General features: G+C 66.8%; 207 protein-coding genes, 1 tRNA gene, 2 pseudogenes and 1 riboswitch (2 of these 211 only partly in view). Of the genes and pseudogenes, 74 read left to right on the top strand and 136 right to left on the bottom strand.

The features are described from left to right. Nucleotides 1–1,467, bottom strand: the 5' portion of a protein-coding gene (locus WK25_RS22440) for a hypothetical protein (protein ID WP_069242770.1). 723 nt of this gene lie to the left of the window's left edge; 1,467 of the gene's 2,190 nt are visible here — the first part of the coding sequence; it begins with the start codon at nt 1,465–1,467; its stop codon lies beyond the left edge, outside the window. Nucleotides 1,468–1,961: 494 nt separating this feature from the next. Here WK25_RS22440 and WK25_RS22435 point away from each other — a divergent pair, with 494 nt between their 5' ends. The 3 genes from WK25_RS22435 to WK25_RS22425 are packed head-to-tail and all read left to right on the top strand — an operon-like array spanning nt 1,962 to nt 5,056. Then, on the top strand, nt 1,962–3,035 hold the full coding sequence (locus WK25_RS22435; protein ID WP_040139435.1) for an acyltransferase family protein: 1,074 nt from the start codon (nt 1,962–1,964) through the stop codon (nt 3,033–3,035). Between the two features lie 34 nt (nt 3,036–3,069). Next, nucleotides 3,070–4,116, top strand: coding sequence for a GDP-mannose 4,6-dehydratase (gene gmd, locus WK25_RS22430; protein WP_040139434.1), 1,047 nt, complete (start codon nt 3,070–3,072; stop codon nt 4,114–4,116). Next, nucleotides 4,103–5,056: an NAD-dependent epimerase/dehydratase family protein gene (locus WK25_RS22425; protein WP_069242769.1), complete on the top strand. Its 954-nt coding sequence runs from the start codon at nt 4,103–4,105 to the stop codon at nt 5,054–5,056. The genes gmd and WK25_RS22425 overlap by 14 nt, the downstream gene beginning before the upstream one ends. A 100-nt stretch (nt 5,057–5,156) precedes the next feature. Here WK25_RS22425 and WK25_RS22420 read toward each other — a convergent pair whose 3' ends face one another. From WK25_RS22420 to leuC, 18 genes are all read right to left on the bottom strand, one after another. Next, entirely contained in the window at nt 5,157–6,347 is a 1,191-nt protein-coding gene (locus WK25_RS22420) for an O-succinylhomoserine sulfhydrylase (RefSeq protein WP_069243497.1), read from the bottom strand. Nucleotides 6,348–6,605: 258 nt separating this feature from the next. Next, a complete protein-coding gene (purF, locus tag WK25_RS22415) occupies nt 6,606–8,138 on the bottom strand; it encodes an amidophosphoribosyltransferase (RefSeq protein ID WP_040139432.1) in 1,533 nt (510 codons plus the stop codon). A 51-nt stretch (nt 8,139–8,189) separates the two neighbouring features. Further along, nucleotides 8,190–8,684 carry a CvpA family protein gene (locus WK25_RS22410; protein ID WP_040139431.1) on the bottom strand — a complete coding sequence of 165 codons (495 nt, stop codon included), beginning with the start codon at nt 8,682–8,684 and terminating at the stop codon, nt 8,190–8,192. A 6-nt stretch (nt 8,685–8,690) separates the two neighbouring features. Next, complete coding sequence (locus tag WK25_RS22405) at nt 8,691–9,536, bottom strand: SPOR domain-containing protein (protein WP_040139430.1); 846 nt, start codon at nt 9,534–9,536, stop codon at nt 8,691–8,693. Between the two features lie 29 nt (nt 9,537–9,565). Further along, nucleotides 9,566–10,876, bottom strand: a complete 1,311-nt coding sequence (gene folC, locus WK25_RS22400) for a bifunctional tetrahydrofolate synthase/dihydrofolate synthase (protein ID WP_069242768.1) — start codon at nt 10,874–10,876, stop codon at nt 9,566–9,568. 100 nt (nt 10,877–10,976) lie between these two features. After that, nucleotides 10,977–11,849, bottom strand: a complete 873-nt coding sequence (gene accD, locus WK25_RS22395; RefSeq protein ID WP_040139428.1) for an acetyl-CoA carboxylase, carboxyltransferase subunit beta — start codon at nt 11,847–11,849, stop codon at nt 10,977–10,979. A 65-nt stretch (nt 11,850–11,914) separates the two neighbouring features. Further along, complete coding sequence (gene trpA, locus WK25_RS22390) at nt 11,915–12,733, bottom strand: tryptophan synthase subunit alpha (protein WP_059546456.1); 819 nt, start codon at nt 12,731–12,733, stop codon at nt 11,915–11,917. Nucleotides 12,734–12,774: 41 nt separating this feature from the next. After that, nucleotides 12,775–13,626, bottom strand: coding sequence for a DNA-methyltransferase (locus tag WK25_RS22385; protein WP_069242767.1), 852 nt, complete (start codon nt 13,624–13,626; stop codon nt 12,775–12,777). Nucleotides 13,627–13,635: 9 nt separating this feature from the next. Then, nucleotides 13,636–14,829, bottom strand: coding sequence for a tryptophan synthase subunit beta (gene trpB, locus WK25_RS22380; protein WP_040139425.1), 1,194 nt, complete (start codon nt 14,827–14,829; stop codon nt 13,636–13,638). Nucleotides 14,830–14,884: 55 nt separating this feature from the next. Beyond that, nucleotides 14,885–15,571 carry a phosphoribosylanthranilate isomerase gene (locus tag WK25_RS22375; protein WP_409995347.1) on the bottom strand — a complete coding sequence of 229 codons (687 nt, stop codon included), beginning with the start codon at nt 15,569–15,571 and terminating at the stop codon, nt 14,885–14,887. Between the two features lie 11 nt (nt 15,572–15,582). Then, a complete protein-coding gene (gene truA, locus WK25_RS22370; RefSeq protein ID WP_040139423.1) occupies nt 15,583–16,395 on the bottom strand; it encodes a tRNA pseudouridine(38-40) synthase TruA in 813 nt (270 codons plus the stop codon). Then, a complete protein-coding gene (locus WK25_RS22365; protein ID WP_069242765.1) occupies nt 16,395–18,590 on the bottom strand; it encodes a FimV/HubP family polar landmark protein in 2,196 nt (731 codons plus the stop codon). The genes truA and WK25_RS22365 overlap by 1 nt, the downstream gene beginning before the upstream one ends. A 287-nt stretch (nt 18,591–18,877) precedes the next feature. Next, on the bottom strand, nt 18,878–19,999 hold the full coding sequence (asd, locus tag WK25_RS22360) for an aspartate-semialdehyde dehydrogenase (RefSeq protein ID WP_040139421.1): 1,122 nt from the start codon (nt 19,997–19,999) through the stop codon (nt 18,878–18,880). 82 nt (nt 20,000–20,081) lie between these two features. After that, entirely contained in the window at nt 20,082–20,201 is a 120-nt protein-coding gene (locus WK25_RS32165; RefSeq protein ID WP_006756675.1) for a hypothetical protein, read from the bottom strand. 119 nt (nt 20,202–20,320) lie between these two features. Then, nucleotides 20,321–21,388 carry a 3-isopropylmalate dehydrogenase gene (gene leuB / locus WK25_RS22350; protein WP_040139420.1) on the bottom strand — a complete coding sequence of 356 codons (1,068 nt, stop codon included), beginning with the start codon at nt 21,386–21,388 and terminating at the stop codon, nt 20,321–20,323. A gap of 75 nt (nt 21,389–21,463) precedes the next feature. After that, nucleotides 21,464–22,114 (bottom strand): 3-isopropylmalate dehydratase small subunit, encoded by a 651-nt coding sequence (gene leuD, locus WK25_RS22345; protein ID WP_040139419.1) that lies wholly within the window; start codon nt 22,112–22,114, stop codon nt 21,464–21,466. A 65-nt stretch (nt 22,115–22,179) separates the two neighbouring features. Further along, nucleotides 22,180–22,326, bottom strand: a complete 147-nt coding sequence (locus WK25_RS22340; RefSeq protein ID WP_040139418.1) for an entericidin A/B family lipoprotein — start codon at nt 22,324–22,326, stop codon at nt 22,180–22,182. 3 nt (nt 22,327–22,329) lie between these two features. Beyond that, nucleotides 22,330–23,739, bottom strand: a complete 1,410-nt coding sequence (gene leuC, locus WK25_RS22335) for a 3-isopropylmalate dehydratase large subunit (RefSeq protein ID WP_069242764.1) — start codon at nt 23,737–23,739, stop codon at nt 22,330–22,332. A 294-nt stretch (nt 23,740–24,033) separates the two neighbouring features. On the opposite strand from leuC, the gene WK25_RS22330 reads away from it, so the two are divergent. Beyond that, nucleotides 24,034–24,759 (top strand): glutathione S-transferase, encoded by a 726-nt coding sequence (locus WK25_RS22330; protein WP_040139416.1) that lies wholly within the window; start codon nt 24,034–24,036, stop codon nt 24,757–24,759. Nucleotides 24,760–24,967: 208 nt separating this feature from the next. Here the strand turns inward: WK25_RS22330 and WK25_RS22325 are convergent, their stop codons facing one another. The 4 genes and pseudogenes from WK25_RS22325 to WK25_RS22310 all read right to left on the bottom strand — a co-directional run bounded on the left by WK25_RS22325 (nt 24,968) and on the right by WK25_RS22310 (nt 28,271). Next, entirely contained in the window at nt 24,968–25,432 is a 465-nt protein-coding gene (locus tag WK25_RS22325; RefSeq protein WP_040139415.1) for an Lrp/AsnC family transcriptional regulator, read from the bottom strand. 101 nt (nt 25,433–25,533) lie between these two features. Further along, nucleotides 25,534–26,293, bottom strand: a pseudogene (locus tag WK25_RS22320) (dimethylarginine dimethylaminohydrolase family protein). Between the two features lie 224 nt (nt 26,294–26,517). Continuing rightward, complete coding sequence (locus WK25_RS22315; protein WP_069242763.1) at nt 26,518–27,771, bottom strand: DUF1479 domain-containing protein; 1,254 nt, start codon at nt 27,769–27,771, stop codon at nt 26,518–26,520. Nucleotides 27,772–27,881: 110 nt separating this feature from the next. Beyond that, nucleotides 27,882–28,271 (bottom strand): VOC family protein, encoded by a 390-nt coding sequence (locus tag WK25_RS22310; RefSeq protein WP_069242762.1) that lies wholly within the window; start codon nt 28,269–28,271, stop codon nt 27,882–27,884. 71 nt (nt 28,272–28,342) lie between these two features. Between WK25_RS22310 and WK25_RS22305 the strand changes: the two genes are divergently transcribed. After that, entirely contained in the window at nt 28,343–29,332 is a 990-nt protein-coding gene (locus WK25_RS22305; protein ID WP_069243496.1) for a helix-turn-helix domain-containing protein, read from the top strand. Nucleotides 29,333–29,422: 90 nt separating this feature from the next. Here the strand turns inward: WK25_RS22305 and gltA are convergent, their stop codons facing one another. The 7 genes from gltA to WK25_RS22270 all read right to left on the bottom strand — a co-directional run bounded on the left by gltA (nt 29,423) and on the right by WK25_RS22270 (nt 35,347). Next, nucleotides 29,423–30,724 carry a citrate synthase gene (gltA, locus tag WK25_RS22300; protein WP_011881720.1) on the bottom strand — a complete coding sequence of 434 codons (1,302 nt, stop codon included), beginning with the start codon at nt 30,722–30,724 and terminating at the stop codon, nt 29,423–29,425. Nucleotides 30,725–30,790: 66 nt separating this feature from the next. Continuing rightward, nucleotides 30,791–31,063 (bottom strand): succinate dehydrogenase assembly factor 2, encoded by a 273-nt coding sequence (locus WK25_RS22295; RefSeq protein WP_069242761.1) that lies wholly within the window; start codon nt 31,061–31,063, stop codon nt 30,791–30,793. 6 nt (nt 31,064–31,069) lie between these two features. Then, nucleotides 31,070–31,771 (bottom strand): succinate dehydrogenase iron-sulfur subunit, encoded by a 702-nt coding sequence (locus WK25_RS22290; RefSeq protein WP_038570896.1) that lies wholly within the window; start codon nt 31,769–31,771, stop codon nt 31,070–31,072. 21 nt (nt 31,772–31,792) lie between these two features. Further along, nucleotides 31,793–33,568, bottom strand: coding sequence for a succinate dehydrogenase flavoprotein subunit (gene sdhA, locus WK25_RS22285; protein ID WP_038570900.1), 1,776 nt, complete (start codon nt 33,566–33,568; stop codon nt 31,793–31,795). A 3-nt stretch (nt 33,569–33,571) separates the two neighbouring features. Next, a complete protein-coding gene (gene sdhD / locus WK25_RS22280; protein WP_069242760.1) occupies nt 33,572–33,940 on the bottom strand; it encodes a succinate dehydrogenase, hydrophobic membrane anchor protein in 369 nt (122 codons plus the stop codon). A gap of 4 nt (nt 33,941–33,944) precedes the next feature. Next, nucleotides 33,945–34,361 (bottom strand): succinate dehydrogenase, cytochrome b556 subunit, encoded by a 417-nt coding sequence (sdhC, locus tag WK25_RS22275; protein WP_040139410.1) that lies wholly within the window; start codon nt 34,359–34,361, stop codon nt 33,945–33,947. Nucleotides 34,362–34,531: 170 nt separating this feature from the next. Continuing rightward, entirely contained in the window at nt 34,532–35,347 is an 816-nt protein-coding gene (locus WK25_RS22270; protein WP_040141020.1) for a GntR family transcriptional regulator, read from the bottom strand. 297 nt (nt 35,348–35,644) lie between these two features. On the opposite strand from WK25_RS22270, the gene WK25_RS22265 reads away from it, so the two are divergent. From WK25_RS22265 to acnA, 5 genes are all read left to right on the top strand, one after another. Next, nucleotides 35,645–36,631, top strand: a complete 987-nt coding sequence (locus WK25_RS22265; RefSeq protein ID WP_040139409.1) for a malate dehydrogenase — start codon at nt 35,645–35,647, stop codon at nt 36,629–36,631. A gap of 182 nt (nt 36,632–36,813) precedes the next feature. Next, on the top strand, nt 36,814–37,818 hold the full coding sequence (locus WK25_RS22260) for an HpcH/HpaI aldolase/citrate lyase family protein (protein ID WP_069242759.1): 1,005 nt from the start codon (nt 36,814–36,816) through the stop codon (nt 37,816–37,818). 223 nt (nt 37,819–38,041) lie between these two features. After that, the gene (locus WK25_RS22255) at nt 38,042–38,551 is read left to right on the top strand and encodes a hypothetical protein (RefSeq protein WP_040139407.1); all 510 of its coding nucleotides are present in this window, start codon (nt 38,042–38,044) and stop codon (nt 38,549–38,551) included. Nucleotides 38,552–38,573: 22 nt separating this feature from the next. Continuing rightward, entirely contained in the window at nt 38,574–40,025 is a 1,452-nt protein-coding gene (locus WK25_RS22250) for a bifunctional 2-methylcitrate dehydratase/aconitate hydratase (protein WP_040139406.1), read from the top strand. A gap of 52 nt (nt 40,026–40,077) precedes the next feature. After that, complete coding sequence (acnA, locus tag WK25_RS22245; protein WP_040139405.1) at nt 40,078–42,795, top strand: aconitate hydratase AcnA; 2,718 nt, start codon at nt 40,078–40,080, stop codon at nt 42,793–42,795. Nucleotides 42,796–42,959: 164 nt separating this feature from the next. On the opposite strand, the gene WK25_RS22240 is transcribed toward acnA, so the two are convergent. The 3 genes from WK25_RS22240 to WK25_RS22230 are packed head-to-tail and all read right to left on the bottom strand — an operon-like array spanning nt 42,960 to nt 44,151. After that, complete coding sequence (locus WK25_RS22240; protein WP_069242758.1) at nt 42,960–43,400, bottom strand: DUF1801 domain-containing protein; 441 nt, start codon at nt 43,398–43,400, stop codon at nt 42,960–42,962. Further along, nucleotides 43,397–43,828: an SRPBCC family protein gene (locus WK25_RS22235; RefSeq protein ID WP_059544801.1), complete on the bottom strand. Its 432-nt coding sequence runs from the start codon at nt 43,826–43,828 to the stop codon at nt 43,397–43,399. Before WK25_RS22235 ends, WK25_RS22240 begins: the two co-directional genes overlap by 4 nt. After that, nucleotides 43,828–44,151, bottom strand: a complete 324-nt coding sequence (locus WK25_RS22230; protein WP_059544753.1) for an ArsR/SmtB family transcription factor — start codon at nt 44,149–44,151, stop codon at nt 43,828–43,830. Before WK25_RS22230 ends, WK25_RS22235 begins: the two co-directional genes overlap by 1 nt. Before the next feature lie 667 nt (nt 44,152–44,818). Here WK25_RS22230 and WK25_RS22225 point away from each other — a divergent pair. Beyond that, a complete protein-coding gene (locus WK25_RS22225; RefSeq protein WP_069242757.1) occupies nt 44,819–46,558 on the top strand; it encodes a S53 family peptidase in 1,740 nt (579 codons plus the stop codon). A gap of 79 nt (nt 46,559–46,637) precedes the next feature. Here the strand turns inward: WK25_RS22225 and WK25_RS22220 are convergent, their stop codons facing one another. From WK25_RS22220 to WK25_RS22205, 4 genes are all read right to left on the bottom strand, one after another. Further along, entirely contained in the window at nt 46,638–47,474 is an 837-nt protein-coding gene (locus WK25_RS22220; protein WP_040141016.1) for an ABC transporter permease, read from the bottom strand. A gap of 37 nt (nt 47,475–47,511) precedes the next feature. Then, the gene (locus WK25_RS22215) at nt 47,512–48,768 is read right to left on the bottom strand and encodes an ABC transporter permease (protein WP_040141014.1); all 1,257 of its coding nucleotides are present in this window, start codon (nt 48,766–48,768) and stop codon (nt 47,512–47,514) included. Nucleotides 48,769–48,870: 102 nt separating this feature from the next. Next, on the bottom strand, nt 48,871–49,917 hold the full coding sequence (locus WK25_RS22210; protein WP_040139401.1) for an ABC transporter substrate-binding protein: 1,047 nt from the start codon (nt 49,915–49,917) through the stop codon (nt 48,871–48,873). A gap of 76 nt (nt 49,918–49,993) precedes the next feature. Continuing rightward, nucleotides 49,994–51,088 (bottom strand): ABC transporter ATP-binding protein, encoded by a 1,095-nt coding sequence (locus tag WK25_RS22205; RefSeq protein WP_059544759.1) that lies wholly within the window; start codon nt 51,086–51,088, stop codon nt 49,994–49,996. Between the two features lie 179 nt (nt 51,089–51,267). Here WK25_RS22205 and WK25_RS22200 point away from each other — a divergent pair, with 179 nt between their 5' ends. Further along, a complete protein-coding gene (locus WK25_RS22200) occupies nt 51,268–52,791 on the top strand; it encodes a PLP-dependent aminotransferase family protein (protein WP_040139399.1) in 1,524 nt (507 codons plus the stop codon). 21 nt (nt 52,792–52,812) lie between these two features. On the opposite strand, the gene WK25_RS22195 is transcribed toward WK25_RS22200, so the two are convergent. The 5 genes from WK25_RS22195 to WK25_RS22175 form a co-directional block, all read right to left on the bottom strand. Next, complete coding sequence (locus tag WK25_RS22195) at nt 52,813–53,853, bottom strand: lipase secretion chaperone (RefSeq protein WP_069242756.1); 1,041 nt, start codon at nt 53,851–53,853, stop codon at nt 52,813–52,815. 3 nt (nt 53,854–53,856) lie between these two features. Further along, nucleotides 53,857–54,951, bottom strand: a complete 1,095-nt coding sequence (locus WK25_RS22190; protein WP_069242755.1) for an esterase/lipase family protein — start codon at nt 54,949–54,951, stop codon at nt 53,857–53,859. Nucleotides 54,952–55,178: 227 nt separating this feature from the next. Continuing rightward, a complete protein-coding gene (locus tag WK25_RS22185) occupies nt 55,179–57,311 on the bottom strand; it encodes a TonB-dependent copper receptor (RefSeq protein WP_069242754.1) in 2,133 nt (710 codons plus the stop codon). An 82-nt stretch (nt 57,312–57,393) separates the two neighbouring features. Next, entirely contained in the window at nt 57,394–57,753 is a 360-nt protein-coding gene (locus tag WK25_RS22180; protein WP_059544769.1) for a DUF2946 domain-containing protein, read from the bottom strand. A 157-nt stretch (nt 57,754–57,910) separates the two neighbouring features. After that, nucleotides 57,911–58,447, bottom strand: a complete 537-nt coding sequence (locus WK25_RS22175; protein ID WP_040139394.1) for a cytochrome b — start codon at nt 58,445–58,447, stop codon at nt 57,911–57,913. A 232-nt stretch (nt 58,448–58,679) separates the two neighbouring features. On the opposite strand from WK25_RS22175, the gene WK25_RS22170 reads away from it, so the two are divergent. Further along, the gene (locus tag WK25_RS22170; protein WP_059544771.1) at nt 58,680–59,318 is read left to right on the top strand and encodes a Pr6Pr family membrane protein; all 639 of its coding nucleotides are present in this window, start codon (nt 58,680–58,682) and stop codon (nt 59,316–59,318) included. A gap of 46 nt (nt 59,319–59,364) precedes the next feature. Here the strand turns inward: WK25_RS22170 and WK25_RS22165 are convergent, their stop codons facing one another. Beyond that, entirely contained in the window at nt 59,365–60,099 is a 735-nt protein-coding gene (locus WK25_RS22165) for a peptidoglycan DD-metalloendopeptidase family protein (protein WP_069242753.1), read from the bottom strand. A 442-nt stretch (nt 60,100–60,541) separates the two neighbouring features. Between WK25_RS22165 and WK25_RS22160 the strand changes: the two genes are divergently transcribed. Beyond that, entirely contained in the window at nt 60,542–60,862 is a 321-nt protein-coding gene (locus tag WK25_RS22160; protein WP_059544775.1) for a hypothetical protein, read from the top strand. Between the two features lie 127 nt (nt 60,863–60,989). On the opposite strand, the gene WK25_RS22155 is transcribed toward WK25_RS22160, so the two are convergent. The 4 genes from WK25_RS22155 to WK25_RS22140 all read right to left on the bottom strand — a co-directional run bounded on the left by WK25_RS22155 (nt 60,990) and on the right by WK25_RS22140 (nt 64,579). Continuing rightward, on the bottom strand, nt 60,990–61,334 hold the full coding sequence (locus WK25_RS22155; RefSeq protein ID WP_059544777.1) for a DUF4148 domain-containing protein: 345 nt from the start codon (nt 61,332–61,334) through the stop codon (nt 60,990–60,992). Between the two features lie 200 nt (nt 61,335–61,534). Next, nucleotides 61,535–62,947, bottom strand: a complete 1,413-nt coding sequence (gndA, locus tag WK25_RS22150; protein ID WP_040139389.1) for an NADP-dependent phosphogluconate dehydrogenase — start codon at nt 62,945–62,947, stop codon at nt 61,535–61,537. A gap of 97 nt (nt 62,948–63,044) precedes the next feature. Next, nucleotides 63,045–63,686, bottom strand: coding sequence for a DUF938 domain-containing protein (locus WK25_RS22145; RefSeq protein ID WP_069242752.1), 642 nt, complete (start codon nt 63,684–63,686; stop codon nt 63,045–63,047). Further along, nucleotides 63,683–64,579, bottom strand: a complete 897-nt coding sequence (locus tag WK25_RS22140) for an NAD-dependent protein deacetylase (RefSeq protein WP_069242751.1) — start codon at nt 64,577–64,579, stop codon at nt 63,683–63,685. The genes WK25_RS22145 and WK25_RS22140 overlap by 4 nt, the downstream gene beginning before the upstream one ends. A 203-nt stretch (nt 64,580–64,782) precedes the next feature. On the opposite strand from WK25_RS22140, the gene WK25_RS32160 reads away from it, so the two are divergent. The 3 genes from WK25_RS32160 (at nt 64,783) to WK25_RS22115 (ending at nt 69,423) form a co-directional block, all read left to right on the top strand. Then, on the top strand, nt 64,783–65,121 hold the full coding sequence (locus tag WK25_RS32160; RefSeq protein ID WP_226209333.1) for a hypothetical protein: 339 nt from the start codon (nt 64,783–64,785) through the stop codon (nt 65,119–65,121). 496 nt (nt 65,122–65,617) lie between these two features. Then, nucleotides 65,618–66,577 carry an LLM class oxidoreductase gene (locus WK25_RS22125; protein WP_069242748.1) on the top strand — a complete coding sequence of 320 codons (960 nt, stop codon included), beginning with the start codon at nt 65,618–65,620 and terminating at the stop codon, nt 66,575–66,577. 356 nt (nt 66,578–66,933) lie between these two features. Beyond that, a complete protein-coding gene (locus tag WK25_RS22115) occupies nt 66,934–69,423 on the top strand; it encodes a mechanosensitive ion channel domain-containing protein (protein WP_069242746.1) in 2,490 nt (829 codons plus the stop codon). Between the two features lie 63 nt (nt 69,424–69,486). Here WK25_RS22115 and WK25_RS22110 read toward each other — a convergent pair whose 3' ends face one another. Then, complete coding sequence (locus tag WK25_RS22110) at nt 69,487–70,281, bottom strand: CerR family C-terminal domain-containing protein (RefSeq protein WP_069242745.1); 795 nt, start codon at nt 70,279–70,281, stop codon at nt 69,487–69,489. Nucleotides 70,282–70,373: 92 nt separating this feature from the next. On the opposite strand from WK25_RS22110, the gene WK25_RS22105 reads away from it, so the two are divergent. The 4 genes from WK25_RS22105 to WK25_RS22090 all read left to right on the top strand — a co-directional run bounded on the left by WK25_RS22105 (nt 70,374) and on the right by WK25_RS22090 (nt 77,168). Next, on the top strand, nt 70,374–71,492 hold the full coding sequence (locus tag WK25_RS22105) for an HlyD family secretion protein (RefSeq protein ID WP_069242744.1): 1,119 nt from the start codon (nt 70,374–70,376) through the stop codon (nt 71,490–71,492). After that, nucleotides 71,485–73,065, top strand: coding sequence for an MDR family MFS transporter (locus WK25_RS22100; RefSeq protein WP_069242743.1), 1,581 nt, complete (start codon nt 71,485–71,487; stop codon nt 73,063–73,065). The genes WK25_RS22105 and WK25_RS22100 overlap by 8 nt, the downstream gene beginning before the upstream one ends. 13 nt (nt 73,066–73,078) lie before the next feature. Continuing rightward, nucleotides 73,079–74,566, top strand: a complete 1,488-nt coding sequence (locus tag WK25_RS22095) for an efflux transporter outer membrane subunit (RefSeq protein WP_069242742.1) — start codon at nt 73,079–73,081, stop codon at nt 74,564–74,566. 766 nt (nt 74,567–75,332) lie between these two features. After that, on the top strand, nt 75,333–77,168 hold the full coding sequence (locus tag WK25_RS22090; protein WP_069242741.1) for a S53 family peptidase: 1,836 nt from the start codon (nt 75,333–75,335) through the stop codon (nt 77,166–77,168). 79 nt (nt 77,169–77,247) lie between these two features. On the opposite strand, the gene WK25_RS22085 is transcribed toward WK25_RS22090, so the two are convergent. From WK25_RS22085 to WK25_RS22055, 7 genes are all read right to left on the bottom strand, one after another. Further along, complete coding sequence (locus tag WK25_RS22085; protein ID WP_040139378.1) at nt 77,248–78,798, bottom strand: phospholipase D family protein; 1,551 nt, start codon at nt 78,796–78,798, stop codon at nt 77,248–77,250. A 282-nt stretch (nt 78,799–79,080) separates the two neighbouring features. Continuing rightward, nucleotides 79,081–79,159, bottom strand: a tRNA-Ile gene (locus WK25_RS22080). Between the two features lie 138 nt (nt 79,160–79,297). After that, the gene (gene rpoD, locus WK25_RS22075; RefSeq protein ID WP_083253064.1) at nt 79,298–81,715 is read right to left on the bottom strand and encodes an RNA polymerase sigma factor RpoD; all 2,418 of its coding nucleotides are present in this window, start codon (nt 81,713–81,715) and stop codon (nt 79,298–79,300) included. Nucleotides 81,716–81,804: 89 nt separating this feature from the next. Further along, on the bottom strand, nt 81,805–83,679 hold the full coding sequence (gene dnaG / locus WK25_RS22070; RefSeq protein ID WP_069243495.1) for a DNA primase: 1,875 nt from the start codon (nt 83,677–83,679) through the stop codon (nt 81,805–81,807). A 70-nt stretch (nt 83,680–83,749) separates the two neighbouring features. Next, a complete protein-coding gene (locus WK25_RS22065; protein WP_040139376.1) occupies nt 83,750–84,196 on the bottom strand; it encodes a GatB/YqeY domain-containing protein in 447 nt (148 codons plus the stop codon). 192 nt (nt 84,197–84,388) lie between these two features. Beyond that, on the bottom strand, nt 84,389–84,601 hold the full coding sequence (gene rpsU, locus WK25_RS22060) for a 30S ribosomal protein S21 (protein ID WP_006479415.1): 213 nt from the start codon (nt 84,599–84,601) through the stop codon (nt 84,389–84,391). Nucleotides 84,602–84,688: 87 nt separating this feature from the next. Continuing rightward, complete coding sequence (locus WK25_RS22055) at nt 84,689–85,918, bottom strand: NAD(P)/FAD-dependent oxidoreductase (protein ID WP_226209339.1); 1,230 nt, start codon at nt 85,916–85,918, stop codon at nt 84,689–84,691. Nucleotides 85,919–86,039: 121 nt separating this feature from the next. Here WK25_RS22055 and tsaD point away from each other — a divergent pair, with 121 nt between their 5' ends. Then, nucleotides 86,040–87,080, top strand: a complete 1,041-nt coding sequence (gene tsaD / locus WK25_RS22050; RefSeq protein ID WP_040139366.1) for a tRNA (adenosine(37)-N6)-threonylcarbamoyltransferase complex transferase subunit TsaD — start codon at nt 86,040–86,042, stop codon at nt 87,078–87,080. Between the two features lie 166 nt (nt 87,081–87,246). On the opposite strand, the gene folE2 is transcribed toward tsaD, so the two are convergent. The 4 genes from folE2 to WK25_RS22030 form a co-directional block, all read right to left on the bottom strand. Further along, complete coding sequence (folE2, locus tag WK25_RS22045; protein WP_040141007.1) at nt 87,247–88,056, bottom strand: GTP cyclohydrolase FolE2; 810 nt, start codon at nt 88,054–88,056, stop codon at nt 87,247–87,249. A gap of 156 nt (nt 88,057–88,212) precedes the next feature. Beyond that, nucleotides 88,213–90,117: a 1-deoxy-D-xylulose-5-phosphate synthase gene (gene dxs / locus WK25_RS22040; RefSeq protein ID WP_069242739.1), complete on the bottom strand. Its 1,905-nt coding sequence runs from the start codon at nt 90,115–90,117 to the stop codon at nt 88,213–88,215. 81 nt (nt 90,118–90,198) lie between these two features. Next, a complete protein-coding gene (locus WK25_RS22035) occupies nt 90,199–91,083 on the bottom strand; it encodes a polyprenyl synthetase family protein (RefSeq protein ID WP_040139364.1) in 885 nt (294 codons plus the stop codon). Next, nucleotides 91,080–91,373, bottom strand: coding sequence for an exodeoxyribonuclease VII small subunit (locus tag WK25_RS22030; protein WP_069242738.1), 294 nt, complete (start codon nt 91,371–91,373; stop codon nt 91,080–91,082). Before WK25_RS22030 ends, WK25_RS22035 begins: the two co-directional genes overlap by 4 nt. Nucleotides 91,374–91,644: 271 nt before the next feature. Between WK25_RS22030 and WK25_RS22025 the strand changes: the two genes are divergently transcribed. Both WK25_RS22025 and WK25_RS22020 read left to right on the top strand, forming a co-directional pair. Next, the gene (locus WK25_RS22025; protein WP_040139362.1) at nt 91,645–92,751 is read left to right on the top strand and encodes an aromatic ring-hydroxylating oxygenase subunit alpha; all 1,107 of its coding nucleotides are present in this window, start codon (nt 91,645–91,647) and stop codon (nt 92,749–92,751) included. 117 nt (nt 92,752–92,868) lie between these two features. Next, a complete protein-coding gene (locus WK25_RS22020) occupies nt 92,869–93,738 on the top strand; it encodes a sulfurtransferase (RefSeq protein WP_069242737.1) in 870 nt (289 codons plus the stop codon). A 67-nt stretch (nt 93,739–93,805) separates the two neighbouring features. Here the strand turns inward: WK25_RS22020 and WK25_RS22015 are convergent, their stop codons facing one another. The 3 genes from WK25_RS22015 to polA form a co-directional block, all read right to left on the bottom strand. Then, a complete protein-coding gene (locus WK25_RS22015) occupies nt 93,806–94,681 on the bottom strand; it encodes a dienelactone hydrolase family protein (RefSeq protein ID WP_059545302.1) in 876 nt (291 codons plus the stop codon). Between the two features lie 406 nt (nt 94,682–95,087). Then, on the bottom strand, nt 95,088–96,422 hold the full coding sequence (locus WK25_RS22010) for an NAD(P)/FAD-dependent oxidoreductase (protein WP_069242736.1): 1,335 nt from the start codon (nt 96,420–96,422) through the stop codon (nt 95,088–95,090). A 288-nt stretch (nt 96,423–96,710) separates the two neighbouring features. Beyond that, nucleotides 96,711–99,464, bottom strand: a complete 2,754-nt coding sequence (polA, locus tag WK25_RS22005) for a DNA polymerase I (protein ID WP_069242735.1) — start codon at nt 99,462–99,464, stop codon at nt 96,711–96,713. Nucleotide 99,465: 1 nt separating this feature from the next. On the opposite strand from polA, the gene WK25_RS22000 reads away from it, so the two are divergent. Both WK25_RS22000 and WK25_RS21995 read left to right on the top strand, forming a co-directional pair. After that, nucleotides 99,466–100,227 (top strand): TIGR00730 family Rossman fold protein, encoded by a 762-nt coding sequence (locus WK25_RS22000; RefSeq protein WP_040139357.1) that lies wholly within the window; start codon nt 99,466–99,468, stop codon nt 100,225–100,227. 391 nt (nt 100,228–100,618) lie between these two features. Further along, on the top strand, nt 100,619–100,888 hold the full coding sequence (locus tag WK25_RS21995) for a hypothetical protein (protein WP_059545348.1): 270 nt from the start codon (nt 100,619–100,621) through the stop codon (nt 100,886–100,888). 122 nt (nt 100,889–101,010) lie between these two features. Here the strand turns inward: WK25_RS21995 and WK25_RS21990 are convergent, their stop codons facing one another. Further along, entirely contained in the window at nt 101,011–102,537 is a 1,527-nt protein-coding gene (locus WK25_RS21990; RefSeq protein WP_040141004.1) for an AMP nucleosidase, read from the bottom strand. A 140-nt stretch (nt 102,538–102,677) separates the two neighbouring features. Between WK25_RS21990 and WK25_RS21985 the strand changes: the two genes are divergently transcribed. From WK25_RS21985 to WK25_RS21965, 5 genes are all read left to right on the top strand, one after another. Next, on the top strand, nt 102,678–103,085 hold the full coding sequence (locus WK25_RS21985) for a hypothetical protein (protein WP_040139356.1): 408 nt from the start codon (nt 102,678–102,680) through the stop codon (nt 103,083–103,085). A 107-nt stretch (nt 103,086–103,192) separates the two neighbouring features. Continuing rightward, nucleotides 103,193–104,191, top strand: coding sequence for a homoserine kinase (locus WK25_RS21980; protein WP_040139355.1), 999 nt, complete (start codon nt 103,193–103,195; stop codon nt 104,189–104,191). Further along, on the top strand, nt 104,182–104,991 hold the full coding sequence (locus WK25_RS21975; RefSeq protein ID WP_040139354.1) for a BPSS1780 family membrane protein: 810 nt from the start codon (nt 104,182–104,184) through the stop codon (nt 104,989–104,991). The genes WK25_RS21980 and WK25_RS21975 overlap by 10 nt, the downstream gene beginning before the upstream one ends. Nucleotides 104,992–105,173: 182 nt before the next feature. Then, nucleotides 105,174–105,626, top strand: coding sequence for a MarR family winged helix-turn-helix transcriptional regulator (locus WK25_RS21970; RefSeq protein ID WP_069242734.1), 453 nt, complete (start codon nt 105,174–105,176; stop codon nt 105,624–105,626). A gap of 158 nt (nt 105,627–105,784) precedes the next feature. After that, nucleotides 105,785–106,204, top strand: coding sequence for an organic hydroperoxide resistance protein (locus tag WK25_RS21965; protein ID WP_069242733.1), 420 nt, complete (start codon nt 105,785–105,787; stop codon nt 106,202–106,204). A 108-nt stretch (nt 106,205–106,312) separates the two neighbouring features. Here the strand turns inward: WK25_RS21965 and WK25_RS21960 are convergent, their stop codons facing one another. Together WK25_RS21960 and WK25_RS21955 are read right to left on the bottom strand one after the other, a co-directional pair. After that, a complete protein-coding gene (locus WK25_RS21960) occupies nt 106,313–106,489 on the bottom strand; it encodes a DUF3563 family protein (protein WP_069242732.1) in 177 nt (58 codons plus the stop codon). Nucleotides 106,490–106,569: 80 nt separating this feature from the next. Then, nucleotides 106,570–107,679, bottom strand: a complete 1,110-nt coding sequence (locus WK25_RS21955) for a PHB depolymerase family esterase (RefSeq protein ID WP_040139351.1) — start codon at nt 107,677–107,679, stop codon at nt 106,570–106,572. Between the two features lie 246 nt (nt 107,680–107,925). Here WK25_RS21955 and WK25_RS21950 point away from each other — a divergent pair, with 246 nt between their 5' ends. From WK25_RS21950 to WK25_RS21935, 4 genes are all read left to right on the top strand, one after another. Further along, the gene (locus WK25_RS21950; protein WP_059545296.1) at nt 107,926–108,624 is read left to right on the top strand and encodes a phosphatase PAP2 family protein; all 699 of its coding nucleotides are present in this window, start codon (nt 107,926–107,928) and stop codon (nt 108,622–108,624) included. A gap of 134 nt (nt 108,625–108,758) precedes the next feature. Continuing rightward, nucleotides 108,759–109,556, top strand: a complete 798-nt coding sequence (modA, locus tag WK25_RS21945; RefSeq protein WP_069242731.1) for a molybdate ABC transporter substrate-binding protein — start codon at nt 108,759–108,761, stop codon at nt 109,554–109,556. A 10-nt stretch (nt 109,557–109,566) separates the two neighbouring features. Further along, complete coding sequence (gene modB, locus WK25_RS21940; RefSeq protein ID WP_040141002.1) at nt 109,567–110,244, top strand: molybdate ABC transporter permease subunit; 678 nt, start codon at nt 109,567–109,569, stop codon at nt 110,242–110,244. A 112-nt stretch (nt 110,245–110,356) separates the two neighbouring features. Further along, complete coding sequence (locus WK25_RS21935; RefSeq protein WP_040139348.1) at nt 110,357–111,058, top strand: sulfate/molybdate ABC transporter ATP-binding protein; 702 nt, start codon at nt 110,357–110,359, stop codon at nt 111,056–111,058. Nucleotides 111,059–111,292: 234 nt separating this feature from the next. Here the strand turns inward: WK25_RS21935 and WK25_RS21930 are convergent, their stop codons facing one another. The 3 genes from WK25_RS21930 to WK25_RS21920 form a co-directional block, all read right to left on the bottom strand. Beyond that, a complete protein-coding gene (locus tag WK25_RS21930; protein WP_069242730.1) occupies nt 111,293–112,132 on the bottom strand; it encodes a TOBE domain-containing protein in 840 nt (279 codons plus the stop codon). Nucleotides 112,133–112,178: 46 nt separating this feature from the next. Then, nucleotides 112,179–113,795 (bottom strand): CHAD domain-containing protein, encoded by a 1,617-nt coding sequence (locus tag WK25_RS21925; protein WP_069242729.1) that lies wholly within the window; start codon nt 113,793–113,795, stop codon nt 112,179–112,181. A gap of 138 nt (nt 113,796–113,933) precedes the next feature. Then, nucleotides 113,934–114,317 carry a tautomerase family protein gene (locus WK25_RS21920; protein ID WP_069242728.1) on the bottom strand — a complete coding sequence of 128 codons (384 nt, stop codon included), beginning with the start codon at nt 114,315–114,317 and terminating at the stop codon, nt 113,934–113,936. A 110-nt stretch (nt 114,318–114,427) separates the two neighbouring features. Here WK25_RS21920 and WK25_RS21915 point away from each other — a divergent pair, with 110 nt between their 5' ends. The 5 genes from WK25_RS21915 to WK25_RS21895 all read left to right on the top strand — a co-directional run bounded on the left by WK25_RS21915 (nt 114,428) and on the right by WK25_RS21895 (nt 119,125). Beyond that, nucleotides 114,428–115,285 carry a LysR family transcriptional regulator gene (locus WK25_RS21915; RefSeq protein ID WP_040139344.1) on the top strand — a complete coding sequence of 286 codons (858 nt, stop codon included), beginning with the start codon at nt 114,428–114,430 and terminating at the stop codon, nt 115,283–115,285. A 42-nt stretch (nt 115,286–115,327) separates the two neighbouring features. Continuing rightward, nucleotides 115,328–116,251, top strand: a complete 924-nt coding sequence (locus WK25_RS21910) for a DMT family transporter (RefSeq protein ID WP_069242727.1) — start codon at nt 115,328–115,330, stop codon at nt 116,249–116,251. Nucleotides 116,252–116,318: 67 nt separating this feature from the next. After that, nucleotides 116,319–117,098 carry a sensor histidine kinase gene (locus WK25_RS21905; protein WP_059545288.1) on the top strand — a complete coding sequence of 260 codons (780 nt, stop codon included), beginning with the start codon at nt 116,319–116,321 and terminating at the stop codon, nt 117,096–117,098. Between the two features lie 76 nt (nt 117,099–117,174). Next, nucleotides 117,175–118,518, top strand: coding sequence for a hemolysin family protein (locus WK25_RS21900; RefSeq protein WP_040139341.1), 1,344 nt, complete (start codon nt 117,175–117,177; stop codon nt 118,516–118,518). A 22-nt stretch (nt 118,519–118,540) separates the two neighbouring features. After that, entirely contained in the window at nt 118,541–119,125 is a 585-nt protein-coding gene (locus WK25_RS21895; RefSeq protein WP_069242726.1) for a thiamine phosphate synthase, read from the top strand. A gap of 52 nt (nt 119,126–119,177) precedes the next feature. Here the strand turns inward: WK25_RS21895 and WK25_RS21890 are convergent, their stop codons facing one another. After that, nucleotides 119,178–120,824, bottom strand: coding sequence for a DUF3459 domain-containing protein (locus tag WK25_RS21890; protein ID WP_069243494.1), 1,647 nt, complete (start codon nt 120,822–120,824; stop codon nt 119,178–119,180). A 304-nt stretch (nt 120,825–121,128) separates the two neighbouring features. On the opposite strand from WK25_RS21890, the gene WK25_RS21885 reads away from it, so the two are divergent. Both WK25_RS21885 and WK25_RS32155 read left to right on the top strand, forming a co-directional pair. Further along, on the top strand, nt 121,129–121,839 hold the full coding sequence (locus tag WK25_RS21885; protein WP_069242725.1) for a class I SAM-dependent methyltransferase: 711 nt from the start codon (nt 121,129–121,131) through the stop codon (nt 121,837–121,839). Nucleotides 121,840–121,884: 45 nt separating this feature from the next. After that, a pseudogene (locus WK25_RS32155) lies at nt 121,885–122,031 on the top strand (glutathione S-transferase); the annotation flags it as partial. A 4-nt stretch (nt 122,032–122,035) separates the two neighbouring features. Here the strand turns inward: WK25_RS32155 and WK25_RS21875 are convergent. Then, the gene (locus WK25_RS21875) at nt 122,036–122,689 is read right to left on the bottom strand and encodes a DUF1345 domain-containing protein (RefSeq protein WP_040139337.1); all 654 of its coding nucleotides are present in this window, start codon (nt 122,687–122,689) and stop codon (nt 122,036–122,038) included. A gap of 132 nt (nt 122,690–122,821) precedes the next feature. Between WK25_RS21875 and WK25_RS21870 the strand changes: the two genes are divergently transcribed. Next, the gene (locus WK25_RS21870; protein ID WP_059545282.1) at nt 122,822–123,547 is read left to right on the top strand and encodes a metallophosphoesterase; all 726 of its coding nucleotides are present in this window, start codon (nt 122,822–122,824) and stop codon (nt 123,545–123,547) included. Between the two features lie 66 nt (nt 123,548–123,613). Here the strand turns inward: WK25_RS21870 and WK25_RS21865 are convergent, their stop codons facing one another. Further along, nucleotides 123,614–124,315, bottom strand: coding sequence for an RES family NAD+ phosphorylase (locus WK25_RS21865; protein WP_040139335.1), 702 nt, complete (start codon nt 124,313–124,315; stop codon nt 123,614–123,616). Continuing rightward, on the bottom strand, nt 124,312–124,731 hold the full coding sequence (locus tag WK25_RS21860) for an MbcA/ParS/Xre antitoxin family protein (protein WP_040139334.1): 420 nt from the start codon (nt 124,729–124,731) through the stop codon (nt 124,312–124,314). The genes WK25_RS21865 and WK25_RS21860 overlap by 4 nt, the downstream gene beginning before the upstream one ends. Nucleotides 124,732–124,958: 227 nt before the next feature. On the opposite strand from WK25_RS21860, the gene WK25_RS21855 reads away from it, so the two are divergent. Continuing rightward, complete coding sequence (locus WK25_RS21855) at nt 124,959–125,741, top strand: ABC transporter substrate-binding protein (protein ID WP_069242724.1); 783 nt, start codon at nt 124,959–124,961, stop codon at nt 125,739–125,741. Between the two features lie 996 nt (nt 125,742–126,737). Here WK25_RS21855 and WK25_RS21850 read toward each other — a convergent pair. Further along, on the bottom strand, nt 126,738–128,210 hold the full coding sequence (locus WK25_RS21850) for a sigma-54 dependent transcriptional regulator (RefSeq protein ID WP_040139332.1): 1,473 nt from the start codon (nt 128,208–128,210) through the stop codon (nt 126,738–126,740). Between the two features lie 402 nt (nt 128,211–128,612). Further along, nucleotides 128,613–129,530, bottom strand: coding sequence for a metal-dependent hydrolase (locus WK25_RS21845; RefSeq protein ID WP_069242723.1), 918 nt, complete (start codon nt 129,528–129,530; stop codon nt 128,613–128,615). 580 nt (nt 129,531–130,110) lie between these two features. On the opposite strand from WK25_RS21845, the gene WK25_RS21840 reads away from it, so the two are divergent. The 3 genes from WK25_RS21840 to WK25_RS21830 all read left to right on the top strand — a co-directional run bounded on the left by WK25_RS21840 (nt 130,111) and on the right by WK25_RS21830 (nt 132,884). Next, a complete protein-coding gene (locus tag WK25_RS21840) occupies nt 130,111–130,452 on the top strand; it encodes an FKBP-type peptidyl-prolyl cis-trans isomerase (protein ID WP_069242722.1) in 342 nt (113 codons plus the stop codon). A gap of 26 nt (nt 130,453–130,478) precedes the next feature. After that, complete coding sequence (locus WK25_RS21835; RefSeq protein WP_069242721.1) at nt 130,479–131,246, top strand: helix-turn-helix transcriptional regulator; 768 nt, start codon at nt 130,479–130,481, stop codon at nt 131,244–131,246. Between the two features lie 174 nt (nt 131,247–131,420). Then, entirely contained in the window at nt 131,421–132,884 is a 1,464-nt protein-coding gene (locus tag WK25_RS21830) for an MFS transporter (RefSeq protein WP_069242720.1), read from the top strand. Nucleotides 132,885–132,989: 105 nt separating this feature from the next. On the opposite strand, the gene WK25_RS21825 is transcribed toward WK25_RS21830, so the two are convergent. Next, a complete protein-coding gene (locus WK25_RS21825; protein ID WP_059545340.1) occupies nt 132,990–133,460 on the bottom strand; it encodes a winged helix-turn-helix transcriptional regulator in 471 nt (156 codons plus the stop codon). A gap of 157 nt (nt 133,461–133,617) precedes the next feature. Here WK25_RS21825 and WK25_RS21820 point away from each other — a divergent pair, with 157 nt between their 5' ends. After that, nucleotides 133,618–134,850, top strand: a complete 1,233-nt coding sequence (locus WK25_RS21820; RefSeq protein WP_069242719.1) for an MFS transporter — start codon at nt 133,618–133,620, stop codon at nt 134,848–134,850. A gap of 230 nt (nt 134,851–135,080) precedes the next feature. Here the strand turns inward: WK25_RS21820 and WK25_RS21815 are convergent, their stop codons facing one another. The 10 genes from WK25_RS21815 to WK25_RS21770 form a co-directional block, all read right to left on the bottom strand. Then, on the bottom strand, nt 135,081–136,247 hold the full coding sequence (locus WK25_RS21815; protein WP_040139326.1) for a glycosyltransferase family 4 protein: 1,167 nt from the start codon (nt 136,245–136,247) through the stop codon (nt 135,081–135,083). Then, nucleotides 136,247–137,431: a glycosyltransferase family 4 protein gene (locus WK25_RS21810; protein WP_069242718.1), complete on the bottom strand. Its 1,185-nt coding sequence runs from the start codon at nt 137,429–137,431 to the stop codon at nt 136,247–136,249. Before WK25_RS21810 ends, WK25_RS21815 begins: the two co-directional genes overlap by 1 nt. After that, nucleotides 137,428–138,894 carry a glucose-6-phosphate isomerase gene (locus WK25_RS21805; protein ID WP_040139324.1) on the bottom strand — a complete coding sequence of 489 codons (1,467 nt, stop codon included), beginning with the start codon at nt 138,892–138,894 and terminating at the stop codon, nt 137,428–137,430. Before WK25_RS21805 ends, WK25_RS21810 begins: the two co-directional genes overlap by 4 nt. A gap of 10 nt (nt 138,895–138,904) precedes the next feature. Next, nucleotides 138,905–140,041, bottom strand: a complete 1,137-nt coding sequence (locus WK25_RS21800) for a glycosyltransferase family 4 protein (RefSeq protein ID WP_069242717.1) — start codon at nt 140,039–140,041, stop codon at nt 138,905–138,907. Between the two features lie 133 nt (nt 140,042–140,174). Continuing rightward, nucleotides 140,175–141,134 (bottom strand): glycosyltransferase family 2 protein, encoded by a 960-nt coding sequence (locus tag WK25_RS21795; protein ID WP_069242716.1) that lies wholly within the window; start codon nt 141,132–141,134, stop codon nt 140,175–140,177. Between the two features lie 62 nt (nt 141,135–141,196). Further along, nucleotides 141,197–143,422, bottom strand: a complete 2,226-nt coding sequence (locus WK25_RS21790) for a polysaccharide biosynthesis tyrosine autokinase (protein WP_040139321.1) — start codon at nt 143,420–143,422, stop codon at nt 141,197–141,199. Nucleotides 143,423–143,472: 50 nt separating this feature from the next. Then, nucleotides 143,473–144,651 (bottom strand): polysaccharide biosynthesis/export family protein, encoded by a 1,179-nt coding sequence (locus WK25_RS21785; protein ID WP_069242715.1) that lies wholly within the window; start codon nt 144,649–144,651, stop codon nt 143,473–143,475. After that, nucleotides 144,645–145,088 carry a low molecular weight protein-tyrosine-phosphatase gene (locus tag WK25_RS21780; protein WP_040139319.1) on the bottom strand — a complete coding sequence of 148 codons (444 nt, stop codon included), beginning with the start codon at nt 145,086–145,088 and terminating at the stop codon, nt 144,645–144,647. Before WK25_RS21780 ends, WK25_RS21785 begins: the two co-directional genes overlap by 7 nt. A 66-nt stretch (nt 145,089–145,154) precedes the next feature. Continuing rightward, nucleotides 145,155–146,570 carry a UDP-glucose dehydrogenase family protein gene (locus tag WK25_RS21775; protein ID WP_040139318.1) on the bottom strand — a complete coding sequence of 472 codons (1,416 nt, stop codon included), beginning with the start codon at nt 146,568–146,570 and terminating at the stop codon, nt 145,155–145,157. 73 nt (nt 146,571–146,643) lie between these two features. Next, nucleotides 146,644–148,017 (bottom strand): undecaprenyl-phosphate glucose phosphotransferase, encoded by a 1,374-nt coding sequence (locus tag WK25_RS21770; RefSeq protein ID WP_040139317.1) that lies wholly within the window; start codon nt 148,015–148,017, stop codon nt 146,644–146,646. 431 nt (nt 148,018–148,448) lie between these two features. On the opposite strand from WK25_RS21770, the gene WK25_RS21765 reads away from it, so the two are divergent. Continuing rightward, complete coding sequence (locus WK25_RS21765; protein ID WP_069242714.1) at nt 148,449–149,975, top strand: mannose-1-phosphate guanylyltransferase/mannose-6-phosphate isomerase; 1,527 nt, start codon at nt 148,449–148,451, stop codon at nt 149,973–149,975. A 126-nt stretch (nt 149,976–150,101) separates the two neighbouring features. Here WK25_RS21765 and WK25_RS21760 read toward each other — a convergent pair whose 3' ends face one another. The 8 genes from WK25_RS21760 to WK25_RS21725 all read right to left on the bottom strand — a co-directional run bounded on the left by WK25_RS21760 (nt 150,102) and on the right by WK25_RS21725 (nt 157,072). Beyond that, on the bottom strand, nt 150,102–151,040 hold the full coding sequence (locus tag WK25_RS21760; RefSeq protein WP_040139315.1) for a transposase: 939 nt from the start codon (nt 151,038–151,040) through the stop codon (nt 150,102–150,104). 717 nt (nt 151,041–151,757) lie between these two features. After that, nucleotides 151,758–152,339, bottom strand: coding sequence for a DUF3501 family protein (locus tag WK25_RS21755; protein WP_040139314.1), 582 nt, complete (start codon nt 152,337–152,339; stop codon nt 151,758–151,760). 62 nt (nt 152,340–152,401) lie between these two features. Next, on the bottom strand, nt 152,402–153,739 hold the full coding sequence (locus tag WK25_RS21750) for a heterodisulfide reductase-related iron-sulfur binding cluster (protein WP_069242713.1): 1,338 nt from the start codon (nt 153,737–153,739) through the stop codon (nt 152,402–152,404). 116 nt (nt 153,740–153,855) lie between these two features. Continuing rightward, nucleotides 153,856–154,278 (bottom strand): rubrerythrin family protein, encoded by a 423-nt coding sequence (locus tag WK25_RS21745; protein WP_040140994.1) that lies wholly within the window; start codon nt 154,276–154,278, stop codon nt 153,856–153,858. A gap of 187 nt (nt 154,279–154,465) precedes the next feature. Further along, the gene (locus WK25_RS21740) at nt 154,466–155,734 is read right to left on the bottom strand and encodes an RNA polymerase sigma factor (protein ID WP_040140992.1); all 1,269 of its coding nucleotides are present in this window, start codon (nt 155,732–155,734) and stop codon (nt 154,466–154,468) included. Continuing rightward, nucleotides 155,731–156,144: a VOC family protein gene (locus WK25_RS21735; RefSeq protein ID WP_040140990.1), complete on the bottom strand. Its 414-nt coding sequence runs from the start codon at nt 156,142–156,144 to the stop codon at nt 155,731–155,733. Before WK25_RS21735 ends, WK25_RS21740 begins: the two co-directional genes overlap by 4 nt. Before the next feature lie 26 nt (nt 156,145–156,170). Beyond that, on the bottom strand, nt 156,171–156,593 hold the full coding sequence (locus WK25_RS21730) for a YciI family protein (protein ID WP_059545265.1): 423 nt from the start codon (nt 156,591–156,593) through the stop codon (nt 156,171–156,173). Nucleotides 156,594–156,718: 125 nt separating this feature from the next. Further along, nucleotides 156,719–157,072: a YciI family protein gene (locus WK25_RS21725; RefSeq protein WP_040139312.1), complete on the bottom strand. Its 354-nt coding sequence runs from the start codon at nt 157,070–157,072 to the stop codon at nt 156,719–156,721. 204 nt (nt 157,073–157,276) lie between these two features. Between WK25_RS21725 and WK25_RS21720 the strand changes: the two genes are divergently transcribed. The 5 genes from WK25_RS21720 to WK25_RS21705 all read left to right on the top strand — a co-directional run bounded on the left by WK25_RS21720 (nt 157,277) and on the right by WK25_RS21705 (nt 161,734). Beyond that, entirely contained in the window at nt 157,277–159,082 is a 1,806-nt protein-coding gene (locus WK25_RS21720; RefSeq protein ID WP_069242712.1) for an ExeM/NucH family extracellular endonuclease, read from the top strand. A gap of 44 nt (nt 159,083–159,126) precedes the next feature. Beyond that, nucleotides 159,127–159,426 carry a hypothetical protein gene (locus WK25_RS31400; protein ID WP_144245355.1) on the top strand — a complete coding sequence of 100 codons (300 nt, stop codon included), beginning with the start codon at nt 159,127–159,129 and terminating at the stop codon, nt 159,424–159,426. Between the two features lie 5 nt (nt 159,427–159,431). Continuing rightward, nucleotides 159,432–159,818 carry a DUF883 family protein gene (locus tag WK25_RS21715; RefSeq protein WP_040139310.1) on the top strand — a complete coding sequence of 129 codons (387 nt, stop codon included), beginning with the start codon at nt 159,432–159,434 and terminating at the stop codon, nt 159,816–159,818. A gap of 48 nt (nt 159,819–159,866) precedes the next feature. Further along, nucleotides 159,867–160,451: a YSC84-related protein gene (locus WK25_RS21710; protein WP_040139309.1), complete on the top strand. Its 585-nt coding sequence runs from the start codon at nt 159,867–159,869 to the stop codon at nt 160,449–160,451. A gap of 230 nt (nt 160,452–160,681) precedes the next feature. Next, the gene (locus WK25_RS21705; protein ID WP_040139308.1) at nt 160,682–161,734 is read left to right on the top strand and encodes an AI-2E family transporter; all 1,053 of its coding nucleotides are present in this window, start codon (nt 160,682–160,684) and stop codon (nt 161,732–161,734) included. Between the two features lie 35 nt (nt 161,735–161,769). Here WK25_RS21705 and WK25_RS21700 read toward each other — a convergent pair whose 3' ends face one another. The 19 genes from WK25_RS21700 to WK25_RS32150 form a co-directional block, all read right to left on the bottom strand. Further along, entirely contained in the window at nt 161,770–162,270 is a 501-nt protein-coding gene (locus tag WK25_RS21700) for a thioesterase (RefSeq protein WP_069242711.1), read from the bottom strand. A gap of 163 nt (nt 162,271–162,433) precedes the next feature. Further along, nucleotides 162,434–163,450, bottom strand: coding sequence for an NADP-dependent oxidoreductase (locus tag WK25_RS21695; RefSeq protein WP_069242710.1), 1,017 nt, complete (start codon nt 163,448–163,450; stop codon nt 162,434–162,436). A gap of 34 nt (nt 163,451–163,484) precedes the next feature. Next, nucleotides 163,485–164,273, bottom strand: a complete 789-nt coding sequence (locus tag WK25_RS21690; RefSeq protein ID WP_059545255.1) for an SDR family oxidoreductase — start codon at nt 164,271–164,273, stop codon at nt 163,485–163,487. Nucleotides 164,274–164,717: 444 nt separating this feature from the next. Next, a complete protein-coding gene (locus WK25_RS21685; RefSeq protein ID WP_059545253.1) occupies nt 164,718–165,305 on the bottom strand; it encodes a phosphatase PAP2 family protein in 588 nt (195 codons plus the stop codon). Between the two features lie 81 nt (nt 165,306–165,386). Continuing rightward, nucleotides 165,387–166,703, bottom strand: coding sequence for an Nramp family divalent metal transporter (locus tag WK25_RS21680; protein WP_059545251.1), 1,317 nt, complete (start codon nt 166,701–166,703; stop codon nt 165,387–165,389). Between the two features lie 83 nt (nt 166,704–166,786). After that, entirely contained in the window at nt 166,787–167,554 is a 768-nt protein-coding gene (locus WK25_RS21675; protein WP_069242709.1) for a WecB/TagA/CpsF family glycosyltransferase, read from the bottom strand. Continuing rightward, complete coding sequence (locus WK25_RS21670; RefSeq protein ID WP_069242708.1) at nt 167,551–168,762, bottom strand: aspartate-semialdehyde dehydrogenase; 1,212 nt, start codon at nt 168,760–168,762, stop codon at nt 167,551–167,553. Before WK25_RS21670 ends, WK25_RS21675 begins: the two co-directional genes overlap by 4 nt. Further along, nucleotides 168,759–169,565, bottom strand: a complete 807-nt coding sequence (locus WK25_RS21665; RefSeq protein WP_069242707.1) for a heparin lyase I family protein — start codon at nt 169,563–169,565, stop codon at nt 168,759–168,761. Before WK25_RS21665 ends, WK25_RS21670 begins: the two co-directional genes overlap by 4 nt. A gap of 1 nt (nt 169,566) precedes the next feature. Next, the gene (locus WK25_RS21660; RefSeq protein ID WP_069242706.1) at nt 169,567–170,688 is read right to left on the bottom strand and encodes a glycosyltransferase family 4 protein; all 1,122 of its coding nucleotides are present in this window, start codon (nt 170,686–170,688) and stop codon (nt 169,567–169,569) included. Continuing rightward, the gene (locus tag WK25_RS21655) at nt 170,685–171,995 is read right to left on the bottom strand and encodes an O-antigen ligase family protein (RefSeq protein ID WP_069242705.1); all 1,311 of its coding nucleotides are present in this window, start codon (nt 171,993–171,995) and stop codon (nt 170,685–170,687) included. The genes WK25_RS21660 and WK25_RS21655 overlap by 4 nt, the downstream gene beginning before the upstream one ends. Further along, nucleotides 171,988–172,806 (bottom strand): glycosyltransferase family 25 protein, encoded by an 819-nt coding sequence (locus WK25_RS21650; RefSeq protein ID WP_069242704.1) that lies wholly within the window; start codon nt 172,804–172,806, stop codon nt 171,988–171,990. Before WK25_RS21650 ends, WK25_RS21655 begins: the two co-directional genes overlap by 8 nt. Then, nucleotides 172,803–174,134, bottom strand: coding sequence for a flippase (locus WK25_RS21645; RefSeq protein ID WP_236857849.1), 1,332 nt, complete (start codon nt 174,132–174,134; stop codon nt 172,803–172,805). Before WK25_RS21645 ends, WK25_RS21650 begins: the two co-directional genes overlap by 4 nt. A 16-nt stretch (nt 174,135–174,150) precedes the next feature. Continuing rightward, nucleotides 174,151–175,407 carry a UDP-N-acetyl-D-mannosamine dehydrogenase gene (gene wecC, locus WK25_RS21640; protein WP_069242702.1) on the bottom strand — a complete coding sequence of 419 codons (1,257 nt, stop codon included), beginning with the start codon at nt 175,405–175,407 and terminating at the stop codon, nt 174,151–174,153. 30 nt (nt 175,408–175,437) lie between these two features. Continuing rightward, nucleotides 175,438–176,616 (bottom strand): non-hydrolyzing UDP-N-acetylglucosamine 2-epimerase, encoded by a 1,179-nt coding sequence (wecB, locus tag WK25_RS21635; protein WP_069242701.1) that lies wholly within the window; start codon nt 176,614–176,616, stop codon nt 175,438–175,440. 19 nt (nt 176,617–176,635) lie between these two features. Beyond that, on the bottom strand, nt 176,636–178,888 hold the full coding sequence (locus WK25_RS21630; protein ID WP_083253063.1) for a polysaccharide biosynthesis tyrosine autokinase: 2,253 nt from the start codon (nt 178,886–178,888) through the stop codon (nt 176,636–176,638). A 39-nt stretch (nt 178,889–178,927) separates the two neighbouring features. Then, nucleotides 178,928–179,377, bottom strand: a complete 450-nt coding sequence (locus WK25_RS21625) for a low molecular weight protein-tyrosine-phosphatase (protein WP_069242700.1) — start codon at nt 179,375–179,377, stop codon at nt 178,928–178,930. Continuing rightward, nucleotides 179,374–180,417, bottom strand: coding sequence for a polysaccharide biosynthesis/export family protein (locus WK25_RS21620; protein ID WP_069243492.1), 1,044 nt, complete (start codon nt 180,415–180,417; stop codon nt 179,374–179,376). Before WK25_RS21620 ends, WK25_RS21625 begins: the two co-directional genes overlap by 4 nt. A 218-nt stretch (nt 180,418–180,635) precedes the next feature. Beyond that, the gene (locus WK25_RS21615; RefSeq protein WP_069242699.1) at nt 180,636–182,051 is read right to left on the bottom strand and encodes an undecaprenyl-phosphate glucose phosphotransferase; all 1,416 of its coding nucleotides are present in this window, start codon (nt 182,049–182,051) and stop codon (nt 180,636–180,638) included. Nucleotides 182,052–182,654: 603 nt separating this feature from the next. Beyond that, nucleotides 182,655–183,089 carry a helix-turn-helix domain-containing protein gene (locus WK25_RS32150; RefSeq protein ID WP_235355494.1) on the bottom strand — a complete coding sequence of 145 codons (435 nt, stop codon included), beginning with the start codon at nt 183,087–183,089 and terminating at the stop codon, nt 182,655–182,657. Between the two features lie 153 nt (nt 183,090–183,242). Here WK25_RS32150 and WK25_RS32145 point away from each other — a divergent pair, with 153 nt between their 5' ends. From WK25_RS32145 to WK25_RS21600, 4 genes are all read left to right on the top strand, one after another. Next, the gene (locus tag WK25_RS32145) at nt 183,243–183,407 is read left to right on the top strand and encodes a hypothetical protein (RefSeq protein WP_226209200.1); all 165 of its coding nucleotides are present in this window, start codon (nt 183,243–183,245) and stop codon (nt 183,405–183,407) included. A 102-nt stretch (nt 183,408–183,509) separates the two neighbouring features. Beyond that, nucleotides 183,510–183,818, top strand: coding sequence for a hypothetical protein (locus WK25_RS32140; RefSeq protein WP_226209202.1), 309 nt, complete (start codon nt 183,510–183,512; stop codon nt 183,816–183,818). A 475-nt stretch (nt 183,819–184,293) separates the two neighbouring features. Then, the gene (locus WK25_RS21605) at nt 184,294–185,217 is read left to right on the top strand and encodes a LysR family transcriptional regulator (protein WP_069242697.1); all 924 of its coding nucleotides are present in this window, start codon (nt 184,294–184,296) and stop codon (nt 185,215–185,217) included. A gap of 117 nt (nt 185,218–185,334) precedes the next feature. Further along, complete coding sequence (locus WK25_RS21600; RefSeq protein ID WP_069242696.1) at nt 185,335–185,736, top strand: OsmC family protein; 402 nt, start codon at nt 185,335–185,337, stop codon at nt 185,734–185,736. Between the two features lie 106 nt (nt 185,737–185,842). On the opposite strand, the gene WK25_RS21595 is transcribed toward WK25_RS21600, so the two are convergent. Then, a complete protein-coding gene (locus tag WK25_RS21595) occupies nt 185,843–186,724 on the bottom strand; it encodes a Dyp-type peroxidase (protein ID WP_040139295.1) in 882 nt (293 codons plus the stop codon). Between the two features lie 524 nt (nt 186,725–187,248). On the opposite strand from WK25_RS21595, the gene WK25_RS21590 reads away from it, so the two are divergent. Then, nucleotides 187,249–189,111: an ABC transporter ATP-binding protein gene (locus tag WK25_RS21590; protein WP_069243491.1), complete on the top strand. Its 1,863-nt coding sequence runs from the start codon at nt 187,249–187,251 to the stop codon at nt 189,109–189,111. A gap of 158 nt (nt 189,112–189,269) precedes the next feature. After that, nucleotides 189,270–189,983: a riboflavin synthase gene (locus WK25_RS21585; RefSeq protein WP_059545338.1), complete on the top strand. Its 714-nt coding sequence runs from the start codon at nt 189,270–189,272 to the stop codon at nt 189,981–189,983. 92 nt (nt 189,984–190,075) lie between these two features. Here the strand turns inward: WK25_RS21585 and WK25_RS21580 are convergent, their stop codons facing one another. The 11 genes from WK25_RS21580 to WK25_RS21530 all read right to left on the bottom strand — a co-directional run bounded on the left by WK25_RS21580 (nt 190,076) and on the right by WK25_RS21530 (nt 205,899). After that, nucleotides 190,076–191,317: a voltage-gated chloride channel family protein gene (locus tag WK25_RS21580; RefSeq protein ID WP_069242695.1), complete on the bottom strand. Its 1,242-nt coding sequence runs from the start codon at nt 191,315–191,317 to the stop codon at nt 190,076–190,078. A gap of 79 nt (nt 191,318–191,396) precedes the next feature. Further along, nucleotides 191,397–191,504: riboswitch (Fluoride riboswitch) on the bottom strand. Between the two features lie 40 nt (nt 191,505–191,544). Further along, nucleotides 191,545–192,564 carry a chemotaxis response regulator protein-glutamate methylesterase gene (locus tag WK25_RS21575; RefSeq protein WP_059545232.1) on the bottom strand — a complete coding sequence of 340 codons (1,020 nt, stop codon included), beginning with the start codon at nt 192,562–192,564 and terminating at the stop codon, nt 191,545–191,547. After that, nucleotides 192,561–194,855 carry a hybrid sensor histidine kinase/response regulator gene (locus WK25_RS21570; RefSeq protein ID WP_069242694.1) on the bottom strand — a complete coding sequence of 765 codons (2,295 nt, stop codon included), beginning with the start codon at nt 194,853–194,855 and terminating at the stop codon, nt 192,561–192,563. Before WK25_RS21570 ends, WK25_RS21575 begins: the two co-directional genes overlap by 4 nt. Further along, nucleotides 194,852–195,556: a chemotaxis protein CheW gene (locus WK25_RS21565; RefSeq protein ID WP_059545336.1), complete on the bottom strand. Its 705-nt coding sequence runs from the start codon at nt 195,554–195,556 to the stop codon at nt 194,852–194,854. The genes WK25_RS21570 and WK25_RS21565 overlap by 4 nt, the downstream gene beginning before the upstream one ends. A 45-nt stretch (nt 195,557–195,601) precedes the next feature. Continuing rightward, nucleotides 195,602–197,053: a CheR family methyltransferase gene (locus WK25_RS21560; protein WP_069242693.1), complete on the bottom strand. Its 1,452-nt coding sequence runs from the start codon at nt 197,051–197,053 to the stop codon at nt 195,602–195,604. Next, nucleotides 197,050–197,562 carry a chemotaxis protein CheW gene (locus tag WK25_RS21555; protein WP_069242692.1) on the bottom strand — a complete coding sequence of 171 codons (513 nt, stop codon included), beginning with the start codon at nt 197,560–197,562 and terminating at the stop codon, nt 197,050–197,052. The genes WK25_RS21560 and WK25_RS21555 overlap by 4 nt, the downstream gene beginning before the upstream one ends. Further along, nucleotides 197,559–199,238, bottom strand: a complete 1,680-nt coding sequence (locus WK25_RS21550; RefSeq protein ID WP_069242691.1) for a methyl-accepting chemotaxis protein — start codon at nt 199,236–199,238, stop codon at nt 197,559–197,561. The genes WK25_RS21555 and WK25_RS21550 overlap by 4 nt, the downstream gene beginning before the upstream one ends. 123 nt (nt 199,239–199,361) lie before the next feature. Further along, nucleotides 199,362–200,495: a hybrid sensor histidine kinase/response regulator gene (locus tag WK25_RS21545; protein ID WP_069242690.1), complete on the bottom strand. Its 1,134-nt coding sequence runs from the start codon at nt 200,493–200,495 to the stop codon at nt 199,362–199,364. A gap of 464 nt (nt 200,496–200,959) precedes the next feature. Next, nucleotides 200,960–202,543: a Na+/H+ antiporter gene (locus WK25_RS21540; protein WP_059545226.1), complete on the bottom strand. Its 1,584-nt coding sequence runs from the start codon at nt 202,541–202,543 to the stop codon at nt 200,960–200,962. 252 nt (nt 202,544–202,795) lie between these two features. After that, a complete protein-coding gene (locus WK25_RS21535; protein ID WP_069242689.1) occupies nt 202,796–204,229 on the bottom strand; it encodes an aldehyde dehydrogenase family protein in 1,434 nt (477 codons plus the stop codon). 29 nt (nt 204,230–204,258) lie between these two features. Further along, a complete protein-coding gene (locus WK25_RS21530) occupies nt 204,259–205,899 on the bottom strand; it encodes an acetolactate synthase large subunit (protein WP_069242688.1) in 1,641 nt (546 codons plus the stop codon). Nucleotides 205,900–206,291: 392 nt separating this feature from the next. On the opposite strand from WK25_RS21530, the gene WK25_RS21525 reads away from it, so the two are divergent. Next, nucleotides 206,292–206,609: a type II toxin-antitoxin system RelE/ParE family toxin gene (locus WK25_RS21525; RefSeq protein ID WP_156789083.1), complete on the top strand. Its 318-nt coding sequence runs from the start codon at nt 206,292–206,294 to the stop codon at nt 206,607–206,609. 3 nt (nt 206,610–206,612) lie between these two features. Next, the gene (locus WK25_RS21520; protein WP_006756590.1) at nt 206,613–206,912 is read left to right on the top strand and encodes an addiction module antidote protein; all 300 of its coding nucleotides are present in this window, start codon (nt 206,613–206,615) and stop codon (nt 206,910–206,912) included. Nucleotides 206,913–206,946: 34 nt separating this feature from the next. Here WK25_RS21520 and WK25_RS21515 read toward each other — a convergent pair whose 3' ends face one another. The 5 genes from WK25_RS21515 to andAc all read right to left on the bottom strand — a co-directional run bounded on the left by WK25_RS21515 (nt 206,947) and on the right by andAc (nt 211,723). After that, on the bottom strand, nt 206,947–208,233 hold the full coding sequence (locus WK25_RS21515; RefSeq protein WP_059545223.1) for a DUF445 domain-containing protein: 1,287 nt from the start codon (nt 208,231–208,233) through the stop codon (nt 206,947–206,949). Between the two features lie 152 nt (nt 208,234–208,385). Further along, nucleotides 208,386–209,606: an anthranilate 1,2-dioxygenase system ferredoxin--NAD(+) reductase gene (gene andAa, locus WK25_RS21510; protein WP_069242686.1), complete on the bottom strand. Its 1,221-nt coding sequence runs from the start codon at nt 209,604–209,606 to the stop codon at nt 208,386–208,388. Then, nucleotides 209,596–209,922, bottom strand: coding sequence for an anthranilate 1,2-dioxygenase ferredoxin subunit AndAb (gene andAb, locus WK25_RS21505; RefSeq protein WP_040139280.1), 327 nt, complete (start codon nt 209,920–209,922; stop codon nt 209,596–209,598). Before andAb ends, andAa begins: the two co-directional genes overlap by 11 nt. Before the next feature lie 26 nt (nt 209,923–209,948). Then, nucleotides 209,949–210,434 (bottom strand): anthranilate 1,2-dioxygenase small subunit AndAd, encoded by a 486-nt coding sequence (gene andAd, locus WK25_RS21500; protein WP_040139279.1) that lies wholly within the window; start codon nt 210,432–210,434, stop codon nt 209,949–209,951. Nucleotides 210,435–210,451: 17 nt separating this feature from the next. Next, nucleotides 210,452–211,723, bottom strand: a complete 1,272-nt coding sequence (gene andAc / locus WK25_RS21495; protein WP_040139278.1) for an anthranilate 1,2-dioxygenase large subunit AndAc — start codon at nt 211,721–211,723, stop codon at nt 210,452–210,454. A gap of 209 nt (nt 211,724–211,932) precedes the next feature. Between andAc and andR the strand changes: the two genes are divergently transcribed. Beyond that, nucleotides 211,933–212,892 (top strand): anthranilate 1,2-dioxygenase regulatory protein AndR, encoded by a 960-nt coding sequence (gene andR, locus WK25_RS21490; RefSeq protein WP_040139277.1) that lies wholly within the window; start codon nt 211,933–211,935, stop codon nt 212,890–212,892. Nucleotides 212,893–213,217: 325 nt separating this feature from the next. Here the strand turns inward: andR and WK25_RS21485 are convergent, their stop codons facing one another. Then, nucleotides 213,218–214,108, bottom strand: coding sequence for a LysR family transcriptional regulator (locus tag WK25_RS21485; protein WP_040139276.1), 891 nt, complete (start codon nt 214,106–214,108; stop codon nt 213,218–213,220). A 91-nt stretch (nt 214,109–214,199) separates the two neighbouring features. On the opposite strand from WK25_RS21485, the gene WK25_RS21480 reads away from it, so the two are divergent. Genes WK25_RS21480 through catC form a run of 3 tightly spaced genes read left to right on the top strand, consistent with a single transcriptional unit; the run spans nt 214,200 to nt 216,606 of the window. Next, complete coding sequence (locus WK25_RS21480) at nt 214,200–215,333, top strand: muconate/chloromuconate family cycloisomerase (RefSeq protein ID WP_059545218.1); 1,134 nt, start codon at nt 214,200–214,202, stop codon at nt 215,331–215,333. Between the two features lie 36 nt (nt 215,334–215,369). Then, nucleotides 215,370–216,272, top strand: a complete 903-nt coding sequence (gene catA, locus WK25_RS21475) for a catechol 1,2-dioxygenase (protein ID WP_040139274.1) — start codon at nt 215,370–215,372, stop codon at nt 216,270–216,272. 43 nt (nt 216,273–216,315) lie between these two features. Further along, nucleotides 216,316–216,606, top strand: a complete 291-nt coding sequence (catC, locus tag WK25_RS21470; protein ID WP_040139273.1) for a muconolactone Delta-isomerase — start codon at nt 216,316–216,318, stop codon at nt 216,604–216,606. A 137-nt stretch (nt 216,607–216,743) separates the two neighbouring features. Here catC and WK25_RS21465 read toward each other — a convergent pair whose 3' ends face one another. Then, nucleotides 216,744–217,529 carry an NAD(P)H-dependent oxidoreductase gene (locus tag WK25_RS21465; protein WP_059545214.1) on the bottom strand — a complete coding sequence of 262 codons (786 nt, stop codon included), beginning with the start codon at nt 217,527–217,529 and terminating at the stop codon, nt 216,744–216,746. An 86-nt stretch (nt 217,530–217,615) separates the two neighbouring features. Between WK25_RS21465 and WK25_RS21460 the strand changes: the two genes are divergently transcribed. Together WK25_RS21460 and WK25_RS21455 are read left to right on the top strand one after the other, a co-directional pair. Beyond that, entirely contained in the window at nt 217,616–218,509 is an 894-nt protein-coding gene (locus WK25_RS21460; protein ID WP_069242685.1) for a LysR family transcriptional regulator, read from the top strand. A gap of 188 nt (nt 218,510–218,697) precedes the next feature. After that, nucleotides 218,698–219,102: a DUF2471 family protein gene (locus WK25_RS21455; RefSeq protein ID WP_040139270.1), complete on the top strand. Its 405-nt coding sequence runs from the start codon at nt 218,698–218,700 to the stop codon at nt 219,100–219,102. 184 nt (nt 219,103–219,286) lie between these two features. On the opposite strand, the gene WK25_RS21450 is transcribed toward WK25_RS21455, so the two are convergent. Next, complete coding sequence (locus WK25_RS21450) at nt 219,287–221,320, bottom strand: NADPH-dependent 2,4-dienoyl-CoA reductase (protein WP_069242684.1); 2,034 nt, start codon at nt 221,318–221,320, stop codon at nt 219,287–219,289. 75 nt (nt 221,321–221,395) lie between these two features. Here WK25_RS21450 and WK25_RS21445 point away from each other — a divergent pair, with 75 nt between their 5' ends. Beyond that, nucleotides 221,396–222,478, top strand: coding sequence for an AraC family transcriptional regulator (locus WK25_RS21445; protein ID WP_069242683.1), 1,083 nt, complete (start codon nt 221,396–221,398; stop codon nt 222,476–222,478). Between the two features lie 9 nt (nt 222,479–222,487). Here WK25_RS21445 and WK25_RS21440 read toward each other — a convergent pair whose 3' ends face one another. The 3 genes from WK25_RS21440 to WK25_RS21430 form a co-directional block, all read right to left on the bottom strand. After that, entirely contained in the window at nt 222,488–222,937 is a 450-nt protein-coding gene (locus WK25_RS21440) for an aconitase X swivel domain-containing protein (protein ID WP_040139267.1), read from the bottom strand. Then, on the bottom strand, nt 222,930–224,177 hold the full coding sequence (locus WK25_RS21435; protein WP_069242682.1) for an aconitase X: 1,248 nt from the start codon (nt 224,175–224,177) through the stop codon (nt 222,930–222,932). The genes WK25_RS21440 and WK25_RS21435 overlap by 8 nt, the downstream gene beginning before the upstream one ends. A 66-nt stretch (nt 224,178–224,243) precedes the next feature. After that, nucleotides 224,244–224,672: a MarR family winged helix-turn-helix transcriptional regulator gene (locus tag WK25_RS21430; protein WP_040139265.1), complete on the bottom strand. Its 429-nt coding sequence runs from the start codon at nt 224,670–224,672 to the stop codon at nt 224,244–224,246. 121 nt (nt 224,673–224,793) lie between these two features. On the opposite strand from WK25_RS21430, the gene WK25_RS21425 reads away from it, so the two are divergent. From WK25_RS21425 to WK25_RS21405, 5 genes are all read left to right on the top strand, one after another. After that, nucleotides 224,794–225,714 (top strand): LysR family transcriptional regulator, encoded by a 921-nt coding sequence (locus tag WK25_RS21425; RefSeq protein ID WP_040139264.1) that lies wholly within the window; start codon nt 224,794–224,796, stop codon nt 225,712–225,714. Between the two features lie 107 nt (nt 225,715–225,821). Then, the gene (locus WK25_RS21420; protein WP_040139263.1) at nt 225,822–226,256 is read left to right on the top strand and encodes a MarR family winged helix-turn-helix transcriptional regulator; all 435 of its coding nucleotides are present in this window, start codon (nt 225,822–225,824) and stop codon (nt 226,254–226,256) included. A 64-nt stretch (nt 226,257–226,320) separates the two neighbouring features. Next, entirely contained in the window at nt 226,321–227,412 is a 1,092-nt protein-coding gene (locus WK25_RS21415; protein ID WP_040139262.1) for an HlyD family secretion protein, read from the top strand. Nucleotides 227,413–227,425: 13 nt separating this feature from the next. Further along, on the top strand, nt 227,426–229,000 hold the full coding sequence (locus WK25_RS21410) for a DHA2 family efflux MFS transporter permease subunit (protein WP_069242681.1): 1,575 nt from the start codon (nt 227,426–227,428) through the stop codon (nt 228,998–229,000). Nucleotides 229,001–229,016: 16 nt separating this feature from the next. Then, a complete protein-coding gene (locus WK25_RS21405; RefSeq protein WP_069242680.1) occupies nt 229,017–230,471 on the top strand; it encodes an efflux transporter outer membrane subunit in 1,455 nt (484 codons plus the stop codon). Between the two features lie 90 nt (nt 230,472–230,561). Here the strand turns inward: WK25_RS21405 and WK25_RS21400 are convergent, their stop codons facing one another. Next, on the bottom strand, nt 230,562–230,686 hold the 3' end of the coding sequence (locus WK25_RS21400; protein WP_083253108.1) for a TIGR02594 family protein. The gene runs 286 nt beyond the window's last position; the window shows 125 of its 411 coding nt (coding positions 287–411); its start codon lies off the right edge, out of view; it ends in the stop codon at nt 230,562–230,564.

Raw genomic sequence — 230,686 nt, 5'->3', positions numbered from 1 at the left:
GACCGGCCGCGCGCGCCCCGCGATCAGGCCCGACGGAATCGCGATCTCGCCGTCGCGCTTCGCGTCGAAGCGATAAATCTTCAGGTGATCGGCGTACATGTCGGTCAGATACAGGAACGTGCGGCCGTCGACGCGCCGCGCGAACGGCATGCCCGGATACTGGTCCGTATGGAACACGGGATCGTCCGGATACTTGAAGCGGTTCGACAGGAACCCTGCGTATTTCCAGTCCCGGCCGGGCGGCTTCGACAGGTCGAGCTCGAAGCGCTTGTTGCCCGTGTACACGCTGTTCGGCCGCGCGGGATCGAGCCACGCGCCGTCGACGAACAACAGCCCCTGCACCTGCCAGCGGAGCTTGCCGTCCGGCGTGTAGCTTTCGAGCACCGCGCCGAGCCCCGCGCCGATCGTGTCGTGACGGGGGCCGATGCCGTTCATCGATACATAGACGTTGCCCGCGCGATCGACGCCCACGCCCGTCAGTCCATTGAAGCGCTGCGGCCCCGGGCGGCCCGGCACCGGGCCCGCGAAGATGCCGCCGCGCTCGCCGAGCGTGCCGGACGGCGCATAGCCGTTGGCACCCTTCGAGAAGATCAGGATCTGCTGGCGCGGGCCGTTGTCGGCGACCAGCACGCGCCCTTTCGCATCGACTGCCACGTCCACCGCGTCGGTGCCTTCGGGCAGCGCGGGCGCGTCGTCGAGCTTGCGGCCGTCCGCGCGCACGTGCACGAGATGCGCGGGCCCGCCGAGCGTATCGGTCAGCAGCCACAGCGTGCCGTCGGCGGCGAGCGCAATGCGGCCCGGCTCGTGCGCACTCCACGTGCCCTTCTTCTGCATCGTCTCGGCGTCGAATACGTCGACCGCATCATGCGACGGGTTCGTCGCGAACAGCGTCTTGTCGTCGGCCGCGAGACCGCCCACTTCGGCCTTGGCTTCGCCCACTTCAGAGCGCGCCGGCGCCGGCACTTCGTTGACCATCATGAAACTCGCGGCCATTCGCGCTCGGCCGGCATCGGCGCGCCCGCCCGGCGCGACCTGCGGCGCCGCGCGAAACGGCGCCGGCTGCTTCATGTCCGCGATCGTGCGGCGCGAGATGCCGAACCACTGCTTGCCCTTGTCCGGCCAAATGCCGGGCGCCTGCAGATGGCCGCGCTCGTTGCCGACGCCGATCGCGACGTACGCATATTTGCTGTTCACCGCGACCGCGTTGCCGCCGAGGTTGCCCCAGCCGTGCGTGCCGCCGGCGAAGCCGAGCATTTTCCCGTCGTGGTAGACGCTCGCCTCGGCGCCGCTCTCGTCCCACGGCGCATTCGTATACACCTTGCCGTCCGGCGTGACCGCGATCGCGCGAATGTCGATCTGCGTCCAGCTGCCGTCGCCATAGCCGAACGTGTTGCCGATCCACGACGTGGTCGCGGGCAACACGGTTTCAGCGGCGGCGCTCGCAGACAGCACCGCGCATACCGTCATCCCAACCAGAATCAGACGTCGCAATGCGCTCTCCAGATTCGATGCAAAAGCGACGGCCACGCGGCGTGCCGGTTGCCGCGCATGACCTGTCGCTCTAAATGGGTTTCAAACGTCGCGATGCAGGTTACAAGCAAAAATAATCACAAGAAATTTGGAAATATTTGGGGATGTTTCCGCCTGAAATATTGCGCCGGACCCACCGGATTCGGATGCGGCAAAACGGCAATATCGACCGGCTTTCGCACGCCACTCCGTAGAAAATGCCGCATCACCCCGCCCGCCGGGCCGCGCAGCCTGCAAACCTTTCACGCGGCGATGGCAACCGTCGTCATCCGAACGTTTTCATTCGGATAAATGACACGCGTTTTTTTGCCGATTTCTTTTCCCTAGAATCGATTTCGATTCCATATTTCTTTTAAACGCATGCATTACGTTCACGCATCGGATGGGCGGCGCGCGACGGCACGTGCCGCGCATCGCGAAGGAGCGGCGCGATGACGGGCATCCCGCGCACCGCCGACGTCGCCGTGTCCTCGCACGGCCAACATGGACGCATCGTGCAACTCGACGGGCTGCGCGCTATCGCGGTGGGCGCCGTGTTCCTGCAGCACGCGCTGAAGGCGCCGCTGTGGATGGGCGTCGACCTGTTCTTCGTGCTGAGCGGGCTGCTGATTACCGGCATCCTGCTCGACCGGAAGGCGCGCGGTCAGTCGTACTTCAGCCACTTCTACGCACGTCGCGTGCGCCGGATCCTCCCGCCGTACGTGCTGCTGCTCGTCGTGTCGACGCTGCTGTTCGGCGCAAGCTGGCTGCCGCACTGGCCGTGGTTCGCGTTCTTCTCGACCAACATCGGGCTGTCGCTCGGCAGCATCGGCCATGACAGCCTGAACGTGCTGTGGTCGCTCGCCGTCGAGGAGCAGTTCTACATCTTCTGGCCGTTCGTCGTGCTGTGGTGCTCCGAACGCGCGCTGCTGTGGATCGCCGCCGCGCTCATCGTCGCCGCGCCGGTGCTGCGCGCGATCGCGACGCCGTGGTTCGACTCGTTCTGGCCGATCTACTACCTGACGCCGTTCCGGATGGACCTGCTTGCCGCCGGCGCGCTGCTCGCGATCGTGCTGCGCCGCGACCGGCGCGCGCTCGAGCCGTTCTATCCGCTCGCGATCGCCGGCGCGCTGGTGTCGCTCGCGATCCTCGGCTGGCTGCACCTGTCGTTCCCGCGCTTTCGCGCGGCGAACACGCCGCTGTCGAATGCCGCGCTCTACAGCATTTCGCTGCTGCTCTGCACGTCGATCGTCGTGATCGCGCTGCGCGGACGCGGTCTCGTGCAGCGCGTGCTGACGAACCCGTTGCTCGTCTACGTCGGCACCGTCAGCTACACCGTCTACCTGATTCATCTGAGCGTGCTGTATGCGCTGTGGCCGCTGCATCTGAACCGCTTCGTCACGGCCGCGCTCGCGCTCGCCATCACGCTCGTATACGCGACCGCGTGCTGGTACGGCTTCGAGCGACGCCTGACGCGCGGCCCCGCCCGCGGCGCAATGCCCGCCGCCGCACGCACGACCGCCTGACTTTCTCAATCCATCGTTTCGACAGGACATTGCCATGAGCCAAAATCGCAAGAAGGCCATCATCACGGGGATCACGGGGCAGGACGGCGCCTACCTGACCAAGCTGCTGCTCGACAAGGGCTACGAGGTCACCGGCACGTACCGCCGCACCAGCTCGGTGAACTTCTGGCGCATCGCCGAACTCGGCGTCGATACGCACCCGAACCTGTCGCTCGTCGAGCATGACCTGACGGATGCCGGCTCCAGCCTGCGGCTGCTCGAACGCACGCAGCCGGACGAGCTGTACAACCTGGCCGCGCAGAGCTTCGTCGGCGTATCGTTCGACCAGCCGGCAACGACCGCCGAAGTGACTGGCATCGGCCCGCTGAACCTGCTCGAGGCGATTCGCGTGGTCAGCCCGAAGACGCGGTTCTATCAGGCGTCGACGTCCGAGATGTTCGGCAAGGTGCAGGCGATTCCGCAGACCGAAACGACCGCGTTCTACCCGCGCAGCCCGTATGGCGTGGCGAAGCTGTACGCGCACTGGATGACCGTGAATTATCGGGAGTCCTACGACCTGTTCGGCTGCAGCGGCATCCTGTTCAACCATGAATCGCCGCTGCGCGGACGCGAGTTCGTCACGCGCAAGATCACCGACACCGTCGCGAAGATCAAGCTCGGCAAGGCGACCAAGCTCGAGCTCGGGAACCTCGACGCCAAGCGCGACTGGGGCTTCGCGCTCGAATACGTCGAAGGGATGTGGCGGATGCTGCAGGCCGACGAGCCGGACACCTACGTGCTCGCGACCAACCGCACCGAGACGGTACGCGACTTCGTGCGGATGGCATTCGCTGCGGCCGGCTACCAGATCGAATGGACCGGCAAGGGCGAGCAGGAACGCGGCATCGACGCATCCAATGGCAATGTGCTCGTCGAAGTGAATCCGAAGTTCTATCGCCCTGCGGAAGTCGACCTGCTGATCGGCTGCGCGGACAAGGCAAAGTCGAAGCTCGGCTGGGCGCCGGAGACGACGCTCGAACAGCTTTGCCAGATGATGGTCGAAGCCGATCTGACGCGGAATCGTCACCATGACACGTACTGAAGCCGGCCGACCGTCGCGCCGGGCGTTCGTTACCGGCGTGACGGGCTTCACCGGCCGCTACATGGCGCAGCGGCTCGAGGCGGCCGGCTACGACGTGTGGGGCACCGTCGCGCCCGGTGCGGCTCGCCCCGACGATCCGGCGTTCGCGAACTGCACGCTGCTGCCGGCCGACCTGCTCGATGCGGAGGCCGTGCGTGCGGCAGCGGCCGATGCGCGGCCCGATGCAGTCGTGCATCTTGCCGCGCGGGCGCACGTCGCGCAGGACGAACCGTCGCAAACGTACGCGGTCAACATCGTTGGCACGCGCAACCTGTTGGCCGCGCTGGCGGGCCTCGACAGCCGCCCGTCGGCGGTGTTGCTCGCGAGCAGCGCGAACGTCTACGGCAATTCGACGGGCGGCGTGCTCGACGAAACGGTGCCGCCCGCGCCGGCGAACGACTACGCGGTCAGCAAGCTCGCGATGGAGTATGCGGCGAAGCTGTGGGCCGAGCGCTTGCCGATCGTGATCGCGCGGCCATTCAACTACACGGGCGTCGGCCAGGACGACGCGTTTCTGCTGCCGAAGCTCGTGTCGCATTACGCACGCAACGCGCCGCGCATTTCGCTCGGCAACCTCGACGTGAGCCGCGATTTCTCCGACGTGCGCGACGTGACGAACGTATATCTGAAGCTGCTCGAAGCCGCGCCGGCCGGCGAGACGTTCAACGTCTGCTCGGAGCGTGCGTATTCGCTGAAGGAGGTGCTGGCGATGCTGGCGCGGATCGCCGGCTATGTGATCGACGTGACGATCGATCCGCGATTCGTGCGGCACAACGAAGTGAAGAGCCTGTCCGGCTCGCGCGACAAGCTGCGACGCGTGGTGGGCGAGTTGCCGGTGACGCCGCTCGACGACACGCTGCGCTGGATGATGGACGCAGTGCGCAGCGCGCAGGCCCGCTGATTCCCGCGACGCGGCACGTTCCGCACCCGCCAAAAAGAAACGGGCCGCTCGATGTCGAGCGGCCCGTTGTCATGTCGGCGCCGAAAAAGGTGCAGCGCGCTCAGCCGGCCAGGCCGCGCGCGAGATCGTTGCGCAGGTCGCCCGCGTCTTCAAGGCCGACCGCGAGGCGAATCAGCCCTTCGGTGATACCCGCGGCCGCGCGCGCTTCGGGCGTGATCCGACCATGCGTGGTCGTCGCCGGATGCGTGATCGTCGTGCGCGTGTCGCCGAGGTTGCCGGTGATGGAAATCAGCTTCGTGCTGTCGATCACGCGCCATGCGTTCGCGCGCTGCTGTTCCGGCGTATCGCCCTTCAGCTCGAACGACACGATTGCGCCGCCCGCCTTCTGCTGACGCTTCGCGAGCGCGTGCTGCGGGTGCGATTCGAGCCCCGGATAGAACACGCGCGCAACCGCCGGATGCGCATCGAGCCAGCGCGCGATTTCGAGTGCGTTCGCCGACTGCTTCTCGACACGCAGCGACAGCGTCTCCATCCCCTTCAGCAGCACCCATGCATTGAACGCCGACAGCGTCGGGCCCGCGCTGCGCACGAACGGGAAAACCTTGCCCATGATGAACTCCTTCGAGCCGACCAGTGCGCCGCCGAGCACGCGGCCCTGCCCGTCGAGGAACTTCGTCGCCGAATGCATGACGACGTCCGCACCGAGCTTCAACGGCTGCTGCAGCACCGGGCTGCAAAAACAGTTGTCGACGACGAACAGCGCGTTCGCGGCCTTCGCGATCTTGCCGATCGCTTCGATGTCGGCGAGTTCGGTGAGCGGGTTCGACGGCGTTTCGAGAAAGAACATCTTCGTCTCGGGCCGCACCGCTTCCTGCCATGCGTTCAGGTCGGTCGGATCGACGAACGTCGTCGTGATCCCGAACTTGCTGAAGATCTGCGAGAACATTCCGAGCGTCGACCCGAACAGGCTGCGCGAGCTGACGAGATGATCTCCCGCCTGCAGCGCGGACATCACGACCGACATGATCGCGGCCATGCCCGACGCCGTCGCGATGCAGGCCTCGCCGCCTTCGAGCGCGGCGAGACGATCCTGGAACATGGTGACGGTCGGGTTCGTGAAGCGCGAATAGGTGAAATAGTCTTCCGAATTCGCGAAGCGTTCAGCCGCCTCCGCCGCGCTCGTGAAGCAAAAGCTCGACGTGAGGAACAGCGCTTCCGAGTGCTCGTTGTAGTCGCTGCGCTGCGTGCCCGCGCGCACGGCGAGCGTGTCGAAGTTGAGGGAGTCGTCCATGTTCCGTTTTCCGTATTCGAGGGCCGCGCCGGCGATCATCCAACGGGCGCGCACCCAGCCACAAAGTCAGGCCAAAACAAAAAGCCCGCTATGCGTCGGCATCAGCGGGCTTCGGTGCGGTACGACAGCGATCGACTCGGGCCGGCTGCCGCCGGCCTTCGCTTTAGCTGTTTTGGGAAGTCGCCCCGCGTCCGCAAGCTGAATCAAATCGACGCAAGGCGACATCCTATCACGCTTCGTCGGAAGCGTGCGCCGGCATCATTCAACCGACAGTTGCAGGTTCATCTGCGAACGCGCAGTGTCGCTCGCCGTATCGCGATCGGCCTGCGATGCCGGCGCGAGGCGCGCGCGCTCGATCGAATCGAGGTATTCGGGCGTCACCGCGCCGGTGATGTAGTCGCCGTCGAAGCACGACGCCTCGAAGCGTTCGAGCTTCGGATTGATGTCGCGCACCGCGCGGCGCAGATCGTCGACGTCCTGATAGATCAGGTGATCGGCGCCGATGATCTTCGCGACTTCCTCGTCCGTGCGGCCGTGCGCGACCAGTTCTCCACGCGTCGGCATGTCGATGCCGTACACGTTCGGGAATTTCACGGGCGGCGCCGCCGACGCGAAGATCACCGACTTCGCGCCTGCATCGCGCGCCATCTGCACGATCTCGTGCGAGGTCGTGCCGCGCACGATCGAGTCGTCGACGATCAGCACGTGCTTGTCCTTGAATTCGATGCTCATCGCATTGAGCTTCTGGCGCACCGATTTCTTGCGCACCGCCTGGCCCGGCATGATGAACGTGCGGCCGACGTAGCGGTTCTTGAAGAAGCCTTCGCGATACTCGACGCCGAGCTTCGCGGCCACCTGCATCGCAGCCGGACGCGACGAATCGGGGATCGGCATCACGACGTCGATCGGCACGTTCGGCAGCTCGCGCTTGATCTTCTCGGCGAGGTAGTCGCCCATGCGCAGGCGCACGTTGTAGACCGGCACGCCGTCGAGGCACGAGTCCGGACGCGCGAGATACACGTATTCGAACATGCACGGATTCAGCGTCGGGTTTTCCGCGCACTGCTGGCTGTGGAAATTGCCGGCCTTGTCGATGAAGATCGCTTCGCCCGGCTGCACGTCGCGCACGAATTCGAAGCCGATGCCTTCGACGGCCACCGACTCCGACGCGACCATCCACTCGGTGCCGTGTTCGGTTTCGAGCTTGCCGATGCAAAGGGGGCGAATGCCGAACGGATCGCGGAACGCGAGCAGGCCGTAGCCGGCAATCAGCGACACGATCGCGTACGAGCCCTGGAGGCGGCGATGCACGCCCGCCACCGCCTTGAACACGGCGGCCGGGTCGAGTTCGAGGCCGGTGGTCGACAGCTGCAGCTCGTGCGCGAACACGTTGAGCAGCACTTCGCTGTCGGAATTGGTGTTGATGTGCCGGCGGTCGATCCGGAACATCTCGTCTTTCAGCTGTTCCCAGTTCGTCAGGTTGCCGTTGTGCGCGAGGATGATCCCGAACGGCGCGTTCACGTAGAACGGCTGCGCTTCGGCTTCGCTCGACGCCGAGCCGGCCGTCGGATAGCGGACCTGGCCGATGCCGAAGGTACCGGGCAGGCTGCGCATGTTGCGCGTGCGGAACACGTCGCGCACCATGCCGTTCGCCTTGTACATGTGGAAATTGCTGCCGTCCGCCGTCGCGATGCCCGCTGCGTCCTGACCGCGATGCTGCAGCAGCAGCAGGCTGTCATAGATCAGCTGATTGACCGGGGATTGGGAGATAACGCCTACGATGCCGCACATGGCATGTCCTTCAAGATGACAAAATCGGTTCGGTCCTGCCCGGCCGCGTCGTCACACGCGTACGTACTGGGCCATGCCGTCGGGCAGGAGCTGCTTCAGCTCGTGCACGCCCTGTTCGGCGATAGGACGCAATAGCGCATTGCGCCAGAAATCCTGTTTGGGCAACTCGGTCAGCCCGGCCGCCGCGACCAGCAGCACCACCAGCACGCAGCCGCGGACCAGCCCGAACATCATGCCCAGCGAGCGATCGACTCCGCCGAGGCCCGTCGCCTGCGCGATCCGCGACAACAGCGCGTTCGCGACGCCCGCGACGAACACGACGCCGATTACGATCAGCGCGAACGCGAGCACCCACTGTGTCAGCGCGCCGCCCGGCCAGTTCGCCGGGATGTACGGCACCACCAGTCCGACATAGCGGCCCGCGATCACGACCGCCGCGATCCAGCCGATCAGCCCGAAAATCTCCGAGACGAAACCGCGCCATGCGCCACGCAGCGCAGACAACGCGATTACCGCCAATACAGCGTAGTCGAAAGCCGTCAGCATCGCACGTTACTGCGTGAGCCCGGCTTCGCGCACCTTCGCGATCGCGGCGGATGCCGCCGCGCGATCCGCAAACGGGCCGGCACGCAGCAGTGTAGCCGTGCTGCCGTCCGCCTGCTTGCGATGCTCGACATATGCGGGCACGCCCGCGGATTTCAACTTGGTGGCCCACGAACGGGCCGTCGTGTCGTCCTTGAACGATCCGAGCTGCACCGCGAAGCGCGCACCTGCAGGCGACGCCGGCGACGATGCATCGCCGCTGTCGGCCGCGGCGTCGGCATTCGCGACGGCCGCGGGCGCCGGCTTCGGCGCGGCCGGCTTCACTGCCGGCGCGGGCGCGGCCGGCTTTGCAGCGGGCTTCGCCGGCGCTACGCCAGCTGTGGTGGTCGAGGTCGTGGTATCCGGTTTCGCGGCCGGCTTGGCCGCATCTTTCGCGGGCGCCGGAACGGCGGCCACCGCGACGTCGGACGCCGGTGGTTCGTCGTGCGCGACGCCCGCCTGCACGTCGGCCGCATCGTCGTCGCGCGGCGCGACAGCCTGATGCGCGGGCCGGTTCGGGATGTCGATCGCGATGTCGTCCGTCACCGGCTTCGGATGCGAATCGAGCACCATCGGCAGCACGATCACCGCGGCGACGACGAGCGCGATCGCGCCGACGAGACGCCGGCGGGCGCGTTGCTTTTCAGGAAGGGTCGGATCGAGGAGCAGTGCGTCCGATTCCGGACGCTCGGTGCGGCGCGTGCGGCGCTCGACACGTTCCGTGCGCTCCGTGCGCACGTTCCGGGAGGCCCCGGTACGACCGCCGCGCCGCGGGGGCGCGTCGTCGTCTTTCTTGCCGAACGAGAAAATTCCCATGAATGGCTGAGTCCGAAACTGCCCGTCAGTCAGTGTTGCTGCGATTTCCGGTAGGCCATCACACCTGCCACCGTATGGAAACTGCCGAAAACCACGATTCTATCATTCTCGGATGCTCTTTTTAGTGCATCGCGAAACGCGTCGGACGGCGACGCGAAGCGGGTCACGCTCGAATCGGCGCCGTCTTCCACGCCGGCCTTGCGCAGCGCGGCTTCGAGCTGCTCCGCGCTGGCCGCCCGCGGCAACGGCAGGTCGGTCACGCACCAGTGGTCGATCTCGCCTTTCAGGTGCCGCAGCACGCCGTCGATGTCCTTGTCGTGCATCGCGCCGAACACCGCGTACGTGTACGGAAAGAAGCCCATGTTGCCGAGATTCTGCTCGAGCACGGCCGCCGCATGCGGATTGTGCGCGACGTCGAGCACGATCGCGGGCTTGCCGGGCAGCACCTGGAAGCGCCCCGGCAGCTCGACGTTCGCGAGCCCGAGCCGGATGTCCTGCGCGGACACCGGCAGCACCGGCCGCAGCGCCTCGAGCGCGGCCAACGCGGCCGACGCGTTGATCAGCTGGTTCGCGCCGCGCAGCGCCGGATACGCGAGCGCCGGATAACGCTTGTCGCGGCCGAGGTAGCTCCATTGCTGACGTTCTGCGCCCGGCTGCGCTTCGTAGCGGAAGTCGCGCCCGACCAGCCACAGATCGGCGCCGATCGCGTTCGCATGGTCGACCAGCGTGTGCGGCACCGCCGGATCGCCGCAGATCGCCGGCTTGCCTGCGCGAAAGATGCCGGCCTTCTCGAACGCGATCTTCTCGCGCGTGTCGCCGAGGTATTCGGTGTGGTCGATGTCGATGCTCGTCACGATCGCGCAATCGGTGTCGATGATGTTGACCGCGTCGAGCCGGCCGCCGAGGCCGACTTCGAGGATCACCGCGTCAAGCCCGCGCGACGCGAACAGGTGCAGGATCGCGAGCGTCGTGAATTCGAAATACGTGAGCGACACCGGTTCCGGCATCGACGTGCGCGCCGCTTCGACGGCCTCGAAGTGCGGCAGCAGCTCCGCATCGCTGACCTGCTGCCCGTTCACGCGCGCGCGCTCGGTGAATTCGAGCAGGTGCGGCGACGTGTGACAACCGACCTTGTAGCCCGCGTGCACGAGAATCGCCTCGAGGAACGCGCACGTCGAGCCCTTGCCGTTCGTGCCGCCGACCGTGATCACCGGGCATGCGAATTCGAGCTGCAGCGCCGCCTTGACCTGCCCGATACGGGTGAGGCCCATGTCGATGCCGACCGGGTGCGCGCGTTCGAGATGCGAAAGCCACGCGTCGAGAGTGGGAAAAGTGCTCATCGGATCAAATCTGAATCGGTACCGCCACTACGCCAAAAAACGAAACGCGCCGCCCGGCGGGTCAGCCGGGCGACGCGCGCAGTTCACAACGCCACGCCTGTCAGGCCAGCGCGTCGGCCGGCTGTCGCTGCAACAGCGCGAGCAGCTGCGCGATCTCGTCGCGCATCTTGCGGCGATCGACGATCATGTCGATCGCGCCCGTCTTCAGCAGGAATTCCGCGCGCTGGAAGCCTTCCGGCAGTTTCTCGCGAACCGTCTGCTCGATCACGCGCGGCCCGGCGAAGCCGATCAGCGCCTTCGGTTCGGCGATCACGACGTCGCCAAGAAACGCGAAGCTCGCCGACACGCCGCCCATCGTCGGGTCGGTCAGCACCGAGATGAACGGCAGCTTGGCTTCGGCCAGCTTCGTCAGCATCGCGGTCGTTTTCGCCATCTGCATCAGCGACAGCAGGCTTTCCTGCATCCGTGCACCGCCCGATGCCGTGAAGCAGATGAACGGCACGTGCTGCTCCAGCGCGTTCTGCGCGCCGCGCGCGAAGCGCTCGCCGACGACCGAACCCATCGAGCCGCCCATGAAGGAGAACTCGAAGCAGGCCGCGACCACCGGCAGCGTATGGATCGCGCCGCCCATCACGACCATCGCGTCGGTCTCCCCCGTCTCGTCCATCGCTTCCTTCAGACGATCGGGATACTTGCGGCTGTCCTTGAACTTCAGCGAGTCGACCGGCACGACTTCCTGACCGATTTCATAGCGGCCTTCCGGATCGAGCAGCCCGTCAAGGCGTTCGCGCGCGCCGATGCGCATGTGGTGATCGCACTTCGGGCACACGTGCAGGTTCGCGTCCACGTCGTTGCGGTACAGCACGGCCTCGCAGGACGGGCACTTGACCCACAGGCCTTCCGGAATGCCCTTGCGGCTTTTCGGGTCGGTCTGCTTGATCTTCGGCGGCAACAGTTTGTCGAGCCAGCTCATCGTGTATGGTTTCCTGTTCCGTGGCGGGGCGGGCCGATGCGGCCCGTTCCCGCTTCCTGTTGTGTTTATCGCGCCGGATTGCCGGCGCCGTCCAGGGCGGCGCGCAGCTCGGCGATGAACGTCTTCAGCGCGGCGGCGGCGCTTTCCGGCGCAGCGCTTTCCAGCAACTGCACCAGGCGGCTGCCGATCACGACGGCGTCCGACACTTCGGCCACCGCACGCGCCGTTTCGGCGTCGCGGATCCCGAAGCCGACGCCCACCGGAACCGGCACGCGCGACTTGATGGCCGGGATTTTACCCGCAATGCTCGAAACATCCAGATTTCCGGCGCCGGTCACGCCTTTGAGCGACACGTAGTACACGTAGCCGCTCGCGATTTTGCCCACGTCGGCGATGCGTTCGTCCGTCGACGTCGGCGCAAGCAGGAAGATCGGATCGATCTGCGCGCCGCGCATTTTCTCGGCGAAGACGCCCGCTTCTTCGGGCGGGTAGTCGACCACCAGCACGCCGTCGACGCCGGCCGCCCGTGCTTCGGCCGCGAACGCGTCGACGCCCATCCGCTCGATCGGGTTCGCATAACCCATCAGCACGACGGGGGTTTTCCGGTCGGTCTCGCGAAAGCGCTTCACGTCGGCGAGTACGCTCTTGAGCGTGACGCCGCGCGCGAGCGCGCGCTCCGACGAACGCTGGATCACCGGGCCGTCGGCCATCGGGTCCGAGAACGGCACGCCGAGTTCGATCACGTCGGCGCCGCCTTCGGCGAGCGCGTGCATGAATTCGACGGTCTTCGCGGGATCGGGGTCGCCGGCCGTGATGAACGGAATCAGGCCCTTGCGGCCCTGTTCGGCGAGTGCGGCGAAGGTCTGCTGGATACGGGAGGACATGGCAATTTTCCTTGATGCGATCGGCACAGCGGCGGCGCGGCTCACGCGCACGCCTGCGCGGCGAGCGCACTCACGCGCTCGTGCGCGATCGCGCAATAACTTTCGTTGATCTCGTAGCCGACGAAGTCGCGCCCCTGCCGTGCGCAGGCCACCGCGGTCGTACCGCTGCCCATGAACGGATCGAGCACGCGGCCGCCCGGCGGGCAGCTCGCGAGCACCATCCGCTCGATGATTTCCAGCGGCTTCTGGGTCGGATGATCGACGCGCTCCGCGTGCTGCCGATGCAGGCGCGAAACCGACCAGACGTCCTTCGGGTTGTAGCCCATCTCCAGCCACTTGCTGCCTTCGAACAGCTTGCGCGAGCGGGCCTTCTTCGTGTCGGCGTCGTACGGGATGCGGACCGGATCGAGATCGAAGTAATACGCCTTGGAAACTGCGAAAAAGCCGATGTTGTCGTGCACCGACGTGAAACGGCGCGTCGTGCCGCCCATGCTCGGCACGCGCCGGTCCCAGATGATCTCGTTGACCATCGTGAGCCTGGTCTTCAGAAAGCTGAAGATTTCCGGCGCGTACTGCCACGTGCAGAAGATGTACATCGACCCGCTCGGCTTCAGCTTCGGAATCGCGAGCTCGAGCCACTCGCGCGTCCACGCGAGGAAGTCGTCGCCCGAACGCTTGTCCGAGTCGTTGCCGTAATCCTTGCCGAGCCCGTATGGCGGATCGGCGACGATCAGGTCGATCGACGCATCCGGCAGGCGCGCGGCTTCGGTCAGAAAATCGCGGTTGTGCAGCTCGATCCCGGACGGCGGCGCGCACGGCGCGGCGACGGCGGGCTGCGCCGCCTCCGCTTCGCTTGCGGCGCCGCCGCCCGGTTGTTCGATCAGGTCACGCATCGGGCGGGGTCAGAGGGCGATGCCCGATCGCTCGGCGACCGTGTGCATGTCCTTGTCGCCGCGGCCCGACAGGTTGACGAGCAGGATCTTGTCCTTCGGCAACGTCGGCGCGAGCTTCACGCCATACGCGATCGCGTGGCTTGACTCGAGCGCGGGGATGATCCCCTCGATCCGGCAGCAGTCGTGGAACGCCTTCAGCGCCTCTTCGTCGGTGATCGGCACGTACTGCGCGCGGCCGCTGTCCTTCAGCCATGCGTGCTCGGGACCGACGCCCGGATAGTCGAGGCCGGCCGACACCGAATGCGTCTCGATGATCTGGCCGTTGTCGTCCTGCAGCAGGTACGTGCGGTTGCCGTGCAGCACGCCGGGGCTGCCCGCGATCAGCGATGCCGCGTGACGGCCGGAGTCGATGCCGTCGCCGGCCGCTTCGACGCCGATCAATTGCACCGACGTATCGTCGATGTACGGATAGAAGATGCCCATCGCGTTCGAGCCGCCGCCGACGCACGCGATCACCGCATCCGGCTGACGGCCGGCGAGTTCGGGCATCTGCACCTTGCACTCGTCGCCGATCACGCGCTGGAAGTCGCGCACCATCGCCGGGTACGGGTGCGGGCCTGCGACCGTGCCGATGATGTAGAAGGTGCTTTCGATGTTCGTGACCCAGTCGCGCATCGCTTCGTTCAGCGCATCCTTCAGCGTGCGCGAACCCGATTCGACCGGCACGACCGTCGCACCGAGCAGCTTCATCCGGTATACGTTCGCCGCCTGGCGGCGCACGTCCTCGGCGCCCATGTAGACGATGCATTCCATCCCGAAGCGCGCGCAGATCGTCGCGGTCGCGACGCCGTGCTGGCCGGCGCCCGTCTCCGCGATCACGCGCTTCTTGCCCATCCGCTTCGCGAGCAGCGCCTGGCCGATCACGTTGTTGATCTTGTGCGCGCCGGTGTGGTTCAGGTCTTCGCGCTTCAGGTAGATCTGCGCGCCGCCGAGCGTCTCGCTCCAGCGCTGCGCGTGATAGATCGGCGACGGACGGCCGACGAAGTACTTCAGCTCACGCTCGTACTCGGCGACGAAATCAGGGTCGTTCCGGAATTTCTCATACGCTGCGCGCAATTCGTCCAGCGCATGAATCAGCGTCTCGGCGACGAATACGCCGCCATACGGGCCGAAGTGGCCACGATCATCAGGAAGGTTGTACATGGTGTCACTCTCGATCGGTCGGTGCGCCCGGCTGTCGGGGCCGCACCGGCTTGCATCACCCGGCGTCCGCTTCGCGCACCGCACGTACGAACGCCGCCATTCGGGCATGATCCTTCACGCCCTTCGCGCCGTCGACTTCGATGCCACTGGAGACATCGACAGCAAACGGACGCAACTGGCGGATCGCATCACCGACGTTTTGCGCGTTCAAGCCACCACTCAAAACGGCCCGATGCGCGAGCTCTGCGGGAATAAGTGACCAATCGAAGACCTTGCCGCTGCCGCCGTAGTCCGGCACCAGTGTGTCGAACAGGAGGCCGCGCGCTTTCGAATAATGAAGCGCCAATTCTACCAAATCGGCCGGCTGCGTCGAGGGGCCGACGCGCACCGCGCGCATCCACGGCAACCGCGCCGCGCGGCCGAGCGCGTCGCACTGTTCGGGCGTCTCGTCGCCATGGAACTGCAGGACCGTGAGCGGCACGTCGCGCACGACCGCCTCGATCTCGGCCTGCGTCGCGTTCACGAACAACCCGACCACCGACACGAACGGCGGCGCGATGCTCGCGAGCTCGGCCGCCTGTGCGATCGACACCGCGCGCGGGCTGTTCGGGTAGAACACGAGACCGATCGCATCGGCGCCGAGCGCCGCCGCATGCAGCACGTCGTCGGGACGCGACAGCCCACACAGCTTGATGCGCGTGCGCGGCGCGAGGCCGGCCGCGCCGGGAGTCGGAGAAAGCATGGTGCGATCCGTCATGATTGCGGGTCCAGATCGGCCCAGACGCTGCTCCACGGCACACTGCCGAGCTGCGCGGGCGGGACGGCGAATTCCGCCGGGTAGCCGACATGGGCGAGGTACAGCCCGTCGGCCATGAACGTGGGCGCGGCAAGATTGCGATCGCGCCCGGCGAGCACGTCGGCCAGCCAGTCCGCCGGGTAACGGCCACGCCCGACCGCGACGAGGCAGCCCATCAGGTTGCGCACCATGTGGTGCAGGAACGCGTTCGCGCGGAAGCGGAAATGAATGAAGTGGCCTGCGCGCCGAACGTCAATCTGGTACAGGTGTTTGACCGGCGTCTTCGACTGGCATTCCGACGACCGGAACGACGAAAAATCGTGTTCGCCGATCAGATGCGCGGCGGCCGCGCGCATCGCGTCGTCGTCGAGCGGCGTGTGAATCCAGCCCGCGCGGCCGGCCAGCATCGGCGAGCGCACGGGATGCACGTACAGCGCGTAGTAGTACGTGCGTTCGAACGCCGAAAAACGCGCGTGGAACGTATCGGGCATCGGCTTTGCCCATTGCACGGACACGGTCGGCGGCAGGAACGCGTTGGTGCCGCGCACCCACGAGAAATCGGCGCGCTCGAGCGTCGTGTCGAAGTGCACGACCTGCCCGAGCCCGTGCACGCCGGTGTCGGTCCGCCCCGCGACCGTCGTGTGCAGCGGCACGCACGCAAATTCGCCGAGCGCCCGTTCGAGCGCGTCCTGCACGGTCTTGCCGTGCGGCTGCGCCTGCCAGCCGCAGAACGCGGCGCCGTCGTACTGAATCCCGAGCGCGATCCGCATCACGCGTGGTCCGCCAGCTTCGCGAGCAGCGCACGCGCGTCGTCGCGCGTGGCGGCGTCGTTCGCGTCGACCACTTCCTGCAGCAGCGTACGCGCGCCCGACAGATCGCCCAGCTCCACATACTCGGACGCGAGATCCAGCTTGTTGCGGGCAATGCGGGCGAGTTCTTCCGGCGTCAGCGCCGGCAGTACGGCGCCCGGCGTCGACGGCAAATCGAGATCGAAATCGAGCTTCAACGCGCCGAATTGCGCGCCGCCGAGCGGCGGCAGCGGCGACGCCGTCGCTGCGTCGCCATTCCCCGTGACGGCAGCAGGCGTCGGTGCGTCCGGTTCCCCGTCGAACTCGTCGTGCTGGTCGGCCGGATGTTCGTGGGCCGGATCGGTCGTGCCAACAGGCGGGCGCTGCGCGGATTGACCGTTAGTTGCGCCTTGGCCGGCTTCCGTGTGCGCTGCGCCAGTGGCGGGCTCCTCCGCGGTTCGCGGCGGCAGCGGCATGTCGAGGCTGTTGAGCGCGCTAATCGCGTTCTGCATCAGCGCCGCGTGCTGCGCGTCGTTCGTCGCAGGCGCGGCGCGGGCTTCACTCGGCGCGTGCACGTCTGCTTCCGCAACTGGCTGAGCGTCGGTCGCCGCCGACACGGCGCGAGTGTCGGCCGCCGCATCCGCAACCGGTTTCGTAGCCGGCTGCGCGTCATTTACGGCCAACGAGGCGTGCGCGCCGGCCGGCGTGCCGGCAGCCGCGTCGGGGACTTGCGGAACGTCGCCGTCCGGCGCAGCGTGCGTGGACACCGCTTCCGCCTGCGCGTCGTTCGCGTTCGCCGGTTCCGGCCGAGACGACACCTCAGGCGCCAGCGTTTCCGGTGCGTGCGAATCGATTGCCTCCGCCGCCGCGGCGGCGGCCGTGACCAGATTCGGATCGCCGGCGGCGTCGCGGGCGAGCGGCGTCTCGGGGAGAATCGGCGGCAACGGCTCGACGGGCGGCGTCGACGCGCCGTCATCCGCGGCGGCCGATCCACCGGGCACCGGGGTGATGCCATCGGCGCGTCGCGCGTTGCGGCGCTTGCGCCACGCAAACCCTGCCGCGAGCACGATCACGGCCGCACCGGCTGCCGCGGCCGGGCGCCAGTCGATCTGTTCCGAACCCGATGCGCGCGCTGCGGCTGTCGCCGGCACGCGCGGTTGCACGGGCGCCGATGCCGGCTGTACCGCGCTCGCGGCCCCACCGGCCGCGGCTTCGCTCACCGCGGGCGACGACGCAGCGGCCAATGCCGGTGCGTCATTCGCGGCCGGACGCGGCGCAAGCGGCGCCGGCGCGGGTGCGACGTTGTTCGTCGCGGCCGGTTTGCCGATTCCGTGCTTCTGCAATTCCATCAGCACACGGTTTTTCAGCGCGAGGAGTTGCTGCAAGCTCGACGGCCGCGGCTGCGACGCAGCCGCGACGGGGGCCGCCGCGGATGGCTCATGCATAGCCTGTGCGGGGGCGCCCGGTGCGGGAAGGACAGACGCGTCACTCGCAGACGACGGTGCGGACTGGATCGAGCCACTCCACACATGCGGCCCGCTGGCACCAGCGGCAGGCGCTGCCGGCGGAATGGCATCGACCGTCGACGCACCGTGTGCAGCGGACGCACCGATTGAAGCCGAAGCGCCGGCCGCGCTCGGGCCGCTCGCGCCGCTCACCGGCGCCGGATGCGCGACCGACGCGGCCGGCACGGCGGTCGGGCCTTGCGCGGCCGATCCCGGATGGGGCGCCGACGCGCCATGCTGCGCGACCGCGGCCGGACCCGAAACCGCAGCAACGGCAGGCGCTGCGGATGCAGCCGATGCTGCGGATGCGCCGGCCGACGCAAGCGCCGCACCGGTCGGATCGAGTGCGGGCACCGTCAGCGTCGCGCCGACCTTGAGGCGGCTCGGATCCCGCTTCATGAATGCTTGCGGATTGGCATCGAACAGTGCGCGGCCGGCGCGCGCGAGCACGGCCGGGTCATGCGACTGCGTCGCAGCTTTCGCGAGGTCGTTCAACGACTGGCCCGGCTGGACCATGACGGTGAGCGGCGCGGGGCCGGCGGCTGACGCCGGCAGATCGCCGGCGCCGGCGGCCCATGCCGACGCGACCGCGCCGAGCGCCAGGATTGCCAGCGCGCCACGCACGGCGCGCGACAGCCGGGACTGCCGCGGAAACAAGGAAATTCGGGACATCGTAGGCTCAATCGCCGCGCACGGGCGCGGCTCGGATTCGCGTAGGAAAGCGTCAATAAAGTTGCCGCAGAAATGCGAAAGCGTCGCGCGGAACGCGACGCTTTCGGCGGCTCTGCGCGTCGTAATCGCATAGTTTACTTCACGCGATCGGATTCCGGCCGAATTCGTCGCCGATGAACGGCGCCCTCGGCGCCTGGACAGCGACGCGTGCCAACAAAAAACGCCTGCCGCCCCGCGAAGGGCTGGCAGGCGTCTCGCGCCCGGGGCGCGCGGGCGTGGCCCGATCGTTACTTGTCGAGCAGGATGCGCAGCATGCGGCGCAGCGGCTCTGCCGCGCCCCACAGCAGCTGATCGCCGACCGTGAACGCCGACAGGTATTCGCCGCCCATCGCGAGCTTGCGCAGACGACCGACCGGCACCGTCAGCGTGCCGGTGATCTTTGCCGGCGACAGGTCGCGCATCGACGCTTCGCGCTCGTTCGGCACAACCTTCACCCAGTCGTTCGCCGACGCGAGGATCCCGTTGATCTCGTCGAGCGGGACGTCCTTCTTCAGCTTGATGGTCAGCGCCTGCGAGTGGCAACGCATCGCGCCGATCCGCACGCACAGGCCGTCGACCGGGATCGAACCCGGCTCGCCCATCGCCGGCTTGCCGAGGATCTTGTTGGTTTCCGCGCCGCCCTTCCACTCTTCCTTCGACATCCCGTTGCCGAGATCCTTGTCGATCCACGGAATCAGCGAGCCCGCGAGCGGCACGCCGAACTGGCTCGTCGGCATTGCGTCGCTATTCATCGTCGCAAGCACGCGGCGGTCGATGTCGAGAATCGCGGACGCCGGATCGGCCAGCTGGTCCTGCACCGAGCCGTGCAGCGCGCCCATCTGCGACAGCAGTTCACGCATGTTCTGCGCGCCCGCGCCCGAGGCGGCCTGGTACGTCATCGCCGTCATCCAGTCGACGAGGTTCTCGCGGAACAGGCCGCCGAGCGCCATCAGCATCAGGCTGACCGTGCAGTTGCCGCCGATGAAGTTCTTCGTGCCCTTGACCAGCGCGTCCTTGATCACGTCGAGGTTGACCGGATCGAGGATGATGACCGCGTCGTCCTTCATCCGCAGCGACGACGCCGCGTCGATCCAGTAGCCGTTCCAGCCCGCAGCGCGCAGCTTCGGGAACACGTCGTTCGTGTAGTCGCCGCCCTGGCACGTGATGATCACGTCGCACTTCTTCAGCTCGTCGACGTTGGTCGCGTCCTTGAGCGTGGTCTCGTTTTTCGCGAACGACGGCGCCTTGCCACCCGTGTTGCTGGTGCTGAAAAATACCGGTTCGATCAGGTCGAAATCGCCTTCTTCCTGCATGCGTTGCATCAGCACGCTGCCGACCATGCCGCGCCAACCTACGAGACCTACGTTCATGACTAACCCTTTGAATGGAGCTTCCCCGCCATTTCCGCCCCCGGCGTGACCGCGCGGGGAAACAGGCGGGCACGACGGACGATCAGCGTTTAATGATCGTTTTCGTGGTAATGGTTTTCGTGATGACGATGGCGCGCGCACCCGCACGGGCAGTGTTGCCGTGGAGTTTCAGGACCGGGGAGATCAGGGAAATCAGCGCCATCGTTCGAGTCTACACAAAGCCGGTGGGCCGCACAACGGCCAACCGTGTGCGAACCGGCCGATTTCACGGCCCGTTCGCGCCCTTTCTACAATTCACCGCATGATTGCTTGCCGCGCGCGTTACAGCGCGGCGACCACCGCATCGCCCATCGCTGCCGTGCCGACCTGCTTGCAGCCCGGCGTCGCGATGTCGCCGGTGCGATAGCCTTGCTCCAGCACCGTTTTCACCGCGCGCTCGATGCGATCGGCCTGCTCCGCGCGATTCAGCGAGTAGCGCAGCAGCATCGCGGCCGACAGGATCGTCGCGAGCGGGTTCGCGATGCCTTTGCCCGCGATGTCCGGCGCCGAACCGTGCGACGGCTCATACAGACCCTTGTTGTTCTTGTCGAGCGACGCCGACGGCAGCATGCCGATCGAGCCTGTCAGCATCGACGCTTCATCCGACAGGATGTCGCCGAACATGTTGCCGGTCACGATCACGTCGAACTGCTTCGGCGCCTTCGCGAGCTGCATCGCCGCATTGTCGACGTACATGTGCGAAAGCTCGACGTCCGCATATTCCTTCGCCACGTCGATCATGATGTCGCGCCAGAACTGCGACGTCTCCAGCACGTTCGACTTGTCGACCGACAGCAGTTTCTTCGCGCGCTTTTGCGCGGCCTGGAACGCGACGTGCGCGATGCGGCGCACTTCCGGTTCCGAATAGCGCATCGTGTCGAAACCTTCGCGCGCACCGGCGAACGGGCCGTCCGGTGCCGCACGCACGCCGCGCGGCTGGCCGAAGTAGATGTCGCCGTTCAGTTCGCGCACGATCAGGATGTCGAGGCCCGCGACGAGCTCAGGCTTCAGCGGCGATGCGTCGACGAGTTGCGGATAGCAGATCGCCGGACGGAAGTTCGCGAACAGCTCGAGGTGCTTGCGCAGCCCGAGGATCGCCTGCTCCGGGCGCAGCGGGCGCTCGAGCGAGTCGTATTTCCAGTCGCCGACCGCGCCGAACAGGATCGCGTCGGCTTCTTTCGCGAGCTTCAGCGTCGCGTCCGGCAGCGGATGACCGCTCGCCTCGTAACCCGCGCCGCCCACGGGTGCGTGCTCGAGTTCGAACTTCTCGTCGAGGGCGTTCAGCACCTTGACCGCTTCGTTGACGATTTCCGGACCGATGCCGTCGCCGGGCAGCACTGCAATCTTCATGCGTTATTCCTGACTGGGTAGGTATGGGTGACAGGTCGGCGAGCGTGCGTCATGCACGCCCGCCCGAAGGCTATCTCAGCCGACCAGCTTGTTGTTGAGCCACGGCTGCTTCGCGAGCCGCTCGGCTTCGAACTGGCGGATCTTGTCCGCGTGACGCAGCGTCAGGCCGATGTCGTCGAAGCCGTTCAGCAGGCAGTATTTGCGGAACGCAGTGATCTCGAACGGATACTCGCGGCCGTCGCCCGAGCGCACGACCTGCGCGTCGAGATCGATCGTCAGCTGATAGCCGTTGAACGCGTACGTGTCGTTGAACAGGTGATCGACCTGCTGCTCGGTCAGCACGATCGGCAGCAGCCCGTTCTTGTAGCAGTTGTTGAAGAAGATGTCCGCAAAGCTCGGCGCGATGATCGCGCGGAAGCCGTACTGCTGCAGCGCCCACGGCGCGTGCTCGCGCGAGCTGCCGCAGCCGAAGTTCTTGCGTGCGAGCAGCACCGATGCGCCCTGGTAGCGCGGCTGATTGAGCACGAAGTCCGGGTTCAGCGGGCGCTTCGAGTTGTCCTGGCCGGGCTCGCCGTGGTCGAGGTAACGCCACTCGTCGAACGCGTTCGGACCGAAGCCCGTGCGCTTGATCGACTTCAGGAACTGCTTCGGGATGATCGCGTCGGTGTCGACGTTCTCGCGATCGAGCGGCGCCACGACGCCGGTATGCACAATGAATTTTTCCATGATCCGTCTATCCGGTGGGAGGGCCGGCGTTCAGCCGGCGCACATCGACAAATTCTCGGTGGGCGTCATTCCGCGGCGCGCTGCAGCGCGTTGCCGGCGGCGTTGACATCCTGGCCGAAGCCTCGGACGGTATTGCAACCCGCAAGGCCGAACGCCAGCCCCGCGAGCGCCAGCGCGGCCACCAGCCGCGCGATCAGCTTCGATTTCGTCACGCGTTACCCCAGCTGACGAATGTCGACGAAGTGGCCTTCGATGGCCGCGGCCGCCGCCATCGCGGGGCTCACGAGATGCGTGCGGCCACCGGCGCCCTGCCGTCCTTCGAAGTTGCGGTTCGACGTCGATGCGCAGCGCTCGCCCGGCTCGAGCCGGTCCGCGTTCATCGCGAGGCACATCGAGCAGCCCGGCTCGCGCCATTCGAAGCCCGCGTCGGTGAACACCTTGTCGAGCCCTTCGCGCTCGGCCTGCGCCTTCACGAGGCCCGAGCCCGGCACGACCATCGCGAGCCGCACGTTCGGCGCGATGCGGCGGTTCAGCTTCTTCACGACGTATGCGGCCGCGCGGATGTCCTCAATGCGGGCATTCGTGCACGAGCCGATGAAGATCTTGTCGACCTTGATCGATTCGATCGGCGTGTTTGGCTCGAGCGCCATGTACGCCAGCGCGCGCTCCATCGCATCGCGCTTGACCGGATCCTTCTCGCGCTCGGGATCGGGTACGCGACCGTCGATCGACGTGACCATTTCCGGCGACGTGCCCCACGTGACCTGCGGGACGATCTCGGCCGCATTCAGTTCGACGACGCGGTCGAACTGCGCGCCTTCGTCGGACTTGAATTCGCGCCAGTACTCGACGGCCTGGTCCCACTCCGCGCCGGTCGGCACGAACGGACGGCCCTTCAGGTAGTCGATCGTCGTGTCGTCGACGGCGACCATGCCTGCGCGCGCGCCAGCCTCGATCGCCATGTTGCAGACGGTCATCCGGCCTTCCATCGTCAGTGCGCGGATCGTCGAGCCGCCGAATTCGATCGCGTAGCCGGTGCCGCCGGCCGTGCCGATCTTGCCGATGATCGCGAGCACGATGTCCTTCGCGGTACAGCCGCGCGGCAGCGTGCCCTCGACCTTCACGAGCATGTTCTTGCTCTTTTTCTGCAGCAAGGTTTGCGTTGCAAGCACGTGCTCGACTTCGGACGTGCCGATCCCGTGCGCGAGCGCGCCGAACGCGCCGTGCGTCGACGTGTGCGAATCGCCGCAAACGATCGTCATGCCCGGCAGCGTCGCGCCCTGCTCCGGCCCGATGATGTGCACGATGCCCTGGCGCATGTCGTTCATCTTGAACTGCGTGATGCCGAAGGCGTCGCAGTTGGCGTCGAGCGTGTCGACCTGCAGCTTCGAGACCGGATCGGCTATGCCGTGGCTGCGATCGGTGGTCGGTACGTTGTGATCGGATACGGCCAGGTTCGCACTGATGCGCCACACCGGGCGGTGCGCGACGTTCAGCCCCTCGAACGCCTGCGGGCTCGTGACTTCGTGCAGCAGTTGACGGTCGATATAGAGCAATGCCGTGCCGTCGTCCTCGGTGTGGACGACGTGGGTATTCCACAGTTTGTCGTAGAGAGTCTGTGCCATGGGTATGCGGGGTCGTTGTGACTACAAGCCTTGCTGGTGCGATCGATTATGCCACGCAGAATGCGCTACGGCGCGGGCTCGGCACGAAAAAACCCATTAAAAACAGTGGTTTGGCTGGTAGTGCCAATACCTGTATCGGCATTACCCGGCAAACGGGTCCGCATCGCCCGCCTCGCGCGCCGCATTCCGCGCCCGATCTTCTAGACTGTCTATTCGCAACGGGCGGCACACGGCCGCCCTCCCCGCCATCACGATGCGGGCATCGCTCGACGCATCGACGGACAGGAGCATTGCATGCGATACGAACTCTATTACTGGCCGGAAATCCAGGGACGCGGCGAATATGTGCGGCTCGCGCTCGAGGCGGCCGAGGCCGACTACGTCGACGTCGCACGCGAATCAGGGCGCGGCATGGGTGTAGCGGCGATGATGCGGATGATGGACAGCGCGAAGGCCGAATGCGTGCCGTTCGCGCCGCCCTTCCTGAAAGCCGGCGACCTGGTCGTCGGACAGACCGCGAACATCCTGCTGTTTCTCGGCACGCGGCTCGGACTCGCGCCCGAAGACGAAGCCGGCCGGCTGTGGGTGCATCAGTTGCAGTTGACCGTCGCCGATTTCGTCACCGAAATCCACGATACGCACCATCCGATCGGCAGCGGCCTGTACTACGAGGAGCAGAAGGCCGAGGCCACCAGACGCGCAGCCGATTTTCTCGCGCATCGGCTGCCGAAGTTCCTCGGCTACTTCGACCGCGTGCTCGCGCAAAATCCGCACAAGCGCGGCTACATCGCCGGCCGCGCGCTCAGTTACGCGGACCTGTCACTCTTCCAGCTGATCGAAGGGCTGCGTTACGCGTTTCCGAAGGCGATGAAGCGCGCGGAGCGCGACGTCGCGGGACTCGTCGCCCTGCACGACCGCGTTGCCGAGCATCCGCCGATCGCGCGTTATCTCGCGTCGGAGCGACGCATCCCGTTCAACGACATGGGAATCTTCCGGCACTATCCGGAGCTGGACACGTAGCGGCGGCGCAGCGGCCGCGCGCCGCTCAGCGCCGCTCCCCGTGCCGCCGACCGCAAAGCATCCGTGGTGTTCACTCATGCGGGGATTCGCGCCGATCGAATCGATCTGGAATGCCAATCGATCCGCCCGCCATGCGCGCCGCAGACCGTCGTCGTGAGGCACGCCGGGAATCCACAGTGGCGGCGCACGCCGCACGCGCACTGCCGCGTCACACGACGCTGCGCTTGATCGCCTGCAGCTCGGCCGTCGTCACGATCTTCTCAATCCGGAACCGCGGGTTTTCCAGCCACTGGTTCGCGATCCGCCGGTATTCGTCGAGGTCGTCGCATGCGAGCCGTACGATGAAATCGAACGTGCCGCTGACGAGCCAGCAATCGAGCACGGCCGGGTTGTTCCGCATCTCGTCCTCGAACGGCGCCTGCGAACGCCCGTGATCGGCCAGTCCGATCTGCGCGATCACGACGATCGGCTTGGTCGCGCGCGGTGCGTTGATGACCGCGCGGTAGCCGCCGATCACGCCGAGCGCTTCGAGACGCTCCACGCGCGCCTGGCACGGACGCGGCGTGAGGTTCACAAGCTCGGACAGTTTCCGGTACGAAATCCGTCCGTCGGTGCGCAGGATGTCGAGGATCCGAAGATCGATCCTGTCGAGCTGCATCTTCTTGTCGGTCATCCGTGTTCGCTCCGGTCGGGTCGTGGCTGGTGCGCGGCGCGTCTCCTCCGGTTCCGCGCGGGCGCCACATTATCCGGCCGAAGCGGTCGCCCGCCAATCGGCTAGAACCGCAGCGACAGGCAGGTCAGGCCGCCATCCATCTTGCGAAATTCGGTACTGTCGATCACGTGCAGCGGCAACCCGAGCGCGTGAATCGCGTCGTGCACGCGCGGATAGCCGGCCGGCGAGATCAGCGTGCCGTTCACGCGCAGCGTGTTGGCCGCGTATTCGTCGGCGTCCGCGATCGCGATCCGGCGATAGCCGGCGAACGCCGGATGCGCGGCCATCGCGTCGGTCATGAGCAGCGTGTCGTCGCCGACCGCGTTGACGACCGACTTCAGGTGCAGTCCCGCGCCGACCGGCACCGCAACGACCGAATAGCCATGGCGCGACACCAACGAATCGAATTCGGCAATGCCTTCGGCGTCGGTGCGGCTCGTCAGCCCGATGTAGAACCGCTTGCCGACCAGCATCACGTCGCCGCCGTCAAGACGCCCTTGCTGCATCGGCAACAGCTCGCGGTGCACGCGGAGCGCCCCTTCGATGTGCGCGGTCTCGCCGCGCCGTGCGGGCGCGCCCGGGCGCGTAATCACCGCGAACTCGGGCGCGACGACCGCGACGTCTTCGACGAAGTGCGAATCGGGAAACGCATCGAGCGGCGGCAGCTCGGTCAGTTCGACGCCAAGCCCGCGCAGCGCGTCGCAGTATGCGTGAAACTGCGCGAGCGTCTTGGCGTAATCGGGGCGCGCCGAGCGCGGCGGTGGTGAGGCCCGCGCCACAGGACGGCGCGGGACGGCGAACGATCGCTTGCGTGAATTGCATCGGCTCCTCCGTGGTCTCGCTGCCCCGTGCGCCACACCGGGCAGCTGCATGGTGCGTGCAGACCATTATCGAAAAACAACCGGCGCAATGCGCGTCGATTTTGCGCGCATGCGCAGCCGATCGCGTCGAAGTGTTAGCGCCGCGCAGCGGATTCGGCAGTCGTCCCGCTCGCGCGATGCGAATGGCGGTTTTGACCGGCGGTTTCGGGAGGATCGGCGCCTTCGTTATGCGCGCGCCGGCCCGAAGCCCATTTGCGCACGGCCGAGCGCCGTGAGGTCGCCTTCGCCTGCACGCCCGTCGAAATCGGTCTCGAAATGATCGGCCGGGAAATCCGGCGGGCTGTCGCCGCGCAGGAATGCCAGCCGCTGACGCTGCAGGTACGCGTCGTTCTTCGCGCAACCGGGCGCGGCCGCGATATACATCACGTTGCTGTCGCCGCTGCCGCGATGCGCATCCTCCACTGCGTGCACGACGTCACCGTGCCAGAACACCGCATCGCCCGGTTCCATATGCGGGATCGGCACAAGTGCGTCGAGCAGCAACGCGTGCCATTGCGGCAGGATCGACAACGCGCGGCCCGGCCGCGCGCCGCACAGGTCGTCGTCGGCCACGTCGTCCTGCAGCGCGCGCAATACGACATATGCCATCGCGTTCGCAACGGGAATCAGCTGCAGCGTGCCGTCGCCCGGCCCTTGCGGCGTCAGCGCGGTCCAGCCCTGGAACGTGCGGAACATCGAGCACACGGCCGGAGACGGAATCTCCTCGACGTCCGGACGGAACGCGGCGTCGAACGGATCGTAATCCCGCCAGTGGCCGGCCAGCACATGACGATAGACCTGCCGGAAGTTCGCGCCGAGCCAGCGCTCCACGGAACCGCCGTCGACGTGCGGCGACAGTCCGAGCGACGTCGAACCCGGCGGCCGGCGGCGAATCCGGTCAGCGTAGGCGGGCACCTGATCGGGATCGAAATGCGCGCGTGCGCCGTCGGCATGACGCCACAGGCGGTTCAGGAACACGCGCGCCTGCGTGAGCGCCGGCGACTGGCGCGCGGCCACTTGCGGCTTCGACCAATAGACGCCGTAGATCTGCGGCTTGCCCGACGCGAGATTGCCGAAGTAGCGGTCCTCGGCCCGCGCATGCAGCCGCTCCGCGAAGCGGTTCGCGTCGAGGTACGCGCCGATCTCGTCGTTCCAGTCGCGCGCCTGCTGCGCGTCGAACACGCCGCGTATCACCACCGCGCCGTGGGTGCGAATCTCGGCAACCGTGCGCGGATCGATGCCACCGCTGGCGATATCCGCGAACGGCAGCACCGGAATCACGTCGCGGCCATGCGCATGCGCGCGACGGATCGCATCCACCTGCCGCGCGATGTCCCCTTCCACTTCGCGGAACGCGGCCGCGTAGCCGGGCAGGTCGTTGCGCAGCGCCCGTTTCGCCGTGCGGATCGCGCCCGGCAGATCGTCAATCGTCAGATGCATCGTTGTCTCCTCGTTGATCCGTGCTGTGTCGAGTGCTCAGCGTACGGCCGGGACACGAGCGTCATCGACACCATCCGGTCAACTATCGATACAATCCTGACAAATGCGTGCTACTCGGGCCGATGGCAGACCACGCACAGCTTGTTGCCGTCGGGATCGCGAAAATACGCGCCGTAATAGTCGGCGTGATAGTGCGGCCGCAAGCCCGGCGGCCCTTCGCAGGTGGCGCCGTGCTGCAGCGCGAGCGCATGGCAGCGGTCGACCTGCGCGCGGTCCTGCGCATCGAACGCGATCGTATGGCCGTTGCCGGGTTCGGGCGCGCGCCCGTCGAGCGGCCTGCCGAAGAAGAACAGCGGCCGATCGGCGTCGGCCGGCATCCACCCCGACCAGCCGTCCGGCTCGCTGAACCTCAGCCGCAACCCGAGTTCGGCGAACAGCGGCGCGTAAAACTCGTACGCGCGCGCGGTATCGCTGACGCCCACGCAGACATGTGAAAACATGGCATCGCTCCGTCGTGACGATCGACCACGATCATGCCACGGTGCGTTGCCGCCGTCGCCCGGAGGCCGCGATGAAGCCGCAATACGAACACGTGACGTTTGCGCCTGGCTGCTCGATCCGCGTGTACCACCGCCAGCTCGCGCGCATTCCGTTCGAATGGCATCGCCACCCTGAGTACGAACTGACGCTGACGCTCAATAGTCGCGGCCGGCGCTTCATCGGCGATCGCGTTTCCGGTTACGCGGACGACGATCTGGTGCTCGTGCCGCCGAACCTCCCGCATACGTGGTCGTCGAACGCACGCATCGATCGCGACGCGCCGGAAGTGGCGCTCGTCATCTGGTTCGATGGCGACTGGGCGCGGCGCGTGGCCGACTGTTGCCCCGAATACGCGCCGCTGCGCTCGCTGCTGCGGCGCGCGGCGGCCGGCCTGAGTTTCGACGTGGAGACGGCGCGTGCGATGCGCGCGCGGCTGCCGCGGCTGCTCGACGCATCGCCGCGCGTGCGGCTCTCGGCCGCGCTCGACACGCTTGCCGATCTCGCGGAAGCCGGCGGCGAACCGCTCGCCACCGCGCAAGCGTACGATCGTCCCGACACACGCGCAGCATCGGCCGGCTCGGACGCACCCGAGGCCGAACGCCTCGACCGCGTGCTCGACGCGATCGACCGGCACTTCCACGAACCGTTGCGCATCGACACGCTCGCCGCCGTCGCACACATGTCCGAGCGCACGCTGCAGCGTCTGTTCGTGCGGCACCTCGGCGAAAGCGTCGGCCGCTACGTGCAGCGGCTGCGGCTTGCGCATGCGTGCCGTCATCTGCTCGGCACCGACTGGCCGATCGCGACGGTGGCGGCGCGCTGCGGCATTCCGAACGCCGCGAACTTCAACCGCCAGTTCCTCGCCGCGCGCGGGATGACCCCCAGCGCCTACCGGCAGTTCTTCGCGCGGCACGGCCGCGCGCCCGATGCCGACGCGCCGGCGCTCGACATCCGGCCGCCGTCGCTGGAACGCGGCGCCGACGCGGGTCATGAACGCGACCGACGTCGGCCGCGCAAATGAAAACACCCCGGCGGGATGACCCACCGGGGTGTCGGAGCGCTGCGCTGGCCGGGTGCGAACGGCGTGGCCGCCGTACGCACCGCGCACGACTTAACGTGCGTTGAGCGGCTTTGCTTCGCGCGGCGTGTCGCCGATGAACAGCTGACGCGGACGGCCGATCTTCTGTTCCGGATCCGCGATCATTTCGTTCCACTGTGCGATCCAGCCGACCGTACGTGCCATCGCGAAGATACACGTGAACATCGACGTCGGGATGCCCAGCGCGCGCTGCACGATGCCCGAATAGAAGTCGACGTTCGGGTACAGCTTGCGCGACACGAAGTATTCGTCTTCCAGCGCGATCTTCTCGAGCTGCATCGCCAGCTTGAACAGCGGGTCGTCGTGCAGGCCGAGTTCGTTCAGCACTTCGTAGCACGTTTCGCGCATCAGCTTCGCACGCGGGTCGTAGTTCTTGTACACGCGGTGGCCGAAGCCCATCAGCTTCACGCCCGAATTCTTGTCCTTCACCTGCTTGATGAATTCGGGGATGTTGTCCGGCGAACCGATCTGCTCGAGCATGTTCAGTGCGGCTTCGTTCGCACCGCCGTGCGCCGGGCCCCACAGACATGCGATACCGGCTGCGATACACGCGAACGGGTTCGCGCCCGACGAGCCGGCCAGGCGGACCGTCGACGTCGATGCGTTTTGCTCGTGATCGGCGTGCAGGATCAGGATGCGGTCGAGCGCGCGGACGAGCACGTCGTTGACCTTGTACTCTTCGCACGGGTTCGAGAACATCATGTGCATGAAGTTCGCGCTGTACGACAGCGAGTTCTTCGGATACACGAACGGCTGGCCGATGCTGTACTTGTACGCCATCGCGACGAGCGTCGGCAGCTTCGCGATCATGCGGATCGCCGACACTTCGCGGTGACGCGGGTCGTTGATGTCGAGCGAGTCGTGGTAGAACGCGGACAGCGCGCCGACCGCGGCAACGAGGATCGCCATCGGATGCGCATCGCGGCGGAAGCCGCGGAAGAAGAAGTGCATCTGCTCGTGCACCATCGTGTGCTTCGTGACGGTGTCGACGAATTCCTTCTTCTGAGCGGCGTTCGGCAGCTCGCCCTTCAGCAGCAGGTAGCACGACTCGAGGAAGTCGGCGTTCTGCGCGAGGTTGTCGATCGGGTAGCCGCGATACAGCAGTTCGCCCTTGTCGCCGTCGATGTACGTGATCGCCGAGTTGCACGAAGCCGTTGACATGAAGCCCGGGTCATACGTGAACTTGCCGGTCTGGCCGTACAGCTTGCGGATGTCGATCACGTCCGGGCCCATCGTGCCCTTGTAGATCGGCATTTCGACGCTCGGCGAGTTGTCGCTGAACGATAGCGTGGCTTTAACATCAGACGGAGTCATGGCACATCCTCAATCGAAATAAAGAAACGGGATTCGATAACGGGCACAGCGCGTCACACCTTGGCGTTACACGTTGCGCAGCATCTCCAACAGCCGGTGAACGTCCGGGCTGTCTAGGTCGCCCTCTGGTTCCTTGCGCGCGAGGAGCAAGTCCATCAGGTCGTTGTCGCTCAGATCGAGCAGGCGCGACAACGCGCCTACGTCTGCATCGGTGAGGTCATGCTCGTATCTGCTGAAGAAACGCTCGAATACGATGTCGTTTTCCAGCAGACCCCGCCGCGCGCGCCAGCGCAGGCGCGCGCGGCGGTGAGGGTCGGATTGATGCGATTCGTCGCTCATCGAGCTTTATACCGCGCGGCGAACCATCAGTTCCTTGATCTTGCCGATCGCCTTCGTCGGATTCAGGCCCTTCGGGCACACGTCGACGCAGTTCATGATCGTATGGCAACGGAACAGACGGTACGGGTCTTCCAGATTGTCCAGACGCTCGCCGGTGGCCGTGTCGCGGCTGTCCGCGATGAAACGGTAAGCCTGCAGCAGGCCCGCCGGGCCGACGAACTTGTCCGGGTTCCACCAGAAGCTCGGGCACGACGTCGAGCAGCTCGCGCACAGAATGCACTCGTACACGCCGTCGAGCTCGTCGCGCTCTTCCGGCGACTGCAGGCGTTCCTTCTCCGGCGGCGGCGCATCGTTGATCAGGTACGGCTTGATCGAGTGATACTGGTTGAAGAAGTGCGTCATGTCGACGATCAGGTCGCGCACCACCGGCAGCCCCGGCAGCGGACGCAGCACGATCTTCTGCGGCAGATCGTTCAGGTTCGTCAGGCACGCCAGACCGTTCTTGCCGTTGATGTTCATCGCGTCCGAACCGCACACGCCTTCGCGGCACGAACGGCGGAACGACAGCGTCTCGTCCACGGCCTTCAGCTTCACCAGTGCATCAAGCAGCATGCGCTCATGCTTGATCTCCAGCTCGTACGTCTGCATGCGCGGCGCCGCGTCCTTGTCCGGATCGTAGCGGTAGACTTCAAAAATGCGTTTTGCCATTTCGGATTCCTTTGACTCGGCTTAGAACGTGCGCGGCTTCGGCGGCACGGATTCGACCGTCAGCGGCTTCATTTGAACCGGCTTGTAGTCGAGCCGATCGCCTTCGCTGTACCACAGCGTGTGGCGCAGCCAGTTTTCGTCGTCGCGGTGTTCGTAGTCGCTGTGCGCGTGCGCGCCGCGGCTTTCCTTGCGCGCCTCCGCCGACACCATCGTCGCGCGCGCCACTTCGATCAGGTTCTCCAGCTCGAGCGCTTCGACCCGCGCCGTGTTGAACACCTTCGACTTGTCCTTCAGGTGGATGTTTTCCACCCGAGCCTTCAGCTCGGCCATCTGCTCGACGCCTTCCTTCAGCAGCGCCGACGTGCGGAACACGCCCGCGTGCTTCTGCATCGTTGCGCGGATGTCGTTCGCGACGTCCTGCGTGTACTCGCCCGAGCTCGACTTTTCGAGCTTGTTCAGGCGCGCCAGCGAGAACTCGCCCGCATCCGCCGGCAGCGGCTTGTGTTCCTTCTGGTTCTTCACGTGCTGGACGATGTGGTTGCCGGCCGCGCGGCCGAACACCACCAGGTCCAGCAACGAGTTCGTGCCCAGCCGGTTCGCGCCGTGCACCGACACGCACGAGCATTCGCCCACTGCGTAGAACCCGTTGATCGGCTCCTTGTGATCGCGCGACGTGCCGACAACCTGACCATGGATGTTGGTCGGGATGCCGCCCATCTGGTAGTGGATCGTCGGGACGACCGGGATCGGCTCCTTGATCGCGTCGACGTTCGCGAACTTCAGCGCGATTTCGCGGATCGACGGCAGACGCTTCATGATCGTCTCCGCGCCGATGTGCGACAGGTCCAGCAGCACGTGATCCTTGTTCGGACCGACGCCGCGGCCTTCCTTGATTTCCTGGTCCATCGATCGCGACACGAAGTCACGCGGCGCCAGATCCTTCAGCGTCGGGGCGTAGCGTTCCATGAAGCGCTCGCCGTTCGCGTTGCGCAAAATGCCGCCTTCGCCGCGCACGCCTTCGGTGATCAGCACGCCCGCGCCCGCCACGCCGGTCGGGTGGAACTGCCAGAACTCCATGTCCTGCAGCGCGACGCCCGAGCGCGCCGCCATGCCGAGGCCGTCGCCGGTGTTGATGAACGCGTTCGTCGATGCCGCGAAGATCCGGCCTGCGCCGCCCGTCGCGAACAGCGTCGTCTTGCCTTCCATGATGTAGACGTCGCCCGTCTCCATCTCGAGAGCCGTCACGCCCAGCACGTCGCCGTCCGCGTCGCGGATCAGGTCCAGCGCCATCCATTCGACGAAGAACTGCGTCTTCGCCTCGACGTTCTGCTGGTACAGCGTGTGCAGCAGCGCGTGACCGGTGCGGTCCGCGGCCGCGCATGCGCGCTGCACCGGCTTCTCGCCGTAGTTCGCGGTGTGCCCGCCGAACGGGCGCTGGTAGATCGTGCCGTCCGCGTTACGGTCGAACGGCATCCCGAAGTGTTCGAGCTCGTACACGACGTTCGGCGCTTCGCGGCACATGAACTCGATCGCATCCTGGTCGCCGAGCCAGTCGGAGCCCTTGATCGTGTCGTAGAAGTGGTAGTGCCAGTTGTCTTCGCTCATGTTGCCGAGCGACGCACCGATGCCGCCCTGGGCCGCCACCGTGTGCGAGCGCGTCGGGAACACCTTCGACAGCACGCCGACCGACAGGCCCGCGCGCGACAGTTGCAGCGCTGCGCGCAAGCCCGAGCCGCCCGCGCCGACGATCACCACGTCGAACTTGCGGCGCGGCAGGGAAGTTTTGATTGCAGCCATTCTTTACACTCTCCAGAGAATCTGCGCGGCGTAGCCCGCACATGCGAGCAGCGAGACGATGGTCAGCGATTGCAGCAGCAGGCGCACACCGACGGGCTTCACGTAGTCCATCCAGATGTCGCGCACGCCGACCCATGCGTGGTAGAAGAGGGAAAGCAGCGTCACGAAGGTTGCGAGCTTCATCCACTGCGCGGAGAAGATCGACGCCCAGCCTTCGTACGAGAAATCATGCGCGCCGAAAAACAGCACGAGCAGAATGACCGTGTAGACCGCCATGATCGTGGCGGTGACGCGCTGCGCGAGCCAGTCGCGCAGGCCGTAGTGAGCGCCGACGACGAGGCGCTTCGAGCCGATTCGGTTGTTGGCTGCCATTTTCTTAGAATGCTCCGAACAGTTTGAGTGCCATGGCGATCGTCAGCGCGATCGAGACGACAAAGACGACGACGGCCGTCCGCTTGCCGCCTTCCTTCGAGACGGCGTCGTGGTTGACGTCCATCAGCAGGTGGCGAATGCCGGCGCAGAAATGGTGGAAGAACGCCCACGACAGCGCGAGGACGATCAGTTTGACAACGATGTTGGAGAGGAACTGCTTGAAGACTTCGAAGCTGAGCTCCGACGTCAGGCTCTGGTCGAAGAGAAACAGCAAGAACGGCAGGAACAGGAACAGCAGCGCGCCGCTGACTCGGTGGAGAATCGACAATATCGCCGCCAGCGGCATCCGATATTTCAACGTGATGTCGCCGATTCCGATGTTCCGGTATTCCGGCCTCGGCTTTCTTACTGCGTCAGTCATGCTAGACCCCTACTATGTTGTCACACTAATCCGCGATTTTAGCGCCTTTTTATATCGCGCTGCAGCGAAAGTCTGCTCTGGATCGTTACGCGAACGGGAATAAAGGCGGCCCGAAACGTGCTATGCGAGCGTGGGAAACGCACATGCACGCCGCTTGTGCCGATACGTCGTCAGCTCAAGTCATTGTGATAGTAATACCCGGTCGTGACATACCATCCGCGCCGCACTTCCACCGGACGGTCGCCGTATGTATATGACACGCGCTCGACCGACAGCAGCGGAAAACCGGCGGGTACGTGCAGCAGGTCGGCTACCGCCGGCTCCGCCGCAACCGCGCGGATCTTCTCCGTCGCGCGGATCATCCGCGTGCCGAATTCCGTTTCGAACATCGCGTAGAGCGGCCCCTTGTACTCGCTCAGCCGCTCGAACGTAAGGCCGCGGAACATCGCGCCCGGCAGCCAGATCTCGTCCAGCACCGTCGTTTCGTTCTCGAATTCCAGCAGCCGGCGCACCTGCACGACCGGATCGGCCGGCTTCAGATCGAGCTGCCGCGCGATCTCGGCCGGCGCACGCAGCCGCCGGCATTCGAGCAGGCGGCTCACGTGCGGATGCTCGGCACCATCGTCGGCCAGCAGGCGCAGAAACCGGAACTGCGCGCGATCTTCGTTGTGCGTCGCAACAAAAGTACCCTTGCCCTGCCGCCGCACCACGAGGTTTTCGGCGGCCAGTTCGTCGATCGCCTTGCGAACGGTGCCCTGGCTGACCTTGTAACGGGCCGCGAGCTCCACCTCGCTCGGAATGATCTCGCCCGGCTTCCACTCGCCGGACTCGAGACTCTGCGTGATCAACGACTTGATCTGCTGGTATAAAGGACTGAACGTCGGCGACGTCGCGGCCGCCGTGGCCGGCACGGAATCACCCGCGCCCGGCTGCCCTGGGCCGCCTGCGCCGGTTGGATTCGCGTTGTTCGCCTGGTTCGATGTCATGGCGCGCATTTCATCACAAACCGCGCTTTTTCGTCCACTCAAATTCCGCAAAACATCTGTCTTATATAAGACATATGATACCGTTTGACTTTGCACGCGGCGGCTCCTACACTCCGGGGCGAGCAAGGGTTCGCGGGTGCAAAACGCGTCCCCGGCTACGTGCCACGGCCGTCTCCAGGTTCACCGCGTCTGCCTTTCGCGAGTCCTCCGCCCTGCTTCAATGCAACGCTACGCGTAACGCGCATAGAATGGCGTTTTGCCTAGCGTCCACCGCTTCACCCGTCCTGGAGATTTTCAATGGCTAAGCCCGCAAAGCGCGTTGCCGTCACCGGCGCCGCAGGTCAAATCGCTTACTCCCTGCTGTTCCGCATTGCGAACGGCGACCTGCTCGGCAAGGACCAGCCGGTCATCCTGCAACTGCTTGACCTCCCGCAAGCCCAAGCCGCCGTCAAAGGCGTCGTGATGGAACTCGACGATTGCGCGTTCCCGCTGCTCGCGGGCGTCGTGATCACCGACGATCCGAAGGTTGCATTCAAGGATGCAGACGTCGCGCTGCTGGTCGGTGCACGTCCGCGCTCGAAGGGCATGGAGCGCAAGGACCTGCTGTCGGCGAACGCCGAGATCTTCACGGTCCAGGGCGCCGCACTGAACGAAGTCGCAAGCCGCGACGTGAAGGTGCTGGTCGTCGGCAACCCGGCGAACACCAATGCGTACATCGCGATGAAGTCGGCTCCGGATCTGCCGAAGAAGAACTTCACGGCAATGCTGCGCCTCGACCACAACCGCGCGCTGTCGCAGCTCGCGGCCAAGTCGGGCAAGCCGGTCGCGTCGATCGAGAAGCTCGCGGTGTGGGGCAACCACTCGCCGACGATGTACCCGGACTTCCGCTTCGCAACCGCCGAAGGCGAGTCGCTGCTGAAGCTCATCAACGACGACGTGTGGAACCGCGAAACGTTCATCCCGACCGTCGGCAAGCGCGGCGCGGCGATCATCGAAGCGCGCGGCCTGTCGTCGGCGGCGTCGGCAGCCAATGCGGCGATCGACCACGTGCGTGACTGGGTTCTCGGCACCAACGGCAAGTGGGTCACGATGGGCATCCCGTCGGATGGCTCGTACGGCATCCCCGAAGACATCATCTACGGCGTGCCGGTCACCTGCGAAAATGGCGAATACAAGCGCGTCGAAGGCCTCGAGATCGACGCGTTCTCGCGCGAGAAGATGGACGGCACGCTGGCCGAGCTGCTCGAAGAGCGCGACGGCGTCGCCCACCTGCTGAAGAACTAAGCAGGCTGCACGGCCGGGCCGCCTTCGGGCGGCCGGTCACGGCGCGAGCGGCGGGCCGACAGCCGGCCCGCCGCCCGATCCGATTCGCGCACGTTCTGCCGCTTCAGGCGCTCCACGCGCCGGCCCAGAGCGCGCCCGAATCCGATTTTCTCCACGTTGGCCGCTTCCTTGACGTAGAAGAGATGTCCGCGCTCACTCCTGCACAAGTGCTGTACGACGGCGCGTCGCCGCCCGCGATCCTGCCCTGCTGCGATCACTACGCGGGCAGCGAGAAGCTGATGCGCAAGTCGCTCGCGCTCCAGGCCGAACTCGGCCCGGTATTCGACATCACGCTCGACTGCGAGGACGGCGCCGCCGTCGGCCAGGAAGCGGCGCACGCGCAACTCGTCGCCGACATCCTCGGCAGCGCCGAGAACCGCTTCGGGCGGATCGGCGTCCGCATCCACGACTTTTCCCATTCCCACTGGCGCGACGACGTCCGCATCGTGCTGCGCGCCGCGCGCGCACCGGCCTACATCACGCTGCCGAAGATCGCGAACGCCGCCGACGCGGCCGAAATGATCGCGTTCATCGAAGGCACGCGCCGCGAGCTCGGCCTCGCGCAGCCGATCGCGGTCGACGTGCTGGTCGAGACGCACGGCGCGCTCGCGCAGGCGGCCGCTCTTGCCGCGCTGCCGCTCGTCGGCACGCTGAGTTTCGGGCTGATGGACTTCGTCTCCGCGCATCACGGCGCAATTCCCGATGCGGCGATGCGCTCGCCCGGCCAGTTCGACCACCCGCTCGTGCGCCGCGCGAAGCTGGAAATCGCGGCCGCGTGCCATGCGCACGGCAAGACGCCGTCGCACAACGTGACGACCGAGGTCCGCGACATGGGCGTCGTCGCCGGCGACGCGCGCCGCGCGCGCGACGAATTCGCGTTCACGCGGATGTGGAGCATTCATCCCGCGCAGATCCGACCGATCGTCGACGCGTTCGCCCCGCGCACCGATGAAGTCGCGGTGGCAACCGAGATCCTGCTGGCCGCGCAGGCCGCCGACTGGGGCCCGACGCGCCACGGCGACACGCTGCACGACCGCGCGAGCTACCGCTATTACTGGTCGGTCCTGCGCCGCGCGAAGGGGACCGGCCAGCCGGTGCCGGCCGACGCCGCGCCGCTGTTCGGCCCGGCCGCCGGGAACGTTCGGTGAGCACGCGCCGACACACGGATTTCATCGAAGCGCGCACGCGCGAACCGGCGACACGTTTGCGAAACGACAAAAAACGTAACGGAGCCCGAAAACCTGAAATATGCGCGGCCAAATAGGTGAAAATAGCGGCCGCTGCGCGCTTCCGGGGCGCGTGCAGTTTCAAACCGGCCGGCGGCGTCGACTGTCGGCCCTTGTCAACTGATAATCGAAAGGTTCTGACTCCATGAAGAAACTCCTGATCGCTACCGCCATCGGCGCGTTGTCCGCCACGATGCTGGTGTCGGCTCCGAGCGCGTTCGCGCAGGGCACGGCAACGACCGCGAAGAAGACGGCCAAGCGCCCGGCACCGGCGAAGCGCCTCGTTCCGCGCAGCAAGAAGGCGCAGGCACGTGCCGCAGCCAAGGTCGATCCGGTACCGGACGGCGCAGTCAAGTGGTCGTGCAAGGAAGGCCTGTCGTTCAACCTCGCCGGCGACATGAAGCGCGACCAGGTGGTCACGGTCCACTGGGCGAACAAGAACTACAAGCTGCCGCGTCAGGCGACGACGACCGGCGCAGACACGTTCTACGATCCGGCCGCCGGCTTCAAGCTGGTCGTGATCCCGACCAAGGCGATGCTGTTCAGCGACGCGAACGGCGGCGAGCGTCTCGCCGACGAGTGCATGACGCCGGAAATGGCACAAGGCGGCGCAGCGCCGACGCAGTCGAACGAGCTGAAGCCGGCAACGAACTAAGCGCGTTCCCCAGGGCTCCTCGATGTCCGCCTCGGTCTCCAACGTCCGCCCCGCTCCGGATTCGGTTCTCGTCGATATCGTCGACTACGTGCTGAATACCGGAATCGACAGCGCGCTTGCGCTGGAGACGGCGCGTCATTGCCTGATCGACACGCTCGGATGCGGCCTCGAGGCGCTGTCCTACCCCGCCTGCACCAAGCTGCTCGGCCCAGTCGTGCCGGGCACGATCGTGCCGAACGGCGCGAAGGTGCCCGGCACGTCCTTCCAGCTCGACCCGGTCCAGGCCGCGTTCGACATCGGCGCGATGATCCGCTGGCTGGACTTCAACGACACCTGGCTCGCCGCCGAATGGGGGCATCCGTCCGACAACCTCGGCGGGATCCTGGCGACGGCCGACTGGCTGTCACGCACGGCCGTCGCGGCCGGCAGGCAGCCGCTGACGATGCGCGACGTCCTGGTCGCGATGATCCAGGCCCATGAGATCCAGGGCTGTCTCGCGCTCGAAAATTCGTTCAACGCGGTCGGGCTCGACCACGTGCTGCTCGTGAAAGTGGCGTCGACGGCCGTCGTCGGCCGCCTGCTCGGGCTCACGCGCGATGAACTGATCAACGCGGTATCCAACGCGTTCATCGACGGCCACGCGCTGCGCACCTACCGCCACGCGCCGAACACCGGTTCACGCAAGTCGTGGGCGGCCGGCGACGCGACGTCGCGCGCGGTGCGCCTCGCGCTGATCGCGAAAACCGGCGAGATGGGTTATCCGTCGGCGCTCACCGCGAAAACCTGGGGCTTCTACGACGTGCTGTTCAACGGGCAGCCGTTCCGCTTCCAGCGCCCGTACCGCACGTACGTGATGGAGAACGTGCTGTTCAAGATCGCGTTCCCCGCCGAATTCCATGCGCAGACGGCCGTCGAGGCCGCGCTGCAGCTGCACGCTCGGCTCGCCGAGGCGGGCCGCACGACCGACGACATCAGCCGCATCACGATCCGCACGCATGCGGCCGCGCTGCGCATTATCGACAAGCAGGGGCCGCTCGCGAATCCGGCCGACCGCGACCACTGCATCCAGTACATGGTCGCGGTGCCGCTGCTGTTCGGCCGGCTGACCGCGGCCGATTACGAAGACGCGGTCGCCGCCGACCCGCGCATCGACGCGCTCCGCGCGAAAACCGCGTGCGTCGAGGATCCGCAGTTCACGAAGGATTACCATGACCCGGCGAAGCGCTCGATCGCGAATGCATTGACGATCGAATTCGCGGACGGATCGACGCTTGCCGAAGTGGCGGTCGAATACCCGATCGGCCATCAGCGACGCCGTGCGGACGGCATCCCGCTGCTGATCGAGAAATTCCGGACCAACCTTGCCCGCCGTTTCCCGGCAAAGCAGCAACAAGCGATTCTCGACGTGTCGCTGGACCAGGCAAAGCTCGAAGCAATGCCGGTCAATGAGTACGTCGATCTGTATGTGATATAGCCGTCATCTACAGGACACGTAGTTTCCTAGCCTTAAACCCAGGAAAATCACCATGGCCCACAATCTCCACAAGACTCTCAAGGAATTCGACAGCGGTTCCGGCAAAGGCAAGTTCTACTCGCTGCCGCAGCTCGGCAAGGAACTGAAGACGAAGATCGAACGCCTGCCGGTGTCGATCCGTATCGTGCTCGAGTCCGTGCTGCGCAACTACGACGGCAAGAAGATCACCGAAGAGCACATCGAGCAGCTCGCGAACTGGCAGCCGACCGCGAAGCGTGTCGACGAGATTCCGTTCGTGGTGTCGCGTGTGGTGCTGCAGGACTTCACCGGCGTGCCGCTGCTCGCCGACATCGCGGCCATGCGCGGTGTCGCCGAGCGTTCGGGCAAGAATCCGAAGAAGATCGAGCCGCTGGTGCCGGTCGACCTCGTCGTCGACCACTCGGTGCAGATCGACTACTTCCGTCAGAAGGATGCGCTCGACCTGAACATGAAGCTGGAATTCCAGCGCAACAACGAGCGCTACCAGTTCATGAAGTGGGGCATGCAGGCGTTCGACACGTTCAAGGTCGTGCCGCCGGGCGTGGGCATCGTCCACCAGGTGAACCTCGAATATCTCGCGCGCGGCGTCCACAAGAAGACGGACGGCGGCGACACCGTGTACTACCCGGACACGCTCGTCGGCACTGACAGCCACACGACGATGATCAACGGCATCGGCGTGGTCGGCTGGGGCGTGGGCGGCATCGAGGCTGAAGCCGGCATGCTCGGCCAGCCGGTGTATTTCCTGACGCCGGACGTCGTCGGCGTCGAGCTGAAGGGCAAGCTGCGCGAAGGCGTGACGGCCACCGACCTGGTGCTGACGATCACCGAAATGCTGCGCAAGGAAAAGGTCGTCGGCAAGTTCGTCGAGTTCTTCGGCGAAGGCACGCGCTCGCTGTCGCTGCCGGACCGCGCGACGATCGGCAACATGGCGCCGGAATACGGCGCGACGATGGGCTTCTTCCCGGTCGACGAAAAGACGATCGAGTACTTCGAAGGCACTGGCCGCACGAAGGCCGAGATTGCCGCGTTCGAAAACTACTTCAAGGCGCAGAACCTGTTCGGCATTCCGAACGCCGGCGACATCGACTACACGAAGACGGTGACGCTCGACCTCGCGACGGTCGCACCGTCGCTGGCCGGCCCGAAGCGCCCGCAAGACCGCATCGAGATCGGCAACGTCAAATCGACGTTTACCGAACTGTTCTCGAAGCCGGTCGCGGAGAACGGCTTCGCGAAGAAGGCTGAGGACCTGAACGCGCAGTACACGACGAGCAACGGCGTGAACGTGAAGAACGGCGACGTGCTGATCGCCGCGATCACGTCGTGCACGAACACGTCGAACCCGAGCGTGCTGCTGGCCGCCGGCCTGCTCGCGAAGAAGGCCGTCGAAGCCGGCCTGAGCGTCGCGCCGCACATCAAGACGTCACTCGCGCCTGGATCGCGCATCGTCACCGAATACCTGACGAAGACGGGCCTGCTGCCCTATCTCGCGAAGCTCGGCTTCGAAGTCGCGGCTTACGGCTGCACGACCTGTATCGGCAACGCAGGCGACCTGACGCCGGAGCTGAACGAAGCGATCACGAAGAACGACATCGTCGCGGCGGCCGTGTTGTCGGGCAACCGCAACTTCGAAGCGCGGATCCACCCGAACATCCGCGCGAACTTCCTCGCGTCGCCGCCGCTGGTCGTCGCGTACGCGATCGCCGGCAACATCACGCGCGACCTGATGACCGAGCCGGTCGGCAAGGGCAAGGACGGCTACGACATCTACCTCGGCGACATCTGGCCGACGAGCGAGGAAATCCACGCGCTGCTGAAGTTCGCGCTGGATCCGAAGAAGTTCGAGGACAACTACTCGAAGCTGACCAAGAAGGGCGACCTCTGGAGCAAGATCGAGGGCGAGACGGGCCAGGTTTACGACTGGCCGAAGTCGACCTACATCGCGGAGCCGCCGTTCTTCGGCAACGACTTCTCGATGGAGCCGGCCGCATCGATCCCGACCGTCAAGGGCGCACGCGCACTCGGCATCTTCGGCGACTCGGTGACGACCGACCACATCAGCCCGGCAGGCTCGATCAAGGAAGACTCGCCGGCAGGCAAGTGGCTGAAGGAGAACGGCGTGCAGAAGGCCGACTTCAACAGCTACGGCTCGCGCCGCGGCAACCACGACGTGATGATGCGCGGCACGTTCGCGAACGTCCGGATCAAGAACCTGATGATTCCGGCAAAGGCGGACGGCACGCGCGTCGAAGGCGGCCTGACGATTCATCAGCCGAGCGGCGAGCAGCTGTCGATCTACGACGCGGCGATGAAGTACGTCGACGCCGGCACGCCGACCGTCGTGTTCGCGGGCGAAGAGTACGGCACGGGCTCGTCGCGCGACTGGGCCGCGAAGGGCACGCAGCTGCTCGGCGTGAAGGCCGTGATCGCACGCAGCTTCGAGCGCATCCACCGCTCGAACCTCGTCGGCATGGGCGTGCTGCCGCTGCAATTCAAGGGTGCTGACAGCGTCCAGTCGCTCGGCATCACCGGCGAAGAGACCTACGACATCGAAGGCCTCGGCGACGACTTCAAGCCGCAGCAGGACGTCACGCTCGTGATTCACCGCAAGAACGGCGAAACGACCCGCGTGCCGGTGCTGCTGCGCATCGATACGCCGATCGAAGTCGACTACTACAAGCACGGCGGGATCCTGCCGTTCGTGCTGCGTTCGCTGCTCGCAGCGTAAGCGCCCTGCGTTTGCAGGTGCCGCAGCCGCCTCGCGGTGGCTGCGGCCGATTTGGATGCCCGACCTCGTGTCGGGCTTTTTTTCGTGCCGGTCGGTGGGCGGCTGCCGCCGCGCCGATCGCACGACGGCGCCCGGCTAGCGCGGGACGTCGTCCGCGTCGCGCGTCACGCGGCGTTGCCGGTTCGCGCCTTCGCGCCGGCGGACAAACGCGCTCGCGCGTTCTTCTTCAGATGCGCGCGGTTGTAATCGATTGCCGCGCGCACGAGACGCTTCAGCGCCGGCTCGTCGAGCTTGTCGCCTTCGAGGAAATCGATCGCTCGGCGCGCGTTTCCTTCAAGACCCGCGTTGAACAGGCCGTCCGGATCGGCCAGGTGCGCTCCATGCATGAACGTCAGCTTCACCTTGCCCTTGTGCGCGTTTGCGACCGCAATCATCCCGTCGCACGACCACACGGGGCTGCCCATCCATTTCCATTCCTCGACGATGCCGTCGTCGGCCGCGAGAATCGCGTCGCGCACCGCCGCGAACGTCTTGCCGCGCCAATCGCCGATCCCGGCGATCAATGCGTCGATACGCTGCGACGGCGTAAGGTCGGTCGTGCTCATGCATGTGCCTCCGTGCCTTCATCGGGACGCGCGAGCACCTGTTCGAGCGACGCGAAGAACCGAGCCCATCCGTGCTGCGCACCGCGGTATGCCTGCTCCTGATCCGTGCGGAACCCCGCCTGCTCCATTCGCAACAGCGTGCCGCGCGGCGTCGGCGTGAGCGTCCAGGTAACGACGCTTTCGAGGCCATAGGCGGCCCACGTATACGACAGCACGCGCTGCGGCTCGATCGTCAGCACCTTGCAGTCGACCGAACCCCAGTCCGCGTGGAAGCTGAATGCGCGGCCAGCGACCGGCTCGAAATCGCTCTTCATCAGCCACGCGTCGATCAGATGCGGCTGCGTGAGCGCTCGCCAGATCTTCTCCGGCGGATGCGGCAGTTCCCGTTCGACGACGACAGTACGCGTTTCGGTAGAACCCTGGTTCATCACTGATCCATCCTTTTGAGCAGATCTTCGAGAGCGTCGAACCGGTGCTGCCAGAAGCCGGCCATCTGGCTGGTCCAGTCGATCAACGGGGTCAGCGCCTGCGGCTGCGCGCTGTAGTGCGTCTGCCGGCCTTCGTGACGATCGCTCACGAGCCCGGCCTGCTTCAGTACGCCCAGGTGCTTCGATACCGCCGGCTGCGACACGCGTGCACGGGCGGTCAGCGCGGCCACCGTCAGTTCGCCCTCCTCGCACAGCCGCTCGAAGAGCGCGCGGCGCGTCGGATCGGCGAGCGTACGGAACAGCATGTCGTGAGCGTTTTGCATGAGGCAATTCATAACCGAAAAGTTATGAATGGAAGGATAGCGGCGGATCCGCGGGCGTCAAGAAGGAATTTCACCGGGATACCGGTCTTACGAGCGCACTCGTCTTGCAATGGACAGCAGGTGACTGTCGGCACGGCGCCGCGATCGCAATTCGAGCACCGACTCTAATGCGCCGATCCGAGCGGCGAACCGAAAGCACGCTGCAAGACTCGGCGATGCGTTGTTCCACAATTCGGGAAACCTCAGCGTTCGACGGGCGCCGTTTTCGTGCCTCCGCGTATCCGGCGACGCCGTCGCGCGCTCGCCGCTACCGCGCTTGACCAAATAGTGCGACTCGTGGCGCGCCCGCGCGCGCGAGCCGGCGATGCGCGCGCACGACGATGCGCTCCGCGATCGCGCACATTCCGATACGGCAACGAACGAGTCGCGCGCACAAGCGTCGGCCACCGTCGCGCGATCGCGCAGCGAACCGGTTCCCTTTGCCGGTCGCCGCTTCGAGACGCCTGAACCGCACGTCGCCCGCGTGTGAGCACGCCAATGTCAGAACTGACAGCTATGGAAACTGGCAGCTACCTGAACGGCGCCGACGCCCTACGCTCGTCACCGCTCGCGGCCCCACAAGGGCCGGGGCTTCCAGCAACGTCGTCTCTCCTAAAAAGGACTCCCGATGAAAAGGAATGCCCGGTTTGCCCTTCCCCTTCCGTCGCCCCGCCGCTTCGCGTGCGCGTGGCCGCTCGTGTTCGCGGCCGGCGCCGCGCACGCGACGACGGACTGGGTCGACACCCACACGAAGACCTTTCTGACCGGCCCGCAGCTGCTGGCCCGCAGCGCGGCGCCGTCGCTCGAGCTCGCGGCCGGCGAAACGGCCGACGTCGTCGTCAGCCTGAAGCTGCGCAATGCGGCGCAACTGAAGCAACTGGCGCACGACGTCAACCGCCCCGGCAACGCGCACTATCGCCAGTACCTGACGCACGAGCAGTTCCTCGCGAACTACGCGCCGACCGAAGCGCAGGTGAAGTCGGTCGTCGACTATCTGCGCAAAAGCGGCTTCGTGAACATCGAGGTCGCGCCGAACCGGCTGCTGGTGTCCGCGCGCGGCACGGCCGGCACGGTGAAAACCGCATTCAACACGTCGCTCGTGCATTTCGAGTACGCAGGCCGCTCCGGATTCGCGAACGCGTCGACCGCGCAGGTGCCGCGCGCGCTCGGCGACGTCGTCGGCTCGGTGCTTGGGCTGCAGAACGTCGCACGCGCACGGCCGATGCTGCGCATCGGCAACGTCTCGAAACCGCAAGCGCTCGCGGCCGGCACGGCTACCGGCCATTATCCGAAGGAATTTCCGGGCCTTTACAACGCAACCGGCGTGCCGACCGCGGCCGGCGTGACGGTCGGAATCGTCACGATCGGCGGCGTGTCGCAGACGTTGCAGGACCTGAAGCAGTTCACGTCGAGCAATGGTTACGGCACGGTCGCGACCCAGACCGTGAAGACCAACGGCACCGGCACGACCGGCAGCTACAGCGACGACCAGGACGGCCAGGGCGAATGGGATCTGGACAGCCAGTCGATCGTCGGATCGGCCGGCGGCCAGGTCGGCAAGCTGGTGTTCTACATGGCGGACCTGAACGCAGCCGGGAACACCGGGCTCACGCGAGCGTTCAACCGTGTCGTGTCGGACAACACCGCGAAGGTGATCAACGTGTCGCTCGGCTGGTGCGAAACGGACGCGGACGCGGACGGCACGCTCGATGCCGAGGAGCAGATCTTCACGACGGCCGCCGCGCAAGGCCAGACGTTCTCGGTGTCGTCAGGCGACGAAGGCGTGTACGAGTGCAACAACCGTGGCTATCCGGACGGCGCGAACTACACGGTGTCGTGGCCGGCCGCTTCGCCGCACGTGCTGGCGATCGGCGGCACGACGCTGTACACCACGTCGAGCGGCGGGTTCTCGAGCGAGACGGTATGGAACGAAGGCCTCGACGGCAACGGCAAGCTCTGGGCGACGGGTGGCGGCGTCAGCTCGATCCTGCCCGCGCCGTCGTGGCAATCGGGCAGCAACCGCCGTTTGCCGGACGTGTCGTTCGACGCCGCGCAGAGCACGGGCGCATATATCTACAACTACGGCCAGTTGCAGCAAATCGGCGGCACGAGCCTCGCCGCGCCGATCTTCACCGGCTTCTGGGCCCGCCTGCTCGCGGCGAACGGCACGGGTCTCGGTTTCCCGGCCGCGAAGTTCTATGCGGACATTCCATCGAACCCGTCGCTGGTGCGCTATGACGTCGTGTCGGGCAACAACGGCTATCAGGGGTATGGCTACACCGCGGGCGCCGGCTGGGACTACCCGACCGGCTTCGGCAGCCTGAACGTGTCGAACCTCAACAAGCTGATCCAGACGGGCGGCTTCTGAGCGTGACGTGATGTGATGTGACGGCGCGCGGTGACGTTTCATCGCGCGCCCGCCAGGCATTTCGCGGGGCCGCGCGCCGTTACGACACCGCACGCCGCGCGTTGCGTCCGCGCAGCCATTCGAGCGCCAGCAGCAGGCTCGTCGAAAAAATGATCAGGATCGTCGCGAGCGCGGCGATCGTCGGGCTGATGTTCTCGCGGATCCCGGTGAACATCTGGCGCGGCAGCGTCGTCTGGTCCGCGCCCGCGAGGAACAGCGTGACGACGACTTCGTCGAACGACGTCGCGAACGCGAACAGCGCGCCAGACATCACGCCCGGCGCGATCACCGGCAGCGTCACGCGGAAAAACGTCGTGACCGGATTCGCGCCGAGCGACAGGCTCGCGCGCACCAGATTCTGGTTGAAGCCTTGCAGCGTCGCCGCGACCGTCGTCACGACGAACGGCACGCCGAGCGCCGCGTGCGCGGCGATCAGGCCCGTGTACGTGTTCGCGAGCCCAAGCGGCGCAAAGAACAGGTACATGCCGACGCCGACCACGACGACGGGCACGATCATCGGCGACAGCAGCACGGCCATCAGCAACCCCTTGCCGCGGAAATCCGCCTTCGTGAGGCCGATCGCGGCGAGCGTGCCGAGCACGGTCGCGACAACGGTCGCCGACGGCGCGACGATGAAGCTGTTCTTCGCCGCCATCCGCCATTCGTCGGACGCAATCAGGTTTTCGTACCAGCGCGTCGAGAAGCCCGGAATCGGATACACGAGGAACGTGCTCGACGAGAACGACAGCGGCACGATCGCGAGCACCGGCAGGATCAGGTACAGCAGCGTCAGCACGACGAGCACGCGCAGCGCGACGTACCACGCGCGCTCGACGAACGACATGTGCGGCGCGAACAGCGGCCTGGCGAGTTTCATGGTCGGCATTCCCTTGTCGTTTCCCTGTGCCCGGCGCTCAGCCGAGGCTCACGTTGGTGCGCGTGAAGCGCCCGTACACCGCATACAGCACGAGCGTCGCCGCGAGCAGCAGCCCGCCGAGCGCACATGCCATGCCCCAGTTGATCGTCACGTTCGTGAAGTACGCGACGTAGTAACTGACCATCTGGTCGTTCGGCCCGCCGAGCAGCGCGGGCGTGATGTAGTAACCGATCGCGAGAATGAACACGAGCAGCGCGCCGGCGCCGACGCCCGGATAGGTCTGCGGCACATACACGCGCCAGAACGCGGCGAACGGATGGCTGCCGAGCGACACGGCCGCGCGCTGGTAGGTCGGCGGGATCGACTTCATCACGCTGTACAGCGGCAGGATCATGAACGGCAGCAGGATGTGCGTCATCGAGATGTACACGCCGACGCGGTTGAACAGCAGCGTCAGCGGATGCGAGATCAGCCCGCTGCCGATCAGCGCCTTGTTCACGAGCCCCTCGCTCTGCAGCAGCACGATCCACGCGGCGACGCGCACCAGCACCGACGTCCAGAACGGGATCAGCACGAGGATCATCACGAGGTTCGCGCGGCGCTCCGACAGCGTCGAAATCCAGTATGCGAGCGGATAGCCGAGCAGCAGCGCGAACAGCGTGACGGCGACGCCAATCACGAACGTGCGGCCGAAGATCGCAAGATAGATCGACTGGTCCGGGTCGGCCTGCACGATATGGCCAAAGCCGTCCTGCTTGTGGTCGAGTGCGGCGAGCAGGTAGAACGGCGACACCTGGCTGCCGTTCTTCGCGATCGACTGCCAGTACGCCGCGTCGCCCCAGCGCGAATCGAGGTCGATCAGTTTCGCGCGAGTCTGCGCGGGGGTCAGTGCCGCGTCGCCATCGCCCTTCAGCGGCATCGCGCGCGCCGTCTTCGCGACGAGCGAGCGGTAGCCTGGAATCTCGGTGTTCAGGCGTCGCGCGAGCGCACCCATCGCCTCGCTGTCGGCAACCTTCGTCATGTCGGTCGCGAGCGCGGCATACGCGGCGTCGGGCGGCGGCGCCTTGCGGTCCCAGCCCGACAGCGCGGCGACCGTGTTCGGCAGCGCGGTCGCGATTTCGGGGTTCTGCACCGCGCGCGTGAGCAGCGTGCCGATCGGCACGACAAAGATAAGCAGCAGGAAGATCGCGAGCGGCGCGATCAGCAGCAGCGCCATCGTGCGCTTGCGGGCCTCGGCTGCCTTCAGTTCGCGCTTGAGCGCGGCTGTCGACGGCGAGGAAGGAGCGATCGTCATCGTGTTCAACGGTTCTCTCCGGCCGGGCACGGTCCGGCGGAATGCCGCGCGACGCGCTCGGCGCGCCGCGCGGCAGGTTGCATCAGGACACCCGAGTAGCGGTTACTTCGTCGCCCACGCGGCGAAACGCTGCTCGAGCTCGTCGCTGTGGTCGGTCCAGAAACCGATGTCTTCCAGCACCGCGTTCTTGCCGTTGGCCGGCGAGTTCGGCAGGTTCGCGAGCGTCTTCGCATCGAGCGACTTGATCGCCGCGACGTTCGTCGGGCCGTACGCGATGTGCTGCGCATACGCCTGCTGCGGCTTCGGCGTCAGCGTGTACGCGATGTACTGCTCGGCGAGCGCCTTGTTCGGCGAGCCCTTCGGAATCGCCCAGTAGTCGAGGTCGTAGATGCTGCCGTTCCACACGACCTTCAGGTTCTTGCCTTCCTTCTGCGCGGCGTCGATGCGGCCGTTGTACGCGGTCGACATCACGACGTCGCCGGCCACCAGGAACTGCGGCGGCTGCGCGCCGGCTTCCCACCACTGGATGTACGGCTTCAGCTCGTCGAGCTTCTTGAACGCGCGGTCCTGGCCAGCTTTCGTGCCGAGCACCTTGTACACGTCCTTCGTCGCGACGCCGTCGGCCATCAGCGCGAACTCGAGGTTGTAGCGTGCGCCCTTGCGCATCCCGCGCTTGCCGGGGAATTTCTTCACGTTCCAGAAATCGGCCCAGCCGGTCGGCGCGGTCTTCAGCTTGTCCGCGTTGTACGACAGCGCGGTCGACCATACGAAGAAGCCGACGCCGCACACCTGCGGCGCTTCCGGAATCAGGTCGGATTTCTTCGCGATCTTCGCCCAGTCGAGCTTCTCGTACAGCCCTTCGTCGCAGCCGCGGTTCAGGTCGCCCGATTCGACTTCGACCACGTCCCAGTTGACGTGCTTCGCCTCGACCATCGCCTTCACTTTCGCCTGCTCGCCGTTGTACTCGACGGCCGTGACCTTGTTGCCGGTGGCCTTCTCGAACGGCTGGTTGAACGCGGCCTTCTGCGCGTCGCCGTTCGCGCCGCCGAAGTTGACGACCGTAAGTTCGGCCGCCGTGGCCGATGCGCCGACGACGGCAAGCGCCAGCGCGAGTGCCGTGCGACGCGCGGTAGAGTGTGCTGCGTTCATGATGGTTCCTCTCCTCTCGTGGTGGAAGTGGGCGTTGTTGTTGACGACGTGCTGCGAAAAAACGGGAAACCCTGCGTCACGCGAACACGCGCAGATGCTCGGGCGAGAATGCGAGCGATACCGGCGCGCCGGGCGAGAACGCGTCGAGCGCGCCCGTGCCGAGCGGCACTTTCACGAAGCATTCGTCCTGGCCCGGCAACGCGCAGCGCATGCGCACGTGATCGCCGAAATAGATCAGGCTGCGGGCCTCGCCGGTCACCCGGTTCGCGGCACCGCCGTTCAGGTGACCGTTCGCGAGGCTCATGCGTTCGGGGCGGATGCAAGCGACGGCCGGCGCGCCTTCGGCCGCATCGCCGATGCGGCGTCCGACGAGCTGCGTGCCGTCGTCGAGCCGGAACTCGCAGAAGTCGCCGTCGACGCGCGCGATGGTGCCGCGCAGCCGGTTGCTGTCGCCGATGAAGTTCGCGACGAATTCGTTGCACGGCGATTCGTAAAGACGATCGACGGTATCGAGCTGCTGCACGATCCCCTTGTCGAACACGGCGACGCGATCGGACATCGTCAGCGCCTCGCCCTGATCGTGCGTCACATACACGAACGTCACGCCGAGCTTCTCGTGAAGCGCCTTCAGCTCGTACTGCATGTGTTCGCGCAGCTGCTTGTCGAGCGCGCCGAGCGGCTCGTCCATCAGCACGAGCTTCGGTTCGAACACGAGCGCGCGCGCGAGGGCGATACGCTGCTGCTGGCCGCCCGACAACTGCGCCGGATAGCGCTTCGCGAAGCGCTCCATCTGCACCATCTTCAGCGCATGCGCGACGCGCTCGGCACGCTCGCCGGCCTGCAGCTTGCGCACCGTCAGCGGATACGCGACGTTCTGCTCCACCGTCAGGTGCGGAAACAGCGCATAGTTCTGGAACACCATGCCGATGTTGCGCTTGTGCGGCGGGACGGTGTTCAGCAGTTCGCCATCGAGCCGAATCTCGCCGCCCGTCGGAAACTCGAAACCCGCCAGCATCATCAGGCAGGTGGTCTTGCCCGAGCCGGACGGCCCGAGCAACGTCAGGAATTCCCCTCGGCGGATGTCGAGGTCGAGCGATTTGACGACCAGGGTTTCCCCGTCGTAGGTCTTCCGCACGCCGCGAAAGCTGACGATCACATCATCGGACTTCATCGTGGCTGTCCCCTTGCTGCGCGACAAAACGTTTATGAATGCCCTTCAACCCGACGCTGCGCGCCAGGCCCCCCAGGAGGTCAAGAAAACTCGAAAGTGTTTCTTGTGAGATGGACCCACTATACGGCCGGCACGGTTCTATACTAGGGAACCATTTCAATATTCCTAGTAGGACCACTTTGGATACCGTGATCCTCGCGGACTGGCTGTCCGCCCGGCTCGACCGCAGCTCGTCCGAGCCGATGTACCGGCAACTGCTGCAACAGATGCAACAAGCGATTCTTGCCGGAGAATTAGGGCCGGGGACGAAGCTTCCGAGTTCGCGCACGCTCGCGGCCGACCTGTCGATCGCGCGCAATACCGTGCTGCACGTGTACGACCAGCTGACCGCCGAAGGCTACGTGCTGACGACGACGGGCAGCGGCACCTACGTGGCCGACACGCGCCCGGACGCGGCCGCGATCCATGCGCCGGGCGCCGCGCCGCCGTCGGCCGGTAGCGGCGCGGCGCCGCTGCCGGACGCGCAGGGCGGCCTGTCGATGCGCGGCCGCCAACTGATCGAGCATGCGGGTGTGTCGCGGCGCCAGTGGGGCGCGTTCATGCCGGGTGTGCCGGACGTGTCGGAATTCCCGAGCCGCACGTGGAGCCGCCTGCAGGCGCGACTATGGAAGGAAGCGAATCCGGAGCTGCTGACCTACGCGCCGGGTGGCGGTTACCGCCCGTTGCGTCGTGCGCTTGCCGACTACCTGCGCGTCGCACGGTCGGTCAAATGCTCGCCGGACCAGGTGATCATCACGACCGGCATTCACCAGTCGATCGACCTCGCGGTGCGGCTGCTGTCCGACATCGGCGATCGCGCGTGGGTCGAGGAGCCGTGCTACTGGGGCGTGCGCAGCGTGCTGCAGGCAGCCGGCCTCGCGCTGACGCCGGTGCCGGTCGACCAGGAAGGGATCGATCCGAGTGCGAGCGACATGCAGCAACCGCCGCGGCTCGTGCTCGTCACGCCATCTCACCAGTATCCGCTCGGGATGGTGATGAGCCTCGCGCGGCGCCGGATGCTGCTCGAATACGCGCGCCAGCACCGCTGCTGGATCATCGAGGACGACTACGACAGCGAATTCCGCTACGGCAGCCGCCCGCTCGCGTCGCTGCAAGGTCTCGACGACGGCGGCCGCGTGATCTACGTCGGCAGCCTCGGCAAGATGCTGTTCCCGGGCCTGCGCATGGGCTACATGGTCGTGCCCGAACATCTCGTCGACACGTTCCGCACCGGACTGTCGGAACTGTATCGCGAGGGCCAGCTGATGCAGCAGGCCGTGCTCGCCGAATTCATCATGGACGGGCACCTGACTTCGCACGTCAGACGGATGCGCACGCTGTACGGCGAGCGCCGGCAATTGCTGATCGATGCGATCCATGCGCGGTTCGGCGACGCGCTGCCCGTGATGGGTGACGAAGCAGGGCTGCATCTGGTGCTCGGTCTGCCCGATACGTGCGACGATCGCGCGGTTACGCAAAGCGCGTTCGACGCGGGCGTGATCGTGCGCCCGCTGACGAGCTACTACAGCTGTCGGGACACCGCGCGTCGCGGGCTGCTGCTCGGCTACGCGTGCGTCGCGCACGAAGGCATCGGGCCCGCATTCGATACGCTCGCGGCAACCATCGAGCAGCATCTGCCGCGGCGGTTCACGCGCGCGGCGTGACTGCATGCGGGATTGCGCGCGTTACTGTGCGGCCGCCGCGCCGCGATCGAGCGACGCCGCTCGCACCGCTTCGCCTGGTTTCGTGAAGATGCGCTGCCGCAGTGCGGCAATCCGCGCATCGCGATCCTGCGCCGACAGCCCGGCCGCAACGATCTGCGCACGCTGCGCCGCATAGTCCGCGTAGCGGCTCTGCCACGATGCATCGTCCTGCTGCATCTGCGCGACGCGCGCCGCCGCTTCGGGACCAAGCGTCTGCGTCAGTTGCGCGCGCATCGCATCGGGCGTCGCCCCGCTCTTCTGCAACTGCGCGATCTGGTCGATCGCGGCGCGCTGCCTGTCGACCTTCTGTCGCGCGGCCCGTTCGTCGTCCGGCATCTGCTGCGCAAGCGCCGCGAGCCGTTCCGCCTTCTGCGCGTCGGTTAAGGTGCGATCCTGCGCGATCTTCAGCCGCGCGAGATCGTAGCGCTGCCGCCACTGCTCCGCGCCGAAAAACGGCTGGCTCCAGTCGCCGAGCGTGCGGTATCCGATCGACGCGCGCTGGTCGAGCGCGAGCTGCAGCGCGCCGGGATCCGACTTGTCGACCGCACCGGCCTGCGGTAGCGTCGCGAGCGCGTCGAGATACGCACGGTATCGATGCCACACGTCCAACGCCTCACGCTGCGCGATCGTGCCGTCGAGCTGTGCCGCGATCTCGCGCACGACGAGCGCATCGAGCGCGGTTGCGTTCAGGTCGCTCTGCGCGGTCAGGCAGTAATCGAAGAAGTCGCGGACCGCGCGCGACTTCGCGAGATGGCCGCCCGCATCGAGCGGCAACCGCGGCGCACTGGCCCCTGCAAGCGACGACGGCAGGCCGGTGCTCGCCGGCAACGCGGCGGGCGCCACGACCGCCGACGCGCTCGCGCCGCCAGGTGCTTGCTCGGCCGCCGACGCATATGCGGCATCCGCCCGGCGCTGTGACGCCGCGCCGCTCCAGAGTGCTGCGACGGCAATCGCAGCCAGTCCTGCCGCACCGTAGATCGCAACGCGCCGCGCAAGCGGCGCGCGTCCTTCACGCACGGCCATCGATCACACGCCCGCGAGCTTCAGCCGGTTCGCATGCGTGCGAATCACCGCGACAGGATCCTCCGCATACGCGCCGCGCACGCCGAGCAACTGGTTGATCTCGTCGAGGTGATTCCACTTGTAGCTTGTGCTCAGCACCTTCCCGTACAGCGCGCTGCACTTCGATACGAGCCCGTCGTTCTGCCCCGAGCCACGATTGATCATCACAGTGCCGGTGCCGAGCAGCGCCAACGTCGACAAGTCCAGCGCGTTCGCCGGATCGATTGCCGGAATCGTGCTCGTATCGGCCGCACCCGTGACGCCGAATGCAGATATCGTCGGCTGGATCGCCGTGCCGGCCCACGAATACAGCAGGTGCGTATTGCCGCCGACCGTCTCCGTCGGCGCGCCCGTCTGGCAACTGCCCGGCGCGCCGAGACCGGCGCTTGGATAGTTCTGGTTGTACGTGGCGGCCTGCGTGGTCGTCAGCGTCTTCAGTGCGGCGAGCGCGTCCTGGTTCGTGTTTTGGCTGCTGCTCGTCAGGATTCCGAATACATTGGCGAACGCGGCGATCACCGACGACGACAACCCGGTCGGATCGTACGCAAGCACGCTCTGTACGAAGTCCGCGAACTCCGAGCCACGGTGCGGCGTGCCGATGGTCGTCACCGATGCGACGAGATCGGGCGCGACGGCCGCGACATAGCGCGATGTGAGGCCGCCCTGGCTGTGGCCGACCAGGTTCACCTTCGCCGCGCCTGTCGCGGCGAGCACCGTCTTCACGTACGCGAGCAGCTGTTCGCCGCGCCCGTTCGGGCCATCGTCGCTCTGGAAGCCGGACAGGTTTGCGACATACACCGTCGCGCCATGCTGCTGCAGGTCCTGCTGAATGCCGTACCAATAGTCGAGCACGCCGGCGTACTTGTCGGTGCCGGTCAGCCCGTGCACGAGGATGATCGGGTAACGCGTCGCCGCATAATCGTCTGCCGGCGCGGCCGCCGCCATCGCCGCGTGCGTCGTCGCGAGCGTCATCATCGCGGTCGTGCCCGCGAACGGCGCGACGCTCATTGCGCATGCCACTGCCCCTGCCACCACCCTGGAACGCATCGATCTGGCCATCCATGTTCTCCTGATTATTGTGCTGCCGGTGCGAATGAGGATCGACACGCGCGGCGGGCCGCGATCGGGCGAACCGGCCTTGCGCGTCGAATGCGGCAGTGAATCACGAGTCGCGAACGTTTGCGCCCTGACTAGATACGGTTCTCTAATCGGTTGACGCGCCCCGCCCGTTCAGGCGGTGTCGCGTCGATGCGCGCGCATGCTGCAACGCACACGCGCGCCGTGCGTCACAGCTTCGCGCTCACGCGCAGCCATGCGGTGCGCCCCGGCTCCATCAACGGCGCGTTCGCGGGATAGCCGAAACCCGCGTTGCCGGCGAGGTTCAGATGCTCGGTATAGGCCTTGTTCAATACGTTGTCGACGCCGACCGAGATCTGCACTTTCTTGCTGACGTTGTACTGCGCATGCACCGACAGCACGCCGAAGCCCGCACTCGGACCGAAGTCCTTGCCGACCACGTTGCCCTCGTTCAGCGCATAGCGATGCTGCGGCGCAACGACCCGCCACAGGCCGCCTGCCGACCATGCGCCGCGCGTGTACTCCAACCCGACGCGCGCCTCGAGCGGCGGCATCTGCGGCAACGGATCGCCGCTCGTTGCATTGCGCCCCCATGCATACGCGAGCGACGTGTCGATCCGCAGCGGCGCGACTGGGCGCCATGACATACCGGCTTCTCCGCCCATGATCTGCGCGTTGACGTTCGTCGCCTGTGTGGTCGGGCCCATCATTCCGTGCGCGTAGTTGAACAGGATGTAGTCCTGCACATAGCCGGCGTATGCCGACACCCATGCATCGACGCGGTCGCTCCTGTACTGCGCGCCGATGTCGAGCTGCGTGGTCTTTTCGGGCTGCACGGCGGAGAACGCGTTGATCGAGCCGGCCGGCCCGCGTTTCGCGGAGAACAGCTCCCAGTAGTCCGGATAGCGTTGCGCGTGACCGATGCCGGCATACCAGGTGACCGGCAGCGACGCGAGATCGCGCTCGTAGCGCACGAAGCCGCTCGGCAGCACGCGCGCGCGGTCGTCGTCGAAGGTCGGATTCGGCGTGCTCGTCATCATCCCGCGCGTCGTCGCACGCTTGTCGCGCGCGCTCGCGTAATCGACCCGCGCGCCGCCGATCACGCGCGCCGTATCGCTCGCGTACCACGTCAGTTTGCCGAACGCGCCCGCGTTCCACATCGTCGCCTGCGCATTCCACGGCTGGTCGCCGTAGTTCTGTCGCCCCATCGCCGAACGCGAATCGAGCCGGTTCGACTGCGCGTCGACGCCGGTCACGAGCTTGAAGTCGTCGCCGAAGCGCAACGTTGCCGCGGCCCGCGCACCGAACGTGCGGCGCCGCACCTCGGATGCCATCCGCATCGGCATGCTGCTGGCCGGATCCGGTTGACGCAGCGTGGTGTTGTCCATCACGTGGTCGGCTTCGTTGTAGTACACGCGCGCCTCGACACGGTCGAGCACGTCGCCGAGATGCCGCTTGTCGAACGACAGGCCGAACGTTTCGCGGCGGAAATGCGCTCCGTCCATTCCGCGCCCCGCATAGCGCGCATAGCCGTCGCCGGCGCCCGCCGTCAGCTCCACGCGCGTGCGGTCGTCGGGCGTCCAGCCGAGCGCCGCATCGGCATTCCACTTGTCCCATTGCGACGGCACGGTATTGCCGTTGCCGTCCTTGTAGTCCTGCGCATGCGCGTGGTTGGCGGTCACGCGGCCGTAGACGTCCGGCGTGCCGGCCGTCACGTCGAAGTTCTGGTCGTTGCGGCCGAACGACCCGCCGACCACGCTGCCGTCGAAGCGCATGCCGGCCCGCTCGAAGCGCGGCGTCACGCGCTCGAACAGCACGGTGCCCGCCGATGCGCCGGGGCCGTACAGCACGGTTTGCGGGCCTTTCACGACCATGACCTTGTCATAGCTTTCCGGGGCGATATACGACGTCGGCGCATCCATCCGGTTCGGACACGCGCCGAGCGTCGGCAATCCGTTCGCGAGAATGTTCAGCCGCGAACCGAACATCCCGCGCAGCACGGGGTCGCCGTTCGTCCCGCCGCTGCGAATCGATGTGAAGCCGGGAATCGTCTTCAGATAGTCCGCACCGTCGCTCGCCGGCAGCGGCTGGCGCGGCGCCTTCGGATCGGTGACGACGACGAGCGGCGTCGTCAGCGGCGATGCGACGACCTCGACGGGCGGCAGCAGCGCGCCAGCGTCAGCAGTCGGCACGCCGGCGGCGGCACGCGCGGTTTCGGCGGGAGCCGCCGCGGTCATTGCGCCGACGGCAAGCGCCGGAACGGTGAATGTCAGCATGCGCGGCACGCGCCGTGCAGGGAATTGGCGCGACGCCGTCGGCGTGCGCAACGAAAAAACGGTCATGATCGAAAGCCCGAGTGACGCCCTCCACGCGGCCTCGACGGACTGCGCGGATAACGGCGATGAAAGGAACGGAGACAGCGCGTCAGGCGCGCTCGGGCGGTGCGCGCGGATAAGCGCGCGGATAACGTTCGGCGTGTGCGGCGACGGCAGGCGGCGCGGCAGCGGAAACGGTCGCGACGGGGACGAAAGCGAACGACGCGGCGGCCACGCCGCCAGCCGCGGGCATGTGCGCGAAGAAGCCGCAATAGCCGCATGCATCGAGATGCAACGCATGATCGTGCGCTGGGGCTGCGCGGGCCGCGTCATGCTTTGCACTACAGATGGTCGCATCGGGCGACGCCACGTGCGCGATGCGCCACTGCGACACCAGCGGCGCCGCGATCGCGAGCCAGATCGCGAACACGCCGAGCCAGGCGGTCAGGTGACGATGTCGGTGCAGCATGCGCGGCAATGCGTAAGCGGAATGTAAAAACAGCCGAGATGTTACCGAATGTTCGTCGCGCTGGCCAGCCGTGCACGGCGGTAAACGCACCGGGGGCGCATGGTTGTGTCGACAACCATGCGCCCCCGGGCCGATGCGCGGCTTCCGCGTGCGGCGATCACGGCACCATACGCCGCAGCACGTCGTCGCGCCGGATGAAATGGTGGTAAAGCGCGGCAAGCGCATGCAGGCCGATCACGAAATAGAACGCGTTGCCGATCAGTTCGTGCGCTTCCTTGATCGTCGGCCGCAGCGCCTTGTCGGGGCCGAACAGCGTGAACGACACGCCAATCCAGTCGAGCGATACGGGCTTGCCGCCCATGTTGATCGTCATGATCCCGAGCAGCGGCTGCGCGATGATGAATACGTACAACGCGAAATGCGCGAGCGTCGACAGCCATTTCAGCAGCGCCGCCTGCGGAATCGGCTCGGGCACGCGGCTGACCACCCGCCACAGCACGCGCAGCACCGACAGCACGAGCACGGACGTTCCCGCGAGGAAGTGGACGTTCGTCCAGAACACGCGACTGTCGCTGCCTTTCGGCCCGCGAATCTCGATGGCCAGATAAGCCAGTGCGACCAGCAGGAAGATGGCCCAGTGGAAGAAGATGGCCGGCGAACTGTAGCGCGTCTGTTTCGCGAGGATGTTTTTCATGCTGTGTCTCGTGTTTCTCGTGTGATATGCGGGGCGGGCACATGCCGCAGCGGGCCGGTGCCGCTCGGCTCCCCGATTGTAGCGTCACGCGCGGCCGGCATTGCACGACCCGGTCAAATATCGGACGAATCGGCACTCCCGCCCGAACCGGCCGCGTCATAAGGAAAATCCGCATCGCGCCCGCGCGCCACTGTGGCACGATGAAGCTTTGGTGCGACGTTGCGCGGGCATCATGAGCAAAGCGTTCTTCGTTGCGGCCTACCGGCTGATCGCCGCGTTGCTCGCGGTGTCGACCACGCTGCACAGCGTCGCCGACTACTGGCACTTGCCGAGCTTTCATCTCGGCAATTACCTCAGCTACTTCACGCAACTCAGCAGCCTGTATGCGGCGGCGATGCTTGTCGTCGGGCTGTCGCGCGTCACGCGCGCCGGCTCGGCGCGCTACGAATCGATGCGCGGCGCCGCGGTGCTGTACATGTTGATCACCGCGATCGTCTACGAACTGCTGCTCGCGCGGCTCGATGCGCTGCACCATGTCACGCCGGCGTTCAATAACTGGGTGCTGCACCGGATCGTGCCGCTCGTGGTGCTGTGCGACTGGCTGTACGTGGAGCCGCGCTCGCCAGTCCCGCGGCGCAGCGCATTTGCATGGCTCGCCTTTCCCGTCGTCTATCTCGGCTATACGCTCGTGCGCGGCGCAGTGGAGAACTGGTATCCGTACCCGTTCGTCGATCCGCGTCCGCACGGCTACCTGCCGGTCGCCATTCAATGTTCGGTGATCGCGCTGGGCGCGGCAGGACTCGCACTGGGCATTCGCTGGCTCGGCAATCATGCGAGGCAGTCTGCCACCGCGCAGCTTAAGGAAGGATGAAGGCGCGAGCGTGCGCGCCGTGCGGCGCACACGCCCCGATGCGGCGTCAGCCGCCGTTTCGCGGCAGAAAGCTCAGCGGATCGACGGCCTTGCCGTTCTGCCGGACTTCGAACTCGAACGTCGCACGGCCGCTCGCGTCGGTGCCCATCTCGGCAACCGGCTGGCCCGCGCGTACCGCATCGCCTTCGTTGACGAGCAGTTTGCCGTTGTGCCCGTACGCGGTGATGAGCCCGTTTTCATGCTTCAGGATCACGAGCGGGCCATACGCCTTGACGCCGGATCCGGCGTAGACCACTCGCCCGTTTGCCGCGGCGCGCACCGAATGGTCAGGCCCCGATGCGGCGATCACGATGCCGCGCGTCTTGCCTGCGGAGAACGGCGTTACGACGGAGCCCGTCGCGGGCCATGCCAGCGAGCCCGGTTGTGCCGTCGCCCCAGGCGGCTGCGCGAGCGACGTCGCGGCCGGCGGCGGCGCGACGCGGAGCACCTGGCCGGGCGAGACGGCGTCGTTAGGCGACATGTGGTTCCAGCTCGCCACGTCCTGCACGCGCTGCCCGTACGCGGCGGCAATGCCGGCGAGCGTGTCGCCCGGATTCACGCGGTAATAGCCGGCAATCACACCGGGCGTCGCGGCCGACGTCGACGGCGACGGCCGCACCGGCTGCCAGTTGTCGGTCCACGGCGTCATCGTACAGCCCGTCAGCGCCGCAGCCGCGACGACGAACACCGCCTGCGGCAGCCGGCGCGTCAGCGCATCGTGGATCGGAATCGTTTTTCTCAAGGGTCCTCCCGGATTTGCGTCGTTGCGCCGCTCACCGCCCTCCGGCGCGCGACGCACGATGTCCGGCCGAACGGCCGGACCAACCAGTATCCGACCGCTGTCGCGGCCGTCAGTTTCCACGGCGGGACGCCAGCGCGAAAGGCTCATCGGCCCCTTTTTCACGCGCTTTTCGCGTCGTCCCGAGCGGCAAAGATACCATTTGTCGCGGTCCGGGCCGCGACAGCTAGTTGAGCCGGCAACAATCTTGCGGGTCCGCAGGCCGCGGATCAACCAGCTACGAGCCCAGAGTTGCGGCGCGCCCGCCCCCGCCGGCCGGGACGCCACCGCCCTCCACCGTGCGCCGTCGTGCCGCCCCCCGCCGCGCAAGGCCGCCGCTCCGTTGCCGGCACCGCCACCTATACTCGGAGATGCACCGCGCCATTCAGACAACGAGGAGATAAAGATGAACAATGCGACGTTTGTGTCCGTACAGCTCAACGCCGAGGATTTCGCCGGTAGCAGCGCCCTCGTCGAACTGCTCAACCGGCACCTGCTGTTCGCGACCGACGTCGCGGAAGCAGCGGATGCGCTCGTTCAGCTCGCGAGCGTCGCGCACCTGAGCGGCGCGACGCGGCACAGCGTCGAGCTGCCGGTACTCGCGATCGAGCGGCTGCGCGATGCGCTCGACACGCTGAGCGGCTATGACGAAGCATGGCTGCAAGCGCTGGAACCGGCCGACGCGTTGTTCCGGGACCTTCGCCGCGGCCCGCGGCCGCTGCACTGACGCGCGCGGACGCCGCCAATGAAAACAGCCCGCCGTTCCGTGATGCGGAACGGCGGGCTGTGCGTACTGCGCGGGGGTGGAGCAGGCCGCGGCTGCGGCCGCCCCTCCGATGCCGGTCAACGACCGATTAACGACCCTTGTAGACCGGTGCGCCATCCGACACGCGCTTAACTTGCCAGCCGGTCTTCGCAACCGCCGGAGCGCCCGACTCTTGCTGGCCGGCCGGTTGCGCACCGTAGCCGCTCGTATCGGCGGCGGCGACGTTTTGTTGCGGGTTCAGACGGGCTTCAGCTGCCTGGATGCCTGCCGGATAGTCGGTCCGGTCGCTGCCCAGCTTGTAGCCGGCTTGTTGAAGGGCGGACAGTTCCGCCTTCACCTGCGCACGCGTCACGGGCGCATTCTGTTGAGCAAACGACACGGCGGGGACGGCGAGGACAGCAGCTGCAGCGAACGTTGCGATCAGCGATTTCATGATTACCTCCGGAATTTTTTTGCTTCGCCGCACACACCATGTCTGCAGCGATTGATCAAAGTTTAGTCCGGAGATCACCTAGGGAAAACCATGAAAGAACGAAAACACTGTTTCCGCGGAGCCAACAATTGCAGGATCCGGGACGAAAAAACCCTACTCAAAGAATAGAATTTCGCAACAATGCCGCCTCGCCCGCCCCGTTACGACCAGTTCGCGTGGAAGCTGCCGGGCTTGTCGGTGCGCTCGAACGTGTGCGCGCCGAAGAAGTCGCGCTGCGCCTGCACAAGGTTGGCCGGCAGCCGTTCCGACCGGTAGCTGTCGAAGTACGCAACCGCCGACGCGAACGCCGGGACCGGCACCCCGGCCTGCACCGCGGCCACCACGACGTCGCGCAGCGAGGCCTGGTAATTCGCGGCGATATCCTTGAAGTACGGGTCGAGCAGCAGGTTCGCGAGCGCCGGATCGTTCGCGTAGGCGTCCGTGATCTTCTGCAGGAAGCGCGCGCGGATAATGCAGCCCGCGCGGAAGATCTTCGCGATCGTGCCGAGATCGAGATTCCAGCCGTATTCCTCCGACGCCGTGCGCAACTGCGCGAAACCCTGCGCGTACGAGATCACCTTGCTCAGGTACAGCGCGCGGCGCACTGCTTCGACGAACGCCGCACGATCGCCGGCGAACGGCGCGGCGGCCGGGCCCGACAGGATCTTGCTGGCCGCGACGCGTTCGGTCTTCAGCGACGACAGCACGCGCGCGAACACCGACTCGGTGATCAGCGGCAGCGGCACGCCGAGATCCAGCGCGTTCTGGCTCGTCCACTTGCCGGTGCCCTTTTGCGCGGCGCGATCGAGGATCACGTCGACCAGATGCTTGCCGGTTTCGTCGTCCTTCTTGGCGAAGATCTTCGACGTGATCTCGATCAGATAGCTGTCGAGCTCGCCCTGGTTCCACTCGGTATACACCGCGCCGAGTTCGTCATTTGTCAGACCCGCGACGTCCTTCAGCACCGCGTAGCTCTCCGCGATCAGCTGCATGTCGCCGTACTCGATACCGTTGTGGACCATCTTCACATAGTGGCCCGCACCGTCCGGGCCCATGTATGCGACGCACGGTTCGCCGTCCGACGGCGCCTTTGCGGCGATCTGCTTGAGGATCGGCTCCACGAGGTCGTACGCGTCACGCTGGCCGCCGGGCATGATCGACGGGCCGCGCAGCGCGCCCTCCTCGCCGCCCGACACGCCGGTGCCGATGAAGTGCAGGCCCGACTGCGCGAGCTCCTGGTTGCGGCGGATCGTGTCGGTGAAGTGCGTGTTGCCGCCGTCGATCAGCACGTCGCCCTTCTCGAGCAGCGGCTTGAGCGATGCGATCGTCGCATCGGTCGCTTCGCCGGCCTTCACCATCATCAGGATCCGGCGCGGCGTTTCGAGCGACGCGACGAACTCCTCGAGCGTGTAGGTCGGCACCAGATTGCGGCCGGGGAATTCGGCGATCAGTTCGTCGGTTTTCTCGCGGCTGCGGTTGTACACCGACACCGCGTAACCGCGGCTCTCGATATTGAGTGCGAGATTGCGGCCCATCACCGCGAGCCCGATCACACCGATTGCTTGTTTGCCCATTAGTCAATTCTCCGGAAAAAACGGGGCGCGACCCGAGCCGGGTCGCGCGCACAGGCGAAAGGATAGTGGAAACCCGGCGGCGATGCGCGCCGGCGTGTCATTGCTCCGCGTGCGGCAGTCGGTGGAACACGACGCTCAGGTTGTTGGCGGGCATTTCGACGACTTCGGCGCAGTCGAGCCCGAGATCGAGGCCGAGCGCGACGACCGCCTCGAGATCGCGCACACCCCACGAAGGATCGCGGCTGCGCAACTGCTGGTCGAACGCTTCGTTGGACGGCGACGTGTGGCGGCCTTCGCGGCGATATGGGCCATACAGGAACAATACGCCGCCCGGGCGCAGCACGCGTGCCGCCCCGGCAAACAGTGCTTCGGTGCAGGCCCACGGCGAGATGTGGACCATGTTGATGCAGACGATCGCGTCGAGCGCCGCGCTCGGCCATACCGGGTCGCGCACGTCGAATGCGAGCGGTTCGGCGAGGTTCGCGAGGCCCGCGTGCGCGACCCACGCAGCGATCGAACGGCGTGCGTGCGCGTCGGGGTCGCTCGGTTGCCAGCGCAGGCCGGGCAGCGCCTGCGCGAAGTGCGCCGCATGCTGCCCGGTGCCGCTCGCGATCTCCAGCACGCTGCCGGTTGCCGGCAGCACGCGGCGCAGCACGTCGAGGATCGGCCCGCGATTGCGCTCCGCGGCCGGCGCCGACAGGCGGGCGGACGAATCGTGCGATGCCGCGGGCCCGGTCACGATGCACGCTCCGCCGCATCGCACGCGATGCCGAGCCGCGCGTTCAACGCATCGAGCGCGGGCGCGCAGCGCGCCTCGAGCTTCAGCGTCAGCATCGGATCGGCACGCGTATGGCCAAGGTTCAGCGCGGCGACGGGCTTTTGCTGTGCCTGCGCCCACACGCAGAAGCGGTAGCCGGAATACACCATCAGCGACGAGCCGACGACCAGCAGCGCATCGGCCGCGTCGAGCGCCTGCGACGCCAACGCGACGCGTTCGCGCGGCACGTTTTCGCCGAAGAACACCACCGCCGGCTTCAGCAGCCCACCGCACGCCGGGCAGGCCGGAATGCGAAACGTGTCGAACGCGGCCCATTCGAGGTGCGCGTCGCCGTCCGCGGCCGGTTCGGCCTGCGCGCCCAGCAGTTCGGGATTGTCCGTTTCGAGCACGGTCTGGATCGTCGCGCGCGGATGATGCGCGCCGCAATCGAGGCATGTAACGCCGTGGATGCCGCCATGCAATTCGATCACGTCGCTGCTGCCGGCGCGCTGATGCAGCCCGTCGACATTTTGCGTGACGAGGCGCTCGATCCGGCCGCTGCGGCCGAGCCGTGCAAGCGCGGCGTGCGAGCGGTTCGGCTGCGCGCGGCCGACCACGGGCCAGCCGATCATGCTGCGCGCCCAGTAGCGCCGTCGCGCGGCGTCGGATCCGAGGAATTCGTGGAGCTGGATCGGCGGCGAGCGCATCCATTGACCGTTGCGGTCGCGATAGCCGGGAATGCCGGAATCCGTGCTGATGCCCGCGCCAGTCAGAACGAGCAGCCGCGGATGGCGCTCGACGAAGCTGTGAAGTGAATCGACCACGGCCGGATCGATACTGGCGGACGAGGAATCGTTATGGTGGGTGTCGTTCATGTCGGCGACGCATGTTCACGCGCCGGGCGCCCCGTGCGGGCGCACGGGCAGCCGACGCTGCCAGCACATGATACCGAACGCCGCGCAATCGGGCGTACGTCCGCGCGTGAATCGCGCGCTGCAAAAAAAGACGCCCATCAGCCACATGGCGATGGGCGCTTCAACAATTGATCCATCGGGGTAGTGGATCAACTGACAGCACAATGTCGTCGAAGCCGCCGCGGTGCGGCCGGCGGCCCGTTCCCCTGGACTACCGCTTCGAATACCTGAAATCGCGCGAACCGCCGCGCCCCCCCCCTTTCGCTGTTACCCGGCCCGGTCTTGTCGATTCGACGCACATGGCCGCGGGCGGCATGCGGATGCATGCCACCGGCGCGGCGCACGGGCGTTTCGCCCGTCTGAATGACGATCCGGAAATCATGCTCGCCCATCTGCGCGCACGGGCGGTTCCTCCGCGACGGCCGGCCGGCATCGGCCGGCTTCATGCGTCACGCACGCACGCCGTCGTTCGGAACACACCCGCGTGGTTCGGATGGAACTGAAAGCCGTGCGCTTACGTCGCCGCCACCCACGGCGAAGCGAACGCACTGGCAGGTCGGCGATTCATGTTTGCAACACGATACGTTGCGATTCGGTCTGTTCTCATTGTCTTGTCCCCGTCTTGGATGCGTCCGACCTACTGAAGCGATTGCCCGGCCCGTTGCTGCACCGGCGATCGCCCTCACGGCGCACACAGACATGCAAGGAGCGCACCATGCGTCGCGGCGCAAGGCTGCACGGGCCCTCAATTGCCTCCGATGCACGTCTCGCGACTGCGCATATGCGCGAATGTTTCGAAAGTGAAACTACGGGCAACCGCGCGCAGGCGCGGGCGGCCGGCCGCGACGCCGCCGTTGCGGGAATGGAACGGGCGCCGGTCTCGCGAGCACATCGGCACGACGCCGACGATCCGCTTACAATCGCCCAATCCCGCCCGCGCGAGCAGCGACGATCGAATACGCTCGTCGAACCTGCGCGCCCCGTCTTCAAGGATTCGACATGACCCAGCCCGCCTCCGATCGCGCCGACGTCGCGCGCCGCGTGTTCTCGGCCGAGCGGCTGTCGATCGGCCTGACGCTGCCGCTGTTGCGCAGCGGCCGGACGGTCGCCGATTTCAACGAGCAGCTCGAGCTCGCCGAACTCGCCGATTCGCTGGGCTTCCGCGCGCTATGGATTCGCGACGTGCCGCTGAACAGCGACGACTACCCCGACCCGGTCGGGCATCTCGACCCGTGGGTCCTGCTTGGCGCGCTCGCGTCGCGCACGCGCCGGATCGTGCTCGCGAGCGGCGCGATCGTGCTGCCGCTGCGCCATCCGCTGCACATAGCGAAAGGCGCGCTGTCGGTCGCGACGCTGTCCGGCGGCCGCTTCATTCTCGGGCTCGGCTCCGGCGATAGACCGGCCGAATACGCGGCGTTCGGCGTCGACGCGGATACGCGGCGCGACCGTTATCGCCGCCACTGGGACGTCGTCGCGGCCGCGCTCGGCGTGCCATCGCGCGTGCTGCCCGACGAGACGCCGCCCGGCGCGCCCGACTTCGCGCTGCTGCCGCGCGGCGGCGATCCGGTGCCGATGCTAGCCGTCGGCTCGGGCGGACAAAGCGTCGACTGGATCGCGCGCAACGCGATCGGCTGGATGACGTATCACCGCGACCCGGACACGCAGCGCGCGCGTCATTCGATGTGGCGTGCGGCCGTCGACCGGCTCGCGCAACCGGCGTTTCGCGGTTTCGGCGTGTCGATGCGAGTCGATCTCGATGCGAATCGCAACGCGCCGGCCACCGCGCTGTCGCTCGGCTACGCGACCGGGCGCAACGCGCTGATCGACATCCTGCGCGACATGCAGGCGGCCGGCACGCACCACGTCACGCTCAATCCGGGCTCGAACCGGCCTGTGCGCGAGGTCGTCCAGGAAATCGCCGAGCACGTACTGCCGGCTTTTGACGACGGGGACGGTTGATTCGTCAGGAATCCGCAACGCCCCCGAGTCGCGTGCGTCCGCCGCCCGGGCGGCGCGCGCAACGAATCGACGCGCCGCCCGACGCACAATTCATTCCCGGCCCGACCGCGGCCGGCGCCGCGTGGCCGAGTGACGATGCAGCCGAACGGACGCGCCGAACTCGGATCGCGATGGTCCCGGCGATGCGCCGGCTGCTGTCGAGGCGCGACGGCCCAACCGGACGGTCGCCGGCTGCGTGCATGCCCGATTTGGAGAGTCGCCGACGGAACTATTCGGTCCAGATCGCGATCATGTTAACTTCCGTCCATCGACACGACCGCCGGGCCACGCATCGATGCGCGCCCGCATGCCCACCCATGCGACATTTCCTGCTCGGCTGGCTGCTCGCCGCCGTCGTATCGGCTGCCCATGCGGCCGCCCCGGCCCCTGCCGCCGCATCGGCTGCCTCCGGCGCCGCGCCCGCGCTGACGCCGCAACAGGCGCAACAGGCGCTCTCCGTGCTGCAGAACCCGCGCGAACGCCAACAGGTCGAGACGACATTGCGCGCGATCGCGGCCGTCGGCGTGCTCAGCACGCCCGCGCTGCCTGCGAGCGGCGCCGCGCCGGCCAGCGCGGCCTCGGGTGCGACTGCGGCGGCGCTTACGACGAACGGCCTCGCATCGATGGTCGTCCGGCAAGGGTCGCACTGGGCCGTGGAAATCGGCCGCTCGCTGAACGAATCGCTGCGCTCGCTGCTCGACGTCGGTTCGGTCGGCGTCTGGTGGCATGAGCGTCTCGCGAATGCCGACGAACGCGCGGACCTCGCGCGTGCGCTCGCGATCATCCTCGCCGTGCTCGTGCCCGCGATCGTCGTCGAATGGGTCGCGAAGCGGCTGCTGCGGCGCGCCCTCGCCGCACTGAGCGCGCGTCGCGCCGAAGCGCCGGAACACGCAGACACCGAACCCTCCGGAACCGAGCCGCCACGCACGGGAGACGATGCCGCGCCGGCATCCGAAGCCGACGCCACCCTGGCCGGCACCGCAGCCGCGACCGGCACGACCGGCGCGCGCTCAGCGTCGGTGCAAGGCCGCGGCCACGCGCGGCGCCAGACCACGCTGCTGCGCCGGATGCCGCGCGCGCTCGTCAGCCTCGCGCTGCGCGCGGTGCCGTTGCTGGTGTTCGTCGGCGTCGCGAGCCTCACGATGTCGGTTCTCGACGGCGCCGACACGCCGACCGGAACCGCGCTCGAATCGCTGATCGACATCTACGTGATCTGCCGCCTCGTGACCATCGTCAGCCGGCTGTTTTTCCAGCCGGATGCGCGACAGCTTCGGCTGCTGCACATCAGCGACGCATGGGCCGCGTTCGCACAGCGTTCGATCGCGCGGATCGCGATCGTCGTCGGCGCCTGCACGGCCGCCGTCGAGATCGCGGGCAGCTTCGGCCTCAGCGACGCCGGTCACGTCGCGCTGTTGAAGGCCGTTGCGCTCGTCGGCCACCTGATGGTCTCGGCGTTGATCCTGCGATGCCGCCAGCCGGTTGCCGTGCGCCTCCGCGCGGCCGGCGAAACGCGCCCCGCGTTCGCGACGGTAGCCCATGCGCTCGCCGACGCGTGGGCGCCCGTGTCGGTGTTCGTCGTGATGGCGTTGTGGTTCGTGTGGGCGCTGGACGTCCACAACGGCTACCGCGTGCTGATCTCGCTCGGGGGCCGCTCGATCGCCGTGATGATCGGGATGCGGATCGTATCGATCGTCGTGTTCGGCGCGCTCGCGCGGCTGTTCCAGCGGCGCGACGACGATCGCACGCTCGTCCATCTGCACGCGTATCGCTATTACCCGCTGGTGCGCCGCATCGTGTCGGCGGTGATTGCGGTCCTGACCGTCGTGCTGCTGTTGCAGATCTGGGGCGTGCCGATCTTCCGCGCGTTCGAGAGCGGCACGATCGGTCATCGGCTCGCGTCCGCGCTGATGACGATCGCGATCGCAGCCGTCATCGCGCTGATCGTGTGGGAAACCGCGAACATCGCGATCGAGCGCCGCCTGCAGCTGTGGACGCGCGAAGGCAACCTCGTGCGCGCGGCGCGGCTGCGCACGCTGTTGCCGATGCTGCGCTCGCTCCTGTTCATCATGATCGCGCTCGTCGTCGTGCTGACGGGCCTGAGCGAAATCGGCGTCAACGTCGGGCCGCTGCTCGCGGGCGCGAGCATCTTCGGCGTTGCACTCGGCTTCGGCTCGCAGAAGCTCGTGCAGGATTTCATTACCGGGATCTTCCTGCTGATGGAGAACGCGATGCAGGTCGGCGACTGGGTCACGCTCGCGGGCGTGTCGGGCACGGTCGAATACCTGTCGATCCGCACCGTGCGGCTGCGCGCCGGCGACGGGTCGCTTTACACGATCCCGTTCAGTTCGGTGACGACCGTCAACAACACGAATCGCGGGCTCGGCAATGCAGCCGTGAAGGTGAGCATCGCGTACGGGCAGGACATCGATCAGGCAATCGCGACGCTGAAGGAAATCGGCGCCGCGTTGCGCGACGATCCGAATTACAAAGACGGCATCCTGTCGGACTTCAGCTACTGGGGCGTCGATCAGGTCGACGGCGCGACCATCACGCTCGCCGGGCAGATGCAATGCAAGGATTCCGCGCGCTGGGGCGTGCAACGCGAATTCAACCGGCGCATCGCGGTGATGTTCCGCGAACGCGGGATCTGGATCGCGAATCCGCAGCGCAGCGTCGTCGCGTATGACCCGGGCTCGCGGGCTGTCGCCGGCGCGAACAACGACGGCAACGATAGCGTTGGCAACGCGGGCGGCCCGCCGATTGCCGAACCGCAGCCGCCGGCTGCACCGGCGCGCAAGCCGGGCTGAGTGCGCGGCCGCCGTGCATCGCACCGCGCCGCGCCGATGCCGCTGAATGGCTGATCTCCGCGCTCAGCGCGCGCTCTTCCTCGTGCGTTGAACGCGTTTCGATAGGTTCGCCGGCGCAGCCGAATTCGCACCCGCGCGCGGGTCGGCGCCCGCCGCGTCGCGCTGCGCATGCCAGTGTTCGAGCAGCACGCGTGTCTGTTCGGCAATGGTCGCCAGCACGAGCGCGCCGCCTTCTCCGTCGAAACTGTCCCAGTCGAGCAATTGCAGCGTCGAGCGGGGCACGAGGTGGAATACCGTCAGCTGTCCGAACAGGCTCATCGCGCGCAGTCGCGTGACCGGATCGTCTGCCGGCCGCCCCGAGATCCGGCCGATCAGTTCGGCACTTACGTCGTTGAGCGGCTTGCGCACGCGCTTCATCAGGATTTCCGTCGCGCCCGCCGGCTCCTGCCCGAGCTGCTCGCGCGCGAAGAACAACCGCTGCCCGAGCGTCTTCGGCACCGTGAACATCCGGTCGGCCAGCATCCGGAGAATGCCGATGAACGCGTCGATCAGCGCATCGACGTCCGCATCCGCATCCAGCACCGCCCGTGCATGCTCGACCGCCGGGCCGAGCACGCTCCAGCCGAGTTCGGCCATCGCGTCGACGCACGCGCGATAGACGCCTTCCTTGTTCTCGAAGTAGTACTGCAGCGCCGGTGCATTGACGCCCGCCTTTGCGGCGATGTCGCGCGTCGATGCACCGGCGAACCCGAATTCGCCAAACAGCTCGATCGCAGCGTCGATGATCCGCTGGCGCGTCTCGTCGCCGCGCGCATAGCCGCCTGCCGATGTGCGACGCAGCTTCTTCGCTTCGTTCATGCGTTCCTCGTCATTCGATCGATCGACATTCTACTTGACACAATTTTATCAACTGGAATAATTCTTCCGACCGGAATAAATTGGATAACCACATGTCCACGCAGCAAGACCCGCCATCGAAAGCAGATCGTCAGGAAACCGCATCATCGCCGCGCAACGGGGGCTCGAAGCGGCGCATCCTGATCGCCGTCGTCGTGGTCGCGGCGATCGGCGGCGCCGTATGGTTCGGCCGCTGGTGGACTGTCGGCCGCTTCATCGAAAGCACCAACGACGCGTACCTGCAGGCCGACAGCATGACGGCCGCGCCGAAAGTCGCCGGTTACGTGACCGACGTCTACGTGCGCGACAACCAGACCGTGAAAGCCGGCGACCCGCTCGTGCGTCTCGACGTCCGCCAGTACCAGGTCGCGCTCGCGCAATCGACCGCGACCGTCGACGCACGCCGTGCCGACATCGCTCGCGCCGAAGCGGAGATCGGCCAGCAGCGCGCGAACCTCGAGCAGGCCGAAGCGCAGGCGAAGGTTTCTCGGATCAGCGCGCGGCACGCGAGCGACGAGTACGCGCGCTATGCGCCGCTCGCGGCGACCGGTGCCGAAACGCATGAGCACGTCGCGGATTTGAAGAGCACGCGCGACCAGGGCGCCGCGACACTTGCGGCGAACCTTGCGGCGATCGCCGCGGCCCGCACGCAGATCGCATCGTTCACCGCGCAGTTGCAACAGGCGCGCGCGCAGCTCGAAGCGGCACAGGCCAGCGCCTCGCAGGCCCAACTGGACCTCGACAACACGATCGTGCGCAGCACGCTCGACGGCCGCGTCGGCGACCGCACGGTGCGCGTCGGCCAGTACGTGCAGCCCGGCACGCGACTGTTGACCGTCGTGCCGGTGGATTCGATCTACCTCGTCGCGAACTTCAAGGAAACGCAGATCGGCCGGATGCGCATCGGCCAGCCGGTCGAGCTGCACGTCGATGCGCTGCCGGATGACACACTCGCCGGCACCGTCGACAGCTTCGCTCCGGGCACCGGCGCGCAATTCGCGCTGCTGCCGCCCGAGAACGCAACCGGCAACTTCACGAAGATCGTGCAGCGCGTGCCGGTGCGCATCCGCCTCGCCGCGAACGCGCGAGCGCAACGGATGCTGGTGCCCGGGCTGTCCGTGACCGTCGACGTCGATACGCGTTCGGACGGCGCCGGGAAGCAACATGGCTGACGCCGCAAACACCGCCTCGCCGCACGAAGGCCGCGCGAGCGTCACCGACTGGATCGCGGTCGCCGCCGGTGCGCTCGGCGCGTTGATGGCGACGCTGGACATCTCGATCACGAACTCCGCGCTGCCGCAGATCCAGGGCGAAATCGGCGCGACCGGCACCGAAGGCACATGGATCTCGACCGGCTACCTGATGTCGGAAATCGTGATGATCCCGCTCGCCGCATGGCTCACGCGCGTATTCGGACTCCGCAACTTCCTGCTGACGAATGCGGCGCTGTTCATCGCGTTCTCGATGATGTGCGGGTGGTCGAACTCGCTCGCGATGATGATCGCCGGACGCATCGGCCAGGGCTTCACCGGCGGCGCATTGATCCCGACCGCGCAAACCATCATCCGGACGCGGCTGCCGCTGTCGCAGTTGCCGGTGGGGATGACGCTGTTCGGACTGATCGTGCTGCTCGGCCCGCTGTTCGGCCCCGTGCTCGGCGGCTGGCTCGCGGAGAACGTCAGCTGGAGCTGGTGCTTCTTCCTGAACCTGCCGGTGTGCGCGGTGCTGATGGCGCTGCTGGTGTTCGGACTGCCGTCGGACAAGCCGCAATGGCAAACGTTCTTCAACGCGGACTGGCTCGGGATCGCGGGCCTCGCGATCGGGCTGAGTTCGCTGACGGTCGTGCTCGAGGAAGGTCAGCGCGAACGCTGGTTCGAGTCGCACATGATCGTCACGCTCAGCTACGTGTCGCTCGCCGGGATGATCCTGATCGCGCTGTCACAACGCTTCGCGAAACGGCCGATCATGCGCCTGTCGCTGATGCGCAATCCGCGTTATGCCAGCGTGATCGTGATCGTGTCCGCGGTCGGCGCGGGTTTGTACGGCGTGTCGTACCTGCTGCCGCAGTTCCTCGCTATCGTGGCGGGCTACAACGCGGAGCAGGCGGGCGCAATCATGCTGCTGTCGGGCCTGCCCGCGTTTCTCGTAATGCCGATCCTGCCGCGCCTGCTCGGCAAGGTCGACTTCCGCATTCTCGTCATCTCGGGGCTGCTGCTGTTCTGCCTGAGCTGCATGCTCGACATCAGCCTCACCGCACAGAGCGTCGGCCACGACTTCGTATGGTCGCAACTCATTCGCGGCGTCGCGCAGATGCTTGCGATGATGCCGCTGAACCAGGCATCGATGGCGGCTGTCGCGCGCGAGGATTCCGGCGACGCGGCCGGGCTCTACAACATGGCGCGCAATCTCGGCGGCTCGATCGGGCTCGCGATCATCGGCACCGTAATCGACCGGCGTACGACCTTCCATGCGGCCGCGATTCGCGAATCGGTGAGCGCGAATTCGCTGATCGGGCAGGAGCGGCTGTCCGCCTATGCGGCGAACTGGTTCGCACATACGGGCGACCTCGCCTATTCGAACCTGCGCGCGCTCGGCCAGCTTGCCCAGCAAATCCAGATCCAGGCCATCGTGATGACCTACTCCGAAACTTTCTACGTGCTCGGCCTCGTGCTGCTCGCGTGCGTGCCGCTCGCGATGCTGCTGAAGACACCGCGCGGCCCGCAGCCGACATCGTCCGGCCACTGAACCTTCTTACGCGATGAAGCCCCTCTCCTCGCCTCGCCATCCTGTGCTTGCGCTGTGCGCAGCCGCATGCGTGCTCGCCGGCTGTACCGTCGGCCCCGCCTACCGCGGCGCGCCTGCGGCACCCGACGCACCGGTCTTCGTACGGGCGCCGGCAACGGGCATCGATACCGCCGCCCCCGCACCGAGCGCATGGTGGCATGCGCTCAACGATCGCCAGCTCGACGACCTGATCGCCGCCGCGCTCGCGCGCAACCCCGATCTGCATGCGGCGCAGGCACGGCTGCGCGCCTCGCGTGCGCAGCTGGTGCAACAGCGTGCGGCGCAGCTGCCGAAATCATCGGCGACCGTCGCCGCGATCCGCACGCGCGAGCCCGACGTCAGCGCGCTCGGCACGTTGTTGCCGTCCGGCAATTCGAGCCAGCCGGGCAGTGCGTCACCGTCGTCAGGCGGTACCGGTCCGCTGCAGCTCTTTTCGGCCGGCTTCGACGCAACATGGGAAATCGACCTGTTCGGCGGCACGCGCCGCGCGGTGGAAGCGGCGTCCGCGCAAGCCGAAGCCGTCGACGCCGACCTCGCCGACACGCAGGTATCGATCGCGGCCGAAGTCGCGACCGCGTACATCGATCTGCGCGACCGGCAGCAGCGGCTCGCGCTGTCGCGGCGCACGGCCGAGCTGCAACAGCGGATGCTCGAACTCACGCAGCAGCGCCGTGCACGCGGTGTCGCGGCCGATGCGGACATCGAACGCTTGACCACGCAAGTCGAGAACACGCGTGCGTCGTTGATCCCGCTCGATGCGCAGGTGACCGAGTCGCTCGACCGGCTCGCGATCCTGACCGGGCGGCCACCCGGTGCGCTCGACGCGGCGCTGTCGGCATCGGGCGCGCCGCTGCCGACGCTGCCCCATAGCGTGCCGGTCGGCGATCCGGCCGCGCTGCTAAAGCAACGTCCCGACATTCGCGCAGCCGAGCGCCGGCTCGCATCGAGCAACGCGCAGATCGGCGAGCACATCGCCGACTATTTCCCGAAGGTCACGCTGCTCGGCGATCTCGGCTTCAGCGCGAGCGACCCCGGCCACCTGTTCCGCAAGCAGAACTTCACGTGGGTCGGCGCGCCGTATCTGCAATGGAACATCCTCGACTTCGGCCGCACGCGCGGTGCGGTGCGCGCAGCCGAGGCGTCGCGTGACGAAGCGGAAGCGAACTACCGAAAGACCGTGCTCGGTGCGTTGCAGGACGCGAACACCGCACTCCAACGCTATGGGCACCAGCGCGAACACGTCGTCGCACTCGCCAACGTGCAGACGTCGGCCACGCATTCGGCCACCCTGATCGACCAGCGTTATCGTGCCGGTGTCGCGTCGATGATCGATCTGCTCGATACGCAGCGCGAAGCGCTGGCCGCGCAGCAGAACGTGATCGCGGGCCAGGCGGAATTGCTCAAGGACTACGTATCGCTGCAGAAGAGCCTCGGGCTCGGGTGGCAAACGCACGCGGGATGATTGATGCACGACGCGGCCGGCCACGCCAGCGGCTTGCCGGTTCGATCGCCGTGCCCGTCAATTCCCCCCTTTCTGCATAAAAGACGCGAACCGGCGCCGTCACCGCCGAGCGCATCAACGCAGCCAATGGGCGCGCGATCGAACGCACATTACGAATCGATTCGTCAATGATCCAGCGTTCTGAGTCTTTATTGCATGTCGAATCGGCTTTGAAAATTACAAATCCCCCGCCACTTTTCAAAATCATTTCGCCTTATTCGGTTTAATTTTGTTTCATATAATCAGAAAAAGTTTGACACCGAACTTTCGTTCTTGATACCGTCCGATGCAAGCAATCTGACGAATTGCAACACCCGCAAACGATTCCGCTCGACGCAGTTCGCTTTCGCCGCACCGAAATTTCCGCCGCCGGCCACGTCGCGATCCGTCGGCGCCCGATATGCCGATGCACCTCAACAGGCAGTTGCCGTCCGGCAGCAGGCCGAAGGACCGAATCGAATGAGCAGGACACCGAAACTGTTGCTCTAGCCCCCAGCCGGCGTCACGCCAGCCGGCGCGGCCGCCCCGCATCGCGGCGCGGCACTCCCTTTATCAGGCATTCCAGCATTTCACCCCCGGAGGGTCACCGTCTATCCGGATCGGGTGAAAGGCCCCGTCGCGCCCGCGCCATCCGCATGGGTACGGCGGAAACCGGCGGCGCATAATCCGCGCCGTCGTCGATTGCAGTCGTTCGTGCAGTTCGATGTTCAACCGGAGGGGTAATTCAATGAATCAGGTTGCTCACAAGAAACAAAAGCACATTCGCATCGTCAAGCTCGCGCTCGCCGCCGCAGCTGTCGCATCGTTCGGCATGGCGACGGCCCATGCCGCACCGGCCGCCGGCTGGACCGAAACGCGCACCAAGGGATTCCTGCCGCTCGTCCAGCAAGCCGAAAGCGGCAGTACCGCCGGGACGCCGGCGGCCAGCACCGCTGCTGCGGCCGCTGCCGCGACCGAGATGGCGTCCGGCGAATCGGTCGACATCGTGCTCGGGCTGAACCTGCGCAACGAGGCACAGCTTGACCAGTACCTGCGCGATCTGCACACGCCCGGATCGTCGCACTACAGGCAGTTCCTCACGTCGGCCCAGTTTGCCGCGCAGTACGCACCGACCGATCAACAAGTCGCGTCCGTCGTCGCGCACTTGCGCAAGGCCGGCTTCGTCAACATCGTGGTCGCGCCGAACCGCCTGCTCGTGTCCGCGTCGGGCACCGCGGCAACGGTCAAGTCGGCGTTCCGCACGACGCTCAAGCGCTTCACGCACAACGGCCGGAGCGTATACGCGAACAGCGATGCCGCACAGGTGCCGAACGCGATCGGCGGCATCGTCGGCGCCGTGTTGGGCCTGCAGAACGTCGAGCTCGTGCATACCGGCGCCGGCGGCACGCCGCAAGGCAACACCAGCAACCTGACCATTCCCGCGGGCGCCTCCGCGGTTCCGCACAATCCGACCGAGTTCTCGTCGATCTATGGTGGCGACGGCACGCCGAACGCATCGCAAACCACCGTCGGCATCATCTCCGAAGGCGACCTGTCTCAAACGGTCAGCGACCTGAACACGTTCGCCGCGAGCAACGGTCTCGGCACGATCAGCAGCAGCGTCGTGCAGACCGGCCCGTCGGGCAGTTCGTACACCGATACATCCGGCACCGTCGAATGGAACCTCGACAGTCAGTCGATCGTCGGCGCGGCCGGCGGCAGCGTGAAGCAGGTCGTGTTCTATGTAGCGCCGTCGATGACGCTCACCGCGATCACCGCCGCATACAATCGGGCGGTGAGCGACAACGTCGCGAAGGTCATCAACGTGTCGCTTGGTGTGTGCGAATCGTCCGCATACAGCACGGGCTCGCAGGCGACAGACGACACCATTTTCAAGCAAGCAGTCGCACAGGGGCAGACCTTTTCCGTGTCCGCCGGCGATCACGGCGCGTACGAATGCGCGAGCGGCAAGCCGTCGCGTTCGACCTACACCGTCAGCGAACCGGCGACATCGCCGTACGTGATCGCGGTGGGCGGCACGACGCTGTTCACCAATACGTCGACCAACGCGTACAACAGCGAAGTCGTGTGGAACGATCCGAGCTGGCAGTCGGGCACCGTGTGGGCGACGGGTGGCGGTTACAGCAAGTACGAGGCCGCGCCATCGTGGCAATCGTCGGCGCTCACCGGTTCGACGAAGCGCGCACTGCCGGACGTCGGCTTCGACGCCGACCTGCGCACCGGCGCGATCCTCGTGGTGAACGGCAAGACGTCCGACACGCTGTGGGGTGCGGGTTACCTGAACAATGAGGGCGGCACGAGCCTCGCCGCGCCGATCTTCACCGGCATCTGGGCGCGGCTGCAATCGGCGAACAACAATGCGCTCGGGTTCCCCGCGTCGAGCATCTACAAGTACTTCCCGGCCAACGCGACGCTGGTGCACGACGTGACGTCCGGCAACAACGGCAGCGGCGGCTACGGCTATAACGCGAAGGCGGGCTGGGACGCGACGACGGGCTTCGGCAGCGTGAACATCTCGAAGCTGAACACGTTCATCCAGAGCACGTCGGATTTCGCGCGCTGATGTTGCGATGACGGGCGGTTCCGGGCAAGAAGGTGCGCACGTCCGGAACCGCGTGCGCGGCCGTCGCGGCCTGCAGAGGTCAGAGCTGCGATTCGATCGGGAACAGGCCGAGAAACCAGACCTCGATGCGCCGCGCCGGCGACACCTCCGGCTCGTGATCGAGTTCGGTCACGTTGCCGTTGTCGTCGGTCTGAATCCACTTGAGCTGTCCGTTCCCGGGCGGATCGGTCCGAGCCTCGACGCGCCACGCGATTCGATCGAGCCGCGGCTCGAGATCGTTCGCGACCTCGGATGCGATCGCCGGGCTCTCGCAATAGACGCCGATCTCGGTGTTCAGATTCAGCGAGCGCGGATCGAGATTCATCGAGCCGATGAAGATGCTCTTGCGATCGAATACGTATGTCTTCGCGTGCAGCGACGCGCGCGACGACCCGATGATGACCTGCTTCGAGATGCTCCGGTCGCCGGACGGCCGCCGCTCGTAGAGCCGCACGCCGGCGTCGACGAGTTCGCGCCGGTAGCGCCGGTAACCGGCATGCACGGCTGCGACGTCGGTGGATGCGAGCGAGTTGGTCAGGATCGTCACGCGCACGCCGCGCGCGGTCAGCGCACGCAGCCGCTCGATCATCTCGCTGCCGGGCACGAAATACGGCGACACGATCAGCAGTTCCTGCTCGGGTCGCAGCGCGAGCGCGCGCAATTGCGGCATCAGGTGCCCTTCACTGTCCTTCGGTGCGCGCGCGATCTTCGCCGGATCGTCGTAGAGCACCGTCGCATGCCCCCACGACAGGTCCGTACCCTGGCCATGGATGATCTGCCCGAGCCGCTGGTGCGCCTCGAGCACGTACGGATTGTCCTCCATCGCGCGCAGGTAGTCGCGCAACCGTTCCCGCTCGCGATCGAGGCCGCCCGGCGGCGCGTCGTGGCCGACGAGCGCGCTGATCGAAAACGCATACGGCGAGTTCCAGAACGTATCGAACTCGGTCGAGATGTCGTTCACGACGGGGCCGTGCACGACCACGTCGAGATCGCCGAATTCGAGCATCGACGACGCGCCGAAGTATTCGTCGCCGATATTGCGGCCCCCGACGATCGCGGCCTGATTGTCCGCGATCATCGCCTTGTTGTGCATGCGCCGGTTCACGCGCGAGAACTCGAACACCGTGCCGATCTTCTTGAAGCTGCGCGTCGCGACCGGATTGAACAGCCGGATCTCGATGTTCGGATGCGAGCTGATCTCGAGCAGCTTTCGGTCGTCCGCGTTCGTACCCAGATCGTCGAGCAGCACGCGCACGCGCACGCCGCGGTCGGCCGCGCGCATCACCGCGTCCGCGAGTTCGTGTCCGGTCAGGTCGTCGTGCCAGATGTAGTACTGCAGGTCCAGCGAGCGGTCCGCGCGATCGGCGAGCAGCACGCGCGCATCGAGCGCGTCGACCGGATCGCGCAGCAGATGAAACGCGTCCTGCCCCGGATGAGCATCGGCCTGCCGACGGAACGCGAGCCCGAGGCGGGTGTTCGCGGTGTCGGTGTACGCATGCGTCGGCACGCGATCGGTCTGTGGCGGCAGGCTCGCACATGCGGCAAGCATCAGCAACGACAGAATCGCACTCCACGAACGCAGCATGGTCATGATGGACGCCCCTCGCTGTCGGGCGAAGTCGGTTTGTGTTTGTTCTGGCGGCCGCGCGAAGCGCGGCGCCTGGCGTCGGTTCGCGCGGTCGACGGACGCCGATCTCGATCGCGGATACCCGAACGCACTACAGCATACTTCGATTGATATCGGGACAGCACGTGCGGCGTGATTCCCCGGTGGCGGCGATACGACATCATGCGGCGCGCCAAAGAAAAAACCCGCGAAGCCTTGCGGCATCGCGGGTTTGGCGGCTTCCTCGAACGACCGTGGAAGCGAATCTGGTGGGCCCCCCGGGAGTCGAACCCGGCACCAACGAATTATGAGTTCGCTGCTCTAACCAAGCATGAGCTAGGGGCCCAAATGGGTAGCACCGCGTGTTACGCGCTGCGCCGGCAATGAAGCCGGGCCTGCATTGTAACAACAAAGAGGATCAAGAGCACAAACGCCACCGGCATCGCATGGACACCGGCGGCGTTCGCAGGTGAGACGCGGGAAATCAGTTCCCTTCGAGGAACGACTTCAGCTTGTCGGAACGGCTCGGGTGACGCAGCTTGCGCAGCGCCTTCGCCTCGATCTGACGGATCCGCTCGCGGGTGACGTCGAACTGCTTGCCGACTTCCTCGAGCGTGTGGTCCGTGCTCATCTCGATGCCGAAGCGCATCCGCAGCACCTTCGCCTCGCGCGGCGTCAGCGAATCGAGCACGTCCTTCACGACGTCACGCATGCTCGCATGCAACGCCGCATCCGCCGGCGCGACCGTGTTGTTGTCCTCGATGAAGTCGCCGAGATGGGAATCGTCGTCGTCGCCGATCGGCGTTTCCATCGAGATCGGTTCCTTCGCGATCTTCATGATCTTGCGGATCTTGTCTTCCGGCATCTCCATCTTCTCGGCGAGCGTTGCCGGATCCGGCTCGAGACCGGTTTCCTGCAGGATCTGCCGCGAGATGCGGTTCATCTTGTTGATCGTCTCGATCATGTGAACCGGAATGCGGATCGTGCGCGCCTGGTCCGCGATCGAACGCGTGATGGCCTGGCGGATCCACCACGTCGCATAGGTCGAGAACTTGTAGCCGCGACGGTATTCGAACTTGTCCACCGCCTTCATCAGGCCGATGTTGCCTTCCTGAATCAGGTCGAGGAACTGCAGGCCACGGTTCGTGTACTTCTTCGCGATCGAGATCACGAGACGCAGGTTGGCCTCGGTCATTTCACGCTTCGCCTGGCGCGCCTTCAGTTCGCCGGCCGCCATCTGACGGTTGGTTTCCTTCAGGTCCTTCAGCGGCAGCACGACGCGCGCCTGCAGGTCGAGCAAACGCTGTTGCTGTTCGCGAATCGCCGGGATGTTGCGCGACAGGACCGCGCTGTACGGATGACCTTCGGCCGCGATCTTATCGGCCCAGTCGAGATCCGTCTCGCTGCCCGGGAAGCGCGCGATGAATTCCGAACGCGGCATCCCGCACTTGTCGACGACGATGTGCAGGATCTGACGCTCGACCTGACGCACTTCGTCCACTTGCGCACGCAGCGTGTCGCACAGACGCTCGACCGTGCGCGCAGTGAAGCGGATCGTCATCAGCTCGCTCTGGATCGTTTCCTGCGCCTTCAGGTAGGACTTCGACTTGTAGCCTTCCTTCTCGAACGCGCGGCGCATCTTGTCGAACCACTCGCTGATCTGCGCGAACTTTTCGAGCGATGCGCGCTTGAGGGCTTCGAGCTGGGCGGCGTTGGCCGACGCCTGCGCGGCGCCGTCATCGTCCTCCTCTTCCTCTTCTTCCTCTTCCTCTTCTTCTTCCTCGTCCTCGTTCTCGATCGCTTCGGCCTCCTTCGCGGAGAAACCGTCGGTGTCCGCGGCATCCGCCGCATTCGGATCGAGCAGGCCGTCGACGAGCTCGTCGACACGGATCTCTTCGTTCGCGACACGCTCGGCCATCGCGAGGATGTCGGCAATCGTCGTCGGGCACGCGGAAATCGCCATCACCATGTGGCGCAGGCCGTCTTCGATCCGCTTCGCGATCTCGATTTCGCCTTCGCGCGTGAGCAGCTCGACCGTGCCCATCTCGCGCATGTACATCCGGACCGGATCGGTCGTGCGGCCGAATTCCGAATCGACGGTCGACAGTGCGACTTCCGCCTCTTCCTCGACTTCATCGTCCGACGACGCGGCCGGCGCGTTGTCGTTCAGGAGCAGCGTTTCCGCGTCCGGCGCCTGCTCGTAGACCGCCACGCCCATGTCGTTGAACGTGCCGATGATGCCCTCGAGGGCTTCGGTTTCGGTGAAGTTGTCCGGCAGGTGGTCGTTGATTTCGGCATACGTGAGGAAGCCGCGCTCCTTGCCGAGCTTGATCAGCGCGCGCAGCTTCACGCGGCGCTCTTCGAGCTCCTCGGCCGTACCGGGCGTGCTCGTCGCGAACGCTTCCTTCAGCAGCGCCTTTTCCTTGGCGCGACGATCGCGCACCTTGGATTTGCCCGGAGCAGCCGCGGCTGCGGGCTGCTCGTCGCTCTGATTTGCGTCGTCATCGACGGATACTTCGTTCAGCTTTTTGGTCATGGAGTTCGCCGTACCGGCTATATCGACTCGCGGCTGCTGGACGACAGCCGGTTGAACCGTGGGTGCATGAGTAGTACGTACTGCCGTTTCGTCCGCGGCGGCAGTCGTGTCCCTTGCGCTTTTCGCACTTGCCCGCTTCGCCGCCGGCTTGGCCGGCCCGGAGTCGGGTCTCGCGGCAGCCCTTGATCTGGCTGCCGGCGCCGGCGCAGCCTGAGCAGTGCCGGCCGCGGTTTTCTTTCCTGCAGGGGCTGACGTGGCTGAAGACGTTGCCCTGGTGGAAGAAGCAGACTTGGCCGCTGTGACCTTTTTGGTCGGCTCCGTCGAGCCCTTGCCTGTTGCTTTCTTTCCGCCTGTCGTCTTTGCCATCGCGATTCTCGCCTCTGCTTGGAAAACAAACCGCTGGAAACCTTATATTATAGCACGCTGGGGAGCCCCTCTCTCGGCGCCCCGGCCGCCTACAGCCCGAGCCGACGCTTCATGTCGGTTCGCTGCTGGTTCAATTCCGTCAATTCCGCCAGTTCCTCGGGTGTAAACGTGGATTGCCGCGCGAGCCGGTCGAGCCGGTCGCAGCAGGCGTCATAGCGCATCTTGAGCACCGCCGCCTGCAGTTCCTCCCCCGCGATCCGTTCCTGCTCGCGCTGCCGTTCGGACACCGACTCGTCTTCCGGATTCTGTAACAGCAAATCGCGGACGTTTTCATCATAGTCCAGAATTTCGCGGAAGATTTCCTCGTAAGTCGCCGCGTTCGATGACGTTCGCAGGACATCCGACAGCAGCCGGAACTCCGCGCCGTCGCCCAGCGCACGCGCGTGATCGACGACTTCGGCAAACAGCTCCCCGATGCGCGGAAGCGCGCGCAGGGTCGCAAGCTGATCGTCGTCGAGCTGCGTCGCGATCCGCGGATGCATCACCAGCGTACGCAACGCCCGCTTTTCGCTGTCCGTCACACGCCGCCGCTCGCTGCGCGCGGGCGCCTGGCGCGCCGGCGCGGCAATGCGCGCATCGACGTCGCACAGCGCCGCAACCTCCTCGAACGGAATGTCGAGGCGGTCGGCGAACATGTGCATGATCTGCGCGCGCAGAGCGTTCGCCGGCAGCGCCTGCAGCAGCGGCTTCGCGTCGAACAGCGCCTTCGCGCGCCCTTCCGGCTGATCAAGCGCCTTGCCGGCAATTGCTTCGTTCAACAGAAATTGCGACAGCGGCATCGCGCGTTCGACCTGTTCGGAAAACGCTTCCGCGCCGAATTCGCGTACGTAGCTGTCCGGATCGTGTTCGGGCGGCAGGAAAAGGAATCGGATCGTCCGGTTGTCCGCCGCATGCGGCAGGCACGCCTCGAGTGCGCGGCGCGCCGCACGCCGGCCGGCCGAGTCGCCGTCAAAGCTGAAAATGACCGTATCGGTCTGCCGCAGCAGCTTTTGCACGTGGATCGGCGTACACGCGGTGCCGAGCGTCGCGACCGCGTTCGGAAAGCCGAGCTGCGCGAGCGCGACGACGTCCATGTAGCCTTCGACGACCAGCACGTACTTGCGCTCGCGGATCGCGAGCCGCGCCTCGAACAGCCCGTACAACTCGCTGCCCTTGTTGAACAGCGGCGTTTCGGGTGAGTTCAGATACTTCGGCTCGCCGCTGCCGAGCACGCGGCCGCCGAACCCGATCACCTGCCCCTTCACGTTGCGGATCGGGAACATGATTCGCTCGCGAAACCGGTCGTAGCGCCGCGCGACACCTTGCCCGTCGGTCTTCTCGCTGACGATCACGAGCCCCGATTCGACCAGCGAATCGTCGCGGTAGTCGGGGAACGCGGCTTCGAGGTTCTGCCAGCCGTCGGGCGCGTAGCCGAGCCCGAAACGCGCGGCGATCTCGCCGGTCAGGCCCCGGTTCTTCAGGTACTGGATCGCGACCGTCGCGCCGCGCAATTGCTTGCGGTAGTAATCGCACGCGGCCGACATCACGTCGGACAGCGCGGTCGCCACCGATTTCGACACGGGCGCCGGATAATCGCCGCCCGCGCCGCCCGCGCCCCCGCCGCGCATCGACGGTTCGTGCGGCACCGTCAGCCCGACCGACTGCGCGAGTTCCTGCACGGCCTCGGGGAACGTCAGCCCCGCATGCTCCATCAGAAAACCGATCGCGGTCCCGTGCGCGCCGCACCCGAAGCAGTGATAGAACTGCTTGGTCGGGCTGACGGTGAACGATGGGCTCTTTTCGTTGTGGAACGGGCACAACCCCATGAAGTTGGCGCCGCCCTTCTTGAGCTGCACGTAACGGCCCACCACGTCGACGATATCGACGCGGTTCAGCAAATCCTGCAGGAACGAATGCGGAATCACCGTGGGATCGAGCGAAAAGAGACGATACGACGCCTCCGGCGCGCGCATGCGACGCGCCGGAAAGCAGGTTTTACTTGGACAGCGCGGCCTTGACCTGCGCGGAAACGGCCGTCATGTCGGCACGGCCGGCGAGCTTGCCCTTCAGCACGCCCATCACCTTGCCCATGTCCTGCGGGCCGGCCGCGCCCGTTGCCGCGACCGCGGCCTGGACTTCGGCGGCCACTTCGGCGTCCGACAGCTGCGCGGGCATGTACGCGCCAAGCACGGTCAGCTCGGCCTGCTCCTTCGCGACGAGATCGTCGCGGCCGGCAGCCTGGAACTGGCTGATCGAATCCTTGCGCTGCTTGATCATCTTGTCGATCACGGCGGTGATGCCGGCGTCGTCGAGGGTCACCCGATCGTCGACTTCGCGCTGCTTGATCGCGGCCAGCAGCAGGCGAATCGTCGCCAGACGCTCGCTTTCCTTCGCGCGCATCGCGGCCTTCATGTCTTCGCTGATCTGCTCTTTCAAACTCATCTTGCACCCGGGATGAAAACGTGACTTCGACGCCCGTGAACGGACGTCAACACAAAAACCCGCTTGGGACTATGTCTCAAGCGGGTTGCTCGAATCCGGCATCGGCGGCCTTCGCACGCTTGCCTCCGATCGAAGCCGATCGTGCGGCGGGCGCCGGTGCGCCGCTCAGCGAACCGCGCGGCGCTCAATCGTTCAGTACAGCTTCTTCGGCAACGTCTGGCTGCGGATGCGCTTGTAATGACGCTTCACCGCAGCAGCCTTCTTGCGCTTGCGCTCGGCGGTCGGCTTCTCGTAGAACTCCCGCGCACGAAGCTCGGTCAGCAGACCGTTCTTCTCGATCGTGCGCTTGAAGCGACGCATGGCGACTTCGAACGGCTCGTTTTCTTTAACGCGAATGATCGTCATGATCCGACACGAATAAAGGTTTGCAGGGAAGACTTACGAGTATAGCAGAGCGCCGCGTGAAGACATAAGAGGCGGCCGACCCGCGCGTCAGCCCCCGCGCGCGAACTCGGCGGCCGCCTGGCCCGCCGCCGTGCCCGAAGCCCACGCCCACTGGAAGTTGTAGCCGCCGAGCCAGCCCGTCACGTCCACTGCCTCGCCGATGAAGAACAGCCCCGGCACCCGCGCACTCATCATCGTCGCCGACGACAGTTCGCGCGTGTCGACACCGCCCTTCGTCACTTCGGCCTTCTTGTAGCCTTCGGTGCCGTTCGGCGTCAACGTCCAGCCGGACAACGCGTCGCCGATCTGGCGCAGCGTCTTGTCGGGCAGGTCCGCGAGCCGCGCATCGGCCGCGACGCGATGCGCGTCGAGCCATACGTGCGCGAGCCGCGACGGCACCCAGTCCGCGAGCAGCGAGCCGATCTGCCGCTTCGACGTGCGCTTCGCGTCGAGCAGGTCGGCCACGACGTCGCGCTGCGGCAGCAGGTCGACGCGGATCGGATCGCCGGGCTGCCAGTAGCTGGAGATCTGCAGGATGCCCGGGCCCGACAGGCCGCGATGCGTCAGCAGCAGATCCTCGACGAATTCGCCGCCGCGCCTGCGGTCGCCGGTCGACACGCGCACTTCGAGCGACACGCCGGACAGCGCCGCGAACGGCGCCCAGTCCTGCGGCGCGAACGTGAGCGGCACAAGCGCCGGACGCGTGTCGACGAGCTTGTGGCCGAACTGCTTCGCGAGCCGATAGCCGAAGTCGGTCGCGCCGATCTTCGGGATCGACAGGCCGCCGGTCGCGACGATCAGCGCGCGCGCGCGGATCGGCCCCGCCTGCCGGGTGTCGAGCGTGAAGCCGTCGGCCGGCGCATGCCGCACCGCGTCGACGACTACCGGACGGCGCCACGCGATGCCGCCGGCATCGCATTCGTGCTTCAGCACGTCGATGATCGCGTCGCTGCCGTGGTCGCAGAACAGCTGCCCCTTGTGCTTTTCGTGCCACGTGACGTGATGGCGCTTCAGCAGCCCGAGAAAATCGCGCGGCGTGTAGCGTGCGAGCGCCGAGCGCGCGAAATGCGGATTCGACGACAGGTAGTTGTCGGGGCCCGCGTAAAGATTCGTGAAATTGCAGCGGCCGCCGCCCGAGATGCGGATTTTCTCGGCGAGCCGCGGCGCGTGGTCGATCAACACCACGCGGCGGCCAAGTTGCCCGGCAACCGCGGCGCTCATCATCCCGGCGGCGCCTGCGCCGATCACGGCGATGTCATAAGTTTCCATGGCGCGGATTGTACCTGCCCGGCCCTCGGACGGGCGCCGCCATCAGCGGCGACCTCCCCCCGCTGATATAATTTCCGGTTACGTTGACCTTCCTTCGGCGCGCTCGAACCGGCGCGCCCCGCCCCGACCCATGCTCGTTCTCGGCATCGAAAGCTCCTGCGACGAAACCGGCCTCGCGCTCTACGACACGCAGCGCGGCCTGCTCGCGCACGCGCTCCATTCGCAGATTGCGATGCACCGCGAATACGGCGGCGTCGTGCCCGAACTCGCCTCGCGCGACCACATCCGCCGCGCGCTGCCGCTGCTCGAGGAAGTGATGGCGCAAAGCGGCACGCGTCGCGACGACATCGACGCGATCGCGTTCACGCAAGGCCCTGGCCTTGCCGGTGCACTGCTGGTCGGCGCGAGCATCGCGAACGCGCTCGCGCTCGCATGGAACAAGCCGACGGTCGGCATCCATCACCTCGAAGGCCATCTGCTGTCGCCGCTGCTCGTCGACGAGCCGCCGCCGTTCCCGTTCATCGCACTGCTGGTATCGGGCGGCCATACGCAGTTGATGCGCGTGACCGACGTCGGCGTGTACGAAACGCTCGGCGAAACGCTCGACGACGCGGCGGGCGAAGCGTTCGACAAGACGGCGAAGCTGATCGGCCTCGGCTATCCGGGTGGCCCGGAAGTCTCGAAACTTGCGGAAACCGGCACGCCGGGCGCGGTCGTGCTGCCACGGCCGATGCTGCATTCGGGCGATCTCGATTTCAGCTTCAGCGGCCTGAAGACGGCCGTGCTCACACAGATGAAGAAGTTCGAGGCGGCGAAGCTCGAAGGCGAAGCGCTCGAACGCGCGAAGGCCGACCTCGCGCGCGGCTTCGTCGACGCGGCCGTCGACGTGCTCGTCGCGAAATCGCTCGCCGCGCTGAAGAAGACGAAGCTCAAGCGCCTGGTGGTGGCCGGCGGCGTCGGCGCGAACCGCCAGTTGCGCGCGGCGCTGTCGGCCGCCGCAGTCAAACGCGGGTTCGACGTGCACTATCCCGATCTTGCGCTCTGCACCGACAACGGCGCGATGATCGCACTCGCCGGCGCGCTGCGGCTTGGCCGCTGGCCTGAACAGGCGAATGCCGACTACGCGTTCACGGTCAAGCCGCGCTGGGATCTCGCGTCGCTTGCGCGCTGAGTCACGCAGCGCGATGTCGCGCCGAGTCACCGAGTCGCTGAGTCACTGAACCGCTCCGATCGAGCCTCGTCCGAAAAACAGAATGGCCGCTCAAATTCGAGCGGCCATTTTTTCATTGCAGCGGCAATACGGCGCTGCCACAGGGCAGCACAGTGCACGCCCGACGTTACGCGGCGTGTCGCTTGTCCCGCTCGATCAGCGCATACGCGCTGTGATTGTGAATCGACTCGAAGTTCTCGGCCTCGAGCACGTATGCGACCACGCGCTCGTCAGCATCGAGACGCTGCGCGACGTCGCGCACGAGATCCTCGACAAACTTCGGGTTTTCGTATGCACGCTCCGTGACGAACTTCTCGTCCGGACGCTTGAGCAAGCCCCACAGCTCGCACGATGCTTCCTCTTCCGCGATGCGGATCAGCGCCTCGACCGGCAGGTCGGCCGCGAGTTCGGCGTCGATCGTCACGTGCGAGCGCTGGTTGTGCGCGCCGTACTGCGAGATCTTCTTCGAGCACGGGCACAGGCTCGTCACCGGCACGAGCACCTTCAGGAATACGCGCGTTTCGCCGTTGCGGCTCTCGCCCGCGAGCGTCACTTCGTAGTCGAGCAGGCTCTGCACGCCCGATACCGGCGCCGTCTTGCTCACGAAGTACGGGAACGTGACCTCGATACGGCCGGCTTCGGCCTCCAGCTTCTCCAGCATCGACGCGAGCATCGCGCGAAAACGCGCGACGGTCAGCGGCGCGCGGTTCTCTTCGAGCAGCGCGACGAAGCGCGACATGTGCGTGCCCTTCTGATCGGCGGGCAGGCGCACGTCGAGGTTCCAGACGCCGACGCTCGGCTGCACGTCGCCGCTTTCGGTGCATACCGTCAACGGATGCCGGACCGCCTTCACGCCCACGCGCTGAATCGGAATCTGGCGGGTATCCACCGTGCTCTGCACGTCGGGCATCACGAAGGCGGGATTCATCTGGTTCATCTTGTTTTCAATCCTTGTAAGCCGCGCGTTCGACGACGCGCACGCCGCGTCACGCGGCAGCCGGAAAAGCAACATGGGCCCGCAGGCCCATGTTTTCCGCATCAATGTTGACCGGTTGCGCCAGTCGCATCGACGCCGCCCGGAGGCGGCGCCAGCTTATGCGACGCGCTTCGCCTGACCGGCGACATCGGCCGCGGGGCTCAGGAAGCGTTCGCGAATCGATTTCGCGATGCCTGCACCGTCGAGACCGCATTGCGACAGCAGCTTCGCGGGATCGCCGTGATCGATGAACTGGTCAGGGAGGCCCAATTGTAGTACGGGCCGGATAACCCCACTCTCCATCAGGGCTTCGACGCAGGCAGAACCCGCGCCGCCCATCACGCAACCTTCCTCGACGGTGACGAGATAGTCGTGCGTCTGCGCGAGTTCGCGCACGAGCGCCGCATCGACGGGCTTCACGAAGCACATGTTCGCGACCGTTGCGTCGAGCTCGTCGGCGGCGGCCAGCGACGGTGCGACCATCGTGCCGAACGCGAGAATCGCAACGCGCTTGCCTTCCGGCTGCGCGGTACGGCGACGCACTTCGCCCTTGCCGAGCGGGATCTCGGTGAATTCCTTCACCGTCGCCACGCCCGTGCCCGCGCCGCGCGGGTAACGCACCGCAGTCGGGTTCGGCTGCTGAAGCGCCGTATGCAGCATTTGGCGGCATTCGTTTTCGTCGGACGCCGCCATGATCGTCATGTTCGGGATGCAGCGCATGAACGCGAGATCGTACGCACCCGCATGCGTCGCGCCATCGGCGCCGACGAGGCCGGCGCGGTCGATTGCGAACACGACCGGCAGGTTCTGCAGCGCGACGTCGTGGATCAGCTGGTCGTACGCACGCTGGAGGAACGTCGAGTAGATCGCGACGACAGGCTTCAGCCCTTCGGTCGCGAGGCCGCCCGCGAACGTGACGGCGTGCTGCTCGGCGATGCCGACGTCGTAGTAGCGATCCTTGAAGCGCTTCTCGAACTCGACCATGCCCGAGCCTTCGCGCATCGCGGGTGTGATGCCGACGACGCGCGAATCGCGCTCGGCTTCATCGCACAACCACTCGCCGAACACCTGCGTGTACGTCTTCTTCGCCGGGGTGGCCGACGGCTTGATGCCTTCGGCCGGATTGAACTTGCCGGGGCCGTGATAAAGCACGGGATCGGCTTCGGCGAGCTTGTAGCCCTGCCCTTTCTTCGTCACAACGTGCAGGAATTGCGGGCCGCGCAGCTCGCGGATGTTCTGCAGCGTCGGGATCAGCGAATCGAGATCGTGACCGTCGATCGGGCCGATGTAGTTGAAGCCGAACTCCTCGAACAGCGTGGCCGGCACGACCATGCCCTTTGCGTGCTCCTCGAGCTTGCGCGCGAGTTCGAGCACCGGCGGCGCGACGCTCAGCACGCGCTCGACGCCGGCGCGCGCGGCCGCGTAGAAACGGCCCGACATCAGCCGCGCGAGATGGCGGTTCAGCGCGCCGACCGGCGGCGAAATCGACATGTCGTTGTCGTTGAGGATCACGAGCAGCTTCGCATCCTCCGACACGCCCGCGTTGTTCATCGCCTCGAACGCCATGCCGGCCGTCATCGCGCCGTCGCCGATCACCGCGATCGAGAAGCGGTCGTCGCCGTTCAGCTGGCTGCCGATCGCCATGCCGAGCGCGGCCGAGATCGACGTGCTCGAGTGCGCGGTGCCGAACGTGTCGTATTCCGACTCGCTGCGGCGCGGGAAACCCGAGATGCCATCGTACTGGCGCAGCGTGTGCATCTGGTCGCGGCGGCCCGTCAGGATCTTGTGCGGGTAGGTCTGGTGACCCACATCCCAGACGATCCGGTCGTTCGGCGTGTTGAACACGTAGTGCAACGCGATCGTCAGCTCGACCGTCCCGAGGTTGGACGACAGATGGCCGCCCGTCTTCGACACGCTGTCGAGCACGAACGCGCGCAGTTCATCCGCGAGCGGTTGGAGTTGGCGACGATCGAGGCGGCGCAGATGCGCCGGGTCGTCGATGGTTTTCAGCAAGTCGTACATCGTCGTTCCATTGTAGGAAATCAAACGCGCCCGCATTCTGTTGCACGCACCGTAGCGTGTGCGCGGCGGCGGGCTTTCGCGTCAGCTGACCCGGTTCACCACCAGGTCGGCAAGTTCGGCGAGACGCTGTGCGCGCGCGCCGAACGGTTTCAGCGCGTCGTGCGCTTCGGCGCGCAGCTGTGCTGCGAGCTCGCGCGATGCGTCGAGGCCGAGGATCGATACGTAGGTCGGCTTGTCGTTCGCCGCGTCCTTGCCGGCCGTCTTGCCGAGCGTGGCGGAATCCGTCGTGACGTCGAGAATGTCGTCGACGACCTGGAACGCCAGACCGACGGCGCCCGCGTAGACGTCGAGTGCAGCCATCGCTTCCGCCGACGGCGTGTCGCCCGCCAGCGCACCCATCCGCACGGCCGCGCGCAACAGCGCGCCCGTCTTCATCCGGTGCATCGTCTCGAGCTGCTCGCGCGTCAGCTTGAGGCCGACGCTCGCCAGGTCGATCGCCTGCCCGCCGGCCATGCCGATCGAGCCGCTCGCCAGCGCCAGCTCGCGCACGAGCGCGGCCTGCTGTGCGGGCGACAGCGCGGCGGCATCCGTCAGCGCGACGAACGCCTGCGACTGCAGCGCGTCGCCGACCAGCAGCGCCGTCGGCTCGTCGTACTGCACGTGCACGGTCGGCTTGCCGCGCCGCAACGCGTCGTCGTCCATGCACGGCATGTCGTCATGCACGAGCGAATAGACGTGGATCATCTCCAGCGCCGCCGCCGCCGCGTTGCGCGCCGCCTCCGTCGCGCCGGTCAGTTCGCCTGCTGCATGGCACAGCAGCGGGCGAACGCGCTTGCCGCCGCCGAGGACCGCATAGCGCATCGCTTCGTGGAGTTGCGTGGGCACCACGTTGTCGGCCGGCAAATAGCGGCCGAGTGCGTCCTCGACACGGTCGAGCACGGACCGCATCCATTGTTCGAATGTCATAGATCGTCGTCTTCGCCGTCCGTGGCGGCCGTTCCGGATGACAGCGGCTTCAGCGTCGCGCCGTCGAGCACGCGAACCTGCCGTTCCACTTTCTCCAGCTGCTGTTGGCAAAACGCAACGAGGGTCGCACCGCGGCGATACGCGGCGAGCGAATCCTCGAGGCTCAACGCGCCGCCTTCCATCCGGGCAACCAGCGTCTCGAGTTCCGCGAGCGCCGTTTCATAGTTGTCCGGCAACGGTTCGGTGCCGTTGCCGGGCGGGGTGGCGCCTGGGGATGCGGTTTTCGCCATGGACGAGGGTGTCAAATTTCAAAACAAGTCGGACATTCTACGGCAAAAGAGAAATTTTCGACCTGCCGACTTGGGCACCCTGCCCCGCGCTCCGGCCCCTTGCCAGGCACACATTGTGCGCCCATCGGTCGCACCCCGACAAAAAATTGACACAAATCAGGCACTTAATCCTGGCCTTGCGGGGCGAACCGGGTATAATTCTCCGTTTCCCTAAATCGATTTTTCGATGGTTGGGTTGTTCACTGCTTTCACGCTAACACCGGGAGTGGGAATGTCCAATCTGAGCGATGCGCTTCAGTTGAAGTCGGCTCACAGCCAGCTTCCAGTCACTGCATATTTCGATGAGGCGCTGCTTGAGCGCGAGATCGAAACCCTCTTCAAGAAAGGACCTCGTTACGTCGGGCACGAATTGATGGTGCCCGAGGCGGGGGATTATTTTGCGCTGCCGTCCGAAAAGGAAGGCCGCGTGCTGGTCCGCAATCAGGCGAACCAGATCGAACTGCTGTCGAACGTGTGCCGTCACCGCCAGGCGATCATGCTGAACGGGCGCGGCCGCACGCAGAACATCGTGTGTCCGCTGCACCGCTGGACGTACGACCTGGAAGGCCAGCTGCTCGGCGCGCCCCACTTCCCCGACAAGCCGTGCCTGAATCTCGGCAAGAGCCCGCTGCAGAACTGGCAGGGGTTGCTGTTCGAGGCCGAAGGCCGCAACGTCGCGCGCGATCTCGCGAACCTCGGCACGAAGCATCACTTCGATTTCTCCGAGTACTTGTTCGATCACGTCGAAGTGCACGAGTGCGATTACAACTGGAAGACGTTCATCGAGGTGTACCTCGAGGATTACCACGTCGTCCCGTTCCACCCGGGCCTCGGCAGCTTCGTGTCGTGCGACGATCTCAAGTGGGAGTTCGGCGACTGGTACAGCGTGCAGACGGTCGGCGTCCATAACGCGCTCGCGAAACCGGGCAGCGCGACCTACCAGAAATGGCACGAGCAGGTGCTCAAGTTCCGCAACGGCGTACCGCCGGAGTTCGGCGCGATCTGGATGGTCTATTACCCGGGCCTGATGATCGAGTGGTATCCGCACGTGCTCGTCGTGTCGTGGCTGATCCCGCGCGGGCCGCAAAAGACGACCAACATCGTCGAGTTCTATTACCCCGAGGAAATCGCGCTGTTCGAGCGCGAGTTCGTCGAGGCCGAGCGCGCCGCGTATATGGAGACGGCCGTCGAGGACGACGAAATCGCGATGCGGATGGACGCGGGCCGCCGGGCGCTGATGGCGCGCGGCGAATCGCAGGTCGGCCCGTACCAGAGCCCGATGGAAGACGGCATGCAGCACTTCCACGAGTTCCTGCGCCGCCAGCTCGGCGATCTCTGATCCTGCATGCGGCGCACCAGCGCCGCGCGGGATCGGGCACATGAAAAGACGGGTTTCGGCCCGTCTTTTTTTGTTTAGACTTGGAGTATCGGGCCGTTTGCACTCCAGGGAGCCGTCATGCCACATACCCACTACACCACGCTCATCTCCGCAGCGAATCTCGCGGAGCGTCTGGCCGCGGCGCCGGGCAGCGTCGTCGTATTCGATTGCCGCTTCGACCTCGCCGATCCGGGCGCGGGCGAAGCCGCCTATGCAGCCGGCCATATTCCGGGCGCGCAGTATCTTCATCTCGACCGTGACCTGTCCGGCCGCAAGACCGGCACCAACGGCCGCCACCCGCTGCCGACGCGCGACGCATTCGCGACGCTGATGGCGAGCCGCGGCGTCAAGCAGGGCCAGCAGGTCGTTGCCTACGACGCGCAAGGCGGCGCCTATGCGGCGCGGCTGTGGTGGCTGCTGCGGTGGCTCGGGCACGATTCCATCGCGGTGCTCGACGGCGGCCTGCAGGCATGGGAAGCGGCCGGTCAGCCGCTGACCACGGACGTGCCGCACCCGGCCGCGGGCGACTTCCGCGCGGGGGCGCCGCTCGAATCGACCGTCGACGCGGCAGCCGTGCTCGCGAACGTGACGTCGGGGAGCCGCGTCGTGATCGATGCGCGCGCGCCCGATCGCTATCGCGGCGAAAACGAAACGATCGATCGCGTCGGCGGCCACATTCCCGGCGCGCGCAACCGCTTCTTCAAGGACAACCTGAGCGCCGACGGCCGCTTCAAGACCGGCCATGAATTGCGCGAGACATTCACCGCGCTCCTGGCCGGCACCGAGCCGAACAACGTGATCCTGCAATGCGGGTCGGGCGTGACCGCATGCCACAACGCGCTCGCACTGGAGGTCGCGGGGCTGCATGGCGCGTCGCTTTATCCGGGCTCGTGGAGCGAATGGAGCGCCGATCCGTCGCGACCGATCGCAACCGGCCCGACTCCATAAGCAACCGACGCGGCACGACGACGATGTCGCGGCCGATGAAGCGGCGGCCGGCGCCGCCGCTCGTCGCTCACATCACACCGTACTTGTGAAACCACTCGATCGCGCGCTTCCAGCCGTCCTCGGCATCGCCTTTCACGTAGCTCGGCCGATAGTCGGCGAAGAATGCGTGACCGGCATCCGGATACACGACGATCTCCGACTGCCGCGCGAGCGGTGAATCGCTCGTCTGGATCGCCTTGCGCATGTCGGCGAGCGATGCCTGCGTGATGTTCGTATCCTTCTCGCCGTACAACCCGAGCACCGGCACCTTCAACAACGACGCGTGGTCGACCGGATTGAACGGCGTCATCTCGTCGGTCTTGCCTTCGACGAACCCATACCACGCGACGGCCGCCCGCACATGCGGATTGTGCTCCGCATACAGCCACGCCTGGCGCCCGCCCCAGCAGAATCCCGTCACGCCGAGACGCGACAGGTCGCCGCCGTTCTTGCCAGCCCATGCGACGGTCGCATCGAGATCCTCGGTCACCTGACGGTCCGGCACCTTGCTGATGATGTGGTCGTACAGTTCCTTCATCGTCGGGTACTTCGCCGCATTGCCCTGCCGCGCGAACAGGTCGGGCGCGATCGCCAGATAGCCGAGCTTCGCGAAGCGGCGGCACACGTCCGCGATATGCGCATGCACGCCGAAGATTTCGTGAATCACGATGACGACCGGCAGGTTCGTCTTGTCGACCGGCTGCGCGCGGTACGCGGGGATGCTCGCGTCGCCCGAGCGGATCTCGATGGTGTCGACGTCCAGCCCGGCGCTGTCGGTGGTGACCGTCTGCGCCGACACGGGCAGCACCGCCGCCGCGAAGGTGCCGCCCAGCGCGGCCTGCATGAATTTGCGGCGCGAGAACGGGACGTGGGGAACCAGGCTGTCGACTTCGGGTTTCAACATGAATGCACTCCTCGATTGGCGCCGCCGCCACGGCCGCGGATCGGGCCTGACGGGGCATCGCGCCGGCCAACGGCGCGGATGTCGCGGCGGTCGGCACTCCGCCGCCACGCGAAAACCCGGACAAGATGCCCAATAATCCGTTGTCGCGTCAACTGTCGGATGTGTAAGACTCGATTACGAAGGTGTGATCGCGTCGCGTTCCGTGTCGTCAGGCGCTGCATCGCGCATACTCGCGGCAGAACGAAAGCACCGTTGCCCGAACGAATGCGTGTGCATCAAACGAAGAGCCGCGCGCAACGAACGCCGCCGTGTCGGCATGCAGAGGGATCGCGCGCCCGAATCGACTACGGGCAGAGAGCGCTCGGTGTGCGCCCTCTGCCCGCCCGGTGCAATCGGCCGCCTGGTGTCAATGCAGCTTCACGCGCGGCAACGTCGTGCGTCTCAGCCAGTGCGCGACCGTATCGAGCATCATCCGTGGATAGCCGTGCAGCGCGGCGATGTGCAGCCGATACAGCGACATGTACATGAACCGCGCGAACAGCCCTTCGATCAGCATGTTGCCGCCGATGAGCCCGCCCATCAGGTTGCCGACCGCGCTGAAGTGGCCCAGCGACACGAGCGAACCGAAATCGCGATACGTGAACTCCGGCAGCGGACGGCCGTCGAGCCGGCAGCCGATCGCCTTCAGCAGGAAAGTCGCCTGCTGATGTGCGGCCTGCGCGCGCGGCGGCACGTTGCGTTCGTTACCCGGCCATGCGCAGGCTGCGCAGTCGCCGAGTGCGAACACGTTGTCGTCGGTGAAAGTTTGCAGCGTGCGCCGCACGTCGAGCTGACCGAGCTTGTTGACCTGCAGGCCGTCGAGGTGAGACAGCACGGCCGGCGCCTTGATGCCGGCGGCCCACACCGTGAGATCCGCGCGGACTGCCTTGCCGCTCGCGGTGTGTACGACACCGGGCCCGACCTCGGTCACGCGCTCCGACAACATCAGCCGCACGCCGAGTTTTTCGAGCAGGTCGGCCGTTGCAGTCGACACGCGCTCCTGCAACGCCGGGAGAATGCGCGGGCCGGATTCGATCAGCACGATCCCGACGTCATGCCGCGGATCGAGCTTGTGCAGCCCGTACACGGACAGCACTTGCGCGGTGTTGCGCAGCTCCGCCGACAATTCGACACCGGTCGCACCGCCGCCGACGATCACGACCTGGATGCGCGGTTCGGCTGCCGCACCGGGCGCCGGCTCCACCGGCGCCTGATGCTCGGCGCGCATGCACGCAGCGATCAGACGCTTGCGGAAGCGCTCGGCCTCGCCAACCGTATCGAGCGCGATCGCGTTTTCGGCCGCGCCCTGCACGCCGAAGAAATGCGTCGTGCTGCCGATCGCGATCACCAGCGTGTCGTATTCCAGGCTGCGCGCGGGCAACAGTTCCGCGCCGTCGCTGTCGTTGACCGGCGACAGCGTGATGCGCTTCGCCGCGCGGTCGAGCGTGGTGAGTTCGCCCTGCTGAAACTCGAAGCCGTGCCAGCGTGCCTGCGCCGCGTATTCGAGTTCCTGCGTGAACGGGTCCATGCTGCCGGCCGCGACTTCGTGCAGCAGCGGCTTCCAGATGTGGGTCGGATTGCGGTCGACGAGTGTGACCAGCGCACGCGCGGGACGATTGTCGCGCGCACCGTAACGGTCGCCGAGCCGCGTCGCCAGTTCCAGGCCGCCCGCGCCTCCGCCTACGATGATGATCCGATGCATCTGATTCCCCCTTTGCGATTCGAAACTGCTGCCGCCGGACGATGCAGACGCGATGCGTTCGCGCCGCCCGCTGGATTAACCGGTTCGGACATCATCGATGTGCAGTTCGAAACGCTTCGATGCGACCGACTCGGGAACGCAGCGCGCAGCGCCCCCGCGACGACGACCCGACTGACTTGCATTGTCCGGGAGCTTGCACGTTGACGACAAGCAAACCATCTCGATATTCGGCATCCCTGCAACAATATGCCGCGGGGAAACGGGAATCGGGAAACCGCGCAGCGCGCGTCAGTGCGCCTCTTCCCAATTCGCGCCGGCACCCACCTCGGCAACCAGCGGCACCTTCAGCTTGGCGACGCCGCACATCATTTCCGGCAGCTTCTCGCGCACGAGAGACAGTTCGTCGTCGGGCACCTCGAGCACCAGTTCGTCGTGCACCTGCATGATCATCCGCGACGCGAGCCGGTCGCGCGTGAGCCAGTCGTCCACCGCGATCATCGACAGCTTGATCAGGTCGGCCGCGGTGCCCTGCATCGGTGCGTTGATCGCCGCGCGCTCGGCGGCCTGACGGCGCGGCCCGTTGCCGCCGTTGATCTCCGGCAGCCACAGGCGGCGGCCGAAAACGGTTTCGACGTAGCCCTTGTCTTTCGCGGCGGTGCGCGTGTCTTCCATGTATTGCGCGACGCCGGGGTAGCGCGCGAAATAGCGGTCGATATAGAGTTTCGCCGCATCGCGCGTAATGCCGAGGTTCGACGCGAGGCCAAAAGCGCTCATCCCGTAGATCAGCCCGAAGTTGATCACCTTCGCGATCCGGCGCTGGTCGGCGTTCACTTCCAGCGGCGTCACGCCGAACACTTCGGCGGCCGTCGCGCGGTGGATGTCCTCGCCCTGCGCGAACGCGCGCAGCAGCGACGCGTCACCGGAGATGTGCGCCATGATCCGCAGTTCGATCTGCGAATAGTCGGCCGACACGATCCGGTGGCCCGGCGATGCGATGAATGCTTCGCGGATTCGCCGCCCTTCGGCCGTGCGCACCGGAATGTTCTGAAGATTGGGGTCGTTCGATGCAAGCCGGCCCGTGACCGCGACGGCCTGCGCGTAATTCGTGTGCACGCGGCCCGTTGCCGGATTGACCATGCGCGGCAGCTTGTCGGTGTACGTCGATTTCAGCTTCGACAGCCCGCGATGCTCGAGCAGCAGCTTCGGCAGCGGGTAATCCTCGGCGAGCTTCTGCAGCACTTCCTCGTCGGTGGACGGCGCGCCGCTCGGCGTCTTCTTCACGACCGGCAACTGCAGCTTCTCGAAGAAGATTTGCCCGATCTGCTTCGGCGAGCCGAGATTGAACTCGCCGCCGGCCAGTTCATACGCCTGGCTCTCGAGCTCGATGAGCCGCGTCGCGATCTCGTTGCTTTGCGCGTGCAGCAGCGCGTCGTCGATCAGCACGCCAGTGCGCTCCATCTTGCGCAGCACGAGCGCCACCGGCATCTCGATCTCGCGGTACACGCGCTCGAGGCCCGGTTCGCGCGCGACCTGCGGATACATCGCGTGATGCAGCTGCAGCGTGATGTCCGCGTCTTCGGCCGCATAGGCAGCGGCCTGATCGAGCGCGACCTCGTCGAAGCCGATCTGCTTCGCGCCCTTGCCGGCCACGTCTTCGTACTTGATCGTCTTCACGCCGAGATGACGCAGCGCGAGGCTGTCCATGTCGTGCGTGCGGTGCGATTCGAGCACATACGATTCGAGCAGCGTGTCGTGTTCGATGCCGTTCAGCGCGATGTCGTAGTTTGCGAGCACCTGCGCGTCGTACTTCAGATGCTGGCCGACCTTCTTGCGATCGGCCGATTCGAGCCACGGCTTCAGGCGCGCGAGCACGTCGTCGAACGGCAGCTGCTCGGGTGCGTCGGGGCCGCGATGCGCGACCGGCAGATACGCAGCCTTGCCGGGCTCGACCGCGAACGACAGGCCGACGAGCCGTGCGGTCATCGGATCGAGCGACGTGGTTTCGGTGTCGAACGCGGTCAGTGCGGCCGCATCGATCTTGGCGTACCACGCGTCGAACTGCTCCCAGGTCTGGATCGTGTCGTATTCGCGCACGATGTCCGTCGCCACCACCGGCGCGGGATCGCCTTCCGGCGCATCGGCGCCGCCGCCCTCGGCAGGTGCGTTGTCGACTTCGCGCAGCCACGTCTTGAAGCCGTAGCGCGCGAAGATGTCGCGCAGCAGGTCGCGTGCTTCGCCGTCCGTCTTCAGCGACGCTTCGATCGATTCGAGGTGCGGCGCGAGATCGCACGCCGTGTCGACGGTCACGAGCTTGCGGCCGAGCGGCAGGAAATCGAGCGCGCGCCGCAGGTTGTCGCCGACCACGCCCTTGATCTCGTCCGCGTGCTCGATCACGCCATCGAGGCTCTCGTACTGCGACAGCCACTTCACGGCCGTCTTCGGCCCGCACTTCTCGACGCCCGGCACGTTGTCGACGGTGTCGCCGATCAACGCGAGATAGTCGATGATCCGCTCCGGCGGCACGCCGAACTTCGCGATCACGCCGTCGCGATCGAGCGTCTCGTTCGTCATCGTGTTCACGAGCGTGACATGATCGGTGACGAGTTGCGCAAGATCCTTGTCGCCGGTGGACACGATCACGTTCATCCCGTGCCGCTCGGCTTCGCGCGCGAGCGTACCGATCACGTCGTCGGCTTCGACGCCGTCGACCATCAGCAGCGGCCAGCCGAGCGCGCGTACCGCGCCATGGATCGGCTCGACCTGCAGCGCGAGATCGGGCGGCATCGACGGACGGTTTGCCTTATAGTCGGCATAAAGGTCGTCGCGGAACGTCTTGCCCTTTGCATCGAACACGCAAGCGCTATACTCTGCACTGACTTCCTTGCGCATACGGCGCAGCATGTTGATGATTCCGTAGAGCGCTCCGGTCGGCTCCCCGCCAGGGCCACGCAAATCAGGCATCGCATGGTAAGCCCGATACAGATAGCTCGAACCGTCAACCAATAGCAGGGTCTTACCTTCCAGATTTCGTTCTTCAGGCATTATGAACAAGAGAAAAGTGATTCCGAGTCTGCGTTCGCTCGCAGATCAAGAACGCGCGACGGCCAAGAAGGCGCGCGCATCGTGGCAGATGTTCACGATTATGGCAGAGTTTATCGAGGCGACCGAGTACCTGTCGGAGATCCGCCCGGCCGTCAGCATCTACGGTTCTGCCCGTCTGAAGCCTGACACGCCGCACTACAAGCTCGCGGTCCAAATCGCCCGCAAGCTGTCCGACGCCGGCTTCGCGGTGATCTCCGGCGGCGGCCCCGGCATCATGGAAGCGGCGAACAAGGGCGCACACGCCGGCAAGGCGCCGTCGGTCGGCCTGAACATCGAGCTGCCGCATGAGCAGGCCGGCAACCACTATCAGGACATCTCGCTGCGCTTCCGCCACTTCTTCACGCGCAAGGTCACGTTCGTGAAGAACTCCGACGCAGTGATCGTGATGCCGGGCGGCTTCGGCACGCTCGACGAATTGTCCGAAGTGCTTACGCTGATCCAGACGAAGAAGTCCCGCCTCGTGCCGATCATCCTCGTCGGCAGCGAGTTCTGGAAGGGGCTGCTGCAATGGTTCCGCGACCAGCTGATTCCGAACGGCCTCATCAATCCGGAAGACATGGACCTGATGCAGGTGATCGACGATCCCGACCAAGTGCTCGACGCGGTGCTCGCTTTCTACGAGGACAGCGGCGAGGAAGAAGGCTCCGACGGTGGCGACGGTCATCCGCCTCCGCCCGAAGAAGACCGCATGTTCTATCTGTAATTCGAGCGACGTCGATGGCCGGCCTCACGGCCGGCCTCTCGCTTCCCGCGCGGCAGGCCCGGCGATTGCGCCGCCTGCCGCGCATCATTTGTAACACCGCATTAATCGCACTGCGCCCCCCGCGCATCGCCGAATGTCAAATCGGGCGGACCGCATTGCATGACGCGATTGCCACGCTCCGCGCCCGCGACGCGTCAATGTCAAATCGTGCTGGCTGCGATTCATCGGCCCCGCTTGCGTCGCGACAATCCGCAGTAACAAACTCGCATCGCTTTTTTCGTGTCGCCGTCGCACACTTGATCTCGTCGACATGGCGCCCCGCGATAGAACGATCCCCATCGCGCCAATCGCGCCGCGCCGGCCTTTTGACCACGACATCACGGAAAACAACATGAAACGCTCGCTGATCGCCATCGCCTTCGCCGGCTTCGGTCTTTCGCTGTCCGGCTTCGCTCACGCCGTCAACGTCGACGTCAACATCGGCACGCCCGCACCGGTCGTCGTCGCGCCCGCGCCCGTGGTGGTGGTCGGCTGGCACGGCGACCGCTACTGGGACGGCCATCGCTACTGGGAGCGCCGCGAGTGGGAAGACCACGAGCGCCACCATGGCCGCGACCGTTATCACTGCCCGCCGGGACACGCAAAGAAGGGCGAGTGCTGAACGCGTGAACGCCGGGCCGAGCGGCCCGCGCGCTGAAGCGGAAACAACAAGGCCGCACGCGAACGGAAGTTCGCGTGCGGCCTTTGTCGTTGCAGGCGCGACCGTGCAGTCCGGCGGTCGCGTTACTGAAACGCCACTTCCGCGAAGCTGCGCAGCTTGCGACTATGGAGCTTGTCGAGCCCGTTCGTGCGCAGGATCTCCATCGCCTTCACGCCGATTTGCAGGTGTTGATCGACCTGCCCGCGGTAGAACGTGTCGGCCATGCCCGGCAGCTTCAGTTCGCCGTGCAGCGGCTTGTCCGATACGCACAGCAGCGTGCCGTACGGCACGCGGAAGCGGAACCCGTTCGCGGCGATCGTCGCGCTTTCCATGTCGAGCGCGATCGCGCGGCTCTGCGACAGCCGCTGCACGGGCTCGCGATGATCGCGCAGTTCCCAGTTGCGGTTGTCGACGCTCGCGACCGTGCCCGTGCGCATCACGCGCTTCAGTTCTGCACCTTCGAGCCGCGTGACCTCCGCCACGCCGCGTTCCAGTGCGAGCTGCACTTCCGCGAGCGCCGGGATCGGCACCCACAGCGGCAAGTCGGCGTCGAGCACGTGATCCTCGCGCACGTAACCGTGCGCGAGCACGTAATCGCCAAGGCGCTGCGTGTTGCGCAGTCCAGCGCAGTGGCCGAGCATCACCCACGCGTGCGGACGCAGCACCGCGATGTGATCGGTGATCGTCTTCGCATTCGACGGGCCGACGCCGATATTGACCATCGTGATCCCGCTGCCGTCCGCGCGCTTCAGGTGATAAGCGGGCATCTGCGGCAGCCGCGGCGGTGCGGCGCCCTCGGCCGGCTCGCTGCCCAGATTCGCGTTGTACGTGATCACGTCGCCCGGTTCGACGAACGAGCTGTACTGGCTGCGGTACTCGCGCACTTCGGGATCGGTGCTCTCCGTCATCAGCGTGCGGCCAAGCTTCACGAATTCGTCGATGTAGAACTGGTAATTCGTGTAGAGCACGTAATTCTGGAAGTGCGTGGGCGACGTCGCCGTGTAGTGGCGCAGCCGGTGCAGCGAGAAATCGACGCGCGCGGCCGTGAACAGCGCGAGCGGATGCGGTTCGCCCGGCGCCGGCTCGAACGTGCCGTTGACGATGCGATCGTCGAGGTACGACAGGTCCGGCGTGTCGAAGATGTCGCGCATCGCGAGCAGGCGATCGCGGTCGAGTTCGCCTTCGAGATGGATGCCCTCCGGAAACGCGAAATGAACCGGGATCGGCTGCGACGACACGCCGATTTCGATCTTCACATGATGGTTTTTCGACAGCAGGCGCAGTTGCTCGCGATAGTAGTTCGCGAACAAGTCCGGGCGCGTGACGGTCGTCTCGAACACACCGGGGCCGGCGACGAAACCGTACGACCGGCGCGAATCGACGTGCGTATTGACGTCGGTACGGATCCGCACGAACGGATAGCACGCGCGCACGTGCTCGGTGAACGGTTCGTGGCGCCGGTAGCGCGCGAATGCATCGCGCAGGAAGCCGGTGTTCGTGTCGTAGATGGCCGACAGCCGCGCGACGGCGGCAACCGGATCGTCGAAAGCTTCGACGGGAGGACTCTCGGGCGTCAGCACCCGGTGCCGGCGGCTCAAATCGTTCTTCATTTTCATCACCTCGTCTGATCGAACGACATTACCACGGAACCCGGTCACGCTCATGGCCGCGCGCTTGCATGCCGGGTGCACGCGAGGGCCGGCCTGCGCGCAGTATTTGCTAAAATCGATGGGTTCACTGGAGACTCATCATGAAGCCGCTCATTCTCGTCGCCGCTGCCGCCGCGTTTGCAGGCACGCTTGCCGCTGCCGGCGCCGCTTACGCCGCCGGCGGCACGCCCGACGCCGACGCACAGGCCCGGGCCGACGCCAACGAAGCCGCCGGCCTGCCCGATCTCCGCAAGATCAACCGGCCGGGCGCCGAAGTCACGTCGAAGGTCGACTTCGCCGACATTCGACGCACGCCAAGCTTCCACGAGAAGAGCAAGAACGGCACCGAGGTCACCGAGTATCGCGATCGCGGCAAGCCGGTCGAGATCGACGTGAAGTCGAACTTCGGCACCCGCTATCAAATGAGCTCGACGCTCGACACGTCGCCGAAGCCGCACGACGCGGGCATCCCGATCACGCGCCTGCCGTCGGTGAACCTGCGCTACTGATTTCCTGCCGCGCCGCGTCGGTCCCGATGCGGCGCCAGGTTCCCCCTTCACTTCCTGTCGCGCCGTACGCCGCCGCGCGTGCCGACAACTGACCAGACGCATCTCGCATGGCCGTTTTCACCGCTGTTTCCGACTCCGATCTCGCGCAATGGATGCGCCACTACGAACTGGGCGACGTGCTGGCGTTCCGCGGCATTCCGTCCGGCATCGAAAACAGCAATTTCTTCCTGACGACGACGCGCGGCGAGTACGTGCTGACGATCTTCGAGAAGCTGACGGCCGAGCAACTGCCGTTCTACCTCGACCTGATGCGCCATCTGGCGAGCCACGGTGTGCCGGTGCCCGATCCGGTCCCGCGCGATGACGGCGCGCTGTTCGGCGAGCTGCACGGCAAGCCGGCGGCAATCGTCACGAAGCTCGACGGCGCAGCCGAACTCGCGCCGGGGGTCGAACACTGCATCGAGGTCGGGCAGATGCTCGCGCGTCTGCACCTGGCCGGGCGCGACTATGCGCGCCAGCAGCCGAACCTGCGCAGCCTGCCGTGGTGGCAGGAGAACGTGCCGGCGATCGTCCCGTTCATTTCCGACGCGCAACGCGCGTTGCTCGAGGGCGAACTCGCGCACCAGACGGCGTTCTTCGCGTCCGGCGACTACGCGGCCCTGCCTGGCGGCCCGTGCCATTGCGACCTGTTCCGCGACAACGTGCTGTTCGCGCATGCGGCGCCGGATACCGGCCATGCGGTCCGGCTCGGCGGCTTCTTCGACTTCTACTTCGCGGGCTGCGACAAGTGGCTGTTCGACGTCGCGGTGACCGTCAACGACTGGTGCGTCGATCTCGCGACGGGCGTGCTCGACGCCGCGCGCGCGGACGCGCTGGTGCGCGCGTACCAGACTGTCCGGCCGTTCACGGCCGAAGAGCGCCGCCACTGGAGCGACATGCTGCGTGCGGGCGCGTACCGGTTCTGGGTGTCGCGCCTGTACGACTTCTACCTGCCGCGCGCGGCAGAAATGCTCAAGCCGCACGACCCCGGCCATTTCGAACGGATCCTGCGTGAGCGTATCGCGCACACGCCCGTGCTTCCCGAGACCCATACCGCATGCAACTGATCGAAGTGCCCGCGAAAGCGGGCTATGTCTGGTTCCGTCAAGGCATCTGGCTGTTCCGCCGGAACCCGCTCGCGTTCATCACGCTGTTCTTCACGTACCTGCTGGCGATCACGCTGGTGTCGATGGTGCCGGTGATCGGCGCGGCGCTGCCGCTGCTGTTCATTCCCGGCATCGCGGTCGGGTTCATGGCCGCGTGCCGCGACACGGTGGCCGGCAAGCCGGTGATGCCCACGATCCTGATCGACGGATTCCGCTCGTACGGCACCGCGACGACGCAGCGGCTGCTGGTGCTCGGCGTCGTCTATGTCGCGCTGATGGTGCTGGTGTTCGCCGCGTCGTCGATCATCGACGGCGGCGGGCTGCTCCACATGATGCTCGGCGCGACGGGCGACGCGAACGCGACGCCCGAAACACTCGCCACGCAAGGCACGCTCGGCGCGCTGCTGTTCGCGACGGTGCTCTACGCGCCGGTCGCGATGCTGTTCTGGTTCGCGCCGGTACTGACCGCGTGGCACGACATTCCGCCTGCCAAGGCGCTGTTCTTCAGCGTCGTCAGCTGCTGGCGCAATCGCGGCGCATTCGTCGTGTACGGGCTGCTGTGGTTCGGCGTCGCGCTCGCCACGTCGTTCGGGCTGTCGCTGCTGCTGCAGGCGCTCGGCGCCGGCGCATACGTGCTGACGATCATGATGCCGGTGACGATCATCATCGTCACGATGATGTACTGCTCGTTCTACGCGACCTATCGGGGCTGCTTCGGCGTGCAGGAGCCGGGCGCCGCGACGCCCACGTCGGGCCGCTGACGCTCGCACGGCCGCTGGCGCGCACGCGCTGCCGGCCGGCCCCTTCCCCTGTTTGACCGGCTCGCTCGCGCTCCTGAAGACGGCACCCGCCGGGGCCGCCGCACCCCTGTTCAACGAGATCTTTTGCGCGCAAAATAATTTGTGTGCAAATCGTTAGCGCGTGTGCCGCGCCGCCCCGGATCATGGACCGCCTGCCCCCGTTACCCCAGACGCTCGACGAACAACTGTGCTTCGCGCTCTACGCGACTTCGCATGCGATGACGAAGGCGTACAAGCCGTTGCTCGACAAGCTGTCGCTGACTTATCCCCAATATCTGGCGATGCTCGTGCTGTGGGAGCGCGACGACATCGCGGTGAAGGACATCGCCGCCCGCCTCGACCTCGACCCGGCCACCGTCACGCCGCTGTTGAAACGGCTCGAGGCGCTCGGCTATGTCGAACGCGTGCGCAGCGCGACGGACGAGCGGGTGGTGAACGTGCGCGTGACCGCTGACGGCCACGCGCTCAAGGACAAGGCCCGCTCGGTGCCGGCCGAGCTTTTTTGCGCGATGCAGCAGACCCCCGAGTTCCTCGTCCGGCTGCGCGCGGATTTGCAGCAGCTGCGGAGTGCGTTGTCGGCGTCGAACGAAGCCTGACGACACACGCGTTCGCGGTCGCGCCCGGCTCCGCCGGGCTCTTTCTTCAAAATTTCATTTGCACACAAATTATTTGTGTTCTATATTTTATCCGTGGCCCGCGACATTCCGTATGTCCGGACCGCTTTCCTCCCACTCTTCCCGACAGGAGCTGCACGATGAACATTCTGTACAAGACCAGCGCCACGAGCACGGGCGGCCGCGACGGCCGCGCGGTATCTGCCGACAACAGGCTCGAAGTGAAGCTGGCCGCGCCTCGCGAACTCGGCGGCACGGGCGCGGAAGGCACGAACCCGGAGCAGCTGTTTGCCGCAGGTTACTCGGCCTGCTTCCTCAGCGCGATGAAATTCGTCGCCGGCCAGAACAAGCAGACGCTGCCGGCGGACACGCGGGTCACCGCGGAAGTCGGTATCGGCCCGAACGACGCAGGCGGCTTCGGCCTCGACATCGAACTGCGCGTGTCGCTGCCGGGGCTGGACAAGGCAGACGCCCAGGCGCTGGTCGACAAGGCGCACCACGTATGTCCGTATTCGAACGCTACCCGCAACAACGTGCCGGTGCGCCTGACGGTCGTCTGACGCAACGCGCGGCGCCGAATGCAGAAAGGGCGTGTGCGGCTGCTTGCCGCACACGCCCTTTCGCGTGAACTGCCGGGCCGGCTGACGCGCCGGCCGGCGCTGCGCTGCTTAACGCGAGCCGAACGAGAACGGACGGTTCATCGCCGCTTCGCGATCGATCTTGCGCATGCGAAATTCGAGATCGTAGATGTCGGTCGCTTCGGCCAGATACGCGTCGGCACGCTCTTTCGCGGCCTTTTCAGCGTTCTTGGTCAGGATCAGGAAGAGGTGGCTCAGCAGGTACATGTTCGATCTCGCTTTCCGAAGGTTCTGGACTAGGGTTTTCCCGAATTATAGGGAAAACCCTAGTCGATGGCTAGCGTCGATCACACAGTGCGTCGTTCAGTCGCCACAGTGCGACGATTGTGTTCGAAAAAGGACCAGATCATCGCACTTGCATCCGGCCCGACCGCCGCGTGAAACGGCACCGCGTCGTCGCCGCCGGCCCATGCGTGTTCGAGCCCCTTCACGCGGCAGAGCCGCACGACCGTCTCGCCGTCGCGGCGCACATCGGTAAGCTGCACGCCCGCACCGCGCGTCTCGACGCGCTCCCCGCCGCGCAGCGCGCCGCGGCTGTCCGCGAGCCCGTTCAGGCGCATGAACTGCACCGTGAGCTGATCGGCGTTTTTCGGCGCGACGACGCGGTCTCCGTCACCCTGGACGATCAGCGCCGGCATGCCCGGATACGCGGTGGCGTCGACGAGGGCGTCGACGATCGCGGCGGGGTTCTGCCGCAGCCCGCGCCGCATCACGTCCATCGCCGTGATGCCGGAATTCGCTTCGCCGAGCGCGGGGCCCGAGTGCAGCGCGACGGCCGCGAAGCGATCCGGATGGTGCAGCGCGAGCAGCGCCGCGAGGCCCGCGCCGGCGGACAGTCCGGCGACGTAGACGCGGGATGCGTCGAATCCGTGCTCGTCGACGAGCGTATCGACAAGCGACGCGACCGCATCCGCTTCGCCGCGTCCCGCGCGGTCGGTGTCTTCATACCAGTGCCAGCAACCGTGCGCGTGCGCGCGCCGCGACTGCTCCGGGTACAGCACCGCGAAGCCGTGCTGGTCGGCGAGCAGGTTCATCCGCGTGCCGTGCGCGAATTCGTCGGCCGACTGCTGACAGCCATGCAGCATCACGACCAGCGGACGCGGGCCGCGCGCGCGACCGGGCGGGATATAGAGCGCGTACGCAAGATTCTGGACCAGGCGGCCGAGCGCATTCGCCATCGGATGCTCGGCACGCGTCCACTCACCGGCGGCCCATGCGGCAGCGCGCGGCCGCACGCGCGATTCGCGCGGCGGGGACGGTTCGGTTGCAGCAGGCGACGCTGCGGCCTCGAGCGCGTCGCGCGCGATTCGCTGCGCATCGCGCGCCGCGCGTTTGGCGACCGGAGACAGCATGCGCTTCATGCCGCCCAGCCATACCTTGGTCAGACTTTTGGTCATCGATCGGGCTCGCAGTCAGGAAAAATAGGGGTGCGACTCACGGTGCATCGTTCATCTTTGTGCAATGCACCATAACACTGTTTCTGGGATTTTTCCTGCATACGGATAGTTCCGCGTCCCGTAAAAACGGGCTTCGATCGGGCGCGGCGCTATACTGCGGTTTAACCGCTTGTATCCGTTGTAGTCGTTCTTCGCGGCTCGCGCGTTGATTTAAGCATCCGTCCCGCCTCTGCCCGTTCCCTCCCGATGTTCGACCTGTCCTCTCATCTGTGGATCACGATCACCGCGTTCGGTGGCGCCGGCCTGACGTTGCCGCTCGCGATCACCATCGCCGTGTGGCTCGCGCTCGGCTACTCGTGGCAACGCGCCGCCGCATGGCTCGGCGTGCTCGCGGCCGCGATCGCCGTCGTCGCGCTCACGAAGATCGCATTCCTCGGCTGGGGCATCGGCATCCGCGCGTGGGACTTCACCGGATTCAGCGGCCACGCGATGCTGTCGACGTCGGTCTACCCGGTGGCGATCTTCCTCGCACTCATCCGCACGCGCACGCCGGTGCGGATCGCCGGCATCGCGCTCGGCCTCGCGGCCGGCGTCGCGGTCGGTGTGTCGCGCGTCGCGCTCGACGCGCATTCGCCGTCCGAATCGATCACCGGCTGCATCGTCGGCGCGATCGCCGCGCTCGCGTTCATCGCCGGCTCGTGGCACGCGGTGCCGCACCGCTGGTCGGTGCCGGCGGTCGTCGTGAGTCTCGCGCTCGTCACCGTCGCGCTGCATGGCATCACGGTGCCGTCGCACCGCTGGGTCACGCGGGTCGCGCTGGAACTGTCGGGGCACGAGCGGCCATTCGTGCGCGCCCGATGGAAAGCCAATCCGAACTACCGGCCGGCCTCGCAGCCGTCGTCGCTGCACCGCACCGGCTCGCCGGCGCCGCTGCTGCACGCGTGACGAGCGTCACGCCCGTCATTCCGGCCGCCGGTCACGTCTGAAGGTTCCATGCTCAGCGCCGCATGAGCGGTATGTCGAGCGTTATAACCCGCGCTATATTACGATTACGGTTTTCGACCATTCCAACGACGACCATGCGCTCGACCGCACGCCCGCTTCGCCGCACCCTGCTCCGTTTGATGCCGCTCGCCGCACTCGCCGCCGGATTCGCGTTCAGCGCTCCGGCTTGCGCCGCCGACGAACTGGTCGTGTCGGCGGCCGCGAGTCTGACCAACGCGTTCAAGGCGGTCGGCGATGCTTATCAGAAGCAGCACCCGGATACCAAGGTGCTGTTCAACTTCGGCGCGTCGGACGTGTTGATGCAGCAGATCGCCAAGGGCGCGCCGGCCGACGTGTTCGCGTCGGCCGACCAGAAGGCGATGGATCGCGCGGTCGCCGATAAGGTCGTCGTGCCCGGCACGCGCCGCGATTTCGCCGCGAACTCGCTCGTGCTGATCGTTCCGGCGGACGGCCATGCGGCCGCACCGGCGTCGCTCAACGACCTGACGGCACCCGGCGTGAAGCGCGTCGCGTATGGCGACCCGGCGTCGGTGCCGGTCGGCCGCTACACGGAAGGTGCGCTGCGCGCGGCGGGCGTGTGGGACGCGGTCAGCGCGAAGGGCGTGCTGGCCGCCAACGTGCGCCAGAGCCTCGATTACGTCGCGCGCGGCGAAGTCGACGCGGGCTTCGTGTTCGGCACGGACGCCGCGATCATGCCGGGCCGCGTGAAGGTCGCGCTGACCGTGCCGACGCAGACGCCCATCACCTACCCGATCGCGGTCGTCAAGGACAGCCGCCATGCCGCACAGGCGCAGTCGTTCATCGATTTCGTCGCGTCGCCGCAGGGGCAAGCGGTGCTGTCGACGTTCGGCTTCAAGCCCGCGGGCAAGTGAGCACGTAATGATGCAGGACGCGTGGGTACCGCTGCTGCTGTCGCTGAAAGTTGCGGGCTGGGCGACCGCGCTCGACGTCGTGCTCGGGGTCGCGGCCGCGTTCGTGCTCGCGCGCTGGCGCTCGCCGATGCGCGACGTGGTGGATGCGTTGCTGACGCTGCCGCTCGTGCTGCCGCCGACGGTGCTCGGCTATTACCTGCTCGTGCTGCTCGGCCGGCGCGGCGTATTCGGCGCATGGCTCGACCGGCTTGGCATCGAGCTCGTCTTCACGTGGCAAGGCGCGGTGATCGCGTCGATGGTCGTCGCGTTCCCGCTGATCCTGAAATCGGCGCGCACTGCGTTCGAGAGCGTCGATCCGCATCTGGAGCGCGCGGCCCGCACGCTCGGACTCGGCGAAGCCGCGGTGTTCTTCCGTGTGACGCTGCCGCTCGCCGCACGCGGCATTCTGGCCGGCGCGCTGCTCGCGTTCGCACGCGCGCTCGGCGAATTCGGCGCGACGCTGATGATCGCCGGCAATCTGCCCGGCCGCACGCAAACGCTATCGGTCGCGATCTACGCGGCGGTGCAGGCCGGCGACGACGCCACGGCCAACTTCCTGGTGCTCGTCACGTCGATCACGTGCGTGCTCGTGCTGCTCGCGACCGGCTGGCTCGTGCCGGCGCGCGCCGGACGGAGTCAGCCGACATGACGCGCGCAACGCATCGCGAGCCGCGTCATCGCGCCGCGCCCGTCACGGCAAAGTGCGCCCGCGCATCCCGCGCGGTTTTGCGCCCAGGCCGTGCCGCGCGACGGAGGCCCGCATGAGCGTCGCCGTCGATATCCGCAAGACCTACTCGAACGCCGAGCGCCGCTTCACGCTCGACGTGTCGTTCACGGCGAACACGCAGCGCGTCGTGCTGTTCGGGCCGTCCGGCGCGGGCAAGAGCATGACGCTGCAGGCGATCGCCGGTTTGCTGTCGCCGGACGAAGGCACGATCACGCTGAACGGCGAGCCGCTGTTCGACGCCGCGCGCGGCATCGACGTGCCGAGCCGCGCGCGGCGCGTCGCGTATCTATTCCAGGACTATGCGCTATTTCCGCATCTGAACGTTCGGCAGAACATCGCGTTCGGGCTCACGTCCGGCCTGCGCAATCCACGCGCGAAGACGACGGCGCCCGAAGTCACTTACTGGCTGCAAGCGTTCGAACTCGACACGCTCGCCGGGCAATTCCCGTCACAGCTGTCGGGCGGACAGAAGCAGCGTGTCGCGCTTGCGCGTGCGCTGGTCGCGCAGCCGCGCATCCTGTTGCTCGACGAACCGTTCGCGGCGCTCGACGGCGCGCTGCGCCAGCGCATGCGTCACGAACTCGCTGAACTGCAGGCAAGACTCGATATCCCGATGGTGCTCATCTCGCACGACCCCGACGACGTCGCCGCGTTCGGCGATCAAGTCGTGCAGTTGAGCGAAGGACGCGTGCAGGCCGTGGCGCCACACGCGGAGTGGCCAAGCCGCGTCATCTGAGCGCGTGCTGGGCCGGTGCCGTCGCGGCGGACGCGGCGGACGCCGGGTGCCTGACAGAAACCGCGTCGGCGGCATAAGCCGGAACGGGCCGAAAGCGGAAGCGAGGCCGCCGTCGCGTGCACGTTGGAGACACCGGTTTCGCCGTCGTGTGCGCGGATGTGCAACGGTGCTGGGCGTTCGACGTTCGACCGCCTTCCGGCTCTCGGCATGCGCCCGCCGCGCCGCAGCGCATGCTCAGCCCGTCACCGCAAGAATCACGCTCGATGCCTTGAACAACGCGATCGCACGCCGCCCGGCGTCGAGCTGCAACGCACGGACACTGTCGTTCGTAACCACGGCGGTGAGTGTGCCGCCGCCGTCCAGCGCAAGCGTCACCTCGCTGTTCACCGCACCCGCTGCAACGGTGTCGACGGTCCCGCGCAACTGGTTGCGTGCCGACACCTTCAACGTCGCTTCGCCGTCGTCGTCGACCGCCAGCACGACCCACGACGCCTTCACGAGCGCGCACGCGGCGGCGCCCGGCTGCAGGCCGAGCGCGTCGGCGCTCTCGTGCGTGAGAACCGCGACGATCGCCTGGCCGCCGGGCAGCACGAGCGTCACCTCGTCGTTCACCGTGCCGCGCACGATCGACTCGACCTTGCCGAACAACTGGTTGCGCGCGCTCGTCTTCATCCCGATCCGGCCGATCAGCGCCCAGTCGACGTCGAAACCGGACACGGCCGCGCTCGCGGCGTCGATGAAACGGCGATGCTCGCGCTCGATCGCGCGAAACGCGGCGATCAGCGACATCGCGCGCGGCGTCAGCGTCGTACCGCCGCCGCCCTTGCCGCCGGTCGACCGCATGACGAGCGGCTCGCCGGCCAGGTTGTTCATCGTATCGATCGCATCCCATGCAGCCTTGTAGCTGAGGCCGACGGCCTTCGCCGCGCGCGTGATCGAACCGGTCTCGCCGATCGCCGCGAGCAGTGCGATGCGTGTGGCGCCGCCGAGCGTCTGCTCGCCTGCGCGCAACCACAGTTCGCCGCCAAGTTCGAGCGGTGCGGCCGGGGAAGAAAGAGGCGACGCGTCGGTCATCGGTCAATCCGAAGAAAACGGGAGGCCATTATAGTGAGCGCGCCGCTCAACGCGGCTTGGCATCGAGCTTCGGCGGACGCAGGCTCGCCAGCAGCGCCTCGGCGTCGCGCGCCGCGCGCTGCTCGAGCGCGGCGCCGTAGCCGCGCACGAAGCCGACTTGATACGCGGGCGCCGCCAGTTGCTCGAGACGATGCAGCGCGACGATCGCGTCGTTCGCTTCGCCGAGCACGCTTTGCACGCGCGCGAGCGTCTTGACGGTTTCGGTGCGTGTGCGCCGCGACGCCAGCGACGCAAAGAATTCCAGCGCGTAGCGCAGCCGCTTCGCTTCGATCCGCACGCGGTGGCGTGCGGCCGTATCGAGCGACGTGAGCGACGGCGATGCATACAGATGACCGAACAGACGCCGCACGCGCTTGGTCGCATGACGCCGCAGCGGCGGCGCGTCGGCGTCGTCCGTGTCCGGCAGTGCAAGCATGCTCAGCCATTCGAGCCAGCCGAGCGTCAGCCGCGCATAGCGCGCCGAATGCAGCGCCTGGCGCAGTTCGACGCGCGCGGCCGTCGCCTGCGCGCGCGCCGCGTCGAGCGTGCCGTTCCAGTCGGCACTGCCGCCATCGGCCGCGATCAGGCCGGGCAGGCTCTCGGTCGAGAACACGTCCCAGTCGCGCACCGTGCCGAGCAACGACGCGAGCCAGCGCAGATCGGCGCCGAACGTGTCCTTCCATCGATCGTCCGCGAAGCGCGGAAAGAAACGCATCAGTGTGCGCAGCCGGCGCAGCGCGACGCGCATCTGGTGCACGAATTCGGGATCGTCGCGCTCGAGCACCCCTGCTTCATTGCCGAGCCATTGCGCGGCGATATCGGCGGACAGCGCGAACAGCGCGGCCCGCTGCGTGCGGATGCCAGTCAGATCGACGAGTTGCGCCTTCACGGGCCCGGCCACCGCAGGGTCGCCCGCGCACGCGCGGTCGATCACGCTGGCCAGCTGCACGAACGCGGGCCATGCGCCGCTTAGTTCGCGCGCGGCGGCGAACAGCGCGCGCAACGCGGCCGTGCGCGCGGCGACGGTGTCCCAGTCGGGCGCCGCAAGCCGCAATTCGACATGTCGGCGCGGCGCGTCGGCTCCGCCGTCCAGCGTGACGTCGTCGAGCGTCATCTCGACCACCACGCCGCTATCGTCCGCCCATCGCCCGCGCCGCCGCTCGCTGACGAGCCGCAGCGGCGCCGGCACAGTCGACGCGGCAACCGCGGCTTCATCGCCGCGCTCAGCGCCGCCGCTGGCCTCCTCGTCCTGCTCCGCTTCGGTGGATGTGCCGCGCGCCGGCGCGGCCACGACGATGCCCGCATGTTCGGCGTCGAACCGTTCGCGCGCCACGACGCCGGGCGCGAACGCCTTCGTGCGCGACGCGACCACCCGCCGCCCGTGCGCATTCGACTCGACCCACGTCCACCAGCTTTCGCCGGCGCTCCGCTCGGCTTCCTCGATCTGGCACGGCTCGATCGTTACGCGCTCGTGGCCGCGCCGCATCCGCACCTGCGGACAGATCCGCCACGCGCGGACAAGCTCGGCGCCGAAGTCGCGCTGGTCGCCGCGGGCCCGGCTCCCCGCCTTCACCGGCCAACCTTCGAGCGACAGGCACAACACGATTTCCAGCACACGCGACATGGAGGCTCCCGCACATGAACAAGCGCCGACGCATCGTGCGCGCCGGCGTCGACAGTGAAGCAGCTTCCATAGTACACGGCGCATACGGGCGCGTGACGCGATCCGGCCCCGCCGCGGCGTCGCAGATCAAACGACGTGTCAGAGGGCGTACTGCGCGATGCCGTTGCCGAACGACCAGTCATCCTTCAGCACTTCGACCAGGCTGATGAATACGTCCTCCGGCCGCACGCCCGGCTGCGCGGCAAGGTTCTCCGCGATCGTCCGGTACAGCGCCTTCTTCTGCTCGAGCGTGCGCGTGTTGTTCGCGGTGATCTGGATCATCACGAGATCGTCGCTGCGCTCGATGTCGAGGTAATGGCGGCCGAAGAAGAAGTTCTCGGCCGTGTGCTCGGTCACGACCATGAAGATGTCGTCTTCGGGCACGTTGAACGTGTGCATCAGCGCGCGATGCACGCCGTCGACGAGCGCCGCGCGGTAAGCGGCCGGTTTGCCTTCGCGTACTGCAATACGGGTGAACGGCATGATCCTGCTCCTTTCGGTGACGTTGACATTCGAAAAACGCCACGTCAGGTTAGACACGGATAACTATAATGAACAGTCATCTATCGATATTTCATCCATTTACATCAGAAATGAAAGTCCTCGATCTCGATGCCGTCCGCGCGTTCGTGCTGGTCGCCGATCTCGCGAGTTTCACGCGCGCCGCCGACGCGCTCGGCACCACGCAGTCGGCCGTCAGCCTGAAGCTGAAGCGGCTCGAGGCACACCTCGGCAAGCCGCTGCTCGACCGCACGCCGCGCGTCGTCAAGCTGGCGGCCGACGGCGAGAACTTCCTGCCGGCCGCCCGCGCGCTGCTCGACGCGCACGATCGGGCGCTCGGCGCGATTTCGGCCGGCTCGCATCGGCTGTCGCTCGGCGTCAGCGAGCACGTCGCGGTGCCGGACCTGCCGGCGGTACTGACGAGCCTGCACCGGCAGGATCCGGGGCTGTCACTGGAAATGCACCTGGGGACGTCGGCAAACCTGCTCGCGCAATACGACGAGCGGCGGCTGGACGCAGCGATCGTGCGGCACGAGCCCGGCGAGGATCCGCCGCGCGACGACGGCACGCTGCTGTTTACCGAACCGCTCGCGTGGCTTGCCGCGCCCGACTGGGCGCCGCGCGCGGGCGAACCGCTACCGCTGGCGGTGCTGGCCGGGCCGTGCGGCGTGCGGGCCGCCGCGCTGCGCGCGCTCGAGCATGCGGGACTGCCGTGGCGCGAGCGGTTCACGGGCGGCGGCGTCGCGGCGGTCACGGCCGCCGCGGCCGCAGGGCTCGCCGTCTGCCCGCTCGCGCGGCGTGTCGCGCCGCGCACGCTGGTCGACGTCGGCGCGAGATTCGGGCTGCCGCCGCTGCCGCATTCGCAGGTCGTGCTGTATTCGCGCGTGCGCGACGCCCGTGCGGCGGCGGCACTTCGAAGGTTTTCCGACAGCCTTGCAATCTCGGCGTAAACTAGGCGGTTTCGCCGCCCGCCAATCCCCTGACGAATTCCGATGAAGTCCGATGCCCGCAAGCACCTCCGCGCCAACCTGCTGATGCTCGCCGCCGCCGCGATCTGGGGCTCGGCGTTCGTCGCGCAACGGTTGAGCCTCGACGTGATCGGGCCGTTCATGTTCACCGGATTGCGCTTCCTGCTCGGCGCACTGGTGCTGATTCCGCTGCTGACGCTGAACGCTGCCTCGCGCGCGCAAGTCGCGGCGATTCGCCGCGAGCCGGCGCTGCTCGCGCCGGGCCTCGCGCTCGGCGGGCTGCTCGCCGTGTCGATCTCGCTGCAGCAGTTCGGGCTGCAGTACACACGGGTCGCGAACGCGGGCTTCATCAGCTCGCTTTATGTCGTGATCGTGCCGCTGATGGGCGTGTTCGTGCGTCACCGGATCGGCGCCCGCACGTGGTTCGGTGCGCTGCTCGCGGCGATCGGCCTGTACTTCCTCAGCATCGACGAGCATTTCTCGGTGCTCTACGGCGACTGGTTCCAGCTCGCGGGCGCCGTGATCATCGCCGCGCACGTGATGGCGGTCGGCTATTTCGCGAAGCGGCACGATCCGCTCGTGCTCGCGTTCCTGCAGTTCGTCGCGTGCGGCGTGCTGTGCGTTGCGGCCGCCGTCGCGCTCGAGCCGGTCGGCGTTGCGATGCTGAAGCGCGCGCTGCCGACGCTGCTGTACGGCGGGCTGCTGTCGGTCGGCGTCGGCTATACGCTGCAGGTCGTCGCGCAGCGCGATGCGGCGCCCGCGCATGCGGCGGTGATCTTCAGCATGGAAGGCGTGTTCGCGGCAATCGCGGGGTGGGCCGCGCTCGGCGAGACGCTCACGCTGCGTGCGCTGATCGGCTGCGCGCTGATGCTGGCCGGCCTGCTGGCATGCCAGCTGCTGCCGAACGGCGATGCGCGGAAAAAGGACGAGGAAGCGCTGCCGGCGTGACACGCGCGATCCCTATAATGGCGGTTCGCATGTGTTTCATCCCAACCGCTTCCGACAGGCCAGCTCCGTGACGTCCTTTTCCGCCGATCCCGCCGCCGACCTGCTGCGCGAACGCGCAGCGCACTATGCCGCCGAGGCGGCGCTCTTTCTGCGCGACCAGGCGCTTTCCACCGCATCGCACGACCTGCGCAGCCCGCTGAACGCAATGCACAGCTGGGCGTATGTGCTCGAACGGCAGCTTGCCAACGCCGACCCGAACCTGCAGCGTGCGCTCGCGGGCATCCGGACCGGCATCGACCAGCAGGTCGCACTGATCGACGACGTGCTCGACGCGCCGCGCGCGGAAACGCGCAATCTCGCGATCGAGCCGCAGCCGTTCGCTTTGCGCCCGTTGCTCGACGACACGATCGCACTCGCGCGCGTCGCGCTGGCCGACGCGCGGCAGGTGCGCATCGACGCGACGCTGCCCGAGCACGAACCCGCGCTGACTGCCGATCGCGAACGCCTCGCACAGGCGCTGTGGACGATGCTGACGACGGCCGTCGAAGCGAGTGCCGCCGGCAGCCGCGTGACGTTCGCGTGCACGCGCGACGGCGCGCAGTGCGTCGCGCACGTCGGCTGCGACGTCAGCGCCGCCGTTCTCGCCGATCCCGGCCTGCCGCACGCGTTCGAAACATTCGCGCGCCGCGAGATGCTCCGCACGCGCGACGCCAAACGCGTCGCGTGGATCGTCGCACTATGCCAGCGCGTCGCGCTCGCGCATGGCGGCACCTTCACGCACACGCCGTTCACCGACCGCGCCGCCGTCACCCTCACGCTCTCCGTCCCTTGCGAGGCGCCGGTGTAAGCAATTGGCCGCCCGATACATTACATTTGCCTTTCCGGCCCTATACTGACGGGCCTGTCTCAACTGGAGCGATTCTTTGTTACAGATCTTCGCGCTCATCGGCGCGTTGTTCCTGGTGGCCCTGAACGGGTTTTTCGTCGCAGCCGAATTCGGCCTCGTCAAACTGCGCGCGACGCGCGTCAAGACGCTTGCCCGCAAGCACGGCCTGCGCGGGCGCATCCTCGCGGTCGTGCACGGCCGGCTCGACGCGTATTTGTCCGCGTGCCAGCTCGGCATCACGCTCGCGTCGCTTGGCCTCGGCTGGGTTGGCGAGCCCGCGTTCGCGGAACTGATCGGCCCGCTGCTCGACCTGATCGGCGTGCAGTCCGAGCGCATCGTGCACTTGATCTCGCTCGTGTTCGCGTTCTCGCTGATCTCGTTCCTGCACATCGTGGTCGGCGAGCTCGCGCCGAAATCGATGGCGATCCGCCAGTCGGAAAAGGTCGGCCTGTGGGTCGCGCTGCCGCTCTACGCGTTTTACTGGGCGATGTACCCGGCGATCTGGGTGCTCAACACCAGCGCGAACGCGGTGCTAAGGCTCGCGGGGCTGTCAGCCGACCACGGCGGCGATGCGCACTACTCGACCGACGAACTGAAGCTGATCCTGCGCAGCCGCCGCAGCGCGGCCGGCAATCCGGCGCAGCCCGCCCGAGGTGCGTACACCAACGACGAGTGGAACACGCTCGCGCATTCGCTCGACTTCTCGTCGATGACGGTGTCCGACCTGATGCGGCCCGCGCATGAAATGATCGGCCTGCGCCGCGACCTGCCGCTGCCGGACAACATGGAAATCGTCGCGCGGCATCGCTTCAGCCGCTATCCGCTGTTCGAGAATGCGTCGCGCGAACAGGTGAGCGGGCTGATCCACCTGAAAGATCTGCTGCTCGCGCGGCACGCGGGCGCGGCGCTGGAGGACCTGTCCGACTACGTGAGGCCGGTGCAGTACGTGAAGCCCGACACGCCCGCGCTGGAGCTGTTCCGCCGCTTCCGCAAGGGCGCACCGCACTTCGCGCTGGTCGGCAACAAGGGCGAGAAGCCGATCGGCTTCCTGACGCTCGACAACCTGCTCGGCGCGCTGGTGGGCCAGATCCACGACGAGTTCCGACAGGGCGACGCCGACTGGAGCCGCCTCGACGACGGCACGCTGATGGGCAAGGGCAGCCTGCCCGTCGTGTCGCTCGAGCAGGCGCTCGGCATCGACATCGACGAAGGGCGCGCGGAGTCGGTCGGCGGCCTCGTGATCCAGGCGCTGAGCGATCTGCCCACCGAAGGCCAGCGCGTGTCGTTCGACCGCTTCGACGTGGTCGTGAAGAAGATGAACGGGCCGCGCATCGTGCTCGTGCGCGTGTATCCGAAAACCGCGAAGGAGGCCGACGAATGACGGCCACCGCTCGGCGCACGCGATGAGCCCGCCGCTGCCGCGCTGCTGCGTGATCTCGCCGGAGCCGGCGTCCGCATCGGACGCCGATTGCAGCGCGTTTCTCGACCGGATGTCGGCCGTCCTCGCGCGCGGCGAGACGCTCGTGCAGCTGCGCGTGAAATCGTTCGACCGGGCCGCGTTCGCGCGGCTGGCCGCCGATGCGCTCGCGCGCTGCACCGCGGCCGGCGCGCAACTGATGCTCAACGGCCCGATCGATGCCGCCGGCGTGATGCACCTCGACGGCGCGGGCTGGCACCTCGACGGCGCCGCGCTGCGCGCCGTCGCGCAACGGCCGCTGCCGCCCGCGCGGCGCATATCGGCCGCGTGTCATACGGCTGACGATCTCGTGCTGGCGATGCGCGCGGGCGCGGACTTCGTCACGCTGTCGCCGGTGTTGCCGACGCTCAGCCATCCCGGCGCACCGGCGCTCGGCTGGACGCGGTTCGCCGCGCTGGCCGCGCAAGCCGCGATGCCCGTCTATGCGCTCGGCGGCATGACGCGCGCGCATCTCGACGACGCGCGCCGCCACGGCGCCTATGGCGTCGCGGGGATTCGCGGCTTCTGGTAAGAGCGCGGCCAGGGCGGACGAGCCCGCGCCCGGCGGCGCAAGCGTCGCGCGTTCAGCGACGCATCGCGCTCCATGCGCCGCCGTCGATCCGGCGCGCGTCGTGCGTCAGTGCATAGCCGTTGACGTCGCCCGTCAGCCACGCGACGAGCGAATAGGGCGGCAACTCCCCTTCATCGACGCGGTCGCGCGCGCGCGCCGGCGTCTCGAACACGATCCGCCCGCTCGGCGCGTCGAACGGCACCGTGTCGGGCGACAGGTTCAGCGCGATGGTCAGTGTCTCGTCGTCGGCAAGCCGCCACGATGCGAGCAGCGCATCGGCATCGCCGTCACCGCCCGCCTTCAGCGTATGCGCGTCCTGCGGACGGCAATCGGACAACCGCGGCGCAATCAGCTTCGCGCGCACCGCGAGCGCCGACTGCACGAAATGCGCACGCTCGGCGTTGCATGCGGTTTCGTCGAAGATCAGCGGAATCTGCGGCGTGAGCAACGACAGCGCGAGCGCCGCGAGGCGCGGTGTGTGCTCGCCGCGCGTGCGTCCATGCTCGCTGTCGCGCCATCCGCCGTCGGACAGCACGAGCGACGTCAGCGACAGCCCGCCGTCGGCGAATGCGGCGTCAGCCGACGCAGCCGGCTGGAACGCTGCGCCGGATGCAGTCAGTGCGCGAGCGAGCGTATGGATCGACTGGTGCGCCGAAATGCCCTCGTGCGCGGCGTCGTCGCGCGCTGTCAGCCGGTGCAGCGCACGTTCGCCGCAACCGTTCCACTGCGCATCGAAATGGGTATCGGCCAGATGCACCGGATGCCGTTCGCTGCCGAGCACGAGGTGAATCAGCCGGTCGGCCGGCACGGCCGCGCGTACCCGATCGGCAATCTCGCGCAGCCACGACGTGCCGATCCGGTCCGCCTCGCGCAGCCGCAGGCCGTCGCAACGGTATTCGTCGATCCAGTACAACGCGTTGTCGCAGAAGAAGTCGCACACTTCCGGATGATCGAGCGCAAGCGGCGGCGCCTGCAACGGATCGTCGCGCGTATGGAAGAACGGCTCGGCGTAATGGCGCAGCGCGTCGGTGCCGCTGCCGAAACGCGCGTAATCGAGTTCCAGCAGCACCGCGAGGCCGTAGCCGTGCGCGTCGTCGATCAGCGCCTTAAGCGCATCGGGGCCGCCATCGGCCGCAAGCGGCGCGAACGGCAGGCTGTCGTGCGGCGACGCGAGCAGCTCCAGTGCGGTCACGCCGAGGCGCGCAAGCTGCGGCAGCCGGCGGCGCACGCCGTCGAAGCCACCCACCGCATGCGGACGAATCGCATAGAGTGCGATGTCTTCCCATGGTCGCCCGTGCCAGAACGTATTACGCCACGTGAACGCGCGGGGATCGACGACCTCGCTCGGCCCGTTGAGGCCGTCGGGTTGCGAACGCGACGCGGGATCGGGAATCGATACGACATCGTCGAGCCGGTAGCGGTAGCGGGTGCCCGCTCCGCATTCGACAAAGACCTCGAACCAGTTCGGACCGGCCGGCGTCATCGGCACGCGTGCGGGACCCCGCGCGGTTTCGAGTTCGAGCCGGACCTGCGTGCTGCCCGGCGCCCACACGCGGAAATGCGTGCGCGGCGTCGTGCCGAGCGCACCGCACGGCTGCGCGCCGAACGGCAAGCAGTGAATGTAGTGCTGCGCATACGGATCGTGCGGACAATCTGACATCATGCGCTCCTCATGCGTGCCGAGCGGCATGGCCGCGCAAGCGGCGCGCGGCGCATCGGGGCCCGGCATGCGACGGCCAGGCAGGGCGGAAGAAAAGTATGCGCCGATTCGGCGCATACGATGCATCGATTCATCACATTTTTAAATGCGAATCGACCCCGCAAACGTTTGCTTTCTGTACCGACCGAAGCGGGTAGTCCGCATACCGGAATGGCCGCACGCCTTGTTGACGCGCGGCCGCGCCCTTACGCTCGGGCCGATGCGCGCGGACACCCGGTCCGCGCTTCGACCCAAGGAATCCGCCATGTCGCTCCCCTCCAGCGCCGCGAAGTTCGATCCGGCACGCGCGCACGAATACGCAGAACAGTCCCGCATCGCGCTTGCCGGCTACGACGCGTGCCACGAACTCGCCGCGTGCATGCTCGCGTCGACGATCCGCGTGCCGGAAGCGCAGTTGCTCGTCGTGGGCGCAGGCGGCACCGGGCAGGAGATCTGCATCCCTGCCGCGCTCGAGCCGGGATGGCGCTTCACGGCCGTCGATCCGTCCGCGCCGATGCTGGCACTCGCACGCGCGAACGTCGAAACGGCCGGCTGCGCCGCCCGCACGCAATTCATCGAGGCCGGCGTCGACGCGCTGCCCGATACGCAGGCCTTCGATGGCGCGACGCTGATCGGCGTGCTGCATCACGTTCCCGGCGATGCGGCGAAGGCGGCGCTGCTGAATGCGATCGCGCGCCGCGTGAAGCCCGGCGCACCGCTCGTGATTGCGGGCAATCATCGCCGCTATGCGGACCACCCCCGGCTGCTCGACGCATGGCAGCAGCGCTGGCGGATGAAGGGCGCGACGCCCGATGCAGTGCGCGCGCAGCTCGCCAAAATCCTGCAGGGCGCCGATCCGCCTGCGTCGGAAAAAGCAGTGTTCGACCTGCTGCACGAAGCCGGTTTCGATGCGCCGTTGCGCTTTTTCTCGAGCCTGTTCTGGGGAGCGTGGATTGCGGTGCGGCGTAGCGCGTGATCGCGCGTCCCCAGTGTGCGATGGCGTGCGACGCACGCGTTGCGCGCACCGCCGAGCGGCACGCCGGAGCGGCACGACTTCACGTACTGGCTGCATCGCACGGGAGGCGCGGCGATGCCGCCGCAGCTGCCGTTTCGGGTCGCGCTGCGGATCGCGCGCACCCCGCTGCCATGCTTCGCGCGGCCGCCCGCGTGCATCAGCTCAGCAGCCCCGCCGCGACGTTGATCGACAGCCCGAGCACGGCCATGTTGAAGTAGAACGACAGGATCGACTGTGCGAGCACCGCGCGTCGCGCGGAGCGGTTCGCGAGCGACACGTCGGCCGTCTGCGACGCGACCGCGATCGTGAACGCGAAATACAGGAAATCCCAGTAATCGGGCTCCGGCTGACTGTCGGGAAAACGCAGCGGTCGGTCGCTGCTCGGCGAACCGTAGTAAAGCCGCGCATAGTGCAGCGTGAATATCGTCGGGATCAGGAACCACGCGCCGAATAACGTCGCGCCCGTGACCGCGTAATGGCCGAGCCCTGCGCGAAACCCCACGCTCTTCGCAGTGGCGAGCTCGATCGCGATCGCGGCGACGCTCGCGACCGTCGCGAGACACACGACAGTCAGCACGGTCGTCGCATTCTCGTCTTCGCGGATCGCTATGTCGCGCACGTTATGATGATGCGCGCTGACCATGCGCACCCACATCAGCGCGAGATACAGCCACACCGCGCAGTCCCAGCCAATCAGCGCACGCACCGTCGGCCTCGACGGAACCGGCAGCAACAGCGCGCACAGCACGCCCGCGGCGAAGGCGGCGACCATGCGCGGCCGGTTGCGTAATACCTGCGGATAAAGCGTCATCGTGTGATTCCGAAAGCGGATGGAAAGGGTTGCGCCGGCGCGAACGGTGCGGGGCGGCGCCGGCGGGTAGCGCCCCGATTATCGCCATTCCCGCATGACGTGGCGATGAGCGCAAGCGCCTAAGATATCGGGATGAGCCCTTCCCTCTGCCGCCATCCCGCCAATTCGGCGGGCCGCGATTTCGTCGTCGGCGATCTGCACGGCTGCGTGGACGTGCTGCGCGCGCTGCTGCACGACGTCCGCTTCGATCCGGCCAGCGACCGGCTGTTCTCGGTCGGCGATCTCGTCGATCGCGGGCCCGCGTCCGAAACCGCGCTCGAGCTGCTCGACCGCCCGTGGTGCCATGTCGTGCGCGGCAATCACGAAGAGGTGCTGAGCCTCGTGTCGCGCGGCAAGCTGCCGGCCGACGCGTGGCGCGGAATCGGCGGCGACTGGGGCGCCGAGCTGCCGCCGGACCGGCTGCACGCGCATGCGGCGCGCGTCGACGCGCTGCCGCTCGTACGCGTGATCGGCGACGGGCCCGCGCGCTTCAACGTGCTGCATGCGGAATTCTTCGGACCGGACGCCGAGCTCGATACGGGCAGCTATGCGCACGACGTGCGCGAACGGCTGATCTGGGGCCGCGACCTGGTGCAGGGGCTCGTCGATCCGGCCGTGCAGGCCGGACTGTCGCTGACCTGCACCGGCCACACGCCGGTGCGCGCGCCGCAGCGCATCGGCGCGCAATGGTTCATCGACACCGGCGCGTTCGCGCCGTCGGGACGACTGACGATCGTCGAGCCGCGCACGGGCCGTACATGGTCGCTGTCGCAGGCGGATGCGCGCGCGCGTCATGCGGGCGACCTGCCGCTGCCATAGCGGAGCGGCAAACCGAAGCCTGCGCTGCCCGCCCGCCCGCACGTGCGGGCTCGCGCGCGTCGCGAGCTAGCCGACCTGGTTCAGCTCGAACACGGCATCGATCGCGGTGCCGTTCCAGTTGTATTCGAGGTATGCCGCGTGATGACAATCGCGCAGCAGCGTCGTGCGAAACGCGGCGAGACATTCGCCGCCCGGGTCGCGCACCGACGGATAGACGATCCCCGCGCCGCCCGCATGGCGCACCGCACGGCCGAGCGCCTGTCCGGCGCTGTAATCGAGCGGATCGAGCAACGCAGGATTGCGCTGCGGCCACGTGCGCACGTCGGCGACGTCGCCGTGCGCGTACACGGTGTAGAGCCGCATCTGCTGACGCATCGGCTGCTCTCGCGTCGCGGCCAGGAACAGCCCGCTGTGATATCGCGTTTCGGCGATCGCCGTGTCGCGCGAGCGGCCGCAGTAGAACACACCGTAGCTGCCGTCTGAAAAGCGGCTGCCCTGCGGATTCAGGTGCGTGAACGCGGCCATGATCGGCCCCCAGCCCTGCCCGTAGCGGCGCTCGGCCGGCGGCACGAGGTCGAGCGTGCCGACTTCCTGCCGGATGCGGTCGTTGGTCAGCGATTCGAGCGCGTACAGCGCATCGAAGTCCTCGGCGGACGCGACGCGGTCGAACAGGTTGATGGCCGGAAAACGAGTAGGAATCACGCGATAGGCGGGCGCCCAGTCGACGGTGGTCGTGGGCCAGTGTTGCGCATCGGTCGGGATCGTCACGCCCAGCCACCCCGCATCGCATCGAGGTATTGGCGCACGGCGACCAGGTCGCCGACATTGCCGGCAAGCATCCGGTCGAGCGCGCGCTTGCCGCCGAACGGTGCGGCGTCGTTCGGCCGCCTGACCCAGGTGTCGGCCGCAGCGGGCTGCGGCAGCAGGATCTGCAGCGACTTGTAGATGCCCAGCAATAGCGACAGCCGCTCGAGCGTATCGCGCGGCAGGCGCGCGGACTCTGGCGCCGCCTTCCACTTGAAAAACGTCGACCGGCCGGGCGACCCGAGCAGCACGATCTGCTCGTCGATCGTCAGCTCCCAGTCGCGCGCGATGTTGAAGAACGCTCGCAGGCCGGCCGCCGACATCTGCGCGACCGAGGCCTGCGGCGAGGCGGAATGCGGATCGAAGGCGGGTTGTGACATGACTGTTAGTCTCGAAACGAATTTACTAACAAGGTTAGTCCATTTTCGGATTTATGCAAGGGTCGTCACCCGGAACGGCTACCGTCCAACGAATTGATATTTTTTGTCCATTCTGGACTGCGATTTTATTTTCTGCGTTAATGGCCGTACGGAGCGCGCCCGCCGGGGGCGCGGTTCCGCAGCAACCGCGTCGTGCAGAACCGGATAGACCACGCCAAGGAACCATCATGAAGAGACTGATTGCCGCCGTTTCGATCGCCCTGCTTGCGGTATCGGCAGGCCCCGCCGCCGCGAAGGACTGGACCACGCTGCGCTTCGGCACCGACGCCAGCTACGCACCGTTCGAATCGAAGGCGCCCGACGGCAAGCTCGTCGGCTTCGACATCGATCTCGGCAACGAGATCTGCGCGCGGCTGAAAGCGAAGTGCGTGTGGCTCGAGAACGATTTCGACGGGATGATCCCGGCGCTGAAGGCGAAAAAATTCGACGCGGTGCTGTCGTCGATGTCGATCACCGCGCAGCGGGCCGAGCAGATCGGCTTCACGACGAAGATCTACAACCAGCCGACGCGCCTCGTCGTGAAAAAGGGTTCGCCGCTGTTGCCGACCGCCGAATCGCTGAAGGGCAAGTCGATCGGCGTCGAACAGGGCACGACGCAGGAAGCGTATGCGAAGACGTACTGGGCGAAGCAGGGTGCGAACGTCGTGTCGTACCAGAACCAGGACGGCGTGTATGCGGATCTCACGGCGGGCCGCCTCGACGCGGCGCTGCAGGACGAGGTGCAGGCCGCGATCGGATTCCTGAAGTCGCCGCGCGGCGCGGGCTACCAGTTCGTCGGGCCCGAGCTCGTCGACGAGAAGGTGCTCGGCGTCGGCGCCGGCATCGGTCTGCGCAAGGAAGACACCGACCTGAAGGCGAAGATCGATCGCGCGATCCTCGACATGGTCAAGGACGGCACCTACAAGCGGCTCGCGTCGAAGTACTTCGACTTCGACATCTACGGCGGCTGAAGCGGTGTCGCGCGCGACGGGCGCGATGCCCGTCGCGCGCGCCCAGGGCCTGTTCACCCTGGACCGCCCCTCCCCTGCCTCCCGGACGGCGACGCCTCCCTGACGTTCTGCCGTCGCGCCGGTGTCGTCGCCGTTGTCGCGCAACCGGATCCCGAACTTCGTTCGCGTTGCCGGCGGAGCGCCTGCGCTGGCGACCGCAGGCGCTCGACGTCGTCAATACGTGAAGATCGGGCGCCGGGGAACCGGTGCCCGCGTGCACATCCCCATGCGGATCGGGTTGGCCAGCGTGAAAGCGCCGGCCCGGCGCGGATGACCGGGTATCAACCGGATCCGCCTCGCACCGGGCGCGGAGAGATGGCCTGTCGACGCATGCCGGCCGGCTGCGAGGGGCGCGGCCGACCGGCGATGCGTCGAATCGTTGCGATCGCGGCCTGCCGGCCGCTGTGTGTGGCGATCGTTGCTCATTTTTATACCCCGTCTTCGATCCGTTGCTTGTGCGGGCAACCGGACACCGCCGCTGCCTCGACGATCGGACGACGACGCTCCCGTGCCGTACGGAACGAGGGCTGTGTCCCGTCCCGCCGATCATCCCCGCGGACTGCGCACTGGCCGGCCTGTGCAGGGTTTGCTGCCGGTCCGGCCGCACGCCACGTCGTCGACGTTCGCACCCGCATCAGCGCAAGGAGCGGGCCAGCTTCGCGCGCGGCCGGCCGTGCAAGGCTTTCGTCGGACCAGCGTGCGGCGCGAACCGGCCGGACATGCGCAACGTTGCGAAACTGAAACATGCGCGGCGCGCCGGGCGCCGCTCACGCGAGCGCAATGCGTTGCCGCACAAGGCGCGCGGACGGTACGGAAAATTTTCCCGGCGCGGATGGCACGCCGTCACGGGCGTTTGCCGCGCGAATTCGCATGCGTGCCGACGCGAAACGTTTCATCGCCTTTACATGCGACACGGCCCGCTTGCGCGGGCCGGTTGCGATGCTGCGCGAATGCCGCTCACCCGACCCGCTGGTGGTCGGCGTCGCCGGACGGGGAGCCGTCCTTTCCGCCGTTGTCGCCGTTGTTGTCGTGATCGTTGAGCCCGTGCTCGATCATCATCCGGTAGAGCGTCACGCGGGAGATGCCGAGCTCGGCGGCGGCCTTGTTGATCCGGTGATCGTTGCGCAGCAGCGCGTTCTCGATCGCGGTGCGCTCCGCAAGCGAACGCGCCTGTTCGAGCGTCACGGGTTCGGTTTCGCCCGGCGTCTCGAGCCCGAGATCGTGCGGCGTCAGCAGCCGGCTCTCGGCCATCACGATCGCGCGGCGCACGCGATTGATGAGTTCGCGCACGTTGCCCGGCCACTCGTAGCGGCGCATCGCGTCGAGCGCGGCCGACGTGAAGCCGCTGATCTTGCGGCCGCTGTCGGCCTTGTATTTCTGCAGCACGTAATGCGCGAGGATCTCGATGTCCTTGCCGCGCGCGCGCAGCGGCGGCTCGTGAATACGCAGCACGCAGAGCCGGTGATAGAGGTCCGCGCGGAAGCGGCCGGCCTCGACCGCCCCGTCGAGGTCCACGTGCGTGGCCGAGATGATCCGCACGTCGACCGGAATCGACTCCTGGCCGCCGAGCCGCTCGATCTTCCCTTCCTGCAGGAAGCGCAGCAGGCTCGCCTGGCTTTCGACCGGCATGTCGCCGATCTCGTCGAGAAACAGCGTGCCGCCGTTCGCCGATTCGATCCGGCCCGCGCGCCGCTGGTTTGCGCCGGTGAACGCGCCGCGCTCATAGCCGAACAGCTCCGACTGCAGCAGGTGATGAGGAATCGCGCCGCAGTTGATCGCGACGAACGGCCCCTTGCCGCGCGCCGAGCGCTCGTGGATCGCGAGCGCGGTCAGTTCCTTGCCGGTGCCCGACTCGCCCGAGATGAACACGCTCGCATCGGTTTTCGCGACCTTGCGGATCGTGCTGAACAGCTGCTGCATCGCCTCGCAGTTGCCGATCATTCCGTGCTCGCCGATCGACGCCGCGTAAGCCGCGCCGTCGACGCGATCGAGCGCGGCCATTCCGCGTGCGTGGCCGAGCACGTGCGAAATCCATTCGTACGGCAACGGCAGCGTCACGTAATCGAAACAATAGCTGCGGATCAGTTCGCGCACGGCAGCACTGATCGTGATGCCGGCCTGCGCGACGGAAATCCAGCCGATCGCCGGCTGGCTCAGGCACGCCTTCAGCGCCGGATAGTCGCGCGACGTGAAGCCCGTGAAGTCGATGAGCCCGGCCGCGACGTTCACGCCGGACGTCATGTTCTGCGCGGCGCCGGCCGTCTTCGCGACCGCGATCTCCCAGCCGAGCTCGCGCAGTTGCGCCAGCAACGGCTCGTCCGGCGAACGCATGATCACGAACAGCTTGCGTCCGGCCTCGGGAGCGGTAACGGACACGAGCGGCATCTCGGGCGCCGCCGTTCCGTTTGCGTCGGGTGACCTTGCAACCATCGTTGTTCCCCGCTTGGCGTTGGTATCGTGCGGCGGCTCGCCGCCATGTACGACGGACCTCGATCGAACCGACATATTGGCCGCATTTCCGTCCGAATAAAATCCCCCCGCGCAATAATTGCTCGCGGGGCAAATCGAATGCTTGCATGAACGGTATATCGATGCCGCCGACGCGCGGCTAGATGGGTGTTATCCCGGTGGCGCGGCCGGTACGACGCCATGTGCACGGCCACGCCGGCGGGCGAAGCCGCGGCGCACAACGGCCGGCACGCCGGATGGGCTCAAACCCGGGCGCCCGCGCACGCGCATGCAACCGTTTGCGCTTGACCGCGGTCAATCGTCGGATCAATCGCGACTGATGCGGCAACGCAACACACGCCGCTGCGCGCGGCGGGCGCGCAGTCAACGCCCGGATGCGAGCGGCGCGAGCGGGTTCGCGCGGCCACGGCCGGCCGACGCGCCGTCGTGGTCGCCGTATGCGGCGACGAGCGCGTCGACGCGCGCAAGGTGATGGCGGTTGTCGTGGTCCCACGGATGGAAGCCGGGCCGGAAAAAGCTCAGCCATTCGCCGGCGATGCGAGGGAAAAGCCCGCGGCGCGGCCCGTACAGGAATGCGAGCACGCGCAACATGCCGCGCACGCGATGCCGGATGTCGCGATCGCGCGAGAGCAGCGTCACGTGAATCAGGAACACGGTCGGCCAGAACGTCAGCGTCGTTGCCAGGTACACGCCGATCCGGACCAGGTAGCTGCGCACGCCCGGCTTCATCACGGCATTCCACACGTCGTAGGACACGGCCTTGTGCTCCGTTTCCTCGAGCGCGTGCCACACCCACATCTGCCTGTAGCCTTCGACCGAGCCGGCGAGACGGGTCGGGTCGCGCAGGAGCCAGTCGGCGAGCATCGCCGTATAGTGCTCGGCCGCGACCGTGTGCGCGAGCTGCACCGAATGCGGCAGCTTGCGTTTCATGAAACCGAGCACCGTCCACACGCGTTTGTCGAGCTTGCGCGCGGGCAGCCGGTTCGCCTGCATCAGTTCGTTGTATTCGACGTGCTCGCGCGTATGCATCGCCTCCTGGCCAATGAAGCCGAGCACCTGCCGCTTCAGCACCGGATCGTCGATCCGGTCGCGATAGTTGCGCACCGAGTCCATGAAAAAACGCTCGCCGGCCGGGAACAGCAGCGACAACGCATTGAAGAAGTGAGTCACGTGCGGGCCGAGCGCATGCCAGTCCTTCGCGCGCTCGACCGGCAAGTCGAAGCGCAGATCGCGGCGCACCGGCATCACGTCGGCTGCGGTGGCGGAAGCGGCTGACTTCATGTTCGCGGTTCTCCTCGTTTTCGGGCGGCCGTGGCCGCGGGCCCGGCCCGCCCATGCGGCCCGGACGCGCATCGCGCAACAGCAAAATCTTGACATCGATAACTGTAAAGATAGGCGGCGCGCGTCGTCGCGTGCAAGCCGCGCGGTAGACGCGTGCTTCCAAACGGTGCATGGTCGGCAACGCAGAAAAAGCGGCGCTCGGACAGTGGCGCCGCAGCCCGGGATTCGAACGCCGAAGGTGGCGCGCGGCGCGTGTGAAAAGCGCTGCGTCCGCAACCGGCAATCGGCGTCGAAGCCGCGCGCGACGGGCGTTTCGCGGGATCGTGCGACGGGTTGCAGCGCGCTTTCGGGCGGCCACGCTGCCGTCGATTCATACGCGGGGATCGGCCTGGTCGCAGCATCGCGCAGCGCCGACTCGCCGGACATTCAAACGCGCGTTCCAGTTTCATTTGGAGCGGCACGCGGCGCGCGGCGCCCGGCGGCTTGCGAACGGTGTCGCGCCGCGCGTTCGTCGCGCGGGGCGGCCCCCTGCGCGCTCGCCTACAATAGCGGTTTTACCCAACCCTTTTCAGGAGAAGTCATGTCTGTCACCACGACCGCATCGGGCCTCGAGATCGAGGATCTGACCGAAGGCACCGGCGCGGAAGCGCAAGCCGGCAAGACCGTCAGCGTCCATTACACGGGCTGGCTGACCGACGGTCAGAAATTCGACTCGAGCAAGGACCGCAACGACCCGTTCGCGTTTGTGCTCGGCGGCGGCATGGTCATCAAGGGCTGGGACGAAGGCGTGCAGGGGATGAAGGTCGGCGGCGTGCGTCGCCTGACGATCCCGCCGCAACTCGGCTACGGCCCGCGCGGCGCCGGCGGCGTGATTCCGCCGAACGCGACGCTCGTGTTCGAAGTCGAACTGCTCGACGTCTGACGAAGCCGCCGGCCGACGTCCCGCTCATGGAGCACATCCCGTCCCCCGCGATCGCGCTGCGCCGTTACGACACGTGCGAAGCGTCCGACGTGCACGACTTTCATCAGGTCGTGCTCGGCATCGACGGCGCGATGGTGATGGCGGTGGACGGCGTCGGCCAGCGCATCGACCGGCACGCGGCGTGGCTGATCCCGGCCGGCGCGCGCCACGAATACGCAGGCCTCGGCGAGAACCGCCAGCTCGTGCTCGATCTGCCCGCCGCGTCGCTCGCGGTGCCGCAGCGGCTGTTCGAGCGCGCGCGGGCCGTGGCGATCGATCCGGCGCTGACGTCGCTCGTCGCGCAGGTCGCGGCGGCGGCGGCCGCGCTCGACGAGCCGGCTCGCGACGCGGGGCATGCGCATCGCTTCCAGTGGCAGGCTGCCGCGCGCCTGTGCGACGCGCTGCTCGGCGACGCCGGCCTCGCCGCGCCCGCGGGCGGCCTCGATTTCACGCGCATCGATCGCTGGCTGCGCGCGCGGCTCGCGGAGCCGCTGCGCATCGCCGATCTCGCCGCGCACTGCGGCTACGGAATGCGCCGGTTTCATCAACTGTTCGTCGACGCGTTCGGCGAAACCCCGCATCGCTATCTGCAACGGCTGCGGCTCGACGCCGCCGTCGTGCTGCTCGCAGACGGCCGGCACCCGCTCGTCGACATCGCCGGGATGGTCGGCTTCGCCGACCAGAGCACGTTCACGCACGCGTTCACTAAGCGCTTCGGCGTCGCGCCCGGGCGCTGGCGCGGCGAACGGCACTGAGCGGCTCCGCCGGGCCCGCCGCTCGCGGCCACCGCCGCACATCGCGGCCCATGCCGCATACGCGCACGCCCGCGTACCCGCATGCATACCGGTCGCATTGCGTCGATCACGCCACGCATCGACGCTTCACGCTCGCGTGAAACATCGCCGCCCATCGCGCCCTACGATGGGTTCATGGACACGACCAGCTCTTCCACCGCCTTCCCGCCCGCGCTTGCGCGCCTCGTCGCGACCGTCAGCATCGGCTTCGTCGTCACGCAGCTCGACGTGACGATCGTCAACATCGCGCTCGCGCGCGTGGCCGCCGACCTGCATCTGCCGATCGCCGGGCTGCAGTGGGTCGTCGATGCGTACACGCTCGCGTTCGCGGTGCTGATGCTGTCGGCCGGCGCGCTCGGCGAACGCTTCGGCGCGCGCCGGCTGTACGTCGCGGGCCTCGTGCTGTTCGCGCTCGCGTCGCTCGCATGCGGCGCCGCCGTCGCCCCGGCGATGCTGATCGCGGCGCGCGCGCTGCAGGGCGTCGGCGCGGCCGCAATGCTGCCGAATTCGCTCGCGCTGCTCAACGACGCATGCCGGCACGATCCTCGCGTGCGGGCGCGCGCGGTCGGCTGGTGGACCGCGGCAGGCTCGATTTCGATTGCGGCGGGACCGGTCGTCGGCGGCCTGCTGATCGCCGCATGGGGCTGGCGCGGCATCTTTCTCGTGAACCTGCCGCTCTGTGCGGCCGGACTCGCGGCCACATTCGCATCGGTCCCCGCCCGGCGCGTCACGCCTGCACCCGCGGCACCGGCGCGTGCCGCAATGCCGGCACGCTCGGCAAGCACGCTGGACGTGCGCGGCCAGCTCGTCGCGATCGCGATGCTGACCGCGCTCACCGCCGCCGTGATCGAGTGGCGGCCGCTCGGCTTCGCGCATCCAGTCGTCGCCGGCGGGTTCGCGCTCGCGGCGTTCGCCGCGGCCGCCTTCGTCGCGCTCGAGTCTCGCACCGCGACGCCGATGCTGCCGCTGTCGCTGTTCCGCCGACGCACGTTCAGCGCGGCCGTGCTGTTCGGGATCTGCGTGAACCTCACGTATTACGGCACCGTATTCGTGCTGGCGCTGTACCTGCAGCGCGTGCGCGGCGAATCGGCGTTGCAGGCCGGCCTCGCGTTCCTGCCGCTGACGGGCGGCTTCCTGCTGTCGAATCTCGCGAGCGGCCGTGCGGTCGCACGTTACGGCCCGCGCGCGCCGATGGTCGCGGGTGCGCTCGTCGCCGCGCTCGGCTACGGCTCGCTGTATTTCGCCAACGCAGCGACGCCGCTGCCGCTGCTGCTCGTACCATTCCTGCTGATCCCCGCCGGCATGGGCTTCGCCGTGCCGGCGATGACGACGGCCGTGCTCGCATCGGTCGCACCGGAACGCGCGGGCATCGCGTCGGCCGTGCTGAACACTGCACGGCAGGCCGGCGGCGCGATCGGCGTCGCCGCGTTCGGCGCGCTCGCGGGCGGCAGCGCGCGGCAAACCGTCGAGGGGCTGCATGTCGAAACCGCGGTGTCTGCCGCACTGCTGGTCGCGGCTGCATCGCTCGCGATGCTCGTCAGGGCCGACGCGCATCAGGGCACATCGGATGCGCAACGGACGGTATCGGCGGCCGATTGAGAGAAACGATCGAGCACCCCGGACAGGTGCGTTGGCGGGTGCGTCGGTGTGTGCGGTGCCGCGACGCAAACAGCGCGGCGCTTGCGCCGCCCGATGACCTCGCGTTTATCCGCGCGTCGCGCCGTTGCCGTCCGCCACTTTCCGCACCATCGTCTCCGCCGCCTTCAACGGCCGGCCATCGTCGTGCCGCAGCGCGAGCTTGCGGATCGCACGGCCCGTCTTGCGTTCGACCAGCACCGAATGCGGCTCCCCTCGCTCGAACAGGTTCGCTTCGCCCCACTGCCGCAGCATCACGATCACCGGAAACAGCCCTTCACCCTTCTTCGTCAACGCGTACTCCTGATACGCGCTGCCGTCGGACGCCGGCACCACTTCGAACACGCCCGCGTCCACCAGCATTCTGAGCCGGTCCGACAGGATGTTGCTCGCGACGCCGAGGCTCGCACGGAAATCGCCGAACCGGCGCACGCCGTCGAACGCGTCGCGCACGATCAACAATGCCCAGCGATCGCCGACGATATCGGTTGCGCGCGCGACCGGGCACGGCGAATCCGCAAGGCTTTTCTGTTTGGCCATCCTTTTCTCCGCTGTCGCGCCGGCCGCGTTCGCACGGCGTTCGGCGCATTCGTGCGCGGGTCCGTTGCCCGCCACACCAAGTTGCATTTTAAAACTGCTTTTCCTACACTCCAACAAGTTTTAAATTGCAACCACTTCAGCGAGAGCGAGGAAGCCCATGGAATCGTCATGTCGAACAGCCGCCGCACCGAACGCGACAGCGGGTGCAGCCGGCCCGGCCGGCGTCACGCGCGTCGCCAAGACGCTCGTCGCGCTTTTGGCGGTGTGCTGCGCGGCGAGCGTCGCGAACGTGTACTACGCGCAGCCGCTGCTCGATTCGATCGCGCGCGATTTCGGCGTATCGCAGGCGGCGGTCGGCGGCGTCATCACCGCAACGCAACTCGGCTGCGCGCTCGCGCTGCTGTTCGTCGTGCCGCTCGGCGACCTGCTCGATCGCAAGCGGCTGCTCGCAATTCAGCTTCTGCTGTTGACTGCCGCATGCATCGGCGTGGCGGTTTCGTCGACGCGCATCGCATTGCTGGCCGGCATGGTCGCACTCGGTTTGCTCGGCACCGCGATGACGCAAGGCCTGATCGCGTGCTCTGCCGCACTTGCGTCTACCGGCGAGCGCGGTCGCGTGGTCGGCGCCGCGCAGGGCGGCGTCGTGATCGGCCTGCTGGCCGCGCGCTCGTTCGCGGGCGTGGTCACGGATATTGCGGGCTGGCGCGCGGTATATCTGATGTCGGGCGCGCTCGCGATCGCGATGCTCGTCGCGCTCGTACGGCTGCTGCCCGATGCGAACGCGCCGCGCGCGCGTATCGGCTACGCTGCGCTGCTGCGCTCGATGGCGACGCTGCTGCGCACCGAACGTGTACTGCGCGTGCGCGGTGCGATCGCGCTATTGATGTTCGCTGCATTCAGCATCTTCTGGAGCGCGCTCGTGCTGCCGCTTGGCGCGCCGCCGCATTCGATGTCGCATACGCAGATCGGCGCATTCGGGCTGGTCGGCGCATTGGGCGCGGCCGCGGCGGCCCGCGCGGGGCGGCTCGCGGATCGCGGGCTCGGCGAAACGACAACGGGCGCCGCGCTCGCGCTGCTCGCGTTTTCGTGGCTGCCGCTCGCGTTTGCCGGCACGTCGATCGCGCTGCTGGTCGTCGGTATCGTGCTGCTCGACGTCGGCGGCCAGGCCGTTCATGTCGTGAACCAGAGCATGATCGTCGGCGCGCGACCCGACGCGCATGCGCGCCTCGTCGGCTGCTACATGCTGTTCTATTCGGCCGGCAGCGGGCTCGGTGCGATCGTGTCGACGGCGACGTATGCGCACGCCGGGTGGGTCGGCGTGTGCGGACTCGGCGCGGCGGTCAGCGTCGCCGCGTTGATCGTATGGGCCGCGACACGCGGGCGGGCATGACATGGATCGCATGCACCGGTAGCAGCGGTTGCCAGGCGCCTTTCCACCTTTTCATTCCGTGTAGTCGGCGGCGGGAAGATCGCGCGGTCGAACGGAATCGCGCGAATCGCGGTGTGTGCGGCCGCGCACGGCAAAACGCCGGCGCGCCCGCGTTGGGGCGGCCGGCATGCGGCCCGGACGCACGCGAAGGTGCGCGCGGCCGGAGCGTCGTCATGACGGGCGGCGCGCTGTCAGCCCGCCGCCTGGATCGCCTCCTCGTACACGCCGGCAACGCGCCGCGCGATCACCGCGTTGTCGAAGTGATCGCGTGCATAGCGCTTGCATGCGGCTTCGTCCGGCAGCGCGATCGCGCCCGACAGCGCCGCACCGAGCCCTTCGGCGATCGCATCTGCGCCGGTCGACGGCAGCACGAGGTCGCTGGACAGCCCGGCGACGGCCTCCGGTAGCCCGCCGACCGGCGTAACCAGCACCGGCGTGCCGGACGCGAGCGATTCGACGGTGATGAGGCCAAAGCCTTCGAGCGCGACGGTCGGCACGACGCTGACCGTCGCCGCACGATACAGCGCCGCGAGATGCTGATCGGGCACGAAGCCGAGCAGCTTCACGTTGTCCTGCAGCCCGGCCGCGTCGATGCGCTGCTGAAGTTCCTCGGCGAGCTTGCCCTTGCCGGCGATCAGCAGCAGCACGTCCGGATGGCGGCGCTTGACGATGCCGATCGCATCGACCAGGTCCTCGAGGCCCATGCGCCGCACGAGGCGGCGCACGGCCAGCACGATCGGCCGGTCCTGCGGCAGTTGCAGCTTGTGCCGCGCCTCGGCCGGCGTGAGCGGCGTGTCGAACTGGGCGGTGTCGACGCAGCCGGGAATCACGCGCACGCGCGACGGATCGATGCCGTAGCGGTTCGTCAGAATCTGGCCGAACGCCTGCGACAGCACGATCAGCCGCGACGAACGCGTGTAGACGGCCTGTTCGAGATAGCGCTTCGCGCGCTGCCCGAGCGATGCGGCGCCCTCGACCTGGCTTTCGTCGGCCCACGGGCCCTGGAAGTGCGACACCTGCGGGATCCCGCGCGTCACGTCGAGGCCGGGGAACGTATACAGCGCGAAGTGCGACGAGATCACGTCCGGTCGCGCGCTGCGGATTTCATCGCGCAGCGCGCGGCGCGCGGCGAGCATCCGACGCGCGAGGGGCTGCGACGCGGGCCCGAAGCCCTGGATCGCACCGCCCGTGTCGTCTGCGACTTTCGGCGAGCCGGCAACGAGCCCGCGCACCTCGACGCCCGCACCGGGCAGCGCGCCGACGAGCGAGTAGTACATCCGGTCGAGGCCGCCCGCGCGTTCGGGGAACCAGTGCATGCCGATTTGCAACGATTTGATCGGCCGGGAAGAAAGGGACATTACGACTGCTCCTGCGTGACTGCATGCTCGACCCGCTCGAACGCGGACGGCTGCGAGGGTTGGCCGATGCGCCGGTAAAGCGCGACGTACTGGGCGCCCATGTGGGCCCAGCCGAAACGGGTCATCAGTTCGCGGGCCGCGTCGCCCATCGCGCGGCAGGTGTCGCGCGACGCCGCGAGCGAGCCGATCGCCTGCGCGAGCGCGGCCGGATCGTCCGGGTCCTCCAGCACGATCCCGCATTCGCGCGTGATGATTTCCGCGCCACCGGCAGTACGCGCGGTGACGACCGGCAGCCCGGCTGCCATCGCTTCGAGCAGCGACAGGCTCATCGCTTCGTAGCGCGACGGAAACACGTATGCGTCGACCGAGCGCATCAGCGTCGGCATGTTTTTCACGAGCCCGAGGAAATGCACGCGCGAAGCGATGCCGAGCGCGCGCGCCTCGTCCGGATACGGGCTGCCCGGCAGATAGCCCGCCACCGCGAGATGGACGTTGGGCGGCAGTTTCGTGAGCGCGTCGAGCACCGTGCCGAGGTTCTTGCGCGGCGTGCGCAAGTCGCCGACGAACAGCAGCAGGAACGCGTCCGCCGGCAGCTTGAATGCCGCGCGATCGGCCTGCGCGAGCGCGAACGCGCTGCCGTCGACGCCGTTGTAGATCACGCTGATCTTGCGGCTGTCGATGCCGAGGCCGGCGATCTCGTCGGCCACCTTCTGCGACACGGCCGTGATCGCGCGCGAGCGCCGGTATGCCCAGCGCTCGAGCGCGGTGTTCACGCGCGTGTAGACGTACTGGTACGCCGACCACAGCCCCTTCGTCAGCCCGAACGGGTAGTACGGGCTCTTGAACCAGCCGCCGTGCACGAAATGCGCGGTATTCACGTCGGCCTTGATCCACGAGATGAAGCCGTTTACGTGCAGCACGTCGTATTCGCCGCGGTGCGCACGCAACCATGCCGCGCTCTTGAGCGCGAACACCTGTTGCTTGACGAGATTCGACGGCCAGAAGCCGCCGACCTTGACCGGCACCCAGCGCACGCGCGGATCGGCCAGCAGCTCGGGCGCGACGTGCGACGCGACCAGCGTGACCTCGTAGTTTTCGGCCAGCGCCGCGCGCGCGATTTCGTAATTGACGCGGCCCTGCCCGTCGTTATGACGCACGACGTGCGTGACGATCGCGATTCTCAATGGTCGCCTCCCCGTGAACGCGCGGCGGCCGGCAGGCGCTGCGCCTTCTGCCAGTGCGCCGCGGATAGTATGGAAAAAATGGCAGTGAACATCAGCAGACCGCCCGTGCCGATCAGCGAGTTCGTGAACACGAGCATCGCGAACGTCGACAGGCACAGGCTCAGGCATGCGCCGACGAACTTGTCGTTGCGCAGCTTGAACGCCGCGCGCACCGTGCGACCGAACAGCATCACGACGCCCGCGAGATACAGCAGCGTGCCGGGCCAGCCGAGCACGAACGGCACGTTCATCACGCCGCTGTCGAAGCTGCCGTACTTGCCGAGCTCGCCACTGTCGCTCGACAGCTTCGTCGACGCGCCGGTCGCGCCCATCCCCTCGCCGGCGACGTCGGTGAACGCCGTCTGCGCAAAGGTTGCATAGAACTTGTTGCGGTCGTCGTAGCTGCGGTCGTCCTTCAGGTTCGCGATCGACTGCAGACGCTGGCCGAGCCGGTCGGCTACCGGGCCGACGGTCAACAGCGGCACGCACAGGCCGACGAGCACGACACCGCTGATCAGGATCCGCATCCGCACGCGGTTGCTCGACTGCACGAGCTGGATCGCGAGCGCGATCACCCAGCCGCCCCACGTCGAGCGCACGAGACACAGCGCGAAGGACACGAAACCGGCGGCGCCCGCGAACCAGCGGATCTTCTGCGGCGCGACCAGCACGAACACCAGCGCGCCCATCATCGCGAACGCGAACGGCCCGGACGAGTTCATCGTGCTGAACACCCGCACGCCGTAGGGCACCGGCTCGCCCTGCGAACCCATCTGCGAGCCGACCATCCACAGCACGTCCCACTGCGGCATCACGAAGTACTGCACGACGCCGTACAGACCCATCACCAGCATGCCCCACATGAACGTGGACAGCAGCACGTCGCGATACTCGGGGTAGTCGCGCGCGTTCACCATGATGTGAAAGCCGATCAGAATCGGGTACAGCCAGTTCGCGAGGTCGTAAGTCGCGGCCATCACGCCGCTCGACACGATCCCGACGAGATACGCATACACGAGCCCGAACAGGATCAGCAGCACCGGAATGCCGCGCCGCTGCGCGAGCACGCGGTAGTGCCGCAGCAGCCCGAACCCGGCGATCATCGTCACCGCGAGCGGCGCGACCTGGATCAGGCTCGTCGGCGTGAACGCGCCCTTCGACCAGTCGGCGAGACGCCGCACCTCCGGGCTCAGGAACCACACCCACCACATGAAGCCGACGTAGCGCGCGGGGCTCTTGAAATACAGCCAGATGCCGACCGCGATGGCCAGCACCGGAAACGCGAGCGTCAGCACCTTGCCCTGGTGAATGGCAATCAGCGCGGCGGTGAACGTCCACAGCCCGGCCTGCCCGGCCCAGTGCTTCGGATCCGCGAACCGGCTGCGCTTGCGCGACGGTGCACTTTCTGCGGCAATCGTACTCATCGATCCTCACTCACCGCGACGACGCGCCCGAATCCGCGAGCGGCATCGCGAGGCCCGCGGCCGCCGGCGTGCGGCGCCGGCGCAGCATGTCGCGCGTAATTCGCACGTGCTGCTCGGCAAACGCCTGCGTGGTCAGGTCGCGCTCGCGCAGGCAGGCCGCCGCCGCGCGCGCGCATGCGAGCGCCGCGACCGGATCGGCCGCGAAGCGATCGGCGGCATCGCGCATCGCCTGGACATCGAACGCAGGCACGTACGCCGCCGTGTCGTGCGGGAAGTAGTCGCTGAGCCCGCCGACGTCGGACACGATCATCGGCTTGCCCACCGCCGCCGCCTCGAGCATCACGGTGATCCCCGACGCATGGAAGTTTGGCCGCAGCGGCACGACGATCACGTCGGCCCATGCATACAGTTCATGCTGCTTCGCGAGGCCCGATGCCGAACCGATCTTCACGTTCGGCGCGTGCCACTCGCGCGGCACGCGGCGCCGCGTCGCCAACCGGACGTCGTAGCGTTCGTCGCCGCCGAACGCGGCGAGGAACGTGCGCCAGTCGCGGTCGCGGTCGTTGCCGATCGCGGCGATTCGCAGCGGCCGGTGCGGCTGCCACTGCTGCGGCTCGACCGGCGGGAAATCCTGCGTGTTCAGTCCGTAATAGACGAACTCCGCTTCGCGCCCGAGGTAGCGGCGGCACAGCTCGGCGTTGTCGCGAGCGAGCGTCGTCAGCGCGTCGGCGCGCGTGAGCAGCTTGCGGTACAGCCAGCGGCGCGGGCCGCCGAAACCGTTCCACTTGTCGAACAGCCACACGCTCTGCGCGAGCAGGAGGGGGCGCTTGCCCTGCGCGCCGGCGAGCTTCAGGATCAGCGCGGCGGCGAGGTGCTCCTGCTCGGTGTGCGTCCAGATCACGTCAGTGTTCAAGAGCGCGGTGCGATTGCGCCATGCATGCACGACGTCGAAGCCGAGTGCAGCCTTCAGCGCACGGCGCGCGACGCTCGCGACGCGGCTCTCGCGACGATCCTCCGAATAGGTCAGCCGGAATTCGTCGGATTCGGCATGGTGATAGCCGTACAGGCAGCCGATGTTCTCCCCTTTGCGATAGGTACGCGGATCGGCGCCATAGAACAGATGGACGTGAACCTTCGTGGAAGTCATGTCAGCCTCCGCCGGACCGTCGGATATGCCGCAGCTTCCGGAAGATGGCGGGACTGCGCGCCGCCAGGCGAACGTCGGGGTTGTTTCATGTCGAGCCCTCCAGGGTTGGCCGTGCGCATCGCGCGCGACCCGTTCAAGACGTCACCGGCGGCATCGCCGCACGGCGGGGGGCAAGATCCGCGCGGCGCGCATCGCGTGCGCCGCGGCGCACCGCGCGCCAGTGCTCGAGCACGCGGTCGCGCCGGGGCGTATGCAGCGACAGCAGCACATGCGCGAGACCGGGATAGACGCGCGTGCCGACCAGCGTCCACCACCACCACGCGATCTCGCGCCGCACCGGCGGCAAATGCTCGCGCAGGATCAAATGCAGGTTGTACGCGCCGTTGCTGATCGCATTGAGCGACGCCGCATCGCGCCGGTCGTCGTCGAACCGCTCGGCCGGGTAATGATCGACCGCGATCGCCGGGTCGTAGACGAGCTTCCAGCCGTCGCGCTGCACGCGCATGCTGAACGCCATGTCGTTGTGCACCTGCGCGCCCGCGCCGCGCAACCGCGTATCGAAACGCAGCCGCTCGATCGCCGTGCGCCGGTAGCTCATGTTCGCGCCTTTGAGCATGTCGACTTCGCGCACGCCGCCGACGCCGAGGTGATGGTTGCCGACGATCTTGCCGGACAGCGTGAGCTGGCCCACGAGCTCGCGCGACTCGTCGAGCACGCGGCCTTTCTCGTGCACCCAGTCGCGGCCGCCGACCGCGCCGACGCGCGGATCGGCCAGGAATACGGCTTCGATGCGGGCGAGCCAGTCGGCGCGCGGCGCCGCGTCGTCGTCGGTGATCGCGACGATGTCGCCGTTCGCGGAATCGAGCCCCTTGTTCAGCGCGGCGACCTGCCCCGGCACGTCAACCGGCACGATCCGCAGCGGCAGCGCGCCGCCGACCGACGGATCGGCGAGGCGCTCGTGCGTGGCATCGTCCTCCGGGCGCGCGACGACGATCACCTCGTCGGGCAGCCGCTGCTGACGCTGCAGCGCGAGCAGGCACCGCGCGAGGTCGGCGGGCCGCCGGTAGGTCGGAACGAGCACGGAAATTTTCATCGAGGGTTCTCCCGTCGGCCGGACTGGCGCCGCTCGCGCCGGCCCGGTGTCGTGAAATGCGGTCAAGCGCTCAGGTATTCGTGGACGGCCGCATAGCCGCGGCCGTAGCCGCGCGCCTTCGGCGGCACGCCGTTGAAGATCCCGCCTTCGAGATCGACGCCCGCGGTGCGCAGGCGCTTGATCGCGTCGGCGATCTCGCCTTCGGTATGCATGCCCGAGCGCAGCACGAGGAACGTCGCGCCGGCCATCCGGCCGATGATGGTCGCGTCGGTCACCGCCAGCACCGGCGGCGAGTCGATCAGCACGACGTCGTAACGCTTGCCGAGCCCTTCGAGATATTGCGGCAGACGCGCCGACATCAGCAGCTCGGACGGGTTCGGCGGCCGCGTGCCGGCCGAGATGAACGACAGGCCCTGCACCGGCGTCTCGCGAATCGCTTCCTCGAGCGGCGACTGGTCGCTCAGCAGCTCGGACAGCCCGGGCTGCACGGTGAGGCCGAAGTAGCGGTCGAGCATCCCGCGGCGCATGTCCGCGTCGATCAGCAGCACGCGCTTGCCCGAATGCGCGAGCAGCACCGCGAGGTTGACGGTCAGGAAGCTCTTGCCGATGCCCGGCGTCGGGCCGGTCAGCACGATCACGCGGTTCTTCGCGTCCATCATTGCGAACTGCATCGCGGTGCGCAGGCTGCGCATGCTTTCGACGCTCAGGTCCTTCGGACGCAGGCTCGCGAGAATCGGACGCGCGCGGCTGCCCCCCTTCTCGGCCATCGCGTCGAGCTTCACCTGCTCGGCGCTTTGCGGCACCAGCCCGTACAGCGGCAGGTTGAACGTGCGTTCGACGCGGTCCGGATCCTCGATGCCCTGGAACAGGTTGCGGCGCAGGAACACGACGCCGGTGCCGAGAATCAGCCCGAGGAACACCGCGGCCGACAGGATCAGCACTTTCTTCGGCTTGACCGGGTCGCCCGGACGCATCGCCGAATCGACGAGATGGATGTTGCCGCCCGTGCCGGCCTTCTGCACCGACAGTTCCTGCACGCGGTTCAGCAGCAGCACGTAGATGTCTTCGGCAACCTTCGCGTCGCGCTGCAGCTGCACGGCCTTCACTTCGGTCGCCGGCAGGCTGCGGAAGCGGTTGCTGAACTTGTCCTTCTCGCCCTGCAGCTCGGCGAGCTGCTGCTTCGCGGCGATCACCATCGGATGCGAATCGGTGAAGCGCTGCGCGAGCGACGCGAGCTGCAGGCGCTGCGCGGCGATCTGCTGTTCGTACTGCACGCTGCCTTCGAGGTAGACCTTCGCCTCGTCGCTCGCGTTGATCGAGCCGGACGTGCGCTGGTACTGCGTCAGCGCGGCTTCCGCGCGCTCGAGATCGGCCTTCAGGCGCGGTTCCTCGCCCTTCAGGAAGTCGAGCATCTTCGTCGCTTCGGCCTGCTTCGCGATCACGTGCTGGTTCAGGTACGACTGCGCGAGCGCATTCGCGATCGCGGCGGTCTGATCCGGATCCTTGCCTTCGAGCGAAATCTGCACGACGCCCGTCTGCTTGCCCTGCTCGCTAACCTGGATGCCGGACTGGAAGCCGGTGATCGCGTCGAGATCGTTGTAGCGGACCACGGTGAACTGCGTGCCGGGACGCGCGACGAGCTTCTGCACGAGCAGCGTGACGCCGCCGCCCTGCTCCGACTCGCCGACGCGGCCCGACAACAGCCGGCGGCCGTCCGGGTCGACCAGCGTGTACGTGCCGTTCGGGCCGGCCGTCAGCGTCAGCTTCTTGCCTTCGAGCGCGGGCACGACGTTGATCGTGTCCACCTCGGCGAGCTCGCCGCCCCATGCGTACGAGCGCAGGCCGAACCACGGGCGCGACGGCTGGCCCGGCGTGGCGACGCGCGCGGCGAGGCTGCCGATGAGCGGCAGCGTCTTCGGCACGACCGAGAAGTTAAGCTTGAACTGCTCGACGACCGGCGCGACGACGCCGCGGCTCTTGATGATCTCGATTTCCGCATCGGTCGGCGCCTGCTGCGGGCCGCTGTTGATCATCGCGCCCGTCTGCGTCTGCGTGAGCGCCTGCGTCGTGTTGTCGTTGCCCTCGACCCGCACGTGCACGTCGGCCTGGTAGACCGGCTTCGCGACGTAGCAGTACAGGCCGGCGAGCGCGATGACGGTCACCGCGATCCCGAGCAGCAGCCAGATGTCGTCCATGAGCACCTGGAGCAGCTGGCCGAGGACGACGTCCTCTTCCTCGGTTTTGGCGGTCAGGTCCGCGTAGGAGTGTTTCGCTTGCGTGTTCACCATTCGTTCCCGCTTGAGTGGTGCCGGGGCGGAGGCGCCGCCCCGGCGGGCTATCAGCGCGTGATTTGCCGCATGTAGAAGATCGTCTGGATCGTCGGCAGCACCTGCTGCAGCACACGGTTGAACTGCACCGAGCTGGCCGTGCTCACGTAGACGACGTCGAGCGGCTGGAGCGGGAAGCGGCTCGACAGCATCAGCGCATCCGGCTGCGTCATGTCGAGGCGGAACACTTCCGGCTTCGTCGGGTTGTCGCGCATCCCGCGCATCACGTAGATCTTGCGCGGGTTCGCGTCGGTGTCGAGGATGCCGCCGCCGGCCGTCAGCGCGTCGGCAATGGTCAGCTTGCCCTTGAGCATCGGCACCGTGACCGGCGTCTTGACTTCGCCCATGATGAACACGCGGCTGTCGCTGCGGTCCGGCACGTTGATGATGTCGCCCGGTTGCAGCATCACGTTCTGCTTCACCTCGCCGCGATCGAGCACGCCGTTCGCGTCGAGCGTATACAGCTTGCCGTCGCGCGTCAGGCGCACGCGCTGCAGATCGGCCTCGGCGGTCGAACCGCCCGAGCGCGAGATCGCGTCGACCAGCGTCAGCGGCACGTCGCTCACCGCGAGCGGGCCCGGCTGCTTCACCTCGCCCGTCACCTGCACCTTCTGGCTGCGGAACGACAGCACGCGCACGTCGAGCTGCGGATTCTTCACGTAGCGCGCGAGCGTAGACGCCATCTCGTCGCGGATCTGCGCCACCGTCTTGCCGGCCACGCGGATGCGGCCGACAAACGGGAAAAAGATCGTGCCGTCGGCGGCCACGGTCTGGCCGTACGGATCCGCCTGGCCCGGCAACGCGGTCGTATACGGCTGCTGCAGCGCGCCCGCGACCGACTGCGTCGTGTTGCCGCCGCTCGAGAACGACTGGCCCTGCGGCGTCGTCAGCTCCGGGTGGTCCCACACCGTGACGCCGAGAATGTCCTGCGGGCCGACGCGATACACATACTGCGACGGATCGGTGTAACGGCCCGGCGGCAGCGGATGCTCGACCTGCTGCTTCTGCAGCTGATCCATCACCAGCTTCGCGTCGATGTAATGAACCGGATAGGTTTCGGGCTGGCCCTGCCGGCCTTCGTCCTTCAGGTTCGACGAGTCGAGATAGTTGCCGGGCGCGCTCGCGCAGGCCGACAGGAAAGTCGTCAGCGCAATGGCGAGCGCCAGCGGGCGCATGGGACGTTTCAGCATAGTTTTTGCAGCCATCCTTGAACCAGACGTTCGATCAATGTGTAGCTCTCGCGATAGTCGGCCTCGGGGCCGCCATGCGGATCCGCGATCTCCGCGTCCTCCCACTTGCCCAGCAGGTGGACCTTGCCGCGCGCGAACGGATCGACCGCCTCGACGGCCTTGATCTGTTCGCGCTCGCTCACGAGGATCAGGTCGGCGTCGCGCACGATCCGGCGCGACAGCCGCCGCGACCGGTGCGTCGTCGCATCGACGCCGCGCTCGGCGAGCAGCCGCCGCATCACCGGATCGATGCCGTCACCGTCGTTCGCCCGCACGCCGGCGGAGTGGAACGTCACGCGCGGGCCGCCGCGCGACGCGGCGTGCGACTTGAACAGCATCTCCGCCGCCGGACTGCGGCAGACGTTCGCGTGACAGACGATCAGGATGTTCCGGAACATGGCAGCTCGAATCGGTAACGGGTAACGGCGTGGTGACGGCAGCGCGGCGATGCGGCAACGCGCGGCTTACGCGCTCGCGCGCGCGGCGCCCGGCACGCGGGCGGCGACCGCCTGACGCGAGCCCGGCCGGCCGATCGGGTGGTACTCGATGCCCTGCTCGCTCATCGTCTCCGGCTCGTACAGGTTGCGGCCGTCGAAGATCACCGGCGACTTCCACAGCCGGCCGAGCGCGACGAAGTCCGGGCTCTTGAATGCCTTCCATTCGGTGACGATCACGAGCGCGTCGGCGTCGCGCGCGGCTTGCGCTTCGTCGTCGGCGAACGTCAGCCGCTCGAGCCAGCTCGGGTGAGCCGCGAGATCGAGCGCCAGCACGCGGCGCGCTTCGTGCTGCGCGACCGGGTCGTACGCGGCGATGCGTGCGCCGCGCGACAGCAGCTCGGCGATCAGCTCGCGGCTCGGCGCCTCGCGCATGTCATCGGTATTGGGCTTGAATGCGAGGCCCCAGATCGCGAACGTGCGGCCGGTCAGGTCTTCACCGAAGCGCGCGACGATCTTGTCGGCGAGCACGCGCTTTTGCGCCGCGTTGACCGACGACACCGCCTTCAGGATCTGCAGCGCCTGGCCGTGCTCGTCGGCGGTGCGGATCAGCGCCTCGACGTCCTTCGGGAAACACGAGCCGCCGTAGCCGCAGCCCGCATACAGGAAGTGATAGCCGATGCGCGGATCGGAGCCGATCCCGCGGCGCACGGCCTCGATGTCGGCGCCGAAGCGGTCGGCCAGGTTCGCGAGCTCGTTCATGAACGAGATGCGCGTCGCGAGCATTGCGTTCGCCGCGTATTTCGTGAATTCGGCCGAGCGCACGTCCATGTACAGCGTGCGTTCGTGGTTGCGGTTGAACGGCGCGTAGAGCTTCTTCATCAGTTCGCGCGCGCGCTCGCCCGGCACGTCGTCGTCGCAGCCGATCACGATGCGGTCCGGCCGCGTGAAATCGTCCACCGCCGCACCTTCCTTCAGGAATTCCGGATTCGACACGACCGAGAACATCTGGCCGTCGTCGCCGCGCTTCGCGAGTTCGTCGGCCACCGCCGCGCGCACGCGCTCGGCCGTGCCGACCGGCACCGTCGACTTGTCGACGATCACCTTGAAGCCTTTCATGTAGCGGCCGATGTTGCGTGCCGCCGCGAGCACGTACTGCAGGTCGGCCGAGCCGTCCTCGTCGGGCGGCGTGCCGACCGCGATGAACTGCACGTCGCCGTGCGCGACCGCGGCCTCGACGTCGGTCGAAAAACGCAGGCGGCCCGCCGAGCGGTTGCGCGCGATGACTTCCTTCAGCCCCGGCTCGTGGATCGGCACGCCGCCATCGTTCAGGATGTCGATCTTCGACTGATCGACGTCGAGGCAGAACACGTCGTGCCCGATGTCGGCGAGACAGGCGCCCGTGACAAGGCCTACATAACCGCTGCCGATGATAGTCAGATTCATGATGTGTCGGACCTCGTGACCAATGATTCGAAATTCGTGAAACCGGAATGTGCGCGCGCTCGCGCGTCACGCGTCAGTAAGCGTTGCTGCCGGTGAAGCCTTTCCACAGCGTCAGCACGACGATCTTGATGTCGAGCCAGAACGACCAGTTCTGCATGTAATACAGATCGAGCTTCACGCGCCCCATCATCTTCTCGATCTGGTCGGTCTCTCCGCGATAGCCGTTGATCTGCGCCCATCCGGTGATCCCCGGCTTGATCCGGTAGCGGAACATGTAGCCCTTCACCAGATCCTTGTAGATGTCGTCGTGCGCGAGCGCATGAGGCCGCGGGCCGACGACCGACATCTCGCCCTTCAGCACGTTGATGAACTGCGGCAGCTCGTCGAGGCTCGTGCGGCGCAGGAAGCGGCCGACCGGCGTCACGCGCGAGTCGTTGCGGGTCGCCTGCGTGACCTGTCCCGCCACCTCCTGGTGCACCTTCATCGAGCGAAACTTGTAGATCTCGAACTCGTGCCCGTCGATGCCCTTGCGCTTCTGGCGGAAGAACACCGGCCCGGGCGACGTCAGCTTGATCAGGCAGGCGATCATCAGCATCAGCGGCGCGAGCATCGTCAGCGCCGCGAGCGCGAACAGCCGGTCGAACACGAACTTCGGCAGGATCCGCACGTCGGTGATCGGCGACGCCGCGAGGTTGATCGCCGGCACGCCGAGCAGCTCGACCACTTCCTGGTTGAAGAACGACAGCGTACGCACGTCCGGGATGAAACGGATGTTCACGAAGTCGTGGCGAAACACCGTCACGATCTGGTGAATGCGCCGCTCCTCGGTGATCGGCAGCGTGAGCCACAGCTCGCTGATCGCGCGGCTGCGCACCAGCCACACCAGCGATTCGAACTGCCGCTCGATGCGCACGTCGTCGAGCGCGACCTCGCCGGGCACGTCGCTTTCGTCGTATACGCATACCGGATTGAAACCCGCTTCCGGCCGTGCGCGCATTTGCGCGATCAACCGCCGCGCGGCTGGCGTGCCGCCGACGATCGCAACCGCCTTCAGGTTGTAGCCGCCGCGGCGCAGTTGCCGCAGCACCACGTGCACGCACGCCTTCGAGCCCGCGAGCAACGCCATCGTGACGAGCGCCCAGTAGCCGAGCCACAACCGCGACAGCTCGCCCGACTGGTGAAAGCTGAAGCTCAACAGGATGCCGGCGAGTTCGACGACCAGCCACGCGAACGCAACGCGGACCACCAGCCCGATGAGACGCTTGCCGCGCCACGACTGGTAGATGCCGACCGCCGGAAAGAACACGACGACGAGCAGGCAATCGAACAGCACCGTCGTGCGCTGCAGGTCGTTGAGCCAGATGCTGCCGCCGTGCAGCGCGGCGGCGATCAACGCCCCCAACACGACCATCGCGATATCGATGACTCTCGCCAGCACGCTCAACATGTCTGCTTCCTCTTCTGTGAACAGGCGTTAGCCGAACAGCTCCTTGCGCAGCCCGTGCCGCGCATCCGGTTCAAACGTTGCATGACGCTATTGAAGCGACAAGAAAATTCCACCTCAAGCGCACAAGTATTTCGAAAAATAATCGGAAATTCTTGCCGCGATATTCGCGAATTAATTCGGCACGTTTTCCCGACTTGAGCGCGAAACGCGAATATTTCGGCAACTTTACGATTCCTGCCATCGCCTTGCTGGAAGGGCCAGCCGCGCGCCTGGCCGAATTATTTTTTATTTTTTTGTTTGCATCTGACGCTATCGCGGAAATTTTTCCCGGATACGTGCGCGATCGATATCGCGCGAAGAACGCCGGTTTTATTGTCGATTTACTTCATGCTACAAAACAGGCACTGACTTCAAACGAGGAGAGTGTCACCATGAATGCTCCGGACGTGTTAGCCGATACGCGCCCTTCTACTTCCGCCGCCACCGACGCCGGGTCGCGCGTCGCGGTGCAGCCGGTGATCCTTGCCGGCGGTTCGGGCACGCGTCTGTGGCCGATGTCGCGCGAGCACTATCCGAAGCAGCTGATCGGCCTTCTCGGCGATCACTCGCTGCTGCAATCGACCGCGCTGCGGCTCGACGGGCTGACCACCGGCCATCCGCTGAACGACGACGTGCTGATCGTGTGCGGCGAAGATCACCGTTTCACGACCGCCGAACAGCTGCGCCTGACCGGCAAGCGCGCGTCGATCATGCTCGAGCCGCTCGGCCGCGACACGGCGCCCGCGCTGACGCTGGCCGCGCTGCGGATCGTCGCGGGCGGCGCCGATGCGGTGATGACGGTGATGCCGGCCGACCACGCGGTGGCCGACCAGCCGCGCTTTCACGCGGCCGTCGCGGCCGGCGTACACTGCGCGGCGCAGGGCAAGATCGCGACGATGGGCATCGTGCCGGGCCGCGCCGAGACCGGCTACGGCTACATTCGCGTCGGCGCGCCGCTCGGCGACCCCGCCACCGGCGATCTCGACGTGCGCCGCCTCGACCGCTTCGTCGAAAAGCCGCACCTCGAACTCGCTCAGCAGTACGTCGCGTCCGGTGAATACTGGTGGAACAGCGGCATCTTCATCGTGCGCGCGTCGGTGTGGCTGAATGCGATCCGCCAGCTCGAACCCGAGATCTACGCGGCATGCGAACAGGCTGTCGCGCGCGGCAAGGAGGACGGCGACTTCTTCCGCGTCGATCGCGACGCGTTCGCCGCATCGCCGTCGAACTCGATCGACTACGCGGTGATGGAGCCGCTCGCAAACCAGCCGCAGCTGTGCGAAAGCGTCGTCGTGCCGCTCGACGCGGGCTGGTCGGACGTCGGTTCGTGGGACGCGATCTGGCAAATCCTGCCGAAGGATGACGCCGAGAACGTCGGCCGCGGCCACGTGCTGTTCGAAAACGCCGAATCGACGTTCGCGCATGCGGAGAGCCGGCTCGTCGCGTGTGTCGGCACGCAGAACCTGGTTGTCGTCGAAACGCCCGATGCCGTGCTCGTCGCCGACAAATCCCGTGTGCAGGACGTGAAGAAAATCGTCGGCCGCATCAAGGCCGAACGCGGCGCGGAAGCGACCGATCACCGCAAGGTCCATCGCCCGTGGGGCCATTACGACTCGGTCGACAACGGCGAGCGCTTCCAGGTCAAACGCATCGTCGTCAAGCCGGGCGCGCGACTGTCGCTGCAGATGCACCACCACCGCGCCGAACACTGGATCGTCGTGCGCGGCACCGCGCGCATCACGCGCGGCGACGAAACGTTCCTGCTGTCCGAGAACGAATCGACGTATATCCCGCTCGGCGTCTCGCATCGTCTCGAGAACCCGGGCAAGATGCCGCTCGAGCTGATCGAAGTGCAGTCGGGCGCATATCTCGGCGAGGACGACATCGTCCGCTTCGACGATACCTACGGCCGGCAGTAACGCCGCGCATGCCGGGTGCGCGGATCGCGCGCCCGGCGTCGCGAGCATCGGCAGACGCGACGGCAGACAAAAAAACGCGCGGGCATCGTGAACCACGATGCCCGCGCGGGTCCGCCCGGATGACGATCAACCTACGCGATAAGCGTATTCGCGACGCTCGGACTGCACCGGATCGTTGCGGCTTTCGCCCAATCCGCCCGTGCGACGCTCGGCGATGAAACGCTTGATGTCCGACTCCGCGCGCGCCAGCGCGGACAGCCCGGCCAGCACCTCGCTCTGCGGCGCACGCACCGGTTCGTCGCTCGCACCGTGGCGGTCGATCCACTGACGCGCCCAGTCGAGCGCGTACTGCTGCGCCTCTTCCGCGTCGGTGAAGCGCGGGCCGATCAGGCCCGAACGCTCGACGCGCCGGTCGTCCTGCATGATCTCGGCCCAAGCGCGGTACATCAGGTTCTGCACCGGCTGCGCAGTCCCGTAGATCGTATAGCCGCGATAGTCGTCGACCTGCGGCTCGGCCGACGCGAAGCTCGCGGCGGACGGGCGCCCGTGGCGCGACGCCGCGGGTGGCGCGCCCGGCACCGAGAACGACACGGCAGACGACGGGCTCGCGCGCTCGTCGGATCGCGCAGCCACCGTCGCGCCCTCCTCCCAAACGTTTGCCTGGGCGACCGGCAGTTGCCACGACTCCGGGTTCTGCCAGAACACGCCACGCAGACGGTCGTTGTCAGGCGCGGGCTCGGCCCGGCACGCCGGTGCGGCAGGAACCGGCGGCGGCGGCACGTAGGCGAACGTGCGCCCGCTGAACTGGGTCAGCACGTCGATCATCTGCAGCAGCGTGCCGTTGGCGAGCCACTCCTCGTAGCGGCGCCGGCACGTCGGCCCGGACGGATAGCGTCCGGGCAGTTTGGACCACGCTTCACCGGTCGTCAGGATCCACAGCACCGCATTGGCGACCACACGCGGTTCCGCGCGTGGTCGGCCCCGGCGGTTCAGCCGGATGGGTTCGTCGGCGATCAGTGCCGAAATACGCAACCACTCTTCATCGTTAAGCTCATCGAAGAACATAGTTGATTTCTCCACGCGACCAGGCCGGGGCCGCGATTGTCGGCGCCGTCGTCACGCATCGCGTCACGGGGCGGCCGGTTGCACATTATGGTTATCCGATTGTTGTGCATGCCGGCGCGACACCGCACTTTCACGGTGCCGCCATTCCCGGCAATGGCGCACAAATCACGGTCTCACTCCAATGTGGGAATTTTTGTGCACGAAGCATACCATCGTCAGGGTTTATCTCAATATGACAATGACTTAATGTTACGTACTGAAACAACCTGCCAAGGATGCGCAATCCATTTATCGTTGAATTTTTTTACGCGATCGTTATACGGGTGGCTGGGAAGCCCCGTCCGGCGGGGCTCTGCGGGGCGGGCCGCCACACCGCGCCACGGCCGTTCCGGCTGGTTCCGACCCTGGCCTGTCACACTCTGCGGGGCAGCGGCCTGAAATCGGTAAATCCGGGATAAATTCGTAACAAGATATTTACGGATCGGTAAATCATTCAATTTCGGCCGAACCGAATTATCTCCGTGCACAATCTTTTTATTGTTTCTCTGCGAGTAGCGAAAGTCTGCTGACGTCCGGTGCACATTGTTTCCCGGCATGCAAGCGCAGGCAGGTCTGTTACATCTTTCACCACCCATGCAGGCAGTGCGGGCAGCGCGCCGGTCCGGCAGTTCCGAAGCGCGCGCCGACGCTCCGGTCGTTGCTTCGACAACGACCGTGTCAGTGCAGATCGCCTGCGAGCGACGCGGCCACTTCGGCGTCCATGCGTTGCGGCGCGACCGTATAGGCCGGATGGTCGCAGCCGATCGACAGCGCCGCGCCGCCCTTGAGCGCGGCGCGCATCGGCCCGCTCAGTTCGAACCGCACGAAATGCACGGCCGACGTTTTCTCCGCATTGTCGCGATCGAGATCCTCGTCTGCGATCGCGTACACCGCCGGATGGCCGTCGACCTGCAGGTACACGCGGTCCTCGACGCCGATCAGGCGCGCGAGCGCCGCCCGCCGCTCGGCCTCGTGCTCGTATTCGATCTGCAGCGTCGCTTTCAGGTTGGTGCCGTCCGGCACGAGCGGCAAATACGCTTCCAGTTCTCCTGCGATGCCGGCCTCGTCGAAGATCTTCTCGATGTGCAGCATCTCGTGGATCTGATAGCGGATCGTGGTCTCATCCTCGAACAGCAAGCGCAGATGGTTGCCGAGCGCCACCGCGCGGCGGCGCTTGTACGCGACGAGCCGTGCGTGTTCGGCCTTGCGGATCTTCGCGTACGCTTCGAGCGTCAGCAGCGAATCGCGGGTCAGCGTCATGGAATGTCCTCGGAGAGCGTTGGAAGTCGTCGATGTAGTCGCAACGAAGCGGGTCGAGCGCGTCAGATGCCGTACGCGCGGCGCAACAGCGTCAACGGATGCGCGAGCGGCGCGGCCGGCAGCCCCTTCTCGTCGATGCCCTGCGCGATGTGATGACCGGCGAGCGCGCAGTCCGACGAGACGAAGTCCGGTTTCGGCTCGGCCATCGCGTTGAACACCGGCGTGCCGATCCGCATCGCGTCCGCATGGAACGCCTTCTTCACGCCGAACGTGCCTGCGTGCCCGGAACATCGCTCGACGACGTTCACGCGCGTATCGGGCACGAGCGCCAGCGTGTCGGCCGTCTTGCGGCCGATGTTCTGCACGCGCGCGTGGCATGGCACGTGATACGACACGGTGCCGAGGCCCTGCTTGAAGTCCGTCTTCAGCAAGCCGTCGCGATGCCGCGCGATCACGTATTCGAACGGATCCCAGAACGCGTCGGCGACGGCGCGCACGGCTTCGTCGCCGGGGAACATCAGCGGCAGCTCGCTCTTGTACATCAGCACGCAGCTCGGGATCGCGCCGATCAGCGCGTAACCGTCTCGCGCATAGCGCTCCAGCACCGGGATGTTGACGACCTTCTTCGCGGCGACGCCCGCGAGATTGCCCTGCTCTAGCAGCGGCATCCCGCAGCAGGCTTCGCGGCTGACGAGTTCGTACGGAATGTCGTTGTGCGCGAGGATCGCGAGCAGATCGTGGCCGATGCCAGGCTCGTTGAAGTTCACGTAGCACGTTGCGTAGATCGCGACCTTGCCGGGCGTGCGTTCGCCGTCGCGTACCGGCGGACCGTCCGAGCGCTTCGCCGCACGACGGAACTTGCGCGGCGCGAACTCCGGCAGCCATGCGTCGCGATCGACGCCCAGCAGCGCTTCAAGCGCGTGGCGCGCCGGCGGCGTGCGATTCACCGCGTTCACCGTCTGCGTGACGATCGGAATGCCCGCGAAATGGCCGAGCGCGTCGGTGTTCGACAGCACCTTGTCACGCAGCGGCGCTTCGCCGCGCTGGTAGCGCGCGGCCTTCGCGCGCAGCATCAAATGCGGGAAGTCGACGTTCCATGCGTGCGGCGGCACGTACGGGCATTTCGTCATGTAGCAGAGGTCGCACAGATAGCACTGGTCGACGACCTTGCCGAACGCGTCCTTCGACACTTCGTCGATATCGCCCATCGGCGTGTCGTCGACGAGATCGAACAGCGCCGGAAACGCGCCGCACAGCGACACGCAGCGCCGGCATCCGGCGCAGATGTCGAATACGCGCGTCATTTCCGCATCGATCGCGGCCTGGTCATAGAACGCTTCGGATTGCCAGTCGAGCGGATGCCGGGTCGGCGCTTCGAGACTGCCTTCCTTGTGGGGCATGGGGCGCTCCAGCGTGGCGCGCGTGCGCGCGGACCCGCCGCCCGTGCAGCGGGCGGCGTTCGACGCACGGCCGCGGGATATTCCGCGCCGACCGTGCGGCCCTGCGACAGCTCGCGTCAGTCGACGAGCGCGTCAAGCGCCTTCGTATAGCGGTTCGCGTGGCTGCGTTCGGCCTTTGCGAGCGTCTCGAACCAGTTCGCGATTTCGTCGAAGCCTTCTTCGCGCGCGGTCTTGGCCATGCCCGGATACATGTCGGTGTATTCGTGCGTCTCGCCGGCGATCGCCGATTCGAGATTCAGCCGCGACGAGCCGAACGGCAGCCCCGTCGCGGGATCGCCGACGGCTTCGAGGTATTCGAGGTGGCCGTGCGCGTGGCCGGTTTCGCCTTCGGCGGTCGAGCGGAACAGCGCGGCCACGTCGTTCTGGCCTTCGACGTCGGCCTTCGAAGCGAAATAGAGATACCGCCGGTTCGCTTGCGATTCGCCCGCGAATGCGGCCTTCAGATTCTCTTCGGTCTTGCTGCCCTTGAGTTGAGCCATTTGCGCCTCCGTTCGAGTCGGCGCGGCCGCGTGCGACGCCGGGCCGATCATATATGTGGGGAACGATGCGGCGCCGAGCGCGCACGTATCGTGCTCTTTAATCTAGGCGCTCGCGTCCGCATCCCCCAATAGGCTTTTTCAATCCGCGCGATAGCGGCAAGGCCCAGGCCGCGCCGCGAGCGGCGGATCACGCGTCCGTTGCCCGCTTCAGCAGCAATTCCCTTTCGCGCTCGTTACGGGTCAATTCGGCCGCGCGGCGAAATTCCGCCTTCGCTTCATCGGCCCGGCCGAGCTTCGCGAGCAGGTCGCCGCGCACGCTCGGCAGCCAGTGATAACGCGCGAGCGCCGGATCGTCGCGCAGCACGTCGACGATTTCCAGCGCCGCCGCCGGCCCGAACGCCATCCCCACCGCCACCGCGCGGTTCAGCTCGACGACCGGCGACGGCGCGACTTCGGCGAGCGCGTCGTACAACGCGACGATCTGCGCCCAGTCCGTTTCCGATGCATGCCGCGCACGCGCATGGCACGCCGCCAGTGCGGCCTGCAGCGCATACGGGCCGCGCACGCCGCCGAGCTTCGCCGCCCGGTCGAGCGCGGCGAGGCCGCGCCGGATCAGCAGCGGATCCCAGCGGCTGCGGTCCTGGTCGAGCAGCAGCACGGGCCGCCCTTGCGCGTCGGTGCGCGCATGCATCCGCGACGCCTGCAGTTCCATCAGCGCGACCAGCCCGAGCACCTCGCTTTCGTCCGGCATCAGCCCGGCCAGCACGCGGCCGAGGCGCAGCGCCTCGTCGCACAGCGCCGGGCGCGTCCAGTCGTCGCCGGACGTCGCCGCGTGGCCTTCGTTGAACACCAGGTAGATCACTTCGAGCACCGACGCGAGCCGCGCGGGGCGCGCATCCGCGGCCGGCACCTCGAACGGCACGCGCGCAGCGGCGAGCGTGCGCTTCGCGCGCACGATGCGCTGCGCGATCGTCGGTTCCGGCGACAGGAACGCACGCGCGATTTCGCTTGTGGTCAACCCGCCAAGCAGCCGTAGCGTCAGCGCGACACGCGCATCGGTCGACAACACCGGGTGGCACGACGTGAAGATCAGCCGCAGCAGATCGTCGCCGATATCGTCTTCGCGCGCATCGGCGAGCGCGTCCGCGATGTCGGGGACGACATGCGCTTCGAGCGCGTCCATCTCATGGCCGAGCTGGTCGCGCTTCGCGGCGTGCAGCGACTCCTGCCGGACCCGGTCGAGCGCGCGCCGCTTCACGGCCGTCATCAGCCACGCGGCCGGGTTGTCGGGCACGCCGTCGACAGGCCAGTGCTCGAGCGCCGCGACGAGCGTGTCCTGCGCAAGCTCCTCGGCCACGCCGACGTCGCGCACCACGCGTGCGGCGCGAGCGATGATCTTCGGCGCCTCGATTCGCCAGACGGCCTCGATCGCACGATGGGTCGCCTCGAGCGTCACGACGCCGCCCCGTGCGCGGCCGCGCCCAACTGCGCGCACAGGCCCCACTCATGGCCGTCCGGGTCCGCAAACTCGTGGGTGTACATGCCCGCATCCGTTTGCGGCTCGCGCGGCACGGTGCCGCCGGCCGCGCGCGCCTTCACGACCATCGCATCGACGTCGGCCGGGCTCTCGCACGACAAGCACGGCAGCACCTGCACGTGCGTGGCCGGATCGACGATCGTCTTGCCGGTGAAACTTTGGAACAACGGCCGCTCGAGCAGCATTACGAGGATCGCGTCGCTGACCCGGACGCAGACCGAACGGTCGCTCGTATAGGCCGGCACGACGTCGAAGCCCAGCCCGACGTAGAATGCGCTCGCGCGCGGCAGATCAGCCACCGGCAGGCTGAGGAAGATCGTTCGATGCATGACGGTCGCTCCCGGCGAAAGCGGCTTCATGCGGCGTGGCCGCGCCCGACGTTGAGGTCGCGGAACCGCTCGACCGCTTCGCTCGGCGTCAGGTCGTCGAGTTCGAACAGCGGCCGCACCTCGATCTCGCATTCCATCTCCGCGCCGAACGGCGCCGGGAACCGGCGAGTCCATTCGAGCGCTTCGTCGCGCGAGCGCACCTGGATCAGCGTATAGCCGGCAATCAGTTCCTTCGTCTCCGCGAACGGCCCGTCGACCACCGTGCCCTTGCCGTTGGTGTACCGCACGCGCCACCCGCGCGCGCTGGGCCGCAGCCCGTTCGCATCGAGCAGCACGCCTGCCTTCGCCAGTTCCTCGTGATAGGCCGTCATCGCCTCGACCAGCCGGTTGTCCGGCAAAGCGTCGGATTCGCTCACGGCGTTCGCCCGGATCATGATCATGAATCGCATCGTTGACTCCTTGTCGTCGGTGAAAAGCGGCGTCCGTTCATCGGCGCCTCATACGGACGACGGGCGGCAGACCGCAGGATCGACGTGCAGCCCGACGAATCAGGGTTAACACCGAGAAGTGGGCGTCACAGGAAGCAAGGGCCGACCGCACGCACTTCGACCGTGCACCATTGCGCGGCCGGGCACTGGCGCGCGATCTCGATCGCTTCGTCGCGCGTATCGACGTCGACGATGAAGAAGCCGCCGACCATTTCCTTCGCCTCGGCGAACGGGCCGTCGACGAGGCGCGTCTCGCCGTCGCGCACCTGCACGCGCGTCGCGCGCTCGGAACGCTCCAGCGACTCGACGCCGCGCAGCACGCCGCGCGCTTTCAGCGTCTCGGCGAAATCGACCATCCGCGCATAGAGCGCCTGGCCCTCTTCGAGCGTGCGTTCGGCGCGCTGGCCGGTCGGTTCGACAATCAACAGCATGTACGACATGGAGATCTCCTGAGGGGCCGCGTGCAAGCGTTCGGAGCGCGCGCCGGAATGACGCGCCAGATGCGAAGCGTAACAGCCCTGGCGCGCTCTGCCGCCATCGTTGGCCATTCGGCATTGGCCTGATGGCCATTTCGTCCGCAGCACGCGATTTTGCCGTCAAGATGCTTTCCCGAACTTGCGAATTTTCTTCCTGGGGAACGCTCCATGTCACGCCTGTCACCGCCGCTCGCGGTCGCGTTCGCCGCGTCGCTCGCCCTGTGCGTCGCGTCCGCCGTCGCCGCGCTGCCGCTCAACGCCGGCTGCGGCGGCGCGACAATGGCAATCGCCGACATCCGGCACCCCGACGGCCGCTCGCCGCTGGACGGCCGCACCACGTCGATCGAGGCGGTCGTCACCGCCGCATTCAACGGCGCCGGCGGCTTCCGCGGGTTTTTCGTCCAGCAGGCGGACGCGCAGCGGCGGCATCGGCCCGGCGTCCCGGAAGGGCTGTTCGTCTACGCGCCGCATGCGCGCGTCCGTCCGGGCGAGCTTGTGCACGTGACGGGCAGGATCGAGCACAAATACGGCCGCACGCAGCTGACGCTGGCGGGCCGCGCAACCGTGTGCGCACGCGGGCAGACCGTCACGCCTGCATCGCTGACGCTGCCGGTCGACAACGACGCCGTGTTCGCCGCACATGAGGGCATGCGCGTGCGTTTTGCGCAAACGCTGACGGTCAGCGATACCAGCGAACTGGGTCGCTACGGCAGCGTCGTGCTCAGCCACGGCCGGCTGTATGCGCCCACTCACGTCGGGCCGCCGGCCGAAGCCGCCGCGCAGGCGGCGATCAATGCACGCAACCGGATCGTGCTCGACGACGGCTCGAGCCGCGTGAACCCCGCGACCGCCCGATATCCGCCACCCGCCCTCAGTGCGGCCAACACGCTGCGCGCGGGCTACACGGTGCGCGGCGTCGACGGCGTGCTGGAGAAGCGTTACGGCACTTGGCGGCTGCAGCCGGTCGCGGCGCCGGCTCCGGTATTCGACGCCGCGCCGAACCCGCGGACCGCCGCGCCCGCGCGGCATCCCGACGCCGACGTGCGCGTCGTGTCGTTCAACGTGTTCAACTACTTCAATGGCGACAGCGCGGGCGGCTTCGACGATCCGGCCAACCGCGGCGCGAAGACGCACGCCGCGTTCGCGCGACAGGAAGCGAAGATCGTCGCCGCGCTACGAGCGCTGCACGCCGACGTGATCGGCCTGATGGAGATCGCGAACAATGGCTACGGTGAAGCAAGCGCCGTGCAGCGGCTCGCGGCCCGGCTTGGCGACGGCTGGCGCGCGGTCGAACCCGGCACCGCGCGGCTCGGGCGCGATGCGATCGCCGTTGCACTGCTGTACGACAGCCGGACGATCGAGGCGGCCGGGCGCGCGACGAGCGTCGCGCTCGACGGCCGCAACCGGCCGCCGCTTGCGCAGACGTTCCGACGCATCGGCGGCACCCGCGCGTTCACGGTCGCGGTCAATCACCTGAAGTCGAAGAACTGCTCGCGCGCCGCCGGCGCCGATCTCGATCAATCGGACGGCCAAGGCTGCTGGAACGCGACGCGCACGCGCGCGGCCGAGCGCATCGCCGCGTGGCTCGCGACGACGCCGACCGGCGCCGCGGCCGACGGGGTGCTGCTGCTCGGCGATCTGAACAGCTACACGCACGAAGACCCGTTGCGCGCGCTCGCAGCGCACGGGTACACGAACCTCGTGGCCCGCTTCGCCGGTCATGGCGGCTACAGCTACGTATTCCGCGGCGAAGCGGGCAACCTCGATCACGCGCTCGCGAGCTCGCGGCTTGCCGCCCGCGTGAGGGCCGCGCAGACCTGGCACATCAACGCCGATGAACCGGCCGCGCTCCAATCCGTGCCCGATTACAAAACCGCGGCGCAAAGGGCAGCCTATTACGCACCCGATCCATACCGGTCATCGGACCACGACCCCGTCGTCATCGACCTGGCACTGGACGAAGGCGCGGTCTGACCCGTCCCGGGCACGAAGTGTGCTCAAGCACGCCATGGCGATTAGTGCAATTGCATCAACAGAACGCGTGCAACGGCACTATTTACCTGATTGGCCAGGCGACGCCATATTTACCGGACTTTCGCGTCGCGCAGCGGCCTCGTCGTGCTGCTGCTCGCGATTGCGAAATTTTTTCAATCGCCGCCGCGCCCCGTGCGGCGGGGCTTCCCGGGAAACTTGCCGGCGAATTGAAAATTTGTCTCGAAACTCAATTGGCTGATGTGAATCACACTGGTTGCTGGGATTCGTCTTATCTTCAAATTGGCCTGCAATCTGGGGCTGCAAATCAAATCGAAGGAGGATAAACACCATGGCGCTCACCGACTCGATCGAACACAAGCTGGACCGCGGCCTGTCCGACATCCGTCGCACCGGCCGGCGCGTGGGACGCACGACGCGCGCAGCTGCCCGCGATCTGCATGCAGACGTGACCGACGATCTGCGCGGGCTCGTCGACGAACTCGAAGACCTGCTGAAGAACGATGGCGACGGCGATATCGCCGCGCTGCGCAAGCGGGTGCAGGCGCGCCTCGACGAGGCGCGCAGCACGCTCGACTACGCGTCGGGCACCGCGGCCGCCCGGCTGCGTGAATCGGCCGAGCGCGTATCGCAAGCCGTGCACGACAACCCGTGGCAGACCGCGGGCGTCGTCGCGGGTCTCGCATTCGTCGCGGGCCTGCTCCTTTCCCGCCGTTGAGCGGGTTCACCCGGTTCGTCCTCAACCCGACAACGAAGGAGAAACGCCATGCAGAAGTCCCTCGCCCTGAAAGCCGCCGCAGCTGTGATGCTCGGCAGTCTCGCCCTTGCCGGTTGCACGACCACGCCCGACAAGCCCGACACCGCGGCGGCCAGCGCATCGAAACGGCAGTCGATCGACGCCAGCGTAAACGCGACGCTGTCGCGCCTCTATTCGACGGTGCCCGGTTCGCGTGACCTCGTGTCGAAGGCGCGCGGCGTGCTGGTGTTCCCGAACGTGCTGCAGGCCGGCTTCATCGTCGGCGCGCAATCCGGCAACGGCGCGCTGCGCGTCGGCGGCAGCACCGTCGGGTACTACAACACGTCGTCGCTGTCGGTCGGCCTGCAGGCGGGCGCGCAGTCGAAGGCGGTCGTGTTCCTGTTCATGACGCAGGACGCGCTCGACACGTTCCGCAAGTCCGACGGCTGGTCGGCAGGCGCCGACGCGTCGGTCGCGGTCGTGAAGGTCGGCGCGAACGGCGCGGTCGACACCAATACGGCCACCGCGCCGGTCGAGGTGCTGGTGCTGACCAATGCCGGCCTGATGGGCGACCTGTCGGTGAACGGCACCAAGGTCACCAAGCTCAACATCTGACGCTCATGCGCGGCACTGCCGCGCCTGCGTCCCGGCAACGCCGCGGCTCCGGCCGCGGCGTTTTCGCATGTGCCGCACGCAGCGGCTATGATGGCGGCACCTTTGCGGGCATACTGCCGTTCGGGCCGCCACGCCGCGCGCTTCGCCGCGAATGCGTGCCGTTCGCGAGCCGATCGCGCCCGTAGCAACGAGATTCAATCAAACCGGACAACAATCTGCGCGAACCTTCCATGGACAGCGGACACGATCACCAAAAATTCTTCTATTTCCTGTTGTTCGCGGTCACCGTCGGACTGTGCTGGATCCTCGCGCCGTTCTCCGGAGCCGTGTTCTGGGGCACCATTCTCGCGATCCTGTTCCAGCCGGTGCAACGCTGGCTCGCCGCACGCTTCGGCAAGCGGCGCAACCTGGCGGCGCTCGTGACGATGTCGCTGATCATCCTGATCGTGATCCTGCCGCTCGTGTTCGTCATGGCGACGCTCGTGCAGGAAATCGCGTACGTGTACCAGCAGCTCAAGGACGCACCGCCGAATTATTCGCAATACGTCCACGACATCTTTCACGCGCTGCCGACGTCGATCCAGCACCTGCTGCAGAAGTACGGGCTGTCCAACGTCCCCGGCATCCAGAAAAAGCTGACCGACGGCGCCGCGCAGATCAGCCAGTTCGCGGCAGCGCAGGCGCTCAGCATCGGCCAGAACACGTTCCAGTTCGTCGTCAGCTTCGGCGTGATGCTGTACATGGTGTTCTTTCTGCTGCGCGACGGCGGCGAAATCGGCCGGCGCGTGCGCCGCGCGATTCCGCTCGACGAGGAGCACAAGAACCTGCTGCTCGCGAAGTTCACGACGGTTGTGCGCGCAACCGTGAAGGGCAATATCGCGGTCGCGCTCGTGCAAGGCGCGCTCGGCGGGCTGATTTTCTGGATACTCGGGATCGAGGGCGTCGTGCTGTGGGGCGCGCTGATGGCGTTCCTGTCGCTGCTGCCGGCAATCGGCGCGAGCCTCGTGTGGGTGCCCGCCGCGCTCTACTTTCTCGCGACCGGGTCGATCTGGAAATGCGTGATTCTCGTTGCGTTCTGCGTCGGCGTGATCGGCCTCGTCGACAACCTGCTGCGCCCGATCCTCGTCGGCAAGGACACGAAGATGCCCGACTGGGTCGTGCTGATCTCGACGCTCGGCGGAATGGCGCTGTTCGGCATCAACGGCTTCGTGATCGGGCCGCTCGTCGCCGCATTGTTCATGGCGAGCTGGGATATCTACGCACGCGCCGAACAAGGCGAGTGACGCGGCGCGCCCGCACATGATCGTGTGCGACCGTGTTACGGATGACGGATTCTGATCACGACGGGCGCCACGGCGCCCGTCTCGCTTTCCGGCGCCGGCCCGGCCACCGTCAACACGCCGCCATCGGGACCGACACGATGTGTGCGGTCCAGTGCCAGCCACACGCTCCGATCGCTTCGTGCGTCGCGCCACGTCGCGCGGATCACCCCACTGCGCCGCAACGGTCGGCCGTCCGGCCGCACGAGCGCCACCTCCACGCCCGGCAGCCCGCGGCCGTGCGCGTCGAAGCGCAGCGTCGCGGTCGCACCTTCGACTACGTCGCTCGACGGCGCTTCGAACGTCACGTCGTACAGATCGACGAGCGCACCGGTAAACCGGACGATGCCATCCGCATTCCCGCGCTCGGCCGCACCGGCAGCGGCCATCGCGCACGCCGCGCCCATTCCGGTCGCGACTGCCCGCAGCTTGCCGCCGACGCGCCGCATCGTTCGCGCGCGCACCGCGGTCGATGCCGCCTGCCCTGCCTTCGTTCGCATGTGGAGCCTCCGTTTTTGCCGCGCAAAAAAACGGCGGCGTGACGCGCAGGTCACGCCGCCGTTTGCCGGTAATAAATTTAAGGAGACCGCTCGGAACAAGATATGGGACGAATCCTAAATCGATGCCCGCTGGTTCGAACTCAACGCAGGAGTACGCGTGCGCTCAAGCTTGCGGATCGACGCGCAGCACAAGCTTGCCGCGATGATCGCCGTCGAACAGCCGATTGAGCACGTCGGGGGCGTTCTCGAGCCCGTCGGCAACCGTTTCCTCGGCCTTGAGCCGGCCGTCGCGCAGCCAGCCGGCAAGCGTCTGCACCGCTTCGCGGCTCTTGCGATAGTCGAGGATCAGGAAGCCGCGCATCGTGATCCGCTTCGAGATCAGCACGCCGACGTCGTCCGCCGCGCGGCCGCTGTTGTAGTTCGAGATCACGCCGCACAGCGCGACACGCCCGCCGATCACCATCCGTGACAACACCGCGCGCATCACCTCGCCGCCGACGTTTTCGAAGTTCACGTGCACGCCGTCCGGCGTCGCCGCCTTCAGTTGCTCACGGAAATCGGCAGCCTTGTAGTCGACGGCCGCGTCGAAGCCGAGCGTCTCCGTCAGGTAGCGGCACTTGTCCGCGCCGCCTGCGATGCCCACCACGCGCGCGCCGTGAATCTTGCCGATCTGGCCGGCAATCGAGCCGACCGATCCCGCCGCCGCCGACACGACGAGCGTCTCGCCCGGCTGCACCGGCGCGATGTCGGTCAGCCCGTAGTACGCGGTCAGCCCGCTCATCCCGCACGCGCCGAGCATCGTCGGCAGCGGCAGGCCCGACTGCGCGGGCAGCTTCACGAGCTGTGCGGCCTGCTCGGCCGGCACCACCGCGTAATCCTGCCAGCCGACGAGCCCCTGCACGAGATCGCCTTCGGCGAAATCCGCGTGGCGCGACGCGACCACGCGCCCGATGCCGAGCGCGCGCATCACCTCGCCGATCGCGACGGGCGGCAGGTATTGCGGCACGTCGCTCATCCACACGCGATTGGTCGGATCCATCGACAGATACAGCACGCGGACGAGCACTTCGCCGTCGGCGAGCGCCGGCACCGGCGTTTCGACCAATGAAAAATGTTCGCGGCCGACCCGCCCTTCGGGGCGCGTCTTCAACAGCAGTTGGCGGTTCATGGGTGTCGCCACGATGTTCTCCTCCGGTAGTTGGGTTCGCTGCGCGTCAGACCGCGCACATGCCGCCGTCGATCACGAGTTCGGCGGCCGTCACGAAGCGGCTCTCGTCGGATGCCAGGTAGACGGCCGCATACGCGACGTCGTCCGGATCGCCGAGCCGGCGCAGCGGAATGCCGCGCGCGAGCTTGCGTGTCGCGTCGCGTTCGCCAAGCGACTGGAACAGCGGCTCGACGATCCCTGTGCGAATGAACGCCGGGTGGATCGAGTTGCAGCGCACATCCAGCTCGCGGCGCGCGCAGTCGATCGCGACCGACTTCGTCAGCGACGCCACCGCCGCCTTCGACGCGTTGTAAGCGGTGAAGTCCGGCTCGACCTTGAACGCGGCCACCGACGAGATGTTGATGATCGATGCGGGATGGCTCTCGGCCAGATACGACAGCGCATGCTTGCAGCCGAGCACGATGCTTTCGACGTTGATCGCCATCACGCGCCGCCACTCGTCCAGCTCGATCTGCGCGGGCGAGCCGATCGACCCGACACCCGCGTTGTTGACGAGCACCGACAGCCCGCCCATTGCATCGACCGCCTGCGCGAGCAGCGCCTGCCAGCGCGCTTCGTCACGCACGTCCTGCGTGGCCGCGAACGCGACCGGCACTGCGTGCCCCGCATTGAGTTCCTCAGCGAACGCGTCGAGCACTGCCGCGTCGGCGACGTCGGTCAGGAACACGCGCGCGCCCTGCTCGACCATCCTGCGCGCGATCGCGCGGCCGAGGCCGCCGGCGGCGCCCGTGATGTACGCGCACTTGCCCGCGAGACGCGGGGAAACGACTGTCATGGAAACTTGCTCCTTTCGTGGATCGTCGAGGCGGACCGGTGCCGGAACGGCGGTTGCCGTGCGCGGGCCGACGGCCGCGGATTGCGCGAGTATAACGAGCCTGGGTTGCCGTGCCGGACAAACCGCGCCCAGCCGCTCCGAGCGCCGGACGATCGCCAGCGTACGCGAATGCGACCTATCGATGAAATGAATATTGGTAATGCCCGGTCATAGGCGCTTCTGATGACTTCCACGCCGGAACCGGTGAACCGAAGACCGCAAGACCGGCTGGCCATGACCGCGCAGCGCGCCCGATCGATCGACGCGCATACCGGCTCCACGCTAGCCGAACGCCCGCCGGCGCCGGCGAGGAAGCGAATGGAATAGACCAGGGAACGGCCGCCGGGCGACGGCGCAGCCGTGGCCGGTGCGCCGATGGCTCCGTTGAGTCCTCGGGCAAGCGCGTCAGAACCCGTCGCCGGACGTGCGCAGGAACGCGCAGAACTGAGGAGAATGCGTGTCGATCATCTGCTGGAACGGCGCACGATGGCCGTATGCGATGCCCGACACGAGCAGCAGACAGAGGGCCGCGATCCGCGGCGCGAACGGTCGCTTCGGCACCCGGGCGTACGCGTGCAGAAACGCCAGCGCGACCGCAGCGCCAAGCAGCCAGCCGACGACGACTTCGGGCGTCGTGTGCGAATGGTCGAGCACGCGCGCGACGGCCGTTACCGCCCCGACGGCGAGGCCGGCCAGCGCGCCGGGCGCGTTGCCGGGGCGAAACGCCTGCCACATCATCGACAGCGCGACGGTCCATACGGACGTCGACATCATCGTGTGGCCGCTGATCACACGGAAGTCGAACTGCGGGAGTTCGATCCCGCAGCCCGCATAGAGAATCTTGGTCGCGCCGACCAGGCTCATGCCGGCCGCGAGCAGCACGACCCAACGCAACGCGAGCCGCCAGTTCGACAGCGCGAGCCAGACCGCGCAGGTGAGCGCGACCGGCAGGGTCAGTGCGGCATCACCGATGTTGCTGATTTCACTCCACATGACGGACTTCGAACGGCCGGAGAAAGGCCGCAGTTTAACGCAAGCCGGCCCGGCGCCTGTTTCAGCCTGTGACAGGCTGTATCAGCCCGCGACACCCGTAATCAGCAGCAGGTTCGTACCCGTGATGACGACGAACAGCGCCCACGCGGCGATCTGCATTTTGCGGCCGATCGCATGCTCGCCCATCGTGTTGCGATCGCTGACCGATCTGATCAGCGGCCACATCGCGAACGGCAGTTGCAGGCTCAGCAGCACCTGACTCCACACGAGCAGTTGCCCGACCGAGTTTTCGCCGAGCCACAGCACGCCGATCAGCGCCGGCACCAGCGCGAGCCCGCGCGTGATCAGCCGGCGCTGGTAGCACGGGATCTTCGTATGGAGGAAGCCGTCCATGATCACCTGGCCGGCGATCGTGCCCGTCAGCGTCGAACTCTGCCCGGACGCGAGCAGCGCGATGCCGAACAGCAGCGCGGCCGCGCCGCCGGCGATCGGCGTGATCAACCGGTAGGCCTGCTCGATGTCGGTCACGTTGTGCTGCCCGGTCGCATGGAACGCGGCGCCTGCGACGATCAGGATCGCCGCGTTGACGAGCATCGCGACGAACAGCGACACGCAGGTATCGATGCGCACCAGCGCGAGCGTGTCGCGGATCAGGCCGCGTGCGCCGCCGACCACGTGGCGCGTCTGCACGACCGACGAATGCAGATACAGGTTGTGCGGCATGATCGTCGCGCCGACGATGCCGAGCGCGAGCACGATCGCGTCCTTGCGGTCGTGGCCGGGATCTCCGGGCACGAGCCCGGTCGCGACCGCATGCCAGTCGGGCGGCGTGATCGCGACCTGTGCGACGAAGCAGAACGCCATCGTCGCGATCAGCCCGAGCACGATCGCCTCGATTTGCCGGACGCCCTTGCCCTGCAGACCGAGCACGATCACCGTGTCGAGCGCGGTGAGCACGATGCCCCATGCGAGCGGCACGCCGAGCAGCAGCTTGAACGCGAGCGCGCAGCCGAGCACTTCGGCGATGTCGCACGCGATGATCGACACTTCGGCGGTAACCCACTGCAACACGCGCCCGAACGGACCGTAGCGGTCGTAGCTGGCCTGCGCGAGGTCCTTGCCGGCCACGAGGCCGAGCCGCGCGGCGAGCATCTGCAGGAAGATCGCGGCGACGCTCGAGAACGCGACGACCCACAGCAGCGAATAGCCGAACTGCGAGCCGGCCTGGATGTCGGTCGCCCAGTTGCCGGGATCCATGTAGCCGATCGCAACCAGCAGGCCCGGGCCGAAGAAGCGCTTGAGCTTCATCCAGCGCGACGCGCCGGCGTCGATCGTGATGCTGCCCTTTACTTCCGACGGGCAGAAAGGGGCGGTGGCGGTGGTGGGGAGGAGGGGCATGGGGTGGAACGCCGTCGATAATGCCCCGATTGTACGGAAAGGCGGCGGCTCCGTGGCCGCCGCCTGGAATGCCCGTGCACGGTTCAGTGGCCGGTACGCCCCGTCGGCATGCCGCGCGGCCGTGCCCCGAATCGCGCGCGCACGAGCATCCACGCGAATCGGCTGTTCGTCGTCCAGTAACGTCTCCACATCCGTTTCGGCTCCTGAAGCACCCGAAACAGCCATTCGAGACCCGCGTTCTGCATCCAGATTGGCGCACGTCGAACTTTGCCAGCGACCACATCGAAGGTGCCGCCCACCCCCATGACAAAATCGACGCCGAGTTCCGCCCTCCACCGATTGATGAAATTCTCCTTGCGCGGTGACGTGATCGCGACGAAAAGCAGCCTTGCACCGGACGCGCGGATCATGGATACCACTGCCTCCTCGTCGTCCCAGAAATATCCGTGGTGAATCCCGGCGATCTTCAAGCACGGATATTTTCTTTCGATCGCCAACGCCGCCCCGGTTACAACTGCATCGGTTGCGCCAAGCATGAAGACCGGCAACGCGTCATCCTGCGCCATTCGCAGCAACCGGTCGAACAGGTCGATGCCGGCGACGCGCTCGTCCACCGCGTGGCCGAGCGCGCGCGCGCCCCACACCACGCCCATGCCGTCGATGTTGATGATGTCGCACGCCTTCACCGATCCGGCCAGGTCCGGGTCAGCCTGCATATTGACCAGCTTGGCAACGTTGACGACCACGTGCTGGGTAAACTGCCGGCGAGCAATGCGATTGCGGATCAGTTCGACTGTCTCCGACATGGTCGCGACGTCCATCGGACAACCAAACAACTCGATGCGTTTCATAGGACTTCCGGTTCGGAAAGGTAAGTGTGCGCTGCGTCTTCGGCGTGAACGCGGTTCGCGAGCAATTCGATCGCGTAGAACGCCCATGCCTGGGTCCATCGCAAATAATCGACCCGGTTCGTGAAGCGGGCGTTGCGCTGGTAGACGAAGCGGCCCTTGTCCGGCATGTAGAGCGTCTCTACCGCCCGCTCGAATACGCGCACGGCCAACGCGTAGTCCACGTCCGACGTCGAGACGGTCAGCAACGTGATCAGTGCCTGCGCAACGGAGTGCATATCGAGCGGCCAGATCCTGTCGTCGTAATATTTGACGGTTCCATCGGCCAGAAAAAACGCGTGTCGATAATAAGCGAGCCCCTGATCGATCGATTCGGCGAACACCCGGGTTCGACAGACGCGCTGCAGCCGATGCAGCGCCTCGAGGTTATAGCCGGTATGGAATCCATCGACAAAACCGTGATGGCTGCGCAAGCCGTACGCCCACGCACCGTCCGGTCGTTGCATCGAGGCCGTCAATCGTGCGGCAGCGATCGCGCGTTCTCGCATCGGCACGTCTCCGGTCCGCACTGCCGTCTCGGCTACGAACGCCGCACTCCACAAATTGGCGTTGTGAACGAACGCGCATTCGCCCGGGATATACGCGAAATAGCCCGAGCCTTGATGCGGCACATAAAGCGTATCGAGAAAATGACCTGCATCGACCGCCGCATCGATGAATCGCGCCTCACCGGTGACGTCGCCAAGCGCGTACAACGCACGCGCGACATAGCAGGTGCTGATCGCATTCGGTGTTCCGACCGGCACGAAGAATGCCCTGGCAGCCCAGTCGAAGTGATAGCCCCACGCGCTATGGCGCCAGCGCTCGCGGTCTACGCGCTGCTGCAGCAGCCAGTCGCCGAGCGTGAGCGCCTCGTCGACACTCGCCCCGTCGCCGATGCGCCGTTCGCGCTCGAGCAGACCGAGCACGATGAGGGCGACGCCCTTGGGATTGCGCATTCTCGGAACACCGAGAAGCTGCCTGAAGTTGAACGGACTGCGCTTGTGCAACTGCAGCCACGCAATGCTGGCAAACGGCAGTTTCGACAACCCGGTGTATCTGAACAGCCGGCTGTTCAACCCGTCGAACGGGTCGTGGCCGGCATACGCGTGCCGACGGCAGTGGGCCAGCACAGCCTCCGACACCTGCGCGGGATCAAGTCGGGCGCTCATCGCTTGGCCTTCCTGTCGCCAATCGCGACCTTGCCGAAGTACAGCGTTACGACGGTCACGTCCGACGGGTCTTTCTGCCAGCCCGGTTTATACACGCCCAACTTCAGATAAGCGCTCACGTCGCCCGGATACGCATTCGGCTTCCCGCTTCCGTCGAAGACACTTGTGCCGTTTTTCCACAGGTGCGTGATCGCATGCTCGCCGCTTGCATCAGGCGTGTACTGAAGAACCCAGTCGACCCATTTGCCCCGATCATCGGATGCGCAGCAAAGGCGTCCGCCGAATCCGTGGAGGGTATTGGTTCCGCCGCGCACGGAAAATGTGTACTCGTTGCCCAGCAGCGTCAGCATGAATGGCGGCGATCCGACCAGGCCGCTCTGATGTATCTGCGTGATGATCTCCATCTGTTGAGAATCAAATGCAAAGTCGCGCGGCAGATACGTGCGCCACCAAATCAGATAATCATGCCCGGGAGCAAAGACGACGTCGCGAGGCAGCGTGAATTCCGCGCGCGGCGATCCATTGATCAGATACGTGAAATTCTCGCTCTTTTGAATCTGCACACGAATCGAACGACGTGTGGGATTCGCCGGATCCGCCACCCACGTGACATCCGAGTGCCGCACGGCCTGAATTTCGATGTCGCCGATTCCGTTTTGCCAATCGTTCGTGTAAATCGACCGATAGGATTCGACATGCACCGATTTCGTGAAATCCGACGCAGACGCCATCGCGTCGGACACAGCCGTCAAGCCAATACATGCTGCCACCAGCGCGCGTCGAAAATCCCGCTTCGCATTCATATCAGCTCCTTCCGACTATTTGTCGATAACAATCCACATACCGCGCAACGACCCTCTCGGCTGCGTACAAGCGCTGTGCTCGCTCGCGGGCAGCCCGCCCCATTCGCTCACGAAGCGCCGGATCGCTGGCGATCGCGTGCATCGCGCGCGCAAGCGCCGGCGCATCGTCCGGCTCGACGAGGTATCCCGTGACGCCGTCATCGACCAGTTCGGCCAGGCCGCCCACGCGAGTCGCCACCACCGGCACCCCGTAAAACATCGCCTCCAGCGCGGCAATGCCGAACGATTCGAACCGGCTGGGCAAACAGAACAGCAGGGCTTCTCGATAAAAACGGGATTTTCCCGAACCCGCAAGCCAACCGGCGAATCGAACGTTATCGGCCACGCGCAGCGTTTCGGCGTAGTCGTGCCAGCGCTGCGTGTCGCCGTCGCCCGCCATCACGAGATCGATGGAGCGGCCCATTGCATTCAACGCGGCCAGCGCCTCGATCAACGTTGCGAGCCCTTTTTGCTCGGACAGCCGACCAGCGAACGCAATGTACGTACGGTCGGGCACCGCCATCGTCGACATGGGCGCGTTCTGCGCGTCGACGGCCGTGTTCGCGATCACGTGTGCGTCGCCCGCGCCGTTCCTGAACCGGTTCAGTACGCGCGCCCCCGCTTCGGAGACACCGACCGTGGCATCCGCGCTGCCCACGAACCACTCAATTGCCATGCGCGTTAGCGGGCCCGCCCGCTCCGTAAACCGATCGAAATTCCCCGAGTGAAGATGGAAGACCACGCGTCGCCGACAGAGTTTTGCGATTCGGCACAGGAACAGCTTGCGATAGAACGACCCACGCTCGGAAACGTGAAAGTGAATAACGTCGGCACTCCATACGTCGCGAAGAAATCTCGCAACGTCGAGCCACGCAAAGCTCGCCGCGTCGCGCACCTTGCGAAATCCGTGCGTTCCGAAGAACGCGATCTGAATCGACGCGTTCGCAAAAGCATCGCGCTGCGCCATCAGTTCGCCGAGCACCGACGCGATGCCGCCGCGTTGGCCGTGCCCGGGCCCGACATGCAACACGCGTATCAGGCGCGTGCGCGCCGGCTCTTGCATACCGGTTGCGACCTTTCTCATAGACCGGCCCTCTCACGTGCCACCCGGTGCATGTCGCGCCGGATCCGGACCGCAATCAATCCAAGAAATGGGCTGATCACCGCGGAACCCAGCACGTGTCCGGCAGTGCAAGCCATCGCAAACAGCACGATAAAGAACAGGCGCCCGAAGCGGCGCGACATGGTGCGCGGCCCTCGGCGCAAGAATGAACCCGAAAGCGCACAGATATAGACAGTAAAAAGCGGCAATCCGAGCATCAGGATCAAGTCTGGAACGTCGATCTCGACCATGTAACGCACGACCGGATATCCGCCCGTGAGCAATGCGACGAAATTGCCTTGCTGGAGATCGTCCCAGACGTTGGCGAACTTGAGGTTCCGACCGGAAAGCAGGAGCGTGACGATCTTGTCGTTGCCGATACGTCCGCTCTGATGGGCGAAGTAGCGTTGACTGAGTTCCACCGCGTCATTCACCGCAGGAATGAACAGATAGGCGAGAATCGCAGCCGAAACCAGCGCAGCGACGGCCATGCCGACATAGCGGGTTGCCTTGATGGCGTCGAATCGGGCATAACAAAACGCGCAGGTCATTCCCAACGCGCCGACCACCGCCCCTTTCGTCCCGGACAGCATTGCCGCGGCCAGCATGCACGTCGTGAGCGCCACGCTGCGGAGTCTCCAGCCGCTTGTCAACGCATGCAGGTACGCGAATCCGAGCGCAACGACGATCAACGCGGCGGCTTCGTTCTGCGCATAGACGATCCCCTTGTACCCCGAGCGAATGTGCGTCTCGGCTTGATAACTACGGAACATCTCGATCGACATCGCCGCGCCCATCACGATCGATGCGCCGTAAATCAGCAATACGACGAACGCTACCCGTTCGATTTGCGCGAGGCGCCGATCACTGAGCAGTGCCATGGCCGCCGGATAAACGAAGAACGAAAACACCTTCAGTACGAACACGCTTTGCTCGATCACATCGCGATCTGTCAGCGCGCCGAGCACGTAGGCGCCGAGCGTCACGCAGAGCGCCAGCACGGCCGCGATCGTGATGCGAACACCGGACATCCTTGCGCGAAACCCAGATAGCGTGAACGCCAGAAGGCCGGCGATCATCACGCCACGGACGAGCAACGAGATGCGCGCGTCGTTCCCGTGCGACGTCGCACTGTTCGTCATGTAGACGGACAGGAAGTCGCCAAGCGGCGACAACAAGAGTCCGATGCCGAGGGTCGCCCATGCCAGCGTCGCGGCGATTCGCGTCGCCGGCTCGGTCACGGAGCGCGGCGAGCGCGGGCCATACGAGAAACGAAGGCTGTCATCCATGGCGAGCAAAGAGTTGGCCGCGCGACGCGGTAAGGGTGAGTGCGGCCACGATCAGCCAGCGAAAGACGGCACGGACGACGCGCAGCGGCTTGTACAACCATTCAAGCGCGCCGTGACGCCGCGACGACAGCGCGACGCGTCCGGCTTCGATCGCGCTCGGCATCGTCTCGAATGCCTCCCAAACCGCATACGGACGCAGCTCGGCGATGCGCAGCCCGCCGTGATCGCGATGCCACGGCCAGTCGTCCAGCAGGGCTCCGACCGAACCACGCGTATGTTCGAGCGCCTTGCGCGCACCGTCGACGCTGATCCAGTAGCCGACCGACCCGCTCGTCCATTGCTTGAACGGCACACCGATCTGGAGCCCCGCGATCGACCGCGCCCGCTTCAGCGGCTCGTAAAGGTAGGCGAGCACTGCGCGCTCGCGGGACAGCTTCGAGCGGCCCAGCAGCACGATATCCGCATGGTCGGAGAGCGACTTGCCGGGAGCCGAAAGCAGACGTTCGAACAGCGCGTGGTCGAGCATCGCATCATCCTCGAGGATGATCGTCGCGCGCCCCGATCGAACGACTTTTTCCCATACGCGCACATGGCTGACGAAGCAACCGACCTCGCCGCGGCTCAGCGGTCGGCCATAGCGTGCGATGACCCGCGCGGCGTCCGTCATGGCCGAGCACGCGTCCGCGTCGAGCGCTCGTGCGTCGAATGCGTCCTCAAAGTCGAACTCGACACCGTGACGGCCCAAGATCTCACGGATCGCCGCACGTCTCGGCGAATCGGACAGCGATATCACGCGAATATCGAATGTCATGGCGCGCCCTCAGATCGAGTTGACTGTGCAAAGTGAGCGCGCAGCGTCGCCGACCGGGCGATCCACAATGCGAAGACCGCAAGCAACGTGAACTCCGCCACCAGGTATGCAGTGGCCGCACCGGCCGCGCCCCAGCGCGGCACCAGCAGTACCGCGAGCAGTACGTTGAGCACTCCCGCCGCGAGCATCACGCGAGCGCGCCGGCGTGTGCGGCCGAAGGGCACCAGTACCTGGAGCCCGAGGAAATAGGCGACATTGCCGAACAACGTCGACAGGCAGAGGACGTTCACGACTGACGACGCGCCGGCGAATTTCTCACCGAGCACAAACCGGGTGAGCACATCGGATATCGAAAAGCAGATCGCGATGCCGATGCCCGTCACGAACACGATCGCGATTCCGGCGGATATCGTCAGTCGGGCAGCCGCTCGCTCGTCATCCGGTTGCCGCCGTGCAAACAGCGCGGCAATCCGGGGGTAGAGAACCGTATTGATCTGCGCGGGCACCATGTTTCCAGCGGTCTTCAACTTGTCCGCAGCGGCATACAAGCCGACCTGATACGGTCCGCCGAGCGCGCCGACGATTACCGTGTTTGCAGCGCTGAACAGGCTGACCGATGCGGTCGACACGAACATGTCCGCTCCGTCGACCAGCTGCGCACGAACCGCACGCCAGGAAAAATGCCGGTGACCGAGCAATCCGAGGCGACGCGCCATCAACATCGACCCGCCGGCCGCAAGCACCGATGTCAGTGACTGGATCGCAATGGCGATGTCTACGTCCGCTGGCGAGCGGACCAGCCAGAAAGTCAGCGGCAGTGCGACGAACCGGCTTGCGAGCGCAACGGCCGTAAAAGACGAGAATCGCTCGAGGCCCTGCAACAGCCAGTTGAGCGTCCAGACGTTAGCGATCACACCGAGCCAGCCGATCCAGATCGCCGTTGACATGGCTGCAAGCGTGTGGTCGACCATCAGCACGGCGGACAGAATCGCGCAGGACGCAACACACAGGCACGCCTTCGCGCCGACGATCGACCACACCAGCTCGCTCAACCGCCGCGGATCGCCGCGAAATTGCGCGACCGCTCGCGGGCCGCTGAGATTGAAGCCCCATTCGGTCAGTATTGTTCCGTACACCGTCAACGCCGTGACATAGCCGACCACGCCGAATTGTGCCGGACCGAGTACCCGCGTCAAATATGGGAACGTCGCGAGCGGGACGACATACATACCGATCTGCCACAGAAGCATCGCGGCGAAACTGCGGCCGAGCCCTGCCCCGCCCGGCCGTGAGCCGGACGAAGTCATTGCCCGCATTACGTTCGACATGCGCGCCGTCATCGGATCACGCTGCCTGCCGCTCGCGCGCGAGCAACCCGCGCGTATCGATCACGATCTTCGTGTGCAGCTTCATCGGATCGATCTGTTTGAATTGCCGATGATCGACGAGGATCACCACGATATCGGCGCGCGCGAGCGCATCGGCAACTTCGCCGAGCATTACACGCCCTTCCAGCGACGCGGGAAGCTGCCGGATGTTCGGCTCGACTGCGATGACCTGCCCGATCTCGCGATTCGCCAGCTCGCCGACGATGCCGACGGCGGGACTTTCGCGCAGATCGTCTATGTCGGCCTTGAACGCGAGCCCGAAGCACGCGATCACCGGCTCGCGAAAGCGTTTCGCGACATGCTCGATCCGGTCCAGTACGTGGTTCGGCTTGTCGTCGTTGACGGTTCGCGCCGTACGGATAAGCCGTGCGTGCTCCGGAGCGGAATCGACGATGAACCACGGATCCACGGCGATGCAGTGCCCGCCGACGCCAGGCCCCGGTTGCAGGATGTCGACTCGCGGATGCCGATTCGACAAGCGGATCAGTTCCCACACGTTGATGTCCAGCGACTCACAGATCACCGACAACTCATTCGCGAACGCGATATTGACGTCGCGGAACGAGTTCTCGGTCAGCTTGCACATTTCGGCTGTACGCGCATCCGTCAATACGCACTCGCCGCGCACGAAGACCCGATACAGTTCCGCGGCCTGCTCGCTGCACCGTCGCGTCATGCCGCCAATCACACGATCGTTTTCCACCAGTTCGCGAATCACATGTCCGGGCAACACGCGCTCCGGGCAGTGCGCAATCCGGATATCGGACTGCTCGCCGGCCTGTTGCGGAAACGTCAGATCGGGTCGCATGGCCGCGAGCCAGGAAGCGATCTTTTCCGTCGTGCCGACCGGTGACGTCGATTCAAGCACGACGAGATCGCCTTTCTTCAGGACGGGGCCTATCGCACGGCTCGCCGCCTCGACGTGGCTCAGATCCGGCTTGTGTCCTGCACCGAACGGCGTCGGAACCGCGATCAGAAAGGCGTCGGCCGGCTCGATCGTCTCGGTCGCCCGCAGATGTCCCTGCGTCACGGCTGCACGCACCAGCATGTCGAGTTCCGGCTCGACGATATGCACGTCGCCGCGATTGATCGTATCGACCGTTGCGCGATTGACGTCGACACCGACCACCGTTTTACGTCGCGCCGCGAATGCGGCGGCGGTCGGCAAGCCGATGTAGCCGAGCCCGATTACGGAAATGACATCGAAGGACATGGATGGATCTCGCTGTATTGGGAATAGGGTTCATGCAAACCGGCCGGCCGCCGCTACCGCCGTGCGGGCGTCGGACGTGCGAGCCGTCAGCAGTTCGACGATGCGCTCGCTTGCGCGGCCGTCGCCGTACGGGTTGTGCGCCCGGCTCATCGAGTCGTACACGTCGGGGCACTCCCACAGCTGCGTGACCTCGCTGACCAGCCGACTCGCGTCGGTGCCCACCAGACGAACCGTTCCAGCCGCAACCGCCTCCGGGCGCTCCGTCGTATCGCGCATCACGAGCACCGGCTTGCCCAGCGACGGCGCTTCCTCCTGAATGCCTCCCGAATCGGTCAGGATCAGCCATGCGCGGCTCATCAGATAGACGAATTGCAGATATTCCTGCGGTTCGATCAACACGATGTTGTCGATATCGCCGAGCAGGCGCGTCACCGGCTCGCGGACATTCGGGTTCAAATGCATCGGATAGACGATCCGGCACTCTGGAAAACGCGTCGCGATCGTCGCCAGCGCGGTGCAGATCTGTTCGAAGCCCCGGCCGAAATTCTCGCGCCGGTGCCCCGTGACCAGGATCATTCGACGCTCGTCGCCGAGGAACGGAAATGCAGCACGCATCCGCTCGGCCAAATCAGGCTCACGTGACAGCCGCTCCGTCACCGTCAGCAATGCGTCAATGACCGTGTTGCCCGTTACGTGAATCCGTTCGGCAGCCACGCCTTCGGACAGCAGATTCGACCTGGACGTCTCGGTCGGCGCGAAATGATGCAGCGCAAGCGTGCCGGTCATTTTCCGGTTGGCCTCCTCCGGCCATGGTGCATACAAGTTGCCCGTGCGAAGCCCGGCCTCCACGTGCCCGACGGGAATGCGGCGGTAATAGGCTGCCAGCGAAGCGCCAAGCGTCGTCGTCGTGTCGCCATGCACGAGCACCAGATCCGGCCTGAGCGACTCGAGAACCGGATCGAGCGTCGTCAGGATTTGACCGGTGAGGTTGCCGAGCGTCTGCCCATCACGCATCAGGTCCAGATCGAAGTCTGGAACGATGTCGAACAGGTCGAGCGCCTGATCGAGCATTTGCCGATGCTGTGCGGTCACGCATACCGCGCATCGCACGCCGGCGAGCGATTTCAGGCGTCGCACGAGGGGCGCCATCTTGATGGCTTCCGGCCGCGTGCCGAAAGTGACGAGAATGTTTTCATGACGGATCGTCATCGGCTTCTCCCTGGACAGCTCACATCCGCTCGACACGCGTTTCCGCCTCGGCGCCTTCGTACGCATACGCACCGTAGTTGCCGTATTGCGCGGAGCGCAGCCCCGGCCGGAAACCGTTGAACACCACGCCCGTTACCGTCGCGCCGACGCGCTCGATCCGCTTCACCGACTCCAGGATCTCGCCCTGGGTGGTCATGCCGGAACGGGCTGCGAGCAGGATCGTGCCCGCGTACCGCGCAAACACCGTCGCGTCGGTGACCGGGAGCAGCGGCGGCGCATCGAGCAGAACGATGTCGTAGCGATGTGAGACTTCGGAGACCACCACGGCAAGGTCGTTGGATGCGAAGAGTTCAACCGGCTGCCCTACGCGCGGGCCCGTCGGCAGGAAATCGACGTGTGGCGACACGCCGCGCACGATCGCCTGATCGAGTACTGCTTCGCCGCGCAGGACGCTCGACAATCCGGGCGCGGACCGAGTCCCGAAATCCTTGGCCAGGCGCCCGCGCCGCAGATCGCCATCGATCAGCAGCACACGCTTGTTCGATTGACCGAGGAGCGCCGCGACGTTTGCCGATATGAAGGACTTTCCGATGCCGGCAGCCGGCCCCGTGACGAGAACCACGTTGTTTTTTGGCCGATCGAGCAGCAGGAACTGCAACGCAGTGCACAGGCTTCGCAACGCCTCGACCGCCGGCTCGTGCGGCCGGGCCAGCGCCAGAATCGCCGCGTCCTGGCTCGCACCCGTCCCGACCCGCGTAAGCTGGCGCTGAACGGGGCTGAGAGGAATGGTCGCAATCACGTTCAGGTCGGCGTCACGCTCGATCTCCGACGGATCGGTCACGCCGCCGAACAGCACTGCCCGCGCGATCGCGACGCACGCTCCAACTACCAGGCCTATCACGGCGGCCAGTGCGACCACGAGCAGCGGCTTCGGCCACACCGGCTGATCCGGAACGATCGCGTGGTCGATCACGCGCACGTTGCCGATCTTGCTCGCCGTCGCGAGCCGCAACTGTTGAATGCTGTTCAGCAGCCCGACATAGATCTCCGTTTGCACGGTAACGTCCCGTCGCAACCGGACGATGTTCTGTTGCGCATCGGGCAGCCGCTGGATTGCGTCATTGAACGTGCCCACGTTGGCCTTGGCCGCGGCAATCTGCTGATCGAGCGACGCGAGTTGAGGGTGCTCCGGGGTGTAGACCGACGCCAACGCTTTGCGCTTCTGCTCCAGTTCGAACAACGACGTCTGCGCCGTGACCGACTGATTGAGCATCGCTTTCGCCTGCTCGCTCAGATCGATTACTTCGTGCTTCGTCTGGTAAGCGTTCAAGCGATCCTCGACCGCGCGCAATTGCTTCTCGACGTCCGGTACCTGCTCGGTCAGGAATCTCAACGATTTCTCGGCTGTCGCTGCCTTCCGGTCGGCATTCTGGCGGACGTAGTTGTCGGCGATTTCGTTGAGCACGCCGGCGCCCAGAACGGGGTCGTCGTTCTCATATGTGACGCCGATGACGCCGGACTGGTCCTTGCCCTTTTCGGTGATGGTCAACGCCTTCTGCAGTTTCGTCAGCATCTTCTGTTTCGAGAATGCCTTGACGACGAATTGAGCACCCGGGCGCGCTTCGATCGCCGCGACCGTCAGCGTCACGTCGCCGGCCGGCGTGCCGACATGCAGCGGCACGCCGATCCGGCCTGTTGCTTCGGCGTCCAGGTCGCTCCCCGAAAGACGAAAGCGCCCGTCGCCAAGGAAGGTCACGAAAAACCGGTCCTCGAGGAAATCCCGCGGCACCTCGAATGTCGACACCGAAATGCGTTCGCCACCCCATACGAACCCGCCCATCCCGAACAGTCCCGGCGTGGAAAGCTTCTTGTTGAAGCGTGCAATCACCGCTCCGATGATCGGGAAATGATTCGGCGTCGCTTCGATGGCCAGGCGCTGATCGACGACGACAGGCTCGGTCACGAGCCTGGATCTCAGGATTTCCATTTCGCCGTCATCCGTCGACTTCACGTCGAATAGCGAGCTGAGACCACCGACGAGACTACCTGCCGCGCCGCCCATCATGTCCGCGCCGTTGCTCTCGACCTGCACGACGATGTCGACGCTGTAGACGGGCTTCGCGACGAGCGCATACAGGCCACCGAACAGCACGAACACGCACGCGACGATGCCGATGATCCTGACGTTCTTGATCATCATGTCGGCGATGCCGCGAATGTCGACTTCGTCCGCGTCTCGCGGGAAATGGGAGGGTGCTTTCATAGAGTTCATGGTGACTGCCGATATCCTTGGGCTGGCGAGCCGGACGGCTCAACGGTCTCGTTCGATCAGGTTGCCGATGCGCTCGACCCAGTCGTTGACGCCGTGTTCGATCAGCGTCAGCGCATAGTCGTAGCTGCGTTGTGACCGCCGGTACGGATCGGCCACATCGGAGGGAAAGGCTTCGGCAATGCGATAGATGCGCCCTCGCGATGCGGGGTGGAATCGCTCGATCGCCTTGCGTTGCTCGAGCTCCATCACGAGAATCAGGTCCGCCGCGCTGCACATGCGTTCGTCGAGACGTCTCGCACGATGCGCCGACATGTCGATTTCACGCGACTTCAGCAGCGCGGCTGCAACCGGATCGATCGCCATGCCGTTCCTGGCCTGCAGGCCTGCCGACGAAACCGACACCCCGGGCAGCAGGCGCTGGAACAAGCCCTGCGCCATCGGGCTGCGACACACGTTGCCATGGCAAACGATGAGCAAATGCCGAATCATTTCGAGACGATTGCCGCGGTAAGGCCTGCGTTGATGGCGGGCAGCAGCAAGCTCAGAACCCGGCTGAATCGGACGAGCCCGTTCCCGTCGACATAAACCACGTCTTTCGGCCGCAACTCGAACTGGTTCGCCAGCACCATCGATACCGGCGAACGCGCATCCAGGTGATAGACCTGCGGCGTCTCGCCCTGCGCGCCGCGGATCACGTAGAGTTGCGCGGCGTCGGCGCTCGTGCTGTTGAGGCTGCCGGCCTGCGACAGTGCGTCGCTCAAAGTCAGCTTGCCGGTTCGCAGCGGCAACGCCGTCACCGGCTTGCTCACTTCGCCCATCACGTACACACCGTTGTCTTCGCGCGGCACGACTCGTAGCAAATCGCCATCGCGGAGCGGAATCGACGCAGGATTCACGTTGCGTGCGAGCATGCCCGGGAGGTCGAGCGGATACGACACCCCGTCGCGCACGAGAACCAAACGACTCTGATCGGCCGTGGGGGCGAACCCGCCCGCGCGATTGACCGCCTCGAACAGCGTCATCGGAATGTCGTTGATCGGAACATTGCCAGGCGTACGGACTTCGCCGTCGACGTAGATTTGCTTCGCCCTGAACGACGCGACCCTGACCATGACCTTCGGCGTGACGAAGTAACGCGCCATCGCCGTCGTGATCGCCTTGCGTGCGCCGTCGACCGTGAGACCCGCGACCTGCACGTTCCCCGCATACGGCACCTGCACGTTGCCGCCGTTGTCGACGACGAAACCCTGAGGCGGATCGAACGGGCGTCCGTTGGTCTGCTGCGGCGCGCCCTGCGCCTGCGTCAATTCCGGATGATCCCAGACCGTGATCTGAAGGACATCGCCTGCGCCGAGGGTATAGGGTTGAGCCTTGCCGACGAGCGATCTCAAACGCTCGCCGTCGTCGGCGCTGGCCGCCGCGCGGAGTTGGCGAATCAGTGTCGCGTTGATTTCCTCGATCGGAATCTGCATCGACTCAGCCGGCGCTCCGTCCCCGCCGGATACCGCGAGCGTGGCCGGTCCGGTCATGCGCATCCCCGGCGCAGCGGCGCACCCCGACAACACCAGACAGGCACCCGCGACGAGCATTGTGGTCCAGCGACCGCGCAGGCCTGGCGAGCCGGAATGGACAGCTTGTTTCACTCGTTTATTCATGGTTTCGATTTATCGACACTCTTGTAGACACCCGCCTTCCGTCACTCCAGCGGCCTCTCGCCCCGCACGACGCCCTCGCCGCCGCCATGCAATCAATACGCATTGCCCCCCACAAACCCCTTCAGAATCGTCGCGCCCACAATCCGCATATCCAGCCCGAACGACCAGTTCTGCAGGTAATAGAGATCGTGCTCGACCCGCCCCTGCATCTTCTCGATCCGATCGGTTTCCCCTCGATAGCCGTTGACCTGCGCCCAGCCGGTAATGCCCGGCTTGATCCGGTAGCGCTGGATGTAGCGATCGACGACCTTGCGGTACAACTCGTCATGCTCCAGCGCGTGCGGGCGCGGGCCGACGACCGACATGTCGCCTTGCAGCACGTTGATGAACTGCGGCAACTCGTCGAGACTCGTGCGGCGCAGGAATCGCCCCACTCGCGTGATCCGCGCATCGTGGCGGGTCGCCTGCCTGACGACGCCCGGCTGCTCCGTGTGCAGCCGCATCGTGCGAAATTTGTAGATGCTGAACACGCGCCCGTCCGCGCCCTTGCGGCGCTGCCTGAAAAACACCGGCCCGCGCGATGTCGCCTTGACGGCGATCGCGATGATCAGCATCAACGGCAGCAGCGCCACGAGCGCGAGTGCCGCGAAGCATCGATCGAAAATCTCCTTGCTGAGCAGCGCATGCGGCGGCAGCGGCGATGCGGCAAGATTGATCGCCGGTACGCCCAGCACGTCCGTCAGCGCGCTGTCGAACAGCGACAACGCGCTGACGTCCGGCATGAAGCGGATATTCACGAGCTCGTCGCGGAATTCGGATACGAAGCGCAGAATCGTGCGTTCCTCCGACAGCGGCAGCGCGAGCCACAGTTCGCGCATGCCCTGCTGGCGCACATACGCGATGAATGCCGCTTCGTCCTCGAACGCCGGAATACCCGCCACCGCGCCGCGCGCGACGGAATCCACATCGAACACCGCAGCGGCGCGAAACCCGCTCGCGGGCGACCGCTCGATCGTGCCGATTACGCGACGGCAATACTCGCCGCGCCCGACGACCGCAACCGATCGCAGGTTCATCCCCGCATGCCGCAGCCGGCGCAACATCGTGTGCACGACGAGCCTCACAGTGATCAGCGCCGCGCCGGTCATGCCGGTCCAGTACGCAAACCACAACCGCGACACGGACTCCGACTTGTGAAGCGTAAACGTCACCACCAGCGCGCCGCCCTGCGCGATCAGCCACGCCAGCGCCAGTTGCCCCGCCAACCGGAACAGCGAGCGCCCTCGCCACGACTGGTACACGCCGAACGTCGGAAACAACATCAACGAAAAGGCGCTCGAGAACGCAACGACCGACGCGTCGAGCCGGGCATTCGCGACCGCGTCAAACCGGAAATGCGCTGCCAGCGCCGCACCGAATACGATCAGCATCAGATCGACCGTGCGGGCGACGACCCCGTTGACACCGGGTCCGACCGACCTGTATTCGAAATGTGACGTCTTGCTCATCTTGCCCCCGCGTTCACGACGTGATCCGCAGCGCCGGCATGCCGACGCGCACTCCATCGCCCGAACCTTCCCCAACTGCGCGCGACGGCACTCGAAAATCCGCTCGTCCGCCGTTCGCCATATAGGATTCCTATTTATCGCTCTCCATGACGCGGAGAGCGACGATTTCACGTTATTGATTCAGCCCGGCTGTCGCGGCATGACGTCCGCAATGGCGACGAGCGAATATGCAGTCGCCCTTGCCACAACAACCGGCGTAAGCGCTGATACGGTCGGTGATTAAATCAGGGACGCGCGCCCTGATGCTGCTGCATACGCGGGATTGCCCACCTGCTGCGTGCAAGGAGATTGGATGGCATCGACGGCAATTCCCCGGCGCCGATACCGAAAGTCGGAATCGAATTCATGATTGGTCTGATGTTATTGATGTTAAATACTGCGGCACGCGTCTGAATAAGCAGAAATCGTGCCACCGTCGCAAACGGGGATCGGAGCCCCCTCTTTATCGGATGGAAAACCTTGTGAAATCCGTGGATTGCGCGACGCCCTTCATGAATTCGATGTCGGCTGAATCGATGTGCGCGGTGCGTCACGCGATCGTTGTTACGTTACGCGCCGCGTAACGTGCGGCGTAACGCACGCGATTTCGGGCCCCGCCGCGTCATCGCGTTTCGATCGAATCGTCGCGCCTCTGCAATACCGCACGTGAGCGATCGATCGTCCGCTCGTGGGCTCGCACGAGCGTGTGTCGTGCGCGCGGCTTGGCGTCGCCGGGCAAGACGGCTCGATGCCCGCCTTCGCGATCCGCTGCCGCTCGATGACACGAAATTCGGTGGGCGACAGCGCAATGTGTTGCCGGAACAGCTTCGCAAGACGCTCGCCGTTGCCGAGGCCGGTGCGCCGTGCAATCTTGTCCGCGGGCAACGTGGTGTGGATCAGCATGTGGCGTGCGCGCTCCAGACGAATGCTCAAGATGAATTCCGTCGGCGTCGCGCCGACTTCCTTCTTGAAGCGTCGCAGAAAGTTGCGCTCGCTCATCGCGACGGCCTGTGCGATCTCGACGATCGAGATCCGCCCGGCACTGCCCGCACGCAGCAACTGCATCGCCATGCGAATCGGCTGGCTCGCGGCAAGTTCGCGCATCGACCACTCGGCCGAAGGCCCGATAAGGTCGCCGGAATCGCGGTAAACGTGCCGTTCGATTTCATCGGCCGCGAGCGCGCCGAGTTCATGTCTGAACAATTCCAGCAGAACCGCCCGCACGTCCGTGCGTCTGGCCGGCTCGTCGGCACGGTCCGCCGCGGACACGAAGCTCACTATCGACGCGGCGGGCTGCCGTACGCCGGCGCGATTTGACACGACGGTCGCGGGTATTTCCACGTCGTCCGCGAGCCACCGGGCATGCGCGTGCACCGCACGAAACCGGAGAAGCAATGCTTCGGTCCATCCGAACAGCAGATGATCGCCGTGAAGATGAAAAAACGCGTGCACGCGCTGCACGTGGGCATCGTCGAACTTGTCGGTCGTCACCTGCACACCGGACGACGACGGCAACAGCCCGCCGCTGGCCGACACGAACGTCACTTGATAACCCGGCCCCACAGGCATCAGGCGATTGGCGAGGTTGAACGCCTCGATCATGTACGCGGCCTGGGCCAGCGAGAAACCCGCACTCAAAAAGACGACAACCGCCCGTTGTTCACCAGCATTCACTTGCCAAGCCCCCGTATTTCCTGCCCACTTCTCTCAAACGCGCTTTTTATTTGATCGATGCGCTTCTCTGTGCTTGAAAAAGCGTCCGCATCATATCTTTAAACCGAAACCCGCTTGGAAACTGGCCGATCGCGACAGGGTTGTGGCGGATTGATACAGGCCCGATCGCACAACGCGCCGAGCTATTTAATGGAGCGCTCATTCCGGTCGCGTCAAATAATCCGCCCGGCAGAATGCGAAAAATCGTACAGTCTTTTGCAAAATTAAAGACAAACGGCGCATCCCGATCTCATCTTTTTAAAGATTATTAAACAGCTTTCGCCAATACACCGGGAAATGCACTGAACCGCTGCAAATGACCAATAAATTATCGAATCGATTCAGCGCAAACGTTGTCGTAATCCGGAACCGGGGAAATTGACGCGAATGGACGGCACGATGCGCGTTCGATCGTGCGCGTACCGGCGTTTTCGGCCAACACGATCCAATCGCTCTAGAATCGGCAACGTTCCCACTTCCGCTCACCCCCGTGCCCGCCGATCATCGTCTCGACCTGAACCTGTTCCGCGTGTTCGACGCCATCTACGTGCACGGCGGCATCGGTGCGGCCGCCCGCGCGCTGCACCTGACGCAGCCGGCCGTCACGCATGCACTCAACCGGTTGCGCACGCACTTCGACGATCCGCTGTTCGTGCGCCAGGGCAACCGCATCGTGCCGACCGAACGCACACGCACGATGATCGCCGACGTGCAGCTTCATCTTGCCGGCCTGCAACGCGCCGCGCGCGACCCGGCCGCATTCGATCCGGCGAAACTCGACCTGAGCATCGCGGTCGGCATTCGCGACGTGCTGGAATCGATTGCGCTACCGCGGATCGTCGCTGCGTTCGCGGACGAAGCGCCGGGCCTGCGCTTCGTGAGCCGCCGCGTCGCGGTGCACGACATCGAGCGCGAACTTGCATCGGGCAACCTCGATGTCGCGGTCGATCGCCGCGTGCCGACCGGGCCGCGCATCGCGACCGAGCACCTGCTCGACGATTCGCTCGTCGTCGCGATGCGGCACGATCATCCGCTGATGAGCGGCCCGCTGCGGCGCGGCGACTATTTCGCCGCCCGGCATATCGCGGTGTCGTCGCTCGGCGAACCGCAATCGCTCGACGTGCTGCTCGGCAACGACGGACGGTTCCGTCATATCCAACTTGTCTGCCAGCACTATTTCGCCGCATGCCAGATCGCCGCCACGGGTGACCTGTTGCTGACGCTGCCGCGCACGTATGCATTGCGCATGGCCGCGATGCTGCCGATCGCGGTGCAACCGCTGCCGCTGCGGCTCAAGCCTTTTCCGCTGCTCGCGTACTGGCACGAAACACGCGAAACCGACCGCGCACACCAGTGGGTGCGCGAACGCGTCGCCACCCTCGTGCGCCGCAGTGTCGGCGCCAGCGCCGACTGATCGCGTCGCGTGTCGCCGCAACGCGCTGCGCCCGCGTTTTCCGGCGAGACGGTATGCTGACGGCCGACATGCCGCGCGCCGACGCGGCCCTTCCTTCCCGCTTACCGGAGATTTGCCATGCCGCTCATCCACGCTGCCGCCGTCCTCGCCGCCGACGCGCCGAACTACGTTGTCCAGCTACAGGCCGGCACGCATGCGCTGACCGGCGACGAAGCGCCGCGCGAAGGCGGCCAGGGGCTCGGTCCGGCGCCGTTCGAGCTCGTGCTTGCCGGCCTCGCGCAGTGCACGGCCGCGACGCTGCGCATGTATATGCAGCGCAAGACGTGGCCGGCCGTGCACATCGACGTGCGTACCGAACTGCATGCCGATCGCGAAGGCCAGCAGTACGTGCGCCGCGTGGTGACGCTCGAGGGCCCGCTCGACGACGCGCAGCGCCAGCGCCTCGCGGAAATTTGCGAGAAGACGCCGGTGACGCTGTTCATCAAGCGCGGCACGCCGATCGAAACGACGCTGGCCTGACACGCCGCGGGCCGAGCGTCGCAAGCGGCACGCCGGCACGCAACAAGCAAAACGGGCGGGCCGCGCACGATGCGCGGCCCGCCCGTTGGCGGACGAGGTGCGGCGCTTACAGTCCGAGCGCGGACAGATCCAGCTTGCCGTCCTTCACCGGCGGGCACCAGAAATACGCGCCGGTCAGCGGCCGCGTGAAGCGGAACAGGCCGTCGACGATGCCGTCGTCGGCGCCGCTCATCCGGCGCATCTGCACGTCGAACGCGCGGAACGACGCGCCGAACGCGACGAAATAAAGCCCGGCGCGGCGCGCATCGGCCCACGGCGACGAACGGCGCAGCATGAACGCTTCCGGCTCGAAGCTTTCCTGCGCGGTGCGCTTCACGTGCGCAAACTCGGGCGCATCGTCGAGTTCCTCATTGTCCGAGCGGCGGCGGCCGATGATGTGATCCATGTCGCCGGAAGCGATGCGCTCCATCTGGTCGAAATCGTGCAGCCACTGCTGGACCGCGACGAAGCTCGAACCGTCGAGTCCCGCGCCCTGTCCGGCGACGATCGCGGCGGCCAGCGCGTCGTCGCCGGTCGGGTTTTCGGTGCCGTCCTCGTAGCCGGACAGGTCGCGATCGTTCGAGTAGCGGAAGCCGTCGACCACGTCCTGCAGCGCGAATGCGGGCGCGAGTGCGCGCTCGATTGCGCGCGATCGCAGCACGAGATCGCCGCGATCGTCGCCGCGCAGCCACACCCACACGTCGGCCGGCGTGCGCGGCAGCGTGCGGTCGTTCACCGCGAATGCCGGATATTCGGTGAGGCCCGGCACCGGGCGCCCGAGGTGAGCGGCCAGTGCGTGTCCGAAACCCGCGACCGCGCCGCGCCCGTCGACGAGTTCGCGCAACGCCTTCAGCGCCGCGGCGACATTGCCGTTGTTCGAAATCGTGAAAGTCAGGTATCGGGCCGCCGTGTCGATCGGAGCCAGGATGCCTTGCTGAACGTCGCTCATCGTTTCCTCGGGAATGTATCGGGGTGAATCCGCGAGGCCGCTCCGGCCCGCGCGCAACCGCGAAGTGTAATCGATGCGGGCGGCCGGCCCGTGCGGCACCGCAGCGCGGAACGCGCCAACGTGCGAACGTGCGAACGTGCGAACGAAAGAGGGCCGAAACGTCGAACATCTGCACCGTATCGACGCTGCAACGCCGTATTCGTCAGACATTGCGGCGCGCCGCGCCCTGCTGATAAAATCCGTTCACGCCATTTCGGCGTCCTTTCAACCATTCACTTCAGGGAGGTGCAGATGTTCCGAATGCCAGCAGCCTTCCCGAACGTGGTCCCACGACGCGGCTGATTCCGCCCGTCGTCCGCGCCGGCTCCCGAGTGCGTCACCGGCTTACCGGTTAGCACGCCAGCCCGCGCCATTCCCGACAGCCCGTTTCATTGCGTCCGCGAAGTCCGTGCGGGCCGGCTGTTGTGTTTTCGACGTTCTCCGAACCGGAAAGTCCCGTCGCGCGATGCGCCGGGCAACGATACATGACCAGAAAAACCACCCATCTGGGCGGCCACGCTTTCCAGGCCGTCTTCGGCTTTACGTTCCGCTACTGGCGCAAGCAGCCGGTGCGCATCGCGGCGATCGCGGCACTGGCGCTGCTCGGCGCGCTCGCCGACGTGCTCACGCCGCTGTTCGCCGGGCGCCTCGTCGATGCGCTGTCATCCGGCTCGACCGACCGCGCCGCCGCGTGGCACGCGGCCGTGACCGCGTTCGGCGCGCTGGCCGCGCTCGGCATCGGCGCGACGCTGCTGCGGCAGGGCGTCTATCTGAACATCATCACGCTCACGCTGAAAATGATGAGCGAGATCGCCGCCGCATCGTTCCATCGCGTGCAGCGCTTTTCGACCGACTGGCACGCGAACAGCTTCGCGGGCTCGACCGTGCGCAAGATCACGCGCGGCATCTGGGCGCTCGACCTGCTGAACGACACCGTGCTGATCGCGCTGCTGCCGTCGGTCACGATGCTCGTCGGCGCGACCGTGCTGCTCGGCTCGCACTGGCCGGTGATGGGCGTCGTCGTCGGCGCGGGCTCGCTGCTGTACATCTCGGTGACGGTCGCCGTGTCGCTCGGCATCGTCGCGCCGGCCGCGCGGCTCGGCAACATGTGGGACACGCGAATGGGCGGTGCGCTCGCCGATGCGGTCAGCTGCAACGCCGTCGTCAAGGCATTCGGCGCGGAAGCGCGCGAGGAAGCGCGGCTGGCGCGCGTGATCGGCAAGTGGCGTCAGCGCACGCGCCGCACGTGGGTGCGCGGCACGTTCAACGGCGGCCTGCAGGGCGCGATGCTCGTCGCGATGCAGGCGGCGATGATCGGCGTCGCGCTGCGGCTCTGGGCGAACGACGAAGCGAGCGTCGGCGACATCGCATTCTCGCTGACGATGTTCTTCATGCTGCAGGGCTACCTGCGCGACGTCGGCATGCACATCCGCAACCTGCAGCGCTCGGTCAACGACATGGAAGAACTCGTCGCGCTCGAGCGCCAGCCGCTCGGCATCGACGATCGCCCCGGCGCGCCCGCGATCCGGATCGAGCGCGGCGAGATCCGCTTCGAGCACGTGACGTTCCGCTACGGCAACCATCCGGTGCCGCTGTACGACGACTTCTCGATGCGCATCGCGCCCGGCGAACGCGTCGGCCTCGTCGGTCATTCCGGGTCGGGCAAGACGACGTTCATCAAGCTGATCCAGCGCCTGTACGACGTGTCGGGCGGCCGCATCACGATCGACGGCCAGGACATCGCGCAGGTGCGGCAGGATTCGTTGCGCAGCCAGATCGCGATCGTCCAGCAGGAGCCCGTGCTGTTCCACCGCACGCTCGCGGAGAACATCGCGTATGCACGCCCCGGCGCGAGCCGTGCGGAGATCGAGCGCGCCGCGCGGCTCGCAAGCGCGCACGACTTCATCGCGGCGCTGCCGGACGGTTACGACACGCTCGTCGGCGAACGCGGGATCAAGCTGTCGGGCGGCGAACGCCAGCGCGTCGCGATCGCGCGCGCGTTCCTCGCGGATGCGCCGATCCTGATCCTCGACGAAGCGACGTCGAGCCTCGACAGCGAAAGCGAGGTGCTGATCCAGCAGGCGATGGAGCGGTTGATGGTGGGCCGCACGACGCTCGTGGTTGCGCACCGGCTGTCGACGGTGCGCTCGCTCGACCGCCTGCTCGTGCTCGACCGCGGCAAAGTGATCGAGGAAGGCAACCACGACGCGTTGATCCGGCTCGACGGCGGGGTCTACCGCCGGCTGTTCGAGCGGCAGGCGCTGGAACTCGCGAAGGGCTTGCTCGATTCGCCGCGGCGCGGCGCCGGCGACCAGGCCGGGCCGCGCGGAGAGCCGGCGCGGGCGTAACGCGAACGGGCCGCGATGTGGCGCGACCGTGCGGTGACGCCGATTGCGGCCGAGCCCCGTTCATGATTGCGCCGTACCGCGGCCCGACCCTGTTCGCGATGGGGGTTCCTCGGATCACTTATCATACCGGCCACGCAATTCGCGACGAAAGGCAGATCATGTTTACAGGCATTGTCCAGGGTGTTGGCGTCATCAAGGCCGTCAAGGATCACGGCGAACTGAGGACGTTCACCATCGAATTCCCCGAGCGGTTCACCACCGACATCGAGATCGGCGCGAGCGTGTCGGTCGACGGCGTTTGCCTGACGGTAACGACGATTCACTCGCCGGTACTGATTGATTTCGACGTGATGTTGCCGAGCCTGCGCATCACCACGCTGGCCAACCTGACGACCGGCGCGCGCGTCAATGTCGAACGGGCCGCGAAGGACGGCGCCGAAATCGGCGGGCATCCGCTGTCCGGCCACGTCGACTTCATGGGGACCATCGTGCACATCGCATCGTCCGAACACAACCGGATGATCCGCATCGGCGTGCCGGCCGAATTCAAGCGCTACGTGTTCGCGAAGGGGTATATCGCGATCAACGGCTGCAGCCTCACGGTGTCCGACGTCAATCGCGACGAAGGCTGGTTCGACGTCTGGCTGATTCCGGAAACGCGACGCGCGACGACCTTCGATGCGAAGGGCGTCGACGACAACGTCAACATCGAAATCGAACGCAGTACGCAGGTCGTCGTGGATACGATCCGCGAGTCGGTCAAGGAAACGCTCGGCGAGCTGACGGGAATCGTCACGACGCTGCTGGCGGACAAGGGCATCGATATCGAAGAGCTGCTCGCGCGCAACGTCGCGAAGCTGCCGAAGGAATAGCGCGCGGCGGGTGGCCCGGCGGCCCGCGATCGCCGGAGACCGGCTTGCGTCCGGCGCTGTGGCGCCGGCGCAGGCGCAGGCGCAGGCCGACCTCAGTCCGCCTCCATCCGTGCGGCCTTCCCCACCGCCACCCGTTGCGATCGATAAATCCCCGCGTGTCCGGAAAACAGGTACGCGACCACGCACGCCACGATCGCATACACGCCGACATCCGCGCCGAACAGCTCGATCGCCATGATCGTCGACGCGATCGGCGTGTTCGCCGCGCCCGCGAACACCGCGACGAAGCCGAGCCCCGCAAGCACCGGCACCGGCAGCGCGAGCACCTGGCCGAGCGCATTGCCGAGCGTCGCGCCGATGTAGAACAGCGGCGTGACTTCACCGCCCTTGAATCCCGACGCGAGCGTGACGACCGTAAACGCGAACTTGCCCGCGAAATCGTAGACGGGCAGCGGTCCGCGAAAAGCCGCTTCGATCGTCGGAATCCCGAGCCCCAGATACTGCGGCACGTTCAGCACGCTCGCCGCCACGGCCACCATCACGCCACCGAGCACCGGCTGCAGCGGCGCGTAGCGGACGACGCGCCGACACCACGCGGTCAGCGCATGCGTGGCGAACGCGAACAACCGCCCGACGACACCGAACGCGACACCCGCGACGACCGTCGCGGCCAGCGCGGTCGCCGATACGGCCGGCACGAACGGGATCGCATACACGGTGTGATGCACGCCCCACGCGCGGCACACGAGGTCCGCGACGATGGCCGACGCGACGCAGGTCAACAGCGCGTCGTACCGCACGCGGCCGATCGCGAGCACTTCGAGCCCGAACACGGCGCCCGCGAGCGGCGTGCCGAACACCGACGAGAACCCGGCCGCGATGCCGCCCATCAGCAGCACGCGCCGATGCTCGCGATCGAGCCGGAGCACGTGAGTGATGCGATCGGCGAGCGCGCCGCCCATCTGCACGGCCGTGCCCTCGCGGCCGGCCGACCCGCCGAACAGGTGCGTGACGACGGTCGCGACCAGCACGAGCGGCGCCATCCGCTTCGGCACGAGCGCCTTCGGGTCGTGAATCTCGTCGATCAGCAGGTTGTTGCCGCGCGCGACCGACTGGCCGAACCGGTGATAGACCCAGCCGGTCGCGAAGCCGGCGGCCGGCAGCGCCCACAGCAGCCACGGATGCGCGATGCGCGTGGCGCTCGCCCAGTCGAGCGCGATCAGGAACAACGCGGAGGCCGTGCCGGCCAGCGCGCCAAGCAGGGCCGAGAGAGCGAGCCACCGGCACACGTAGCGCGCGGTCGCGACAATATCGGCGGAAGTCGAGAAAAACATGGTTTCCAGATTCGACAGGACATCGACACCTGGGCGGCAGAACACCGCATGGACGGCCTGCGACCTCCTGACAACCCAGGAACACGCAGGCATCATCAGCCGGGCGAACCGGCGGTTGAGGGCCGAAGACCGCGCGCGCGACGCGCCGGACTCGACCGCAGGGAGGCATGCCATCTCCGCAGGCGGCGATTGTACGCGATGCCGCGCATCGCACGCAACGCGGCCCGTCAGTCGCGCGGCACGCGCGTCACGCGGGAAATCAGTTGCGGCGCGATCCGGTCGAGCGGCAGGATCGCCGACGCGGCACCGATCGCCGCGGCCGCCTTCGGCATCCCGTATACGGCGCTGGTCGCCTCGTCCTGCGCGATCGTGTAGCAGCCCTTCGCGCGCATCGCCTTCAGCCCGAGCGCGCCGTCGCGCCCCATGCCGGTCAGCAGCACGCCGAGCGCGTCGCCCTGCCAGCTGTCGGCGACGCTATTGAAGAACACGTCGACCGACGGCCGGTATGGCGTGTCGGCCGGATGCCGCGTATAGCCGAGCACGCCGCGCGGCGACAGCGACAGGTGATCGTTGGTCGCGGCGAGCAGCACCTCGCCCGCCTGCGGCACGCTGCCCTGCCGCGCGACGCGCACGGGCAGCGGCGTATAACCGTCGAGCCACTCCGCCATCCCGAACGCGAATGCCTGATCGACGTGCTGCACGATCACGAGCGCCGCCGGAAAATCGGCCGGCAACGCACGCAGCAGCGCGGTGAGCGCGGTCGGGCCGCCGGCCGACGCGCCGATCGCGATCAGCGTCGGCTGGCCGCGCGCGGGCGCAAGCCCGGTGGGTACGAGCGCCGCGCTCCGGGTTTCGAGCAGCCGGCCGATCTGGTCGATCTTCGCGAGCAGCGGCTGCGGCGCCGCATCCGACGGCAGGCCGAGCGCGAGCGTCGGCGTGTCGACCGCATCGAGCGCGCCGGCGCCCATCGCCTCGTACACCGACGACGTGTTCGCGCTGACGCTCGCCGTCACGATCAGGATCGCGCACGGCGCACGCGCCATGATCTGCCGCGTCGCCGCCACGCCGTCGAGCTTCGGCATCACGAGATCCATCAGCACGAGATCGGGCGGATGCGCGACGCAGAAATCCACGGCCTCGCCGCCATCGGTCGCCACCCACAGCACGCGGTGATCGGTGCGCAGCGCGATCACGCGGCGCAGCGCCTCGACGGCAAGCGGCAGATCGTTGACGATGCCGATGTTCATGCGCGCGCGTCCCCGATCAGGTCGTGCACCGCATCGAGCAGCGCTTCGTCGTGGAAGCTGCTCTTCGCGAGGTAGTAGTCGGCGCCGGCATCGAGCCCGCGCCGGCGATCCTCGTCGCGATCCTTGTACGACACGATCATCACCGGCACACGCTTGAGCATCGGGTCGTTCTTGATCAGCGTGACGAGCTCGATGCCGTCCATGCGCGGCATGTCGACATCGGTCACGACGAGATCGAACGCGTCGCTGCGCACCGCATTCCAGCCGTCCATTCCGTCGACGGCGACGGTCACGTCGTAACCGCGCTTCTCGAGCAGCTTGCGTTCGAGCTCGCGCACCGTCAGCGAATCGTCGACGACCAGCACCCGGCGGCGCCGGTCGGCCAGCGCAAGCTGCCGATCGCGCGTCAGCTTCGCGAGTTGGCCGCCGCGCACGAGCTTGTCGACCGAGCGGATCAGGTCCTCGACATCGACGATCAGCACCGGGTCGCCATTTTCGAGCAACGCGCCGGCCGCGATGTTCTGGATCTTCTGCAGGCGGCTGTCGAGCGGCTGCACGACGAGCATCCGCTCGCCGAGGAAGCGGTCCACGGCGACGCCGTACAACTCGGGCTCGCCGCCGACGACCACGACCGCCGTGCTCGCGCGCGCGACGTCGGGCTCGTTCGTGTCGAGCAGTTGATGCGCGTCGACGAGGCCCACGCGCCGGCCGTCGAACGGAAAATGCGGCTGGCCCTCCAGCACGTCGATGTCGTCGTGCGCAAGCTCCAGCGTGCGGCGCACGTGCGCGAGCGGAAACGCGTACGGCTCGCCGCCGACCTCGACGAGCAGGCTGCGGATCACCGACAGTGTCAGCGGCAGTTGCAGCACGAAGCGCATGCCCGCGCCCGGCTCGTTGAAGATGCGCACCGCGCCGCGTACGCCGCGCACCATCTCCTGCACCGCGTCGAGGCCGACACCGCGCCCCGACACGTCGGTCACCGCGTCGCGCATCGAAAAGCCCGGCAGCAGCAGGAATTCGAGCAGCTCGGGGTCGGACAGGCGCGCGGCCGTCTCGTCGTCGGTCAGGCGCTGGCGCACGACGGCCGCGCGCAACGCGTCCATGTCGACACCCGGCCCGTCGTCGATCACGCTGACGAGCAGCGAGCCTGCGCTGTGGCGCGCCTCGAGCGTCACGCTTGCCTCGGCCGGCTTGCCGCGCGCGCGACGCGCGTCGGGCGACTCGACGCCATGGTCGATTGCGTTGCGCAGCAGATGGCCGAGCGGTGCATCGAGCAGATCGAGGATGTCGCGATCGACCTGCGTGCCTTCGCCGACGATCGAAAAGCGCACCTGCTTGCCGAGCGAGCGCGCGAGGTCGCGGACGATGCGCGGATATGCGCGCGTCGCGTCGCCGAACGGCCGCATCCGGCACTGCAGCGCCTCGTCGTACAGCTGTTCGGCGATATGCGTGCTGCGCCGCTCGAAGCGGTCGAACTCGTCCATCCGCTCGGCGAGCGAACGCTGCAGGTCGTTGAGCATGTGCCGCACTTCGTTCACCGACGCGAGCACGCCCGCATCGAGATCGTCGGCGAACTGTTCGTACAACAGATCGAGCGAGCGCGCCGCATCGCGTTGCGCTCGCTTCACGCGCAGCATCGATTCGGCAAACGGCTTCAGCCAGCGCGATTCGACCAGCGATTCGCCGGACAGGCTCAGCAGCCGGTTCAACGTATCCGCGCGCACGCGCCGCATCGCGCCCGCGCCGGCCGCGCGGCCGGCCGGGACCGGATCGGGCGCGGCCGCCGGCACCGCGAGCGGCGGCACCGCGGCGGCCCCACCGGGTTCGTTCGCGGCCCCGTCGTGTCCGCGCAATGGCATGACGGACGGCGGCGCGACGCTCGATGTCGGCATCGCATGCGCGCCGTCGGCACTCGCCAGCGCAAGCGCGAACGCGTCGATTTCGGCAGACGACACGGGTTGAGCGTGCGGGTCCGCAACGCGCACCAGCAGATCGACGCCGGCGAGCAGCACGTCCACGTGCGTGGCCGTCAGCGCGACCGTGCCGGCCTGCGCGGCAACGAAGCATTCTTCCATCCGGCCCGCGATGTCGACGCCGAGCGGCACGCCGACGATGCGCGCGGCGCCCTTCAGCGAATGCGCGGCGCGCATGCACGCCTCGAGCGCCGCGGCGTCGGGCTCGCCGGCTTCGAGCGCGAGCAGACGCTCGGACAGCGCCTGGGTCTGCGTGCGCGTCTCCTCGCGGTACAGCTCGAGCAGCGACAGGTGGCTCAGATCGTCATCGCCGCTCATCGCATGCTCCGGGTGACCGCGTCGAACAGCCGGTCGTCGTCGAGCAGCCCGACGGACTTGCCGCGCCACGACAGTACGCCGCGCGACAGCCCGGCGCTCGCGCGGCCGACCGTGGCCGGCACGGGCACCCATTCGGACGCGCTAAAGCGCAGCACGCCCTCGACTTCGTCGACCGGGAACACCACCGGCTCGCCCTGGTGGGCCGCGACGAGCAGCCGCGTGAAGCGGCCGTCGGCGCGGCGTGCGCCGACGGTGCCCGCGTCGAGGCCGAGCAGCGCGCCGATCGAGATCGCGATGCGCAGCGTGCCGCGAATGTTGACCACGCCGCGCACGGCCGAATGGCGGCGATACGGCAGCGAATGGATCGGGCGCGTGCCGGCGATCTCGCGCAACACGCCGATCGGCAGCGCGAGCCATTCGTCGGCGACGCGAAACGCGAGCGCCGCCTGACGCGTATCGTCGCCGGCATGCGCGCGCGGCGCATCGACCGCGCTGATCCGCTGCGTGGCGTCGGCCATCTCGGCCGCATCGAGCGGGCGCTCGAGCAGCTTCGCCGCGTGATACGCGTAGACCGGGCAGTTCAGGCAGCGCAGGCAGTCGGCCAGCCGCTCGCACGAGCGGTCGCCGCGCGTGCCGATCCGGTTCCAGCAATCGTCGACGCCGATCGTCGTGTCGTCAGTGGCAACCGCGTCGCGGTTCATTCTTTCGTCGGTCATCCCGATGTCGGCTCCCAACCCGTATTCTCATCAGCCGGCCGAGCGGCGCGCTCGCTCGAGCAGCCATTGCGCGCCGGCGCCGTCGCCGCCGGCGTCCAGCAACGTCGCGAGATGCGTCAGCGCTTCGTGATGCGTCGGCCGCAGATACAGCGCCTTACGGTAGAAATCGCCCGCTTCGGCAGCGCGGCCGCGTGCGTCGGCGATAAGCCCGTTCAAATAGAACGCGTCCGCGTGCGGCCCGGCATGCGCGGAGAACTGTGCGAGCACGCGCTCGGCCTCGTCGAACGCGCCCGCGTTGGCCAGCGCCTGTGCTTCCTCCAGCGTCGGCGCGGCGCCGGCGGCAAGCGGCGCTGCCGGCGCGTCGACCGCATGCACGGCAGTCCCCGCGCGGCTTGTATTGAGCGCATCGAGCGCACCAAGTCGCACATCGCCGCGCAGGTCGGCTGGCGGCTCGTACGCAATCGCGCGCTCGGCTTGTGCGGGCGCGCCGGGCGAACGAGCGGTGCCGGCCCACGCCGGCGGCACGACAGCCAGCACCGGCCGGGGCGCGGCCGGCGGCGTAACCGAGAAGCGCTCCGCGCGCCGGGATGGCGCCAGCGCGGGCGCCGCCGCATGCCGGGCCGCGTGGCCTTCCGCCGTGTCGCCGTGCGCACGATGGAACGCGAACGCGAGCGGCACGCGCGCCGAGCGCATCCCGTGGCGCATCGCGACACCCGTTTCGGCCGGACCGACGAACAGCACGCCGTCATCGACGAGCATGCTTTCCAGCGAACCGATTACGCGGTCCTGCGCGTCGCGGTCGAAATAGATCAGCACGTTGCGGCAAAACACGAAGTCGTAGCGGATGCCCGTATCGGCGCCCGGTTCGACGAGGTTCGCCTGCCGAAACTGCACGCACGCGCGCACGCGCTCGTCGAGCAGCCAGCCGTCCTCGACGGGCGTGAAGTAGCGGCCGCGAAACTCCGTGGCCGTGCCGCGGAATGCGTTGCGCCCGTAGCAACCGAGCCGCGCGTATGCGACCGCGCGCGCGCTGAGGTCGATCGCGTCGATCGTGAAACTGGCCGGATCGAGGCCGGCGTCGAGCAGCGCCATCGCCGCCGAATACGGCTCCTCGCCGGTCGAGCACGGCGCGCTCAGCACGCGAATCACACGCCCGGGCGTGGCGGCGACCCGCTCGGCCGCGAGCCGCGCGAGCGTCGAGAATGCCTCGCGATCGCGGAAGAACCACGTTTCCGGCACGACGAACAGCTCGATCAGCGCGCGCCGCTCGTCGGCCGACGCATTGAGCTGCTGCCAGTACGCATCGAGCGCTTCCGGCGTGAGCGGCGGGCGCGCCGCCGACGGCAGCCGCTCGCCGTCGCCCTGCAGTGCGTGCACGCGTTCAGTCAGTGCGCGGAGCAGAAAATCGTTGCCGAGCGAATCGGAATCGATGCCCGTTTCGCGCAACAGCCAGCCGCGAAATCGCGAATCGGCCACTCTCATGCGAACTCCCCTCCTTGGCCGGCCAAGCCGTCGAACAGATACGAACGCGCGACGTCGCCGATCAGGTCCGACACCGACACCTGCTGCACGATCCCGTCGCGCGTGTGCGCGACGCGCCCGAGCCAGCGCGTGCGCGCGGTCGAGATGCCGCTCGCGCGGAACGCCGTGCGGTCGATCCGCAGCGTCTGCGTCGCGCGCTCGACGATCAGCCCGATCACGCGCGCGCGATCGAGCGGCTCGACGCGATGGCGGACCATCACCAGCCTCGTCGAGCGCAGCGCATGCGCGCGCCGCCCGAGCGCCAGCATCGGCACGTCGATCACCGGCACCGGCTGACCGCCGCGCATCAGCAGCCCGGCAATCCATTCGGGCGCACCGGGCACGGCCTTGGCGGCGGCGAGCGGCAACACCTCGTCGATGTCGGCCGCGTCGAGCGCATAGCGCTCGCCGTCGAGATCGAACATCAGGAACAGCGCGTGCGCGCCGCCGTGCGGCTCGGCCCGCATCACGCGTCGACCTTGAAGCGCGACACGCTGGTGCGCAGCTGGTTTGCGACGAGCGTCAGGTCGTCGATCGCCTGCGACGACTGCCGCAGCGATTCGGCCGTCTGCTGCGCGGCCTCGGACAGCTGCGACAGCGCCTGCGTGATCTGCTCGGCGCCGTTCGCCTGCGTTTGCATCCCTTCGTTGACCATCTGGAAGCGCGGCGCGAGCGTCTGCACTTCGGCGATGATCTGCGACAGCTGGCCGCCGACCTGCTGCACGTCGAGCATCCCGCGGCGCACTTCCTCCGAGAACTTGTCCATGCCCATCACGCCCGCCGACACGGCCGACTGGATTTCCTTCACCGTCTGCTCGATATCGTAGGTCGCCACCGCCGTCTGGTCGGCCAGGCGGCGGATTTCGGTCGCGACGACCGCGAAGCCGCGGCCGTATTCGCCGGCTTTCTCCGCCTCGATCGCCGCATTCAGCGACAGCAGGTTGGTCTGGTCGGCCACCTTGGTGATCGTCGCGACGACCTGATTGATGTTCAGCGCCTTCTCGTTGAGGATCGCGAGCTTCGCGTTCACCGAGCCGGCCGCGTCCATCACGCTGCGCATCGTCTCGCCCATCCGCGTGAGGCCGCTCTGGCTCACGCCCGCGAGCGTCGCGGACTGCTCGGCCACGCCGGCCACCTCGTTCATCGTGCGCAGCAGGTCGCGCGACGTCGCGAAAATCTCGCGGGACGTCGCACCGATCTCCGTCGTCGTCGCCGCGGTTTCGTTGGCGGTCGCCTGCTGCTCGCGCGACGTCGCCGCGATTTCGGCGACCGACGTCGTCACCTGCAGCGACGACTGCTGCGCGCGCGCGACCAGTTCGGTCAGTTCGTCGGCCATCCGGTTGAAGCCCGTCTCGAGCGTGCCGAACTCGTCGCGGCGGCGCAGGTCGAGGCGGCGCGTCAGATTGCCGGTGCGCATCACGTCGTGCACCTCGACGAGCCGCGCCATCGGCACGGTGACGGTGCGGTACAGCCCGTAGCCCAGCGCGAGCGCGGACAGCAGCACGATACCGAGCGCGGCGGCCAGGACGATCTCGGTGTCCTGCACCGACTCGCGGATCAGCTTCGCGGACTGGTCGGCGAACTTGCGGTTCTCCTGCACCAGCACATTCGCGTTGCGCACGACGTCGGCCCACGCGGGTTGCACTTTCGCGTACGCGGCGACGGCCTCGTCGTGCGACACGCGGTGTTTTTGGACCGCATCGTTCAACAGCGGAAGGTAGCGGTCGAACGACGCGCGGAACGTCGCAAAGCGCTGGCGGTCGTCATCGCGGAACGTGGTGTTCTGGTAATCGACCGACAGTGACTCGACGTCCTTCACCGCTTCGCCGATCTTCGCGAGATCGCGCTGCACGGCCTCCGGATCGCTTTCGACGAACGTCGCCTGCTGCAGCGCGGTGAACGATTCGTTGACCGAACCGCGCAGCGACGCCGCGAGATAGACGCCGGGCAGCGAGTCGCGCTCGATGCTGACGGCTTCGGTATTGATCGCACGCAGACGTTCGTACGACACGCCGGCGGTCACCAGCATCAGCACGAACAGCACGCCGAAGCTGAGCAGGATGCGGTTGCCGAGCGTCAGCCTGGCGGCGCCGCCGATCGTCGGATGCAGGCTTTCATTGGTCGCGCGAGGCGTCACGGTGGCCATGTTCGTTATGGGCTTTCTAAATTCAGCGTTGAAAAAATCCGCGCCCGCCTGCGCGCCGCACGGCGCGCCACGAGCGCATCGGGTCTCTCCGGCAGCGCGGCCGCGGCGGGCTGCGCCGCGACATTACCGCTCCGCCTGCGCCGGCAACCGCAGCGCGACCATGAAGCCGCGCGCGGTATTGCGCATCAGGATCTGGCCGCGATGCCGCGCGGCGGTCGCACGGACGAACGCCAGCCCCAGGCCGAAGCCGCTGCGAGCCGCACCGTGCGCGGATTCGAGCCGCACGAACGACTCCGTCGCGGCCGTGCGCTGCTCGGGCGCGATGCCGGCGCCGGCGTCCTCGACCCCGATCAGCCACGCACCGCCGTCATCGCTCAACGTGCAGCGCACGTCCGTGCCGGCCGGCCCGTACTTCAGCGCGTTGTCGATCAGGTTCGCGACCGCGCGCGTGAGCATCATGCGGTCGCCCATCGTCACGCCGGCTGTGTCGGGCACGTGCGCGACGACGCGACTGCCGAAGCCGGCCGCCTTCTCCCACAGCTGGTCGACGGCGTCGAGCACGATCTCGTTCAGGCTCAGAACCTCGTGCGCGCGGCGCTCGGACTGCGCGCGCGTCAGATGGATGAACCCGTCGGCGAGCGCGAGCGCGCGCCGCGCGTGGCCGGCAATGCGCTCCATGATCGCCGGCATGTCGCCGTGCTCGTTGCGATAGACCTCGAGCAGCGCGAGGATCGACGTCTGCGGCGAGCGCATGTCGTGCGACAGGAAATCCAGCGCTTCGTCGCGTTGCCGCGACATCAGATACGAATTCGAGTGATAGCGGATGCGCGCGGTCAGCTCCATCGCGTCGGGGAGCTTCACGAGATAGTCGTTCGCGCCGGCGATGAACGCCTCGCGCTTGACGATCGGCTCCTCCTTCGCCGACAGCACGATGATCGGCACACGCGCGGTCTCGGCGTCGGCACGCCACGCGCGCACGAGATCGAGACCGTCGATGTCCGGCATCACGAGATCCTGCAGGATGACCGTCGGCTTCACGTCGCGCGCGAGTGCCATCGCCCGGTGCGCGTCGGTGCACACGTGCAGGTCGATATCGTGCTCGCCGCGCAGCGCGCGGCGGATCACCTCGCCGACGAACGGCTGATCGTCAACGAGCAGAACCGACAGTCCCGATTCAAGGCAATCCGGCGCATTTTCACCGCTCGATTCTTTCATAAATACCGTTTCAAACGCCAAATCTCCAATTGATTCTTTCATGGGAGTTGTTTATCCGACTTGGACGCCATCTTGATTTAGCGGTTGAGAAATCCGCCTGTTGTTGCCGATGTGGCCTGTCGGCATTGGCTCGCGGGGATCCGAACGCCGATTTTCCCCGCCGACGGTCGTATTACCTCCGCACGCTTTCTCTCAATAAAGATAACCAGCTGATTCTAAATGAAATTAGAACACAGCATCTATCTCCTTCCGGTTTAGTTTTGCCAAATATGGTGAAAGAGCGGGGTTCGGTTAAATCAGATCATTTCCGGACGCGAACGACGATAACGTTTGCGAAGCCGGCGCCGCGAGGCTTGCATGCGCTGCAAGGGTGGTGCGTCGATCGTATCGGGACCGGGTTCCGCGGCCGCGCCGATCGCGGCGCACAGCGCCGGTGCGCGGCGCAAACCGCAGCGGCCGCAGCGAGCATCGCCGCGCCTCGCGCCGGGCGGAGCCGCGCGACGGGCTTACCCGCGCGCGTGCTGCGCAGACACTTCCTGCAGATCGAGATCGCGCTCGACCATGTGCAGCATCTCGTCGTGGATGTGCCCCGAACGGTGCAGGCGCAACAATTCCGCGCGGCCGGCCTTGATCGCGGCCAGCACGACGTCGTAGTGCGCAACACGGATTTCCGCCGGGTACTCGGGCTCGTTCTTCGTGCGCTCGGTCAGCTCCGCGCGATACGTGTATTGCTCCAGCAGGCGCGGATGAATGACGTTGCCGCTGTCGTCGCGCACCAGCGGCTGGATTGCCGCGAGCTGTGCCGCCTCGATGTACGCCCACGTCTGCGGCTCGGTCAGATGGTGCGCTGCGCGCGCTTCGCTCGGCGGCAGGCGCAGCAGCCGGATCAGCGGCCCGATCGTCGTGCCCTGCAGCAGCACGGTGACGAGAATCACCGCGAACGACGCGACCAGGATCACGTCGCGGCCCGGCATCGCCTCGGGCAGCGACAGCGCGATCGCCAGCGTCACGACCCCGCGCATGCCGGCCCAGCTCATGATCGTCGCGGCCTTCCAGTCGGGCGCGCCGCCGCGCCGGACGATCCCGCGCACGGGCCACTTCAGCGCCTCGACCGCGTAGACCCACACGAAGCGCGACACGATCACGGCAGCGAGCACGGCAAGCACCGCCGGCATCATCGTGCCGAGCACCTGCCCGAAGCCGCCGAGCCGATGAATCGCACCGCGCAGCGACAACCCGATCAGCACGAACACCATCGCCTCGAGCAGGAACACGATCACCTGCCAGAACGCGGTCCCACGCGTGCGCACGGCTGCCGAAAACACTTCGTGCTGGTGCCAGCCGATGATCATGCCGGCCGTCACCGTCGCGATTACGCCCGACACCTCGACCATTTCGCCGGCGATGTACGCGATCCAGCCGGCGATCACCGCGACGGTAATCACCAGATAGTCGTCGTCGAGCAGCTTCAGGAACCACACGACGAGCTTGCCGACCAGAAAGCCCACCACGACGCCGCCGAGCCCGAGCTCCGCGAAGCGGACGACTGCGTGCTCGAGGCTGAACGCGCCCGTCAACGCGGCCGCGACCGCGAAGCGGAACAGCACCAGCCCCGCCGCGTCGTTCAGCAGGCTTTCGCCTTCGAGCAGCACCATCAGCCTGCGCGGCAACGCGACGCGTTCGAGCACCGCTTTCGCGGCGACCGCATCGGGCGGCGACACGATCGCGCCGAGCGCGAAGCACGCAGCCCACGGCAGCGACGGCACGATCCAGTGGACCGCGAAGCCGACCGCAAACGTCGTGAACACGACAGCGCCGATCGCGAGCAGCAGGATGCCGCCCACGTTGCGCTTGAATTCCTCCCACACGGTGAAATACGCACCGTCCATCAGCAGCGGCGGCAGGAACACGAGCAGTACGAGTTCGGGATCGAGATTGACGTGCGGCAGCCCGGGAATGAACGCGATGCCGATGCCGCCGATCAGCAGCGCGGCGGCGGGCGGCAATCGCAACCGCTTCGCGATGTATTCGAGTGCGACGATCGCGAGGAATGACAGCAAAACCAGCTTGAACGCCGAGACGGGGGACATCGATCGACCTCATGAAGAATGAATGCGCATGCCAGCCGGTGTCGTACCCCCGGCGACCATTTCGCGCGATTACATCATGATGCGATGCTTGCAGTCGAGCGCGCTCGGCGCGCGACACGCGGCTGCGGCACGTCCGTGCACGAACGCCGGCCGGCTTTTCGCCCGAGCGCACGCCGGAACGAGAACGGCACGCGGGCCGGCACGAACGCCCGCCCGCCCGCGTGCCGGTCGGCGCCGCCGCGCCGGCGCCCGCTAGCGGCGGCGCACGACCATCAGCCGCGGCTCGGTCATGTCCTCGATCGCATAGCGGATCCCTTCGCGGCCGAGCCCCGAATCCTTCACGCCGCCGTACGGCATGTTGTCGACGCGGAACGACGGCACGTCGTTGATCACGACCCCGCCGACCTCCAGCTCGTCCCACGCGCGCTGCGCATGCGCGAGCGAATCGGTGAACACGCCGGCCTGCAGCCCGAAGTCGCTGTCGTTCACGCGCGCGAGCGCATCGTCGAAGCTGTCGAACTTCTCGAGAATCGCGACCGGGCCAAACGCCTCCTTGCGATAAAGATCCTGGTCGCGGCCGACGTTTTCCAGCAGCGTCGCCTCGAACATCGCGCCGTCCACCTTGCCGCCCGCGACAATCTTCGCGCCCGCGGCCACGGCCGCATCCATCCAGCCCGACAACCGGCGCGATTCGGATTCGGAGATCATCGGCCCGACAAACGTCGACGGATCCTTCGGATCGCCCATCTTCAGCGAACGCGTCTTCGCGATCAGTTTTTCGCGCAGCGCGTCGTATACATCAGCATGCACGAGAATCCGCTGCACGCCGATGCAGCTCTGACCCGACTGGTAGAACGCACCGAACGCGAGACGCTCCACCACGTAGTCGAGCCGATCGCGTTGATCCGCGTCGACGATCGCCGCCGCGTTGCCGCCGAGCTCCAGCACGACTTTCTTCTTGCCCGCCTTCTCCTTCAGCGCCCAGCCGACTGCCGGCGAGCCCGTAAACGACAGCAGCCTGAAACGCTCGTCCGTCGTGAACAGGTCGGCGCCGTCGCGATGCGCGGGCAACACCGAGAACGCCCCCTTCGGCAGATCGGTTTCCGCGAGCACCTCGCCGATGATCAGCGCGCCGATCGGCGTGCGGCTCGCGGGCTTCAGCACGAACGGGCAGCCGGCGGCCAGCGCGGGCGCGACCTTGTGCGCGGCAAGGTTCAGCGGGAAGTTGAATGGCGAGATGAACGAGCACGGGCCGATCGGCACGCGCCGCGTATAGCCGGTGTAGCCTTGCGCGCGTGCGGAGATCTCCAGATTAAGCACTTCGCCGTCGATGCGCACGGCCTCTTCGGACGCGACGCGAAACGTATCGATCAGCCGCGTCACTTCGCCCTTCGAATCGTTGATCGGCTTGCCGGCCTCGATGCAGAGCGCCTCGGCCAGTTCGTCGAAGCGCTCGCGAAAACGCGCGACGCAGTGGTCGAGCACCGCCTGCCGCTTGTAGGCGGGCAGTTCGCGCATCGGTTTCGTCGCGTCGACCGCCGCGCCGATGGCCGCATCGATCGCCTTCGCATCGGCCAGCGCGACGCGCGTTGCGACCTTCCCGTTGAACTTGTCGGTCACTTCCAGATCGGTATTCGCGTAGACGGCCTCGTTGGCGAGGTAGTACGGATAGGTTTCCTTCAACATGGAACGGCTCCTTCCGGTGAACGGGGGATTCAGAGTTGCGCCGACAGGCGCTTGATTTCGCGGTTCAGCACGCGCTCGTTGTCCGAATAGTCGATCGGCACGTCGATCACGTGAACGCCCGGCGTCGAGAAACAGTCGCGCAGCAGCGGCTCGAGATCATCGGCGGCTTCGACGCGATGCCCGTGCGCGCCGTAGCTTTGCGCATACGACACGAAATCGGGGTTCTTCAGCGTCATCGCAAAATCGGGGAAGTTCATGTTTTCCTGCTTCCAGCGGATCATCCCGAACGCGTCGTCGCGGAGGATCATCACGACTATGTCGAGCTTCAGCCGCACGGCCGTTTCGAGTTCCTGCGAATTCATCATGAACCCGCCGTCGCCGCACACGGCGATCACCTTGCGCTGCGGATGCACGATCTTCGTCGCGATCGCCGACGGCAATCCTGCGCCCATCGACGCGAGCGCGTTGTCGAGCAGCAGCGAGTTCGGTTCATGCGCACGCCAGTAGCGCGCGAACCAGATCTTGTACATCCCGTTGTCGAGGCAGACGATCCCGTCGACCGGCAGCGCGTTATACAGATCGTTCACGATCCGCACCGGATACATCGGAAAGCGCGGATCGTGCTGGCCCTTTTGCAGATGCGCGTCGAAATGCTCCTTGATCATCGTGAAGCGCTCGAAATCCCAGTGCGACTGCGGCGTCACCGCTTCCTTCATCTGCCATACCGCGTTCGCGATGTCGCCGACCACTTCGATCTGCGGGAAATAGACGGGGTCGACCTGCGCGCCGAGGAAGTTCACGTGGATCACCGTTTTGTCGTCCGCGCGCATGAAGAACGGCGGCTTCTCGATCACGTCGTGGCCGACGTTGATGATGCAGTCGGCATGCTCGATCGCGCGGTGCACGAAGTCGCCGTCGGACAGCGTCGCGTTGCCGAGCCACAGCGGATGCGTTTCGTCGATCACGCCCTTGCCCATCTGCGTCGTGAAGAACGGAATGCCCGTCTTGTTCACGAATTCGAGCAGCATCTTGCAGGTCGTCTTGCGGTTGCCGCCCGCGCCGATCATCAGCAGCGGATGACGTGCTGCCTGGATCGCGTCGATCGCATGCGCGACCGCCTTCTCCTCGGCCACCGGCCGCCGGCTGTAGCTGCGCGGAATCGGCTTGCCGTCGCCCTCTTCATGCGCGATGTCTTCCGGCAGTTCGAGGTGCGCGGCGCCCGGACGCTCTTCCTCCGCACGGCGAAACGCCTCGCGCACGGCCGCCGGAATATTGCCGATCGACACGATCTGCCGCGTGAACTTCGTAAGCGGCTGCATCATGTCGACGACGTCGACGATCTGGAAGTGACCCTGTTTGCTCGACTTGATCGGCTTCTGCCCGGTGATCATCAGCATCGGCATGCCGCCGAGTTGCGCATACGCGGCGGCCGTCACGAAATTCGTCGCACCGGGCCCGAGCGTCGCGAGACACACGCCGGTGCGCCCCGTCAGACGACCGTACGTGGCCGCCATGAAACCGGCGGCCTGCTCGTGCCGGGTCAGCACGAGCTTGATCTTCGATCGCCGCAGCGATTCGAGCAGATCGAGGTTTTCCTCGCCGGGAATGCCGAACACGTACTCGACGCCTTCGGCTTCCAGCGCCTTCACGAACAGATCCGATGCTTTCATGGGTGGGGACTCTCGGTTGATGCCGCCTTGCCCGGCTTACAGGCGCGCGGCGTTCAGAACGCGCGCCGGCCTACGGCACGCGGACGCTTTACCTACCGGATGCAACCATTGCATTGCCCGCCGCGCATCGCACGGCGGCGCCTCCGTGAGCAGGAGGACAAACGGATCCGCCCGCGCGCAGCAAACAGCGAAAACATGCGCGGGCGGCAGGGACGTTTTCGATTGTAGACGGATTCGCGGCATCGCGACTTCGACCGGATGACCAGCGGCCGGCGCCCGCGCAGCATCGGCCTGACGGCCAATTGGACGTCAAACGGCGCGCACGGCCGTACCGTATCGGCACCGAATTCGATTCAATCTATCTGTGAACCATGGTTGACATACTGAAATCCATGCCCTACAGTTCGCCTTCGTACAGTATCCGGACCACAGACGTCTTCGACGCGTGGTTTGCCGCCCTTACGGATCGCGTCGCGCGGCGCCGCATCCAGGCGCGCATCGACCGTCTGTCGATGGGCAACCCGGGCGACTGGAAATCCGCCGGCTCACCGATCGTCGAAATGCGTATCGACCACGGCCCCGGCTATCGCGTCTACTACGCGAGGCGCGAAACGATATGGGTGATCCTGCTCTGCGGCCGTGACAAGTCGACACAACAGGCGGACATCCGCGCCGCGCACGCGATGCTCGAACGGCTCGACCTGGAGTAACGGATGGACAAGATCAAGACCCGGCCGTGGGATTCGGCCGAACACCTGAAAACCGACGACGACATGGCCGAGTATTTCGAGGCCTGTCTGCAGGAAGCCGGCGACGACCCGGCCTTCATCGCGCATGCGCTTGGCGTGATCGCGCGCGCGCGCGGGATGTCGCAGGTCGCGCGCGACGCCGGCCTGTCGCGCGAAGGGCTGTACAAGGCGCTGTCGCACGACGGCAATCCGAGCTTCGGCACGATCCTGAAAGTGATCAAGGCGCTCGGCCTGCAGCTGCACGGCGCGAAGGCGCACGCGTGAGCCGGCCGCGCGCTGCGCGCCGGGCGCAGCCGCGTCAATGCAGCCAGGCAGCCGCCCATCGCGGCACGAGCGACACCACGTAGAGCCCGAGCCCGATCAGCCCGCCGACCAGCGTGCCGTTGATGCGGATGTACTGCAGATCCTTGCCGATGTTCAGCTCGATCTGCCGAGACATTTCGCGCGCATCCCAGTTGCGCACCGTATCGCGTATGTGACGCATCAGGAAATCCGCGAAATCCGGCGCCATTTCGTGCACGGCCCGCTCGATGTGCTCGTTCAGCGACGCGCGCAGCGCCGGGCTTTCCGCGAGCCGCGCGCCGAGCCAGCCGCCGAGCGTCGCGGCCTGCCGGTGCAACGCCGAATCCGGGCGCGCGAGATCGGCCTTCAGCCACGCGCGCAACTGGTCCCACAGATCGCGCACATACACGTTGAACGCATCGCCGTCGCGAATGTAGCGCTTGATCTCGTCGCCTTTCGCGATGAACGCCGGGTCGTGCTTCAGCCGCTCGGTCAATCGCGCGACCGTGCGGTCGAAGCGCTGCCGCAGTTCGTGTTCGGGATCGGCCGCAACGCCTTCGAGCACGCGGCTCACCGCGCTCGCGAGCATCCGCGCGCCGTTCTCGCCGAACCACTGGGTCGGCATGATCTTCTCGACCTTCGGGTATTGCGTCTTCAGCCATTCGACGATGAAGCCGGCGATCACCTCGCGGTTCTCCTCCTTGTCGAGCACGTCGACGACCTGTTCGATCGCATCGTCGAGCAGCGTCTGGTGGCGGCCGTCCTTCGTCAGCGTGTCGAGGATCGCGCCCGCCGATTGCGACAGGTCGATCCGGTCGATCACCGTGCGGAACGCGTCGTGGACGAACGACTGGATCCGCGCGTCGTCAGTCATGTCGAGCGCGAAGCTCATCAGCTTCGTCGCGTAGCCGCCGAGCGCTTCGGTGTTCGCCGGCTCGCCGAGCCACGCGCCGAGCTTCTGCGCAGGATCGTGCTGGCGAATCTGCGCGGCGAGCGCGTCAGGGCCAAGGAATTTCTCGCGCACGAACACCGCGAGGTTGTCCGCAATCTTGTCCTTGTTCTTCGGGATGATTTCGGTGTGGCGCGACACGAACGGAATCGGCACGCGACGAAACAGCGCGACGACCGCGAACCAGTCGGCGAGCGCGCCGACCATCGCGGCTTCGGCCACCGCCTTGAAGCCGTCGACCCACGGGCCGCGCGGCAACAGGATCGTCGTGACGAATATGGCGACGGCGGCCAGCAGCAGCCATAGCGCGCGGCGCTTGCTGCGTTTCAGTTCGAGGGCTTTGTCTGGCGTCATGGGCGACCGGTGAAACGGCAATGCCGCTAATATGCACCGATCGCCGACCGACGACAAACCCGCACCGCGCGTGTCATGCCGAAACGGGCCTCTGCCGACGTTCCCGCTAACCGACGCGAACGCCGCCAAGCCGGCCGCGTTCGCGCATCACGTCACAGAAACGTTTTCAGGTTCACCGCCGGATCGGCGAGCTTCGCCGGATCGGGCGCGGCGCCTGCCGCGATCAGCCGGCGCGACGCGCCGATGTCTCGCCCCAGGTTCGCGGCGGCCACCGCCACGATTTTCCCGTCGTCGCCGAGCCCGAACACCGTGAACGGTCCATTCGCGGGATCGCCGCGCACGACGGTAGTCCGCTCGCTGCCGAACAGCCCGAGCATCTGCAGGTTGCAGTCGTACTGATCGGACCACAGCCACGGCAGCTCGGCATACGTTTCGTCCGCGCCGAGCAGGTTCGCGGCCGCCACCGCCGGCTGGTTCTCGGCAACCTGCCACGACTCGATCCGCACGTGACGCCCGAGCAGCGGATTGAAATGCATCGTCACCTCGCCCGCCGCGAAGATCGCGCGATCGGCGGTGCGGCATCCCGCATCGACGCGGATGCCGTTGTCGACATCCAGCCCCGCCGCATGCGCGAGCTCGACATTCGGTACGACGCCGATGCCGACCACGACGATGTCGGCCGGCACGTCGCCGCGATCCGTCTCGACGAGCGCGCCGCCCCCCGGCGCGCGGCGGATCGCACGCGGCAGCGTCGCCATCCGGAAGACCACGCCGCGCGCGTCATGCAACTGCCGTGCATACGCGCCGACGACTTCGGGCAACGCACGTTGCAACAAGCGCGGCGCGGGATCGATCACCGTCACGTCGCAACCGAGCTGGCGCGCGGCCGCCGCCACTTCGAGGCCGATGAACCCGCCGCCGAGCACCGCCACGCGACGCCCCGGCGCGAGCCGCGCCCGCAACGCACGCGCATCGGCAACGGTACGCACGTAATGCGGGACGACGCCTTCGTCGACCGGCCCGCCGAACGTGCGCACGCGCGAGCCCGTCGCGAGCACGAGCTTCGCGTATGGCACCGTCGCGCCGTCGTCGAGCCGAACCCGTTGCGCAGCGCGCTCGATCGCGTCGACGCGTGTGCCGAGCCGCAGCTCGATGCGCTGCGCGTCGTACCATCCCGCGTCGCGGATGAACGCCCGCTGCTCGCCGCCGTCGCTCAGCAGCGCGTCCTTCGACAGTGCCGGACGATCGTACGGCAGTTCGCGTTCCGCGCCGATCATCACGATGCGCGCGGCGGCATCGCGCTCGCGCAGCGCCTCGGCGGTGCGCCGGGCCGCATGGCCGGCCCCGACGATCACGAACGGGTCAGTCGACATTGACTTCCACCTGCCCGTCGACGATCCGGATCGGATAAACCCGCACCGGCTCGGTGATCGGCGCGCATTTCGGCGCGCCCGTGCGAATGTCGATCAAGCCCTGGTGCAGCGGGCATTCGACACAGCCGTCTTCCACATAGCCTTCCGACAGCCGAGCGTGACCATGCGAACACAGGTCGTGCATCGCGAACAGTTCGTCGCCGATCCGGAACACGGCGATCGGTTTCTGACCGGCGACACGCGCCGCCGGTTCGTCTTCGGAGAATTCGTCGAATGCGCCCAGCGGATGCCATTGCGCGAGCGTTGCTTCAGTCATGTCGATTCCTTGCTTCGTCAGATCGGTCAGATCGGGGTCGCGAGCAGCGTCTGCACGCGCGACGTGTCGTAGATCACGCGCTTGGTCTTGTAGCGCAGCCCGTCGGGCGTGCGCACGACCGTGTCGTAGTACTTGCCGGCCTGATACACGTTCGATTCGCCGTTGCTGCGCGTCTGCACGACCACGTAGTTGCTTTCGGTGTCGATCTCGCCGTCGCGCTGCGCGACGATCGTCAGGCCCGACGTCATGTGCCGGTACGTGTGCTCTTCATAGATGTTCGCATGCCGCAGCGACACCACGCGGTCGCGCAGCATCCGCTGGTTCGTGCAGTGGACGATCCCGACCGGCAGCCCGAGATCCGCGTTTTCCTTCGGCACGATCTCGTACGTGCAGTCCTCGGTGAACATTTCCGGCCAGCGTTCGAGCCGGTCGTTGTCGAGATGGCCGATGTAGCGGTTCTGCAGCATGTAAATCTCGAACCACGTCTTCATGTCTTCCGTGAGGTTTTCCATCGTTGCGCGCTCCCGCTTCAATAGCCCATCAGCTTCTGATAACCGACCCAGAACTTGCGGATCAGGCTTTCGGTGATCACCGTGTCCTGCTGGTCCGGGTTGCCGCGCGACATCTCGATCACCGACGTCGCGTCGGCGTCGCGTACGGTGCCGCGCTGCACGAGTTCGGTCGCCTCGGTGTCTTCCATCGAGATGTAGCCGGCCGGGCCGACCAGGTTCGCCTGCTTGATGCGCAGCGCGCGCAGTTCGGGCGTGTCGTCCGCGTAGCCGAAAAAGTGGAAGATCAGCTCGAAGTTGTCCGGCCCCTTCGGCAGGATCTGCCGCGCGACCAGCGTGTTGTGGATCTGCTGGATCACGAGCTGCGGGAAGATCGGCTGGATGTGGTTCGTGCAGTCCTCGTCGTATTCCGACACGAGATCGAGGATCGATTCGTCTTCCAGATGGAACCCTTCGTCGAACGAGCGAATGTTCTGCTGCTTGTATGCGGCGGACGTGTCGTCGCCCGTCTTCGTCACCGTGATGATGCTGTGCAGCCCGTGGTTCGCATCCGGGATCGAGCGCGCCTTCATGCCGACGCGGAAAATGTTGAAGGTCGTATGGAACAGGTGCAGCATGCTCGCGTGATACGGATCCTTCACGTTCTCCATGTACAGCTTCCAGTTCGACTTCGAATACTGGCGCGTGCAGCCGAGATACTCGATCGGCTTGTGGAAGATCCGGTCGATCCATGGGCGCATCTGCTCGCCGAGATAGTCGGGCAGCGGCGCAACTTCATCGCTGAAGGTGGCGAACACGAGCCCGCGATAGCTGTCCACGCGCAGCTTGCGCAACCCGTGCTGCTTCGGGTCGAAGTCGGCCGGCATCCCGGTCATGCCCTTCTGGCCGCGCCGGAACGGCACGCCGAGCAGGTTGCCCTGATTGTCGAAGCTCCACTGGTGGTACACGCACGTGTGCGAACTCGCGTTGCCGCGCGATTTGCGGCAAACCTGCGCACCGCGGTGCGCGCAGCGGTTCACCCACGCGGACAGCGCGCCGTCCTCGGTGCGCGTGACCACCACCGGCGTGTCGCCGACGAACGTGCTCTTGAAGTCGCCGGCCTTCGGAATCTCCGCCTCCAGCGCGACGAAGTTCCACGTCGGCCCGCGGAAGATGCGTTCCTGCTCGCGATCGTAGACGGCGCGCGAGCTGAATACCTTGTACGGCACGCGCGAACCGTCGTCGTGCGGAAAATGCACGTCGGATGCGTCGTCGCGCGCGGCGAAGACGACGGGCGATTCTGTCTGCTCCATGTCGGACTCCTTGTGGTTCCGTGTCGTTGATTGCATGGAGCCGATTTTTGAAAAGCTAATATTCGGCGTCTATCCGGAAAGTGCGATTGCGGCGGCGCAATATCCACTTTCGGCGGATTTCTGCGCTAGCATGGCGACACACGCGACCCGCGCACGATCGCGACCCATTCGCCGGATCGAAGCGCGCGTCTATTCCAAGGCCGATGCCCATGTCCCCAACGTCGTTCGAGCCGTTTGCACTGCGCGCGCACCGGCTGTTCGAATCCCGCGATCTCGACGAGACGCGCGAGCGGATCTCGCGCGTGATGCAGCCGCACGCGCTGCTGCCGAGCGGCCGCGTGCAGGGCGCGTCGCATATGGATTTCGTGCGGCTCGGCGGCCTCGGGATCGGCACCATCGCGTTCGGCGACGCGATGCGCGTACAGGTCGACGCCGTCGACGGCTATTACCTGCTGATGTTCTGCCTGTCCGGGCAGGCCGAAGTCCACGCGATGGGACGCCGGCTCGGCGTCGACGCGCACACGGGCGTGCTGTGTGCGCCTGGCGAGCGCTTCGACGCGGTGCTGTCGGCCGACTGCGAACAGTTCGTGCTGCGCATCGACGCGGCGACCGTCGGTGCGCTGACCGGCGACCCGCGCGCGACGCTCGACCCGGTGCTGCACGTAAGCGACGCCGCGCTCGCCGCGTGGCGCCAGCAGCTGATGCTCGTGGCCGGCTCGCCCGAACTGCTCGAACGCGCGAATGCGAACCCGCGTGTCGCATCGCAACTCGAGCATCTGCTGATCGACCTGCTGATCGAAGGCCACCCGCCGTCGGTGCTGCAGCGCTCGCGCCACGATCCGGCGCCGGGGTTCGTGCGCCGCGCGCAGGAGTTCATCGCCGCGCATTACGCGCAGCCGCTGCAACTCGCGGACATCGTCCAGGCCGCCAACGTGCCCGAGCGGACGCTGCGCGACGCTTTCCTGCAATTCCGCGGGATGAGCCCGATGCAATACCTGCGGGCGACGCGGCTCGAGCACGCGAGGGAGTTGCTGCGCGGGCCGCGATCAGAGCGGCGGATCGCCGACATCGCGCTCGATTGCGGGTTCACGCACCTCGGGCGATTCGCGATCGCTTATCGGGAGAAGTTCGGCGAATCGCCGTCGGAGACGCTCGACGGGAAGCGGTAGGTGGACGTGGGGTTGCAGCGTTGGGCGCCTTGGCGATTGCGGCGTTGCCGTTTGTCGCGTTGCCGTTTGTCGCCTGTCGCCTGTCGCCCTGTCGCTTGCCGTTTGCCGTTTGCCGTTTGCCGTTTGCCGCTTGCCGCTTGCCGCTTGCCGCTTGCCACTTGCCGCTTGCCGCTTGCCGCTTGCCGCCTCGCCAGCCGCGCGCAGCCTTGCCCGGCGCCTAGCCTGTATCGGGCGCGGATGACCGCCGCGTCGCACCGCCCGTTCCACACTCCGCCGACCACGTCGAAATAGACCGTTAGTTGCAGCACTACGAGAACGAACGCCGCTACCCTGCCGGCGCGATCATCTCCCGCGCAATCGCGCAGAATGCGGTCGTCGCCGCGCTCTCGCCGTGCAGCCGGCGGCTCATGATGATCGGCGACGTCGCCGTGGGCTCCGGCAACCGCCGGTACACGACGCCCTTCACCCGCACGCCGTCGACGCTTTCCGGCACCAGCGACACGCCCACCTGCGCGGCGACGAGCCCGAGCGCTGTCTGCAGCTCGCGCACCTCGTGCACCGCAGCCGGCACGAGCGCGCCGTCGCGCAGCGCGGACAGCTGCTGGTCGGCAAAGCTCGGTCGCGGCGTGCTCGGATAGACGATCAGCGTTTCGTTCGCGATGTCGGCGAGCGTCAGCGGCCGGTCAGGATCGGCAAGGCGGTGCCCGGCCGGCAGCGCGGCGATGAGCTTTTCCTCGATCAGCGCCTCGCGCACGAGCTGGTCGTCATCGAAGCGCAAGCGGCCGAACCCTACGTCGATTCGGCCGCCCTTCAGCGCGCCAAGCTGTTCGAGCGTGAACATTTCGATCAGCGACAGCTCGACATCCGGGTGCGCCTGCCGAAACGCGCGGATCACGTCCGGCAGCGCGCCATAAAGCGTCGACGGCACGAAGCCGATCACGATCCGCTCCGACAATTGCGCGAGTCGCCGCGTCAGCGGGCCTAGCTCGTCCGCCTGCTCGACCACGCGCTTCGCCTGCGCATAGAACACGCGGCCCGCGTCGGTCAGTTTCAGCGGCCGCGCGCCGCGCTCGAAGAGCGGCAATCCGAGCTCGTCCTCGATCGCCTGAAGCTGCCGGCTGAGCGGCGGCTGCGTCATGTGCAACCGCTCCGCCGCGCGCGTGATGTTCATTTCCTCGGCGACGGCGATGAAGTAGCGGAGCTGGCGCAATTCCATTTCATGCCTCAAAGGTATGGAAGTAGTCGGAAAGAGTGTTGGACGACGCCGGGCGGGAATTCCTACCATGTGCACCAACAGGAGGAATCGCATGATAGCAACAGCCGCCACCATCGAACGCATCGAGACGCTGCTCGTCGACGTGCCGACGATTCGGCCCCACAAACTGTCGGTCGCGACGATGAATTGCCAGACCCTCGTGCTGGTGCGCGTTCGATGCACGGACGGTATCGAAGGCGTCGGCGAGGCGACCACGATCGGCGGTCTCGCGTACGGCGAGGAGAGCCCCGAGAGCATCAAGGTCAATATCGATACGTATTTCGCGCCGCTGCTGCACGGGATGGACGCAACACGCCCCGGCGCCGCGATGGCGCGTGCGCGCAAGCTGTTCCAGGGCAACCGGTTCGCGAAATGCGCGCTCGAAACCGCGCTGTTCGACGCGCACGCGCGCCGCGTCGGCGTGCCGCTATCCGAACTGTTCGGCGGCCGGACAACCGACGCGGTCGACGTCGCATGGACGCTCGCGAGCGGCGACACGCAGCGCGACATCGCGGAAGCCGAGGCGATGCTGGACGCGCGCCGCCATCGCGCATTCAAGCTGAAGATCGGCTCGAACGCGGTCGACGACGACGTCGCGCACGTGATCGCAATCAAGCGCGCGCTCGGCGAGCGCGGCGACGTGCGCGTGGACGTCAACCAGGCATGGAGCGAAACCGACGCGATCCGCGCCGGCGCGCGCCTCGCCGACGCCGGCGTGAGCCTCGTCGAGCAGCCGATCGCTGCGACCAATCGCGCGGGACTGAAGCGGCTCACCCAACTCGCGCACATCCCGATCATGGCAGACGAAGCGCTGCACGGCCCGGTCGACGCATTCGCGCTCGCGCAGGACCGCGCGGCCGACGTGTTCGCGGTGAAGATCGCGCAATCGGGCGGGCTGCTGGGCGCCGCGAGCGTTGCGTCGATCGCGGCCGCGGCCGGCATCGGCCTGTACGGTGGCACGATGCTCGAAGGCGCGGCCGGCACGATGGCGTCCGCGCAACTGTTCAGCACGTTCGGCGCGCTGAAATGGGGCACCGAACTGTTCGGCCCGCTGCTGCTCACGGAGGAAATCCTCGTCGAGCCGCTGCGCTACGAAAATTTCCAGCTGCACCTGCCGGCCACGCCCGGCCTCGGCATCACCTTCGACTGGGCCCGCATCGATCGGATGCGACGCGGCGCCCGCTGATCACACACGACACGACAACCGAACCCGGAGACACAGATGAACAAGCAAGCCATCGACGCCCTGCTGAAGACCTTCGACGACGCCGCGGAAAAACCCGGCAACCCGCGCGTGCGCGCGATCGTCAATCGGATCGTGAAAGACATCTGCTACACGATCGAGGACTTCGACGTGCAGCCGAGCGAATTCTGGACCGCGCTGAACTACCTGAACGAAGCCGGCCGCGAATTCGGGCTGATCGCGGCGGGCCTCGGTCTCGAGCGCTTCCTCGACGTGCGGATGGACGAGGCCGAGGAGAAGGCCGGCTTTCACGGCGGCACGCCGCGCACGATCGAAGGGCCGCTGTACGTCGCGGGCGCGCCGGAATCGGTCGGCCATGCGCGTCTTGACGACGGCACCGATCCGGGCCAGACGCTGGTGATGCGCGGCCGGGTGCTCGGCCAGGACGGCGCGCCGCTTGCAAACGCCCTCGTCGAGGTGTGGCATGCGAACCATCTGGGCAACTACTCGTACTTCGACCAGTCGCAGCCGGCGTTCAATCTGCGCCGCTCGATCCGCACCGATGCCGACGGCCGCTACAGCTTCCGCAGCGTGCTGCCGGTCGGCTACAGCGTGCCGCCGGGCAGCAAGACCGAGCAGCTGCTCGATCTGCTCGGCCGACACGGTCACCGTCCCGCGCACATCCACTTCTTCGTTTCCGCGGACGGATATCGTAAGCTGACGACGCAGATCAACATCGAAGGCGATCCGCATATCTGGGACGATTTCGCATTCGCGACGCGCGAAGGGCTGATCCCGAAGATCAGGCAGGCCGAAGGCGCGGAAGGCAAGCCGTACGGCGTCGACGGGCAGTTCGCGCTGATCGACTTCGATTTCACGCTTCTGAAGGACAAGCAGGACGTTCCCGCGAGCGAGGTCGAGCGAGCGCGCGCGCAGGCCTGAGCGGCCGTCCCGTTCGACGAATCGATAACGCAAGGAGCGCAGGATGCTGTTTCATGTGGAAATGACCGTCCGCCTGCCGGCGGACATGGACCCGGTCAAGGCGGCCACGTTGAAGGCCGAAGAAAAGGCGATGTGCCAGCGGCTGATGCACGAAGGCGTGTGGCGGCATCTGTGGCGGATCGCGGGGCAGTATGCGAACGTCAGCATTTTCGACGTCGAGAGCGTGCAGCAGCTGCATGACGTGCTGAGTCAGCTGCCGTTGTTTCCGTATATGGAGATGGAAGTGCGCGCGCTATGCCGGCATCCGTCTTCGGTGCGGGAGGATGATCGGTAAGTCACGTTGAAGCGCGCCGCCAGCCGGCCGCGCGACGGGAAGCACACGGGCGACCGGCGCTTTGCTCGCTGGCCGCCCGTGTCGTTTTGCAGCCCGGGATGCCGGTGTCGTCCCGCATCGCGACGATGCGGGGACGATCACGGCTCCAAGGCGAGATGCGCGGCGAATCCGACCGCTCCCGGCGCGATTCCCGGCTTCAGCGTCAGCGCCGGAATCTCGTAATCGCCCGCATTCTGCCGCCGGAACGGGATCGGCTGCGCCGTCCAAAGCGCATCGAGACGCTTGCCCAGTGCCGCCCGGATTTCGTCGAAGCGCGCATCGTTCATTTTTCCGGCGCGGTAGATCACGAACGGCGGCAACACGTCGAACCCGGGGTAATACAGAATCCCGTGCTGGATCGGAAACAGCACGTCGTCGATCGGCCCGTTGATCCCGCGCGCACTGTAGTGCGACTCCCATCCGCCCGTCGTCACGATCACCATCGCACGCTTGCCCGCGAGCGATCCTTCGCCGTAACGGTCGCCCCAATGCCGGTCGGAATGCTCGCCAACGCCGTACGCGAATCCGTACGCATACACACGCTCGACCCAGCCCTTCATGATCGCCGGCATCGAGAACCACCACAGCGGAAACTGCAGAATCACCGCATCGGCCCACTTCAGTTTCTCCTGTTCGCGTGCGATGTCGTCGCGCTGCGTGCCCGTCTCGAACGCACGCTTCGAATCGAGCGCGGGATCGAACCGGGCGTCGGGCGCGCGGTCGGGCACGTCGTCCGCGTCGAATGCGGCCTTCCAGTTCATCGCATACAGATCTGTGACCCGCACCGTGTGGCCGGCCGCTTCGAGATGCGCGACGGCGAAATCCCGCAACGCACCGTTCAGCGATCGCGGTTCCGGATGGGCATAGACGATCAACACATTCATTTTCCTGGCTCCGTGGATGGAATGACTGCAGGATGCCGTCTCAACCGATATAGTTGAAATGAATTCCTGACATTCCAGGTATAGCCATGAATAATCTCAGACGACTGGATCTGAACCTGCTGGTCACACTCGACGTGCTGCTCGCCGAGCACAACGTCACGCGCGCCGCGGAAAAACTGAACATGTCTCAACCGTCGGTGAGCGTGCAGTTGCAGAAGCTGCGCGACCTGTTCGGCGACCCGCTGCTGCTGCCTGGCCCACGAGGAATGCGGCCGACCGCGCGCGCGGAATCGCTGCGCGAGCCGCTGCGGGACGCGCTCGAGGGGCTCGAGCGCGCGGTGCTGACGGCCACGCCGTTCGATCCGGCGACTGCGACCAACACGTGGCGCGTGGCCGCGACCGACTACGGCGAATCGACGATCGTCCTGCCAACGCTGAACACGCTGCGCTCGGCCGCGCCCGCGACCCGGCTCGCCGTCGTCGAGCTCGTGCCGCCTCGCATCGAGCAGGATGCCGAACGAAACGGCATCGACCTGGCGTTTCATACGACCGAAGGCTCGCCGGAAGGGATGCGGCGCCTGCCGCTGTTCACCGAGCGCTACGTGCTCGTCGGCCGAGCCGGGCATCCGAAGCTGAAGCGGCGGCCCACGCTCGCGCAGTTCGGCGCGCTGGAACACGTGATCGTATCGCCGGACGGCGGCGGCTTTTTCGGCGTGACCGACGAAGTGCTCGCGCAAGCGGGCGCCACACGGCGCGTCGTGCTATCGGTGCCGCACTTCCTGTTCGTGATGTCGGCCATCGCCGGCACCGACCTCGTCGCGATGCTGCCCGAGCGGCTGGTGCGCAACACGCCCGCGTTGCGCGTCGTCGAAGCGCCGGTCAATGTTCCCGGCTATGAAATGTCGATGCTGTGGCACGAACGCGTGCATCGCGATCCCGCGCATCGGTGGCTGCGGGAAACGATCGCCGCGTCAGTGTGAATGGCCGCGCCGAAGCGAACGACCGCACGCTCGTGCGCCCACCGGCCGGTCGTCCCAAACCGGTCGCCACGCACGCGGGTTCATTCGGGACTTGCTGTCGCGCCGAACACTGTATATATTTACAGTGCTTTTGCACCATTTGACCCGAATTCCGTCATCCATGACGGACGGACTTTTGTGAGGCGACCATGTTCCAGTCATCCGCATTCGATCCCGAGCAACCCGGCTTCAATCCTGTCCACTTCGAACGCGCCGCGCAGCGGGCGGTGGTCGACCTGCAGCGCGTCGTCGGCGGCCCCGCGCAGCGCGCGCTCGGGCTGCGACGCCGCACTCACCCGGCCGCCACCCGCACAATGAGCTGGCAGGCGCTGCTGAACGTGGAGGAACTCGCGTTCTCGAATGCCGGTTTCCTGAGCCGCAACGATCCGGCGGTCGTCAATGCGTTCATTCGCCTTCGCGACAGCCGGCTCGTCGCGGCGGACGTCGACGAGCCTGTCGACTGGCGTCGCGACGACGACGACCTGCCGGCCGTCTACCTGATCGTCAAGGCGATGCTCGAAGCTGAAGAAGAAGAGCGGGCCGAAGCGGCGTGATGCACGCCGGCAAGGAGCGGGCGCGATCTGCCGGAATCTGCCGGGATCGCGTCGGCGCGCCGCAGGGCGACGCCGCACGCAGTTGCGTCATGCTGCCGACGTCGTACGAACGGGCAATGGTCGGAGCGCGCGTCACGGGCCATCGCGCCGCGCGCGCCGCCGCGACACCCGAAGCCGCACCGCGTTACAACCGCGCGGCCAGCCGCGAACCCTGGTCGATCGCGCGCTTCGCATCGAGTTCGGCGGCCAGTTCCGCGCCGCCGATCAAGTGCACCGAGCGTCCGGCCGCCTGCAGCGGCGCGAGCAGCGCACGCTGCGGCTCCTGGCCCGTGCACAGCACGATCGTATCGGCCTCGATCAGTTCGCGATCGGTGCGCTGCTCGCCGTACGACACGTGCAGCCCGCGCGCATCGATCAACTCGTAGTTCACGCCGCCGATCATCTTCACCTGCTTCATCTTCAGCGTCGTACGGTGGATCCAGCCGGTCGTCTTGCCGAGGCCCTTGCCGAGCGGCGCGGCCTTGCGCTGCAGCAGCGTCACTTCGCGAGCGGGCGGCGCGACCTGCGCGCGCGTCACGCCGCCGCGCGTCGCGGCCGGATCCGTCACGCCCCACTCGGCTTTCCATTCCTCGAGATCGAGCGTCGGCGACGCGCCGTCCTGCACGAGGTATTCGGCGACATCAAAGCCGATACCACCCGCGCCGACCACCGCAACTCGCCGCCCGACCGGCTGCCGGCCGGCGAGCACGTCGATATAGCTGAGCACGTTCGGCCCGTCCTGACCGGGAATTTTCGGGTCGCGCGGCGCAACGCCGGTCGCGAGCACGATCTCGTCGTAAGCGCCCGCGATCAGGTCGCTCGCGTCGACGCGGCGATTCAGATACAGATTCACGCCGGTGAGCTCGAGCTGCCGGCCGAAGTAACGCAGCGCTTCGTCGAATTCCTCCTTGCCCGGAATCCGCTTTGCCATGTTGAACTGGCCGCCGATCTCGGCCGCCGCGTCGAACAGGTCGACCTGATGGCCACGTTGCGCGAGCACGGTCGAGCAGGCAAGCCCGGCCGGCCCCGCACCGACCACCGCGATGCGCTTCGGCTGCTGCGCCGGCGCGTAGATCAGCTCGGTCTCGTGGCATGCGCGCGGGTTCAGCAGGCACGAAGCGATCCTGTTCTTGAACGCATGATCGAGACACGCCTGGTTGCAGCCGATGCAGGTGTTGATTTCGTCGGCGCGCCCCTGCGCCGCCTTGACGACGAACTCCGCATCCGCGAGCAGCGGACGCGCCATCGACACCATGTCCGCGCAACCGTCCGCGAGGATTTGCTCGGCCACTTCGGGCCGGTTGATCCGGTTGGTCGTCACGAGCGGGATGCCGACCTCGCCCTTCATCTTCTTCGTCACCCACGCGAACGCGCCACGCGGCACCGACGTCGCGATCGTCGGCACGCGCGCCTCGTGCCAGCCGATTCCCGTGTTGATGATGGTCGCGCCCGCGCGCTCGACGGCCTTCGCAAGCTGCACGGTCTCGCTCCAGTCGCTGCCGTCCGGAATCAGGTCGAGCATCGACAGCCGATAGATCAGGATGAAATCGCGCCCGACCGCTTCGCGCGTGCGCTGGACGATTTCGATCGGCAGCCGGATCCGGTTCTCGTACGAACCGCCCCACTGGTCGCGGCGCTTGTTCGTATGCATCGAAATGAACTGGTTGATCAGGTAGCCCTCGGAGCCCATGATCTCGACGCCGTCGTAGCCGGCCTCGCGTGCGAGCTGCGCGCAGCGGACGAACGCGCGGATCTGCCGCTCGACACCGCGCGCGCTCAGTTCATGCGGCGCGAACGGCGAAATCGGCGACTTGATCTTCGACGGCGCGACGGCAAACGGGTGGTAGCCGTAGCGGCCGGTATGCAGGATCTGCAACGCGATCTTGCCGTCGTGCTCATGCACGGCGTCGGTGATCACGCGATGCCGGCGTGCGCCGGCCGACGTCATCAGCGTGCCGCCGAACGGCTTGGTCCAGCCGGCCACGTTCGGCGCGAAGCCGCCGGTCACGATCAGGCCGACGCCGCCGCGCGCGCGTTCGGCGAAGTAGTCGGCGAGCCGCGGCAGCGTCTTGCGGCTGTCCTCGAGGCCCGTATGCATCGAACCCATCAGCACGCGATTCTTCAGTGTGGTGAATCCGAGGTCGAGCGGCGCGAGCAGGTGCGGAAAAGAGGTTGTCATCGTCGGTCTGCGGTTTGCGATGAATGTGATCGTAGGCCGCGCGCCGCCTTGAACGTGAGGGGTCAAACAGCCATAATGCTTGTCATTTCCGGCCAAAAACACATGACCTCCCCGCCACGCAAGGACTCTCTCGGGCTACGCCGGCCGACGATTCCGGTCGCCTATACGCGCCTGCTGCTGCAGGCGCTGGCCGCGCGCGGCGTGGATCTCGCCGCGGTTCGCGCGGGCACCGGGTTGCGCGACGCGGTGCTGGCCGAACCGGACGCGCGCGTCGCACCATCGCAATGGGGCCGGCTCGTGCTCAACGCGATCGAGATCGGCGGCGATCCGGGCATCGGGCTCGCGTTCGGGTTGCTGCTGAAGCCGACCGTTCACGGCTTCCTCGGCTATGCGACGCTGACCGCGCCGGACATCCGCGCCGCGCTCGTCGTCACGCAGCGCTACTTCCGGATGCGCAATCGCCAATACCGTCTGACCTATACCGAAGACGAACACGGCGCGACGCTCGAGCTGCACGGCGTGCAGGCGAGCCCCGTGCTGCAGCATCATGTGATGTTCGAGTTCGTGCTGACCGGGCTCGCGCAGAACATCGCGCAGTGGTCGGGGCGCGCGTCGCCGGCGATCGCCCTGCGCTTCGCCTGGCCGGAACCCGGCTATTTCGCGCGCTATCGCGACACGCTTCCGCCGGTCGAATTCGGCTGCGCGGCGAATGCGCTGTGGGTCGCGCGCGACGTGCTCGACTGGCCGCTGCCGCTCGCCGACGAAGTCGCGCACCGGCAGGCCCTCGTGCAGGTCGAGCGCGAATATGCGCAGGTGCGCCAGGACGAAGGCGATCTCGTCGAACGCGTGCGCGCGGAACTCGCGAGAACGGACGGCGGCTATCCGGGCCCGGACGCGCTCGCCGACGCGCTGCTGGTGTCGACGCGCACGTTGCGGCGCCGGCTCGAGGAAGCCGGTTCGAGCTATCGGACGCTGCTGGACGAAGCGCGGTTTCGCGACGCGAAGCAGTTGCTTGCCGCATCCGATCTCGACCTGAAGACGATCGCCGAGCGGCTGCAATTTACCGACCCGGCGAATTTCACTCGAGCGTTCCGGCGCTGGGCCGGGCAGACGCCCAGCGCGTATCGGGAAACGGCCGGCGCGCGCGCGCGCGAATAAGCCGGACAGTCAGTTGCCGACGTAAATCCGCGCGCCGCCGTCGCCTTCGCGTGCATCGATCCGCACGTCGCCGCGCGCGGCGACGATCGCGTCATACACGGCATCCGTCACGCATACGACCGGCACCGCGATCGCATACAGTTCGGCGGCGACGATCGCGCCGATCGAAATGATCAGGTCGCGCTCCTTCAGCACGATCCCGACCGGCCCCGTGCCGTTGCGCACCGCTTCCGCGAGCACGCTGCTGCTCGAACTCGATCCCTTCGCGTGCGGCATCACCATGATCCGGCCGGCGAGGCTCGCGCCGGCCTGCGGGTGCCCGCGATCGACGATCTGTCCGGCGCCGGAGTCGTAGCCGCCCCAGAAGCTGAGCGGCTTGTCGAGGACGATCGTGTGCGCGCACGCGCCGCCCGGCACGAGCGTGTCGCCCGTCAGTGTCCGAATCGTTGCGTCAGTCATCGAATCGCACCTTTCCTTCGAACGCGGAACGCACGCACTCGCGCATGCTGCCGTAAGCGACCGTGACGCCGATGTTCGCGGGCGCATACGACGCCCATTTCCCCGAATTGGTCATCACGAGGCCGGACAGCTGTTTCATCACCGGCGTGATGTACGTGCACGTATCGACGACGATCTGGATACCGCGCGCGTCGAATTTCTCCGCAAGCCCGAGCTCGCCGAGCTCCCACAGCACGAAGCGGCTCGTGTTCACGTAGAAATCGCACTTGGGCTTGCCGTCGAACTGGTCGAGCAGCGCATCGAGCGTACGGAATTCGGCCAGCGAGAAGTGCGGCGTGCCGAGCGCGACCGCGACGAGCGTGTCGCCTGCCGCGCCGTGGTTCAGCGTGCGGCGGACGTTGTCCAGATCGGCGAGCGCGACGTTGACGACGCGCTCGGCCGCGCGACCGTGCAGCGCGGCGTCGAGCGTCGGCGCCTCGGGCGTGACGCCCACCGCGTGGAACAGCGCGACGGCGCCGCTCGACGCGGCGGCCGCGCCGAGCGCCTTCAGTTCGTCTTCCGTGGTATCCGGCGGCAGCCCGACGATCGCGGGCACGACCGCGCCCGCGATACGGCCGACCAACAGCCCGAGCGCTGCGAAATAAATGTCGCGCGACGGCCGGTCGCCGAAATCCGGCGCGTTGAACACGATCCGCGCCGCGCGATTCGTTTCGACGTGCAGCCCCGCATACGGCGCGCGGCCGGTGATTGCGGCGGCCAGATCGAGAAAATCGCCGTAGCGGCTGGTGCGCGCGCCGAGCACGGAGTTGGCGAACACGATCGCATTGGATTCGGCCCATGCGATCTGCTCGCCGGCACGCGGACGATTCTTCAGCTGATACGGCGCGCACGTGAAGCTCGATTCGCAACCGAGCTGCAGGTGCGCATCCATCAGCCGCTGCGCGTCGCGCTGAATCGCGCGGTCGCCGTGATAAAGCTCGGGATGGATCAGGTCGAGCGACCCGACGTTCAGCGTGGTGGGCACCGCGACCTGCGCGCCGGTGTCGACGAAATACTCGACGAAGTCAAGGCTCGTCCGGCCGTGATAAAGACAGCCGTCGATATGCGCGCACGTGATGTCGATCAGATGCGGCGCGGACATCACGTCGGCCGTGCGCGCGACGATGCGCATCGCGCGTGCGACGCCGTCGCCGAATGCGCCGCGCAACATCGCGTCGTCGCGCTCGCTCAACTGCAGCATGGGTGCTCCTCGTGTCTCGTCCGGTGGGTCCGGATCGCTTTCGCGATACTACCGCGCGCGTTGCGCCTAGCGCAGCGCCGTCACGCCCGACAGTTCATCGCGCAGCGCCTTGGCCCGGCTGCGGCCGAACTGCGTCTCGAACTCGTCCTGCGCGGCCTGCCATGCGACTTTGGCCTGCGCGTAGGTCCGCTCGCCGAGTTTCGTCAGACTCAGCGCGTGCGCGCGCGCGTCGTGCTCGGACGCCGTCGCCGCCACGAATCCGTCGCGCTGCAGCGGCTTGAGCGCGCGCAGCAGCGTCGTGCGGTCCATCACCAGCGTATCGGCGAGTTCGCTCATCACGAGGCCGGGCCGGCGCGACAGGTTCGCCATGATCGAGAACTGCGCGGGCGTGACGCCAACCGGGGCCAGATGCCGCTCGTAGAGCTGCGTGACGAAGCGCGCCGCCTGACGCAGCGCGAGGCAATTGCAGGCTTGGGCGATCTGGGTATCGTTCATGTCCGGCAATTTATATGTGCATATGCATAAAGTCAATGTACACTCGCCCGTAACGGGTCGCGGCGGGCCGTCGCGGGCATCCGGCGCACCGCAATCGCCCGATCGGATCGAGGAGACGAAGATGGACTACATCGACAAGTTGCGGATCTTCCGGTCGGTGGTCGAAATGCGCAGCTTCACGCGCGCGGCGGACATGCACGGCCTCGCGCGGCCCGTCGTGTCGCGGGCGGTTGCGGACCTGGAGGCGCGCTTCGGCAGCCGCCTGCTGCACCGGACCACGCGTCAGGTGTCGCTCACGGAAACCGCCGAGCGCATCTACGAGCGCTGCGCAGCGGTGCTCGACGAACTCGATTCGCTGGAAGCACAGGCGCAGTCGCACACGCGCGAGCCCGAAGGGCTGCTGCGTCTCGTCGCGCACACGACGGCCGCGCTGAACCGGCTCGTTCCGCTGATCGCCGGCTTCAAGGCCGCGCATCCGAAGGTGCGCCTCGACGTCACGCTGACCGAGCGCCCGGTCGATCTCGTCGGCGAAGGCTACGACATCGGCATCGTCGTGCCTTACATGCTGACGAGCGAGACGACCGTCGTGCGGCTGATCGAACGCATCCCGGTCGTGATCGTCGCGACGCCGGCGTATCTGCGCACGCATCCGCGCCCCGACACGCCGGCCGCGCTCGCCGGCCATGCGTTCGTGCCGATGTCGCCGTCGCTGCGGCGGCCCGCGCTGTCGTTCCGGGTCGACGGCGACACGCTCACCGTGCCGCTCGATTTCGACATCTCGTCAAACAGCCCCGTCTTCAACCGCGAAATGGTGATGCACGACTTCGGCATCGGCGTCGTGCCGAAGACGCTCGTCGAAGCCGAACTCGCGTCGGGCGCGCTCGTGCAGTTGCTCGAAGGCGCCGATCTCGTCGATGCATTCGTCGAGATCAAGCTCGCCTACGCGAACCGCGCGCTGCTGCCCGCGAAGGTCAAGGCGTTCCTCGACTACACGGCCGCCTACTCCGCCCGCGAAGGCGGGACCGTTCCGGCCGCCGCGTAATCCGGCGCGTCCACGCGCCGGCCGGCCGTCGATTGGTACAGCCACGACACCAATCTGATCCTGCGCCACCGCTCGCTTCGCGCCGTCGCGCCGCCTAACATGTGCACATGCACAACACTACGCTGACCGATGACGATTGCTTCGCGGTGCGCCAAGCCGCGCGACGGATTTCGCAGTTCTACGAGCGCTATCTGTCGCAGGCGGGCGTCACGCCGTCGCAGTACAGCATCCTCGCGCTGCTGCGCGAGCGCCCGGGCCTGACGATGGCGACGCTGTCGGCGGTGCTGGTGATCGAACGCACCGCGCTGCTGCGCGCGCTCAAGCCGCTGATCGGCGCGGCGCTCGTGACCGGCCGGATCGAGGCGCGCTGCCGCCGCCAGACGTTCGCGCTGACCGCGCACGGCGAAGCGAAGATCGCCGACGCGCATGTGCACTGGCTCGCCGCGCAGCAAGCGTTCGAGCAGCGGTTCGGGCCGGCCCGCGCGGCCCGCCTCAGAGACGAATTGTTCCGGATCACGCACAACCTGCCGGAACGCGATTGACGACTTCCCCGATCGGCGACGTGTCGTCGATCGCCTCAATAAGTGCATATACATAGGTGATTCGATGGAAACGACCTCAACCGCTGCCTCACGCGAGGCAGCCACAATCGAGCGGCCTGCGACGCAACGGCGCCGCGTGCCATGGATGCGGATCGCGGTGGCGGCCGTCGTCGTCGCGGTCGCGGCGGCGGCGCTCGACTGGCTGTTCGTGCTGCGCTTCCAGGAAAGCACCGACGATGCGTATGTCGGCGGCGACGTGACCGTGCTCGCGCCGAAGGTCAGCGGCTTCGTCGACCGGATTCTCGTGACCGACAACCAGCGCGTGAAGGCCGGCGACGTGCTCGTGCAGCTCGATGCGCGCGACTACGATGCGAAACTGGCGCAGGCCAGCGCGGAAGTCGACAGCGCGCGCGCCGCGGTGACCGAACTCGAAGCGAAGCAGCAGTTGCAGTATGCGGTGATCGGCCAGCATGCGGCGGACAAGAACGCGTCGGCGGCCGAACTCGCGCGTGCGTCGTCCGACCGCGTGCGCTACCGGGAGCTCGTCAAGTCCGACGCCGTATCGAACCAGATCGTCGAACGTGCGGACGCCGACTATTCGAAAGCGGATGCGGCGGTCGCGCGCAGCGACGCCGCGCTGCTCGCGGCGAAGCGCCAGCTCGACGTGCTCGGCGCGCAGCTTGCCGATGCGCGGGCGCGCGTAAACACGGCGCTCGCCGCGCAACGCGCCGCGGCGTTGAACGTCGAGTACACGACGATCCGCTCGCCGGTCGACGGCTATGTCGGCAACCGCACCGGCCGCGTCGGGATGCTCGCGAACGTCGGCGTGCCGCTGCTGACGGTCGTGCCGGCTGCGGGCCTGTGGATCGATGCGAACTTCAAGGAAGACCAGCTGCGCAAGATGCGCGCGGGCGATCGCGTCGACGTCGCGCTCGACGCATCGGGCACGCGCCTGCACGGCCGCGTCGACAGCCTCGCGCCCGCGACCGGCGCCACCTTCAGCGTGCTGCCGCCCGAGAACGCGACCGGCAACTTCACGAAGATCGTGCAGCGCGTGCCGGTGCGCGTGCATCTCGATCCGCAGCCGGGGATCGAGCACGTGCTGCGCCCCGGTCTGTCCGCGGTCGTGACCGTGCATACCGACCACGCGAACTGAGCGGGAGCCGACGATGACCACCGCGTTTTCCGGCGACCCCGCGTCGCAACCGACGAAGCAGCGCGTGTTCGCGTTCGCGCTGATGTGCGTCGGCTTCTTCATGGCGACGCTGGACATCCAGATCGTCGCGTCATCGTTGCGCGACATCGGCGGCGGGCTGTCTGCGAGCCAGGACGAGCTGTCGTGGGTGCAGACGGCTTACCTGATCGCCGAGATCATCGTGATTCCGATGTCGGGCTGGTTGTCGAAGGTGATGTCGACGCGCTGGCTGTTCGTCGCGTCGGCCGTCGGCTTCACGATCACGAGCATGCTGTGCGGGCTCGCGTGGGACATCAACTCGATGATCCTGTTCCGCGGGCTGCAGGGCGCGCTCGGCGCGGCGATGATCCCGACCGTGTTCACGACTGCGTTCGTGCTGTTCCCGGGCAAGCAGCGGCTGATCGCGTCGACGACGATCGGCGCGCTCGCGTCGCTCGCACCGGCGATCGGGCCGGTGATCGGCGGCTGGATCACCGATCAATGGTCATGGCACTGGCTGTTCTACCTGAACCTGCTGCCGGGCATCGTCGTGGCCGTGCTCGTGCCGCGCTACGTGCACATCGACGAGCCGGACCCGAGCCTCGTCAAGCGCGGCGACTATCTCGGCATCGCGCTGATGTCCGGCTTTCTCGGCTGCCTCGAATACGTGCTGGAGGAAGGCCCGCGCAAGAACTGGTTCAGCGACGACGTGATCGTCTTTTGCGCGTGGATATCCGCGATCTGCGGCGTCCTGTTCGTCGTGCACGCATTGACCGCCGACGATCCGATCGTCGACCTGCGCGCGCTGGTCGTGCGCAACTTCGGGATCGGCAGCCTGCTTTCGTTCGTGACGGGCATCGGGATTTTCGTGACGGTGTTCCTCACACCGCTCTTTCTTGCGCAGGTGCGCGCATTCAGCTCGCTGCAGATCGGCATCGCGCTGCTGTCGGTGGGCGCGTTTCAGCTGATCGCGCTGTGCGCGTATGCGTTCGCCGCGCGCCACTTCAGCATGCGCGCGCTGCTCGTGTTCGGGCTGATCTGCTTCGGACTCGGCTGTTATCTTTACACGCCGATCACGCACGACTGGGGCTGGCGCGAACTGCTGCTGCCGCAGGCGCTGCGCGGCATCGGCCAGCAGTTCAGCGTGCCGCCGATCGTGACGATGGCGCTCGGCTCGCTGCCGCAGTCGCGGCTGAAATCGGCGAGCGGCCTGTTCAACCTGATGCGCAACCTCGGCGGCGCGATCGGCATCGCAGTGAGCGCGACGATGCTCAACGACCGCGTGAACTTCCACTATCTGCGCCTGAACGAGCACGTGAGCGCCGGGGAGCCGCAGGTCGCGTCGCTGCTCGATCGCCAGGCCGCGTACTGGGGCGCCGTCGCCGGCAATACGCTCGACACCGCGCAGGCCGGCCTCGCGAACCTGCACCGCCTGATCTATCGCGAAGCGCTGACACTGACCTTCGCCGATGCGTACTACGCGCTGTCGCTGTGCTTCGTCGTCGCGCTCGTCGCCGTCGCGTTTTCACGCCCGATCAACCTCAACGCGCCGCCGCCGGACGCACACTGAAGCGAAGGTCATCATCATGAAAAAGCTACTCGTCGCGCTGGCCGTCAGCGCATTCGCCGCCGGGTGCGCGGTGCAGCCCGCACAGCATCCGGCACTGCCCGATTCCGTCCAATCGCTCGCGCCCGCCGCGTGGGACACCGACGTGCCGCGCGCGGACATCGACGCCGCCGCGTGGTGGGCGCGGTTCGACGATCCGGTGCTCGACCGGCTGATCGCGACCGTGCTCGACGGCAATCTCGATCTGCAGGCTGCCGCCGAACGCGTGAAGCAGGCACAGGCGCTGACCGTACAGAAGCGCGCGGTGCTGCTGCCCGAACTCGACGCGACCGCGCATGCGGCCGACGCGCGCCAGAACACGCCGCCGCCGCTCGGCTATGTGCGACAGGCCGGTGCGGGGCTGGCACTGAGCTGGTCGCCGGACGTGTTCGGTGGCGAACGGCTCGACCTGCTGGCCGCGCAGGCGGGGCTGGTCGGGGAAAAGCATGCGGAAGACGCGATGCGGCTCGCACTTGCGGCCGATGCGGCGTCCGCGTATGTGGACCTGCGCTGGGCGCAGCAGGAACTCAAGATCCTGCAGGACAACGCGGCGATCCGCCGGCATGCGCTCGAGCTGACGCGCAAGCGGCAGGCGTTCGGGCTGTCGACGGAGCTCGACGTCACGCGCGCACAGAACCAGCTCGACGCGCTCGAAGCGCGGATTCCGCCGACGCAGGCGCAGATCGCGCATCAGCTGAACCTGATCGCCGTGTATTCGGGCCGCACGCCCGAATCGGTCGACCGGCTCGTGCTCGCGCAGGGTGGTGCGATTCCGGCACCGCCGGCCGGCTCGCCGCGTACGTTGCCGTCACAGGCGCTGCTGCGCCGGCCGGACGTGCTCGCCGCGTATGCGCAAGTCGAGCGGCGGGCGGCGCAGGTCGGCGTCGCGAAGGCAGAGCGGTATCCGAAGTTCTCGCTGAATCTGACGGACGGGATTCTGGCCGCGTCGTACCTCGGTTTGCCGACGCTGACCGACAACCTGTTCAGCGCGGCGCTGAGCGCGACGAGTCCGATCTTCAATGCGGGGCGCATCACGGCCGACATCGCACAGAGCGAGAGCCGGATGCGCGAGTCGGAACTCGGCTTGCGGCAGACGATGCTGCAGGCACTGCGGGAAGTCGAGGATGCGCGTGCGAACCTCGTCAGCAGCGACGAGGCCACGCGGCGGCTCGGCGATGCGCTCGCGGCGTCGGACAAGGCGCTCGGGCTCGCGAACCAGTTGTACAAGGGCGGCGCGACGGATTTCCTTGACGTACTGTCCGCGCAGGAGGTGTACCTGCGCGATTCGGACGCGCTCAATCAGGTCAGGCGCGAGCATGCGCTGGCGGCGGTCGCGCTGTATCGGTCGCTTGGCGGCGGGTGGAGCCGCAACGACACGGCGGGCGGGAGCGAGACGGAGGCCGTGGCGGTCGCGGGCGCCGGCGGAGCACACTGACGGCCGCCGCCCCCGGGCTGCGGCCCCGGCGAACGCGCGGGGATCGGGCCGGTGCGAGCTACCGCGCACCGGCTGCGTCATGCGCCGCGTTCAGCCCGCATCGGGCCACCGGTAGCCGATCACTTCGTGCAGCGGATACGCGAGCTCGCGCACTTCTTCGAGCTGATTGCCGCCGAACAGGTGCACGTGCCGGTCGTCGTGACGCAGGTAGAAGC

Origin of the sequence: Burkholderia latens (assembly GCF_001718795.1) — a bacterium.
In the GTDB taxonomy this organism is placed as follows: domain Bacteria; phylum Pseudomonadota; class Gammaproteobacteria; order Burkholderiales; family Burkholderiaceae; genus Burkholderia; species Burkholderia latens_A.
Note: the sequence above shows the minus strand (reverse complement) of the source record. Positions and strands in the feature narration are given on the sequence as shown.

Coding starts and splice junctions, on each gene's coding strand:
- WK25_RS22435 (WP_040139435.1), top strand. CDS start 1,962: ATGACGGGCATCCCGCGCACCGCCGACGTCGCCGTGTCCTCGCACGGC.
- gmd (WP_040139434.1), top strand. CDS start 3,070: ATGAGCCAAAATCGCAAGAAGGCCATCATCACGGGGATCACGGGGCAG.
- WK25_RS22425 (WP_069242769.1), top strand. CDS start 4,103: ATGACACGTACTGAAGCCGGCCGACCGTCGCGCCGGGCGTTCGTTACC.
- WK25_RS22420 (WP_069243497.1), bottom strand. CDS start 6,347: ATGGACGACTCCCTCAACTTCGACACGCTCGCCGTGCGCGCGGGCACG.
- purF (WP_040139432.1), bottom strand. CDS start 8,138: ATGTGCGGCATCGTAGGCGTTATCTCCCAATCCCCGGTCAATCAGCTG.
- WK25_RS22410 (WP_040139431.1), bottom strand. CDS start 8,684: ATGCTGACGGCTTTCGACTACGCTGTATTGGCGGTAATCGCGTTGTCT.
- WK25_RS22405 (WP_040139430.1), bottom strand. CDS start 9,536: ATGGGAATTTTCTCGTTCGGCAAGAAAGACGACGACGCGCCCCCGCGG.
- folC (WP_069242768.1), bottom strand. CDS start 10,876: ATGAGCACTTTTCCCACTCTCGACGCGTGGCTTTCGCATCTCGAACGC.
- accD (WP_040139428.1), bottom strand. CDS start 11,849: ATGAGCTGGCTCGACAAACTGTTGCCGCCGAAGATCAAGCAGACCGAC.
- trpA (WP_059546456.1), bottom strand. CDS start 12,733: ATGTCCTCCCGTATCCAGCAGACCTTCGCCGCACTCGCCGAACAGGGC.
- WK25_RS22385 (WP_069242767.1), bottom strand. CDS start 13,626: ATGCGTGACCTGATCGAACAACCGGGCGGCGGCGCCGCAAGCGAAGCG.
- trpB (WP_040139425.1), bottom strand. CDS start 14,829: ATGTACAACCTTCCTGATGATCGTGGCCACTTCGGCCCGTATGGCGGC.
- WK25_RS22375 (WP_409995347.1), bottom strand. CDS start 15,571: ATGCTTTCTCCGACTCCCGGCGCGGCCGGCCTCGCGCCGCGCACGCGC.
- truA (WP_040139423.1), bottom strand. CDS start 16,395: ATGCGGATCGCGCTCGGGATTCAGTACGACGGCGCCGCGTTCTGCGGC.
- WK25_RS22365 (WP_069242765.1), bottom strand. CDS start 18,590: ATGTCCCGAATTTCCTTGTTTCCGCGGCAGTCCCGGCTGTCGCGCGCC.
- asd (WP_040139421.1), bottom strand. CDS start 19,999: ATGAACGTAGGTCTCGTAGGTTGGCGCGGCATGGTCGGCAGCGTGCTG.
- WK25_RS32165 (WP_006756675.1), bottom strand. CDS start 20,201: ATGGCGCTGATTTCCCTGATCTCCCCGGTCCTGAAACTCCACGGCAAC.
- leuB (WP_040139420.1), bottom strand. CDS start 21,388: ATGAAGATTGCAGTGCTGCCCGGCGACGGCATCGGTCCGGAAATCGTC.
- leuD (WP_040139419.1), bottom strand. CDS start 22,114: ATGGAAAAATTCATTGTGCATACCGGCGTCGTGGCGCCGCTCGATCGC.
- leuC (WP_069242764.1), bottom strand. CDS start 23,739: ATGGCACAGACTCTCTACGACAAACTGTGGAATACCCACGTCGTCCAC.
- WK25_RS22330 (WP_040139416.1), top strand. CDS start 24,034: ATGCGATACGAACTCTATTACTGGCCGGAAATCCAGGGACGCGGCGAA.
- WK25_RS22325 (WP_040139415.1), bottom strand. CDS start 25,432: ATGACCGACAAGAAGATGCAGCTCGACAGGATCGATCTTCGGATCCTC.
- WK25_RS22315 (WP_069242763.1), bottom strand. CDS start 27,771: ATGCATCTGACGATTGACGATCTGCCGGGCGCGATCCGCACGGCGAAA.
- WK25_RS22310 (WP_069242762.1), bottom strand. CDS start 28,271: ATGTTTTCACATGTCTGCGTGGGCGTCAGCGATACCGCGCGCGCGTAC.
- WK25_RS22305 (WP_069243496.1), top strand. CDS start 28,343: ATGAAGCCGCAATACGAACACGTGACGTTTGCGCCTGGCTGCTCGATC.
- gltA (WP_011881720.1), bottom strand. CDS start 30,724: ATGACTCCGTCTGATGTTAAAGCCACGCTATCGTTCAGCGACAACTCG.
- WK25_RS22295 (WP_069242761.1), bottom strand. CDS start 31,063: ATGAGCGACGAATCGCATCAATCCGACCCTCACCGCCGCGCGCGCCTG.
- WK25_RS22290 (WP_038570896.1), bottom strand. CDS start 31,771: ATGGCAAAACGCATTTTTGAAGTCTACCGCTACGATCCGGACAAGGAC.
- sdhA (WP_038570900.1), bottom strand. CDS start 33,568: ATGGCTGCAATCAAAACTTCCCTGCCGCGCCGCAAGTTCGACGTGGTG.
- sdhD (WP_069242760.1), bottom strand. CDS start 33,940: ATGGCAGCCAACAACCGAATCGGCTCGAAGCGCCTCGTCGTCGGCGCT.
- sdhC (WP_040139410.1), bottom strand. CDS start 34,361: ATGACTGACGCAGTAAGAAAGCCGAGGCCGGAATACCGGAACATCGGA.
- WK25_RS22270 (WP_040141020.1), bottom strand. CDS start 35,347: ATGACATCGAACCAGGCGAACAACGCGAATCCAACCGGCGCAGGCGGC.
- WK25_RS22265 (WP_040139409.1), top strand. CDS start 35,645: ATGGCTAAGCCCGCAAAGCGCGTTGCCGTCACCGGCGCCGCAGGTCAA.
- WK25_RS22260 (WP_069242759.1), top strand. CDS start 36,814: ATGTCCGCGCTCACTCCTGCACAAGTGCTGTACGACGGCGCGTCGCCG.
- WK25_RS22255 (WP_040139407.1), top strand. CDS start 38,042: ATGAAGAAACTCCTGATCGCTACCGCCATCGGCGCGTTGTCCGCCACG.
- WK25_RS22250 (WP_040139406.1), top strand. CDS start 38,574: ATGTCCGCCTCGGTCTCCAACGTCCGCCCCGCTCCGGATTCGGTTCTC.
- acnA (WP_040139405.1), top strand. CDS start 40,078: ATGGCCCACAATCTCCACAAGACTCTCAAGGAATTCGACAGCGGTTCC.
- WK25_RS22240 (WP_069242758.1), bottom strand. CDS start 43,400: ATGAGCACGACCGACCTTACGCCGTCGCAGCGTATCGACGCATTGATC.
- WK25_RS22235 (WP_059544801.1), bottom strand. CDS start 43,828: ATGAACCAGGGTTCTACCGAAACGCGTACTGTCGTCGTCGAACGGGAA.
- WK25_RS22230 (WP_059544753.1), bottom strand. CDS start 44,151: ATGCAAAACGCTCACGACATGCTGTTCCGTACGCTCGCCGATCCGACG.
- WK25_RS22225 (WP_069242757.1), top strand. CDS start 44,819: ATGAAAAGGAATGCCCGGTTTGCCCTTCCCCTTCCGTCGCCCCGCCGC.
- WK25_RS22220 (WP_040141016.1), bottom strand. CDS start 47,474: ATGAAACTCGCCAGGCCGCTGTTCGCGCCGCACATGTCGTTCGTCGAG.
- WK25_RS22215 (WP_040141014.1), bottom strand. CDS start 48,768: ATGACGATCGCTCCTTCCTCGCCGTCGACAGCCGCGCTCAAGCGCGAA.
- WK25_RS22210 (WP_040139401.1), bottom strand. CDS start 49,917: ATGAACGCAGCACACTCTACCGCGCGTCGCACGGCACTCGCGCTGGCG.
- WK25_RS22205 (WP_059544759.1), bottom strand. CDS start 51,088: ATGAAGTCCGATGATGTGATCGTCAGCTTTCGCGGCGTGCGGAAGACC.
- WK25_RS22195 (WP_069242756.1), bottom strand. CDS start 53,853: ATGGCCGTGCGTGAAGGACGCGCGCCGCTTGCGCGGCGCGTTGCGATC.
- WK25_RS22190 (WP_069242755.1), bottom strand. CDS start 54,951: ATGGCCAGATCGATGCGTTCCAGGGTGGTGGCAGGGGCAGTGGCATGC.
- WK25_RS22185 (WP_069242754.1), bottom strand. CDS start 57,311: ATGACCGTTTTTTCGTTGCGCACGCCGACGGCGTCGCGCCAATTCCCT.
- WK25_RS22180 (WP_059544769.1), bottom strand. CDS start 57,753: ATGCTGCACCGACATCGTCACCTGACCGCCTGGCTCGGCGTGTTCGCG.
- WK25_RS22175 (WP_040139394.1), bottom strand. CDS start 58,447: ATGAAAAACATCCTCGCGAAACAGACGCGCTACAGTTCGCCGGCCATC.
- WK25_RS22170 (WP_059544771.1), top strand. CDS start 58,680: ATGAGCAAAGCGTTCTTCGTTGCGGCCTACCGGCTGATCGCCGCGTTG.
- WK25_RS22160 (WP_059544775.1), top strand. CDS start 60,542: ATGAACAATGCGACGTTTGTGTCCGTACAGCTCAACGCCGAGGATTTC.
- WK25_RS22155 (WP_059544777.1), bottom strand. CDS start 61,334: ATGAAATCGCTGATCGCAACGTTCGCTGCAGCTGCTGTCCTCGCCGTC.
- gndA (WP_040139389.1), bottom strand. CDS start 62,947: ATGGGCAAACAAGCAATCGGTGTGATCGGGCTCGCGGTGATGGGCCGC.
- WK25_RS22140 (WP_069242751.1), bottom strand. CDS start 64,579: ATGAACGACACCCACCATAACGATTCCTCGTCCGCCAGTATCGATCCG.
- WK25_RS32160 (WP_226209333.1), top strand. CDS start 64,783: ATGTCGTCGAAGCCGCCGCGGTGCGGCCGGCGGCCCGTTCCCCTGGAC.
- WK25_RS22125 (WP_069242748.1), top strand. CDS start 65,618: ATGACCCAGCCCGCCTCCGATCGCGCCGACGTCGCGCGCCGCGTGTTC.
- WK25_RS22115 (WP_069242746.1), top strand. CDS start 66,934: ATGCGACATTTCCTGCTCGGCTGGCTGCTCGCCGCCGTCGTATCGGCT.
- WK25_RS22110 (WP_069242745.1), bottom strand. CDS start 70,281: ATGAACGAAGCGAAGAAGCTGCGTCGCACATCGGCAGGCGGCTATGCG.
- WK25_RS22105 (WP_069242744.1), top strand. CDS start 70,374: ATGTCCACGCAGCAAGACCCGCCATCGAAAGCAGATCGTCAGGAAACC.
- WK25_RS22100 (WP_069242743.1), top strand. CDS start 71,485: ATGGCTGACGCCGCAAACACCGCCTCGCCGCACGAAGGCCGCGCGAGC.
- WK25_RS22095 (WP_069242742.1), top strand. CDS start 73,079: ATGAAGCCCCTCTCCTCGCCTCGCCATCCTGTGCTTGCGCTGTGCGCA.
- WK25_RS22090 (WP_069242741.1), top strand. CDS start 75,333: ATGAATCAGGTTGCTCACAAGAAACAAAAGCACATTCGCATCGTCAAG.
- WK25_RS22085 (WP_040139378.1), bottom strand. CDS start 78,798: ATGACCATGCTGCGTTCGTGGAGTGCGATTCTGTCGTTGCTGATGCTT.
- rpoD (WP_083253064.1), bottom strand. CDS start 81,715: ATGGCAAAGACGACAGGCGGAAAGAAAGCAACAGGCAAGGGCTCGACG.
- WK25_RS22065 (WP_040139376.1), bottom strand. CDS start 84,196: ATGAGTTTGAAAGAGCAGATCAGCGAAGACATGAAGGCCGCGATGCGC.
- rpsU (WP_006479415.1), bottom strand. CDS start 84,601: ATGACGATCATTCGCGTTAAAGAAAACGAGCCGTTCGAAGTCGCCATG.
- tsaD (WP_040139366.1), top strand. CDS start 86,040: ATGCTCGTTCTCGGCATCGAAAGCTCCTGCGACGAAACCGGCCTCGCG.
- folE2 (WP_040141007.1), bottom strand. CDS start 88,056: ATGAACCAGATGAATCCCGCCTTCGTGATGCCCGACGTGCAGAGCACG.
- dxs (WP_069242739.1), bottom strand. CDS start 90,117: ATGTACGACTTGCTGAAAACCATCGACGACCCGGCGCATCTGCGCCGC.
- WK25_RS22035 (WP_040139364.1), bottom strand. CDS start 91,083: ATGACATTCGAACAATGGATGCGGTCCGTGCTCGACCGTGTCGAGGAC.
- WK25_RS22030 (WP_069242738.1), bottom strand. CDS start 91,373: ATGGCGAAAACCGCATCCCCAGGCGCCACCCCGCCCGGCAACGGCACC.
- WK25_RS22025 (WP_040139362.1), top strand. CDS start 91,645: ATGTCCAATCTGAGCGATGCGCTTCAGTTGAAGTCGGCTCACAGCCAG.
- WK25_RS22020 (WP_069242737.1), top strand. CDS start 92,869: ATGCCACATACCCACTACACCACGCTCATCTCCGCAGCGAATCTCGCG.
- WK25_RS22015 (WP_059545302.1), bottom strand. CDS start 94,681: ATGTTGAAACCCGAAGTCGACAGCCTGGTTCCCCACGTCCCGTTCTCG.
- WK25_RS22010 (WP_069242736.1), bottom strand. CDS start 96,422: ATGCATCGGATCATCATCGTAGGCGGAGGCGCGGGCGGCCTGGAACTG.
- polA (WP_069242735.1), bottom strand. CDS start 99,464: ATGCCTGAAGAACGAAATCTGGAAGGTAAGACCCTGCTATTGGTTGAC.
- WK25_RS22000 (WP_040139357.1), top strand. CDS start 99,466: ATGAACAAGAGAAAAGTGATTCCGAGTCTGCGTTCGCTCGCAGATCAA.
- WK25_RS21995 (WP_059545348.1), top strand. CDS start 100,619: ATGAAACGCTCGCTGATCGCCATCGCCTTCGCCGGCTTCGGTCTTTCG.
- WK25_RS21990 (WP_040141004.1), bottom strand. CDS start 102,537: ATGAAGAACGATTTGAGCCGCCGGCACCGGGTGCTGACGCCCGAGAGT.
- WK25_RS21985 (WP_040139356.1), top strand. CDS start 102,678: ATGAAGCCGCTCATTCTCGTCGCCGCTGCCGCCGCGTTTGCAGGCACG.
- WK25_RS21980 (WP_040139355.1), top strand. CDS start 103,193: ATGGCCGTTTTCACCGCTGTTTCCGACTCCGATCTCGCGCAATGGATG.
- WK25_RS21975 (WP_040139354.1), top strand. CDS start 104,182: ATGCAACTGATCGAAGTGCCCGCGAAAGCGGGCTATGTCTGGTTCCGT.
- WK25_RS21970 (WP_069242734.1), top strand. CDS start 105,174: ATGGACCGCCTGCCCCCGTTACCCCAGACGCTCGACGAACAACTGTGC.
- WK25_RS21965 (WP_069242733.1), top strand. CDS start 105,785: ATGAACATTCTGTACAAGACCAGCGCCACGAGCACGGGCGGCCGCGAC.
- WK25_RS21960 (WP_069242732.1), bottom strand. CDS start 106,489: ATGTACCTGCTGAGCCACCTCTTCCTGATCCTGACCAAGAACGCTGAA.
- WK25_RS21955 (WP_040139351.1), bottom strand. CDS start 107,679: ATGACCAAAAGTCTGACCAAGGTATGGCTGGGCGGCATGAAGCGCATG.
- WK25_RS21950 (WP_059545296.1), top strand. CDS start 107,926: ATGTTCGACCTGTCCTCTCATCTGTGGATCACGATCACCGCGTTCGGT.
- modA (WP_069242731.1), top strand. CDS start 108,759: ATGCGCTCGACCGCACGCCCGCTTCGCCGCACCCTGCTCCGTTTGATG.
- modB (WP_040141002.1), top strand. CDS start 109,567: ATGCAGGACGCGTGGGTACCGCTGCTGCTGTCGCTGAAAGTTGCGGGC.
- WK25_RS21935 (WP_040139348.1), top strand. CDS start 110,357: ATGAGCGTCGCCGTCGATATCCGCAAGACCTACTCGAACGCCGAGCGC.
- WK25_RS21930 (WP_069242730.1), bottom strand. CDS start 112,132: ATGACCGACGCGTCGCCTCTTTCTTCCCCGGCCGCACCGCTCGAACTT.
- WK25_RS21925 (WP_069242729.1), bottom strand. CDS start 113,795: ATGTCGCGTGTGCTGGAAATCGTGTTGTGCCTGTCGCTCGAAGGTTGG.
- WK25_RS21920 (WP_069242728.1), bottom strand. CDS start 114,317: ATGCCGTTCACCCGTATTGCAGTACGCGAAGGCAAACCGGCCGCTTAC.
- WK25_RS21915 (WP_040139344.1), top strand. CDS start 114,428: ATGAAAGTCCTCGATCTCGATGCCGTCCGCGCGTTCGTGCTGGTCGCC.
- WK25_RS21910 (WP_069242727.1), top strand. CDS start 115,328: ATGAAGTCCGATGCCCGCAAGCACCTCCGCGCCAACCTGCTGATGCTC.
- WK25_RS21895 (WP_069242726.1), top strand. CDS start 118,541: ATGAGCCCGCCGCTGCCGCGCTGCTGCGTGATCTCGCCGGAGCCGGCG.
- WK25_RS21890 (WP_069243494.1), bottom strand. CDS start 120,824: ATGTCAGATTGTCCGCACGATCCGTATGCGCAGCACTACATTCACTGC.
- WK25_RS21885 (WP_069242725.1), top strand. CDS start 121,129: ATGTCGCTCCCCTCCAGCGCCGCGAAGTTCGATCCGGCACGCGCGCAC.
- WK25_RS21875 (WP_040139337.1), bottom strand. CDS start 122,689: ATGACGCTTTATCCGCAGGTATTACGCAACCGGCCGCGCATGGTCGCC.
- WK25_RS21870 (WP_059545282.1), top strand. CDS start 122,822: ATGAGCCCTTCCCTCTGCCGCCATCCCGCCAATTCGGCGGGCCGCGAT.
- WK25_RS21860 (WP_040139334.1), bottom strand. CDS start 124,731: ATGTCACAACCCGCCTTCGATCCGCATTCCGCCTCGCCGCAGGCCTCG.
- WK25_RS21855 (WP_069242724.1), top strand. CDS start 124,959: ATGAAGAGACTGATTGCCGCCGTTTCGATCGCCCTGCTTGCGGTATCG.
- WK25_RS21850 (WP_040139332.1), bottom strand. CDS start 128,210: ATGGTTGCAAGGTCACCCGACGCAAACGGAACGGCGGCGCCCGAGATG.
- WK25_RS21845 (WP_069242723.1), bottom strand. CDS start 129,530: ATGAAGTCAGCCGCTTCCGCCACCGCAGCCGACGTGATGCCGGTGCGC.
- WK25_RS21840 (WP_069242722.1), top strand. CDS start 130,111: ATGTCTGTCACCACGACCGCATCGGGCCTCGAGATCGAGGATCTGACC.
- WK25_RS21835 (WP_069242721.1), top strand. CDS start 130,479: ATGGAGCACATCCCGTCCCCCGCGATCGCGCTGCGCCGTTACGACACG.
- WK25_RS21830 (WP_069242720.1), top strand. CDS start 131,421: ATGGACACGACCAGCTCTTCCACCGCCTTCCCGCCCGCGCTTGCGCGC.
- WK25_RS21825 (WP_059545340.1), bottom strand. CDS start 133,460: ATGGCCAAACAGAAAAGCCTTGCGGATTCGCCGTGCCCGGTCGCGCGC.
- WK25_RS21820 (WP_069242719.1), top strand. CDS start 133,618: ATGGAATCGTCATGTCGAACAGCCGCCGCACCGAACGCGACAGCGGGT.
- WK25_RS21815 (WP_040139326.1), bottom strand. CDS start 136,247: ATGTCCCTTTCTTCCCGGCCGATCAAATCGTTGCAAATCGGCATGCAC.
- WK25_RS21805 (WP_040139324.1), bottom strand. CDS start 138,894: ATGAGTACGATTGCCGCAGAAAGTGCACCGTCGCGCAAGCGCAGCCGG.
- WK25_RS21800 (WP_069242717.1), bottom strand. CDS start 140,041: ATGACTTCCACGAAGGTTCACGTCCATCTGTTCTATGGCGCCGATCCG.
- WK25_RS21795 (WP_069242716.1), bottom strand. CDS start 141,134: ATGAAAATTTCCGTGCTCGTTCCGACCTACCGGCGGCCCGCCGACCTC.
- WK25_RS21790 (WP_040139321.1), bottom strand. CDS start 143,422: ATGGTGAACACGCAAGCGAAACACTCCTACGCGGACCTGACCGCCAAA.
- WK25_RS21785 (WP_069242715.1), bottom strand. CDS start 144,651: ATGCTGAAACGTCCCATGCGCCCGCTGGCGCTCGCCATTGCGCTGACG.
- WK25_RS21780 (WP_040139319.1), bottom strand. CDS start 145,088: ATGTTCCGGAACATCCTGATCGTCTGTCACGCGAACGTCTGCCGCAGT.
- WK25_RS21775 (WP_040139318.1), bottom strand. CDS start 146,570: ATGAATCTGACTATCATCGGCAGCGGTTATGTAGGCCTTGTCACGGGC.
- WK25_RS21770 (WP_040139317.1), bottom strand. CDS start 148,017: ATGTTGAGCGTGCTGGCGAGAGTCATCGATATCGCGATGGTCGTGTTG.
- WK25_RS21765 (WP_069242714.1), top strand. CDS start 148,449: ATGAATGCTCCGGACGTGTTAGCCGATACGCGCCCTTCTACTTCCGCC.
- WK25_RS21760 (WP_040139315.1), bottom strand. CDS start 151,040: ATGTTCTTCGATGAGCTTAACGATGAAGAGTGGTTGCGTATTTCGGCA.
- WK25_RS21755 (WP_040139314.1), bottom strand. CDS start 152,339: ATGACGCTGACCCGCGATTCGCTGCTGACGCTCGAAGCGTACGCGAAG.
- WK25_RS21750 (WP_069242713.1), bottom strand. CDS start 153,739: ATGCCCCACAAGGAAGGCAGTCTCGAAGCGCCGACCCGGCATCCGCTC.
- WK25_RS21745 (WP_040140994.1), bottom strand. CDS start 154,278: ATGGCTCAACTCAAGGGCAGCAAGACCGAAGAGAATCTGAAGGCCGCA.
- WK25_RS21735 (WP_040140990.1), bottom strand. CDS start 156,144: ATGCATCGAACGATCTTCCTCAGCCTGCCGGTGGCTGATCTGCCGCGC.
- WK25_RS21730 (WP_059545265.1), bottom strand. CDS start 156,593: ATGCGATTCATGATCATGATCCGGGCGAACGCCGTGAGCGAATCCGAC.
- WK25_RS21725 (WP_040139312.1), bottom strand. CDS start 157,072: ATGTCGTACATGCTGTTGATTGTCGAACCGACCGGCCAGCGCGCCGAA.
- WK25_RS21720 (WP_069242712.1), top strand. CDS start 157,277: ATGTCACGCCTGTCACCGCCGCTCGCGGTCGCGTTCGCCGCGTCGCTC.
- WK25_RS21715 (WP_040139310.1), top strand. CDS start 159,432: ATGGCGCTCACCGACTCGATCGAACACAAGCTGGACCGCGGCCTGTCC.
- WK25_RS21710 (WP_040139309.1), top strand. CDS start 159,867: ATGCAGAAGTCCCTCGCCCTGAAAGCCGCCGCAGCTGTGATGCTCGGC.
- WK25_RS21705 (WP_040139308.1), top strand. CDS start 160,682: ATGGACAGCGGACACGATCACCAAAAATTCTTCTATTTCCTGTTGTTC.
- WK25_RS21700 (WP_069242711.1), bottom strand. CDS start 162,270: ATGCGAACGAAGGCAGGGCAGGCGGCATCGACCGCGGTGCGCGCGCGA.
- WK25_RS21690 (WP_059545255.1), bottom strand. CDS start 164,273: ATGACAGTCGTTTCCCCGCGTCTCGCGGGCAAGTGCGCGTACATCACG.
- WK25_RS21685 (WP_059545253.1), bottom strand. CDS start 165,305: ATGTGGAGTGAAATCAGCAACATCGGTGATGCCGCACTGACCCTGCCG.
- WK25_RS21680 (WP_059545251.1), bottom strand. CDS start 166,703: ATGCCCCTCCTCCCCACCACCGCCACCGCCCCTTTCTGCCCGTCGGAA.
- WK25_RS21675 (WP_069242709.1), bottom strand. CDS start 167,554: ATGAAACGCATCGAGTTGTTTGGTTGTCCGATGGACGTCGCGACCATG.
- WK25_RS21670 (WP_069242708.1), bottom strand. CDS start 168,762: ATGAGCGCCCGACTTGATCCCGCGCAGGTGTCGGAGGCTGTGCTGGCC.
- WK25_RS21665 (WP_069242707.1), bottom strand. CDS start 169,565: ATGAATGCGAAGCGGGATTTTCGACGCGCGCTGGTGGCAGCATGTATT.
- WK25_RS21660 (WP_069242706.1), bottom strand. CDS start 170,688: ATGAGAAAGGTCGCAACCGGTATGCAAGAGCCGGCGCGCACGCGCCTG.
- WK25_RS21655 (WP_069242705.1), bottom strand. CDS start 171,995: ATGGATGACAGCCTTCGTTTCTCGTATGGCCCGCGCTCGCCGCGCTCC.
- WK25_RS21650 (WP_069242704.1), bottom strand. CDS start 172,806: ATGACATTCGATATTCGCGTGATATCGCTGTCCGATTCGCCGAGACGT.
- WK25_RS21645 (WP_236857849.1), bottom strand. CDS start 174,134: ATGTCGAACGTAATGCGGGCAATGACTTCGTCCGGCTCACGGCCGGGC.
- wecC (WP_069242702.1), bottom strand. CDS start 175,407: ATGTCCTTCGATGTCATTTCCGTAATCGGGCTCGGCTACATCGGCTTG.
- wecB (WP_069242701.1), bottom strand. CDS start 176,616: ATGACGATCCGTCATGAAAACATTCTCGTCACTTTCGGCACGCGGCCG.
- WK25_RS21630 (WP_083253063.1), bottom strand. CDS start 178,888: ATGAACTCTATGAAAGCACCCTCCCATTTCCCGCGAGACGCGGACGAA.
- WK25_RS21625 (WP_069242700.1), bottom strand. CDS start 179,377: ATGATTCGGCATTTGCTCATCGTTTGCCATGGCAACGTGTGTCGCAGC.
- WK25_RS21620 (WP_069243492.1), bottom strand. CDS start 180,417: ATGACCGGACCGGCCACGCTCGCGGTATCCGGCGGGGACGGAGCGCCG.
- WK25_RS21615 (WP_069242699.1), bottom strand. CDS start 182,051: ATGAGCAAGACGTCACATTTCGAATACAGGTCGGTCGGACCCGGTGTC.
- WK25_RS32150 (WP_235355494.1), bottom strand. CDS start 183,089: ATGAGCGAGCGCAACTTTCTGCGACGCTTCAAGAAGGAAGTCGGCGCG.
- WK25_RS32140 (WP_226209202.1), top strand. CDS start 183,510: ATGATCGCCGTGAAGATGAAAAAACGCGTGCACGCGCTGCACGTGGGC.
- WK25_RS21600 (WP_069242696.1), top strand. CDS start 185,335: ATGCCGCTCATCCACGCTGCCGCCGTCCTCGCCGCCGACGCGCCGAAC.
- WK25_RS21595 (WP_040139295.1), bottom strand. CDS start 186,724: ATGAGCGACGTTCAGCAAGGCATCCTGGCTCCGATCGACACGGCGGCC.
- WK25_RS21590 (WP_069243491.1), top strand. CDS start 187,249: ATGACCAGAAAAACCACCCATCTGGGCGGCCACGCTTTCCAGGCCGTC.
- WK25_RS21585 (WP_059545338.1), top strand. CDS start 189,270: ATGTTTACAGGCATTGTCCAGGGTGTTGGCGTCATCAAGGCCGTCAAG.
- WK25_RS21580 (WP_069242695.1), bottom strand. CDS start 191,317: ATGTTTTTCTCGACTTCCGCCGATATTGTCGCGACCGCGCGCTACGTG.
- WK25_RS21575 (WP_059545232.1), bottom strand. CDS start 192,564: ATGAACATCGGCATCGTCAACGATCTGCCGCTTGCCGTCGAGGCGCTG.
- WK25_RS21570 (WP_069242694.1), bottom strand. CDS start 194,855: ATGAGCGGCGATGACGATCTGAGCCACCTGTCGCTGCTCGAGCTGTAC.
- WK25_RS21565 (WP_059545336.1), bottom strand. CDS start 195,556: ATGAACCGCGACGCGGTTGCCACTGACGACACGACGATCGGCGTCGAC.
- WK25_RS21560 (WP_069242693.1), bottom strand. CDS start 197,053: ATGAGAGTGGCCGATTCGCGATTTCGCGGCTGGCTGTTGCGCGAAACG.
- WK25_RS21550 (WP_069242691.1), bottom strand. CDS start 199,238: ATGGCCACCGTGACGCCTCGCGCGACCAATGAAAGCCTGCATCCGACG.
- WK25_RS21545 (WP_069242690.1), bottom strand. CDS start 200,495: ATGAAAGAATCAATTGGAGATTTGGCGTTTGAAACGGTATTTATGAAA.
- WK25_RS21540 (WP_059545226.1), bottom strand. CDS start 202,543: ATGTCCCCCGTCTCGGCGTTCAAGCTGGTTTTGCTGTCATTCCTCGCG.
- WK25_RS21535 (WP_069242689.1), bottom strand. CDS start 204,229: ATGTTGAAGGAAACCTATCCGTACTACCTCGCCAACGAGGCCGTCTAC.
- WK25_RS21530 (WP_069242688.1), bottom strand. CDS start 205,899: ATGAAAGCATCGGATCTGTTCGTGAAGGCGCTGGAAGCCGAAGGCGTC.
- WK25_RS21525 (WP_156789083.1), top strand. CDS start 206,292: ATGCCCTACAGTTCGCCTTCGTACAGTATCCGGACCACAGACGTCTTC.
- WK25_RS21520 (WP_006756590.1), top strand. CDS start 206,613: ATGGACAAGATCAAGACCCGGCCGTGGGATTCGGCCGAACACCTGAAA.
- WK25_RS21515 (WP_059545223.1), bottom strand. CDS start 208,233: ATGACGCCAGACAAAGCCCTCGAACTGAAACGCAGCAAGCGCCGCGCG.
- andAa (WP_069242686.1), bottom strand. CDS start 209,606: ATGTCGACTGACCCGTTCGTGATCGTCGGGGCCGGCCATGCGGCCCGG.
- andAb (WP_040139280.1), bottom strand. CDS start 209,922: ATGACTGAAGCAACGCTCGCGCAATGGCATCCGCTGGGCGCATTCGAC.
- andAd (WP_040139279.1), bottom strand. CDS start 210,434: ATGGAAAACCTCACGGAAGACATGAAGACGTGGTTCGAGATTTACATG.
- andAc (WP_040139278.1), bottom strand. CDS start 211,723: ATGGAGCAGACAGAATCGCCCGTCGTCTTCGCCGCGCGCGACGACGCA.
- andR (WP_040139277.1), top strand. CDS start 211,933: ATGTCCCCAACGTCGTTCGAGCCGTTTGCACTGCGCGCGCACCGGCTG.
- WK25_RS21485 (WP_040139276.1), bottom strand. CDS start 214,108: ATGGAATTGCGCCAGCTCCGCTACTTCATCGCCGTCGCCGAGGAAATG.
- WK25_RS21480 (WP_059545218.1), top strand. CDS start 214,200: ATGATAGCAACAGCCGCCACCATCGAACGCATCGAGACGCTGCTCGTC.
- catA (WP_040139274.1), top strand. CDS start 215,370: ATGAACAAGCAAGCCATCGACGCCCTGCTGAAGACCTTCGACGACGCC.
- catC (WP_040139273.1), top strand. CDS start 216,316: ATGCTGTTTCATGTGGAAATGACCGTCCGCCTGCCGGCGGACATGGAC.
- WK25_RS21465 (WP_059545214.1), bottom strand. CDS start 217,529: ATGAATGTGTTGATCGTCTATGCCCATCCGGAACCGCGATCGCTGAAC.
- WK25_RS21460 (WP_069242685.1), top strand. CDS start 217,616: ATGAATAATCTCAGACGACTGGATCTGAACCTGCTGGTCACACTCGAC.
- WK25_RS21455 (WP_040139270.1), top strand. CDS start 218,698: ATGTTCCAGTCATCCGCATTCGATCCCGAGCAACCCGGCTTCAATCCT.
- WK25_RS21450 (WP_069242684.1), bottom strand. CDS start 221,320: ATGACAACCTCTTTTCCGCACCTGCTCGCGCCGCTCGACCTCGGATTC.
- WK25_RS21445 (WP_069242683.1), top strand. CDS start 221,396: ATGCTTGTCATTTCCGGCCAAAAACACATGACCTCCCCGCCACGCAAG.
- WK25_RS21440 (WP_040139267.1), bottom strand. CDS start 222,937: ATGACTGACGCAACGATTCGGACACTGACGGGCGACACGCTCGTGCCG.
- WK25_RS21435 (WP_069242682.1), bottom strand. CDS start 224,177: ATGCTGCAGTTGAGCGAGCGCGACGACGCGATGTTGCGCGGCGCATTC.
- WK25_RS21430 (WP_040139265.1), bottom strand. CDS start 224,672: ATGAACGATACCCAGATCGCCCAAGCCTGCAATTGCCTCGCGCTGCGT.
- WK25_RS21425 (WP_040139264.1), top strand. CDS start 224,794: ATGGACTACATCGACAAGTTGCGGATCTTCCGGTCGGTGGTCGAAATG.
- WK25_RS21420 (WP_040139263.1), top strand. CDS start 225,822: ATGCACAACACTACGCTGACCGATGACGATTGCTTCGCGGTGCGCCAA.
- WK25_RS21415 (WP_040139262.1), top strand. CDS start 226,321: ATGGAAACGACCTCAACCGCTGCCTCACGCGAGGCAGCCACAATCGAG.
- WK25_RS21410 (WP_069242681.1), top strand. CDS start 227,426: ATGACCACCGCGTTTTCCGGCGACCCCGCGTCGCAACCGACGAAGCAG.
- WK25_RS21405 (WP_069242680.1), top strand. CDS start 229,017: ATGAAAAAGCTACTCGTCGCGCTGGCCGTCAGCGCATTCGCCGCCGGG.